This is a genomic window from Anabaena sp. WA102, from assembly GCF_001277295.1.
GTDB lineage: Bacteria > Cyanobacteriota > Cyanobacteriia > Cyanobacteriales > Nostocaceae > Dolichospermum > Dolichospermum heterosporum.
This window is the reverse complement of the sequence record NZ_CP011456.1, coordinates 4,922,507-5,153,192: the sequence shown is the minus strand read 5'-3', so window position 1 is coordinate 5,153,192 and position 230,686 is coordinate 4,922,507. Positions and strand designations below refer to the sequence as shown.

Genomic DNA, 230,686 nt, shown 5'->3' with positions numbered 1-230,686 from the left:
AACTTTGCCAAACATCACTTTCCCAAAAGTGCATTAAAGAATGAGTTCGACATTGATAGTTATAAAGTCCCGGCGGTAATAATGGTGTCCCACGAGAAACTAAATATACTTCAGCCGGATATAAGCCCCCCGCACTAGGCGCAGAACGTAAGTATACTGTATTACCCAAAGAAGGCATTTTTGCCGTGAGTCCATAACTGTGAAATAATAGTTGAGAAAGCCGCCACCACCATTTGGTATCTTGTTGATTGGCAACAGTTGCCGCTGTTTCTTGCAGATAAGGTTTGAGGTCAATGTCAGAGCCAATTTTATACTCTTTGAACGGCACTGGCTGTTTATTCCAGTCTAAATTACGACTTTTAGAAGCCAGGGTTTCAGGGTGGTACTTAGTCCGGTCGTGATAGTGTTGGGCAATGGATTGTTCTATTTCTGGCATAGTAATTTTAATATCCCATAGCAGGGAACAGGGAACAGGGAACAGGGAACAGAAAAGTTGAAAGTCTTTTGCTGTATGGCTTTGTAGATAACTTTTGTATCTTATTCAAGTGCATACCACTGTAGTGTATTCCTATTCTTGATTTTGACATTTATTAGTTCCATTAATTCGTGCTAATCAGTACAATCATCAAAATTAAAAATTAATCCCAAAAAAGTTATTTTTCTGGTAAAATTCCCTCTTCCCCTGTCCTGGAAAAGATTGACAAAATCATGCCTGTACGTCAAACTCTATCAACACCTGATATTCAACTTTCTTATTTAGAATGGAGTCAAGGTCAAGAACCATTACTGTTATTACATGGTATGGCTGATCATGCCTTGGTTTGGTCTAGTTTGGGAGATTATTTAGCAGCAAATTACCATATAGTTGCGCCAGATATGCGTGGTCATGGTGAGAGTAGTAAGCCAGAACAAGATTATAGCTTTGCCAGTGCGATCGCTGATTTGGAAGCATTAATGGACAAACTAGGATGGTCTGCGGCTCATATCGTCAGCCACTCCTGGACAGGGAAATTAGCCGCTATTTGGGCTAGAGAGAACCCAACCAGATTAAAAAGTATCACCTTAGTAGATCCCATTTTTATCTGGAAAATGCCCAGTTTCCTAAAAATCACATTTCCTCTCTTGTATCGTGTTTTACCCTTTCTGAAAAGCATGGGACCCTTTGCCAGTTACGACGAAGCTGAACAAAAAATTAAACAACTCAGTCAATATCAAAATTGGAGTTCTTTGCAACAGCAAGTTTTTCAAGCCGCAATTGAACAAAAACCCAACGGGACTTGGGGTAGCAAATTTACCATAGCCGCCCGTGACGGGATTTTTGACGCAGTTATGGAAGTACCAGGTTTTATTCACCCAATTGACACACCTGCCCTCTTTATACAACCAGAAAAAGGTGTAAACCGCCAAAATTGGCAAATTCAACCCTACAAAACCAACCTCAAGAACTTAAGTTTGTGTCAAGTTCCCGGAAATCATTGGCCATTTCTAAGCAACCCCACAGAATTTAATCAAACAGTTGCCACTTTTTTAGCATCACAAACATGAGATAATTTCAAATTAGTAATTGGTAATTGGTAATTGGTAGAAAGCAAAATTAAAGATACATATTTACCTCTTACCCCTATTCCCTATTCCCTATTCCCTATTCCCTGTTCCCTATTATGAGCCTTTGCATTAATCCAGTTTGTTCTCAACCTAATCATCCAGATAATGACGAAAACCGTTTTTGTCAAAGTTGTGGTTCTCAATTGGAATTGATAGGACGTTATCGAGTATTACGTTTATTGAGTGATAAAACTGGATTTGGCAAAATTTACGAAGCCTATCAACAAGACACCCCAAAAATCCTCAAAGTCCTCAAAGAAGAATTAACAAATGATAGTAAAGCCTTAGCACTATTTCAACAAGAAGCCAACGTTTTACAACAACTGAATCATCCTGGTATTCCGCAAACAGAAGGTTATTTTCCCTATCAAACCAGAAATAATCTCATCTTGCATTGTATGGTGATGGAAAAAATTGAAGGACCAAATTTAGAACAATGGTTAAAACAACAACAAAACCGTCCCATTTCTGAAGCCCAAGCCATAGTCTGGTTAAAACAACTATTAGAAATATTAGATTTAGTTCATAACCAACAATACCTACATAGAGATATTAAACCATCAAATATCATGATTCGTCCAGATGGACAATTAGTATTAATTGACTTTGGTACAGCCAGAGAAATTACCAGAACCTATTTAGCCAATGGTGGGGGAATGACAGCAATTTCATCATCAGGTTATAGTCCCCCAGAACAAATGCAAGGACAAGCCATACCTTCATCAGATTTCTTTGCTTTAGGACGGACATTTGTATTTTTATTAACGGGATTTCCCCCCGAACAATTGTATGATCCTCATTTAGATATTTTACAATGGCGACATCATGCCAATCATATTTCTCCATTATTATTAGATTTCATTGATTGGTTAATGTCAATGGCAGTCAATCAACGTCCTAGCAATGCTGAAGAAATTTCTAGAAGATTAGCAGAAATTGAAGATAACCTCACAAGAAATACCTCCGCAACCGTGAATATTGGCGGGTTAGGAAAAACAGAAATAATTAATAACCCAACTACCAATAATACCGTTATTACCCCGCAAAAACAACCTGAAAAATTACCATTATTATCCTGGTTTGCAGCTTTAATAGTTTCTTTATTACTACTTTGGTGGGTATCATTAGCATTTAGAAATACCAAATTTGCGGCTTTACCTCCTGACTATGGACAAGCACCAGTTAAACAAGGCAAAGTTGATTATTTTCCCTATGAAGAAGGAAAAGATAGTCAAGGGAGAGTTGCCGAATTTAATATTGCGGTTTTATCAGTGGAATATAAATGGCAATTAGGCAGTACATATCAAATTAAATATAATGATCAAACTATTACCCTTGATTCCTTAAAATCTAATTTAGAACAAGAAGGAATTCAGAAAATCATGGAAAATCCCAGCGAGATTATTTCCGTAGGAACAGCTTCTTGCGAAGGTGATATTACCGCCGAACAAAGTCGCGCCTTAGAACGTTCTAAACAAATCCAATTATTAGGAAAAAAGATATTTAGTAGTACATCCAGTGTTAAAGGTTATCGCTTATTAAATCTGGGACAATTTCAGAGAAAAGATTGTCAAGTAAGCCTTGATTCAACAGCTTATCAACGTAGTATTATTATCATTGGTGTCAAAAAACAAGCTGAAGAGGTAATATTAGATGAAGCATTAAGAGATAGATTAGAGAAAAAGCCTTTTGCTGATTTTAAATTAGAGGATTATTCTCTCGGTTCAATAGATAAATTTAAAACAGTACCTAGTAATTTATAGTAATTATCTATTGCTCACGAGGGAATAAGATAAAATTCTCTTATTTAACTCTTATTTAAATAGAGAACTCTCTGGTTCCCATGCTCCGCGTGGGAATACAGTTAAGAGGCTCTGCCTCAATTATAAGGGACTTCCAAATAAAAAAATACTCAACCACCTAACGCAAAAATCTCTCAAACCCTTATTCCTCTGTGTCCTCTGCGCCTCTGTGGTTCGTTAATCAGGATAATTTATTTCTTGGAAGTCCCTAACTGGAGGTAGAACCTCTAAAATGGCATTCCCAGTCAGAGACTGGGAACGAGGGAATAAGATAAAATTCCCTTATTTAACTCTTATTTAAATAGAGAACTCTCTAGTTCCCATGCTCCGCGTGGGAATACAGTTAAGAGGCTCTGCCTCAATTATAAGGGACTTCCAAATAAAAAAATACTCAACCACCTAACGCAAAAATCTCTCAAACCCTTATTCCTCTGTGTCCTCTGCGCCTCTGTGGTTCGTTAATCAGGATAATTTATTTCTTGGAAGTCCCTAACTGGAGGTAGAACCTCTAAAATGGCATTCCCAGTCAGAGACTGGGAACGAGAAACGAGAATTGTGGAGATTGGGAAGGGGGGACTAGCTAGAAGCCCTGACTACAATATTGTTCTAGAATTACAATTAACTTTGTTCTCTTATTTTACCCAATCCGTGACTACTACTCCTCTCTCTCCTCATTTCTCACAAACGGCTTCAGTACCTGATACTCTAGGACGTTTTGGCAGCTTTGGTGGTAAGTATGTTCCTGAAACTTTGATGCCGGCGTTGGCTGAATTAGAAGCAGCATATCAGAAGTATCGCCATGAATCGGCTTTTCAAGCTGAATTACAAGGTTTATTGAAAGATTATGTCGGACGGGCTACTCCTTTGTACTTTGCTGAAAGGCTGACTGCTAATTATGCTCGTCCTGATGGTACAGGGGCGCAAATCTACTTGAAGCGGGAAGATTTGAACCATACTGGCGCACATAAGATTAATAATGCTCTCGGTCAGGTATTATTAGCCAAGCGTATGGGTAAACGGCGGATTATTGCGGAAACTGGTGCAGGACAACATGGTGTAGCAACGGCGACTGTTTGCGCTCGGTTTGGTTTGGAATGTATTATTTACATGGGTGTTCACGACATGGAACGCCAATCTTTAAATGTGTTCAGAATGCGGCTGATGGGGGCGGAAGTTCGTCCGGTGTCTGCGGGGACGGGAACTCTCAAAGATGCCACTTCTGAAGCCATCCGGGACTGGGTAACGAATGTGGAAACGACCCATTACATCCTGGGTTCTGTGGCTGGTCCCCATCCTTACCCGATGATGGTTCGGGATTTTCATGCGGTGATTGGTGAGGAAACTCGCGCTCAAGCGATGGAAAAATGGGGTGGGTTGCCTGATATTCTGGTGGCTTGTGTGGGTGGTGGTTCTAATGCTATGGGACTATTTCACGAGTTTGTGAAAGAATCGTCTGTGCGGTTAATTGGGGTGGAGGCTGCTGGTGAGGGTGTGGATACTGGCAAACACGCAGCTACTCTGACAAAGGGACAGGTTGGTGTGTTACATGGTTCGATGAGTTATCTTTTGCAGGATGATGATGGACAGGTGATTGAACCCCATTCTATTAGTGCTGGGTTGGATTATCCTGGCGTTGGTCCTGAACACAGTTATATGAAGGATATTGGCAGGGCTGAATATTACAGTGTAACGGATGCTGAGGCTTTGGAAGCGTTCCAACGGTTGTCGAAGTTGGAGGGTATTATACCAGCTTTGGAAACTTCTCATGCGATCGCTTACCTGGAAACTCTCTGTCCTCAACTTGCTGGTAGTCCTAATCTCATTATCAACTGTTCTGGGCGCGGCGATAAGGATGTGCAAACGGCGGCTAAGTTCTTAATTCACTAATTATACCCAACACGGCTTAATTATTTGATTCACAAGGTAGGGGTTTAGCAGCCTGCCTGGGAATAAATTCCCAGTCTGATAGCAAAAGTCATCTGAAGATGACTAAATAATCCAGAAATTTTTGAGTAAACTTTAGTTTACTTTCGCTATTAGCCCGGAAATTTACTTCTGGGCGGGTGTGGAAGCCAAACAAATAAGGTATCTGTAGCTTAAGTTGACACCATTAAGCTCTTGCTTTACCCCTACTGCTATTCCTTCTTTTATCTCCTGACTCCTGCTACAAGTTTTTGTCAAAAATAATTGATTAATAAAAATAGTATCTATGACATCTATCATTGGATACTATTTATTACTAATGATTTTGATTAATAATGTAGTGTAAATAACATCTATTAGTTTTATAGTCATGAGTGAGATATGACTGCTTTGAATTGTGAAAATTTGATGATTCTTTAGTTTATATTCGGCAAATAGTATCCTGGTAAGTATTCTGATAATCAGAAGATAGGGTATATATCCAGTAAATCCATACATTACTTAGCTTAAAAATCTATGTTACGACAAACTGCTTTTGGCATCGCTTTAAGTACGCTTGTCATCGCTAGTGGCTATATGACTGCTGCGAATCCAGATAATAGTTCTGCTAAACAACCTGGCCGATATCAGCCTTCATCACTGGTGACAAGTCAAGCCAAAATATCTAATCTTGGGTTTGAAACTACTAATTTAGAGAAATCGGTTTTTACTCAAATTAATCAATATCGGGCAAAACGCGGGCTAAAACAACTAAATTTAAGCGAAAAAATCAGTCAGCAAGCCAGGATTCACAGTCAAAATATGGCGACGGGTGAAGTTCCTTTTAGCCATCAAGGATTTGAACAGCGGGTGATGGCGATTCCTCTTAAATACACTAGTGCGGCAGAAAATGTGGCTTATAATACTGGATATAGCAATCCTGCCAATGAGGCGGTTTCTGGTTGGTTAAAAAGTCCCGGTCATCTGAAGAATCTTCAGGGTAAATATAATTTAACTGGGGTTGGCGTGGCTACTAATCAGAAGGGGGAAGTGTATTTAACGCAAATATTTTTGAATGCTAATAAGTAGGGGTTGCTGATGGGGTAGGAGTCAGGGGGAAGAAAGAAATTTTGGGTCATGTTGTCTGGCAAAATAAAGATAATTTATATTTGATAAGTTCATGACATTACAAGATTTTCAGGTTAGCGATCGCGACTTAAATGATGAAATTCTGGCTGAGTATTTAAGATCTCCGGCGATCGCTGTTGATACGGAAACGATGGGACTTTTACCTGGGCGCGATCGCTTATGTCTAGTTCAACTCTGCAACCCGGAAGGACAAGTCACAGCCATTCGGATCTCTAGAGGACAAACGGTAGCACCAAATTTGAAAGTTTTAATGGAAGCAACTGATATTGTCAAGGTTTTCCACTTTGCCAGATTTGATGTTGCTACTTTACGGCAGAATTTAGATATTATTGTACAGCCCATTTTTTGTACTAAAATTGCTAGTAAGTTAGCTAGAACTTATACAAATCGTCATGGTTTAAAAGATGTGGTTTTAGAGTTGGAAAAAGTGGAATTAGACAAAAGTTCCCAATGTTCTGATTGGGGTAATGCTAGTAATTTATCTGATGCACAATTAAGTTATGCGGCTAATGATGTCCGTTATTTGTTAAGTGTACGAGAAAAGCTTACAACTATGTTAGAACGGGAAGAACGTTCGCAAGTTGCCCAAGAATGTTTTCAAGTTTTACCCACAATAGTTACTTTAGATTTATTACAATTCAAGGATTTATTTGAACATTGATAAGTAGGTTGGCGTTGAAAATTGTCGTTATAGCAAGGCAAGAGGCAAGAGGCAAGAGGCAAGAGGCAAGAGGCAAGAGTAAAGAAGTTTTCAGCGATTTTACGTTTCTTTACACAGTTTGGTTTTAGGGACTTCCAAATAAAAAAATACTCAACCACCTAACGCAAAAATCTCTCAAACCCTTATTCCTCTGTGTCCTCTGCGCCTCTGTGGTTCGTTAATCAGGATAATTTATTTCTTGGAAGTCCCTTATTGTGTTCACCTACTTACAGCAGGAGTCACCATTATTCCTCAAATTACCCCACCCTAACCCTCCCCGATGCTTTGGGGAGGGGACTGATTTTTCCGGTTTCCCCCAAAGCATCGGGGGATTAAGGGGGGTAATTTAACTTGTGTGTACACGATAGCCTTTATAAGATAAGGGGTAGAACATTTGATACAGCAATTATGACTTTTCAAACACCCTCTTAGAGTTATCCAATTTAAAAAGTATCCCAAATTTTCTTGTGGTGCGGGCATCTTGCCCGCTAACTATACAAGAACGTTTTAGAGAACTCGACAAAAAGAAATGCCCAATGTCACTCTGTTCGCGCAGCGTGCCAGAGGCATTACGAAACGAAGTGTAGTGAAGAATCTCTTGAGATGTTTCGTTTCGCTATGGCTAACGCCACGCTCCGCGAACGCTACATTCAGCATGACAAAACAGGATCATTTATTTTGTGGCTTACTCTTAGTAAAAAGCTACATCCAAAATTGATATGCGGAACCCGGGACTTGAACCCGGAAGCCCGTGAAGGCACTAGAACCTGAATCTAGCGCGTCTGCCAATTCCGCCAGTTCCGCAGGGATTGAATCTTATTAACAGTTTATCATTATTGCCTAATTTTTTTGATTTGTCAAGAAAAGATTTGCCAGAATAGAGACAGAAAAATTTTAAAATTTTGTTCACATCTAGCCAATCCCCATTTTTCCAATCAAGCTGGCATACTGCATGATAGAATCTAACGACATTTATGGCATTTGACAACTTAGAGAAGACTCTTCTTTGCTTTTAGCCAGAAGATAATCGACTTAGAATAAAAAGCAACGTCAAACCTTTATAATTACGTACTTTTGGAGGTAGGCTTATTAATTCTTCTAGCAGCTTACCAGATGCCAAGTCTTCACTGGCAACAGACTCCTCAGTCTTGCAAATCAGTGGAGGGCATCCTTTGGGGGGTCATGTAAAAATTAGCGGAGCTAAGAATTCCGCCCTGGTAATCATGGCTGGAACATTCCTCTGTTCCGGTGATTGTCGCATTCGCAACGTTCCCTTATTAGCGGACGTAGAACGGATGGGACAAGTTTTATCAGCTTTAGGATTACGTTTAAATAGAGAAGGGGACATTTTAGATGTTGATGCGCGAGAAATTACCACATCTAAAGCCCCTTATGAACTAGTTACCCAACTGCGAGCCAGTTTCTTTGCCATTGGTCCAATTTTAGCTCGACTAGGAGTAGCACAAATGCCCTTACCAGGGGGTTGTGCCATTGGTGCTAGACCGGTAGATTTGCACGTCAGAGGACTGCAAGCAATGGGCGCAGAAGTGTTAATTGAACACGGTATTTGCAATGCTCATGTTCCTGGGAATAATGGCAGATTAACAGGAGCAAAAATCTATTTAGATACTCCCAGTGTTGGTGCGACAGAAACCTTGATGATGGCTGCTACCCTAGCAGATGGAGAAACCATCATTGACAACGCTGCCAGAGAGCCAGAAGTAGTTGATTTAGCTAACTTCTGTAACTCAATGGGAGCAAAAATTCAAGGTGCAGGAACAAGTACAATTACGATAGTCGGTGTACCTAAATTACACTCTACTGATTATACTATTATTCCTGACCGCATTGAAGCAGGAACATTATTAATTGCTGGTGCAATTACCCGTTCTGAACTACTTCTATCTCCTGTTGTACCAGATCATTTAATCCCCGTTATTGCCAAGTTGCAGGAGATTGGTGTATCTATTATTGAGGAAGGGAAAGATTGCTTACGGATTTTGCCAGCGAAAACTCTCAAAGCTATAAATATTGATACCTTGCCCCATCCTGGTTTTCCTACGGATATGCAAGCACCTTTCATGGCTTTACTAACTGTAGCTGAAGGTGACAGTATCATTAACGAATCAGTCTTTGAAAATCGCTTGCGTCATGCTTCTGAGTTAAATCGTCTGGGCGCAGATATCCGTGTTAAAGGTAATACTGCTTTTGTTCGGGGAGTGCCAGTGTTATCGGGCGCACCAGTCATAGGCACGGATTTAAGAGCTTCCGCAGCTTTAGTCATAGCCGGATTAGCAGCGACGGGAACAACCATTGTTCAAGGATTACACCACTTAGATCGAGGCTATAATCGTCTGGATCTAAAGTTGCAGCAGTTAGGAGCGAAAATTCTGCGCGTAAATGAAGCATCGAAAGATGTAGATTTACTTGCTAATAACACTATTACCCCACCCTCAGTTTCTATCTAAGGTTTGAGTATTTTGTCTCTGTGAATTTAATGGCGATTATTTTTAATTATTAATAATTTTCGCCATTAACTTTCTGAAAATCCAATTAATCTGTACAATTATTAAGTAAATTTTATAAAAACTAAACATGATTGGGGTAGCAGTTGTTGGTACGGGATTTGGTCAAAAAGTTCATATTCCTACATTTCAAGCACATCATAATACTAAAACCGTCGCTGTTTATCATCGAGATATTAATAAAGCAAAAACTATTGCTGCCAGTCATAATATCCCCTATGCAAGCGATAATTTAGCAGAAATTCTAGCTTTACCCACAGTTGAAGCTGTCAGCATTTCCACACCGCCATTTTTGCATTATGAAATGGCTAAACAGGTTTTGCAAGCTGGTAAACATCTCTTGTTAGAAAAACCTCTAACTTTAAATGTCACCGAAGCTAAAGAATTGTATCAGTTAGCAAAGAGTCAAGGTGTAATTGCAACTGTAGATTTTGAATTTCGGTTTGTCCCAGAATGGCAATTTTTCGCTCAACTTCTGGCTGCAAATTATGTGGGGAACATCCGATTAATTAAAATTGATTGGTTGGGTTCTTCTCGCGCTGATACTTCTCGTCCTTGGAATTGGTATTCTAGTAAAGAAAAAGGTGGAGGTGCTTTAGGTTCTTTAGGTTCTCATGCTTTCGATTATATTAATTGGTTATTCGGTTCAGTTGGTAAATTAAATGCTCATTTAATTACTGCTATTTCTGAAAGAGTGAACCCTGCAAATGGGGAATTACAAGCAGTTGATACTGATGATACTTGTTTATTATCTTTGGAATTAGTAAATGGTACACCTTGTCAAGTTTCTATTAGTGCAGTTGTTCATGCAGAAAGAACTCATTGGATAGAAGTATATGGGGATAAGGGAACATTAGTTTTAGGTAGTAAAAATCAAAAAGACTATATTCATGGTTTTCAAATTTGGGGTTCTCAACCGGGTGAATCCTTAAAAGAAATAGCAGTTCCGCAACAATTTCTCTTTCCTCAACATTATCATGATGGGCGAATTTGTGCTTTTCTTCGGGTTGTTGATGAATGGGTAAAAGGAATTACTAATCATCAACAAACTACACCTTCTCTAAAAGAAGGGGTTTATTCGCAATTGTTAATGGATTTATCCCATGAATCTCATGAAAGAGGAAGTTGGGTAAATGTACCAAGTTTGGGAGAGTTTTTAGATTAGGTGAATGATGATGACTAATAATTACTACAGAAATCATGTAGATAATTATAAAGTTCTCGAAATAAAGGACATCTTTTTTGTAAATTTTCTGGGACTATTTTTAGTAATAGCAAAGGTGTATGTAACCATTCACCTGCAAATACCCAAACTACCACGGACATCCTCCCACAGTAGGATCTCCTACACGATATAAATCACCTAATTGCCATCCTTCTTCTAGTTTTTGATCTAAAATTTCATGAGAGAGTGTTTTCATGGAAAAATGCGTTTTATCTTGAGAATAAAAACAATAAACATTTTCTAAGCAATCTGTAAAATGATCTAAAAGATCAGGACTATGAGTAGTGATAATAATTTGAGTTTTTCTAGCAGCTTGTTTAATCCATTCTGCTAAAATTGGCATCCAAGATACGTGCAAACCTAATTCTGGTTCATCAATAACTAATAAGGAAGGTAAAATAGGAGAATATAATATAGTCGCCCAGCATAACATTCTTACCGTTCCATCTGACATTTCTGTGAGATAAAATGGTTCTTTAATATCTTCAAAATGCCATTCTAGTGTTAATGATAAGCGCCCAGAACGAATAGAACGTAGCCGACGAGTTTTAGGCAAAATAGACTTCATAGCATTATTAATACTGTCTTCAAAGTCAATATTTTCCTGGGTTAAATTCTCAAATACTAAAGGTAAATTATTTCCTGATGTAGATAAATAAATATCATTTCCTCCTATTTTTGGTTCTGAATTTCTAATTTGATGCAAATCCATGTTATTCGCATTATAAAATTGCCATTGAGAAATAAATGCAATTAACTCTCTTCTAACTTTATAAGCAGGCGTGGTTAGTGTAGTTATCAGTTTATTTTGACTATTTTCCAATAATTCTGAAAGTGCATTTAAACCTAAAATATTTGCAGGAATATTATCTAATACTTCAAAATGTGTTCCTACTTTCTGTTCAGATTGGTTATAGACTGATATAACACCTTTACCTATATTTTGCAGTTTTGGATCATGAAATTTATAATAATAAAAAGGTGATGACTCTGGATTGGGTAAATCATCTCCACTATATAAAGATTCTTGATGAATAGTTAATTTCTGTTTTTTTCTATCTACAAATAAATCAATATCCAGAATTGGACTTTTAATTCGACTACTATATTGTAATATTTCCGAAAACCCATATTGTAATTTAATTACAGCAGGACTATCAACACTATTATCTAAAATCCTATCATTACCAAACCTACTAATTGCTTCTTCAAAACTAGTAATACCACGACTTTCATCAGGAACATTAGTTAAACAATCCTTTAAAAATTTTAGTGTGCTGATAAAATTACTTTTCCCAGAACCATTTGATCCTATAAAAATATTGAGATTTTTTAACTCTACAGATTGAGATGACGAGAGATTTTTATAATTTTGGGTAAAAATAAATTTAAGAATTGGTTGATCCATATTTTTTAATTTAAACTATATAAAAATGTTTTTTGGCCGAGAAAATTATACAATATATTTTCTGAGATTTACAATAAAAATATATTAGGATACAATAAAAATAAATCAACTAAAGGTGGCGTTTATGGCAACCCTACTCAGTGAAACCAAATCACAGACTGGACTGGTCATCTCTTGGGAAGCCTTACCCGATGATTTTCAGTTAGAGGATGAACCAGTGGAAAATACAGGACAGCCACTTTTAGCGGGGGCTTTGCGGGAAAGTTTAGAAATCAGTGGATTTATTCAACCACAAATGTTAATCGCTGCCAATTTCGGGCTGTGTGCCACATTAAATGAGCAATTTGTGGCTAAAGCACCTGATTGGGTATATGTGCCTTCTGTTAAAGAGATATTAGCAGAACGGAAAAGCTATACACCCAATTTGGAAGGGGATATACCTGCTGTAGTGATGGAGTTTTTATCAGATAAAGACGGTGGAGAATATTCAGTTAAGCGTACCTATCCGCCGGGAAAATGGTTTTTTTACGAACAAATTTTACAAGTTGCCATTTACATTATTTTTGAGCCAAATGGGGGATTATTAGAATATTATCAACTGGAAAATGGACGTTATGAATTAAAACAACCAGATGAGAATGGTCGTCATTGGATTGATGGAATGGGACTGTTTTTAGGAACTTGGCGAGGGGAAAAGGAAGGTCGTTCTGGGTATTGGTTAAGATGGTGGGATCAAACAGGTAACTTATTACCTTGGGCTGTGGAAAAAATTGAACAGGAACGCCAACGGGCGGAACAGGAACGGGAGGAAAAAGAACGGCTAATAGCTTATTTGCGATCGCAGGGAATTGACCCCAATAATTTGCCCAAAGATGCTTAACTAGATATTTGCAGCCGCACGGATAGCAGTTAAAATGGCATTGTTGATAGCTAAATCCTTTTTTGATAAAATAACATCTTCTGACATGGTACGTTGAGCAACGACAGCACAAACAGCCGCAGCAGCGAAGTTATAAACACCTGCCATTTTGAATAACATTCCTGCTTCCATTTCGTAATTCAAAATATTTAAGCGGCGATATTCTTCGGTAATTCCATTAAGAGATCGGATTAAATAAGGATTAGCTGAATCAGTCCGTTCTTGTCCTTCATAAAAGGTATCAACTGATGCTGTAATTCCTAAATAATGCTCAATTTTTAATTCTTGTGCTGCTTTGACTAAAGCCACTGTGAGAAAAGGATCTGCTGTGGCTGGATACTCTACAGGTGCAATATCATTAGCTGCACCTTGACGACACAAAGCCGCGTTACTAATAACAATACTCCCAACGGATATATGAGGTTGAATTGAGCCACAAGTACCAATGCGAATAATTTTTTGAATACCTACTTGTACTAACTCATTAACCACAATACTCAAAGAAGGCGCACCCATACCACTAGTAGCAGATAAAATCTTTTTTCCATTGGGTAAATCGCCTAAATAGCTATGCAGTCCCCGATTTTCTGATAGTAACTGCACATTTTGTAAATGAGTTTGGGCGATAAAATTAGCCCGCTGGGGATCACCTGATAATAAAGCAATTTCGGGAGGAAATTCACCTAAATCTGCTTTGCTAAAACCAATATGATATAGCATTTTATTATTCATATTTTTCTAGTTGATTAAGTAGTGAGACAGAATTAATTACACAATGTCATTGCGTAAGCGTTGCGTGGCGTTAGCCATATGGAACGAAGTGAAATGAAGCAATTCCAAGGGTTGTGATTGCTTCCCTTCGCTCGCAATGACTGTAAATATTTTTGTCCAATTACTTAGAGAACTCCACAAAAAAATGATCCAATTTTGTGGGATGGGCATACTTCGACAAGCTCAGCACAAGTCCTGCCCGTCCTTGATGATTAGCGGGCAATTCGTCCCGCACCACAAGAAATTTTGGGATATTTTTTTGATTGGAAGTCTCTAATAAACCTGTGCTGCATGAGTTGTCATTGCGAGTGAAAGGAAGCAATCTCTTGACAACCGATAAACCACCTAACGCAAAAATCTCTCAAACCCTTATTCCTCTGTGTCCTCTGCGCCTCCGTGGTTCGTTAATCAGGATAATTTATTTCTTGGAAGTCCCTCACTAAATTATTGGGTCTGACGCACCCTACAAGAGATAAAATCCACATTACATATTGAGTAGGGTGTGGTTCGGCAAGTGTTACAGTGAGCAGTTCGACAAGCTCACTGTAACACCTGTCGAACTGCTCACCAACCACGTCAGATAGAGGAAATCTGTTTTTTACCAAATTATTGGGTCTGACGCACCCTACAAGAGATAAAATCTACATTACATATTTAGAAAACTTTGTCAATGCGTAAGCACTAGGATCATCTTTTTTGTGGATTTCTCTTACTGCATTCTATCAATTGTCCGATATTGAATTGCTTCGGCTACGTGCTGGGGTTTGAGGTTTTCATCTCCTGCTAAATCTGCTATAGTTCGGGATACTTTAAGAATGCGATCGCTCGCTCTTGCAGATAAGCCTAATTTTCTAATTGCTGCTTCTAATAAACTCCGACTAGCATCATCTAATTGACACCATTTTTGTAAATGACGACTTTGCATTTGGGCATTACATTGTAAATTTTCTTCTTTTTGAAACCGAATTACAGCTTTTTCTCTAGCTTTTTCTACTCGTTCGGCTACAGATTTCGATGCTTCTCCTGTTGGTTGTTGGGTAATTTCCTCTGGTTTCAAACGATTTACTGCTACTTGTAAATCAATTCTATCCATTAATGGTCCTGACAATTTTGCCCAATATTGTTCCCGTTGTCGAGGTGAACAAGTACAGCCTTGAATTGTATCACCATAATAACCACAAGGACAGGGATTTGTACTGGCTACTAATGTAAATTGTGCCGGAAAAGTGACAGATTGTTTAGTTCGAGAAATTGTCACAAAACCATCTTCCAAAGGTTGACGTAAAAACTCCAAAACATCCCTTTTAAATTCCGTTAATTCGTCGAGAAAAAGTACACCTCTGTGAGATAATGAAATTTCACCAGGACGGGGAAAAGTGCCACCACCAACCAAAGATGGACCAGATGCGGAATGGTGGGGACTGCGAAAAGGTCTTTCTCTAACTAAAGAACCCCGATTTTTCAACAATCCAGCCACAGAATGAATGCGTGTTACTTCCAAAGATTCAGGAAAACTTAAAGGTGGTAAAATTCCCGATAATCGCCGTGCTAACATCGTTTTTCCGCTTCCTGGTGGTCCAACGAAAATCAAATTGTGTCCTCCCGCAGCCGCAATTTCTAAAGCCCTGCGGGCGTGCGCTTGTCCTTTGACATCTTGCAAATCTGCTAAGTTTAAAGATGTTTCTTGGGTAGTTTCTACTGCTTTATTTAACTGGACAGGTTGATATTTTTTAGGATTATTTAATAAGTCCACCACATCAGCAACATCTTTGCAACCATAAACCGTTAAACCTTCAACAACAGCGGCTTCTTGGGCATTATCAACAGGAACAACTAAACCTGTAATTCCCATCTTTTTTGCAGTTGCAGCAATAGGTAAAACACCAGCAACCGGACGCAAACTACCATCTAAAGAAACTTCCCCCAAAAATAAAAAATCTCCCAACAAATCGGCATTAACTTGTTCAGAAGCTGCTAAAATACCCACACTAATTGGTAAATCAAAAGCAGGTCCTTCCTTTCTTAAATCTGCGGGAGTTAGGTTAATGACAATCTTCCGTATAGGAAAGGCAAAACCCGCATTTTTCAAAGTGGCTTTTACCCGTTCTTTAGATTCTTGAATAGCCGAATCTGGTAAACCTAAAATCACAATTCCCGGTAAACCACCAGAAACATCAACTTCCACACCCACTTTTACAGCGTCAATCCCGATGATAGATGCACTCCAAACTCTAGCCAGCATTTTTTATATATCAATAAACCTTGATCATATCAAAGCAGATTTTTGGGTGCATTAACAATGAGTGAAATCACCCAAGAGGATTGTTAATATAATAATAGCAGCTAAAGATGCAGGTGACTTATGGTTCAAGCATTAACAAAATTATTAACCTTTGCACAATTCATCCTTGAATACGGTAACAACCCCCGCTATGAACTTGCAGACGCAGAATTGATTGATATGGAACCAACTGGACCCCATGCAGCCGTGGGTGGTAAACTGGCAACCAAACTGGGTATTGCGATTACTCATGCTGAACTTCCCTGGTTTATTCCTCGCACCTGTCTAATCCGTCCTTTTGCAGAAACAGCCACAGCCCGACGACCTGATATTGTAGTATTAGATGAAACTGTACTTGACGATGAACCTTTTTGGGAACACGAACCAGTGATTGCGTTAGGAAAATCAATTAAGTTAGTTGTGGAAGTTGTTAGTACCAATTGGGAAACTGATTATGCGCGTAAAGTTGAAGAATACGCTTTATTAGGAATTCCTGAATATTGGATTGTTGATTATCGGGGATTGGGTGGCGTTGTTTTTATTGGTAAACCAAAACAACCGACATTTACAGTTTGTCAACTAATTGGTGAAGATTATAGTCAGCAAAAATATCGGTTAGGAGAATTTATTAAATCTCCTCTTTTACCCTCGCTGCAACTGCGGTTAGATGATGTGATGCCACGATAATTGATTTAGAATAATTACAATTCACTTAACTCAAACGATAATGGTTCAAACTCCCACTAAACTCTTAACCTTAGATGAATTTCTCAAACAGCCAGAAACCAAACCAGCCAGCGAATTTATAGACGGTAAAATTATCCAAAAACCTATGCCTCAAGGAAAACACAGCACGGTGCAACTTGATCTCGGTGCTGATATCAATATAGCTCTCAAACCCCAGCATATCGCTCGTGCTTATTCGGAACTGCGCTGTACCTTTGGGAGTAAATCTATTGTTCCTGATATCGCAGTTTTTACTTGGGAACGTATTCCCCGTGACGAAAATGGTAAAGTATCTAATACCTTTGCACTCGCACCAGACTGGACAATTGAAATTCTTTCTCCTGATCAAAGTCAAACTAAAGTTGTTCGCAATATCCTTCATTGTCTCACTCATGGGACTCAAATGGGGTGGTTGATTGACCCAGAAGAAGAATTAGTATTTGTTTATTTTAGCAATCGTACCATTGAAGTTTTTGAAGTTGCAAGCGATCGCCTACCTGTTCCCCATTTTGCAGAGTCCTTTAAGCTAACAATTGGTCAACTTTTTAGTTGGTTAAGCGAATAGCAAAACATGACAAATTATCTCCATTTTTACCTTTTATACTCGTGATAGTTGAGATTTGAACTTGTTATGACAAATTTTGGAGTATGTGTTTTAGTTCCTCTAAACTTTCAACGGTGAGAATCGAGCGTTGAATTGTTTTTAGTGTCTCAAGATCAGATATTTCTGATATTTTCGGCATGAATTTTAATCCTTCATTACCAAATTTTACTTCTAAACATAACTCAATGCTTGAGAGTCTATCTTTCTTTTCTCCTTTTTGTTCTCCTTGCTGTTCTCCTTGTTGCAATATTTCCTGATACCAAGGTGATTCGCGTAAAACTGTCATATCCCACCTCATAATTTCTTGAACTAAGGAACTATCTAATACAAACGTAGCAAAAAAAGCAAGAACCGTTTCTAATTGATTTAATTGTTCATCAGCTTGCAATAAACGCAATGCTTCCCGAATTATAGATTCATCTTCACCACCTTTGAGAATCGGCACAAAAGGCAGTAGAGACGGTAAAGGTTGTTCTAAGGCAATTTTAACATCTACTTCCCACAGGTTAATTACACGGTAATCTTGACGAACTTGTAAGCCAGCAAGATTAGATTCAAATCGCGTGGGGATTTCAGCATCACCTGTTTTGAGAATGTTAATTAGTACGGGATATGTGGGTAATTTATATTTTTCCTCAGCTAATCCTGCATAAGCTCGCATTCTTCGTGGCAGTTCTGACTTATACCGCAATTGCAATTCATTGAGAACCATAAATTCCCCATATTCTTTACTTTCAGCACGGATAAGTACATCACTTTCCCTACTAATCCATTGAAATTCAGAATTGAGAATTTCCCCAGCAACCACATCCGGGATTTGCGTTACCCATTTTACCCAATTATTGGGTGCAAGACTAATTAAGCGTTTGGTACTAACATCCGCAGGTTTGGCCATAAAACTATAAATGCACTGACTACACAATAGCTTAACTTTTTATCGCCTGTTCCAGCGATCGCTTAAAATCTTTAACAGATGAGTAAATAAAACTGCATGAGTCCGAACACAGAAACCATTTTCAGTAAAATCATTCGTAAAGAAATTCCCGCGAATATTGTTTATGAAGACGATTTAGCCCTAGCCTTTACAGATGTTAACCCTCAAGCACCAGTTCATATTCTCGTTATTCCCAAAAAACCCATAGTTAACCTAGCTACTGCTGAACCTGAAGACGCAGCACTTCTAGGACACCTGTTATTAACAGTCCAGAAAGTTGCAGCAGCAGCGGGACTAGAAAACGGTTATCGAGTAGTTATGAATACTGGTGCTGATGGTGGTCAAACAGTCCATCATCTACATATACACATCCTTGGTCGTCGTCCTATGTCCTGGCCTCCAGGTTAATTATAGCGTTTCCCAGGTATGCACAGAAATCAGCTTTCTGTGCTATTTTTACGGAGTAAATAGACAAATAATTGTTGCTTTGTTACCTACTAACTCAAGTTGCTATCTGAAAACGGTTCATAGTTTAACCAAATATGAAACCCCTCTCCAAACCTCTCCCCGCAACGGGGAGAGGCTTTGAACTTGTTATAAAAAAGTTTGTATGATAAAAAAGTCCAGCTTCTAGCCGTTTTGAGTATAGTTATCTAGTTGAGGCTGGTAATAGGTGATAAAATTCCAGTTCTCATCCTGTACATCCTTAAATCCTGGACATCCTGATAGCGAAGCGTGGCGTTAGCCATTTCTGACAATTTCTCTAACTAGCAACTTACGTTACTATATGCAATATCGTCGGTTTGGTAAAACTAATTTATATCTTTCTGTTTTTTCTTTGGGAACAATGCGCTGTTTAATTGATAGCGAAAATGTCCAACAACTTCTGGAAAAAGCTTTATCTTTAGGAATTAATCATTTAGAAACTGCTAGAGGTTACGGTGACAGTGAAGCATATTTAGGTAACGCTATAAAAGCTGGTTTATCAGTACCTCGCAGTCAAATTCACATTACTACCAAAATTCCCCCAACACCTGATGCTGATTCTATGCGTTGGTATATTGATGAATCTTTAAATCGCTTGAATTTAGATTATCTGGATTGTTTAGGAATTCATGGATTAAATACTTGGCAGCATTTAGAATGGGTACAAGCTAAAAATGGCTGTATGCAAGCAGTAGAGGAGGCTGTAAATGATGGGAGAGTGAGACATATTGGGTTTTCTACTCACGGTTCATTAGATATAATTTTAGCAGCAATAAATACAAATCTTTTTAAATTTGTTAATCTCCATTATTACTATTTTTTTCAACATAATGCCCCCGCAATTCAGTTAGCGAAAGAGAAAGATATGGGCGTTTTTATTATTTCTCCTGCTGATAAGGGCGGAAAATTATATACTCCATCCCAAACTTTAAAGGAACTCTGTCACCCATTGACACCATTAGATTTAAATTATCGGTTTTTGCTGAGTGATAACCGCATTCATACTTTGAGTATAGGACCAGCAAAACCAGAAGAGTTAGTAATATCTCCAGAACTTTTTGATCATCAAAATGAATTAACAAAAGCCGAAATTGCCATTTTTGAAAAATTAGAAAATCAGCAAAATAATGTTTTATTAACCGATAAATGTAGTCAATGTTATGCCTGTTTACCTTGCCCGGAAAATATTCATATTCCCGAAGTTTTAAGATTACGAAATTTAGCCGTAGCTTATGATATGACAGATTATGGTAAATATCGTTATGGAATGTTTGAAAATGCCGGTCATTGGTTTCCCGGAATGAAAGCCAACCGTTGTACAGAATGTGGTGATTGTTTGCCCAAATGTCCAGAAAATTTAGATATTCCTACTTTGCTAAAAGATACCCATGAAAGATTGCAGGGAAAAGCAGGAAGAAGATTATGGGGGTAAATTGAAAATTTAACCTTGATTCTTTGCGCCTTTGCGCCTTTGCGTGTTAGCGAAGCGGGGCGAAGCCTGACATATTCATATTTGCCAAAAATCTAAGCTTCTTTAACTCTTACTTCCTCAACTTCTGCCAATGTTTCCATAGTTAGGGGTGTAGATTGACTAGCACCGGAGAGAAGTTTTAACAAATTAGGACGGGAATCATATAATAGATAGATAATGCGATCGCCTATTTCCCACTGTTGGCTTGCAGACATCACCTGTAACCGTTCTTCTCGTTCTAACAATAGTGGTACTAAAATCCCCTCTCGAATTTTTTCTTGGATATGTTCATGTTGAGAGTCAAATTCCGCCGCATTTAGTGTAGTTGTTCCTAATTTCACCTGTCCATTTATCAAATATTCATTCCAAGTTTTTACCGGGAAATCAGAGACAAAGGCTTGATCAACCTTACTATTCACCAAGGGAGAACCTTGGGGATGATGGGGAAATATAGCTAAAACCCGGGGAGGATTAAATTCCTCAGCAGCCCGTTGAGCTAAGACAAAATTCACCTCACCATTACTTGTAATAGCTAAAAAAGTCCCCATCGAACCAATACCAGCTTCTTCCAGTATTTCCCCATCTAAAGCACTACTAGCAATCACCCGCAGATTTTGGGCTTCAGCTTGGGCTAAACGTTCCGGGTCAGTATCAATCATCACCACACTTTCTCCCCGTTCTTGAAAAAAGCGGGCAATTAATAAACCCAGGGGATTACAGCCGACAATTACCGCCCCAGTTGCATCTTTAGAGGTAATTCGTAACCATTTAACCAACCAGCCAGCGGTTAAACCTTGACAAAAAACCGTCATGATAATTGTCAAAAAGACTAAGGCTTTAATCGAATCACCACCATTAATGCCCCTCTGTGTCAGTAAAATCGCAAATAAAGACGCTACAGAGGCGGAAACTATGCCTCTGGGTGCAACCCAACTTAAAAATAGTTTCTGTCGCCAATTTAGATCACTATTCCAAGTACACAAAATAATGTTAATGGGGCGAACAACAAACATTAACACCAAAACGGTGAATAAACTCCCCCAACCTAAAGCCAAGACACTGGCAATGGATAAATCAGCCGCTAGCAGGATGAATAATACAGAAACGCTGAGAATTGTCAGTTGATTTTTAAAGCTTCGCAATAACCGCTCTTCGGGAACTGAAGAGTTAGCAAACACCGCACCTGCTACTACTGTGGTCATAATTCCCGATTCAGAGCGAATCATTTGCGCTAGGGCAAACAACACCCATAAAACTGCCAGTACAACCAGATTTTTCAGTTCAAAAGAGATGAAATTGGCGCGTTTAAACATCCAACTCATTAAATATCCACCAACGCCACCAATGCCCGCACCCACAGCGAAACGTAAAATTAGACCAATAATGGCATTAATCGGGTCTGTATCACCGTTTAAAATTGTATCCAAGACAACGTAAGCCAGGATAGCTCCCACAGGATCTATTAAAATTCCTTCGCCTTCTAATAGCGTTGCGACTTGTCTATCTACGTTTATTTGTTGAATTAATGGACCAATTACGGTTGGTCCGGTGACAACAACAATGGACGCATAAAGCACTGCTATATTCCAGGGAAACTCCCCTAGCCAGTGCGCCGCAAGACTTCCCCCTAGTAGGGTGATCAGAGTTCCCAAGGTGACGAGTAACTGGAGACTGAGGGAAACTTTGCCCAACTCCTGTCGATCTAATTTGAGTCCTCCTTCAAACAAAATGATTGCTGTTGCTAGGGAAACAATCACTTCTAATCCTGTTCCTAGTAAATGGGGTTGTAATATTCCCAGCCCGTCTTTACCTAACAGGATGCCTAATAAGAGTAGTAACACGATGCTAGGTAATTTGAAATATGCAGCCATTACCTGGGCGCTAATGCCTGCAAAAACAGTGATCACCATCTGGAGGGTGATTTCAAAAGGTGCTTCCATGTTGTAGATTTTGAGCCATTGATTTCAAAATCCTCTCTAAAGAATCATAAACATTAAGTTTACAAAAATTGTAGTCTGATTATTTTTTTTGGCAAAAGGCAAGAGGTGAAGGCAAGTAGGGGGGGTAGGGGGGTAGGGGGGTGGAGGGGGTAGGGGAGGTAGGGGGGTAGGGGGGTAGGGGGTGGAGGGGGTAGGGGAGGTAGGGGGGTAGGGGGGTAGGGGAGGTAGGGGGGTAGGGGAGGTAGGGGGGGTAGGGGGTTAGGGAGGTAGGGGAGGTAGGGGGGGGTAGGGGGGTAGGGGAGGGAAGAACAGAAGTTTTTTCCGATCATTACCCGTCAAAATAAATTTGACGAACTACTAGATATTCGTCCTACCTGTTTGTACCCCTTGATCCTACAGCTAAAAAAATCTTTCCAAAACCTCTTGACATTCTCAAAAAAACCCGCTATATTGTTAAAAGTGAAGAGAAACAAGCCCCCATCGTCTAGAGGCCTAGGACACCTCCCTTTCACGGAGGTAACAGGGATTCGAATTCCCTTGGGGGTACTATCAAAGGGATAGAGAAAGAGTAAAAGTCTTTTTCTATCCCTTTTAACATTTCTGTAGTTTTTGTATAGTGATACAAATGCAGGAATAAATATTTTCAATCTTAATGAATTTATCCTCACGCAAAGGCGCAAAGGCGCAAAGGTAAGAGGTTTAAAAATTAAAGTAAGAAAATTTTATACTGAATATAGCTTTGCCACGCAGGCTGTCTGTGAAAATTAAGGATTATATTCAAATTCACTTTGCGATCGCTACTAATGTCACAATTCAATAACTATAGTTAAACTATAGGGCTTACACATTGACCAAGTTTACCAAATATGTAATGTGGATTTTATCTCTTGTAGGGTGCGTCAGACCCGATAATTTGACAAAAAACAAATTTCCTCTATCTGACGCACCCTACTTGTATAAGAATAAATTAAGTGATATGGAATAGAAGTCCGTACGGTTTAAAAAAAGTTATTATAAAAAATCAATCATGCAGACATCAATTTTCGTTTATATTTATGATGGCAAAGTCTAAAAAGTTTCGTTGGCAAAAAACTAAATATTCTACCTTAGCCCGAAAAATAGACATTTTCAGGGCTGCGGCTAAATTTATGTCATTTCTGTGGTGGGATAGCATTTTTCCTCAAGATTCTTTAGAACATAAGAAAACCCGCGCTACTTGGCTGGTGAATACTTTAATTGATTTAGGTCCTACTTTTATTAAAATTGGTCAAACTTTGTCTACTCGTGCCGATTTATTGCCCTTAGAATATATAGAAGCTTTGGGAACTTTACAGGATCAGGTTCCGGCTTTTAGTAGTCAAGAAGCAATTAAGATGATTGAATTAGAATTAGGTAAACCTGTCCAATTTATCTATAAAGAATTTGATTTTAATCCTTTGGCTGCTGCTAGTTTAGGTCAAGTTCATAAGGCGATATTATACTCTAATGAAGAGGTGGTTGTTAAAGTCCAACGTCCGGGTTTAGATGCTTTATTTAATTTAGATTTTAAAATCTTATTACAGTTAATTAAATTTTGTAATAAATATTTTGCTGGATTAAGAAAGTATAATTTACAATCAATTTATAATGAGTTTTTTGATTTGTTGTTTCAAGAAATTGATTATATTCAAGAGGGTAAAAATTCTGATAAATTTAGAGAAAATTTTCGTGGATATCCGCGAATTATTGTCCCTAAAGTCTATTGGCAATATACGACAACGAAGATATTAACTTTAGAATATAAACCAGGAATTAAAATCAATGATAAGGCGGCTTTGGAAGCTTGCGGAATCAATATTCATAAAGTAAATGAAACGGGGATTTGTTGTTATTTAAAGCAACTATTACAAGATGGGTTTTTTCAAGTTGATCCCCATCCAGGGAATATGGCAGTCAATTCAGATGGTAGTATTATCTTCTATGATTTTGGCATGATGGCAGAAGTCCGAACTTTGGACAAAGAGCAGATGATTAAAACTTTTTTTGCTATTTTAAAAAAGGATAGTAATGAGGTAGTAAATACTTTAATGAATATGGGATTACTTGAACCTATCCCAGACATGACTCCAGTAAAAAGATTAGTCACATTTTTATTAGATAAATTCACCGATAAACCTTTAGATATTAAAGCATTGAGTGAGGTAAAAATTGAACTTTATGAAATGTTTGAACAGCAACCATTTCGCTTACCTGCTCAAATGACATTTATTTTAAAATCCATAACCACATTAGATGGGATTGCCAGAACTTTAGAGCCTCAATATAATCCTACAGTATTATCCCAATCATTTATCAAAAGTCTAGCAGTCACAAAAAGTAAAGGAAATACTATCGCTCAATTAAGCCATCAAGCTAGGGATTTTATTCAATATCAATTGACAAAACCGAATAAAACTGAAGTTTTAGTGAAAAAATTAGCAGAAAGAGTTGAAAGGGGAGAGTTACAATTAAGGGTTAAAAATGTTGAAAGCGATCGCATCTTAGGACAAATTTATCTAGCCATCAAAACCTTAATTTATGCTTGTTTAACAGGATTTAGTCTATTGACGGGGTTAATCTTAATCATCTCTAAGTATCATAATTGGGCGATCGCCATTTTTTGTATATGTGCTTTCTGTCTATATTTATTAGTTAAATCCCTCATAAAATTAGCAATTATCGAAAAAATAGAAAAACTGGGCAAAAAGTGACTGAGGGGCGCAGGCCCTGCGCCCCTACGCTCCTCACATATCAGTTAATTGGTGAGGAAGATAGAGGTAGAGTGAGTGTAAAAGTAATCTCACTGAGTTGAGAATTGAGGATAGGAATGCTCTCAACAGTAATTACACCATTGAGATGTTGCACTAAAGACTTAACCAAAGCCAGTCCTAAACCAGTTCCGGGAATCCAGCGCCCTTTACCACGCCGAAATTTATCGAAGATATAAGCCGATTAAGTTAATTTCTTTAGTACATTCTGACTCTAAGATGTTTAAATATCGGTCTTGACGTTCTGGAGATATTCCTGGTAAACGTAAATTACGGATAGACGTAAGCATATTTGTCAGAGGATAGCGCAAGCGATCGCTAATATTGCTAACAAATTCATCTTTAAGTTCATTTAATTGTTGTAGTTGTTCTACGTATTGCCTAGTTCTTTCATACAATTTTGCTTGGAGACTTCCAAATAAAAAAATGTCCCAAAACTGATGCAGAAATTCTCTCTCTGTGTACTCTGTGCCTCTGTGGTTCGTTTCTTAGGATAATTTATTTCTTGGAAGTCTCTTGGACTTCTAAACTGGGCTGGAGTTGTTCAGTCCGTTCATCTACTAAAGTTTGCACTTGTTGCAATCTTTGGGATTGAATAACAGCATCACTTAATTGAGCGCAAAGCATTTCTATTAAATTTACGTCTGTTGTTTCCCCATTACGAGTAGTTGCTTGGTGTAAAACTACAAATCCTAAAACCTTACCTTGACTTTCCAATGGCATTAATATCCCATGAGGAACCTCTTTAATAGCAAATAAAGGAGCAGAATTACTAGTATTTTCATCTTCACAATTATGACTCATAATTGGTTTTCCCGGATCTGTAAATAGGAGTTGGCATAAACATAGGCAAGAGGCAAGAGGATTCGAGAATATAAAGGTGTACCGAGTTCCGTTCAAAAATCAAATAGGAGTTTTATAGATATAAACCGTAATCCCTCTATAATTAACCTAGAAATATCAACTTTTACATCCGAATTAACACGGGAAACCTGACCTAATCAGTACAATTATCTTAAATAAAGCTAAAAATTAGGATTTTACCCAGTTACTAAGGTAGTGCCTGGGTAAAATTAACTAAAACTGCCGACTAATCAACCAAACTCTCAAGACTCAGAGGAACCATATCACCATTCCTAGTCAGTCCTAATAACATTGATTGTTGCGATTCAATTAATTTACCTGTAAGTACACAGCGCTCATCTTGTTGTGCCACAGCAGCAATACTGGCGCGAATATCAGATTTAGAAAAACGCGGTTTCCATTCACCTGATTTTTGCTGGATATAATTCCAGAGAATATCTCGAATTAAAGACTGATATCCCCGATTGCCAGCGATATCTTTGAGTTTTTCCTTCAGTTCCCGTTCTAGACGAATACTAGTAACTTCCATCTCAGTTGTTGGGGTGCGTGTAATGGTCTGCATGATTTTTTCTCCTTATAGGTATAGACAGGATAGTAATACAAGTGTAGTATGTTTAAAGGAATGTTCAATAGGTGAAATTTTCTGTGAAATCCATTTATCCCATCTCCACCTTTTCACAAGCAACCAAATGTCTCGGCAGTTGGGAATTTGCCGCTGCGGACGTGGAGAATTTATTTATGGGCGAGGATAGCCAACATCAAGGGCAAAGAACAAAAGGCAATTATGATTTTAAATATCCCAGCATGAATTTGCTGAATACAAAACCACAAATAGAGATCAAACGCGGGAGGTACAAGCTAAAAAATGCTGTACCAAAATAAGACGAAAAACCATCAGGTCAATTGTTAACCCCCGCAGTGTCTCAGACAACAAGCGGGGGTTTTTTTATAAGGAGTTAGGCTGTGACAAGCGCAATCCAAGTATTAGAGCAATCTGTGGTCGTGTTTTCCCAGAATTACTTGCCACTGTGTCGAGTAAATATCAAACGGGCGATAGTGTTGCTAGTCAGCAATAAAGCCGAACCATTGGAATTTTCTACAGAAGACGGCTGGTTAATTCACTCATCTAGATTCGTCCTCTCTGTACCCAAACACATTCGCTTAAAAATTGCTGCGACGGAACGAATGTGGAAAGTTCCCCCAGTGAATCGTCGGGAGGTTTTACGACGAGATCATAGCAGTTGTCAATATTGCGGTACTAACAAACATCTCACCCTAGATCATGTCATCCCCCGATCTAAAGGTGGCCGACATACTTGGGATAACGTAGTCATAGCTTGCGAAAAATGTAATTCTCGCAAAGGCGATAAAACACCCGCTGAAGCTGGGATGCTTCTACGTAAATTACCTAAAGCACCTGTTCACCCAACTGTGACATTTGCTGAGAAGTTTTGGATGGATATGCAAGCAAACCTGGAATAACAGGAGAGCAAAAGGAATGCTGAAATTAACTTACACCGATAACAGTTTTTATTTAGAGTGTCTCACTCAATCTCTCGAAGAATGGGTCGCGCAAAGAGTGATTTTGGCACTGCGTGTCAGTCAATCTTTGCGTGTTGAACCCACCACAGCTTCCTTTTTGCTACCTCTTAATTTACCAGGAGTAGAAAGACTGAAGACGGAAGTAAATCGCCATGATAGTGAAATTATGGGCTTATGTAAGTGCGATCCTGAATACTTAGAAGTTACCCTAGATGGTTCTTGGTTATCTGATGGTAATGATGATGCTGTAGGTGTGTTTGTCACCACTATGAGCTATAGTGCGGAGTTTTTTTTGTATAAACTTTGGCAAGAGTCTCAAGTCTGTGCTTCTGTCGTCACCGAATAAGAATTACAGCGGTTTCCGCTCTTATGAGGTACATCTTAGCCCCCTCATCGCACCCCCCTCAATCCCCCCGCTGCGGGGGGAATAAAAGGATAAACTTTTGATACTGGAGGGGGTTGGGGGTGGGGTTCTTATACCTCATAACACCGGGAAGTGCTGTATCATTGCTGCATTTCTAAAAGTTCAGGAACTGTAACAAATCGGTAGCCTTGCTGTTTGAGTCCGCTGATGATTTCTGGCAGGGCTTTCACGGTTCTTTCACGATTTCCACCACCATCGTGCATTAAAACAATAGCTCCTGGTTTAGCATCTCTGATCACATTTTTCACAAATACTTGATATTTTGCACGCGGATCGGTGTCTGCTGAAGTCACCGACCACATGACAACGGAGTTTTTTTGGCTTTTAGCATAAGCAGCTAATCCGTTGTTTAAATAGCCTCCTGGGGGGCGAAAAAAAGATGTTTTTACACCTGTAGTTTGATAAATTAATTCATTTGTTTTTTCAATTTCACTTTTGGCTGTAAATTCATCCATCTTTCGATACCAGTGATGCCAAGTATGATTACCAATAGCGTGACCTTCAGCGACAACTCGTTTACCAATTTCGGGGTTTTCTTGTAAAGCACTTCCTACCCAAAAGAATGTAGCTTTTACATGATTTTGTTTGAGGATATCTAACATTTCTGCGGTGGTTTTTGGCCAGGGACCATCATCAATTGTTAAAGCAATGACTTTCTCTTTGTTGCTGGGTGCGACTTGATAAACGGTTTTTGCCTGATATTTAGCAGGAACAGTAAAATTTAGGGTTTCAACTTTAGCTGGTGGTTGTGATTTGAGATTCACTTGATTGTTAGGAATGGCAACTTTTAAAGACTCACTATTGATTTTTAATTGGGGTGTATTTGGGTTGCTGCTACAAGCATTTAGAGATAATACTATTGTGGCAATGCTAATTATTTTTATGGAATTATAATTTGGGGACATAAAGTTAAAGTTATCTACTATATTGTTTAGAGTTTCAGTCAAAAAAAGATGTTTTTCAAAGATGCGTAGACCGAAAAAACAGTGTTATTATTTATATCTCAAGTTTAAAAATATGAGTTTTTTTCTGTTCCCTGTTCCCTGTTCCCTTGTCATCACGATAATTTTTAATGTCCACCTACTTAACTTAAATTAAAAAAAATTAATATAGATTACAAATAATAACTAACATCAGATTTTATTAATTTTATCAGGCAAAATTAGCAGTATGCTTAATGATAGGCAACCTAGTTGTAACTTCACGTAATTAGGCGTAAAGAAACTTAATATTCATCACTTTTTTGCTCGTTGGTATTAGTTTGACTGCTAATCAGTTAATTTATGCCTAATTACTTAACTTGGTTGTTCAGCATATCAGAAAAACATTCTGATAGCTTGCGTGGCACAGCCATGGCTCAATACTAGCAGCAATAAACCACAGAAACCCTCACGACAAAGACGTAAATATGATCCAAAAAATTTTGTTGGCTGTCTCCGGTTTGGGACACGCGGAAGAAATGCTCAAGAACTTGAAAGAACTACCTTCATTTCGAGGCGCAAAAGTTACAGTTCTCCACGTTGTTACTCCACAAAGCACCGCGTCTGTAATGACTGATAAATGGGAAGAAGGGGGCAAAATTCTGGCTAAGGCTATTCAGTATTTAAACTTAGACCCTAGCCAAGTTTCTTCAATTTTACGTCAGGGTGATCCCAAGGATGTGGTTTGTCAAGTCGCTGACGAAATGGAAGCTGATTTGATTATTATGGGTTCACGGGGAATGAAGCGACTACAATCAATTTTCTCCAATTCCGTCAGTCAGTACGTTTTTCAATTGTCTTCTCGTCCCATGTTGCTGGTGAAAGATGACATTTATGTCAAGAACATTAAGCGCGTTATGGTGGCAATGGATAATTCTGATGCTGCTAAAAATTGCTTAAATTTAGCTTTGTTCTTACTCCGGGGTGTTACGGGTGGACAATTGGTTTTAGCTAATATTAATGCAGATTTAGGTGGTAAACTATCAGGTATTACTGACCTCAAACCCGAGAAGAATTCTGTTTTGGGAATGGCTTTAGCAGAAGCTCAAAGACAATCTGTAGCAGTCCGTTGTGTTACCAGCAGTGGTAAACCAGGAGAAGAAATTTGTCGTTTAACTAATGAGTTGAATATAGACTTATTATTGATTGGTTCTCCGGACCGTCGCCCATCTATTGCTAAGAGTTTTGTTGATATAGATCGGCTAATTGGCTCATCTTTATCTGATTATGTTCGTGTTAACTCTACCTGTCCAGTGCTTCTGGTGCGTACTACTGTGTAATGTCTTTATATTAGCGATTCATAAATAAAAACCCCTGCACTATATTTAGTTTAGGGGGGTTTTTATCTTATCTATCTTTTCCACCGATTTTAAATTGCTCACAAAAGCTAATAAGTAGGTGGGTGTTAAAAATTGTCGTTGGGGCAAGGGAACTCTTAACAGGGAACTCTTAACTGGGAACAGGAAGAGAGTTTTGAGTGATTTTACTTTTCTTCACATACCTTTAAATTTTTCTGTTCACCTACTTAGCTGTTCGCAAAGCTGTTAATTAACTTTCGCGGCTGGAAGTTTGGATGTAAAGCATGATTAAAAACACGGCGGGTACTAGTACGAACAAAATGCTCGCTACGAAACCCAAATCATTAACTTGCATAGCAAGATAGCCTTTTATGTAATTTCGAGTCAACTATTCCAGAATAGCATTATAGATGACAGAGTGAAGCCAAATTTTTTAAAAGCTCTTAAGGTTTGGTGATGACGGTAATAGGTCCGTTCACTACGGTTTGACAAGCTAGACGGTAGTTGTCAGGCTTGTTTTTGAATTTGCGGTTTTCTAAATCTGTACGTGGAGATAGGTTTTCTAGTCCTTCGATAATTTGGACAACACAAGTAGTACATTGTCCAGCACCGCCGCAATTGGTCATTTTGCCGAAAAATTTATAAATATCAATGCCATTTTCTACAGCTTTGAGTCGGAGATTAGCACCATCTGCGGCGACTATTTCTTTATTCTCTTTGACAAATTTGATGTTTCCCATAGTAGATTCCTGGTAATTGAGGATGTAATTGGATTAATTATATTGATTTATTGCAGAATATTAAGAACTATTAATTTTATGCAAAAAAATAGGACAGGTGGATGTTACCTGTCCAAAAAGTTGGAGATGGGTAATTTATCTAAAACCCACTGCTGCTTGCCAAACAAATGCAAGTAACAAGAAGAAGACGGGAATAACAGGTAATACATCTACCAATGGGTCGAAGATTTGGTAGGCTTCAGGCAATTTCGCTAGTAATAGTGCTGCTTCCATGTTTGTTTAAATCCACCTAATAATCAAATACCTTTTATATGCGATATATATTTTAACATGGTTAGGTGATCCGATTTTGGATTTTAGATTTTGGATTTTGGATTGATTGAGAATCCGGGCGACTAGAAGTCACGGCTACACAGGCGAAACCCACCTGCGTGGGTTTTAAAGGGATTGTGTTTATTCAGTTATCGGTTTTTTCTAGTAGTTCGTCAAATTTATTTTGACGGGTAATGATCAGAAAAAACTTCTGTTCTTCCCTCCCCTACCCCCCCCTACTTCCCCCACCTCCCCTACTTCCCCCACCTCCCCTACTTCCCCCACCTCCCCCACCTCCCCTACCCCCCTGCTTACCTTCACCCGTCATTTTCGGGTTGACAGACTACTAGTTCAATTTCTGATGGTTCTAACCAATGACCAAAATCTGTGACAAAGCGATCGCTCAAAATAGAGGCGCGAATTTTTTGGGTAAAGCGAATCAGTTCGGTGATGTTATGAATAGTCAACAAAGTATAAGCTAGTATTTCCTGCGATCGCACTAAATGAGATAAATAAGCCCGACTGAAATTTTCACAGGTATAACAAGGGCAAGTTGTATCCAATGGTGTAAAATCTTCACGAAACTTAGCATTTTTGATGTTCCAGCGTTCACCGGAGACAATAGCCGTTCCATGTCTAGCCCAGCGGGTGGGAATAACGCAATCAAATAAATCTACACCAGAAGCGATGGCGATCGCCATTTCTCGATAAGTCCCCACACCCATCAAATAGCGGGGTTTATTCACTGGTAACAGCGGGGCTGTAGTTTGGACAATTTGCGCCATTAAATCCGTTGGTTCACCCACACTCACCCCACCAATGGCATATCCCGGCATATCTAACTGCGCCAATTCTTGAGCAGCACGGGCGCGTAAATCTAAATATACTCCCCCCTGGACAATGGGAAACAATGCCTGATCCTGGCGTTGATGGGCGGATATAGAGCGTTTTAACCAGCGATAGGTTCGGTCTGTTGCGGCTTCAACTTCCTGACGAGTGGCAGGATAGGGAGGACATTCATCAAAAGCCATGATCACATCCGCCCCTAAAATATTCTGAATTTCAATAGAGCGTTCTGGCGTTAATTTAATGATTTGCCCATCATGAGGAGAACGGAAAGTTACACCTTCTTCAGTAATTTTCCGCATTTCGCTCAGACTGAAAACCTGAAATCCACCGGAATCTGTGAGCATGGGACCAGACCAACCCATGAATTTATGTAATCCACCACCACCAGCCACAATGGCTTCTCCCGGTTGGAGATGTAAATGATAGGTATTAGCTAAAACCATCTGCGCTCCTGTTGCTCCCAGTTGGGCAGGGGTGATAGTTTTGACATTAGCTAATGTTCCCACAGGCATAAACCTGGGTGTTTCTACAATTCCGTGGGGAGTAGAAAATATTCCGGCTCTAGCTTTGGTCTGGCTACAGGTAGCGAGACTTTCAAAGGAAAAATTGGCACTCAAGGCAAAAATACTAGTTAGCTAAATTTATCCATCAACTTAACATTTTTGGTGTTACTTAGGGCGTTCGTGGGGGTTTTTGTCTTGTGAGGGTCATACCCCGCAATCCACTATGACCCCAAAGAGGATATGATTTCTTTAGTTAAGGTTTTGTGATACCTCCTTTCTTCTCAGGAATTACGCAAAATATCCCTCAAACCCTCATTTCTCTGTGTTCTCTGTGCCTCTGTGGTTCGTTATTCCATGAATTATGCGTAAGTCCTACTTCTACTTCATTCTTTCTCCTGACGGTCACTGAGCGAAGTCGATAGCGTAGCGTGGCGTTAGCCATAGTGCTGACTCCTTTAAAAAGAATCACAGCAGTCGTCATCAATTTCCGCATCCCATCTAGCGGCTAGGACTTGATCCATCATCGCTTCTATAACCGTAACGTTAAATTGGCGATCGCGTCTTGCTTGCAAAGGAGTAGAAAGAGGAATCAACCGTAAACACATTTCCTCTTGAACTAAGTCGAAGTAGGTTTCTTTTTGTGGAGATAGTTTTAACTCCAGATAATCAAAACTATCCACATTCACATATAGTGCATTATTGGTGACTAAGGTAGACCGATGGGAATTAGCGAATACTTCCATTACATCCCCGTCACCCTCACTCAGTAGCTTATTTTCTTGGGTGTAAATGTAGTGGACTCTACCTAAATCATTCAGCAATCGGCGGATATCGAGTTTGTTAACAACTATGCCCATGTTGACTATGCACGGGGCTGGTATTTTGGTGTGGGGTAGATGATGACTCATAGAGAAATAGCGGGTTATGGAAGGTGAGTGACAACGCAGCCAGACAATCAATGAGATGGATTGTTAATTTCCCATAGTTCCAAAATATCAAGTTTAGGAGGCGATCGTCTCATCTTTTGAGGTAGATTGTCAGTCTGGGAGTGATTTATGATGAGAACATTTATATTCATGAATACTGGAAGTATTTGACTAATGGAACTCTATATAAAGTATGGCTAATGTTTTGCGCTGGTGGCAACAGCAATTGCTAAATTTAGTTGCGGCTGTGATTTTCTATACAGCAATTCCCTTACCCTATCTGCAAAATTTGGACTTCCAGAAGGTTGCTTGTTTTGCACCGGTGATTGGGTTGATGATTGGGGGGATTTTAGGTGGATTAGATACGGGAATGAATTATTTGGGTGTCCCCGTGCTAACTCGTAATGCTTTGGTAGTAGGTGCGTGGATAGCAATTACGGGAGGGTTACATTTAGATGGTGCGATGGATACGGCTGATGGTTTAGCGGTGGGTGATCCGAAACGCAGGTTACAGGTAATGATGGATAGTGCTACTGGTGCTTTTGGGGCAATGTCTGCTATTGTGATTATTATTTTGAAAATAACAGCTTTAACAGAAATAGCTGAAAACCATTATTTTGTATTAATGGCTGCTTGTGGGTGGGGACGTTGGGGACAACAAATGGCTATTTGTCAATATCCTTATCTGAAACCGACTGGTAAGGGTGCATTTCATAAACAAGCGATTCGTTCTTATTTGGATTTGTTGCCAAGCTTCTTTTTGTTAGTGGGTTTGAGTGGTTTTGTTTGGGTAATTAATCCCCATAAGTTAGTTTTATCTGTGGGGATGGTTTTGACTGGAAGTGTGATTTCTGTTGTTACCGCAGCTTGGTTTGATTATAAGTTGGGTGGACATACGGGAGATACTTATGGGGCTGTGGTGGAGTGGACTGAAGCGTTGTTTTTGTGTGTGGTTAGCAGTATTTAGGGTTTACCAGATTTTTTAAATTTGGCAGATTATAATAAACATTATTACGGAAAAAAAGTGTTTATGGCAACATCAGAAGATGTATGGCAACTGTTAGCAGAATTAGCTACTGCTCAAAAAGAAACTGACCTACTATTGAAAGAAGTTAGTCAGCAACAGAAAGAGAATGCCGAACAACAGAAGGCAACTGACCGCCAACTCAAAGAATTAGGTAAACAAATTGGGGGACTCGGTGCAAAATTTGGCAGTTTTACCGAAGGTCTTGCCCTGCCTTCAATGGAAACTATTTTGGGACAACAATTTGGGATGGAAGTTATCAGTCCCAGTGTGCGAGTTAGTAAGGGAGGACAACACATGGAAATTGATGTTCTTGCTTATGCTAATGGTGAGCTAAATACTGCCTATATTGTTGAGGTTAAAAGTCATGCAAGGGAAGATTCTATTACTCAATTAAAAAGTATTTTACAACGGTTTCGTAACTTTTTTCCTGAACACAAAAACAAACGACTTTATGGCATATTAGCCTCTGTTGATTTGTCTAACGAATTACGCGAGAAAATTCTGCAAGAAGGGCTTTATGTGGCTCGTATTCATGATCAAGTTTTTGAGTTGGATATTCCCAATAATTTTCAGGCTCAAAGTTATTAGTGCGATCGCCAATTATTGCAGTGTAATATAAAGATCACCATTATTCCATTATTCCTATAGATTATGTTAAGGAAGACAACGAATTATTAAGCTAACCGACAAGAATGGCGATCGCTATAGGCTGGACTAAAGCGTTGTTTTTGTGTATAATTACCAGTATTTAGGGTTTACCAGATTTTTTGAATTTGGCGGATGATACTGTAATTTAGTAACTAAAGGGTCAATAAGATGGACGCATTAAATCATGGGGAAATCGTCGGTACTCATCATTTCCCCGATGCGGTTACTGATCATGCGGCGCAAAACTTCAGTGATCTTAATCACGATTTAAACTCAAGTTATTCCAGTCATGTTGAATCAATCTCTCAGGGACTTGACCAACATTCTCACGGGTTTTTAAACGATTTGCATCCAAACACAATTTTACATTCTGATTGTGTTTCCTTTTCCAGTGGTGATTTCCACTCTAATTTTGATCACTTGCACAATTCTAGTTATATTGAAACCCCTAGTTTTGAGAGTCATTTATCCACAAGCAATTTTCATGCTGAAGTGATACCTCGTGAGGCGACACCCGATTATGCGGAAGCCTCTAGGAATGAAGGCTGGGCAAAGCATTACGAGGAAAGAGCCGCAGGTTGGGCAAGTGAGGGGTCTTTTAGTCAGGCGGATTACTTGCAAAAAGAGGCTGATTATTATCATCAAAAAGCGGCTGAAAATCTTAATCAATAATTACACGCAACACGGCTTAATTATTTGATTTTGCGGGTAGGGTTAAAGCAAAAGCTCACCCGCCTGGGAATGATAGCGTAGCGTGGCGTAAGCCATATTCCCAGTCTAATAGCAAAAGTCATCTAAAGATGACTAAACATTAGGAAAATTTATTAGTCCGTTTTAACGGACTTAAGCTATGAGACAGGGAATTTATTCCCTGGCTGGCGGGTGTGGAAAGTATAGCAGGGGCGAAGGTTTATTCGCCCTTATTAGTAAATCAACTGTCAACAATAATCATTAATAATTAAAAATTATGCCATTTCCATTAATTGCTCTTGGTATAGGTTCATTAATCACTGCGGCAGTAGGAATTACCAATACTGCTTTGAACAAAAAAAATACCGAAAAAGCACAAAAACTTCAAGTTGAGCAACATCAAGCAATCGTTGTCCGAGAAAAAGAGAGAATAGACACTCAAGAAAGGATAGAATACGCCAGATTAGTCTGTCAAACTAAACAACAACAAGATGGTTTGGCGGCTCAGGCACAATTAGCTGAATTGAGTCGTGATTTTCAAACTTATGAAAATGCTCTAAATCGTGAGTTGCAAAGAACTCAACAACAAGAGGCTTTATCATTTCAAAAAGAACAGAAAGATTTAGATCGAGATTTGCAAGTCAGATTAGTAGAATTAAATCAAGAATTTCAATCTCAACAGGGTGAACTTAGTCGCGCCTTCACTGAAAAGATTGAAGTTTTTAAAGCAGATATGCAAAAGTATTTTTTTGAAAAACAAAAAGAACTGCAAATCCAACTCAAAGCGCAAGATATTGATCTGGCAAGGGAATTAAGACAATTTGATCGCCAAACTGCCATTGATGTCATCCATGAACAAAAACGGGAAAAAAATTCGGCGATTTGGTTAGTAGCAGAGGATTTATTAAAAAGAGGAATGTATGGGGATATTTTGCCCTTAAATGTCTTCGTTTCGCCTCCTGTTTTAGATTACGATGACAGTCGGAAACCTACCAATGCTAAAGGCTTTCCAGAAATGGAACAGTATTTGAAAGAAGAGTTACGGCAATTCTTTCAGCAATACCAAACTCATCATCGTCACATTGATTATTTAGCTGGTGCATGGACGAGTAAACAATTTAATAGTGAAGCTGCTGCAAGGCAAATCTTTCTCGGCTTACAGAGCGAACCGACACTGATTTTAGAATCTACTTTAGAAGGGGAAAATTTATCTATTAGCTATGCCTATTGGGGTTTAGGAGATGTTAAGCAACGCTATGACACCTGTATGCGTTTTTCTTGGTTAGAAGTTTTGTATGGTTTTGTGAAAGAGCGGACTGAGAATTGGTTTCGTAATCGGGCTGAGGAGGGGACTAGCGAAGCTGAATGGATTGCTGATTATGGTGAGGAGTTTGTGGCTAAATACCAAGCTAATCAAGCGGTAATTAAACGGGAACAGATGTGGCTAAATCGCGGTGATGATATTCGTGAATTAGCTCGAAATTATCATATTGCGCCTAAAGATTGGGATCAACTTAAACGTTTTGTGGCTCTCTGTCACATTATGATTGCTGGGTGGGTGACGGATGAATATTTTTTACTGAATACGAGTCCAGATCGTCATCTGTTACCTTTATTACCTGAATTGTTGCCGGGGTTGCTTTCAGGCATGAGTGAGGAAATAAAGAGACAGTTTATTGATGGAAGTGTGCAGATTTATCAGGCACTATATGAGGCACTAATCAGACAAGTTCCTGATTGGGAGTCTGAATTACGGTTGGAGTTGGCGGCTAGTTTAATCAAACTTCCTAGCCATGAGGCTGGTATTGCCCAGGTTAATGCTTCTCTCAAGGTTTGGTTGTCCTATCGAGGGATAGATTGGCAGTTGTCTACGCCTGTTATGCCTTTGTTGGTGGAGGTGGCAAAACCAGAGGATGAGTCATATTTTAATTCTCTTTATCAGGTTTGGGAGTTGCTGGGAATTACTGACAGGGTGGATATGGGGAATGCCTATTATCGCCGGGGTGAGGATTTCTATAAGCGGCGTGATTTTGAGGCGGCTTGTCAAGATTTTGAGCGGGCTATTGGTTTGGGTTATGTTAAGGCTGCTGCACGGCGGGAGATTGTTGTTCAGGTGCAGGAATCTATCAAAGATGAGAAACTTAAACTGCTTCGAGAACAAGCGAAAGAACAGGCTTTTCCACAAATTTCTCAGTTTATTTCTCCACCAACAAACCTACCTAAACCACCAACAAATACCAACTTAAATATCAATCCCACATCATCATTTACCGAAGACTTAGGAAATGGGATTAAATTGGAAATGATAGCCATACCCGGAGGAACTTTTCTCATGGGTTCACCGGAAAATGAAGCGGAAAGAAGTAGTAATGAAAGTCCTCAACATCAAGTCACAGTTCCCAGCTTCTTTATGGGAAAATATCAATTGACACAGGCACAATATCAAGCTATCATGGGTGTTAATCTCTCTGCTTTCAAAGGCGATAACCGCCCAGTTGAAAATGTTAATTGGGATGATGCAGTCGCATTCTGTCAAAAGTTAACTCAAAAGACAGGAAAAAACTACAGATTGCCCAGTGAAGCCGAGTGGGAGTATGCTTGTAGAGCCGGGACAAAAACGCCATTTTCTTTTGGTGACAACATCACCACAGATTTAGTTAATTATGATGGTAATTACCCCTACAACTCCGCACCAAAAGGCAAATATCGACAAGAAACCACAGATGTAGGAACTTTTCCCCCTAACGCTTTTGGTTTGTACGATATGCACGGGAATGTCTGTGAATGGTGCGAAGATGACTGGCATGAAAATTATATAAATGCGCCTAAAGATGGCAGTGCTTGGAACAGTCAGAGCGGTAGCGTTACGAGACTCTTGCGCGGCGGTTCTTGGGACAGCGGCGCTGGGGATTGTCGGTCTGCGGGTCGCAATAGGCATTTGCGTGCCCATCGCTACTACTGCTGCGGTTTTCGGGTCGTGTCTTCGTTCAGGACTTTGTAGCCCTTTATACTTTTATTCTTTTACCCTCTGCCCTTCTTTCTCTTTTCCCTTCTTAACCCCTCCGCCTCTGGCGGAAAGTTTTTTTCCAGAAAGATATAGAGGCATTGGTCTAAACATATCACACAAATTGGGAAAATGTCAATAAGAGAAAGATCCCCGACTTCTTTGAGAAGTCGGGGATCTGAAGATTTAAGGGGTTTCATTACCTGCTGGTCGGGTTTGGTAGTGCGATTGTAGGGACATAATGTTATTATGTCCTTAAGTTATCTGATTTTAAGAAAGGATTTTACCAATGTTAGAAAAGCTAATTTCACTTTCAGAAACAGAAGACCAAATTTTGCAAAAAATATCTGATAATCTTAGCATTTCCGAAGAAAATTTAATTCGTCAGGTTTTAACTGATTTTTTGGCAAGACAAGCAGATGAACTTAATGAACAAACTTGGTTAGATCCTGTTACAAATAACCCTAGCCTTGCTTTTCTTCATGATCCAGAAGAAGATATTTATACCCTGAAAGATGGACAACCTGTAGCTCATGAAGGGTAAAATCGTTATCAAACAGCGAATAGCGATATGATAAGAATAGTTATGAGGCATATAGATTATGAATACAACTCAAATGCGTAATCAAGTCAAACAAAATATTGATAAATTATCTCCAGAAAAACTAATAGTTATTGCTGAATTTTTACGTGATTTACTTAATGATGAAAATGAAGATGCAACAGAAGAATTATTAAAAATTTCTGGGTTTGAATCTGCTTTTGAACAAGCAAAACAACAAGTTCAAGAAGGGAAGGTAAAAGATTGGCGGATGATTAGAGATGACGTATAAAGTTCAATTATCATTAGAGGCAGAAAAAGTTTTTGCTAAAAGCAATAAAACCTTAGCGAAAAAATTAGCAAGATGTTTTCAAACACTTGAAGAAAATCCTAGTTTTCATCCTAATATTAAGCCATTAAAAGGTAATTATTCAGGTTATTATCGTTATCGAGTTGGAGATTATCGAGTTGTTTATTCCATTGATGATGAAGTAGTTTTGGTTAATATTATTCTGATCGCTCATCGTAGTAAGATTTATGAGTAACATTTAGTTTTTGGGTAATAACAAGCGATTTCTTGTGGCACAATTGATAGTAATGATGATCACCCAATTGATAGAGGTTAATCCATGCTAAAAACTGTTCAGGGAATTTATAAAGATGGAAAAATCCAACTTGCTGAAATACCAAAGGACATTCACGAAGGCACTGTATTAGTTACATTTCTAGAAAACAAAACTAGAACTTGGTCGAATCTAATTTTGCAACACCAAGGTTTTGCAGATAGTATTACCTTTGAGTCCTATCGAGACGAATTGCTGCCACCTGATGAAACCATATTTTCAGTTTAATATTTTTAATTGAATTTATGCAATATTTACTTGATACTTGTGTAGTCAGTGATTTTGTTAAAGGTGATCCAAATACATTACAACGACTAAAGCTGATTTCCCCTGACGATATTTCTATTTCCGCAGTAACATCAATCGAATTGAAGTATGGATTAGCAATAAATCCCCAACGAGCCATCAAAATTCAACCACTGATTATATCGTTTCTTAATTCTGTGACAATTTTACCTTTTGCAGAAGCAGAAGCAGAACAAACTGCTCAAATCAGGAGCTTTCTAAAACAGGCAGGAACTCCGATAGGTGCTTACGATGTCCTCATTGCCGCAACTGCAATCACCCATAAACTAATTATTGTAACTGCTAACGTTCGGGAATTTGAAAGAATCCCAAACCTGCAAATTGAGAACTGGCGAGATTAACAAGGGATTTCTTGTGGCACAATTGATAGTAATGATGATCACCGAAGTGGTTGAAATTAATCCATACTAAAAACTATTCAGAGTATTACAGAGATGAATAAACTCAGAAACAAGGTAGTACAACGTTTGGAAGTTTGGAAGTCATCCCTGATGATAAATTACAAGAGGTTCTTAGCTTTTTAAATTATCTAGTTTGGCAAAGCGAAAATCCTCAAACCCAAGAAGATTAAGTGGCTTCTGTGCCGTTGGTTATCTCTTGTGAGACAATTTCTTTGTTGAATTAAAAATAATTCTTAAATCTATGAGCAATCAAACTTCTATTCCGGTTATTGTCAACGGTGCGGCTGGTAAAATGGGACGAGAGGTAATTAAAGCGGTAGCAGCAGCATCTGATTTGACTTTAATGGGTGCAATTGACACAACTCCTGAACATCAAGGTAAAGATGCGGGGGAATTGGCGGGTTTAAGTGAACCCTTGGAAGTACCAATTACGAATCAATTAGAGCCAATGTTGGCGTATGTGGCTGGGGAGAGACAGATGCAGCCGGGGGTATTAGTTGATTTTACTCATCCTGATGCAGTTTATAATAATATTCGCAGTGCGATCGCCTATGGAATTCGTCCAGTTGTGGGAACTACGGGTTTAAGTCCGGCAAAACTCGAAGAATTAGCTGATTTTGCCGAAAAAGCCAGTACGGGTTGTTTAGTTATTCCTAACTTTTCCATTGGTATGGTACTACTCCAAGAAGCCGCCCTCAGAGCTTCCCAGTATTTTGATCATGTAGAAATTATCGAACTCCATCATAACCAAAAAGCTGATGCTCCTAGCGGTACAGCCATTCAAACTGCTCAACTATTAGCGGAAATGGGCAAAACTTTTAATACTGCTATTGTGGAAGAAACGGAGAAAATACCCGGAGCTAGAGGCAGTTTAGCAGACGAAGGGATTAGAATTCATAGTATCCGCTTACCAGGACTAATTGCCCACCAAGAAGTAATTTTTGGCGCAGCAGGACAAATTTATACCTTACGTCATGATACCAGCGATCGCGCCTGTTATATGCCAGGAGTAATATTAGCCATTCGCAAAGTTAATCAGCTAAAGTCATTAGTATATGGGCTAGAAAAAATACTTTAACTGTTAGCAATTTTCGATTGGTGATTTTCCAATCCAAAATCCAAAAGCCAAAATCCAAAATGTAAAATATGCTCGTTCCCTTAACTCGCCAAAAATTTGAACAAATTATCCCCCTAATTGCCTCTGGACCACAATATAAATACTATTGGGGGAAAGTAAGCAGTTTTGTGCAACGGATACTAATTTCTGTGGTGATCTTAGCTGTACTACTGCTGATACAATTCTTGTTTAGATTAGAATTTGGATTAATATTCTTCTTTGGGGTATTTGGCGCTTTCTTTTGGCTTTGGTATCCCATATTCCAAGCAAGTATACGCAATAGAAAATGCCGCCGTTACAAATACAGTGGCTTTTTTCGGGGACGAGTGTTAGACTGGTGGATTACGGATCGGTTAATGGGTAAACAGGAAACCGTGAATAGTAAAGGTGAGTTAGTCATCATCGAAAACCGCGAAAAGCGGATTAACTTAGAAATAGGCGACGATACAGGATTTACTGTGGAGTTTGAAGCTCCACTACGTAACGCTCATAAAGTCATTGCTCGTGGACAAATAGCTGAAATGGTGGTTATGTCCAATAGTTCTGATTTAAGCACTATTGAAGAATTCAGCGATATATATATTCCTAGTCGTGATTTATGGGTAAGTGATTACCCCTATGTCCGCAGAGACTTTTTCAACGAGGTTAGTGTGCGCTTGCGTGCGAACCAGGAGAGAAAACCCCGCCGTCGTTCGGGAAATAGGAAGTAGGGGCGCAGGGCCTGCGCCCTTCATCAGGAGTCAGGAGTCAGGAGTCAGGAGTTAGAAAGAAGAAAGAAGGAAAAAAGAAAAATTGCTCCCTACTCCCCCTACTCCCCTTACTCCCCCTACTCCCCCTACTCCCCTTACTCCCCCTACTCCCCTTACTCCCCCTACCCCCTGCCCTACATCATCCGCCTACATTTCTATCCTGTCCATAGGCTTGCCAAGCCAAATCCACTAAACCATCAACAATAGCAGCAGCTACGACAGCGTTACCCTTGCGACCTTCAACAGTAATATAAGGAACTAAGGATTCTTGTAATCGTTCTTTTACAGTTTTTGAATTGATAAAACCTGCTGGGGTAGCAACTATTAAAGCGGGTCTAATTTCTTCCGCTTCAATTAATTCCACCAGTGCAGTTAAGGCTGTTTGTGCTTGACCAACTACAAATATCCCTTCTGGATAACGCCTAGCCAGAGTTTCAATGCCCCAAGCTGCACGGGTTTTTTCCTTTTGGGGTCGTGTTAGTGCTTCCATACTGCAATACACTGGATTAGCAAACGTATTTTGAATATCGTGGGATATACCCACCTGCACCATTGGCGCATCTACCACAATAGTAGTTCGCGTAGCTAAGGCGGCTGCTCCAGCTTGTAATGCTTGTTCTGAAAACCGAATCAAGGATTTATACTCAAGATCGGCTGTAGCGTAAACTACGCGACGGACGATTTCATACTCTGCTGGTGAAAAAATATGATCACCAATTTCATTATCAATAATTGCCAAACTCTGAGCATCAGTTACGTGCCATTCCATTGCTATTTAGCTTCTTATATATTAGCCTTTAGCTTATCAGTATTTTGGAGTTTGAACTGTAAAATTGCAAATTTCCCTTCCTAATCCCTATTCCCCAGTCATTTTTCAGGATTCAGCATCGGGAGAAATCCGATTCAGCATGGGAGATAAATAAGCTACTAAAGCACCAATGGCAAAAGCGGAAATATTGCGGACTAGAGGCAACCAATCGGTTGTCCGGGTAATAACTGGAGCAATACCGAAGGCAATAAATAACATTCCCCATAAAGGTGAGAAAATTAATGCCCATTGCCAAGCAACTATTTTTTTATCGCCACGGGGTTGGCCAGCAAAACCACAAATAATCCCGCCAACAGCGGAGGTAACAAGGGTGAGTATCCATTGTTCTCTAGGTAGTCCTGGAACGACGTTACAACCACCTTTGAGTAAACAACCTTTAACTGAATTTAGAGCCTGGAGAATGGCTTGATCTTCTCCTTCTTCACGAACAAAATATAAGTTACCAAAGCGGGTTTGTAGTTCAATCCAGAACGTGCGAGGTAAGAATTCATAAACTGCATCACCCACACTAAAGCTGAGGATGTTACCACCACGGGCATCTGCTACCAAAAGAATACTTTTATCATCTAAACCCCAATATTTAATCACTGCTCTACCTGGGGTACGGTCGTACTGAGTTAAAACGCGCAGTTTCCAACCGGTGTCAGTTTCAAACTGTTCTAATTCTTTAACTAGCTTTTCTTCTTGGGGGTCAGGGAGAGTTTTTGCTAAATCTACTACTGGTGTTACAAAGCTGGGTAGTAAATCGGGATTTTCATAAGCTAGGGCTGATGGGGAATCAATTGCTAAAATTGAGCCAACAAAGCAAAATACGGCAATTGATACTAAAATTCGTCGCCAAAAACACAGGTGCATGAACGTTTTTATACTATAAAATCAAGAGGATAATGTAACAAGTGCTTTTTAAAGCGTAATGTAAAAGTGATATTTCTTTACACTTCTTTACTTTACTCTAATATTTAGGTATCTTAACAAAATCTGATCAAGAAATTGGAATAAACTCCATAAAAATGCTTGATTTTTGATGGTATCAATACTTAAATATGCAGATAGTTAAATTTGATACAGCAAATTGAAACGGTTCATAGTTTAACCAAATATGAAACCCCTCTGGTAAACCTCTCCTTTGCACCTCTCCCTAACCCTCTCCTAAGAGGAGAGGGAAAAGGAATAATATTTAATACTGGAGAGGCTTTGAACCTTGTTCTTTGTATGATAAAAAAGTCCAGCTTCTAGCCGTTTTGAGTATAACTGCAAAGCCAATTTTACTCCTGAGTCCTGACTTCTGCTGTATGTTTCGGTAGTTTCTCATTCGGTTTTCGGATTGGCAAGTGTTTTTGTATTTTTCCTGGGATTTTTTTGGCGTGTGAAACTTTTCCACGCGGCTTTAAAGCCAATGAAGACGCTACGAGTGCCGATTTGCATACTTTCTGCTTGTTTCTTGGCATTATCCAGGCTTTGATCAAATTGTTTAACAACTTGACCGGCGCTTTTGACACCTTCACTAACATCCTCAGTTAAGTCTGTTATTTCTATACTGGTGTCGCGGATAGCGTTGAGAGTAGGCGGTAACTCCCGTGAAAGGGTGTCAAAGAATTTTTCGGCACTACGAGCAGCACGGGCTAATTCCTGCAAAGCGGGGATGGCTGCCACTAAAACGGTTGTTAGACTGACAGTAACTAGGAGGATGGATAGTCCCAGCCAAAATAAAGGATCAATCACGGTTAAGTAGGTTGGCGTTGAAAATTGTCGTTATAGCAAGGGCAAGGGCAAGGGCAAGAGTAAAGAAGTTTTCAGCGATTTTATGTTTCTTTACACAGGTTGGTTTTATTGTGTTCACCTACTTATGGCATTTATGAACGTTCTAGTTTTTCAGTCAGGGAATCGGTCTCGTCTAGGGTGCTGCTGATATCAACAGTATTTTGTTTGTGGAAACTTTGGCTTTCGCGCTGGGTAGCATCTATGCCAACAGCGATCGCTTCCCGCAATCTATCTACAGTTTCTTCCCAGTTGTCTAGGGTGCTACTAGAAAGACGATCTGCCTGAATTTGGACACTGGTAGAAATATCTTCCGCTAATTCGGGGATAGCATTGGCAGATTTTTTAATTAGTTTACGGGTTTCGCGGCCTGTGCGCGGAGCAACTAATAAACCGACTAAAGTGCCGATAGCTGTTCCCAACATCAAACCACCAATAAAGATTCCAGAACGGTTATTAGACATTTTTTTATTTTTCTACTCCATAAAATTTAATTTTATACAGGAGTCTAGTACCCCAGGGCGGAAGTCAAAAGTCAAAAGTCAAAAGTCAAAACGAAGACAGTATAGGCTTTTTAACGATTTAGAATGGTTGGTTTATTTATGCCGTGTTGTACTATAGCAATCCTAAATGAAATGTGAACATCTCTTATTTTCCTACCTCTGTGTCCTCTGTGTCTCTGTGGTTCGTTAAAAAAACTAGTTCATAACTCAAATAGGAGTCCTATAGTTTTCTTTTAAGTATATACTTAAGCTTCTTCTTGACTCCTGCCATATTTTAACTATAAGTTGCCACTTTCTTCCCTACCAGCCAAAGATTAGATATAGCATATTTCAAACATACTGTTTCTTTGGCAGCATGACAAGAAACCTTAACTGTTTGTGTTTTCACATCATCTTTTATAAGTTTGGCGTGATAAGTGTAGAGAGTACCGGGAGGTTGTTCAAAACTCAACTCACCAATAATTGTATGATTATCTAAGCTTTTTTCGATGATTTTACCTGTTACTTGATAGTTAAACCAATCCCAACCTAAACGCAGCATGAGTTCTCTTTCCAAGATTTGGAGGGGATTTGGCAATATTCCCCAACCACGATAAACTTTATGTAAACATTGTATATCCCCAGTGTGGGTAAGAATTGATTTAAAGGTATCTTGATCGAGGATGCCATAATATCTTCCTTGGGGAAAATCTATGGCTGTAGGAGCAAATCTATGTCCTCCAAAGTGACTTGACTTCCAAATTCTGATGTGATTTAACTGTAAATCAGCAATTGTATTTTGAGAGTAAAAGTAAAAAGGATTGCCATATCTAGCACAACATTGATCATGGCTACCATGAGTACATATTAAGATATCTCTGGTAATACTGGATTCTATTTCATAATCAACACTCATCCCTGCTAACCATTTACTGACAACTCCGGCGACTTGTTCAATATTTGGTAATTTAAATTCTTGTTTTCGGTATCCTTGACTTAATCCCTGTTGCTGTTGATAAATTAATAGGGTTGTTTCTTGTCGTCTATGGGATTCATCATTGGCAATTAATAGAAACCGAATTGGTAGTTGATCGCGGGTTATATTTTCTACTAAACTGCGTAAGTTATCTGGTACCCATTTAGATTCAAAGGCTTCATAAACCCAAGGGGTAGGACATTCTATTAAAATGTAGGTTTGGTAGTTGGTAGCGCTACCAATGATATCTTCTTGGATTTCTCGTGAATTATCTGCACAAAAAAGTTTATTCATTTAGACTTACTCAAGTAGAAAGTTAATGGTCAATGTTTAGATAAAATCCTGATTTTTTAAATTGCTTTTGCTTAAATAAATCCTATTGAAAAAATTATCTCAAAAACTATTCAAAAATATACAATAATTAAAAATACAGCATTATTTTATAATTTACAGGAGTTATTTTAAAAATGGTTACGGCTAATTTATCGAACAGAATTCAGGAGTCACCGAGTCAGAATTCAGAATGAATTCTGTGCGAGTGGCGGATGAATAACTGGGTTTAAGACCCCCACCAAATCTACGATTTGGTGGTCTTTAATCAGTCGCAGGTTTGAATCCTCGACTGATTGATTCTGACTCCTGGCTACTGACTCCTGACTCCTTCTTCAAGACTTATTTGATGGATACCGAATGAAATACATTCGCTAGTTAGTAAATTATATCTTAATTTATCTATATTGCGAAATATTCTCAATTGTCTGATAAAAAAATATAAAGATGTAAATCTTTATCTTGAACTAATCATAGGGCTTACGCATTGACAAAGTTTTATAAATATGTAATGTGGATTTTATCTCTTGTAGGGTGCGTCAGGGTGCGTCAGACCCAATAATTTGGTAAAAAACAGATTTCCTCTATCTGACGTGGTTGGTGAGCTTGCCGAACCACACCCTACTCAATAAGTTATTCCCAAAGCCGAAAACGACGCAATTTCGTTCATTCATATGATGGTAAGTTAGTGAGCGTGCGTAAGTCCTAGTAATGAATTAGGTTACATATAGGACATAAGTATGATCAATATAGAAATATTTTATATCCAAATAGTGAAGACGGTTTCATAATGAACTACAGCAAAATTGTTATTCAGTAATAATGGTGAATGCTTGATAGTTGTTTCGTAAATTCCCTATTTTTAATTATATGACATTAATTTTAGCTCTAGACTTTGGCGGGACAAAATTGGCAGCAGCAACAGTTAAGGCTGGTGGCAAGGAGTGGTTGGATCATGAATCACGATTTTCTCCTACAAATGGTGATGCTTTAACTGATTTGGAAATCATGCGATCGCTCATTGATTCCGTGCTAAAAGGAAGAAAGCCGGATGCCATTGGTGTCAGCTTTGGTGGTCCAGTGGATGCCACCACAGGGTTAGTCCGCTTATCTCATCACGTTCCTGGCTGGGAAAATGTTCCCCTTAAACAAATACTTGAAGAAGATTATCACGCACCTTCCAGTATAGATAATGATGCTAACGTTGCTGCTGTTGGTGAACATCGCTTTGGGGCTGGTCAAGGATATGATAGCCTATTTTACATTACCATTAGTACAGGTGTAGGTGGAGGCTGGATACTTGATGGTAAGCCCTGGCGAGGTGCATTAGGCATGGCGGGAGAAATTGGACATATTGTGGTAGATCCTAGAGGTCCCTTATGCTTATGTGGAAAACGGGGATGTGTAGAACGTTTAGCTTCTGGTCCCTACATGGCGCAAAATGCACGGGAAATGTTGGAGAAAGAACCACCTAGCACTAACGGTAAAATCAGAGGAGACGTACTCAGGTATTTGACTGGTAATAATCTCAACTTACTTACAGGCAAAGTCGTCAGCACCGCAGCAGCCAACGGAGATGAAATAGCACAAGAAGTATTATACAGGGGTGCATGGGCTTTGGGGGTCGGTATTGGTAATGTCGCCAACCTCATGAATCCTCAACGGTTTGTTTTAGGTGGTGGTGTTACCAAATCTGGGGATAATTTCTGGACTGTGGTGCGAAAGGTGGCTAGGGAAACCGCACTCCCAGAGGTGAATTTTGAGGTTGTGCGGGCATTATTGGGTGATGATGCACCTTTATGGGGGGCTGTGGCTTTGGGTTTGAATGTTTTGGATTAAACTTCTTTCTCACGCAAAGGCGCAAAGGCGCAAAGAAGAATTAAGAGTCTGTCTCAAATATTCGCTTGTTGTCTTTGATAAAGTGACCAGTACAACCCTTTTTGTTTTAATAGTTCTAAATGTGTTCCTCTTTCGGCTATTACTCCTTTTTCCATGACTAAGATTAAATCAGCACGTTTGAGGGGGGCAAAACGGTGGGCAATTAAGAATACTGTGCGGTTAGAGGAAACATTTTTGAGGTTTTGTAATACTTGTTGTTCGGTTTCACTATCTAAGGCGCTGGTGGCTTCATCTAAGATGAGAATTGGTGCAGATGCTAGGAATAATCTGGCTAATGCTATGCGTTGTCTTTGCCCTCCAGATAATGCTGTTCCTCTTTCTCCTACGTTGTTTTCATAGCCGTAAGGTAGTTGACTAATGAAGTCATGGGCTACTGCTAATCTGGCGGCTTCGACAACTTGTTCGGAGGTAATATCTGGATTGCCTAATGTAATGTTTTCCAAGATTGAACCATTAAATAAAAAGTCTTCTTGGAGAACTACGCCTATTTGTTGTCTTAAAGATGCTAAGTCAGCACTTTTGATATCAAATCCATCAATTAGAATTCGTCCTGACTCAATTTGATAGAGTCTTTGGAGAAGTTTAGAAAGGGTACTTTTTCCTGAGCCACTTCTGCCGACAATGCCTACAAATTGTCCTGGTTTAATGTTAAAAGAGATGCCTTTTAATACTGGTTCGGTGTTGGCATGATAACGAAAGAAAACTTGGTCAAAATCAACTTCACCTTTGAGGGGTGGTAATACTAATCCTGTGCCGGCTTCTGTTTCTGGGGCAGCGTTGAGAATATCACCGATTCTATCTACTGATAATAGCACTTGTTGGAGGTTTTGCCACAACTGGACTAACCGTAATAGGGGACTTGTCACTCTTCCTGATAACATTTGGAAGGCAATTAATTGACCAATGGTTAGTTGATGATCAATTACTAATTTTGCCCCAAACCACAGGATAATTAAGGTAGAAAAGTTAGTGAGAAAGTCACCAATATTACTACTAATATTAGATGTGGTGGAAGCTTTAAAACTGGTACGAATGAAGCGGGCAAATAAACCTTCCCACCGTTCTCTCGCTACTGGTTCTGCGGCATGGGCTTTAACAGAATGAATGCCGGTGATTGTCTCAACTAAAAATGATTGACTGTCCGCACTCCGGTTAAAGGTTTCATTTAGCCAATTTCTCAAAATCGGTGTGGCGATAATAGTTAATGTGGCAAATAATGGTAAGACGGCTAAGGCTACAAATGTTAGAGGAATGTTGTAATAAAACATTAATCCCAGGTAAACTACAGCGAAGATACTGTCAAGAATGACGGTTAAAGCTGTACCTGTGAGAAATTGGCGAATTTGTTCTAATTCTTGGACTCTAGCAACTGTATCACCCACTCTCCGCGACTCAAAATAAGCCAAGGGTAAACGCATTAAATGGCGAAAAAGTTGAGCCGATAAACTCAAGTCTAAACGCCGGGCTGTGTGGGTAAAGATGAATAGCCGCAGCATACCCAGGATAGATTCAAATGTCGCCACAAACAAGAGGGCGATCGCCATCACATCCAAAGTAGCTAAACTCTCTTGTACCATCACTTTGTCAATGATGACTTGAGTAATTAATGGAGAAGCTAAACCCAATAATTGCAAGGTAAAGGAAGCTAATAAAACTTCACCTAATAAACCCCGATATTTCCAAACTGCGGGAGTAAACCAAGCTAAATTAAATTTCTCTTGCTGGGAAATTAGTTCAGTTTGCCATAATGTACCATCCCAACAATTATCCACCACAGATTGAGGTAAATGTTCACAAATATAATCAGGATTTTGAGGATTAGCAATAATTAAAAAATTGCCTTTTATGCCATAAGCTACAACCCAATTAAATTGGGGATTTTTATCTTCCTGATTACCTTGATTCCACAACAATACGGCGGGAAAAGTTAATTGGCGTAATTCATACCAATTAACCTGTAATTTCCGCAATACTAACCCTAATTTCTCCCCTGCTTCTACCAGATTTTTCGGCTTTTGTCCTCGCAACTGACGTTGTACCCATTCTAATTGCACAGGATTTTGTAAATATTGCGCCACCATTGTTAAACAAGCTGCACCTGTATTTCCACTTCCTACAAAGGGATAATTAGAAATTGTGGGTTGTTCCCATTTAGCAGGATGTGAAGGTGAAGAAATGGGAGAATTAGGAACTGGTAAAATAGTTTCAATTTCTTCTACCTCTGTTGAATTATTCCAAAATTCATTAACTTGAGGATTTAAAACCTTTTTCCACAAAGCCGAATTCCAACACACAACTATAACTTCCTTACTAGCAGCTACAGCTTTACAATCAGCAAATAATGGTTGACAGTTGCCAAACCAATCTCCTGCTTGTAAAGTAGCTACGGTTTTATTTTCTTCTTCCTCTCGTAAACGCACTTTACCAGCGACAATCAAAAATTGATAGTTTCGCTTGCCAAAAGCATCACTACCTAATTTTTGTGACCAAATTTTTTCGCCAAGTTTGTAGTTATGTATTTCTGCTTGCTGTTTTAATTCGTTTTGTTCTTCAGCATTTAGCCAGGATAGTGGCGGTTCATTCCAGGGTAAATTGTTTAACACATTTATTCGTTAAAATTGATTATTTAGAAGTTTTAATCCAATTGAATTTTGACTGTCAGATTTTGAATCTTATCCCCTAGCCATTTCTCAAATAACTCATTTTTTAGTGATTGTTGTAATTGAGTATCTTCTAAAGATGCTGGAAGAATTTGTTCTAATCTAAATAAAGCAAAACGTCCTTCTATTTCTATGGGATTGATCAATTTTCCAGGGGTGGTTGAGTCTACAGCCGCACGTAATATGTCTGGTATCGTCCCCCGACTAATTGGTCCCATCATGCCATTAAATACTCTTTCATCGGCTAATGAATACTCTTTTGCCAGTTGTTCAAAACTACTTCCTTCTTCAACTTGAGTTTGTAGTTCTTCTGCTAATTCCCGACTGTCAACTAGAATCCGCGACAGGATAACTCTATCCAAGTAAATTTTCTTTTCAATAAAGTATTCTGGTAATTTTGATTCTGTGACTAATTCTTTGAGTTTCTCTAACTGAAAGCTAAAGGTAATAGATGTATGAAAAGTTGTATAATCTGTACCATTGCCTGTTAGCCATTCTTGAAATTTTTGGGCATCAGTTAGTTGATTTTTTAGACGAAAATCAATAATTGTCTGTTCAATTAAGGTGGAACTAATCTCAATATCTGTTCTAGCACTAATTTCTTTTTCAATTACGTGCTGACGCAGTACGTCACTCATGAAATTTCCTAGTCTACCAGATATTTGTAAGTATTTGACTACTTCAGATAGGGTAATTTCCTGATCATTTACAGTTAAAAAAGATGAAGATTCCATGAAGTGATTCTAAGGATAATGCTAAAACATCTATAAGACTTTCCATTAAATAATGGGGAAAACAGTAGAAAACCATATCTAGCAATAATAAAGATTCGATAAATTAAATATGTAATTAATAAGTAGTTACCAGATCCCCGACTTCTTTGAGAAGTCGGGGATCTATTTCTTAAAATGAACTCAATAATTTTATATTATAAATATTTTCAAATCTGTAAGCAGTATAACAAAAATAATAATGTTGGGTTTCCTTGTGTCAACCCAACCTACGAAAATTGTAATTTTAGTCAACAATTAAACAAAGACACTTTGGTAAATTAATGCCAATATTATCGCCGCAGTTGCACCAATCAGGGTATTAAAGATATTGACAACCTCATTGGTCAGCCAAGTATATTTAGATTGCAAAGTCGCACCAATGACACTTTCTAAATTCGTAGCGATAAATGCGGCTATGACACTCCATAAGATGCCAAGGGGATTAATTAAATTTACTCCCCAACCAATGAGTGCGATCGCTATTGATGCTACCATACCAGCTAAAGTTCCTTCTAAACTGACTGCCCCTTCTGTCCCTCTCGGAACTGGTTGCAGTGTTGTAATTAAAAAGGTGCTTTTACCATAAGCTTTACCAACTTCACTGGCTGTAGTATCAGAAAGTTTAGTGCTAAAACTGGCAACATAACCCAAACATAACAAATATTTAAAATCAGGTAAAAACAATACTCCCAACGCACATAAAGCCGCTATTAATGCTGAACCCCAAACGTTTTCTGGTCCTCTTGCACCGGCACGTTTTTCCGCAATTCCGGCGGCTTCTTTTTCTGCCATACCAATGCGTGTTACCCCAGAACCGACAATAAAATAAAACACTACCACTAGATATCCTTGCCAACCTAGTGTTCCCCAAATGATTACTCCTAATAATCCAGCATTAAGTATACCTGCCGGGGTGAGCAATTTTTTGGGAATAATTGCGACTATTCCTAGCAAAATTGCATTTAAGCCTAATCCCATTAACCAGGGATTAACAGAATCTATTAAAGATAACATCTGTGATAAATTATGAGTATTTTCAGATTTTTATGCTAATAAAATGATTTTATCCTCTTTTACCACATTCATATTAAGATTCCTTTCTCCCTTGCTTTTCTATTGCTTGTTGTACTACTTCAATTTTTAATTCCAGTGCTTCGGCAATTTGTTCTATACTCAAACCCATTTTCAAAAGACGAGGAATTGCTTCTAACTTAGTTTCTTCCTTAACTTCTTGATAAAATCGAGTTTGTCGCCATTCTGTTAATCCAAACATCGCTTCTAACTCCTGACGGGTATAGGTGGAAAACTTATAAATTAGCATCCTTTCTACTAATTCTAAAAGATAAAGACTGTTTGCTGCATCTGCTTGTTGTACTAAATTAATTAAACTTCTTGCTGTTTGTATTGCTTCATCTTCAGGCGCAACTACTAATTGAATTATTTCTAAACCAATTGAAGATGATGTATCAGTTAATTCATCTAAATAAACTACATGAATTTGTCCCGCAGCTAGTGAACTTTGATATGCCAAGGGTATTCCAGGATCGTTTTGTTTCCGACAATGTATTTCTAACATAGTTTTTCTATAAAAATCTCTTTTTGTCTCATTTCTGACTTCTTTAGTTACCGTTATTTCCTGTTTTTGATATGTCCAAATTATTTCTTTTACTCCTTTTACTCGATTACAAGCTGATTCAGCTTTACCATTTATAAATGCTATATGGCTTGTGAACAAATTTATTTAAATCATCTAGTTTTAAACTATCAGTATGGAGATTATAATGGCCGTAGTCTCCAGCAATTTTTCTAAGAAATTTAGCCTGGTTTGACTCAGATTTAGTTTTTGTAACTAGATAACCTACTGCTGAATCAACTAAGCAGAGATAAGGATTAATTGTTCCTAGTTCTTTCCGAAAATCTCTTTCAATCTTGCTAGGGGTTTCTTTTTCTTCAGTTTCGTGAGGGATTTCGATTTTTTTATGCTTTTCAGGTTTTTGAGTTTTTTTTGATTGTTTAACCATTGCTTATTCCATTGGACGGATGCATCGCACCATTCTTTAGTTACCTATTTTAACCAAGATTGATACTTTTCTATCTGCCGATTTAAATAATTAGCAGGAAGTCTCACCGTAGAATCATTCTTGAAACGCAAGAGCGCAGAATAAAGCTGATTAACAGTAGCAACATTCCTGGTATACTTTTCATAGATTTGCTCAGAGAATTCTTAGTTTAACCCGGTTTACTACCAAAATTTATAAAATAGTTATATTCTCTCACCCATCCCCACCATGAACCAACCCATATTTCACCTCGCCTTCCCCGTCACCAATATCCCCGACACCAAAGCCTATTATGTTGACGGTTTAGGCTGCATTCCCGGACGCGAAAACCCCCACGCTTTGATTCTCAACCTTTATGGACATCAATTGGTAGCCCACGTTACCAAGGATATTCTAATACCTCAAAAAGCAATTTATCCTCGACATTTTGGACTAATTTTCACCCAAGAAGCAGATTGGCAAGAATTATTAGAAAGGGCAAAAAATAAAGATTTAAAATTTAGAGAAGAACCCAAATACCGCTTTACCGATTCCCTTCTAGAACATCAGACTTTTTTCTTAGAAGATCCATTTTATAACTTAATGGAATTTAAGTATTATCGTCATCCAGACGCGATTTTTGGCAATGCTGAACATACACTCATTGGGGATACGCATTAATCGGTTCTACTAAAGCTGCGGCTACTTTTTCTAAAGTCCGATCATCTGTTAACATCCAAGGGTGAAGTGCAACTCGTAAAATAACTTCTTTACCTAAAGGTATTTGCGAACTTGTAGCAGGTAAAATCATCAAATCATAAGGTGTCCAAATAGATGTAAAATTCAACTGCTTTAACATCTCGACATCAGCATTTAAATCATTGAGAAAATCACTATGAGGACGCATTTGCAAAGCACCAGCCAGCCAAGTACCATAAGCAACTATAGTTCCATAATGAGGTGAAGAAATCGTAATAAATCGCTGGACTCTATTTATTCCCCCCAACCGCTGAATATAATAACGGCTGACAATTCCTCCCATACTAAAACCCACTATATCCAGTGGTTGCGCTGTTGCAAAGGTATCATTTACATAATTAGCTACCTGCTGGGCTAATTTCTCCAAAACCTCAGAACCATTATTAGGGATTAAATCCACCGTATGCACAGACAACCCTTGTTGTCGCAGATAAAACGCCATTTTATTGAAAACCGCCCCGGTATCGTTAATACCATGCACTAATAAAACGGGATTTTGCTGTTTTGTTGCCATAATCTTAATTAGTTATTATTGTTAATAATTTAACTCAGTATTGTAATCCTAAATATACAATTATGTGACAGTTTTGCAACTGAATAGAAATTATTAAGATTTATTAAAAAAGCTCTCATAATCTTATAGTTATAATAAAATTTAATAATTAATTTGCGTTATTTACCGAATACTGTTTTAGACAAAAAGAACCTACAAATAATTGCCAGTAGTAATTATGGGCTTTTAATCAGCAGATAGTAGGTCTAATGATTGACCGTAGATAACGCAATCAAATGTAATATTACACCGTAATTTTTAACAATTTCGGTAACGTTCCAAACTATTCAAACCAGGAGCATTTTTTATGGGCTTTATCAAAAATATCATTGCGGGTATTGTGGGTTTTATTACTGGATTGTTTAACAAAAAGGGTGATAGCTACTACCTAGAACTCAAGGAAGAAGCTAACGTTAGTCCATCTCCAGCAACAGTAGCAGCACAACCTACACCAAAAGTTGAACCAAAAGCTACACCGGCAGCAGTAAAAGTTACTAAGCCTGAACCAGTTAAAATATCAGTCCCCACTGAAGCCAATTTTGCCACCAAATATCTCATTCCTACTAATAGTCCTCGTCGTCGTCCTGGCGTAAATATGAATGTCTTTTTAGATATGGCACGTCAAGTTAAAACTCCCGGATAAGTATCAAAAAGATTATAAATCGTCGCTATATTAGTCCACTCAGGTGGACTTTGTTTGTGTAGTAGCGATTTATAATCGCCGATACTTTCAAAACACCCTACAAAGCATTTTTAGTAAAGATAATCCCACTATATAAATGAAAAGCTGTATCCCAATTACTTTGTTCTGGGCGAAATAGATTAATGTGAGATGGGATTTGTTTGAGGATGTCTGTTTGGTCTATAACTATTTGTGCAAAGGGTTTAAAATCTGACCACACCTTAACTTCAGGTAACTGGTTCTCAACCCATGCCATTAAATTATTCCAGTTTATTCTTATAGTATTATGGTTAGCTTGAGATTGAGAGTCTAAACCTTGCTGAAACTCATAGCCTTGATCATAAATTCGCAAAATACTCCGTCTATTTGGTAGATGTAAATCACAAAATTGAGCATAATCTTGAGTTTTAGTTTTTCGTTCTATTTTCCCCTTAGCATTAACATCTACAACTTGTTCAAAAATGGGTAAAAGTCCCATTACTCTATCAGTAACTTCTGATAAATCAAATTTCATCGAACCAGTTTGATTTGCTTCATTTTGACAAACTACTTTGATTTGAGATTTATTTATTGATAAATGTTTAACTTGAAATACTTGAATTTGTTGAATTTGAGGAATTTTTACCCAAAAACAGGGAATACCAGCCTGTTGTAATTGTGTTCCATAGAATGCTAATTCTCCAACTTGAGCAATGCGATAAACCCGCCAATTTTGGCTAGGTAATATCATTCTTGCTGTGTAAGCATCTACCTGCATGATTTGGGCAAAATTGCTGGCTGCGATGGTTTTCAGTTCGTTATTAATCGGTTCTAAAACTAATATTCCCAATTCCTTGTTATCAGGTGCGGTTGTTGCTTTAACTATAGCTCTTTGTTTTTCTTCTTGTTTAACTTCTTCTAATCGCTGTAAACCTTGACGGGCTTGAGAAATAATTTTACTATGCGTCGTCGTGCGAAGTAATTGACGATATACTTTTTCAGCTTCTAGGAATTGATGAGAAACTTCTTTTAACTTACCAAAATACAATTGTACCCAAGGATTATCCGGGGACTCTACCAACATTTGTTGGATTAATTTGGCTGCTGTTTGATAATCTTTACATTCAAAAGCTTTAATAACTTGCTCTATCATATAGTGTTTTTCTAATGAAGTGTCATAGCTACCCAACTTCTTTAATAAGTCCGGTATCTGAGTATTATTCCTAAATCAATAGCAATATTTACTACCTTCAGGTTTACTATTTTCCTTCGCGGTTCGCATTGCGCCTAATAAAGTGGATACAAAAACACAGCGCTTTGCTTGGCCGCCAGACTTACTAGATAGAGTGATTCGGCCTAATTGGCTGAGGGGAACACTACCTATGTAATCAAACTGGACTCGTCTTACACCATTAGACAATTTGTCTAATGTGGATTCATTTTCATCTAACTTCACACTAGCATCTAAGTCGTTCCATTGAGCATTAGATGGGTTAATTGTAGCCGGATGAATTGCCCATTGTACAATATTATTTTGTTCTCGAAAACTAACGTGGTAAGTTAACTTTTCCTTTCTGGCTTGGCTTTGGGCTTCACGCATGGCTCGATAAACTTGATCTTGGGCAACATTTAAGTTGCGAGTTTTTATAAACGCTAACCAGCTTGGTGCAACTATCGCTGATAATATCCCTATCATTAACACCACTGCAATCATTTCTATTAAAGTAAAACCGTCGTTATATCGCTTATTTAATAAATAAATCATCCCTAATTATTTGCCAATAAGATAATTATACAGCAGGAGTCAGCACTTCGGCTTCGCTCAGTGATCAGTCAGGAGTAAAACTGGCTTGCTGTCCGGTTTGGAATTTAGAGCCTGTACCGTTCGGCTGACGCTCACGGAAGCCTCATTAGTCTGCAATCTGCTGTATATATGTTGCTATATATAATGCCTTTTTATATAGCGGTTTTTTACTGATATTTGATTTTTTATAGATACTAATTAGTTGATATCTCTATTTATATAAAAATCCCCGTCCTTGCACTCTCACACTGGTTGTAGGAAAAAAATTTTTTTTAATCTCTGTATATTTAATTGCATTTGCATTGTTATAAATACGAGCTAGGGCATTACCTCGAATAAATACCTGCGCTGTTGTATTAGCTCTATCTACACAGGCATAAAAACCATTCATACTCGTTGGTTTAATTGCTGACCAAGTAATTCCCTGTGTTGTAGTTGTAGCTGCCATATCACTAGGACAAGTAGCTGCTAGTGGTGAATCTGTAGTTTGATCTACATAATCAATCAACACTATAGCATCAGCAGTATAAGTAGTTCCAGAATTCTTCCATTTGTTCATTCCTATTTCTAAACTATCAGAGTCTTGAAAATAATCATGAAATGGAGCAAAACCGGGACTCGGACAATTTTTGTCATTAACATACTTTTTAGTATATCCAGAACAAGTTACACCGCTAGGAAGTTCCACACCGTCTTTAATTTGCCATCTAGCAATACGAGCCGCTTTTGACCAAGTTGTATTACTATCTTTGATTAAATAATAAACAACTAAGGAATAGACAAAAGTATCATCATTGCCTGATACAGTGGGAACTACACCACTAACTAATTCCCGGTTCCAAAAAACCAATATAGGAGTTTTAGTATTATCACTTTGGTAAGCCATTTGAGCTTTTATAGCATTAATACCAGCAGCATCATAAATATAAACAGCCTGTTGTAAATCACGAGAAATATAATTAAGTGCAGTTTGAATTTCTAACTCAGAATTTGCCTTAGCTTGTTCATCTCTCTCTGCGGTCATGACACTAATCATAAAGTTGAATAATGGTGCAATAATTAAAAATGCAATCACCAAAGCTACTAATAATTCAATGAGCGTAAAACCGCCAGATTTATTAATAAATCTGGAAACTTTTATTTGATTTACAAGGATCAATTTCAGCGTTTTCATCATCGAATTTTACCTGTTAATTTAATGTAGGTTGGGTAAACGCAAGGAAACCCAACATGATGCACCCACTACAAACTAGATAATAAGCAATCTATCCCACATTCCGCAGGTGTTTTTTGAATTTTCGGAATTATCCATAACCCAATGATAACAAGGCTTTCAGACAATGACACGCAATTCTATATTAGAGCGATCGCCGATATATTTAAAGCTCGAATCAAGTTTATTGAGAATAATGTCAATAAATTAGTTGGTTTGAGATTAAATTCATTGAATACCGACCTAGATAGCAAAAAGCATGAACTGGTTATTATGATTGGGTTTTAGCTGTTTTATGAAATTCTTTTTTTGACAAAATAACCTGCTGGGAAAAATATTTTGAGTATATTTACTCATGCTGAATGTGGGATCTATTGACAAGATTGATTATTACCATCCTGATCTTTTGCTAGTCCAAGACGGTAACATAGAGCCTGAAATGTAGTATTACTGTGGGCAATATCAACAGTTCTTTCTATTAATGGTGTTTGCTGATTACCTATACCAGATACAACAGATGAAGCTACTTTTTTGGCATTACTTGTACTCGCTAAAAGAGGCTTACTAAAATCAACATCTGAGCGATAAACCCGAACTGCTAGACGATAACCACTGGTTTTTGGATGAATACCACTAACGATTATGGGCATAGCTTGAATATAAAACTCGTTGAATAGATTTGTATGGTTTGGTTGACAAGCTGAATCACTGGCTATACAAGTCTTTCCATCTTCTTTGAAGAGATACAAGTTTACATCTACATCGCTTTTGCTTTTAGGAACTGGCATTTGTGTGATACCAATTAAATAATCTGCGGAAGTTCTGACCGTTGTCGGGTCTAAAGTAATTTTTTTACTTGGTGCTGTACTTGAACCCGTAACAATTGAACCAGTTTTAATACCATCAATAAAAGTATTTGCAGCATGAGTTGCTTTTTCTACGCGCCGGGATTGAACACGAATAGCTGTCGACAGGACTAAGATAGGAGTGATAGATACTAGGAGAATACTAACTACAACCATAGCTATGAGTGATTCAATAATTGTAAAGCCGGAATCACGGTAAAATAATGTTTTGGATTGTGATTTGGGTTTCATCATTTACAGGTAGAAGGGCGCTGATTTTGAGCTAGGGCGTAGGGAGTACCGGAATTGGTCGTTTTAGCACATAACAAAGTCTCTACCCATTTATCATCTTTGCCAACTTCCCGGAAATACTCATCTGGTAAATCCGGTGATGTGAGTACCAATTTACTAGCGAATCTGTCGGGAGATTGTGATAAAAGCGCGACATCATAATTCCAATTTCTTGTGGGCGGAAGATAACCTGTAGCCGCACCACTATCATTTACAATAGGATATACAATGCTACTAGCTCCCACATTAACGTTATATGTCCCCGTAGCATAAGCACTTTTTTTCAATTGGATAAAAGAACCAGAAATCTTTGCTGTTTTTTGACCATGAGAAGATGCCCAATTCTCCATAAACCGGGTAAAGTTTTGTAAACCACCATTATCTTCTGTTGGCCGGGCGGGACTATCTCCTGCGGCGACATTCAAGTTAAAAGTAGTGTCTGCTAATACTGGTTGCAACCAGTTCTTACTATCTTGACTCTCTTTTGGTGTTTTTGATGTATCATTTACACTACTTATTACTGTAGTGTTAGTAAAGTCAGTTTCAGTGGCAAAGGGTTTTTGAATTTGTAAAACTGGTTCAAATACATTACTACTATTGGGTAGTAACCAAGGAACAAGAAATTGATTACCACTGGAGTCTAGGGCTAGTGCTGGTGAGGTTGTGCCACCTACTGGATATTCTGCTAGTTTATTGCCACTGGCAGGAATTCCGTAGATAGTTAGAGGAGTAGTTAGCAAAGTGGTAGTTAAATCACGTTTCAAAGCCAGCCGCTTAAATGGTAATGCTTCCCAACCATTTGAATTTCCGCTAGAACTGTTATATCCATTGAAAGCAACATTATTTATTGTCCAGCGTTTAGTTTTGACAGCACATTGAGCAGTGGTATCCGTTGCACTACAAAAACATTCGTCTTTCACTGCTGAACTACAAATTTCATAAGCATACTGTCTAGCTGGTATCATCCTCACCAATGGTGTGACAAAGTTATTTACATAGGAACTACCTTGGTATCCTGTTGTGGCTGTATCAAAGTCTTTAGGAAAACCAGAATTATTTATATCAGCCCATTTACCATTTGCACCAAAGAAATTAACTGCGGAAAACCCTGGCGCTGGTGTACCAACTAGACTATTATTCCAGTCATAATCTCCTTCATCACGAAAACCTTCTCTAAAGTTGCCAGAAAGCAAGGTAACAGCATCACCTAAGACTGTTGCGGGTCGCCATTCATCCCCAGTAGGACAATTGGGTAGTTGAGGATTACCAGAACGACAAGCAAAGTTAGGATTAAGGTTGGTGCTAGTACGAGTGTAAAAATTATTCCAGTCATTTGCTAGAGTTTGTGTAAATTCCTCTTGAGTATGGAGATTAAAGTTACCTTTAATGTATACGGGCAAATTACTGGCTAAAATTAAACCTTTTTCTTCTTCTCGGTAAGTATTTGTTGTTCCCCGTCCTAGTTTGCTTCCATTGATGAGCATAATTGCATTGGGACGACGAGTAGAATCAAGAATATGGTCAACAGGACTTACTAATTTTTGCGCGTCTGTTTGTATGCCTGATGTACCAGACGCATCTAGTAAAGCATCATTACGAGTTGCGTAGATAATACCACTACTAGGTAATAAGTATTCTTGCGATGGTGAGGAAGTACCAATGGTTTTTGTTCGCAGTTGGTTAAGGTCCAACACAGTAGCCCGAATTTCTAAAGGTTGTCTGTCTATGATGGGATAATCATAGGTTGTATTATTAGATGAACTATTACGGACAATTTCCCTGGAGTCCAATAATGATGTTTCATAAATTGCACCATGAGGAATGACGGAATTACTGGGACTAATAGTACCATCGAGAATTTGTAGGGCGCAGATTTGAGCATCAATAGTAGACTGTTCAGAAATAGTCCGGTTTGCTGTTTTTGCTAATGCTTTGACCAGTAAGCCATCATCTATTAATCGCCCATTGGGATAAGTTAATTGAGATAGATAGCTTAAGACTTTAGCATAATGACTCTCACCTTTAGTAGATGTAGGTGCAGGATAAACTATGCCATTATTGGATAGTCCACCCGTGGCAACATTCCAAGGTAGTCCTGTGAGATTTTTGGCAGTAGTGCTGTTGGTAGGAACATAAAAACTACTCACACAAGCTATAGGAGTGGGTATTTTAGCGTTATAGTTAGCAGATTTGTAATGATATACTGCTGTAGCCCGCATTTTCAAATATGGTGTATTAGCATTGGTGATCTCACGCCATTTATATGTAATGGAAGAATCATATAGATAGTATGGGGCAATGGTTTTTGTCGTTGGTGCAGTCCCAGGAACTGGCATAGTATCTGACCATATTTCTTTAACTGTGCTGTTGACGGTAGTTGTAGTATCGGCTGCACTCAGATATACTCCTGCACCTGTAACAACTCGCAAACCACCCACCGGTTCTGTAATATCTTTGGGAATTTTAGCTGCGTCTAATTCCCATGCACCATCTCTACCTGTATCTGCTAAATTTGCTAATGGTTCTGTTTGGACAAAAGATTGTCTTGTCCGAGTTTTAGTTGTATCCCCTGCATTCCATTTAATCCCACTAATTTCTTGTGCATGGGTAATACTATTCCCTAAAAATCCCTTGGGGTTGTTACTTGTATTCCACCATTGTTCAGGAACATTATTTCCTGAAGATGTTGCTGCGGTTGTATCCCACCAGATTTCCGATAAGTTATTGCTAACTATAACTCTGTCACCTAACGTAGTTTCTATACCACCAGCATTTTTAAGTGCCTGTGGTTCTGTAGCTTGTGGTTGTAGAGATTTACCCGTAGCATTTAAAGTTAATGTACTGTAGCCTGTCCCTGTTTTACCATCACTGGGATCTGTGGCATACATCCATTTATCAATAGGACGCAATTTATCACCACTACCTTGAAGTACATTAGCAGGAAATGTCTCTGTACTGGCAAAATTAACCTCTTGATAAGGTACGCGACGAGTCCGTTTTTGGAAATAAAGCTGTAATTGTTGACGACGAATTGCATCAAATTCCGCTGTTGTGAAACTGGATAAACCTAAATCTTGTTTTTTATTTTCAATACCTGTTTTCACTTCGGATGGATCACTACTAATAGCATTAGCAAATTGACTAGAAATCAGTTTATTAATCCGATTTATATAAGCGAGGTTATTGTACATGAGGTTACTAGAACTGTTAGTAACAGATGCCTCCCATGTAGAAGCAGCAGGATTAGTAGTAGTACCTTTGAATAAATCAACTTTAGTTGTGGTAGTTCCTGCACTTTTAAAACCACCTGCTCCTAAATTTCCACCGACGATAATTTTAGAATTTTTAGATTTGTAATAACAGGATTCTTTACTACTGATTTGATATAATTGAACTTGACCAGAACCACCTGTTAAAAAATTACTATTAGTAAATATTCCACCATTAAGATTTAGGGCTGTATCGGGATTAATTTCTAGATCATCGTTATAAATAGCAATGTTACTGGGTGGTATTTGGATGCGGTCTTGTTGATATTCTAGGGCGGCAAAACCTTTACTGCCTTGATATTTCTCATAATTGGTAGTATCACTAGGCAAAGTTATAATTGGTACTGTAACTGTATAAACAAAAAAGGATTTTTTTAGCTCATTATTTTGTTTAATCCAACCTGTATTACCGACCAATATTGGGTTGTTATTTGTGGTGCAATTAGTATCTAAAATTCCTTTGATCATTGGTGAAGTTCTGGCTTCTAAGCGGTTTCTCGCGCGGGCATATTTACCACTAATATTTCTGGGAGTTCTAAATAAAATGCCATAGAGAGTGTAACTATCAAATTTCCCATTATTGTCAGTATCAACAGGAAATTTCCAGGCTGTATTTACTGTTTCGTTATCATATAATGATGTATTTATAGTAGGTTGCTCAATTACACTATTGCCACTAATATCAAAACTTATTTGCAGTTTGGTTTCGTCTGCAAAGGTGTATTTATTAATGTTGTCTATATTGTTTATGTCATCAAGAACTTTATATAATTCTGCGTCTGTGGGGGTGATTTTTGGTAATGATATATCTTCAAAGAGTTTGTTGATTTTAGCTCGACTACGATCAATTGCTGGAATAGCAGCACTAAGTACAATTTCGTTAATGCGGACATTACTAGCATTTTTGGCTCGGTCAAAGGAACGTAACATAATAGTAGTGGTCAATAATACTACTACCATTGAGACCATTGCCACTGTCGGTAATACGAAACCTGCGGTTGTTACTTTCCATTGTTTCCGAGTACCGAAAGTAGTCCACAGTAACCAAATAATTTGTTTTTTTGAGTGGGTCAAAAACCGCCGAATCAATTTGGTGAAGATTTTTGATAACTGACGTTTGCGATACATACCTGATAACTGTCTTAACACCTACATGATGGGCATAAACTTTCTGACCCTTACTATATTAATGATCCCTTGCTTATATATCTATCTAAGGTATGAGAAAATCTAGGATACTGGTTCGTGAATGTGATAATAAATAACAACGTGAAAATCCTTGAATTAAGAGACTTCCAATTAACAAAATTCCTAAAAGTTTCTTGTGGTACGGGTACTTCCCACCAAAACCCTCCAACGGTGATACTTACTACAAAACGGTCTTTTCTGACTGAGGTTGGGACTGTCTAAGTAGGTGAACACAATAAAACCAAACTGTGTAAAGAAACGTAAAATCGCCCAAACCCTCTTGCCTCTTGCCTCTTGCCTTTTGCCTCTTGCCTTGCCATAACGACAATTTTCAACGCCAACCTACTTATCACTCTAGGTAGAGTCGAGGACGGGTATTATCCCGCGCCCCTCTCTGTTAAATCTGGGCGTGCGACTTTCACCGCACCCAGCTTCCGATGTTCTTAGCTTTCGCTTTTGCTCATGTGAATATAATCGTGGCAGCTTTCGTGAATGGCTAAAAGGTTCTTTATTTTCCAGTTTTCGTGGTTTCCATCAACATGATGCAGATGTACCTTTTCATCACTAAGCATTTTTAATCCACAATGTCCACATTTATGGTTTTGCCGTTTGAGGGCTTTAGAGGTATGACTGTCATAGAGCTTACTGTTACGTTCGCTCCAATAAGTTAAATCTCCGTCATAAGGCGATTTTTCACCTTTAACATTGATGTGTTTGTTTTCGGAGTAGGGAACTGATGGGAATGCCTTATCTAGTAATTTCTTGCTAGTGTAGCGATTCTGTTTCGTTTCCCTGTTGAATACCCTAAATGCTCTTGTTTCGATGTGGAATAATGAGTTACGTGAACCGTCCATCTTGCAAAAGCGGTGATAATTCCTCCAACCTCTAACTACTGGGGCTAATTTCTCAGCCTTTGTGGTAGCACCATAATTCGAGTTGTTGACGATGTGTTTTACTTTCTTGCGAAAAGCTTTGTAGTTATCCACTGAAGGGACACATCTAAACTTTCCGTTATTCTGGACTTTGAAATGCCAGCCGAGGAAATCAAACCCATCTGTCGCGGCGGTTAGCTTTGTCTTTTTCTCGCTGACTTTCATTCCCCGCTCTGCTAGGAACTGACTGATTTTGTCAAGTATATCTGTGGCATCGTCCTGGGGTCGGAGTATTATTACCATGTCATCCGCATAGCGAATTGTTGGCTCGGTAATATCTTTCCTGGGGGTTTTGTCGGTGATTCTTCTGTTAGATACCCCATGATATCTATGAATACTTTCAATCCCGTTTAAGGCGATGTTAGCTAATAGTGGACTCACTACCCCGCCCTGCGGTGTTCCCTGTTCGGGAAACTCTGGATTAACTCCGGCTTTGAGACATCGGAAAATTCCCTGTCTTATGCTATAAGGAGCGATGAGTCTATCCATTATGGCGGTGTGGTTTATCCTGTCGAAGCATTTTTCAATATCGAGTTCTATAACTCGTTTATCTTTTCCATTGCAAAATGAGCGTAGGTTGTCAAACAAGTATTTTTGCGCGTCATGTGCCGAGCGTCCCGTTCTGAAACCGTAGCTCCTAGCGTGGAAGGTTGCTTCGTGTGCTGGTTCTAGTGCGTATTTGACAAGGCATTGATACGCCCTATCCGCAATAGTGGGGACTTTGAGAATCCGGGTTTTTCCATCCTTTTTAGGGATGGGTATTTCACGCAACCCCTGGTGTTTCCAGCCGTTACATTCGGTTCTGAGCTTTTCACTCAGTTGAAACCTTTGCTCGAATGTGAGCGCGGTTTTCCCGTCTATTCCCGCTGTCTTTTTTCCAGTATTTAGCTGTGTTACTTGACGGATAGCCAGTAATCTCGCTGCGGTTGATTTCAGAATCAGCTTTTGTAGTGACTTTGCTTTGCGCTTGTCGCCAACTTGAACCGCTTTATACACGCGTTTTTGTAGGCGGAATAGGTTACGGCGGAATTTCTTCCACGGTAACGTCTTCCAGGATTCACTAGAGTTGTCTCTGTGTCTAATCATGCTCTGTTCCAATCTGTGTATTCTGAACACCTCAGACCAATTACGGTCTGTCCTACCCGAATTGAGGGGATTCCGCTGCTCGTCTAGCCTACTTATGGGGTTCGACCTCCCCTAGACCCTCAATCCGTTTTTATTCGTTCCCTCGGTTGATTGATCGTTCCGTTAGGTGTAGCCACTTCAACCACTGGAATCCCTAGACTCTTGCCGCTATCAAGCGGAGATGCGGCGGGAATTAATTCCAGTTAAGTCAAGGATTTTGAGTTGTGTCCTGCTTTAGAGTAGGTTGCTTTTCTAGGCTCTGTTTCACCGTAGGAACTCCCCGTTAACGCCAAGTGTCACCCCACAACTGATGTCTGATTGCGTCTTCCAGCTTCGACCTCCCGATACCGAGTCGGGTCATCGTGGGCAGATAGGGAGTCATACCTGAGTCTGGTAGATGGGACTTACACCCATATCCGACCGAGAGTTCAACCTCTTTCCATGATTGGATTAGGTTGGTTGGCTTATGTACGGACTGATTACCGTGATTCAGCTAACAACGAATCGCACCCGCTTCCTCCATGATATCCACACCATAGAGATTGTCAGTAATTACCCGCTTTTTGATATAATAATCCAAAGAAGGATGATCTTGTTGAATCTTACTTAATCTAGCTTGATTTGACTCATTTCCCGAAACTTGAATAAAGTCAAAAATGGCAGTATAAATCTTAATTAAATGTTGTAAAGCAGCCACCAAAAAAGCCCCACTACCACAAGCAGGATCTAAAATTGAAAGCTGAGGTAATATCTCATCTAATAATTGCTGACACAATTGATTATTTTCTCGTTCCCAGTCTCCAGACTGGGAATGCCCTCTTAGAGGTTCTACCTCCTCTATTTTCGAGGCAGAGCCTCTGGGTTCACATTCCCACGCAGAGCATGGGAACGAGGGTACATTACCAATCTTCTCACGAATAAACTTATTAATAGTCCGTTCACAAAGATAATTAGTAATTTCCGGTTTAGTATAATAAGCGCCAAACTCCTTTTGGTTAATATACTTCTCAAAAATATACCCTAAAACATCAGGATTAATTTCATCATCTTTACCACTGGGAGTATCATCTAAATGCCAAGTATAACCAGAAAATAACTTAAATATATCCTCAAAACCACCATCACTAATTCTAATTTTTCCGCGATATTTCTCTTCAATAATATGGGGTAAAAATAACCCACCATTAATATATTTAATTCTACCAATTAAAGCCGCAGTTCCATCTTTACGGAACTTTTCAGCTTTACCAAAACCATCAAAAAACAAAGTTTGTAAAAACTCTTGATAATATAAATCTTTACCTTTGGTTTGACTAACCTTCAACTTATCTTGTAAATAATCAGTATTTCCATGATCTAAAAACCCCTTTTTCTGGAGAAAATAAATAAACATCAACCGATTCAAAATCACCGAAGCATACCAATTAGCATCCTTGATATTATCTATACCTTTAATAAAGGTAACAAATTTCCGATGTTCTAACTGGAAATCATCAAAAAACTTTTTAGTAATCTTTTCAATATCAAAAGCCTTTTGAGTGCGTTGAGTAACATCAGTTAAAGTTAAATTTTCTTCTTCAGCAAAATCAATAAATAAAGATTCCAACTTTTGAGTTAATAACTCTCCAGATTGAGTAATATTAAAAGTAGTTTCCTTGGCTTTAGTTTTATTTGCAGATTCTCTTTTTACCCATTGCCAAACCTGCTTTTCTTGCTTTTTATCAGTATAAATAATTAAATGTTCTTGACTATAACTTGTAACTTCCGTATCAATCTTTTTTCTAACTTTAGAATTGGGTAAAATGCCATTTTCAGATACACAATGATAAACCATCATCCCGCGTTTTTGGGCAGCAGCTTCTATAGTATAATTTTCCTCATCTACAGTTAAATAAATGGGAGAACCATCAGCATAATCCCAACCCAACTCTTCAATAAATAAAGATGTAAAATCAGATGATTGGAGATATGTTTTAACTTGATTGCGATTGAACTTCATAAAATGCACTCCTGGTATATGTACTCAAAGATCCCACTCAAAGATCCCCGACTTCTTAGAGAAGTCGGGGATCTGAATATTAACCTAAATAATTAATATCTAACAATTGTTCAAGAGTATAAGGACATTCTGCGGGAAAATCAACTTTAAACTTAGTTTTTATCTGCACATATTTCAAAGCCCGATTATAAATATTATCCATCTCTTCAGCTAGATAATTACGTAAATTCGTTGTTAATCTATCCTCAAGTTGATAACGAAAACCTAAAATTTCTGATTGCCAATGATAATAATTTCTTTCAGATTCCTCCGTCCAAAATTGTAGTAATAAAAGATGTCTAATTACTTGTTCTAATAGACTTTTAACTGCATTTTTCTTTTCACTTCCCAAATCTTCCAACTCCTCAATTAAATTCTCTAAATCCACCTCATCAAAACGACCTTGTTTCAATAAATCAATAGTTGCTAATAACCATAAATAATCATCTGTTTCATAGAGTTGCTGTAAATTAGTCAAAACATTCATATTTTTACCTCCTAACTTCTTTAATTGTTTCTTTAACTCAATTAGGTAAATAATCAATATCTAACAATTGTTCCAGCGAATAAGGACATTCTGCGGGAAAATTAACTTTAAATTTAGTTTTGATCTGCACATATTTCAAAGCATCAGCATAAAGATTTAGCATTTCTTTAGCTAAATGATTACGCAAATTACCAGTTAAACGTCGTTTAAGTTGATTTCTAAAACTGACGATTTCAGCTTGCCAATGATAAGGATTTGTTTCATTTTCTTCTATCCAATATTGCAATAATAATAAATGTCTAATAACTTGTTCTAAAAGACTTTCAACCGCATTTTTCTTTTCACTTCCCAAATCTTCCAACTCCTCAATTAAATTCTCTAAATCCACCTCATCAAAACGACCTTGTTTCAATAAATTAATAGTTTCTAATAACCATAAATAATCATCTGTTTCATAGAGTTGTTGTAAATTAGTCAAAACATTCATATTTTTACCTCCTAATTTAATTAATTAATTCTGGTTTTTCGGTTATTTTTATGGAAAACCTGGTTCAAAATCATTCAAAGCCCTATTGTGTAGGCATTTCATTGAAAATATGGAAATAATTGTTTATAACCCTTGTCCCGTAAGGGTTTTGTTATCATCAATCCTCAATCACCATAAAAGAGACGCAAGAGCCTTAATTCTCTAACTCAATTAGGTAAATAGTCAATATCTAACAATTGTTCAGGAGAATAAGGACATTGTTCAGGAAAATCAACCTGAAAATTAGTTTTTCTTTTCACATATCCTAATGCCCTTTGGTAAATTTTTGATTTTTCTTCAACTAAATGATTGCGTAAATTTGTGGTTAATTTAGCATTAAGTTGATCTCGAAAACTATAAATCTCAGCTTGCCAATGACCAGAATTTCTCTCAACTTCAATAGTCCAATACTGATACAGTAATAAATGTCTAATAATTTGCTGTAATAAACTTTCTACAGCATTTTTCTTTTCACTTCCCAAGTCTTCCAACTCCTCAATTAAATTCTCTAAATCCACCTCATCAAAACGACCTTGTTTCAATAAATTAATAGTTTCTAATAACCATAAATAATCATCAGTTTCATAGAGTCCTTGTAACTTAGTAGTAAAATTACTGGTAATTGTCATAAATTTACCCCCTATTTACCTCTAAAATAACACACATATAAATAAAGATCCCCGACTTCTCTAAGAAGTCGGGGATCTGATTCTACCAATTATGAACAACTTAAAAACTCTTTGACTATTGCTAAATAAGTTTCTGCGTCTTCCAACATCGGAAAATGCGCCGTATTGGGAATAATATTTAATTGAACCTTATCACTTAAAGCCGCCGCCGTTTTCCCCAATTTAGCCGGAATAATAATGTCATGTTCCCCAGCAATCAGCAAAGTCGGGATAGTTAATTTTGCAAATTCTTCCGGCATTGTTTCCGCTTGTTCTTTACTCACAGAAGTATAGATAGTCCCTAAAGCCGCTTCATAATGGGCATTAACAAAATCTTCTAAAAAAGCCTGACTTTCCGCTTTAGGAATAGAACGATGTAAAAATCTAGCCATAAACATTTTATCAGCCAAAGGAATTTTACTTAACCACTGCGGGCGGAATTTCACCACATAACCACCAAATTTATGAAAAGCAGAAAAAGCTTTTTCATCATATTCAAAAATGCCGCTACAAGTTAAAATTCCCTTAGCAACTCTTTCGGGATAACGATTAAAAAATAAAGTTGCAATAGAAGCGCCCATAGAATGGGCATTAACATAAACACGATCAAGATTTAACTCATTTAATAAAACCGCCAAATCTTCCGCGTATTCTGTTAATTCATAACTTAAATTCCCATTATTTTGGGGTTGACATTGAGAACGACCAAAACCCCGTAAATCATATAATAAACAATCAAAATTATCTAATAAAGCCTCAGCCGTACTTTGCCAATATCTCGCTGAACCAGCCCAACCATGCAAAAAAACCATCACCGGTTTCATAACATTTGATGGTTTTTTCATCCACTCGTAATAATGGTCTACACCCCGAACATTTATATAAGTCATTGCAAGAATTAAAAACTAAGAATTAAAAATTAAAAAATCAAGAGTCAAGAGTCAAAATCCAAATGACTAATGACTAGTGACTAATGACTTTTAAGCCGACTCTGGTTTAGGTAAAGAAGAAGGATGTACTATTAGTTCAGCAGTAGAACGTTTTTCCACCATTTCCTTAGTAATTGTACAGCGAGTCACATCCTTGCGAGAGGGTAACTCATACATTACATCCAGCATCAACTCTTCCACAATACCGCGTAAAGCCCGCGCTCCAGTTTTGCGCCGATAAGCCTCTTGAGCGATCGCCTTTAACGCCTCTGGTTTAAAATCCAACTGGACATTATCCATATTCAGCAGTTTTTGGTACTGTTTCACCAAAGCACTCTGTGGTTCAGTTAGAATTGCCATCAGCGCATCCTCATCCAAAGGATCAACCACAGCCACCATGGGAATCCGACCAATAAACTCAGGAATCATGCCAAATTTCACCAAATCATCTGGTTGCAGATGACGTAATGTATCAGCAGCCCGTTTTTCCTTAGTTTGCAAATCTCCAGGTTGCACAAAGCCAATTGACTTTTTCCCAACCCTCTGATCTACAACTTTTTCTAAACCGACAAAAGCGCCACCACAGACAAACAAAATATTGCTCGTATCAATTTGGATACAATCTTGATATGGGTGCTTACGTCCGCCCTGGGGTGGAACATTAGCAATAGTCCCCTCCAACATTTTCAATAAAGCTTGCTGTACCCCTTCCCCAGAAACATCTCTGGTAATTGAGGGATTTTCACTCTTCCGGGCGATTTTATCAATTTCATCAATGTAGATAATACCCCGTTGAGCCTCCTCCACATCCAAATCTGCCACCTGCAACAGACGCAACAGGATATTTTCCACATCCTCACCCACATACCCAGCTTCCGTCAGGGTTGTAGCATCAGCAACAGCAAAGGGAACATCGAGAATTTTCGCCAGAGTTTGTGCCAAGAGAGTCTTACCGCAACCAGTCGGTCCAATCAGTAAAATATTGGACTTTTGTAGTTCGATCGCATCATCTGTCCCAGCATTGGCATTACCCTTAGACTGAAGAATAGCCAATCGCTTATAATGATTGTAAACAGCCACAGATAGCACCTTTTTGGCTTCATCTTGGCCGATAACGTGTTCGTCTAAATAATTTTTAATCTCTCTCGGTTTAGGGATTTGATTAAACGAGAGATTAGACGAACTGGTACGACGTTTTTCAGTTGGTTCTGACTTTTGCGCCGGTGGTGATGCAGCCGCAGCACTGGTATCCAGCAATTCCTCATCGAGGATTTCATTACACAAGTCAACGCATTCATCGCAGATGTAGACTCCCGGACCTGCGATTAATTTACGTACCTGCTCTTGAGACTTGCCACAAAATGAACATTTTAAATGGGAGTCGTACTTAGACATATCAGCCTCTTATTTCAGAATGACGACGATTTACCCTGCTGTGGGAAGATTTTGTCTAGAAATGACCTGATCGATCAAACCATAATTCTTCGCCTCTTCTGCTGACATGAAAAAGTCGCGCTCGGTATCAGCCTCAATTCTCTCCAAGGGTTGACCAGTATGCTTGGCCATTAATTGATTTAATTCGCCCTTAATGTAAAGAATTTCTCGCGCTTGAATTTCAATGTCAATAGCTTGTCCTTGAGCGCCACCCAGGGGTTGGTGAATCATAATCCGGGAGTCAGGTAAAGACATCCGCTTTCCGGCAGTTCCAGATGTTAATAAAAAAGCCCCCATCCTCGCTGCCAGCCCAAAACAGATAGTTACAACATCGGGACGTATTTGTTGAATTGTATCATAGATTGCCATACCCGCGTAGACAGAGCCACCAGGAGAATTAATGTACAATTGAATATCTTTTTCCGCGTCTTCAGAATCGAGGAAAAGCAATTGGGCAACAATGGAATTAGCTACAACATCATCTATGGGAGTTCCCAAAAAAATAATCCGCTCGCGGAGTAAGCGGGAGTAGATATCAAATGCCCTTTCTCCCATCCCAGACTGTTCTACCACCATTGGCACAATATTACTAGGGCTGCTAGAACTGCCACTAGTACCAATAGGACTCAAGCTGTTGATTGGGTAATTTCCCGACTGCGATACAAGCATACTAGAATATTTAAAAATAAATGGCATGAAATTGTGAACTGTTAACCATTATGCCCTATATGGCAGAATTCAGGAGGTGGGAGTAAGAGGTAGGGGAGTTGGGGGAGTTGGGGGGGTGGGGGGAGTAGGGGAGGTAGGGGAGGTAGGGGGGGTAGGGGAGGTAGGGGGGGTAGGGGAGGTAGGGGAGGTAGGGGGGTAGGGGAGGTAGGGGAGGTAGGGGGGGTAGGGGGAGTTGGGGGTAGATATTTCCTAACTACCAATTACCAATTACCCATTACCCATTACCCATTACCCATTACCCATTACCAATTACCCATTACCAATTACCAATTACCAATTACCAATTACCAATTACCAATTACTCAGGATTACTGGTTTCTGCTTCCTGAACTGCTTCAGTGCTTTCGGTTGCTTCCGCCGCACTTAGAGAACCTTCCGCTACTAGTTCCACAGATGAACGTTCTAGCAACCAATCAACGATTTTTTTGGTTAAAAGTTCTTCTTTAACCACTCCACGCAATCTATTTTCATCCAAATCTTGATCAGGATATTCTGCCATCAATAGGGCGACTCTAGCTTGCACTTCTGCTGTTGCCACTTCAATAGATTCACGTTTGCCAATTTCTTGTAAAGATAGCGTCCGCTTGAGACGTTCTATAGCTTCAGGTTTGGATCTATCACGTAATTGGGGAATAATTTCTTGAGTGAATAGCTTTCTGACATCTATTCCTTGCTCGGACAATTTCATGGCCGTCTGTGACAGCATAGCATCAATTTCTTGATCAATCAGTGTTGTCGGCAAATCTATTTCGACATGGTTGAGTAGTTCTTTGACTAACGCTTCTTGCTGATTGTCTTTGGTTTTATCGGCAGCTTCTTTTTGATACCGTTCTTCTAAGGATGCCCGCAATTGTTCTAAGGTCTCGAAATCGCTGACTGATTGGGCAAAATCGTCGTCCAATTCGGGTAGTTCTTTGGTTTTAATTTCTTTGAGGGTAATGGTAAACAGAGCCGCTTTACCAGATAACTCCTCATTACCATAAGGATCTGGGAATTGAGCAGATACTTCTTTGGTTTCTCCAGGGTTCATGCCCACTATACCCAAGACAAAACCGGGAATGAACTTATCTTCTTGTAACTCAACTTGAAAATCAGTTCCTTCTCCACCGGGAATTGGTTTGGCTTCACTATCAGGATCATCCCCTTCATTTTTGGCAATTACACCCTTAAAGTCAATTACTGCCATATCACCGATTTGGGCGGCACGTCCTTCTACGGGGACTAAAGTTGCTGATTTTTCTCTTTGGGCTTCAATAACTGTATCTACTTGGGTAGGATCATACTTAATTTCCTCCGCTTTAACTTCTAAACCAGTGTATTGGTTTAACTTGACTTCTGGGAAGACATCCACAGAAGCGGTAAAAGTCAGGGGTTTTCCTGGTTCATAATTGACAATTAAATCATCAAAGGAAGAACTTAGTTGGGGCTGACCAAGAGTGCTAATTGCTTCTTGTTTAATTGCTTGGTCAATGCCTTCTTGCAGCATTTCTTCTAGGGCGGTTGCTTTGACGCGAAGATTACCGATACGTTGTATTAATATTTGCCGGGGGACTTTGCCTTTGCGAAACCCAGGAATATTTGCGGTATTAGTTAATTTTCTAATAGCTTGCTCGTATTTTTGTTTGGTAATTTCCGGTGTAATTTCTATTTGTAAACCAATTTGACTGGCGGGAAGTTTTTCCTGGGTAACTTTCATGCGTTGTTTCTATTTTTCTGGTATTTTAATCTGCTATCTAAATACTAGACAAGTCTAGACATTTACTTCTACGGGGTATAGGATCGGTTATCCCGACCTAAGTTCACTCGCTGTCTTCTAGACGCGATCATATTCTGAATAGATATCATTCAGACACAAATGCGTGTGAATGTCTTTCAGCAGAGATCCATTTTACTGCAAAAAGTAAAGGACTGAACACTTTATGATATTCTTTCAACATAGCAGCCATAGTTCCGGTAACATAACTTTACAGGCAGGGCTTCTAGCAAATACCCAAATGTTAATTGCCCTTGGTTTTCTTTTTTGCAGTTTGCTGTATAATGGGATATTATACGATAATGTAGTGTCAGTAACTCAGCCATAAAGGGAATGAGCTTGTAAGAAATTGCAAACTGTACTGACCAGTCTAAGTCTTCACTGACTACGTTTTTTGAGTCACGACACCCCGGAATGCGAAGCTAGTTCCCTGCTCTGTCATTTGCAATTAAACAGTTTTAAAGTCACTGAAACAGTGTTGCAAGTCTAAAAAGCTCTTAAAACATTGACGAGGCTAACATCACCCCGAAAGGGAGGCTCTTCGGAGCAAAACATTATGCGTACAGAGTTGGGAAATTTGAATCGGTAATTGTCCCGTTGAAAGTACATCACAAGAGTACCCCGAATTTGCCAACTCCAAGGCGGTAATGAGAAAATATTTAAGGGGGTTAAAACCGCACGAGTCGCTTCCCTCTCAGGTTTGAAGACACTAAGTTTCCCACTTACTGAGTATTCTTATGACAATTTGATTTGCTATGACTTCCATAGCTGTAGAGTGCGATATAAATTAATTTTAACTGCAATATACAGCACTTCCTGGTGTTATGAGGTACAAGAACCCCACCCCCAACCCCCTCCCCGCAAGCGATGAGGGGGCTAGGATGTAACTCATAAGAGCGGAGACCGCTGTAAGCAACAAAGTCTCAAATCTCTCAATAGTCATCAAAAATTGGGATATAATCACGAGAATATGCAAATTTTACTATTGAAAATCTGCTGTTGACAGGAACAACAGAAACATTTGATTTTTTAAGTTGTCCTAAAAAAGTGCTAGTTACCTCTTAAAGGAGGAGTCGAGTTTGTCTAAGTCCTATCGTGTAGCTATTTTGGGAGCAACTGGTGCTGTAGGTACTGAGTTGCTGGAATTACTAGAAAGCCGAAATTTTCCTCTGGCTGAATTAAAATTGTTGGCATCGCCACGCAGTGCGGGAAAAACACTCAGATTCAAGGGGGAAGAGATCCAAATTGAGGCGGTGAGCGATCGCAGTTTGGCAAACCTAGATATAGTCTTAGCCAGTGCTGGAGGTAGCATCTCCAAAACTTGGGCGAGTGTAGCGGTAGAAAAAGGAGCAGTGGTAATTGATAATTCCAGTGCCTTTCGCATGAACCCGGATGTCCCTTTGGTAGTTCCAGAGGTAAATCCCCAAGCCGCCTTTACTCACCAAGGAATTATTGCCAATCCCAACTGTACGACAATTCTCATGTCCTTGGCAGTTTGGCCATTACATCAAGTTAAACCAGTTAAAAGGATTGTCGCTGCCACCTATCAATCGGCTAGTGGTGCTGGGGCGAAGGCAATGGAGGAAGTAAAAATCCAAAGTGACGCTATACTACAAGGAAAGCAACCAGTAGCGGAGATTTTACCTTACCCATTGGCATTTAATTTATTTACCCATAATTCTCCCATGACAACCTGGGGATATTGTGAGGAAGAAATGAAGATGGTGAACGAAACCCGCAAAATCTTTGGTAATCAAGAAATCAGAATTACCGCAACTTGTGTACGGGTTCCCGTACTCCGCGCCCATTCTGAAGCCATTAATCTAGAATTTGAAACACCTTTTGATCCAGATGAGGCTAGAGAAATTTTAAGAACATCCCCTGGGGTGAAATTAGTAGAAGATTGGCAAGCAAATTATTTTCCGATGCCTATAGATGCTAGTGGTAAAGATGAGGTTTTGGTGGGAAGAATTCGCCAGGATATTTCTCATGCTTGCGGTTTAGACTTATGGCTATGCGGCGACCAAATCCGTAAAGGTGCAGCTTTAAATGCAGTGCAAATTGCTGAATTATTACTAGAAAAAATTTACTGAAATTGACTACAGTATAAGTTTAAATTCAGTCATTTGTCATGAATCATTAGATAATCAACAACTGACAACTAACAACTGACAACTGACAACTAACAACTGACAACTAACAACTGACAACTGACAACTAACAAATTAGGAGAGAAAAGAGTGTGGGAGATTTTGGAACAATTGTAACTGCTATGATTACGCCGTTTAAGGCAGACGGTAGTATTAATTATGATGTAGTTGCCAAACTAGCAGATTATCTAGTTAACAACGGTACAGATGCAATAGTGGTATGTGGAACAACAGGCGAATCTCCAACCCTGACTTGGGACGAAGAATATCAATTATTTGTTGAGGTATTGCAAACTGTATCAGGTAAAGCTAAAGTAATTGCTGGTTCTGGTTCTAATGACACCAAAGAAGCGATCGCCGCCACCCAAAAAGCAGCTAAAATAGGAGTATATGGTTCTTTACAAGTAGTTCCCTATTACAACAAACCGCCACAGGCTGGATTATACAAACACTTTCAGGCAATAGCCCAGTCCTGTCCTGACCTGCCAATGATGTTGTATAACATTCCTGGGCGCACGGGACAAAACCTCAGTTCCGAAACAGTGGTAAGATTAGCGGAAATTGATAACATTGTCGCCATTAAAGAAGCCAGTGGTAACTTAGATCAAGTGAGTGAAATCCGTCGCTTGACACCCAAAGAATTTCAGATTTACGCTGGAGATGATTCTTTAACTTTACCAATGTTAGCCATAGGATCTCAAGGGATAGTCAGTGTAGCTTCTCATTTAGTGGGTAATCACATCCAAAAAATGATTCAAGCATGGAAAGTGGGAAATACTCAACTTGCTACTGACATTCATTTGCAATTGTTTCCATTGTTTAAAGCTCTATTTTTAACTACAAATCCCATTCCTGTCAAAGAAGCACTCAAACTGCAAGGTTGGGAAGTAGGTTCAACTCGTCTACCCTTATATGAAGCTGATACGGATGTATCGAAAAAATTAGAGTCAGTAATGCAAAAGCTGAATTTAATCTCAGCCCCAATAGGTGAGTGATTTATAAATAATGTGTACAAATGGTGACTAGATTATCGTCTTAACACTTGTGCTACAACTGAACAATATAAAAATTATTCAGTTTGATGTCAACGAAATCAAATAGGACTTTATAGAAGCTGAATTTAAACAGAAAATTTGGTCTTTTCTTTCATACAAGAAACCGAACTATCAACTGATTCACAACTAACAAAATCTCCAGGAGAAAATGTCTAAAAACGAATCTAATCTCGCTCTGAAAATCATTCCTTTGGGCGGGTTACACGAAATAGGTAAAAATACTTGCGTTTTCGAGTATGAGGACGAAATTATCCTGTTAGATGCAGGATTAGCCTTTCCCACAGAAGCCATGCACGGGGTAAATATTGTATTGCCAGATACAACTTATCTCCGAGAAAATCGCCACAAAATTAAGGGCATGATCGTTACTCATGGTCACGAAGACCATATCGGGGGAATTGCCTTTCACTTAAAGCAATTTGATATTCCGGTGATTCATGGACCTAGACTAGCAATGGCAATGCTAGAGGGTAAATTAGAAGAAGCAGGGGTACGCGATCGCACAGAACTAAGAACAGTCCTCCCCCGTGATGTGGTGAGAATTGGTAAACATTTCTTTGTCGAATATATCCGTAACACCCATTCCATTGCTGATAGCTTTACCGTTGCTATTCATACACCATTGGGCGTAGTTATCCACACAGGAGATTTTAAAATTGATCATACTCCTGTAGATGGTGAAAAGTTTGATTTACAACGTCTGGCAGAACATGGTGAAAAAGGCGTACTTTGCCTTTTGAGTGATTCCACTAACGCAGAATTGCCAGGATTTACACCTTCCGAACGGGCTGTTTTTCCTAACCTTGACCGAGAATTTTCTCACGCTACTGGACGCTTATTTGTCACGACCTTTTCTTCTAGCGTCCATCGCATCAACATGATTTTGCAACTAGCAAGAAAACATAATCGTGTGGTGACAATCGTTGGGCGTTCTATGCTGAATTTAATCGCCCATGCTCGGAATTTAGGTTATATCAAATGCGAAGATAGCCTATTTCAACCGCTGCATACGGTTCGGGGAATGCCAGATGAGAGAGTGCTGATTTTAACCACTGGCTCTCAGGGTGAAACAATGGCAGCGATGACAAGAATTGCCAATAAAGAACACCCCCATATCAAAATTCGCCAAGGAGATACGGTTCTCTTCTCCGCTAACCCTATTCCCGGTAACACAATTGCAGTGGTGAACACCATTGATAAATTGATGATTCAGGGGGCAAAAGTGGTCTATGGACGGGATAAAGGGATTCACGTTTCTGGCCACGGCTGTCAAGAAGAACAAAAGCTGATGATTGCTTTAACTCGTCCTAAGTTCTTTGTGCCATTTCACGGTGAACATCGGATGTTGGTGAAGCATTCGGAAACTGCTCAAAGTATGGGGATTCCAGCAGAAAATATGGTGATTATCCAAAATGGGGATGTCATCGAGTTAACGGAAGATTCTATCCGTGTTGCTGGAAAAGTCCCAGCGGGGATTGAATTGGTGGATACTTCTAGTTCTGGTATGGTGAGTTCTAAGGTGTTGCAAGAACGCCAGCGCATGGCTTCTGAAGGGACTGTGACTATTGCTGCTGCTATTGACTGGAGTGGTAAGCTAATGGCAAAAACTGAAATTCATATGCAGGGTGTTGTGACAAGCATCGAGCGATCGCTCTTACAAAAATGGGTACAACAACGCATTGAGGAAATTCTTAGCGTCCGCTGGACAGAGTTTTCTCCCGTAGAAGGACAACCCGCTGATACAGATTGGGGTGGATTGCAGGAAACTTTAGAACGTGAGTTGGCGCGTTCTATGCGGAGAGAGTTGCAATGTCAACCTTCTTTGACGTTGTTGATGCAAGTTCCTGAAGAACCTGCTGTGAAGGTTTCTGATGGTAGAAGACGACGTACTCGTTCTACTGCGGTTGCTTCTTAAGAGTTAGCTCACGCAAAGGCGCAAAGGCGCAAAGGTGTTTTTTGGCATCTTTGCGCTTTTCAGCCGAACTTAGGGACTTCCAATTAAAAAAATACCCAAAAATTTCTTGTGGTGCAGGCCGAAAAGCCCGCTAATCATCAAGGACGGGCAGGATGCCCATCCCACAAAATTGGGTAATTTATTTTTTGGTGTTCCCTTAGAACTTAGCTTGTTTTTGCAAGACCTGTTCTAGAGTTAAATTAAATTGAGATTTACCCTCAAAAACAGTGCCGACTTTACCTTTGTTAAAATGGATCTTATTTAATTTGTAAGCTTGATCTGTTAAGGGTACATCCCCAATAGCACTGACAAACTCAGGTGCTTTATCCATGTATAATTCTAAAAATTCTCTCATATCTGGTTTTTGCCGCAGAGATTTATAGCTGACATATATAAACAGTGGACGAGAAAGTGGTCGGTATTTTCCCCATTTCACACTTGTCCGCGAAGGCATCACTGCACCAGTACCGCTATCTACAGATAAGGCTTTCAATGTATCTTTGCTAGAGTTGTAATAGGCGTAGGGAATGACAGCTAAGGCGTTGATATCACTGCTAACTTTGCTATCTATGACTTTGTAATTTTTATCAGCTTTATAGTCCTTACGAATAGCCCCTTCTTGTCCTACGGCAATTTGTGTAAAATAGTCAAAAGTGCCTGAATCTTTATCAGGACCATAAAGGTTCAAGGGTTTATTCGGCCAAGTAGGACGAATCTGATTCCATGTAGTAATTTTACCTTCGGCTGATGGTTCCCAGATTTTTTTGAGTTCTGCCAAGGTTATATCCTGCGCCCAATTATTTTGAGAGTTAACTACTATTGTTATTGCATCAAAACCAATGGGTAATTCAAGAAATGTCACGTTATTTTGATTACACTCTTTGATTTCATGAGTATGAATTGGTCGAGAAGCATTGTTAATATCTGTCTCTCCCAAACAAAACTTTTTAAATCCGCTACTAGTACCGGAAGAATTAAGTTCAATTGCTTTTACTGAAGGTGATTTACCATTATTTTTCTGGAAGTTATAATCATTGCTGACTTCTTGGGTAATAGGGTAAACAGTGTCTGAACCATCAATTTTAATAGCTGTTGTTGTCTTATTTGGTTGGGACGGTTGACATGATGATACCAGTGCGGAGAGTCCCACAAGGAAAGTTAGAGAAAATATTGGTTGTAAAAGATTTTTGGTGACAATTTTCATGGCGCTGATTTTAGTAGATGCTAATTTTACTAACAGGGTGTTTGAAAAGTCATGATTGCTGTATCAAATATTCTACCCCTCCCTAACCCTCCCCTTGTGAAGGGGAGGGAACTGGTTTTTCTTATTTCCCCCCTTCATAAGGGGAAAGGGGGGTAAAAATGTGATGAAAATTACGGGATACAACTTTTAAAACATTCTCTAATGGGATAACGTTGTTTCGCTGTTTCCAAGTTATATCAGATCAGTAATTCAGTATGTGCTAATTTAACGAAGTTAAGGAAATTTCGTTAATAACAATTTTGGAAGTCATAGTATAAATGGGTTGTAGCCTTATGCAAAAAAATAACTAAACTTTTCAAACACCCCCTAAAAAGGTATGATCCGTTTTTGAATAAAAATTACATTACCAGATAAAAGCAATGGCAAAAACAGCCAATTTCAGAAAAAATTCTTTAAAATGGTATAAATTTGAAGCAAGCAAAAACTAAGATCAATGTCAATCCATCTAAAGATAGATATTGAAGCATCAGTATTAACTGGAGTTTAGATACCCGTAAGTAATTATAAAAGTGTTATTCTTTAATTGACTGTCTCTGTAGCAAGAATACGCAAAAGTTCTAGGGAATGGGATTTAAGCCTAAAGATAGAGTTAGACTTAAAGTGAGGGGTGTAAAAATTAGGTCTATGGTGTCATTGAGAAAGCAAAGAAGATGCCACAGCCGAAAGTAATAACTATCAATAAGCTTAGAGGACTACGGATACATCTCAGTAGCAATATCGGTGCTTTGCGGAAAAAGCCGACATAGGACAGGTTGGCGTTAATCACCATCATGCTTAACAAAAATACAATACAAAAATACAATGATGTTGGCATCTATGGAATACCACGCTTCCTGCAAATTCAGGACACCCAAAGCTATCAACACAGCGGCACGGACTAAGGCAATAGTGGTACGGTTTATCCATAGGTATGGGATGTAACTGAGAGCTAAACCTGGTTGAGTTAAAGATAATGTGCTGTAAATGGCAAATTTAGCAAAAATTACTGTCTAAAGTTTGCTGTTTGAGAGTATTTTTCCTAATCCTATTTATTGATAATTATTGCTATAATAAGTTTTGTTGCAGTTAACAGAAATCACACCCAAAGGCAGATGTCTTCACTAAAATTTTAACTGTGCCAAGTTACTAGTAAAATTGAATGAACACAGTATTGCTTTTTGGGAAATTATGGTCAGAGTGACTTATTAACATAATAAATTCAACCATAGGAAGCAGTTAATTAGACTTTTTACGGAATTTCTGTAATAATCCTGTTTTTCGGTTTAGGTTCTTGTCATATTACATATTCATCTATGAGGTGAATACCCTCACAACAAAAGAGGAATTACCATGAATGTATCTAAAAATACTAACAAAAACATTTTTCTAGCAAGTTGGATTTCTCTACATCCAGTAGACGCTAGTGAAGCTAATATGACTCCGTTACACCATGTTGCAGCCCAGCCGACTTGGGAATTTTTACGTCCTTTGCGTAATTGGTTGGATAATATTCAGGTGCGCGATCGCCTATTAGCTCATCGTCTCTGTAAATACATTCCGGCTCAGTGTCCATTTGAGCGTGATGTCAAAGTATTTGGTAAAACACTGTTTCATATTCCGCCAATGTGTAAACTTAATCCTTTATACGAAGAAGTAGTAGGTTTGCGATTTAAAGCAATGTGCTATCTAGCTGATACCTGTGGCGAAGACATTTCTCAGTATTGCTAATGGGTAATAGGTAATAGGTAATGGGTAATGGGTAATGGGTAATGGGTAATGGGTAATGGGTAATGGGTAATGGGTAATGGGTAATGGGTAATGGGTAATGGGTAATGGGTAATGGGTAATAGTTTGACAACTGACCACTGACCACTGACAACTGACTAATTCTTTTGCTGTTGCCACTTTTGGATAGCATCCTGAGCATCTTCGTAGGCAATCGTTACTTGTGGGACTAATGCGGCGGTGGCGACAGCAGCTTGAAAATCTCCTTGAGTGGCACGGATTTTGGCTAAATCTAAAATTTTCTCACTCCATTCATTAATTAATGTTTGGGCAATTTCAAATCCAGGTTGTCCTTTTTGAATTTTTTTAGCAACTTCGATGGCGCGATTATAGGTTGATGCCTGTTCAGGAATAATTAAATTTTTAGCTGCATCTAAGAGAGTTTTATTACTTACGTATTGCTTGGCTTCTAGTTGCCATTTTTGAATGACTGTTTGAGATTGGGAATAAAGCGGATCTTTTGTGGTGATTAACTTGGCAATTGTGATGGCGGCTGGATATTTTTTTTGTTGAGCTTGTGCCTGTGCTAATGCCAAAATCATTTGGCACCAGACCTGAATATTTTCCTGAGATTTGGCGTATAGTGGTGCATCCGGGGGGATTCTCTGGGCTTTAGCGATCGCAATGCTTAAATGATTCGGTTGTGTGGGGACAAGCAACATTTTTTCTAGATCTAAAATCGCTTGATTGCGTTTTTTAGAGTCTGTATTGGCACTAATTTGGGCGTTACTAGGATTTTGAGAAGTTTTAAATATTTGGGGAAATTGCAGTTTGCTAGTCTGATTACTAGATACTGTTTTTGAGAAATTTTTAAACCGAAAACTCTCGTGATTACGGAGTAAAAATGTAGCGATTAGCCCTACTATCACCATAGTACCACCACCCCAGATGATAAATTGTTGCCAAATTGGTCGTTCAGATTGCAGGGAAGTATAGGTATTGGCTGTAGTAATAGCGGGAATAAATCTGCCACTGGGCTGGGATTCTGGGGAAGTTGTTAAGGTGTGATTGTTGCTAACAAGTGACTTTGATATGAGTGGGGGGACTAAATTTGCCTCGGTTGTTGTGGGGCTTAAAGTGGTCTCGACTGAGGCATTTTCTGCCCACCAAGCTCTGTTTATGCTGCTAAAGGTGCTATTTTCTATGGGGGGTGCGGTGCGGGTGATAGCAAAACTTTCGGCTGGGAAAATTAGCGCTTCTGAGTTTTCATCTAGTGTCAACGTGGGTAAAATAGCTGGCTCTGGAGAGGGAATGACAGTCATGGGGTTTTGGACTGGTCGCCAGTGGTGTTGACAAAGTTTCGGGGTAAGATAACTTACATAGGCAGCTAAATCAGCAAAGTTGTATCCTTGTCCAGAACCTAAAGCTTCTAATAATGCTGCTGTGAAAAAACCATGACCTAATTCTGTGCTTTCATGGGCAAATTCCTCGGGTTGACAGGAAATAATTGCGCCCATTTGTAGTTCTTGGGCTAATTCGATAATTTCTTGTCCTACGGGGGCATCTGCTTGAGTCCCAAAAGCGCGGTTAATATCTAAGATGAGTAAGATATTGAGTCCGCTAACTTGTAGACTCTGCATGAGCGATCGCACTTCTATACCAGTTTCGGGAACTTGATCGGGATTGCCGGCGACTGGCATTAAATAATCTTGTTCTTTGTGGTTAACCCCATAGCCGCTAAATAACAACCATAGGTAGTCCCCTGGCTGCCAAAGTGTCGCTGCTAATTCTTCTAGCAACAAGAGGATATTTTCTTTTGTTGGATAGGAGGATTGTTCTCCTATGGGGGGCGAGGTATTTGTCATTAACAGGCATTTTTCGGGGAGAAAACCTGCTTGTGTTACCAAAAAATCCTTAATTGCCTCAGCATCGGCTTGAGCGCAACTGAGAGGTTGAAAGAATTGATATTGATCAATGCCGATGGCGATCGCCCAGTAATTTACCATCCCGCTATGAGTCGGTTGTTTGTTTGTTGTTTGCTGAAAATTGCCCTTAGCACGGGGGCGTTAAGCACAAAGCTAACTTATTTTTTATAAGTAGTGAGACGGAATTAATTACACAATGTCATGGCGTAAGCGTGGCGTGGCGTTAGCCATATGGAACGAAGTGAAATGAAGCAATCACAACCCTGGCGATTGCTTCCCTTCGCTCGCAATGACTGTAAATATTTTTGTCCAATTACTTATAGCAGGAGTCACCGAGTCATCGAGTAAAACTCTCTTTTAGACAGCGGTTCATTGCTAATTCATGTCCTTTTGCACCTTGTCCGTTGCTATAGTTTAATTAATTTTCACCTATTGCTGAAATCAGTTGTAGTGGATACAACATAAATAATCGTAAAATACTCGCACTCGATTTCCATGACCTGTCATTCATGAGATAGAAGATTATGTTCAGAATTGATACAATACAATCATTTTCAGTGATCCCCTTTTCAATTATTAGCCAAGTTGGCAAAAAAATCCAGATTATTCATAGTGGAGTCTGGCTGTTATTAGCAGTTCCTTTATGGTTAACGACAGAAGCGATCGCTCCGCAGACTGTCCAAGCTTACACAGCCAGAGTAGATTTGCTGATAGACCGTTTACCAGAGGAAAGCTACGAAACCGTGCTACGAAGGGCAGAATTTACCGCTAGAGCCGCAACTCAACGGAGCTTTGACCAAGATATTTTGGTGACAGAAGTATCTGTTATTATTTCAGCACAAAATCGGGGAGCGATCGCACCAATCTTATCATTAGAAGTCAGTCGCCCTCAATGGCAAAAACTGCCAGATCCCCAAAATTGGACAACTTATTTTAAAACAGCCCGCTTATTACTGTTAATTGATCAGTAGAGTGACATAAGTAGGTGAGCGTTGAAAATTGTCGTTATGGCAAGGCAAAAGGCAAGAGGCAAGAGGCAAGAGTGAAGAGGGTTTAGGCGATTTTACATTTCTTTACACAGTTTGGTTTTATTGTGTTCACCTACTTACTTCCGTACCGCTTTTGCCCAAGTCACTCGATTTTGGATTGACTCCACGTGTAGAGTTGGAAAATTTGGGGTTTGGGATTTACGTTAGGGAAGCGTACGCAGCGCAGCGAGTATTTTTCCGTTCTCAAGGAACGGGAACCCATGCCAACTTGTTTAATCTAAAATCTAAAATCTAAAATCTAAAATTTCCGGTCAAAAGTCAATTAATCGCTTACAATAGGAAGGTTGTCAAGAATCACGATATACCGCTGTCATGGCTGTTCCTAAGAAGAAAACATCAAAATCTAAACGAGATAAACGCCGCGCCACCTGGAGACACAAAGCTGCTGTTGAAGCGCAAAAAGCTATCTCCCTTGGTAAATCAATTTTAAGTGGTCGTTCTAACTTCGTCTATCCAGCAATTGAGGAAGAAGAAACAGAAGAATCTTAGAGAATAATTCAATAGTCTCCAATTCAGGAGTTAGAATAAATTTATACTCGTGACGGCTGAGATTTGAATTTTTACAAGATTACTAAAAACCTAAATGTGTAAGGGTAAAGCAAAAGCTCATTGGTGTCAACTTAACGTAAAACCTCTATCCCGCAAAGAACTCAAGTCATCTCACTCCCAGTCTCTGACTGGGAATGAATTCTAGAAGGCTCTGCCTTCAATAATATTAGAGGCAGAGCCTCATCAACTGCATTCCTAGTCAGAGACTAGGAACTAGATGTGGTAGGGATTTGAGCTTAAGTTGACACCAATGAGCAGCGCTAGACCCCCACATGGAGGATCAAATAATTAAGCCCTTTCGACTGACTCCTGGGCGTATGAGTGACTGGGCGCAAGCCCTGCGCCCCTAATGAATTTTTATTAAATACCAATAATTTTTTTCAACAGCGATAATTTACCTAGATAGGGTGCGTATCGCCAGTTTATATCCAAAGGAAATGAGTTTTGTAAGACACTTTTGTAATGGGAAAAGGTATCAAAACCAGCTTTACCGTGATAGCTACCCATCCCACTATCACCCACACCCCCAAATGGTAAGGAAGAAACAGCAACCTGCATTACTGTGTCATTAATACATACTCCCCCAGATGATGTTTCCTGTAAAATCCGTTTTTGCAGGTTTTTGTTTTGGGAAAATAAATATAAAGCCAGGGGTTTTGGTCTAGAGTTAATTAAAGTAATAGCTTCATTGATATCTGTATATTCAATAATTGGTAAAATCGGTCCAAAAATCTCCTCTTGCATTACCGGATCTGTTAAAGAAACATTTTCCAGTAGCGTGGGGGCAATATAAAGTTCTTCAGGTTTAGTTTCTCCCCCCATAATCACTTCACCACACTTGAGTAAATTTGCTAATCTGTCAAAATGTTTTTGATGAATAATTCTGGCATAATCGGCACTGTTAGCTGGATTTTCCCCATAAAATTCTTGCAGACATTTCTGCAAAGCATTGACTAAATTTGGTTTAATTTTCGTATCTACCAACAAATAATCCGGGGCAATACAAGTTTGTCCAGCATTAATAAATTTACCCCAAATAATGCGTTTGACGGTATGTTCTAGATTAATGTCCGTATCAATGATGCAAGGACTTTTTCCACCCAATTCCAAAGTTACCGGAGTGAGATGTTTGGCAGCAGCTTCCATAACTATTTTACCAATGGCTGTACCACCAGTAAAAAAGATGTGATCAAATTTTTCTGCTAGTAACTTTTGACTCGTTTCCACTGCACCAGGGACAACTGTAATATATTCTGGAGAAAAGTATTTATGAATAAGTTTTGTAATTAAATCCGAAGTCCGCGGTGCGAGTTCTGAAGGTTTAATAATAGTACAATTTCCCGCAGCGATCGCCCCAACCAAAGGTGAGATAATTAACTGAAATGGATAATTCCAAGGTCCAATAATTAAAACTACTCCTAAGGGTTCTGGACATATTTTAGCCGAGTATGGAAATAAATCTAAAGGAACGGCTGCTTTTTTGGGTTTTGTCCAAGTATTGATATGTTTGATGGCATAATCAATTTCTTTATTAACACCGATTTCCGTAGCATAACTCTCAAATTCTGGTTTATTTAAATCAGCTTTTAATGCCTGAATAATTGCTGCTTTATTCTCAATTACTAACTGTTTAAGGACTTTGAGTTGGGCAATCCGAAAAGTAACATCTTTCGTTTTACTACTTTGGAAAAACTGCCGTTGTTTAGCAATAATCTCAGCGTGTTTTGGTAATTCGTTAGTAATCATTGTTAATTAAATCTTAAAGAATGTGTGTAAGGATTCAGGCAACAGAGACCGGGGAAGATAGAAGAAAAATGTTCTTCATCCTTCATGCTTCATTATGAACTTCTGAATTCTTACGAATGTGTTTTAATATTAGGCAACAACCTCTCATCGAGATTCGCAAATTATGGATTTATCCAACTTTACTACACTACAAAATTTAGAATCAGCCTTTGGTGGGGAATCAATGGCTAATCGTAAATACCTATTTTTTGCAGCAGTCGCACGTAAACTAGGGTTTTCCGATTTAGCAAAACTCTTTAAAGAAACAGCAGATCAAGAAACCGAACACGCTTTTGCACATTTTGAATTATTACATCCAGAACTTGTTGTTCAAGATGCAACAGCTTTAACTGATGAACAAAAACGGGAAATCATCTCTCGTTGTTTATCTTTAGCGATCGCAGGCGAAACCTATGAATACACAACCATGTATCCTGAATTTGCTGCTGCTGCTGAACATGATCGAGATCATCCCGCAGCAGCAGAATTTCTCCAACAAGCTCAAGAATCTAGTGATCACGCTAACACATTTCGTGCTGCCGCCCACCGATTTGGGTTGCTTAAATTCATTGAAAATTATCACGCAGATCGCTATACTGAAGCCTTAGAAATCTTGAACGGTGGAGACGCTGTAACTAGAGTTGCTAGTGAAAATCCGCAAACTCAAAAATGGATTTGTAGACAATGCAGCATGATTTATGATCCTGTAACAGGTGATCCAGATTCAGGAATTTTACCAGGTACAGCATTTGCAGATATTCCTGAAGATTGGCATTGTCCTATTTGCGGTGCAACCAAGAAAACTTTTAAACCCCTTGAGGAAAAAGTTGCCGCTTAACAAAAATTAATCTAAGTAAATTCCCCGTCATCTATTGATGCTCCCTCTTCTCTAGTAATGTATAAAATATAGAAGAGGGAGTTATCTAGTGGGTACTGTATGCCAGAAATCAGGGGTAAAACTGGCTTGTTGTCTGGCGTGAATTTAGGGAACACCAAAAAATAAATTACCCAATTTTGTGGGATGGACATCCTGCCCGTCCTTGATGATTAGCGGGCAATTCGCCCCGCACCACAAGAAATTTTTGGGTATTTTTTTAATTGGAAGTTCCTAAGTAGGTGAACACAATAAAACCAAACTGTGTAAAGAAACGTAAAATCGCTGAAAACTTCTTTACTCTTGCCTCTTGCCTCTTGCCTCTTGCCTTGCTATAACGACAATTTTCAACGCCAACCTACTTAATTCTTAAGAAATCGGCAAAAAGTACCCAAAAAAAGAGAGTGGGAGGAGGCATTACCAAGCGCCTTTCTCTCCCACTCTACCATTTGCTGCTGAAGCGATTAGGAACTTTATTCATATAGACGAGAACCGCTAATTAGGGGGGTAATTTGCAGGTTAACGATAACGTCTATACTTAGCAGGTATTCCTATGCAGCAAATACTAATTCTATTTATTTTTTAGACAACCTCTACAAGAGCCTTTTGTTAATTGATTCAGCTTTTTAACAACCCTCTTGTTTTTTGCTTGTCTAATATAATTTAGCCTGGATAATTTCATCGTGGTTGCCAATTTGGCATTTATTTTTATTTTTTTTATTTGTTCATCTCCAACAGTTTTTAACCTATATTTTTCGAGAATAATTAATAGGGGGTCACACCCATCACTCTTGACATAGCTTGATTTCACTGGCTTTAAAGGCATTGTGTCTATGACTATAAACCCGATTTTAAAGTATTCTAATTATGCAAAATGCAGGGTTTCAGGATGAGGGGTGAAACCCTGCATTGATTCACTAACAGTCTTCTCTATATAGGATTGAGGTGAGATCAAGTTAAACTGTTAAACCAATTCCTCCAGCCGCAAAATCAATCACGGTTTGATGGGAAAATTCATGGGTAGCGATCGCTTGCAACATTGTTAAGGGTAGGGTGAGATGATTTGCACCGGCTTGGAGAGATGCGGCTGCTTCCGCTGGTGACTTGATACTAGCTGCTAAAATTTCCACATCACTGCCTTTGAGGATACTGGACATATCGCGGACTAAGGCAATACCGTCTCCTAGCAAGCGTTCTGCCCGATTCACATAGGCGATCGCAATTTTTGCCCCTGCTTCCTTAGCTACAGCGGCTTGTGCGGGGCTGTAAATGCCGGTGACGGAACAGGTAATTTCCGAGGAAAGGGTGGCTACTACCTCAAATCCTAGCGGTGTAGCGGGAATTTTCAAGATGGTTTGAGAACCAATAATTTCAAAGGCTTTTCTCCCTTCGGCTATCATTTTCTCCTGATCTGAAGCTAGGAGTTGATAATATACAGGACCGGAAGTTAAGGAAACTAAGGTTTTGAGGGTGGTTGCCGGTGGGGTGTTAGCTTGCGCTAATAATGTGGGGTTGGTGGTAATACCTTTCACCCAACCCCAATATTTAACAATTTCGGCTTCTGCGGCAATAGCTGAATCTAAATAAAGCGCCATGATCATCCTGATAAATGCCTACCTGGATCACTTTACAGCACCTCAACAATGTTTCCTAATCTGCTATTGCCCAACGGACATAAGGACGAGAACCGGCTATGGTGTTGTAAATAATTGTCTGGGCTGGGGCGTTGATTTTTCGCAAATCTACCCGAAAATAAGCTTTTTTATCTTTAAATTGGACATTGTAAAAATTGTATTCCTGATTACGGGTTTGACCGACACAGGCAGCATAATTACTGCGTAAAGGTGAAACAAATTCTATGAACTGCTTACTAGCAGAAACTAATTTAACTCTATCTGCAAAAGCTGTTGTATTGGCAACAACTGTATGTTCTGCACCACCCTCAAAAGGCAGAGTTATCCACCACAACCCGACTGTTGGCGGACAATTACCACTGCTGCGTTGTACGTTTAGCTTAACATTTGGTTCACTTATGGGACCTGAATTTGTCTGTGCTTGAACTTGTGTTGTCAGAGAAATTGTTCCTGCTGCTAATAAAGAAACAAAAATACTACTAAGTTTTGTCATTGTTCCTAAATGCTTATGGTTATGATAAAGTCCGCCTGCGCGGACTTTATTTGTATACTCCCAGAATTGTATTCTGAGGGATAGATTAAGCCGTGAAATACTTCGCCGCAGGGTGATAAGTAATAATCGCCGTTGTCGACTGTTCAGGATATAATTGCTCACTTTCATCCATGTGCATCTTCATCCTATCAACCCCCAACAACTCCAACTGCTGATACTGATCTTGGATATTCGGACAAGCTGGATAGCCGAAACTATACCGAGAACCTTGATAGCGCTGCGCCAACATATCCCGAATATTGTCCGGTTCAGAATCACCAAAACCTAGCTCCCGGCGGATTCTGGCGTGAGTCCATTCTGCCAAAGCTTCCGCAACCTGGACAGCCATACCATGAAAATACAGATAATCAGTGTATTGATTATTCGCAAATAGCTTTTGGGCAAACTCCGTTGCGACTTCCCCCACAGTCACCGCTTGCATGGGGAAAACATCAGTAATTCCTGATTCTTTTGGTGCAAAGAAATCCGCAATACATAACCTATTCAAAGACCTCTGACGCGGAAACTCAAAACTAGCTCTTACCTCTGCGTCCTCTGCGCCTCTGTGGTTCGTTTCATAAATCAATAAACTATTCCCCACAGATTGACAAGGGAAATATCCATAAATCACTTGAGGATGTAATAAATTCTCCTCAATAATGCGCTGTTTCCATTCTTCCAAAACTGGATAAACCTTATCAGCTAAAAATGCCTGATATTCCTCCTTAGATTGTTCCTTGGGCTTGCGGAATTGCCATTGTCCAGCGACCAAAGCTTGTAAATCCAAATACCAGAATAATTCCTCCAAAGAAATATCATCAGGTTGTAAAAACTGCGTTCCCCAAAAAGGTGGTTGCGGACGTTCAATATCTACAGCTACAGCATCAGAACGCCGAGTATCAACCTCTTTTTTAACATCAGAATTATCTATTGTGGAGTGGGCATCTTGCCTGATATTTTCCTCAAAAGATTGATGTCCATTTTCTACAACCTCATCCAAAAATCCCTGCAAATTATCCCAATTACCTGTTGTTTTTGCAGGCATTAACTTATCCATGAAATGCAAATCAGAAAAGGCATCTTTACCATAGACAACCTTACCCTTGTAAGTACCTTGGCAATCTTGATTTACAAATTTAGGAGTTAAAGCTGCACCACCTAAAATTACTGGCACAGTAATTCCCTTTTCATTAAAAGTTTGTAAATTCTCTTTCATGAAAGCGGTAGATTTTACTAACAATCCACTCATGGCAATACAATCAGGTTGATACTGTTCGTAAGCTTGAATAATGTTTTCTACAGATTGCTTAATTCCCAGGTTAATTACCTTGTAACCATTGTTAGATAAAATGATATCTACGAGGTTTTTACCAATATCGTGAACGTCACCTTTAACAGTGGCAATGACAAAAGTTCCTTTCGCATTATTGCCAGATTCCGACTTTTCCATGAACGGTTCTAAATAAGCAACCGCAGCTTTCATGGTTTCGGCAGATTGTAAGACAAAAGGTAATTGCATTTGTCCAGAACCGAACAATTCACCGACAACTTTCATTCCGTCTAACAAGAAAGTATTGATGATTTGTAAAGGAGGATATTGTTCTAAAGCTTTTGTTAATTGGGTTTCTAAACCAATACGTTCACCGTCAATAACATGACGTTTCAAACGTTCTTCAATGGGTAAACTGGCATCAATTCCCGTATTCCGTTTAGTTTTGACTCCGGCAAAAATTGTGGTTAATTCTCCCAAGGGGTCATAAACGCAGACATTACCATCAAATTTACGTTCATCATAAATTAATTGCCGACAAACTTCTTGATGTTGCGGTTCAATCTTAGCCAGTGGTAAAATTTTACTCGCGCTGACAATTGCTGAATCCATGCCCGCTTGCATAGCTTCATGCAAAAACATCGAGTTTAGTACCATCCGCGAGGCGGGATTTAAGCCAAAAGAGATATTGGAAACGCCCAACATCACATGACATCCGGGCAATTCTTGGCGAATACGGCGAATTGATTCAATGGTAGCTTTACCATTGGCTCGATCTTCTTCAATCCCAGTAGAAATCGGTAGAGCTAAAGTATCAAAGAATATTTCTGTAGGCGCAATCCCATATTCTACAGCTTGACGGTAAGCCCGTTGGGCAATTTGAAACTTTTTCTCTGCTGTCCGCGCCATACCATCTTCGTCAATTGTCCCAATAATGACACCAGCACCGTATTTTTTAGCTAATTCTAGCACTTTCAAAAATCGGTCTTCGCCATCTTCATAGTTGGTAGAATTGAGTAAACACTTACCACCAGCTACCTTTAACCCCGCTTCCATTTTTTCCCATTCGGTGGAATCCAGCATTAAAGGTAAAGTTACATTATTGACAACACGAGAAACTAACTCGTGCATATCACGTACGCCGTCACGTCCCACATAATCAACGTTAATATCAAGGATGTGTGCGCCTTCTTTTACCTGACTCCGCGCCATTGAGACTAAACCATCCCAGTCTTCAGCGTTGAGTAAATCACGGCATTTTTTAGAACCACTGGCGTTAAGACGTTCACCGATAATCAAGAAAGAATTTTCTTGTTCATAGGGTTGAGTCGTATAAATTGATGCGGCTGATGGTTCTAAAATTGGTTGTCTAACTTTTGGTTTTAACTCGTGAGCAATTTCCGCCAATTGTTGAATATGTGCTGGTCGTGTCCCACAGCAACCCCCAATCACTTGGACACCTAAATCTTCGATGAAGTGCATTAACGCCATGCGTAATTCTATGGGCGTAAGTCTGTAATGTGCTTGACCGCCAACGTTTTCCGGTAAACCCGCATTGGGAATACAGGAAACTACGAATGGGGAATGTTCTGATAAATACTTGATGTGTGGTTTCATCAAGTCGGGACCAGTGGCGCAATTTAAGCCGAGAATATCAATGGGATAAGATTCGAGAATAGTAACTACGGCGTTGATTTCTGTCCCTACCAGCATTGTCCCCATGCTTTCCATAGTTACAGACACCATTAAGGCTCGTCTTTCGCCTTTTTTGGCAAAAACTTCCTCAATTCCATTCAGTGCGGCTTTAATTTGTAGCACGTCTTGGCAGGTTTCCACGAGGAATAAATCCACACCACCATCAAATAAGGCTTCTGCTTGTTCAGCAAAAGAGGCTTTCATGGTGTCAAAGTCAATATGTCCCAAAGTTGGGAGTTTAGTTGTCGGACCAATAGAACCAGCCACAAATCGGGGTTTTTCCGGGGTGGAAAATTCCGCAGCTACACTTTTGGCAAGTTCGGCGGCTTTTTTCGTGAGATAGTAAGCTTGGTCTGCTAGGTCGTATTCTGCGAGAACGATGGACATAGAGCCAAAGGTATCAGTTTCAATGACATCAGCCCCAGCGGCGAGAAAATCACGGTGAACTTTGGCGACAGCTTCGGGTTTAGTGTGAACTAAATACTCGTTACAGCCTTCATATTGTGCGCCGCCAAAATCTTCAGCGGTGAGGTTTTGGGTTTGCAGGTTGGTTCCCATTGCGCCGTCAAAGACGATAACGGGACGTTCTGGACTATAGAGGTGTTTGAGAAAAGGATGGGTCATATTGTGTGAAAGAATAGAGTTATTTTTGTAATACTAGACTTAATTTATTATCCGTTTACAAACTGAGGTAGTCTAGCTTCAATTGTTGCGTATTATGCAGTGATGTGATCTTACTCAAGAACCACAACAGATTAACCAAAGATAAAATAGTGAAACTTTCAGATTTAAGCAGTCCATTACCGAAAACAGTATCTACTACCATGTCTGTTAATTCTAAACTTTACGAAGGCAAAGCTAAAATTCTTTACGCCACAGATGATCCAGAGATTTTGTTGGCTGATTTTAAAGATGATGCTACAGCCTTTAATGCTCAAAAACGGGGCAGCATTGAAAACAAAGGCATGATTAACTGTAGTATTTCTAGTCAACTGTTCCAACAATTGGCAATGCAGGGGATTAAAACTCATTTTATTGATAGTCCAGCCCCGAATTTGATGAGAGTTAAGGCTGTAAAAATTATCCCCTTAGAAGTGGTGGTCAGAAATATTGCGGCTGGTAGCCTGTGTCAGCAAACTGGGTTAGCACTGGGAACTGTGTTATCACAGCCTTTGGTGGAATTCTATTATAAAGATGATAGTCTAGGTGATCCTCTACTGACAAGCGATCGCCTATTTCTTCTAGAATTAGCCACACCGGAACAAGTTGCTCAAATTACCCATCTTGCCTTGAAAATCAACGAATTTCTGCAACAGTTTTGGGAAAAGTGTCAAATTACCTTAGTGGACTTTAAACTTGAATTTGGCGTAGATTCCCAACAGCAAGTATTATTAGCTGACGAAATTAGTCCCGATACCTGTCGTTTATGGGACATAGCCGAAACCGATACTAACCGTCGAGTTATGGATAAAGACCGTTTTCGTCGTGACTTAGGAAACGTAGAAAATGCCTATCAGGAGGTTTTACAGAGAGTATTAAAAGTAGTAGAAAGTTACAAAACCGAGTAAGTAATTTTTCCAGTGATTAACAAATAATGGTGTGCGGTAGTGAAGAGAAATATGATTAAAAAACATTTAACACCCGGATTAATGGCTATGGTAGCCATTACAGTCCCTTTAGCAATTTCTGTCAAAGCAAACGCCCAAGCTACTGATAGTCACCCACAGACCACAGAAGTTTTGACAGCAGAAACAAACCAGCCAGAAAAACAGCATCCTGTCAAAAGTGATGCTAGTGAAAATCTGACATCCCATGCCTTAATAGTGCCAATAGTTGGAGAAAAAGAATCTAACCAATTTTCCCCCATTGTCAAACTGATCACAGCCAATTCGGCAGCAGTAGACAAAGCATCTGTTATTGTGCCAAAAACCACAATAGTTCCCATTACCGCACAAGTCCCCCAACCAGGGACTACTCAACCCCCCGCGGCTACACCTACTCAAAAAAACTCAACTCCCTCAACAATCAAGACGGAATCTGAAGTTACACCACAACCCACAGTAACTACCCCAGCAAAACCGACCCAACCTCCTGCGGCTGAATCTAGTCCAGAAGCAACGGAAGCCCGTGTACTGGTGTCAGAGGTAGCAATTAAATCAGAAACAGGACAAATCACCCCCGCACTAGAAACCGAAGTTTATAAAGTAGTTCGTACCCAAGCCGGACAAACAACAACCCGTTCCCAACTCCAAGAAGATATTAGTGCAATTTTTAGAACTGGGTTTTTCTCCAACGTCCAAGCATTTCCAGAAGATACCCCTCTTGGTGTGCGAGTCAGTTTTATTGTTACCCCCAATCCCATCCTCTCCAAAGTAGAATTAGAAGCAAATCCTGGGACGGGTGTAGCCTCTGTCCTTCCTGCTGAGACAGCCAACGAAATATTTAGTAATCAGTATGGCAAAATTCTTAACTTGCGGGAACTAAGCGAAGGCATCAAGCAATTAACTAAGCGCTATCAAGATCAAGGTTATGTATTAGCCAACTTAATTGGCGCACCCAAAGTCTCAGACAATGGAGTTGTTACCCTCCAAGTCGCTGAAGGGGTTGTAGAAAGCGTGAAAGTCCGATTCCGTAACAAAGATGGTGAGGACGTAGACGACAAAGGCAACCCAATTCGGGGACGGACAAAGGATTATGTTGTGACGCGAGAATTAGAATTAAAGCCAGGAACGGTATTCAATCGCAATACAGTGCAGAGAGACTTAGCACGGATATATGGATTAGGATTGTTTGAACCACCAGATACTGAACCTATATCCCTTGCCCCTGGTACTGACCCCAGCAAAGTAAATGTCCTAGTCAATGTAATTGAACGTACCAGCGGTTCTATTGCTGCCGGGGCGGGAATCAGTTCCGCCAGTGGTTTATTTGGAACTGTCAGCTATCAGCAGCAAAACTTGGGAGGAAGAAACCAAAAATTAGGGACAGAGGTACAGTTAGGAGAACGAGAACTACTATTTGACCTCCGCTTTACTGATCCCTGGATTGGTGGTGATCCTTATCGAACTTCATATACAACCAATATTTTCCGTCGTCGCTCTATTTCTCTAATTTTTGAAGGCAAAGATAACAACATTGAAACCTTTAATCCTGGTAATATTACGGATACAAATCAACAAGATCGCCCTCGGATTACCCGGTTAGGTGGTGGTGTTACCTTTACTCGTCCCCTTTCTGCCAATCCTTTCAAAAATTCCGAGTGGCTGGCTTCTGCGGGACTACAGTATCAACGGGTTTCTGGTCGTGATGCTGACGGCAATTTAAGGAAGGAAGGGGCAATATTTAATGATAATGGTCAAATCATCAGTGGTAAAATTCCCCTCACCCTTTCGTCTTCTGGGGAAGATGATTTATTACTATTCAAGCTGGGCGCACAAAGGGATCTCCGCAATAATGCCTTACAACCCACAAAAGGTTCTTTCCTCAGCTTTGGAGTTGATCAATCTGTACCTATAGGTTCAGGTAGTATTTTTATGACTAGGTTACGAGGTAACTATAGTCAGTATCTACCAATTAAATTGATTAGCTTTAGCAAAAAACCGCAAACTTTAGCATTTAACCTCCAAGGCGGAACTATATTTGGGGATGTGCCTCCCTATGAAGCCTTTACTCTGGGTGGTAGTAACTCGGTTCGGGGTTATGACGAAGGCAGATTAGGTACGGGTAGTAAGTATATCCAAGCGGCGGTTGAATATCGCTTCCCTGTGTTCTCTGTGGTCAGTGGCGCACTATTTTTTGATTATGGTAGTGATTTGGGAAGTAGTACCCAATCTGCACAATTGTTAAAGAAAAATGGTAATGGCTATGGCTATGGTGTGGGTTTGCGGATACAGTCTCCACTTGGACCAATTCGTATAGATTATGGTGTCACTGATGAAGGTGATAGTCGGATCAATTTTGGGATTGGAGAAAGATTTTAAATTGGTCGGTGGTCAGTTGTCAGTGGCTAGGAATTTTACTCCTGACTCCTGAATCTTTTTTGGGCGCAGGCCCTGCGCCCCTACCTCCTGACTCCTGTGCCTTAATAATAAGCAATAGTAACTACAATATGGGGATTGTTGGGCGATGCAACAACATACGTTAGGCGGGGAAATTACTCAGACTGGTGTGGGTTTGCATAGTGGTGTCAATACTCAGGTGAGAATATTACCTGCGCTACCGGGAAGTAACCGCTTTTTTGTGCGGGTAGATTTACCAAATTCACCTATGATTCCTGCTCAGGTTGCGGCTGTGAGTAAGACTGTGCTTTCTACTCAGTTGGGTAAGGATGAGGTCTGTGTTCGCACTGTAGAGCATTTACTGGCAGCTTTGGCGGCTATGGGGGTGGATAACGCCAGAATTGAAATTGATGGACCGGAAGTGCCACTTTTAGATGGTTCGGCGCGGATTTGGTGTGAAAGAATTGCTGAGGTGGGTTTAGTTGCTCAAATGGCGAATAATTTACCCGCACCTGTTGTGATTACTGAACCGATTTGGATTTATGAAGGTGATGCTTTTGTTTGCGCTCTACCTGCACCGGAAACTCGATTTAGCTATGGTATAGATTTTAATTTGGCGGCAATTGGTAATCAATGGCACAGTTGGTTATTAATGACCTGTTTGGAAAAGTCTGCTGCGGATTTTGCGGTGGAAATTGCACCAGCACGGACTTTTGGGTTACAGGATCAAATTGAATATCTGCAAAGGTCGGGATTAATTAAAGGTGGGAGTTTGGATAATGCTCTGGTTTGTGGGGTTCAAGGTTGGCTAAATCCCCCATTACGATTTGCAAATGAGCCAGTCCGTCATAAAATTTTGGATCTAGTAGGAGATTTAAGTTTACTGGGAACTTTCCCTGTTGCTCATTTTTTGGCGTACAAAGCTAGTCATAATTTACACATTCAACTAGCACGGAAAATTTTAGAGTTATTCTAAAATGCCTGAATTGATGGCAGTTTCCGAGAGCAAGAGAGAAACAGTAATCAAAAAGTAAGATAGTATTTATACTTTTATTTCTATTTATTGTTCTCTGTTCCCTGCTCCCTGTTCCCTGGTATACCTATTCCTAGTGTCTAATCATTCAAATAACTTACAACTAATGTCCACTATTACCGAACCTAATTCTCAGGAAGTAAATACATCAAGTGAGGATAAACAGACAATTAAAACTACCTTGACCATTGAGGAAATTCAGGAACTTTTGCCCCATCGCTATCCATTTTTACTGGTAGATCGGATTATTGATTATGTACCTGGTAAAAAGGCTGTGGGTATTAAAAATGTTACTTTTAATGAACCCCAATTTCAAGGGCATTTTCCGGGGCGATCGCTCATGCCCGGTGTGTTAATTATTGAAGCAATGGCACAAGTTGGGGGCATTGTGATGACGCAAATGCCAGCATCAAAAGGAGGACTGTTTGTATTTGCTGGTATTGATAAAGTTCGTTTTCGTCGTCAAGTTGTTCCCGGTGATCAACTGGTAATGACGGTGGAACTGTTGTGGGTAAAACAGCGTCGTTTCGGGAAAATGCAAGGACGAGCGGAAGTTGACGGACAACTAGCCGCTGAAGGAGAGCTAATGTTTTCTTTGATTAGTTAAGTCCTAACTATGATTTATTTGATTAATGTGATTGCCATGATGATCTAAATCAAAAGAATCATAGTTGAAAATCATGCGATTTCCATAATCATCTTAATCAAAAAAATCAAAAAAATCATAGTTAAAGATATGTTGAAAACACTTATTCATCCAACTGCTGTCATACATACTAGTGCGGAACTCCACCCAACAGTGCAAGTCGGTGCTTATGCTGTGATTGGAGAGAACGTCAGAGTTGGCGCAGACACTGTAATTGGCGCTCATGCTGTTCTGGAGGGACCTTGTGAAATTGGTACGGGAAATCAGATTTTCCCCGGTGCAGCTATCGGTATGCAGCCGCAGGATCTCAAGTATGTGGGAGAACCTACTTGGGTAAAAATTGGTAATAATAATTCCATTCGTGAGTATGTGACGATTAACCGCGCTACTGGTAGGGGTGAAGCGACAGTAATCGGCAATGGCAATTTATTGATGGCTTATGTTCATGTAGGTCATAATTGCGTGCTTGAGGATTCTGTCATTATTGCTAATTCTGTGGCGTTAGCAGGTCATGTACATATTGAATCGCGGGCTAGACTCAGCGGCGTTTTAGGTGTACATCAGTTTGTCCATATTGGGGGGATGTCAATGGTGGGAGGAATGACACGCATTGATAGAGATGTACCTCCTTATATGTTGGTGGAGGGAAATCCGGCAAAAGTGCGATCGCTCAATTTGGTAGGATTAAAACGTTCGGGAATGCCTGCGAGTGACTTTCAATTAATTAAAAAGGCTTTCCGTCTTCTCTATCGTTCTGAGTTTTTATTTAAAGATGCTTTGCAGGAGTTGGAAAATTTAGGAGATACAGAAGAATTAAAACATCTTCGCCGTTTCTTGTTACTTTCCCAAATGTCGGGAAGACGAGGTTTAATTCCCGGAAAAGGTAAAAAATCCGTCAGTGATGAATAGATATAGGGGCGGGGTTTACCCGTCCTCAAATTTTACTCTGTTTTTGTCGCCAGAATATAAATTGAATGAACCACGTTCGCGGAGCGTCCCGAAGGGATAGAAGCGAAGAACACGAAGGAAGAAGAAGAAGAAGAAGAAGAAAATAGGTAATTTGTAAGGGGGAATGGGGTAGGAAAGGACATGAAAATCTAAAATCTAAAATCTAATATCTAATATCTAAAAATGCGAATATTTATTAGCACTGGCGAAGTTTCTGGAGATCTACAGGGTTCGCTATTAATTAAGGCACTTCAACGCCAAGCTGTTGCGGCGGGGTTGACATTAGAAATTATTGCCTTGGGTGGAGATAAAATGGCGGAAGCCGGGGCAAGAATTTTGGGTAATACCAGCGGTATTGGTTCAATGGGTTTGATTGAGTCTTTGCCTTATGTTATTCCTACTTTAAGAGTACAACGGCAAGCGATCGCTCACTTGAAGAAAAATCCCCCGGATTTAGTCGTCCTCATTGACTATATGGGTCCAAATTTGGGCATTGGTACATTCATGAAGGAAAATTTGCCTGATGTGCCTGTGGCTTATTATATCGCTCCTCAAGAGTGGGTATGGTCTATGAGTTTTCAGAATACTAACCGCATTGTTGGTTTTACAGATAAACTATTAGCAATTTTCCCGGAAGAAGCCCGATATTATCAACAAAATGGGGCAAATGTTTCTTGGGTAGGACATCCTTTAATTGATAGAATGGCAAATGCGCCTAGTCGGACAACTGCGAGGGAGAAATTAGGAGTTAAAGTAGAAGAAATAGCGATCGCACTTTTACCAGCTTCCCGTCATCAAGAATTAAAATATCTTCTACCAATAATTTTTCAAGCCGCCCAAAACATCCAATCTAAACTACCAAATGTCCATTTTTGGATTCCTCTATCCTTGGAAACATTTAGAGAACCAATTACAGCCGCAATTCAAGAATATGGGTTAAAAGCTACAATAGTATCAAGTCAACAACAAGGCGTTCAAGATATTTTAGCAGCGGCTGATTTTGCTATTAATAAGTCGGGAACAGTGAATTTAGAATTAGCATTATTAAATGTTCCCCAAGTTGTAGTTTATCGGCTTCATCCTCTTACAGCTTGGATTGCGCGTCATATTCTTAAAGGTTCAATTCCTTTTGCTTCTCCAGTCAATTTAGTTGTCATGCGGGAAATTGTCCCAGAATTCTTGCAAGAACAAGCCACAGCCGAGAATATTACCAAAGCAGCAATGGAATTGTTGTTAAATCCTGAAAAAAGACAACAAACTTTCACAGCTTATCAAGAAATGCGCCATTGTTTGGGAGAATTGGGAGTGTGCGATCGTACAGCTAAAGAAATACTAGAAATGTACATTTAATTAAAATGACTCGTTTTATCCATGACCAATTCGCAAAAGATTACCTAGAAGAACTACTAAAAGCTTAGAGGATGTTTTAAAAGTGGTATTCCGTAATTTTCATCACATTGCTACCCCCCCTTTACAAGGAGAAAAACAATAAAAATCCAGTTCCCTCCCCTTTACAAGCTTAACGGGTGACAAGGCGGTTGAAGATGAGATGTGGCAATAATTTGAGAAAATAAGGGAGTAAAAAAATAGGGACAAAGAAGCCCCCGAAGCAAAAAATGTTACCACAATCATATCAAACAATTTTCCGAAAGCATTTGAGTGAACAGCAGTATTTGACACTAGAGATATTGTTGTTATTAATACAGGCTCATCGCCAAGTAAAACTGTCAAAATTGGCCAGCTTGTTTCCCCAACCAATTAAATATGAAAGCAGGAAACGTAATCTACAAAGATTTTTAGGAATAGGTAAACTCTGCGTAAAATTATTATGGTTTCCATTGATAAAATATTGGATTAGACAATCGTTAACACCAAAACAACTGAATCGAGAACAGCGCCGTTATTTTCATAAAAAACAGTATCAAAAATATGGTTATTGGATGGTAGCACTGGATAGAACACAGTGGAAGGGGCGAAATATATTTATGGTGACATTGGTATGGGGTACTCATGCCCTACCACTATATTGGGAAACATTAAATCATGTCGGAAATAGTAATTTACAAACACAGAAAAGATTAATAAAGACAGCAATAAAGTTGTTAAAAAAATGTCGAATTGTGGTGTTAGCAGACAGAGAATTTCATAGTCCAAAACTGGCTAAATGGCTTGATGAGCAAGGAGTTTACTTCGCTTTACGCCAGAAGAAAAACCTTTATTTTCAAGAAAAACCTGAACAAGAATATCAAGTTCTTAAAAATCAAGGATTTAAGCCAGGAATGTCGAGATTTTATGAAAAAGTTAAATGTGGTAAAGGGGATGAATTAGGCTTATTTAATATCGCTGTTTATTGGAAGAGAAAATATCGGAACTCTGGACCAAAAGAACCTTGGTATATCTTGACGAATCTACCAACTCTCCAACAAACTTTATGCCTCTATAGATGTCGATGGGGAATTGAGCAATTCTTTAAGGATTGTAAAACTGGTGGTTATAATTTAGAGGATACTAAAGTAAATGAAACTCGCTTTTTAGCTTTAGTATTATTGATTGTCATTGCTTATAGTTTAGCCACTATGCACGGTCAACGGATGAAAAAATTAGGTATAGAGACTTATGCCGGACGTATTCAACAACATCAGGACAAGTACCCACGTCAAAGTGATTTTAGCTTTGCTCTCTACGGACAACTATGGATTTATGGTATGGAATTATGGGCTGATTTAGCTCTGAATTTAATCAATCTCAAGCCTCATAAACGCCTCTTTTTTCAACGGGGCTTTCAGGCTCTATCCCTTATGAAACAAGCTCTTTAGCCGCCTTGTCACCCGTTAAGCTTTACAAGGGGAGGGTTAGGGAGGGGTAAAAATATTTGATACATCAACCATAACTTTTCAAACACCCTCTTATGGAAAAGTTGAAGCACCCAGTCGTGTAGCTGGAGAAGTCCGAGAAATAGATGTATTATTTACACCATTCCCAGAACAAAACGCCAATTTAGAATCATGAGGATTACTGGGAAAATTAGCCACAACACCCGCTATATTTGAACCATACCGTAATCCAGCATCAAAGGAAGAAATATGTGATTGTCTGTTAAAATTACGGCTCTACCGGACTTAGTATGCTAAACTGGAGGGAACAGGGAAGAGGGAACAGGGAACAGGAAGAATGTCAGATATTAATGACTTTAAAGACTTAATAATTTGGCAAAAAGGAATGGATATTGCTCAAAGATGCTATTTCCTCACTAAACTTTTTCCCAAAGATGAGTTATATGGTATGGTTCAACAAATTAGGGACTTCCAAATAAAAAAATACTCAACCACCTAACGCAAAAATCTCTCAAACCCTTATTCCTCTGTGTCCTCTGCGCCTCTGTGGTTCGTTAATCAGGATAATTTATTTCTTGGAAGTCCCTTAGAAGAAGTGCTGTATCTATTCGGTGCTAATATATCTCTTATGATATGGACGAAGATATAGAGGAGAATATATAAGATTTTTAAACATAGCTCAAGGGTCAGTTAATGAATTAGAAACTCATCTAATTTTATCGAACAGAATTCAGGAGTCACCGAGTCAGAATTCAGAATGAATTCTGTGCGAGTGGCGGATGAATAACTGGGTTTAAGACCCCCACCAAATCTACGATTTGGTGGTCTTTAATCAGTCGCAGGTTTGAATCCTCGACTGATTGATTCTGACTCCTGGCTACTGACTCGGTGACTCCTTCTTCAACTCACCGAGTAGGATTATGTTCAGAAAAAGATGTAGAAATGATTCTTAATTTATTAAAAGAAGAAAGCAGAATGATTATTAGTCTTATTAAAAAACTAGAAAATTAAAATTTTTCCCCTGTTCCCTTCTCTCAATTTCTCGGTTTAGCATAACAAGTACCGAAGAGCCAAATCGCCCAAACCCTCTTCAATCTTGCCTTTTGCCTTGTCATAACGACGATTTTCAATGCTAACCTACTTAACTCATAACTAAATAATGACCAAAAAACGACCAATTGCAGTTGATTTATTTGCAGGTGCAGGTGGCATGACTTTAGGCTTTGAACAAGCTGGTTTTGATGTCCTAGCATCTGTGGAAATAGATCCAATTCATTGTGCAATTCATCAATTTAACTTTCCCTTTTGGACTGTGTTATGCAAAAGTGTGGAAGAAACAACAGGGAAGGAAATTCGGAATAGTTCTCAAATTGCTAATCAAGAAATTGATGTAGTATTTGGTGGTCCACCTTGTCAAGGTTTCTCATTAATGGGAAAACGTTCTTTTGATGATCCAAGAAACTCTTTAGTTTTCCATTTTATTAGATTAGTTGTAGAATTACAACCCAAGTTTTTTGTATTGGAAAATGTCAAAGGAATGACAGTCGGGAAACACAAAGAATTTATTGCTGAAATCATTAGTCAATTTTCCGAAAGTGGTTATCAAGTTAATGCAAATTACCAAGTTTTAAATGCAGCTAATTATGGAGTACCCCAAAATCGAGAAAGGTTATTTTTACTAGGTGCGCGTGAAGATTTAGAATTACCTAAATATCCAGAAAAAATCACATTCCCAGCAAAATCCAATCAATCTTCCGAAACTAAGTTAGTCTTAACTCCTACAGTTTGGGAAGCATTACAAGATTTACCAGTCATAGAAAACTATCCAGAACTATATCAACAAGATTGGATATTTACAGAGTTTGCTAAACCTAGTAACTATGCTAAAAACCTGCGTAATCTTCCAACTGCAAAAAACAAATATTCCTACAAACGTCAATATGATCCTACTTTACTAACATCAAGTTTAAGAAGTAAGCATTCGACCGAATCTATGGATAGATTTGCATCCACACCACATGGTAAAATCGAATCAATCAGTCGTTTTCATAAACTTGATCCTGATGGTTTTTGTAATACCTTAAGAGCCGGAACACCTAGTAATAAAGGTGCATTTACTTCACCTCGTCCCATACATCCTTTTATCCCCAGATGTATTACTGTTAGGGAAGCTGCGCGGTTACATTCCTATCCTGACTGGTTTCGATTTCATCCGACAAAATGGCATGGTTTTAGACAAATTGGTAATTCTGTTCCCCCGCTTTTAGCACAAGCAGTCGCAGAGGAAATTATTAAATTTTTAGATATCAAATCTTCTGATAGTGCAAAAGTGACAAAAACCATACCTCAAGGTATTAAAGATTTAGGGGATATTAGTTTATTAACACTTGATATGTCAGCAGCAGCGAAATACTTTGGAGTGAACCCTGATGTTATAGAACCGAGAACCAGAAAAAATGAATTTTTAGAATTTAGGTAATACAGCAAATTGTATCAATATCACCAATTATTTATAGCCATACTCCTGACTGGGCGCAGGCCCTGCGCCCCTACCTCCTGATAGCGTAGCGTGGCGTTAGCCATACTTCTAACCCTCACAGATAACTATAAAATATTGTTAAATCAAATGCCATGATAAATTACCTGAAATTAGCCTAATCATAATTATTACCTCAGTAATTATACAGATAATGATAGGATTGAGTCCAGAACCTAAACTCCCAATACCATAAGGAAATTATTTACAAATGATTTTTTTTAATCAAGACCAACAACTAGAAAATATCGGTAATCAAATTTTAGAGGCAACTTGGGCAGAGTTTCCAACTTTAGCATCTCATCAAATTGCTTTCACTTGGGTGGTATATGATCCTCCCGCACCAGTGAATACGGGTGGTGCGCTGACTCCTAACGCTTTTTGGGAACATCCGGTGCGGGGTTTTAGCTATCGGGGGGGAGAACGGATTTATCCTGCGAGTGTGGTGAAGTTATTTTATTTGGTGGTGGTGCAAGAATGGCTAGAGAAAGGAATGAGTCATGCTTCGGGAGAGTTAGACCGGGCTTTGAAGGATATGATAGTTGATTCTAGCAACGATGCGACTAGTTTAATTGTTGATATCATCAGTGGAACTACTTCTGGTCCTCAGTTAAGTCCTGGCCCTTTTGAAACTTGGAAATATCAACGTAATATTATTAATCGTTATTACCAGTCTTTGGGGTGGGAGGAAATGAAGGCGGTTAATGTCTGTCAAAAAACTTGGGGTGATGGTCCTTATGGACGGGAAAGGGCTTTTTATGGGGAGATGTTTGAAAATCGGAATATGCTGACGACGGATGCGACTGCGAGATTATTACATAGTATCGTGGGTGGGGTGACGGTTTCTAGTGAGCGATCGCAATCTATGATGAATTTACTCAAACGCAGTATTAAGCCAGAAGAGTTAAGCCAAGATGGCGATGAGAACCAAGTTACAGGCTTCTTAGGGGGTGGATTACCTCAAAATAGTCAAATCTGGTCAAAAGCAGGTTGGACAAGTACAGTCCGTCATGATGCGGCTTATATTGAATTACCAGATCAGCGCCCTTATCTGTTGGTGGTGTTTACGGAAGGGAAAGAGCAAGCTAAGAGTCGGGAAATTTTACCTTTTGTGTCTAGAAGAATTGCAGAAGCGATCGCTAATTTATAGAATTGCAATTGCTGGGACTTAACAACGGAAATAGGTAAAAATGGGACGGATTTTTATTTCTGCGGCACATGGTGGCACAGAAGCGGGTAAAAATGACCCCGGTGCGATCGCTGGTGGCACAACGGAAGCAAAGGAAATGATTCTTTTGCGGGATTTGGTGGTGATAGAACTGCGGACTCGGAATTTAGAAGTTTTAGCTGTTCCTGACGATTTGAGCGCGGCTCAAACTATCGCCTGGATTAATTCTCGTGCTAATGCCAAAGATGTAGCCCTAGAAATTCAAGCCAACGCGGCAAATAGTCCAACGGTGCGCGGAGCAAGTGCATTTTATATTGCCAAAAACGATCAGCGCAAGCAAAATGCAGAAATGTTATTAACGGCACTTTTGCGCCGTGTCCCACAATTACCCAATCGCGGAGTCAAACCAGATACAGATAGTGGCTTGGGTAACTTGCAATTTTGTCGTCAAACAGCGATCGCCGCCATATTACTACAAGTCGGTTTCCTCAGCAGTCCCGAAGATCGGGCTTTATTACAAAGTCGTCGTCGTGATTTTGCGATCGGAATTGCCGAAGGACTAACTACTTGGAGTCAAGCAAATGATCCTCAGCAACCAACAACCGAAAATTATCCCAGCATTAACATCAATATCAATGGACAAAATTACTTAGAACAAGGACTATTAATTAATGGTAATGCTTACATCCCCATTGATTTAGTAGATCGTTTACGGATTGATATTTCAAAATTAACTAATTTACGCCGGATTACCTATCGGCAAATAGTTTATATCAAAGCCATAGAACTTCGAGAATCTCATATTTCTATTGATTGGGATAGTGCCTCACGCACAGTCAGATTACGTTCAATTTCAACAGTTTGTCCCGGACAAATTGAACAACTTATCTCCAATGGCAACACATCAGAAATACAATTACAATCATTTCTAAAAATCAATAATGAAAGTGCCATTACCCAATTTCCTGACCTTCCCAAACTATATCGAGAAGAAGCAACCATTGAAGGCATAAATCATGACATTGCTTTTTGTCAAATGTGTCTAGAAACTGGATTTTTACGTTTTGGAACTGACATCAAACCCCAACAAAATAACTTTGCCGGTTTGGGTGCAGTTGGTGGTGGTGCTGAAGGAGCATCATTTCCCAGCGCGAGAATTGGTGTTAGAGCGCATATTCAACATTTAAAAGCCTATGCCAGTTTAGAACCTTTAGTCCAGCCAGAAGTAGATCCGCGATTTCGTTTTGTTACCAGAGGTGTTGCTCAGTCAGTTAATCAATTATCAGGGCGCTGGTCTGCGGATTTAGACTACGGAATCAAAATTACAGCTATTATCAGAAGACTCTATGAATCAGCAAATCTTTTGTAATTATAGAAAAGTTTAAAAAGCGACGGTCAGTCACAGCTAACCAGACAAAACCCATCTTCATGGGTTTCAAATCTTAATTTTTCCTTAGTCCACGCAGGTGGACTTTGTTTGTGTAGTAGCGACTGACCGTCGCCGGAAACTTTTCTCTTAATCCTGTTATAGTGATATTAATGATGATTAGGAACAATATTTGTGTTTCCCCTCTACGATGAAAACCCGACCCGAATTACGCCATATTTTACCTATGGTTTAATTGGTATGAATGTTCTAGTTTTTCTCCACGAAATCAGTTTGTCAAATCTGCAACTAGAACAGTTTTTTCAATTGTATGCAGTCATACCGCAAGAATTAACCATCAACTGGAGTGGAGAGTGGACAACCTTATTTACCTCACAATTTTTGCATGGAGGTTGGTGGCACTTAATATCCAATATGATCTATCTGTGGGTATTTGGTAACAATATTGAAGACCGTTTAGGGCATTTTAAATATTTATTATTTTATTTAACCTGTGGTGCTATAGCTGCTTTATGTCAATGGTTTATTGGTATGTACTCCACTATCCCTTCATTGGGTGCAAGTGGGGCAATTTCTGGAGTTCTGGGTGCATACTTAATCTGGTTTCCTCAAGCGAGAATTACCACTTTAGTTTTTTTGGGTTTTTTCATCACCACAATTAATATCCCCGCATTAGTAATTATTGGTATTTTCTTTATACAAAATCTTATCGCTGGTTTTGCCAGTCTCCAGACAGCAGCTAAAATGAGTGTAGAAACGGGAGGAGTCGCTTATTGGGCGCACCTTGGGGGTTTTGTTGTGGGGAGTATTTTTGCCCTGGGAAATAGAGAATAGAGAATTGGTCATTGGTCATTAGTAATAAAATCTCTATTCTCATCCTGTTAATCCTAAAATCCTGGAACTTCTGATTCAGACAACATCCTCATCCTGTTAATCCTTAAATCCTGGAAATCCTGATTCAGACAAATTAAATTACATTAAATATTCAAATCCCGTAAAGCTAACCGAATTTGTTCTAAGCGTCTGCGGTTGACACCAAAATCAGAATCTCCTACACGAGATGCAGAACGGATATGAATAACTGACTTATCGCTAGGAAAATAAAACTCCACATCATCAACAAACTTGAAAATGCGACTTTTAGAAATTGCATGAATATAATTATCTGTTTGTGATACAATCGTGGTGCGGGGAACAACAGTGAGAACTTTTAGTAAAGTTTCTCTGGCTTTATCTCGTTCTATATGATAGGTAATCGGCTCAATAGCGTGTTTAGCATCAGCATTTTGACTGACAACACAATTAGGAGAAACTGGACAAGGACTAAGACTAGCTGACTCAATTCCTAAGCTTGAAGCTGAAGCAGTTGCAGGAATTATAAAACTCAGGATCAACGTTAGGAATATTGAGACAATAATCTTTTGTAGTTGAGCGATCGCTGTTAAATTCGACATAATCAGTTAATTCTTATATTTTGTGATTTTCTGTATATTATCAGCTTTCTATACATTATCATCAAATTAGGTTTTTCAGATTTTCCATCTTCAAATCACACTCCCCTCCTGATAAAGAAGGGAGTGTGGGTATTACTTCATATCGTAACCAAATAGATTAGGATCAACTTCTCCTAATTGTAAATCTGCTAAACCATATTCTTGCCAACGTCTTTCTACCATTTCCGCAACATCGGGATCTGATTTTAATGGTTCACCCCATTCATGTTCTGTTTCTGGAGGAATTTTTGTAGTGGCATCTATACCCATTCTCCCACCTAAACCAAGTTTTTCACTAGCAAAATCTAAAGTATCAAAGGGAGTATTTGGTAATATAAATACGTCTCTGGTAGGATCAACTTTGGAACTGATCGCCCAAACCACTTGACGGGGATCACGAACATTGATATCTTTATCAACAACAATCACAAATTTCGTATAGGTGAATTGTGGTAACGCACTCCAAAAGGCTAAAGCTGCTCGCCGTGCTTGTCCAGGATAGGCTTTATCTATGGAAATAATTGCGGCTTTGTAACTTAACGCTTCCATTGGCAGGAAGAAATCAACTATTTCTGATACTTGTTGCCGTAAAATAGGGGTGTAAATCCGGTTAAGTGCGATCGCCATCATGGCTTCTTCTTTTGGTGGCAACCCGCTAAATGTGGTAAGATAAATGGGATTTTTGCGGTGTGTCATACACTGAAACCGCACCAAAGGGGAATCCTCCACACCGCCATAATATCCCATGTGGTCGCCAAAGGGTCCATCCGGTAAAACTTCCCCCGGTGTAATTGTCCCTTCTAAAACAAATTCGGAATCTGCGGGAACTTCCAAATCTACAGTTTTACACCTGGCTAAGTTGACTCCCGAACCGCCATACAATCCAGCAAATAACCATTCTGATAAATCTACAGGAATGGGTGTGGCTGCTGCCATAATGATTAAAGGATCTACACCCAGAGCGATCGCTACTTCTAACTTTTTACCACGTTCTGCCGCTTTGCGTAAATGTCTCGCACCACCCCGCACCGATAGCCAATGTACAGTCATAGTATTATTAGACTGTAACTGTAAACGATATACGCCTACATTGGGGATTCCCGTCTCACAATCCTTAGTAATTACCAATCCTAGCGTAATAATCTTACCAGCATCTCCCGGATAAGGACGTATTAAAGGTAACTTATTTAAATCTAAATCATTTCCAGCAACTACCACCTGTTGACAAGGCGGAAAAAAGTCCCTTCCCGGTTTAGCTTTCACCACGTCAAACAGCACTTTACCAAAATCTATAGCTTGGGAAATCTTTTTCGGTGGTTTGGGTTGCTGAAGCATACTTAGCTTCTTTCCCAGGGTTTCCAACTCCTCTGGTTTTTCCATGTTCATCGCCCAGCATATCCTTTCCACAGTCCCCATTAAGTTAACTGCGACGGGAAAAGATGCACCTTTGACATTCTCGAATAGTAAGCCTGGACCACCTTTTTGCAGCATTCGGTTGGAAATCTCCGCAATTTCCATATCTGGATCAACCAAAGCTGAAATTCGCTTCAATTGCCCTCTTTCTTCTAGAATTTTAATGAATCCTCGTAAATCTCGCGCCATTGTTTTGTTTTAATTATGAAGAATTGTAAAGCTATTTTTATTTTAGTCTTGATTTGGATAAGTTGACTTTTTAGTACAAATATACTATATTGAGGAAAAGAGGGATTTTTCCCACGCAGAGACGCAGAGGCGCAGAGAGGGAAATCCGGTCTTTAATTGATAAAAGTTAGGGGGTTTTATGTCGAAGTTAAATCACCAAATTTCTCTGTTAGAACTTATCCAAATTTTATCTGAATATCGTCAACATATCATTTTGAATTTACATAAATTAAAGGAAAATTACCAGCGAACTCGTATTAAACGGGTGAAGGGTGTTAGAGATATTAATGGCGATTTGATCAGTCCTGAATTACAAAGTGAAGATATTTATGCTGGTGATTTTGTGCAAATGGGTGTATTTGCTATAAATCGCAATACTGCTACTATTAATATGTTAGTGAAGCGGAAAGTTAAACTGGTAAAGGCGGAAGATCATACCCCTATTATTGAGATTGCAGGGTTACTGGCTCATGATTTGCATAATTTCAATAATTATACCATTGTCAAAGATGGTAAAGTTCATATTTCGGCTTTAAATATTAAAATCAGCAACAAGAAAGTATTTGATTTATTGCAATCTAAAGGCGTAATTACTGCTGATAAGTTTGAATTTGATTGTGAATATCAAATTCAATTAGATAATTTACCATTAGTTCCTGTTAATATCAATTTTGGCAATATTGATGGGTTATTTACGCAATTAGCAGAAATTAAGGTGATTACGAGCATTCTGTCTGCTTGCTTACGTCATCAATCAGAATTATTTGTGAGTAACCAAGTAGAGGAATTAAAACAACATTATTTATCGAAAAATCTCTATCTGAATTTTCCTACCACTCAGGAATATTCAGATCCAATTGATTCTCATATTAGTCATAAAATTGAGTTTGGTAATCAGGATATTCTCAACTTGAGTAAATTATATGCTGCTAACCAGTTTTTAGGGCGAAGATATGAAGTTTACGACCAAGAAACTGGCGAGATTTTCCTGAAACCAACTTTGGAAATGGTGTTAAATCAAAATATCGCTTTTCGACAAAAAGCAATTTCTTCAAGAATGAAACTAACTAAAGTTGATGATTTGATGAAACCCATTTTCGATGACTTTCTGGGAATCAATATCAATGGAAAAGTAGGAGAAATTCTCGGCAAAGTTGGTGAGCATAATTTGGCATTATTATTATATACTCAACACGCTCATAAATCTGTCAATAGAGAAGAGTTAATTGCAGCTATGACGACAGCTTATAAAAAGTTAGTAGCTTATGTTGAGCAAATTTACCAAGAAAAGATTTCTCCTATGGTGTTTTATATTGGTTCGACAGGACTCTTACCAAATAAAATCTCAGCTACAGCGTTAACTGCTGATGAATTAGCGGCTAAATATCCCCATTTGCAATTTTCTAAAAATGAACAATCAGGAACATTTTTTGAAGTAGGAAATACTATTATTAGCATTTACCCGCAAACAGAATATTACAGTAAAAATTCATTAGCTGTTAGTTAGTTCATAAACTAAGATCCCCGACTTCTTAAAGAAGTCGGGGATCTGAATCTTCAACTAAATCTGTACTTTTCCCATTGCTAAAAGTGCTGCTCCATAAGCTGCTTCTGTATGAATTGATGAAACAACTGGTACTTTTAAATAACGTTGACGAATAGCTGTCCAAGTGGAATTAGTCGCACCACCACCAGCAGTATAAATATGGGTTAAAGAATCTGCACCTAGATTTTGTAATAGTTCATATCCTCTAGTTTCTATTCTCGCCATACTTTCTAATAAACCATGTAGAAATTCTTTATTTTGATCGGGACGCGGTTCTAGTCTGGGTAATAATTGGGGATCATTAATGGGAAAGCGATCGCCTGGTTTCAATAATGGGTAATAATCTAACTCACTGGGTTGAGTTGGATCAATTTCCGCGCTTAACCTCACTAACTCAACATTGCTGAAAAAATGCTTTAAAACAGCACCTCCTGTATTAGAAGCACCTCCAGTTAGCCACAAATCACCTAAACGATGGCTATAAATTCCATATCGCGCATCTTCAATTCTTTGACGACTTAAAAGTTTTAGCACTAAAGTTGAACCCAGCGAAGTTACCGCTTCCCCCGGAAATTTAGCTCCACTGGCTAGAAAAGCCGCAATACTATCTGTTGTGCCAGCAACCACCAAACAATCGCCTTTAAAGCCAAAATCAGCCGCAATCCTGGGAAGTAATTCACCAATAGCAGTTCCCGGTGTTAACACTTGTGGTAACTGGAGAGGAATTTCTAACTGTTCCAACCATTCTGGGTATTGCAATTTTTCTACATCATAACCTAGCTTCAAAGCGTTGTGGTAATCGCTAATACCTAACTCTCCATGCAAAAGAAACCCCAGCCAATCGGCTTGATGTAGTAAATATCTGGCTTTTGCAAAATCAGGTAATGCTTGCATCCAGAGGAGTTTCGCTAGACTAGATGTAGCACTTAACACAGTGTGATTATCTGGAGCAATCCGACTCAACTGTTCTAAAGCCGCCGCACCCCGACCATCGTTGTACAATAGCGGCGCGTCTACAGGCTCTCCAGCCCCATCAGTCAGCAAAATAGTAGAAGAAGTCCCATTAATAGCGATCGCCCCTATTTCCCCCCTTAAAGCCTCCGGAATTTGCCCTAATAGACTCCATAAAGCCTCTCGCCAACATTTTACCCAATCAATAGTCTCAACCAGCCAATAATGACGCATTTCCGACAAAACGCAACCTTCTTCATCAATTACCACACCCCGTGCGCCAGAAGTGCCAAAGTCAATACCAAGGGATAAAGTCATAAATTCAGGGGAGTTGGGGGAGTTGGGGGAGTTGGGGGAGTTGGGGGAGTTGGGGGAGTTGGGGGAGTTGGGGGAGTTGGGGGAGTTGGGGGAGTTGGGGGAGTTGGGGGAGTTGGGGGAGTTGGGGGAGTTGGGGGAGTTGGGGGAGTAGGGGAAGTTGGGGGAGTTGGGGGAGTTGGGGGAGTTGGGGGAGTTGGGGGAGTTGGGGGAGTTGGGGGAGTTGGGGGAGTTGGGGAATATTTCTTCCCAATGACAACGAACAACTGACAAATCCCCAGTTTTTGTTGCATCTTGTAACAAGATGTTTCCTAATGTTGGTAAAACAGGGAAAAGTAGTAAACGAAGTCTTGAAAATCTAGTTCAACTTAGGAGGATTTCCATCATGCCTATCTCAGATACTCAAGTTTACATTGCCTTGGTTGTAGCACTAATTCCAGGAATTCTAGCTTGGCGTTTGGCTACAGAACTATACAAATAACACCAATGTAAATCTGTTACAGGTGATCAAGCCTAGTATGCGTAAGTGTAATTTTTAAATTATTGTAGTTCTAAGCTATGGGGATTTGGAAAATTGCACCTTACCTTACTAGGTAATATTTTATTCATTTTCATACTTGTATAAATTTCCCAAAAATGAAGTAATATAGCAGCTAAATTAAGCCGCAATTAGCACCTGTTTGCTTTTGACGGTCATTACCGTAAATTATGCGAGCCTCTTGTTAGCACCATGAATGCGTTTCAACCATCTAGACCTCCTCTACAGCCCGTAGAAAACAAACGAACTGTACCAAGACCTAAACGGCACTTACGCCAACGTGCTTATCAAGTAATGGCACTGGAAACTACAGCCAAAGTAGCAGTTAATATACTTATTAGTTCAGCAGCGGTATCTGCTTTGGTACAATTATTGCCTTACCATTGGTCACAACAGGATAAGTTACGAACAGTTCGTACCGAAGTAAAAGTTATGGAAGGGCGTGTGCAAAATTTGCATACAGAATTTAGCCGCAACTTTGATCCTGGTGAAGCTAAAAGTATTATGCAACAAAAATCATTTCGCTTTGACCCTAATCAGCGTCCAGTTATATTGATGAATCAAGATCAGACTGTAATAGAACAATCTAATTCAGCACCTTGATACTCCCCCTGATAATTGTGAATTAAGTCATCTACTGCTAAAATTAGTCTTCAAAAAACAGCAACTCATTTAACCAGGTTTCGACTTGTAAACGCAAGCGATAACCAGAAACATCTTGATGATTTAAAGATGGTAGACCTGCCAATGCGCGACGATAATCGGCAACCGCACAATTCCAATCACCCCAGAGATGATAAGTCCGTCCCCGTTCCGCCCAAATATTGCCTTTAAGTTGACCAAATAGCATCGCAATTTCCAAGTTTTCAATAGCTTCAGCATAGGTTCCCAAATCGCGTAAAGTAATACTACGATTAATCCAAGCCCGAACATGATGGGGATTGAGATCCAATGCTTGTTCATAATCAGCTAATGCGTCCGTTAATTGACCACAAGCAGCGTAATAATTAGCCCGATTATTGTAAGCACTAGCTAATTTAGAATTTAGATCCAAGGCTTTGTTATAATCGGAGATGGCTTTTTGACTATCACCACTTTGAAAATAAATTAGTCCCCGGTTATTGTAATCAACAGCATTTTCGGGATGATGGTCAATCAGGTGACTTAACAGAGCGATCGCTTTGGTATAATCCCCTTGTTGTGCTAACTTCAAAGCACAAGAGCGTAAATAACGTTCTTCTAACATTGATTCATTACCATCCTGTAATCGCTCAGATTGATGACAAGAATTGTTTTGATCAGAAAGACATACTTGATTGTTTTGAATACCAGAATTTAAAAAAGAGTGCTTATTCATACGTTGCCTATTTGATTTACTTGATTTGTCAAATAAAATTACAGTCTTTGTGTCTTAATGCCTCTAGGATTGTTGAAGAACGTGGATTTTACATCCAGCAACAGATGAGCCATAAGTCTAATAATGTATACTTCATACCCAAGTTCAATTCCCGAATCAGTAAAATTCTAAAGAATTGAAGTGTAAATTTTAATGATGACAGGGAAAAAGCAAAGGAAAGAAGCAAAACACGAGAAAAAACTTTACCAGTAACAACTGACAAACCCCCTATTTCCCAATTTTAGAAGAGACATTTCTTATGACAACAACAATTTCTTATGCTGATGCAACCGACCTTAATACTGAGGACTATATTGTTCTTGGTTTAGCTACGTGCTTTTATAAAGAAGACGGGGAAGTGCATCAAATTGAAGTAATAGAACCCATTCCTTCCGCAGCTTTAGAAGCTATATGTAAACAAATTCCTACCTCTTACAGATTGATTTATGCAACAACTTTGGGATCTGTATTAGAGGGTGATAAACTACTTCTGCCAGCAGGGTTTCCAGAGTCAGCACAATTTGGAGATGAGTTTCCATTACGGTTATTTTCTGCGGCTCGTACCTATAAGCGCCGTGAAGTAGCCCAAACATTGATTTCCTTGGGAACTACTAAAACCGATTTGAATTATTCGACAGAGCGCAAACGAGTCCTAAATGCAGCTAGAGTTGTCACCAAAGACGACAACGTAAAACAACACTCTCACACTCACAAAGTTCTTTAATATCCTTATGACTATGTTGAAACTTTACGGCGGCGCTCGCAGTCGGGCTGGGATTATCCAGTGGTACTTAGAGGAACTGGAACTTCCTTATGAATTCGTACTGTTAGATATGAAAGCAGGGGAACATCTCCAGCCTGAGTTCCTCAAAATTAACCCTATGGGTAAAGTTCCCGCAATTGTTGATGGTGATTTCCAGCTTTGGGAATCAGGCGCGATTTTGCTTTATTTAGCGGAAAAATACGCTAAAACCGCTTATTCATTAGAAGAAAAAGCCATATTTACCCAGTGGGTATTATTTGCCAACTCTAGTCTAGGAACAGGTATTTTTATAGAAGCCAATCGTGAACGAGAAATGCCACGATTATTGACTCCTTTAAATGAAATTTTGACAAAACAGCCTTTCTTACTGGGTAATGATTTTACCGTTGCTGATGTGGCTGTGGGATCAATCCTCTCCTATATCCCTATTATGCTGAAATTAGATTTGAGTGACTACCCAGCAATTGTGAACTATATTCAGTCAATGTCCGAACGTCCCGCTTTTCAAAAAAGCATCGGGGGAAGTAAGTAATTTGGGGTAATTGGTAATGAGAATAATTCTTTCTCCCTGCCCCCTACCCCAGGGCAAACGCACCTAAGTTCTGTAATCCATGTCCAGCAAGGGTTTCAACTTTTATTTACAAAACTAAACAATCGTCAAAACCTTTGTCCAGTAAGCATTCTAAAAATAAGATGCGTTTGCCCTGCCCCCTACCCCCTGCTCCCTGCTACCGATAATTGGTAAATTGCAAGGCAACTGGGAAATCTTCTTGTTTAAGACGTTGAATCACCAGTTGTAAATCATCTTTTGATTTAGCTGTTACTCGGACAGCGTCACCTTGAATCGAAGATTGCACCTTTTTAATTTCGTCTCGAATCAATTTAGAAATTTGTTTGGCAATTTCTTGACTGATGCCTTTTTTGAGAGTGATTTCTTGACGGACACGGTTGCCGCTGGCAGATTCGATTTTGCCAAATTCAAAAATTTTCTGGGAAAGATTACGCTTGGCGGCTTTTTCTCGCAGGATAGTATGGACAGACTCTAAGGTAAAGTCGCTGTCAGTGCCAATGGTGATTTTTTCCTCACCTAATTCAATTGTGGTTTGAGTATCTTTAAGATCGTAACGGCTTTTAACGTCTCTTGTGACTTGATCAATAGTATTAACTAATTCTTGTCTATCAAAGTCGCTGACGATATCAAAAGAAAAAGAAGCAGCCATAAATAAAATTGGTAATTGGTAATTGGAAAGAGGCAAGAGGCAAGAGGCAAGAGGCAAGAGGCAAGAGGCAAGAGGCAAGAGGCAAGAGGCAAGAGGCAAGAGGCAAGAGGCAAGAGGCAAGATTAAAAATAAATATTCCCCTTATTCCCTTTTGCTTAATTATTTAATTTGCATGAGACTGAGGTAAAACAAAGTTCCTGAACTAAAAGAAGCAATACCAAACATGAGCGATCGCAACAGGGGTATATTCGTAATATAGAAAATAGAGTATAGCAATCGAGCAATATTAAAAGCGATCGCTGCGGTTACTGCTTCAATTGAACTCACCCCAGTAACATACGCCATTAACGCTGCTGCGGCAAAAACCATAAACCCTTCAAAGGAGTTTTTGTGGGCCCATGTTGCCCGTTGGGCATAGGGTGGCAACTTATCAAACATGGCGCGAGGAGCAGAAAGATCATATCCTATCTGCACTCTAGCAAAAGCTACTAATAAATAGGGTACATAAATGAGAATAGCCGCGACGACAATAGAGTATAAAAAAATAGCAGGTACTGGTAACAGAGATAGGGACATTCAACTAATTTAATAAGGTACTTGGCGTGGTCTTGATCATTTTTATCAATGGATAAGGGGTAATTTAGTTAACTCATTACCCTTTAACCAGTAATTTCCCATCTCTACCATTGGCTTTGCAAAAACAGCAGTTCACTCTAGTCAAAGTAGAAGAGTGTTACCACTTTTCGCTGGTCTTCTGCATCACTACAGGTTTGTAGCAGAGTGCGACTATCATGAAATGCAAAGCAGATTAGTTGTTGACAACGAGAAATGATTTCTTTGTTACATAAGTAACTCGCTTCAGCTAGAGACAAGTTATCATTACTGGGGTTTTCCACCAGGTGCATCACCTGTTCTAATTGCTGGCGCGATTCCTGGGGTTGACGTTCCAAGCTCTGGGGTAAAATTACCGTGAGTAAGTTGGGATCAGCCTTAGTTGCGCCCCGGATGGCCGCAGAGTTTGTGCCTGTAGCACCAGAAGTAATGATCCGGTTGCCTGATAAAATCAGAGCATAAGTCATCATTTCAATCAAATTCTGGTGGGTAATTGGCACATGACGAGAACCTAGCAAGGCAATCCGCTTGGAACCTGTTTGCTGGATAGTTGCTAGTTCTTGGGCTAATGTATCGAGGTTGATAGTATCTATTGACTGGCTCAAGGATGAAGATCATGAGATTAAACAACCTAGACATTCTACCAAACAGTGTGTAGATGGCAAACTAACTAGAGTTACATATTGCTACAGTTGACAGTTGACAGTTGACAGTTGACAGTTGACAGGCTCACGAGAAGAAAATAGACTCATTTGCCCCCTCTAGTAGTTCGTCCAATTTATTTTGACGGGTAATGATCGGAAAAAACTTCTGTTCTTCCTTCCCCTACCTCCCCTACCTCCCCTACCTCCCCTACCTCCCCTACCTCCCCTACCTCCCCTACCTCCCCTACCTCCCCTACCTCCCCTACCTCCCCTACCTCCCCTACCTCCCCTACCTCCCCTACCCCCCTACCTCCCCTACCTCCCCTACCTCCCCTACCTCCCCTACCCCCCCTACTTGCCTTCACCCGTCATTTTCTGGTTGACAGACTACTAGAACCACTTTTGGAAACACCCATACCTCTTAATCCTCTCCACCCGATGACGATGTAACCAATTGACAACAATAAAGTATTAATACCAGTTCGCAATTCCTTCCAGGCATCTTCCTGGGTTTTTTGCAACTGTTGTTGTGCTTGAGTCTGAATTTGGCTAATTCTCTGCTTTGCTAGTTGTTCAGGGTCTGTTTGCTGGGCGATGAAATCATCAAGAGAGTTAAGATTTGTTTTATACTGCTTCAGTAAATCCTTCTGTGCCTCTGGTAATTGGTTATTATTAAGTGCCTGATTATACTTCTGTTCATCCTTAACCAGTTCATTTAGCTGGGTTCTGAGTTGCTCTTTTAATGCAGCCCGTTGTTTCTCTACAGATGCTTTTACCTGATCATTACCAAGTTGATTTTGGAGTTGTGCTAATTGACTTTTAACTTGGTTTTCTGACTGTTCCGCTTCTTTCTCAATCCGTGCTAACCCCTCTTCCTTTACTTGATTGACGTTACTGAGATGTAGGGGAAAAATCAGCAAAAATATTAGTCCTAACAAACTAGATAGGATAAAAATTGGCAATTTTAGTCCAGAGGACGAGGAACGACTACTTTCACTAGATCTATCAACCCAGTATGCAGTTAGAATCGCTCCTAGACCAAGCAATGGTACAATACCCTGATCTACAAGACTTCTGCACAGGTTTATCTGCCAGAGTTTATCTGTAAGTTGTAAAGGGAATAATAAAAATAGAAAGTCTAGAGAAAAAAACAATATGCAGATGATACCTATTAACTGGAGCAAGAAGGATGTCGTCCTAGAGGGTATACTAGTAGTCATGTTTGTTTACAGTGTAAATACATTAGATTAATTAGCATATTTAATGTTACTTTTATCGTACTGTGTCGCTATTTTTTCACGAACAGGGCTAGAGCTTAAATCTTTCTCGCCATTCTTGTACCTGCTGTTGTAACCCTGCACTCAACCAGTCGTCAAACTGGGGATACAGTGGTAAACGTGGTACTAACTCCCAGCCTCTAGACTCTAAAATATTTCTGAGTTCCTGTTCCTGTAAATGGGGATAATCAGGATTAACTTCATCCTTGGGACTTATTCCTCCTAAATCCCTCGCTCCAGCGGCTATACAAGCAAGTAACCAATTTTCATCTTCAACTAAATTGGGGGGAATCTGAATTGTAATGTCTGCTGGTAAAATTTCCCGTGCTTTAGCGATAACTGCCGGTAATTGCTGGGGGTTAAATGGTGGTGCGTCAAAGGTTTGCACAGTTCCAGGGCTGTGGGGTTGAAGAATTACCTCTTGAATATGATAGTAATGTGCATGAGATTCGGAAATAGCTGTTAAAGTTTCCCACCAATCTGCTTCTGTTTCTCCTATTCCTAAAAGTAATCCTGTAGTGAAGGGGATTTTTAGCTCTCCTGCCCATTGTAATTGTTGCGATCGCACTTGGGGCAATTTACTCGGTGCATGACGATGGACTGTATTTAATAGTTGTGGTGTTAACTGCTCCAACATTAACCCCATTGACACATTCACAGTTTTTAGTTTTTGCATTTCTGCCCAACTTAGTGGACCAACGTTGGTATGGGGTAAAAATCCCATTTCCAATGCTAATGCACACAAATCATAAATTCGTTCAAACCAAGCTTCCCGTCTGGCTGAATGGGGATGGACCTCCCCACTCAAAATCAGGATTTCACAGACATTTTGATTTTTAAGTTGTAAAAAAATCTGTTTAGCAGCCCCAAGAGTCAACCAAGGACTTTTACCCGGTTCTGTGCGGAAATTGCAGTATGTACAGCGATTAAAGCATTCATAAGTAGGAACGATAGTATAGGCGGGACTATAGGTGACAATATTTTGACGAAATACAGGCATATACGGTAGGGGCGCAGGGTCTGCGCCCAAAAATGTAGGGGTTTATCAATCAATTAGAGACTTCCAAGAAATAAATTATCCTAAGAAACGAACCACAGAGGCACAGAGTACACAGAGAGAGAATTTCTGCATCAGTTTTGGGACATTTTTTTATTTGGAAGTCTCTTAGAAGTTAAGTTACAAGAAAATTAGAAATTTTTACGAAAATAATTAATAGCTGAAATCCTCACTCCATCTAGGATACAAGCTTATTAATGATCCAGGTTTCTAGATTTATCAAAAAATATTACGAAACCCCCTTTACAAATCGAAACATAGGGCTTAATATAGATTCATGAGGTAGAAACACCTACCAAAACATACATAACTCAAACGCAATTATAAACACATGACAACCACCTTACAACAGCGCGAAAGTGCTAACGTATGGAGCCGCTTCTGTGAGTGGATCACAAGCACCGACAACCGTTTATATATCGGCTGGTTCGGCGTAATCATGATCCCCACCCTCCTATCTGCGATCGCTTGCTTCGTAATTGCATTCATCGCCGCTCCTCCAGTTGACATTGATGGTATCCGCGAACCAGTTGCAGGTTCTTTACTCTACGGAAACAACATTATTTCCGGCGCAGTAGTTCCTTCCTCCAACGCTATCGGTTTACACTTCTACCCAATTTGGGAAGCTGCTTCCTTAGACGAGTGGTTGTATAACGGCGGTCCTTACCAGTTGGTAGTATTCCACTTCCTGATCGGCGTATTCTGCTACCTCGGTCGTGAATGGGAACTTTCTTACCGCTTAGGTATGCGTCCTTGGATTTGCCTAGCCTTCTCTGCTCCTGTAGCAGCAGCAACCGCAGTATTCTTGATCTACCCAATTGGTCAAGGTTCATTCTCTGACGGTATGCCTTTAGGTATCTCTGGAACATTCAACTTCATGATCGTGTTCCAAGCTGAACACAACATCTTGATGCACCCCTTCCATATGTTAGGTGTAGCTGGTGTCTTCGGTGGTTCCTTGTTCTCCGCAATGCACGGTTCTTTGGTTACTTCTTCCTTGGTTAAAGAAACAACCGAAAACGAATCACAAAACTACGGTTACAAATTCGGTCAAGAAGAAGAAACCTATAACATCGTAGCTGCTCACGGTTACTTTGGTCGCCTGATTTTCCAATACGCTTCCTTCAACAACAGCCGTCAACTACACTTCTTACTCGCTGCATGGCCTGTAATTGGTATCTGGTTCACAGCATTGGGTATCAGCACCATGGCGTTCAACTTGAACGGTTTCAACTTCAACCAATCCATCATGGATTCTCAAGGTCGTGTTATCGCTACCTGGGCTGACGTAATCAACCGCGCTAACTTAGGTATGGAAGTAATGCACGAGCGCAACGCTCACAACTTCCCCCTAGACTTGGCTGCTGCTGATGTTGCTCCTGTTGCTTTGAGCTCTCCTGCAATCAACGGTTAATAATTAAAGCTTTGTTAATAGCTTAATTAAACAATCGCCCTCCAGAAATGGGGGGCGTTTTGCTTTGCATAAAAATCTGGTGTTGCTCATAGGTAAGATGGTAATTGTCCGTAATTAAAACCTTATGCCTAATACCGCTAATTTTCTCCAATATACCCAATGGTCAGGTATTGCGACAATAGTATTTGCAGTTCTGACAATCTTGGCTTTCATACTCAAATGGGGCTTTCGCTTTCGATTGGTGGGTGCAACTGGCTTTATGCTGGTACTGACAGGGGGGTTATTTTCACTTTCCCTTGTTCCCCTGAGTCGTACAATTATTCCTGGTGCTGTCAAGTACACCCTAGTTTATGACAACGGTTCTAACCAAACAGTAATTGCGATCACCCCAGAAATTACTCCCACAGAATTAGAAGCCACTTTACGTCAAGCAGCTAGTAACCTTTATTCCTATGGTCGCTTAGGTACTGGTGGTAGCAAGGAAATGATAGTCCGCGCTCGCACCATTATCCACCCAGAAATAGGGTTATCTGTACCGCTGTACTTGGGTCAAATAAATCGCACTTTGGTCAGTCGTGAAGACCCAGAAATGGTGGTAGAAGTTTATTTAGACAAGTTTGCTTCCTTACCAAAACCTACAGCTTCATAGGTGACAGGTGACATGATAGTTAAGAGGGAATAGGAAAATCTGACAGGGCGCAGGCCCTGCGCCCCTACATCCTGATTTTCTATTTGCACATTTTTTGGTCATCTATCATACAATAAAGATTATTTTAAAATTTGATTAAGAAATATCAATAGTTTTGGCAAAATAACGATCATGCCTAATCAACATTCTACTGAAACTTTGTCCACTCAAACGACTAGTTCATTTTTCAGCCTTTCTGTTTCCCCTGGGAAAGTAATTCGCGGTGCGGGAGTTTTGTCAACCGTTGCGGCTGAAGTCGCTAATTTCGGGAGTCGTCCGTTAATTATTGCCGGCAACCAAACTCTTAATCTGAGTCAAGAGAGTTTACAACCTCTTTTCCAATCTCCAGAATTACATCCTTTGTCAGTTTCCTATGGTGCTGATTGTTGTGAAGCTAGTTTGAAGGCTTTACGCAAAGCCGCCAAGGAACATAAGGCTGATATGATTATCGGGATTGGTGGTGGTAAAGCCCTAGATACGGCTAAATTAGTCGCCCACCAATTGACATTACCAATTGTCACAATTCCCACTTCTGGGTCTACCTGTGCGGCTTGGACTGCCCTTTCTAATGTCTATTCAGAAACGGGAGCGTTTTTGTATGATGTGGCTTTATCTCGCTGTCCTGATTTGCTGATTTTGGATTATAATTTAGTTCAGACTGCACCTCCAAGCACATTAATAGCAGGAATTGGGGATGCGATCGCTAAATGGTATGAAGCCTCAGTGAGTAGTGGACATTTACAACAAACTTTAATTATTGCCGCAGTCCAACAAGCGCGAGTTTTACGAGATATTTTATTACAAAAGTCCGCCGCAGCCCTACAGTCCCCCGGTAGCAAAATTTGGCAAGAAGTTGTAGACGCAACTGTACTCCTAGCTGGAGTAATTGGGGGACTCGGTGGGGCGCAATGTCGCACGGTTGCCGCCCATGCAGTCCATAATGGCTTAACCCATATTTCTGGACATGGGAGCATTCATGGGGAAAAGGTCGCTTATGGTATCCTGGTACAACTGCGGTTAGAAGAAATGATCCAAGGAAATCAATTAGCAGCGTCAGCAAGACAACAATTGTTGAAGTTCTATGCAGAGATTGGACTACCCCAAAAATTAGCAGATTTGGGACTAGGTAATATCACTTTGGGTGAGTTACAAACAGCAGCGGAAATTAGTTTAGAACCTAATTCGGATATCCACCGTCTACCGTTTAATGTAGCGTTGGAACAATTGATGGCCGCAATGGTTTCTACCACTGCACCAATAGATATTAATCGTGTTTCCACCAGGGGAATAAGTGACGAGGTGAAGGAATGAGTTTGAGTTGGATGTCTCCCGCAGAACGGATACAAAAATTGCCGCCTTATGTATTTGCTCGTTTGGATGAATTAAAGGCTAAGGCTAGAGAACAAGGGTTGGATTTAATTGATTTGGGTATGGGTAATCCTGATGGACCTACTCCCCAACCTGTGATAGAAGCGGCTATGGCAGCTTTGCAAAATCCCGCTAATCACGGTTATCCTCCATTTGAAGGAACGGCTAGTTTCCGTAAGGCGATTACTCAATGGTATAATCGCCGTTATGGTGTTACCCTTGATCCTGATAGTGAGGCTTTACCCTTACTCGGTTCTAAGGAAGGTTTGGGACATTTAGCGATCGCCTACATTAATCCTGGTGATACTGTATTAGTACCTTCACCATCTTACCCTGTGCATTTTCGTGGACCGATTATTGCTGGGGGAGTTATCCACAATTTAATTCTCAAGGAAGAAAATAATTGGTTAATTGATTTAGCGGCTATTCCTGAGGAAGTGGCTAGAAAAGCGAAAATTCTCTATTTCAATTATCCTAGTAATCCTACCGCAGCCACAGCCCCCCGCGAATTTTTTGAGGAAATTGTCGCTTTTGCACGGAAGTATGAAATCCTTTTAGTCCATGATTTATGTTATGCAGAATTAGCTTTTGATGGTTATCAACCCACAAGCTTATTAGAAATTCCTGGTGCTAAGGAGATTGGTGTCGAGTTTCACACACTATCTAAAACCTATAATATGGCAGGTTGGCGCGTTGGTTTTGTGGTGGGAAATCGTCACGTTATCCAAGGTTTACGGACTCTGAAAACCAATTTAGATTATGGCATTTTTTCGGCTTTACAAACAGCAGCAGAAACAGCTTTGCAACTTCCTGATTCTTATTTACATGAAGTGCAACAACGTTACCGCACTCGTCGAGATTTTTTAATTGATGGTTTGGGTAAGTTAGGGTGGAATATTCCCAAAACGGAAGCAACTATGTATTTGTGGATAAAATGTCCGGTGGGAATGAATTCTACAGATTTTGCTTTGAATGTTTTACAGCAAACTGGGGTGGTTTTGACTCCTGGAAATGCCTTTGGTGTGGGTGGTGAAGGCTATGTGAGAATTAGTTTAATTGCAGATTGCGATCGCTTGGGGGAAGCTTTACAAAGATTCAAGGAAGCGGGGATTTGCTATCAGTCGGAAGTTTCTGTTTCTGCGTGATAATTAAGGTGAATACACAATCTCAAAAGAATTAAGATCATGACGATTCTGGAAAAGGTAGTAACTACCATGCAGCAGTTACCTATAGATCAACAGCAGCAAGTTCTCCGTTTTGTTGAGTTTCTGGCATTTGAATTGGGTAATCACCAAGTTAATCAAGATTCGGAAAAAGCAACTGTAGAAAAGCCTGAAGCTTCTCCTCATGATCTATTGAGAAAATGGGAAGGAGTTATTGAAGGTGGGGTAGACGATCTTTCTTTTAATAAGAAATACATGGAAGAATATGGGCAGAAATGAATCAGCGGATAATTCTTGATACTGGTGTTTTGGTTGCTTATTTCAGGAAATCTGATCGCTTTCATCAATGGGCTGTAACTCAATGGAGATATTATGAACGAGAAAAGACAATATGAAATAGAAGATGACTTAAAAGAAGAATATGATTTAAGTCAACTAAAAAATCATATTCGGGGTAAATATTCTCAACGATATCAAGAAGGATATAGTGTTACTATTCATCATGAAGATGGGACAACGACAGTAGAACATTTCCCTAAACAAAATGATATAATTATTCTTGATCCTGATGTGAAACAATATGAGTAAACTAATCTTAGAAATTCCTGATCAAGTAACTGAGGGATTACGTCTACCTCCTGATGAACGTCTGCATCGCATCCGCACTGAATTAGCAATTAGACTTTATCAAAAAGGGATTCTTTCTTTTGGGAAAGCCCGTGAATTGTCGCAATTAAGCAAATGGGAATTTCATGAGTTATTGGGACAAGAAAATATTGATCGTAGTTATGATTTAGAAGAGTTAGAAACAGATTTAGAGACATTAGAAATATTATCATGAAAGCAGTTAGTAATTCATCGGTTTTAATTGCTTTAAGTAGTATTGGACAATTAGAGTTAATTAATCAACGGTTTCCCGATTCGGATGAACCAATTTCAGGTAAATCTGATAAAGTCAGTTTGTGTTCTTCCATTAAATAAGCTAATACATCATTTCCGTGACAATTAGCAATGGGATAATGTTCTATTTCATAAGCCTCAATTATTGTTCCTAATGTATCTAATAAATGATAAAGAGGATGTTGTTCATTAGTACCAATTTCATCAAGTAAATCATTTAATCTTGAAATTGCTTGTTCATATTCTTCTTCATGCAGAATATCTTTAACAACTATTTGCGTTTTGTTATCCATATAACCAACCAAACCAAAAGAGTCCATCCCAAGGTAGCAATTATGCTTAAAATTAATGAAGCTGAAAAGTAATTTTTTGGTAATAAAGGTGAGTTGATCTTATCTATGTGCGTAGTGATAATACCGGAAAATATAGCACCACCACCAAAACCTATACCTAATACTTGTACTGTTGTTTCTAAAGAGCGATCGCTCTCAGTTTGTTCTATTTCTACTCTACCACGAATCGAGTTTATAGCCTGGTCTAATAACTTTCTCCTGACGGTTTACTCCGTTTTAAACAAAACTCTACTATTTCTGGAGTATCAATAAGAGGCTTAGAAGTGTTACCAGCGCGAATGTAGAGTTCTAGTTCTAATTTTTTATCTTTACCTTTCATTAACACGATTTCATCTGACTTTCTGACATCAACTGCACAAACTATTTTACTATCTATTGTCTCAAATCGAATTGTAACTAATGACATAAAATTAGCACTAATGTACGTACAAATCAGGTGTACAATTGTCTGCTCAAATTGATCTAAAGAACGTTTAGAAAGAATAGCTAAATCTTGCTCTAATCCAAAAATATTACCATCATCTTCAACTCCAATAATTAAAGTTCCTCCTTCAGAATTGAGAAAAGCAGCAATAGTTTTAAGGACACTAAATTTTAAATCCTCATTTTTACGATTTTGTCTAACATCCCATTGCAAAGTGCTTTTGTATTCTAGTTTCGGACTTTCCGGTAATTTTATAAGTTCAGCAATTGGTTGTAAATTACCTATTTTTCTAATAGTAGTTAAAAACCGTCTTAATTTTCGTTCCTCAAGTAATTTGTCGAGGGTATCTTCATTATCTGCTGTTTCAATTACAGTTTTATTAATGACTGCAATATATTTACCCCAATAGTCTTTTTCTAAAATTTCCAGATTTTCAATTATCCACTGTTCATTGTGGACATTACCCCAGCGATTAAAATAAGTAATAGCTTCTTGGATAGAATCGTGGAGAGCATCAAAAACATTACCCCGCATGGTTTTAGAAATATAGTCCCATGCTTGCAATTTAAAAGCATTCCGACAATCTATCACATTATCATTAGCAGTGAGGATATCATCACTATTTATCATGGCATGGTTTATTTTTTAAATTTAAAATAATCCAGGGAATTTATTCCCTGTCTCAAAGCCAAAGTCGGTTAAAACCGACTAGAATATAGTCTAATTTACTGAAGGAACATTTGACAATCACATCCTGTAAATCCTGAAATCCTGGACATCCTGATTCTGACAATTATTCCCAAAAGTCCACATTTAACATTGCTTCAATATCACAACTAAACGGCCACGTATCAGGAAACTCACACTGTGGATAACCATTGCGGACAATTTTCAGAGCATCTGCATAAGCTTCATCAAATACTTGGCTAAAATAAGGTTTGAGACTAGGTGAATTTTTGAGTAACTTTCTGATTCCAATCCTTTGTTTAATGATTGATTCTACCCACCCACGATAACAATCAGGGATATGCACATAATTCCGCTTGAGAATATGTTCTAAAAGTTCTGCTAACCGATTTTCAAGTTCACGTTTATCTGAGCGACCCAAGTCCTCTATCTCCTCTATCAAATTATCAATATCTAGTCCTTCTATATCTCTATTCCGTAATTTGTGGACAATATCTTCAATCCAGAGTAAATAGTCTTGCTCATATAAAGATACTGCAATCGGTGTCCGTGTCATTGCTGTAAATCCTCTAAATGACCTAATTCCATTTTAAGTGAAATCATTTGTAAAGTTAGACAATCAACCTGTAAACTAGCAAAATCGACACAATTTAAATTCTTTTAACATTTTGCTTATTCAATACCTTGTCCATTTTCTGTAGCATTTTTTGGTTTCATGCTTCAACCCCCTCCCCACAAGCGATGAGGGGGCTAAGATGTACCTTATATGATTGGAAATTGCTGTAAATTACCCCCCTTAATCTCCCCGATGCTTTGGGGGGAAACCGAAAAAATTAGTTCCCTCCCCAAAGCATCGCGGAGGGTTAGGGTAGGGTAAAATATTTGATACAGCAATCATGACTTTTCAAACACCATCTTAATATTATTAGGCGATCGCTTACCTATAAAATCAAATATAGATACTCAAAATTACCAATATATCTATTTTGGACTGGGAACAGGAAAATGATTTGTGTTTCAAATTTAAACTCTAGCTATTGTAACAATCTCTAACTGATCTTGATATTTACCTCTGCGAGTTTCATAACTAACAGCACAGGGTTCACCCTCTAAAAATAGCAATTGCACCACACCTTCATTAGCATAAATACGACAGTCAGCGCTGGAAGAATTAGAAAATTCTAAAGTAAGATGTCCTCTCCATGCCGCTTCAGCAGGTGTTAAATTAGCTATTATACCACATCTTGCATAAGTAGATTTACCAATGCAAATTACTGTAATATTGGCTGGAACTTCAAGCTTTTCCAGAGCCACACCTAAACCATAAGAATGAGCAGGTAAGATAAAATAGCTACCACTTTCATCTGTATGTAACTGGGTAGACTCTAGATTTTGGGGATTAAAGTTTTTAGGATCAATAACAGTACCGGGAATGTGACGAAAAATGCGAAATTCAGAGCCAGAAAGCCGGATATCATAGCCGTAAGAAGAAAGTCCGTAACTAATTACAGGTTGCGGAAGCTGAGATGAATCAGGTTGCAATTTACGAATTAAACTCGATTCAAAAGGCGAAATCATGCCTTTTTGAGCCATTTCGGTAATCCAGATGTCGTTTTTAATCACAGGTTCTCAGATAATTCAACCAAGTTACTAGGATATCTTAATACTTAAGGTTGATGACTGCGACGAATTTCTGTAATTTGGTCTGCTACATCTAAAAGAGACTTTGGCATTTGAGAACCTGTGAGGATAATATCAACATGAGGAGGACGGTGAGAAAGAAACTCTAAAACCTCAGTTTCTGGAATTAAACCGAAATTAATCGCTAAACTCAACTCATCTAATACCAGTAAAGAATACTTACCTTCATTAACTACCTTTTGGGTATGTTGCCAAAGTTGTTGCAAAGCTTGAATTTCCGCTGCGTCCAAATCTGAAGTATTAATATAACGGGGCAAATCACAGCGAATCCAATCTAAATGTTGTCCCATTTGGGTGGGTCGTTCATGTCCTTGGCGAATCCCACCTTTGAGGAATTGGACTATTAATACTGGTGTACCTTGTCCAGCAATTCTCAGTGCTTGTGCCATCACGCTGGTAAAAAAGCTACGCTGGGAATTAGTAAAAACTTGTATCAGTCCTTCTACGGAATATGGTACGCTGAGGGTTGAATTTAGACCTGGGGTTTCTAGTTGGGCAACCATAAGGCAAAGTTTAAAAACTCACTATAAATTTAATGACTTACATAGGACTTACGCAAGTTTCACACTAAAAATCTGTTGTAGGGTGCGTCAGATATCAACAATCTGTTTATTTGCAGAATTTATGCAGTCTGACCCACCCTACCAATGTGCCAGTTGGGTAAGTCCCGTTACATTTAAAGGCAAATTTTTGCTAACAGCAGAACATATAGTTATCATACAGCAGTATTTATCAGTAAAGCAGCCTTATTCCTTTGTCATCCTGGGGTAATCTAAAGGCTGTAGGCAAAAATTTTGAGGCAATTTCAATGACTTGGCAACGTCCTGACGGCAGAACCCCTGGTGAACTCCGTCCCCATAGTTTTTATCCTAATTTCACTCGGTTTGCACCTGGTTCTGTTTTAGCGAAATCTGGTGATACTCAGGTTCTGTGTACGGTTAGTGTGACTGAAGGAGTGCCTAAATTTTTGACTGGTAGTGGGAAGGGTTGGTTAACTGCTGAATATAGAATGTTGCCTTCTGCTACCCAGAAACGCCAGGAACGGGAATTGATGAAACTGTCGGGCAGAACCCAGGAAATTCAACGTTTAATTGGGCGGAGTTTAAGGGCTGCGCTGGATTTTGAGGTGTTGGGAGAACGAACGCTGACTGTGGATACAGATGTGCTGCAAGCTGACGCAGGAACGAGGACAATGGCAATTACTGGGGGTTTTGTGGCTTTGGCTCATGCTATTTCTCAATTATTGCAGCAGGGGGTTTTAGCGCGATCGCCTTTATGTGGACAAATAGCAGCAGTTTCTGTAGGCTTGTTACAGGGTGAACCATTTTTGGATCTTAACTATGTTGAAGATGTAGCCGCAGATGTGGATTTTAACGTAGTCATGAATCATCAAATGAACATTATTGAAGTTCAGGGAACAGCAGAATCGGGAAGTTTTAGTCGTCAGCAGTTGAGTCAAATGCTAGATTTTTCGGAACAAGGTATACAGGAATTATTAACTGCTCAAAGAAATGCTATTAGTGATTGGAATACTCTATTTGTAGAAAATTAAATTGTCATAATTCCCTAGTAAAAAAATTTAATTAGTGGCCGTAAACTTGCAACCCAAAAGAAATTTAGAACAATCTTGGATAATTCGCTATTTGTCAGTATTCCTGTTGTTCGGTCAAATTTTACTGCATTTCCTGCGCGGAAAAACCTACTATCGCAAGATATTAGAACATACAGTGACAACAGGACCAGCTTCCCTCCCTCCAGTATTATTAGTCAACGGTTTTGCGGGGATGATTTTCACGATTCAAACCGCTAGAGAATTGGTCAGATTCGGGGCTGTAGATACCGTTGGCGGTGCATTTGCTTTAGCATTTTGTCGAGAACTAGCACCAATTTTAACTGCTAGTATTATCGCCGGACAAGTTGGTTCAGCTTTTGCAGCGGAATTAGGAGCAATGCGGGTAACAGAGCAAATTGACGCTTTATATATGCTCAGAACAGACCCTGTTGATTATCTTGTCTTACCCAGAGTCATTGCTTGCTGTTTAATGATGCCTGTAATGATGATTTTTGCTGTAGTTACAGGTGTTATGGGTGGTGCTTTTGCGGCTATGCAGTTTTATCAGGTTAGTCCTGAAACATTTTTAGAATCAGTGAGAAATTTTTTATTACCATCAGATATTTTAATTATTTTACTGAAGGGGTGGATTTTTGGGGCTATAGTATCGGTTAATGGTTGTAGTTGGGGACTGACAACTCAAGGAGGCGCAAAGGAAGTGGGAGAATCAGCTACAACTGCTGTGGTAACTACTTGGGTGGCGATTTTCATTATGGATTTTGTGTTGGCGTTGCTACTGTTTGAGAAACCCTTGCTTTGACACTCCCCGGTCTAAAGACATAAGTAGTTGTGGGATTTGTTCACCTATCACCTATTTGTAGGATGATGATATTAGCATTTGTATGGTGTTGTTGCCGTCGTCAATAGGAAAATAGCGTGTCAATTCAAGAACATAAAATTACGGTAGATTCTCTAGAATGGTTTTATCGAGAAGCTGAACCGATTGGGAGAACTGATTTAATCCCTGTGTTATTTTTACATGGGATAGTTGCTCAAAGTTATAGTTGGAGAAATATTATACCTAGTTTAGCAGCACAGGGAAATAGAGCGATCGCACCTGACTGGATTGGTTGTGGATTTTCCGGTACACCAGAAAAACAGGATTTTGCTTATACTCCCGACGCATTTATCACAGCTTTGGAAGGATTTGTTCAAGCTTTAGAATTAGAAAAGTTTTCCCTAGTTGTCCAAGGTTTTTTAGGTTCAGTTGGCTTACAATACGCCCTCCGTCATCCTGAAAAAGTTGCTAATATTGCTATTTTAAATACCCCCATTTCTACAGCAGCAAAATTACCTTGGAAAATCAAACAAATGGGTTTACCCTTTGCGGGAGATATGATTACCCAAGATCCTTTATTAGTTGATAGAACCCTAGAAGGTGGAAGTCGTTACCGCATTGAAGATGAAGATTTAGATGTTTATAGAAAACCCTTTTTGAAAAGTTCTGCTCCTGGAAGAAGTCTCTTAGCAACAATTCGCAATTTCCAACTAGAAAAAGCCATGCTAGAAATAGAAAATGGGTTTAAAGAATGGCAACAACCTATTTTAGTCCAATGGGGAATGATTGATCCTTGGTTATCTGTAGATATGGCGGAAACTTTTGTAAAATCTGTACCCAATGGGGAAATAATCAAACTTAATAATGTGGGACATTATGCCCAAGAACATTATCATGAAGTGATTTTACAAGATTTGCTCCCATTTTTCCGTCGTTCCCAATCGAATTAAATATCAACCCGTATTTCTTGTTCTCTGCTATCCTTCTTTTTTTAAGTATTTTTAAGAAGAAGGATAGTAAAGTCAATACATTAGAGGATGTTTTAAAAGTGGTATCCCGTAATTTTCATCACATTTTACCCCCCTTAATCCCCCCAATGCTTTGGGGGGAAACAAGAAAATCCAGTTCCCTCCCCTTTACAAGGGGAGGGTTAGGGAGGGGTAAAACATTTGATACAGCAATCATGAGTTTTCAAACAACCTCTTATTGTCTGAGTTTTTGATTTGCACAATCAAAATTTTGCTTACTTATTTAAAATGATGATTGAACAACATAAAAATCAACAACATACCATTTTTCACGGTGATGCGGTCAACATTTTATTAAATCATATTCCTGCCGAATCAGTAGATTTAATTTTTATTGATCCTCCTTATAATATAGGTAAGAAATTTGGTAACTTCCATGATAAATGGGAATCAGAAACAGAATATATAAATTGGTCATATCAATGGCTTGATGAATCTATTCGCATTCTTAAACCAAATGGTACAATTTATGTGATGACAAGTACCCAAGCAATGCCTTATTTTGATATTTATTTGAGACAAAAATTAACTATTCTCAGTCGGATAATGTGGCATTATGATAGTTCTGGAGTTCAAGCTACAAAATACTTCGGTTCAATGTATGAACCTATTCTTCATTGTGTCAAAGATAAAAACAATTATATTTTTAATGCAGATGATATTAAAGTTGAAGCAAAAACAGGCGCACAACGGAAATTAATTGATTACAGAAAATCAGTTCCTACCCCCTATAATACAGAAAAAGTACCTGGTAATGCTTGGTATTTTCCCCGTGTGAGATATCGCATGGAAGAATATGAAAATCATCCTTCACAAAAACCAGAGTCATTACTAGAAAGAATCATTTTAGCAAGTAGTCATAAAGGAAGTTTAATCCTTGATCCCTTTGCTGGAACTTTTACAACTGCTGCTGTAGCTAAACGTTTAGGTAGGAAATCTATCAGTATTGAACTGCAAGAAGAATATCTAAAAATTGGATTGAGAAGGGTTTTAGAAATGGAAGAATATCAAGGAGAAAAACTCTTACCACCACAGAAAAACCATAATATCAAAAATAAAAATGGAAAAAAAGTAGATTTAGATTTTATCCAAGGGAGTATCTTTGATGAAAATACTACAGCATGATTTTACGCAAACAATAATTAATATTCTTAATAAATACTTTCCTGGATATGGAGATATTATTTTAAGGAGTAGTCAATTATTACAGTATATTAATATTAAAACTAAAGCTGCAAATCGTGGTTCAAAATCAAGATCCAGCTTTGCTAATCATTATGCTATATATGTTTTGATTGAAGATTATTTACAAAAGAAATTTCATCTTAAGAATGGCTATGAAGATTATGAAGGCGCACAATATATAAATTTATTAATGCGACAAAGGGAGTTACCTTTTGGAAATAAACTTCAAAATCATGCTCTGAATCATCGTTTAAATGAAGAATTTAAAAAATATTTTCACACCTCAGATTATTTACCAATAATAAGAGATTCAACAACAAATAGATATTGGATTAATGAAAATCTTTTAAAAATTGAAATTGGTGAGCAAGTAATTAATATTTCTGAATCCATCAAAGATATTATTGATGCTTATATTCAAGCAAGAATGAATTCATTCAATGAATTTGTGATTTATTGTCAAAAAATGATAGAAATTCAAAATCATTCATCTGAAGCAGCAATTGAATTCATTAGAAGTTTATTAAAACCAAATATAGATGCTAGAGTATTTGAGATTGTTAGTTATGCGATTTTAAAACATTATTATGCAGAACAAAAAATATATTGGGGTTGGTCGCAACATGAATTAAATATTGATCATTTAATTTTGTATAAAACTGGACGCACAAATGCAAATGATGGTGGGATAGATTTTGTCATGAAGCCTCTGGGAAGGTTTTTTCAAGTTACAGAAACCTTAGATACGGGAAAATATTTTTTAGATATTGATAAGGTACAAAAATATCCAGTTACTTTTGTAATCAAAACTGAGGAAGAAGTCGAATATTTACTCAATAAGATTGAGGAACAAGCAAAGACAAGATATCAAATCAAAGCTATTATTAAAAAGTATATGGAATGTATAGAGGAAGTGATAAATATTCCAGAACTAATACTTCGTTTTAATAAAGGTTTAGAATTTCAAAAGGGTATTCAAGTAATTGAAGAAATAGTTTTACAAAGTCGAGTTGAGTTTAATATGGAAGAAGAAGCTGTTGGGGATGAAGTATGATGATGCCAAATATACGGTTCACACTTCTTAACCTATCCACATCCTTGCTGCGAAATCATCTTAACCTGATAATGAGAGTAGATGCAATCATTTGTAAATTGATAAAGGTAGGTTAAAATTCATGGCGTATTCTTGGTTTAAAGCATTTCATATTGTTGGCTTTGTGGTTTGGTTTGCGGGGTTATTCTACCTAGTGCGGTTGTTTATCTACCATGTTGAAGCTAACCTTGAACCAGAACCAGCAAGAACGATACTGAAGAACCAGTATCAAATCATGGAAAAGCGTCTTTACGACATTATTACTACTCCGGGACTGTTTGTGACAGTAGCAATGGCTATTGGTATTTTATCTACCAACATGGAACTGTTAAAAGAACCCTGGCTACATTACAAGTTAGGATTTGTAGCGGTCTTAATTGGCTATCATGTTTACTGCGCTAAATTAATGAAGCAGTTAGCAGCGAATGAATGTAAATGGACTGGTCAAAGTTTACGCGCCTTAAACGAAGCACCGACGCTTTTATTAGTCGTAATTGTGATGTTGGCGACATTTAAGAATAACTTACCTACAGACCTCACCGCTTGGTTAATTTTTGGTTTGGTGATTTTCATGGCTGTGAGTATTCAACTCTACGCCAAAATCCGCAGACGCAATCAGGAAAAACTGACAGTACAATTAAAAGAGGAGTCAGGAGTAAAAGCTTTTTAACTAAGTAGGTGGACGTGAAATAACCAAAATGTGTAACGATATGTAAATTCACCTCGATGGGTTATTGTCGTTGAGTTTTAGCCATTTCAAAAAACGAAATATATTTTGATTTTCCTCCGCCCACCTACTTATCGGTAGGGGTTTAGCACTGCTCATAGGTGTCAACTTAAGTTAGAAATGGCTTATCTGTTTGTTTTCACACCCGCCCAGAAATGAATTTCCGGGCTAATAGCTAAAGTTTACTAAAGTAAACTGAAGGTTTAGACAATTATTAGTCATCTTTAGATGACTTTCGCTATTAGACTGGGAATTAATTCCCAGACGGGCTATGGGTTTTACGTTAAGTTGACACCATTAAGCACTGCTAAAACCCTACATAGGGTTTGCTGATAGCGAAGCATGGTGTAGTCTATAGAAATTGTCTGTGAGGACAGAGAAATCTTAACTGGGAACAGTTTCAGCCATCTGGATATCCTCAATTTTCCAAATCCGACAAAGACAAATGCACCTATGTTGAGACACCATAAGCCAAAACCTTGCAAGACAGAGAGTATGGTGTCAGCTATACTCCTGTATTTTGTTAAACTGTAACTGGTTGACGAACTTCTAATGCTGCTCCTGTTAAACTAAAAGCACGAACTTCGGTAATTTTAACTTTGACGATTTGCCCTTTGAGGCGATTAATATCACCAGTAAAGAATGTGAGACGATTTCCCCCAGTTCTTCCCATAACCTGGTTTGTGTCTTTGGTATTTTGAGCTTCTACTAATACTTCTTCAATCCGACCAAAGTAACGTTGCGATCGCTCTGCTGCTTTGATATTAACTAAATGGTTCAATCTTTGCAAGCGATCGCTTTTAACTTCCTCACTCAGTTGATTATCCCACAAAGCCGCAGGTGTACCAGGACGAGGTGAATAAGCCGCAGTATTCACTAAATCAAACCCGATATCTGCCACTAATTGCAAAGTATTTTCAAACTGTGTTTCTGTCTCACCAGGAAAACCCACAATCGCATCAGCACTAATTGACGCATCCGGCATATACCCTCTAATAGTATCAATAATCCGGCGATATTTTTCCTGAGTATAGCCCCGTGACATAGCTTTTAAAAGCTCATTATCCCCAGATTGAAAAGGAATGTGAAAATGTTCGCAGACTTTGGGCAAATCTGCACAGGCTTTAATTAATCTTTCCGTAAAATAACGCGGATGACTGGTAGCAAATCTTATGCGTTCAATACCCGGTACATCATGGACATAATAAAGTAAATCTGTCAATGTGTGCAGGTGACGACCTTCGGCGGTAGAACCAGGTAAATCCCGTCCGTAAGCATCAATATTTTGACCCAGGAGAGTAATTTCTTTATATCCTTGTTTTGCTAACTGTTCGATTTCCGCCCGAACCGCTTCTGGTGTCCGAGACTGTTCCACACCGCGCACATTAGGGACAACGCAATAAGTACAACGTTCGTTACAACCATAAATAATATTTACCCAAGCAGTTACCTGACTATCCCGACGCGGCTGGGTGATATCTTCAAAAATATGAACTTCTTCCGTAGCGACAACTTGATTACCAGCAAAAACCGACTCTAGCAAATCTTTAAGACGGTTAGCGTGTTGGGGTCCCATCACCAAATCCAATTCTGGCACACGACGCAGCAAAGCTTCACCTTCTTGTTGGGCAACACAACCAGCAACAATCAAAGTTAAATCAGGTTGTTCCTGCTTCCGTTTGGCTTGTCTACCTAAATAAGAATATACTTTTTGTTCCGCATTATCCCGAATGGTGCAGGTATTGTAAAGAATTACATCTGCTTGGTTTGGGTCATCTGACCACTCAAAGCCCATGTCTTCTAAAATACCAGCCATGCGTTCAGAGTCTGCCTTATTCATTTGGCAACCGAAGGTGATAATGTGGTAATGGCGGTTAGTGGTCATTGGGAATTACGCTTAGTTAGTAATGTATATCAAGTCTGTTTTCTATTCTATATAGGAATTTTATCTTATTTGGGTAACATTTTCAGGAGTGTGCGGTTTGTGGTGAACAATGGAAATGTGTCGCTCAATATTTCGGGGGAAAGCGCCATTCGATTATAACGGCTAGAAGCTGGACTTTTTTATCATACAAAGAACAAGGTTCAAAGCCTCTCCAGTATTAAATATTATTCCTTTTCCCTCTCCTCTTAGGAGAGGGTTAGGGAGAGGTGCAAAGGAGAGGTTTACCAGAGGGGTTTCATATTTGGTTAAACTATGAACCGTTTGCAGTATACGTTACGTTCTGAGCTTTCTCTAGACAAATTTTAACTTGTTTTGCCAATACTCTCACATTCGGTTCATTGAGAAGAGAAAGATGAGAACCAGGAATATACTTAATATCTAAATCACCCATAACTATCTCACCCCAACCAAAATGGGAATCATATTCTAAACCTATAGCCTCAGTTCGATTTTCATCTCTCGTGCGGAAAAGAGTTAGTTTCCCTGCATAAGGTCGAAATACATAGGTATTCAAAGCTTGTTTATGAGCATTTGATATTTCTAAATACTTTTTATCTTCAGGGAGAATGACATGAGAACCAGTCGGAAAGTAATGATTGCAAACTTGTTTAGTATTGTAATGAAATTGTTTGTACCAACCCTTAGCTTTGTGAGCAATATATTTATGTCCACGTCGAAAGATATTATTGATATGCAGCAAAATTCGCCTCTTAAATGATAACCGTCGTTCATAACCAGGACGACAGGTATCTAACATCGCTAAAAGAGCGATTTCTTGACCTTGGCTGCGAATTTGTTGGGCTATTTCATAGGCGACGATACCCCCAAAGGAATATCCCCCTACAAAATAGGGTCCTTGAGGTTGAATAGTCTGCATTTCTCGCAGATACTTTGCAGCCATATCTTCCACCCGCAGCAAAAGAGGCTGTTTTCCATCTATTCCCTGGGGTCGCAGTCCATAAACAGGTTGGTCTAACCCTAAATGTATTGCTAAATCCCGATAACATAATATTTCTCCCCCAAGGGATGAATCATAAATAAAGGTGGTTTTGTACCTTGGGGTTGAATTTCTACTAAAGATGAATAATTAACTTTGGGGGTATTTTCTAAACCTGGTTCTTGGTGGATAATTTGAGATATCGCTGCTATTGTCGCTGTGGGAAACAAAGCCGCCAAAGGCAGTTTCTTGGCAAATTTACGTTCTATATCCGCAAATAACCGGACTGCTAATAAAGAATTTCCACCCAATTCAAAAAAATCATCTTGAACACCAATAGGTTCAACACCTAACAAATCTTGCCAAAGTTTTATTAACTGACTTTCTATATCATCATGGGCATTAACAAAACTTTCTGTCAATTCTGGCTTAATTAAATTAAATGCTATTAATCCCTTTCTATCTAATTTACCATTAGGTGTTAATGGCAAGGCATCTAAAAACACAAAGGCACTAGGAAGCATATATTCAGGTAATTTATTCTGTAAATATTGCCGAATTTCTTTAGTAGTAGGTGCTGGTTTTTGTTGAGGAACAATATAAGCGATGAGACGTTTATCTTCTGGACTATCTTCACTAGCTATAACTACAGCTTCTTTAATGTTGCTAATTTTCAGCAATTCCATTTCAATTTCTGCAACTTCAATGCGGAAGCCTCGGATTTTTACCTGAAAGTCTTTTCTTCCTTTATGAATTAAACAACCATCTGCTTGAATACAGCCTAAATCACCTGTGCGATAAATTCTTTTTTGGCTATTTTGAATATCGGGTAAAAATACAGCTTGCGTTAATTCTGGTTTTTGCCAATAACCTAAAGCTAAATATTCACTTTTGAGGGTAATTTCTCCAATATTGCCGTTTTTAACTTCTACTCCTGCTTCATCTAATAGCACAACTTCCATATCTTCAACTGCATAACCAATAGGTACGATGCTATTTTCAATTTTCGTATCTTTATCAACGATGAAATTACGGAAAGTTCCTGCTTCTGTCGCGCCTAAACTGGCATATAAAAGACAATCTGAAGAAAAGTATTTTTTATAATTTTCGACATCTCTAATTAAGGTAGCTTCACCACCTAATTTAACTAGGCGAATTTTAGGAAACTGTTCTGTACCAGTGAGAGTATCTACAAAATGCCGAAACAGAGTTGTAAATGAATGATAAATTGTAATTTCCGATGTAATTAACCAATTAACTAAATTAGTTAATCCCTGTTCTTTGACATTGAATGAATAGAGACTCGCACCATTAAGTAAGGTGTAGAAAATACATAATATTCCACCTAAAGCACTACAAGAATAGAGAAAAACTACACGATCTTGATGGTTAATTAATAAAGTTTTTGTGTCATTCATGCAGTAATGCAAAGCATTACGATGATTCTGTACAACTCCCTTGGGTTGACCAGTTGAGCCACTAGTATAAATTAGATAAGCTGGTGCTTCTGGTGATATTTTGATGGTGGGATTTTGGCAAGAATTATGGTTATCAATATTGTCTATATTAAATAAATGACAACTATTAATAGTAGCTTCAGCGAGTTGTGTCGCCAAATCCAAATTGAGATTATTGGTAATAAATGCAACGGCTTGAGCATCTTTAATAATATAAGCTAGTCTATCAATAGGAAATGTGGGATCTAAAGGAACAAAGATTTTACCTGTTTTCAATACTCCCAACATACTTGTAATAAAATCTGCACCTTTTTCCAGTAGTAATACAATTACTTCTAATTTATTTCCTCGTTGTTCAAGAATTTGATTGGCTAACCGATTAGCATTTTTATTTAGCTGTGCATAAGTGAGAGTTTGATTCTGGGTTTTGATAGCAATATGATCTGGATATTTATCAACTTGTTTTGGCTCTTGCGGTACTTTTATGGTGGAAACTCAAATAACTAAAATTTAGTACCTAAAATTTATATTCATTAAGTCTCAGACTTCAGTACCAGCAAGAGATTACAAGATTTTAAATATGTTCAGATAGCAATGATGATATAATGATAATTATAAAATACAAAAGTTTTGGTGATAGCTATGAAATTTTCTGTAGATCAAATTCTCAATCTCCCAGATATGAAAGTGTTAGATTTTCAAGAAATCGAAGGGGCAGGAATAATTATAACAATAGAAAAAGCTGTTAATAATTCTACTTGTCCATTCTGTGAAAAAACTACCTATAGTATACATCAAAATCATTGGCGAATGATTCATGATTTATCTTGGAGTGAAAAACCAGTATTGTTAAAAATAAATCGTCGCCAATTCAAATGTCATAAGTGTCAAAAAGTATTTAGTGAAAATCTAAACTTTGTAGATAAAAGTAAAGGATATACTAAAAGATTAGCCAGAGATATAGTTGAACAAGTATTAAACAGTAATATTCATAGTGTTGCCAAAAGAAATGACTTGAGCGATGAAGAAGTTGAATCAATGTTAAAAGCACAAGTATCACAACTATTAAACATTAATTTAAGTCAGGTAAAAAGGTTAGGTATAGATGAAATTGCTTTGGTGAAAGGTCAAGGAAATTATTTAGCAGTATTAGTAGATTTAGATACTCGTAAACCAATTGAGTTGGTGAAGTCAAGAAGAATAGAAGAAATACGCGAAGTTATTGTCAAATGGGGATCTCAGGTACTTGAACAAATAGTTGAAGTGAGCATGGATCTCTGGTCTCCTTATAAAAGTTTAGTAGAAGAATTAATGCCAAATGCAAATATAACTGCTGATAGATTTCACGTAATGAAACAAGTAAATGATGAATTAGATGCTATGCGTAAATCTGAAAAAAGAGCCGCCACGTCTTTAGATAATAAATCAGAGCGAGACCGAATATTAGCAGGATTAAATAAAAGCAAATATAGCTTAATAAAAAACGAAGATTCTTTAAATGAACAACAAAAAGAAAGATTAAATAATGTGCGAGAAGTTTCCCCTATTCTTGCAAAAATGCACACCCTAAAAGAAGAATTTCGAGACATATTTGAATCTACTAAGTCTTGGGGTGAAAGCATAATCAATTTATTAGATTGGATGCATAATGGACTTTCGTATTTTCCCAAAAGTATAGGAACAATGATTAGATGGTTTGGTGAAGTCGTAGGTTATTTTGATGGCAGAACTACGAGTGGTACTGTTGAAGGAATTAATAATAAACTCAAATTAATCAAAAGACTTGGATATGGCTTTCGTAACTTTAGTAATTTCCGATTACGTAGTTTATTAAACTGGCACTTTAGTATTAATTCTCCATAAAAGAGACGCAAGAGCCCTTGTTTTTCAAATCGGCTAGGTATAGACTGTTCAATCTCAAATTTGGGAAAGTCTATAAAGCCTTTTGGCGAGGGAATTAGACGATTGCAAATAATTTTTTTCTGGAATAAGATATTTGGAATTGTGGAGTAAATATTATTCATGGCTATATAAACTTTATTGAATTTTTGGTGAAAATCAGGGTTGAGGTAGAAAATTATCTCTTTTTAATTTATTTATTGCCCTTGACTTAATTAATGATGTGCATTGATAAAAATAAATGGTATGACAAATTATAATAACCTGCCATACTCAAGGAGAATCTTTCATAAAATCTTTATCTATACTTTGTTTTTAAAATAAAAATTGTATACAAATTATCCAAATTAATGTATAATCATAAACTGTAGATACCCAAATTATCTAATAAATTGGGTATTTGGATAGTATATCTTCTAATTGCGATCGCGCTCTAATTGATCAATGACTCTTTGTAAATACCAATCATCTGACATTCCCGGATAATGATATTCTTGTTGTTGAATCAAGCCTTTGGCGATTTCCCATTGTCCCCCCACTAACCGCAACAGTCGCTGACGTAAAACTTCATATTTTTGATTATTAATTACGGGTTGGGACATTTGGATTTTTTGTAACCTATTTAATACCTGTTGATAATTTTCCCAGTCTTCTTGTTCACAATAAATACTCGCTGCTTTTTGATAATCGGCTACAGCATTTTGTATTTCTTCTAACAATGTATAGGCAAGACCACGATTATAGTAAGCTGGAGCGTAATCATGATTTATGTGCAGTGCTTGACTATAATCTTGAATTGCATTCAAACAATTACCCATTTCTCGATAAATATTACCTCTAGCAACATAAACTAAAGGATCTTCAGGCTGCATTTTTAAGGCTTGGTTTAAATCCGATAATGCACCCTGATAATCACCAATTTGGCAACGGGCTTTTCCTCGGTTACGATAAACAATGGCATCTTGAAAATCCAGTTTTAGTGCTTGATTAAAGTCAGTAATTGCTTCTCGATAATTACCAAGTTTACACTGAACTACGCCGCGACAGCAATAGGCTTGAGCATCTTTAGGATCAACTTTTAATACCCAGTTTAAATCAGCAATAGCTTCTCTAGTTTCTCCCTGTTCTGCCTTTGTTAATAATTGCTGAAAATATTGATTGGTAGAGGTAATAGATACAGTTACAGACTTATTTATTTGTTGTTCTGGCTTTTGAGGTGGTTGTAATTGTTTAATTTTTTGCAAACAACTTTGACATTTTTCCTTATCTTTTTGTTCTAGATATAATTTAGCTGCTTTCTTGAAATTAGCGATCGCATCTTGAATATGTCCCTGTTTACGTCGGACAATCCCCCGTAAATCATAAGCAGCAGCATCATCAGAATCCAGCCAAATTGCCCTTTCTACATCCTCCAAAGCACCAGGAAGATTTTTTAATGCCAATCTAGCTAAAGCCCGAAAATAACAGGCTTCTCGACTATATTTATCCAGTTTTATAGCTTCAGTATAATCATAAACAGCTTGCATAATTGCCCCTGAATCATAATATGCTAGACCCCGTTGAATATATGCTTTACTAAACCCAGGATTTTGTTGGATAGCAGCGGTAAATTCTCCTATCGCACCAGTATAATCTTGTTGTTTAGCTTTTTCTAATCCCTGTTTATAAAATTCGTCATTCATCCTGCTCATCCTTTAATCCTGGATATCCCGATTCTAACAGGTTTGGATTTTATCGCTTGTAGGGTGCGTCAGACCCGATAATTTCGCAAAAAAACAGATTTCCTGTATCTGACGCACCTAACTCAACAAGTGATTCCCCACGCCGAAAACGACGCAATTTCATTTATTTATATTATTTATATTACAGCGATTTCCAATCATATAAGGTACATCTTAGCCCCCTCATCGCTTGCGGGGAGGGGGTTAGGGGTGGGGTTCTTGTTCTGGGTTTGATGACAATTTGCTGTATTTATATTATTTATATTATTTATATAGCTGTTATCGGTTGGAGGGAGTTTACTTTTCTCAGAGTGAACAGAAAAGCATATTCTAATTCTGTATAGAGTGAGACTTTTTGCATAGGATATTTTTCCTTGCATTGGTAAATACTACCATATTTATCTAAATGGTAAGCTGTAATATCTATAGCAATCCTAAATGAAATGTGAACATCTCTTATTTCCCCACCTCTGTGTCCTCTGTGTCCTCTGTGGTTCGTTAAAAAAACTAGTTCATAACTCAAATAGGATTACTACATTATATTTAATTTCTCTAAAAATATTGTAAATTTGACTACAAAAGTTACTCATTTATGATGCAAATTAGACTTTTTCGATAAGAATTTAGGTAAAGTGATAATATCCCCGACTTCTGACATCAATTTATGGTTTGCGGACACAATAAACAAAAGAAGTCGGGGATCTGTTCATGGTATTTTCATTGAGTTACTATAAATCAATGCTCTACCTATTTATGACTAATGATTGATTGGCTCTATAACTACCCCACACTCTATCCTGGCATTTTACTCAAACGCTACAAGCGGTTTTTTGCTGACGTTCAACTAGATTCTGGAGAGGTAGTAACAGCACATTGTCCAAATACGGGTCCAATGACGGGAGTTTCTACCATTGGTAGTGCTGTACAAATTTCTAAAAGCGATAATCCTCACCGCAAGTTAGCTTATACATTAGAGTTAATTCAAGTTAATGATAATCAAACAGCTTGGGTGGGTGTAAATACGGCTTTACCGAATCGGGTGATTAAATTAGCTTTAGAAAAACGTTTATTTCCAGAGTTGGGTGAATATGAACAGGTGAAAGGTGAAGTTGTTTATGGAAAAGATCGCAAAAGTCGGATAGATTTTTATTTGACCGGTAGTGCTGAACAACGCCCAATTTATTTAGAAGTGAAAAATGCAACCTGGTGTCAGGGAACTTTAGCCTTATTTCCCGATACAGAAACCACCAGAGGACAAAAGCATTTACGGGAATTAATGGAAGTTTTACCCGCCAGTCGGTCGGTAATGCTGTATTTTATTAATCGAGGTGATTGTGTAGAGTTTGCACCTGGAGATACAACAGATCCCGTATATGGTCAGTTGTTACGGGAAGCGATTAAACTGGGTTTAGAAGTTCTCCCATGTCGCTTTGATATATCTCCTGACGGTATTCGTTATTTGGGTTTAGCAAAACTGAAAATTTAACAGAAACGTTGATGAGATAATATTAATGTCACTAATTTTAGTTGCAAAAAGTTTTTGAGGGTAGATAAGGGAAGGATTGCTGTCAACCACCCATCACTTCCCTTCGGGTAAGTGAGGGCTTGTAAAAAATTACACAATTGATTTTTCTGTTCCCTGTTCCCTGTTCCCAGTTAAGAGTTCCCTGTTCCCTCTCTCAACGAGTGAATTTAATTTTGTCCGACTACTTATCAGGAATATCAGCCGATTGTCACTGATATTCCCGTTAATTTTGCTATTGGTTAAAGTTGATGGGAAGCGAGAAAAGCATCAACTTCTGCCGCAGTTGGTTGGGAAGCGATCGCACCTGGTTTAATAGTAGTTAATGCTCCCACAGCACTGGCATAGGTGACAATCCTTTTGGCTGTATCTGCATCTTTGAGGCTGTGAATCCCCACTTGTTGCAATTGATGGATAAACCCAGCCAAGAAACTATCTCCAGCACCAGTTGTATCTACCACAGACATGGAAAACGCTGGCATTTTACCTTCATTTTCCCCTAAACAATAGGCACAACCATGTTCACCGTCTGTCACCAAAACCCCTTCCAAAGAATTAAGCCTATAAGTAATTGCCCCTGGGTCTGTAGTATTAAATAACCATTGAGCTTCTTCTTTGGTTAATTTGAGAAAATCAAATCGCTTTAGCAATGACAGAATTTTAGTCTTAGCTGTATTTTCATCTTGCCAAAATACTGGTCGCCAATTGACATCGAGAATGATTTTGAGGTCATATTGTTCTGCTAACTCCAAAGCTCGCAAAACAGCTTTTTCACTTTCAGGATAGGCTAGTTCTAAAGTTCCCACCACCAAAAAGTCGGCTTCATTAAATAGCGCAGTTGGTAACTTTGCAGCTTCTAGGCGGGTATCAGCAAATTCTGAAGTATCATATTTACCAAAACCAGCAAAAGTGCGATCGCCTGCTAAATCCCTAACCACATATACTTGTCTCGTTGGCGCTGTAGAATGACGTTGCACACCAGTTGTATCTACACCAACATCTTCTAATAATTTTATCAGTGTACTTCCTGCTTCGTCTTCACCCACAGCACCCATAAAACCGGCTGAAGTTCCCAACTTTACCAAAGCACAAGCTACATTCGCCGGCGCACCTCCAGGATAGGGAGTCCATGATTTCACTTCTTCTAGCTTAAGTCCCAATTGATCAGCTAAACAGTCAAGTAAGACTTCACCAAGACATAAAATAGAGGGATTACTCATTTCATTTTTGATTTTCGATGGGGCATAATCTAAATCTAGTTTGACACTATCGCAGTATGCACTTGAATACAGCTTTTTTATTTATCCTAGTTAAAATCAATACCTATTATTTGTAACAAGTAGGACTACAAACCTAAAATTAAAAGAAAATCTTGACATTAGTATTATTAGCAACATTTAAAACTATCTACCTCGGAAAGAATCTTCTAGAATGAGGAGTAAGATTTGAGTACATATACCAAGGGAGGAATAATAAGTCATGGCTACTAGTGAGTCTGGGACCCGTGTTAGTCTGTCAGACAGAGAACTGCAAATTATAGACTTAGTGGCTACCGGCTTAACTAACCAAGAAATTGCAGTCAAACTGGAAATTAGTAAACGCACAGTTGATAACCACATTAGCAACATTCTCACCAAGACGAAAACTGATAACCGTGTGGCTTTGGTACGTTGGGCTTTACAATGGGGTAAAGTTTGTTTGAATGATGTTAATTGCTGTCCTCTTTCTCCCCGGAATGATGAAAGTATCTCTTAGTCAAGAAGCTGATTAATCTAGCTTTTTTGCTATTTTATAGATTGCTGATTGAGAGTGGAGGTAGTTGATTTACGCTGTTGTGTACTACTTTGCATATTGAAAAAGCAAGGTTAAAGCACAGGTATCTAAAGGCGTAAATCAATTATCCCACAAATATACTTTTAATGATCGTTGCAGGTAATATCACATTATGTACAAACAATTGATTAAACCAATTATCTTTGTCATTACCAGCATGGTGACAATATTGCCACAGGTCAGTATTGCTGCACCAAAGGGTTTTCAATCCCCTAGTGGTAATATGTTTTGTGAGCTAATGCCAGGAGAAATAAACAGTTTAAGATGTGAAATCAATTCTTCACTGAAACCCAAACCGCCTCAACCTTATTCTGGATATTGCGGGTTTGATTGGGGAAGGGGTTTTTTGTTACCTGCTGATGCTAGACCAGAAATTTTGTGTATTAGTGATACTGTCGCTGATAAGAATAAAACTGTTTTAGCTTATGGACAGACTTGGAACAATGGCGGTTTTAAGTGTGTTTCCCAAAAAACTGGTTTAACTTGTACTAATAAAAATGGCATTGGCTTTTTTCTCAGTCGGGAAAAATGGCGTGTCTTCGGACTTTCTCAACCTTAGTTAAGCCAGCCAGGGAATGAATTCCCTGTCTAAAAGCTAAAGTCGGTTAAAACCGACTATTTCAGTATAAATAGGATAATTTTTGATTTTGAATTAATTAGAGTGCGTTTTAACGCATTTTAGCTTTGAAACCGTAACTTAAGTTCCGGGCAAGTTTGTTCCGCCAAACAAATAAGCTATTCCTAGCATAAGTTGACACCAATAATCACCGCTATACTAAACACGGGTGAGATTTAAACTTTTGCCAAATGACAAATAACCCAGATGTGTAGGGGTAAAGCAAGAGCTTCATAGGTGTTAACTTAATGTAAAACCTCTATCCCGCAAAGAACTCAAGTCGTCTCGTTCCCAGTCTCTGACTGGGAATGAATTCTAGAAGGCTCTGCCTTCAATAATATTAGAGGCAGAGCCTCATCAACTGCATTCCTAGTCAGAGACTAGGAACGAGATGTGGTAGGGATTTGAGCTTAAGTTGACACCAATGAAGCTCTTGCTTTACCCCTACGTTTAGAATCAAACAATCAAGCCGTTTTGAGTATAAAGGGGTTAAAATAGAGGAAAGAGCGATCGCCTACAATCGCCCTTTATCTAGGGCTGGCTACCTACTCAAATCCCATCGCCGCCGCCACAGCCTTAATATCAGCATCAATGCCCTGTTTGAATTGAGCATGACTGTGTTTAATAGCCGTATCTGGATCTTTTAACCCATTACCAGTTAAGACACAAACAACCGTTGCACCACTAGGAACTTCGTCTTTTACTTGTAACAAACCAGCCACAGAAGCCGCACTAGCCGGTTCACAGAAAATCCCTTCCGATGATGCTAAAAGTCGGTAAGCGTCGAGAATTTCCTCATCAGTCACAGACCGGAATCTTCCTTGACTGGCTGTTTGCGCTGCAATGGCTTTATCCCAACTGGCGGGATTCCCAATTCTAATGGCTGTGGCTATGGTTTCAGGATGTTCCACCCGTTGACCATTGACCAAAGGTGCAGCACCAGCGGCTTGAAAACCCATCATTTTCGGTAGGCGATCGCATTTACCATCTTGATGATATTGACAAAAACCCATCCAATATGCTGTAATATTGCCCGCATTCCCCACCGGAATACATAACCAATCGGGAGCATCACCCAAAGCATCAACAACCTCAAAAGCTCCGGTTTTTTGTCCTTCTAAGCGGTAGGGGTTGACAGAATTTACCAAAGTAATAGGATAACTATCTGCCACTTCCCGGACAATTTCCAGAGCGCGGTCAAAATTGCCTTTAATAGCTAACACCTCTGCGCCATACAGTAGCGCCTGTGCCAACTTACCTAAAGCCACATAGCCATCGGGAATCAGCACAAAGGGTTTCATTCCTCCCCGTCTAGCATAGGCAGCGGCAGCGGCAGAAGTATTACCAGTGCTGGCACAAATCACAGCCTTAGCACCTGCTTCTGCTGCTTTAGAAATTGCCATTGTCATCCCCCGGTCTTTGAAGCTACCAGTGGGATTAAGTCCATCATATTTAACATACACCTTCACCTGTCTGCCAATACGTTCGGCGATCGCTGGCACGGGAATCAAAGGTGTGTTACCCTCCAGCAAAGTCACCACAGGGGTTTTTTCACTGACAGGCAAGTATTGACGATAGGCTTCTATCAGCCCTGGCCACGGTTGGCAATGAGATTTAGCAGCAGACAGGCTCAAAGTCACAGGATTAAAAATTTCTTAATTAAGGATTTACGATTGGGAATGCTTTTGAATAAGTATCCCACTTTTCAAGTCTATATGTTAGTTGCGGAACACCGTAATAATGAAAAAATATTCAAGGCGGTTTTAACCGCCCGTGTCGCTTCCCTCTCAGGGCTAAAGCCACGCTTGTTTCCCACTTACCGGATATCCTTATGATAAAAACTATATAATGTCTTAACAAAGATTAAGATAAGTATATTATACTATCTCTAAATGGTGTGAGTTAAATTTCTAATGCCAACAACTATGTCTACTATGTCATCCAGTGTTTCCGAATGTGAATCCCACGCTAACTTAGTCGAGAAGTTAACGAAGGCGTACTATCAAGGCGATCAGCAAGTTAAGTTTATTAACTTACAAGCAGAGGTAGATTCTCTTTTAGAGCAATTGCAAAATCTCAAAAGCGAACGAATCGAAGCTCCTAGCGACGAAGCATAAATTAGGATCTGTGATAACTATTCAAATCGCTGATTAGTTTGTGACCAACGTTCCAAACTATATCCTTGCCTATTTTCTACCAGTAACGCTAGAGATTGATCATCGGTAAGTTGAGCGATCGCAATTAGCGTTTGCTGGTTTGCACGGGCAAAATCACTATAAATGACATTACTATCTGCCGAAAAGATGAGAGTCCGGGGACGTTTTTGATTATCTGTCGGTTTTGAAGTATTACCATCGAACTGATTTAAAGAGGCTATAGCAGCATCAGAAATAGTTAGCACAATCTCCTGATGTTGATCATTCGTCAAATCAGCCAATTGAACTGGCCAATCAGCCATTTTTTCGCGCATTTCCTGAAAATCAGGAATCACACCAGCAGTTAAATCACCCGACTGTTGTAATTTTCGCCATAGAACTGGCAGCATGGACTCCACTAACTTAGGTTGTTGTTGATATAAGTCCTTGACAGTTACCGGAGACGGTTCTAACCATGTTAACGCATCCACAGTCAGAGCTAAAGGTCGAGGCTGGAAAGAATTAACCTTGCGTTCAGGCAAGGCAGAACCCAACATTAACAACCGTAAACTCTGTCCCCTCACTTGTACAGCCTGAATAGTCGTCGTAGTAACCTCCTGTTCCCCATTAGGTTTCCAGACAATAACCTGCATACTGGGGTCAGAACTAATCCCCAGAAGTTTGCGCCAAAATCTTCGAGGTTGATTTTGCAGTTGGTCAAAATTAGCAAACGGATAACTTAACCAACTCATACCATCATGAAAGGCACTAACTTCCACCTGATACCAAACTTGATTATTAGTAATTTTCAAATCAGTTTGCAGAGATATTGGCAACCAATCCCCCTGATTAATGCGACTAACTTGTTTTACAGTGCCAATAATTCGACTTTTATAGGCATTGATTTTATCATCATCAAGTTGAGTTAAAATACCTTGAATATAGTTAAGTGTTTCCGCATTAATATTTGGTTGTGCTTGCAACCAAGCATTAGCTCTTTCTTCCCCCCGTTGCACCTTAAAAATTAACGCTACCCAAGCTAAAACCGCGCGACGATTAGGATTAAGTCGCAACGCTACCGCAGCCCGATTCCAAATTCTCCCCTTATCAGTTTGTAATAAATTAGTAATTTCTTGACCATTATCAGGTGAATTTTCCAATACCTGCAAAGCCTTTTCCCAACGACCATCAATAATATCTGCTGTAACTTGTTGGTGAGGACTTGCCCAATTTTTCTCAGCCTGCATTCTTGTAAATTCCGAATGTAAGCGGATGACATCTATTTGCGCCCGTGCTGCTGCTGAAAAAGGCTGTTTACGCTGTTTTTCTAAAGATTTCAACCATGTAAAAGCAGGAGTCCAAAGTCCATTTCTGGCTAATAACAGAGACTGTTGAAAAGCAAATTCATTAACGGCAGGTTTTTGGAAATTAATTGCTTCCAGATAAATAGAATTAGCCACTAACTGACTCGGTTTAACTTGATAAACTTGCAAATTTGGTTCTATATTTACCGTTTGATCAATAATTAAATCTTTTGAATCATTACCCGTTATCTCTTGCCATTTAGGTAACTGCCCATTGCGGGTTTTCCAAGATAACATTTTTTGTAAGCTTTTGAGAGTAGGATTGTAATAGACAACTTGACCATAGATAATATTATTATCGTTATTTTCGTATTCACCCCGCAAATAAAACCAAAATCCTGGAAACAGGTGAGGATCTGTAAAAGCTTTCACCTTAGTTAGAGGTAAATGTATTTTTGTTTCTTGATTGTCTGATTCAGAAATAACCACACCTGAAGAGGATTCTATAAAACCTTTCGATAGACCAATAACAGGTAATTTAGTAATTAAATAGTAGTATTTTTTTGACTGAAATTTATATTCCAAATCCTGAGAAAGTTTATAGATCCTCAGTTCTACCAATTCTTGACAATTAGACTGACAATGCTTGCGTTTTTGGAAAATTGGTAATAAAAAAGATTCCTCTGATTTACCATCTAAAGGCATGATTTCGCCAGATAGAAGTTGTTTTTGACTTAAACCGAGTTCAATAGCTGTAACTGTTTCCGGTAGTTCTCGTTTACCTGTAGATATTTTTGCCCATTTTGGTAAAAAATCATTCACCCAGATAACCTGGGCAGGATTTAAAATAAATAGCACACTCATCCAACCAACACCAATAATTACACCAGCACTGCTTAACAACAGACCCAGCACCAACGTAGACGATAACCAACTACGCCGTTGATAACGTTTGGGTAGTTTTTTAACATTCTTCTTCGTTACACCTTGAGGAGGCTGATTCAGTCCAGCAGCTTTTGGTATGCGTTTGCGGGGTTTATTGATCATCTGACGATTACTAGCACTGGTAATTTGATGTTGTTCAAAATCATCCATGATAAATTTTGACAAACTTAGTGCAATTTCGCCAGTGTACTAGTACATCATGGCGTAAATAAAGCAACTATTTTAAGCCTTGTAATCAATATTTCTTCGCTCCGTGTCCTCTGTGCCTCTGTGGTTCGTTTATATTGTAGGTTAGGTTGACGCAAATAAACCCAACAAAATATTTGATAATTTTGATAATGTTGGGTTGCGCTGTCGCTTAACCCAACCTACTGACTTATACCATAAATAATAACCAATACAAACAAAAAAACCCCCTTGGGGGGGATTGTAGGTTATTCGAGTGGAGTGAACAACTAAGTAATAAATACCTAGAGTAAATAGAGTAATCCGAACAAAATAATCCAAATTACGTCTACAAAGTGCCAGTAAATTTCCGCTGCTTCAATGCCGAAGCGGTTTTCATTGCTGTAGTGTCCGGGAGTACGCGATCGCCACAAAACTGCTAAAATCGCTAAAACACCGATGGTAACGTGCAAGCCGTGAAAGCCAGTCAAAACATAAAACGTACTAGCGAATAAATTGGTAGTCAGACCAAACTCCAAATGAGTATATTCATAAACCTGACCCGCCAAAAAAATCGCCCCCATAGCTGCGGTAATTGCCAACCAAAGCCGCATTCCCTTCGTATCATTCTTTTTAATAGCCGTATCAGCATTGTGCATCACAAAACTACTAGCTATCAAAATAGAAGTATTCACAGTCGGTAACAATAGTTCTAAATCTGGGGTTCCTGCCGGTGGCCAGACAGGAATAGTAGAACGAAAAACAAGGTATGCACCAAACAAACCCATAAAAATCATCCCCTCAGCCACCAAAAACATAAATAGACCAGTCAAACGATGATCTGGATGTGCTTCATGATGAGAAATCACCGCATGGTGATCTAGTTCAGTTGTCGCCGTGTCAATAATTTGACCTTGCATAAATTGGTAATTGGTAATGGGTTCAAGGCAGGGCTATTTCATTTTCATCTAGCCCGCCTCAGAATGAATTCTGAGTCTAATAGCGAAAGTCGTCTAAAGACGACTAAAAGAAATTTCTAGTCCGTTTTAACGGACTTTAGTTATTAGCCCGGAACTTCAGTTCAGGGCGGGTTATGTCAATCCCTTAAAGTGCTGATTCAGTTTGGGGAGTTAACACAGGTTCAGTTTCCACCCGTTCCTCACTCACCCCATAATCGTAGGGACCAGTAGTCAAAACCGGGAGAGTTTCAAAATTCTCAATACTAGGAGGAGAAGAAGTCATCCATTCCAAAGTCAGCGCTTGCCAAGGATTATTGCCCGCTTTTTCCCCATAGAACCAACACCAAACCGCATTGATGATAAATGGTAACGTCGAAACCGCCAATATATAAGATCCGTAGGTACAGATTTCATTCAAAGTCGTGAACTTAGGATCATATTCCGCAATGCGGCGGTTCATACCCATTAATCCCAGTTTGTGCATGGGTAAGAAAGTCATATTTAAACCAATCATGGTGAGGGCAAAATGCACCTGACCCCAAAATTCGTTCAGTTTCCGTCCCGTCATTTTTGGAAACCAGTGGTAAATAGCCGCAAAAATCCCTAACACACTCCCACCAAACAAAACATAGTGGAGATGTGCCACCACAAAGTAAGTATCGTGAACGTGAATATCAAAAGGAACTGCTGCCAACATTACCCCGCTAATGCCACCAATCACAAAAGTTGCTAAAAAGCCGATAGCAAACAACATGGGACTGTTGAGGCGGATTTTACCACCCCAAATAGTAGCTAACCAACCGAAAATTTTAATACCAGTGGGGACAGCGATGATCATGGTAGTGATCATGAAAAACATCCGCAACCAACCGGGGACACCACTGGTAAACATATGATGCGCCCAGACGATTAAGCCTAAGAAGCTGATAGCTAGGGATGAAAAAGCGATCGCTTTATAGCCAAAAATCGGTTTACGGGCATGAATTGGCAGAATTTCCGAAATTGCCCCAAAGAAAGGCAAAATCATAATGTAAACTGCCGGATGAGAATAGAACCAGAACATATGCTGGTAAACAACAGGATCTCCCCCACCAGTCGGGTTAAAAAACGTTGTTCCTGCCAGCAAATCAAAACCCAGCAAAATCAAAGCCGCAGCTAATACTGGTGTAGATACCAACACCAAAGCCGAAGTTGCAATCATCGCCCAACAAAACAACGGCATTTGAAAGATGCCCATACTAGGAACACGCATCTTCCAAAGGGTGACGAGAAAATTAATCGCCCCCAAAATCGAAGAAGTTCCCAATAGCAACACACTCATAATCCAAATCCCCTCACCCACCTGGCCTGTTACCAAACTCAGAGGTGGGTAAGAAGTCCAACCAGCATCCGGGGCATCACCTACAGCCAAACTAGCAACCAGTAATACACCTGCTGGGGGAACCATCCAAAAAGCTACCGCATTCAGGCGCGGAAATGCCATATCTCTCGCCCCAATCATCAATGGGATCAAATAGTTAGCAAATCCTGCTCCTGTTGGTACAATCCACAAGAAAATCATGATTGTGGCGTGGAGTGTAAACAGGCTGTTGTAGACTTCAGGCGTGACAAAATCCACTTCTGGAGTCCGTAATTCTGTCCGCACCAAATCAGCCATTACGCCGCCAATGCAGTAAAAAACAAACGATGTTACCAGATATTGAATCCCAATCACCTTATGGTCTGTACTAAAACCGAAAAAGTCTCGCCAATGCCTTTCCCCATGTTCTTCAGCATGGTTAGGGACATTAGCAATTTCTTCTAACTGTGCTTGTGTCATATTTTAAAAAAGAGTTAACCGAGCGGTTCAAAACCCCGTCTATACAGGCGAAACCCACCTTCGTGGGTTAAATGAACTTGATTTTTATTAGTCCACGCAGGTGGACTTTGTTTGTGTAGCCGCGTTCGCGGAGCGTGGCGAAGCCATATTCTATTCGCGGGGACTTTGTTTATTAACCGGGACTTGATTTTGTAAACCCTGCAACTCTTACAATTCCCAAACTACTTAATTTGATGCAGAATTTCTGAGTGAATGCCCATATCCTTGATGTAAGGAGAGAGAAATTCATCGGCAGTCATGGACATAGAATTCACAGCTACCGCTTGATTAGGGATATCTTTACCAGCAATTAGCTGTTCTTGCATCCAACTATCAAAAGCTTCCTGTGTCTCCACAACTACTTGGCTTTTCATCACCCCGTGATATGGACCACACAATTCAGCACAAATTAGGTCATAATCGCCCGCTTTTCTGGGTGTAAATCGCAAATGGGTTTGTCTACCAGGAATAGCATCTTGTTTCACCCGAAATTCAGGAATCCAAAAAGCGTGGATGACATCGTTAGCTGTCATGTTGATTTCCACAGTTTTGCCAATGGGTAAATGCAGTTCACCCGTTGTTACGTCCGTGTCTGGATAGTTGAATAACCAAGCATATTGGAGTCCAGTGACGTTAATGGTCAATTCTGGCGGGTTTTTAACTTCATCAGAATTTGTCTTTAACTGTGATACTTGTACAGTCGCAGCCATTGCCGTTCCCGGCATATTCATGGCATCTTCCATCATCGGGGCAGCATGAGCCGAATGGGGATCAAAGCCACCCATGTTGTTATACACATCAAAACTGTAGAGAGAAATACCGACAACGATAATTGCGGGGATCGCTGTCCACAGTATCTCTAGAGGTACATTACCTTCAATGGCTGGTCCATCTTCATTGTCTCCAGCCCGACGACGATATCTAATAACAGCGTAAATTAAAACACCTTCAACAATCAAAAATATGCCTGTAGAAACAGTCATCATGGTGTTGAATAGACCATCTACCAAAGGGGCTTCGTCGGAGGCCGCTACAGGTAACAGACCGTGATTTTGACCGTACCAGAGACTGGCAAGTGTGAGGACAATGCCAATGAGTAATGTCCAGATTGCATTTGGAATTTTCACGGCTGATTTGGTGATTAATTGACTATTTTATCTCAATACCTTCGATTCGTAGGTTGGGTTAAGCGACAGCGCAACCCAACAAAGCAAAAAATGGTAAAGGCATTTTTATCTGTAAGTTACTTCACTTTTTAAAGTAACTCTACTTACTAAGGTAGTGCAGGGAATGAGATATAGTGTCCGCTGGTCTGAAATCTTTATTAATTTTTTCGATTAATAACACAATTTTGAGTACAAGGGAGATAAGTTGTCTTGCCCAGGTTAGATGACAATTAGGCAAAAATTTTCAGAAATTTCCATTAATTCCCATTGGTTAATTATTTCCATCTGCAAAACAGCACGAAATCTTACAGCGAAAACTAGCTAAAGTGATCCAAAGTATAGGGGAAGGCTGATTTCCATATTCTGACCTATACGTTAGGGTGAATATAAGTTGGCACTAAATCAAAATAGAAAATTCTCAATTTCCAGCACAAGCGGTCCGAAGGTATTGTTAATGAACGAATTTGTCCTAGAACAACAAAATAAAGCGGCAATAGTAGCACAACAGCCCCAGGAGATGATTCGTCGCTTGGTGTGGAAAATATGCGTAGCCACCTTGATTTTGATGGCTATAGGCAGTGCTACCCGCGTCATGAATGCTGGACTTGCTTGCCCTGACTGGCCTTTGTGCTATGGGGAATTAGTTCCAGCTAAACAAATGAATCTCCAAGTGTTTTTGGAGTGGTTTCATCGTCTAGATGCAGCTTTAATTGGCTTTAGTGCGATCGCCCTTTGTGGTTTATCCTGGTGGCATCGTCAACATTTACCCAAGTGGCTACCTTGGGCATCCACATTTGCCCTGTTTTTAATCGTCTTCCAGGGGATTTTGGGAGGACTGACTGTAACTGAATTATTGCGGTTTGATATCGTTACCGCCCATTTAGGAACAGCACTACTATTTTTCACCACTTTGTTAATTATCGGTACAAGTTTGATCCCCTATCAAGGCACGGGAACAGTAGGAAAGTTGCCCTGGGTGGGTTTAACTGCTGCTGTTTGTGTCTACTTGCAAAGTTTACTGGGTGCAATAGTAGGTTCGCGTTGGGCTTTACACCAATGTTTGGCAGGAGAACTGCTTGCAGCAGCGCCTCGCTATCAACTTTGTGATGTCATGTACAGCCATATTTTTGGCTTAGTACCGCCAACTATCGCTACTTTAGCAGTTGTTTTCATTTCTTGGCGGACACCGGCACTGCACCCGACTTTGCGAAAACTGGCAAATATGGCTGGTGGTTTGTTGATTTTACAACTCCTCTTAGGTGTGGCTACCTTCCGCCTACATTTACAAGTTGAACCTCTCACTGTTTCTCACCAAGCTATCGGTGCGACTTTACTGGGGACTTTGGTAGTATTTACAGTTTTATCATTACGGGATGGTTTACTTCCTCAGTCACCAAACTTACAGCAGATTCCAGATCAATAAGGTACAGAATCTAAATTCAAAACCAGTTTTACTCGTGACTCGGTGACTCCTGCTGTAACTCATGGCGTAAATCCATAAAATCTCATTTCTCTGTCCTCACAGCCAGCGGTTTGCTGACCAGTTCTTGAAAAATAAGGAAAAAGACCCAACATGATTGAGACTAATGTCTCTCGTCGTCAACACGACACATTTCTCCAAGTCGTTCAAAGTTACTACCAGCTAACCAAACCCCGGATTATTCCCCTGCTGTTAATTACTACTGCTGGGAGTATGTGGATAGCCGCCAAAGGTGAGGTAGATCCCTGGTTGTTAATTATCACGATGATTGGTGGGACTTTAGCAGCAGCCAGCGCCCAAACTATTAACTGTATCTATGACCGAGATATAGATTATGATATGGAACGCACGCGCCACCGTCCTATGCCGTCTGGGAAGATACAACCCCGGGATGCTTTAATTTTTGCGATCGCCCTAGCTGTACTTTCTTTTACCCTCCTCACGGTATGCGCCAATCTTCTAGCAGCATTTTTAGCCTTCTCTGGCATCATCTTTTATGTTTTAGTCTATACTCACTGGCTCAAACGTCATAGCACCCAAAATATCGTCATTGGTGGTGCAGCAGGGGCAATTCCCGCTCTAGTCGGTTGGGCAGCAGTAACAGATACTTTAAGCTGGGCAGCTTGGCTAATTTTTGCCATTGTCTTTTTGTGGACTCCTCCACATTTCTGGGCTTTGGCGCTCATGATTCGTGATGATTACGCCAAGGTAGGCATCCCCATGTTACCTGTAGTCGTAGGCGATGAAGCAACCGTCAGGCAAATTTGGTTTTATACGGTAATTACTGTCACAGCGACTATTTTACTGTTTTATCCCTTACACGCCAGTGGCATTGTCTATGCTGTTATTGCCTTGACTTTAGGGGGAGTATTTGTCCATAAATCTTGGCGGTTGTTGCAAAATCCCCAAGATAAAACCATCGCCCGCGAGTTATTTTTGTATTCCATTTCCTACATGATGCTGTTGTGTTTGGCAATGGTGGTAGATAGTTTACCCATTACTCATCATTTAGTGAGTACAGTCCTTCATCAAATGCGCTTGTAGTCATGCTCAGGACATAGATACCAGATCCCCGACTTCTCGAAGAAGTCGGGGATCTATTAATTAAGGGTATTGACGATAATTCTTTGGCATTACGCGGTGGTAAGTAATTGGACAAAAATATTTACAGTCATTGCGAGCGAAGGGAAGCAATCACAACCCTTGGAATTGCTTCATTTCACTTCGTTCCATATGGCTAACGCCACGCTGCGCTAACGCAATGACATTGTGTAATTAATTCTGTCTCACTACTTAGTTTTGGTAGTGAGGATGATCCAGCGATCGCTCCTAATGTCTTAGAATTCACTAATCTGATCTATATCGTCAATGTTCTCACTGCCATTAAATACGGTTATATTCTCAAGAATGAAGATGATGATATTCCTGAAGAATTAAGAAGAATATTGGCAGGTTATAAACAAAAATTTGCTGATCTTGATTATGAGATTGGCAACATCATATCGTTGATTAACGTCTAAAAGGGCTATGAGTATGCAGCAGTCAGCGGGTGCTTGAAAAGGGACATTTAACCTCACTTTAACAAAATTTTGCCTGTAGAAGTGGGGTTCTCTAAACCGAACATTAGCTGACTAGCTGAATACTAGCTTGTTAAATTTAAATAATCTATCACTATATTTTGATACCCAATAGGAATCTCATCAGAAATGGTTGCGCCTAACTGTATTTTGTAAAGTATATTTGGAGAAAATTTCCCTTTGGAAGTACATTCACCGCTGGCAATCAATTTGAAAATTTTTGCTGATTCTATCTCGAGTGGTTGACGATAGTATATTACCGAATCTTGAGTTATGAAGGGAGGAGAACCCATACCAGGTTTTATAATACAAGACAAATCCGAATTTGGTAGCTGCTTGGTTGTATTTACAAACAGATATTTAGTGATTGTTAGCGGTACTATGGCTACAAATAAGTGAAATCCTTTTGGTGTATCCAAAAGGAATGTGTCTCCAAGATTTACGTTATTGTTAGGCATTTAATAAAGCATCCAAGAAGGCTTCTTTTTCTGCTTCTTCGCCGATACCTCGAATTTCGTCATCGTTTTTACCTAGTTGTCTAAGGATTTCTTCAATGTAGATAGGGGCGGATTTTGCTGCTGGCAAAGGAGTTTTCCATTCGGGGAATTCCTGGTGTGTTTTCTCTGCTAATTCAAAACGGTTAAGATGTCCAACAGCCTCATAAACCTCTTGAATAATTCTTAGCTCTACTCTAGAAAGATGGTTAATACCTGGATCAGCTTTAAGTTGAACTTCGTAATTACTAAAATTAGTTGAGATGTACTCAAACCATATATTGTTATCGTCTTTACCTTTGATCAAGTCATAAACATTACTCAAAACTGGACCAAATTTCATGGCTACATAAGAATCACCAGTAATGGGTTGATTTAAACGTTCAAAGGCAATACGATCTGCTGTGTATAATAACTTGACAAGTCCTAAATACTTCATGGAATTCCTGTTCCCGCGAAGTTTCAAGAATAGAGCAGCCGTTTCAACTGCTTTCTCTGGATTGAATTTAAAACGTATAGACATAAGTTCCACCAGAGTCCACTACAATAGTATTATTGTACTATTTGTCTGGAAATAAATAAACAGTATTAGAGCTTATCCATTTTACATAAATTCCGTGTATGTTACATAATTCTCACAAATAATTTTTGATATAACTACCGCTTTGACAATTTACAACAAAACTTGAAAAAATTAGCTCTACTATTAACCACATTTATGAAGATAAAATAGATTTTTTGTCCTGATTTTATATCAAAATATATTCTATTAAAACTTTTATCTATATAAAAAACTTATCATTAAGTCAATTAATTTGACATTGCCACACACTTTATGATATCTAGGTTTATTTGGGACTACTAACAAAAATCGCAACATCAATAGTCTATTGTTTGGATTTAGTCCCCAAAATGCTGGTAATATCACTCTCCTCAGTACACAAACCCCAGGAAAAGTAATTAATAGCTACTCATTAACCGATCAACCTGTGTCATCGTAATTGGATATCTACTATTGTTGATATAGATATCCAAAATTTTAGCCTGTGCTAAAATCAGCATACCGGCACGACGCAGGTGATGGGAAAAATGCCATGTTTGAACGCTTCACAGAAAAAGCCATTAAGGTAATCATGCTGGCCCAAGAAGAGGCCCGCCGTTTAGGTCACAACTTTGTCGGAACTGAGCAGATCCTCTTGGGTCTGATTGGCGAAGGCACAGGAGTAGCCGCCAAGGTGCTGAAATCAATGGGAGTTAATCTCAAAGATGCTCGCATTGAAGTTGAAAAAATCATAGGACGGGGTTCAGGCTTTGTCGCCGTGGAAATTCCGTTTACGCCACGAGCAAAACGGGTTTTAGAACTATCCTTGGAAGAAGCACGCCAATTGGGGCATAACTACATTGGTACCGAGCATCTGCTGTTGGGACTGATCCGCGAAGGGGAAGGTGTCGCAGCCAGGGTGCTAGAAAACCTCGGTGTAGATTTGACCAAGGTGAGAACCCAAGTGATTCGGATGTTGGGAGAAACGGCGGAAGTTACGCCGGGTGGCCCCTCTGGTCGCACTAAAACCCCAACTCTCGATGAGTTTGGATCGAATCTGACCCAAATGGCTATAGATAACAAGCTTGATCCTGTGGTGGGACGCGCCAAGGAAATTGAGCGGGTTATCCAAATTTTGGGTCGCCGGACGAAAAACAATCCCGTGTTGATTGGTGAACCAGGTGTTGGTAAAACCGCCATCGCAGAAGGTTTAGCTTCACGTATCGCTAGTAAGGATATCCCCGATATCTTGGAAGATAAGCGTGTAGTCACTCTCGATATTGGTTTGCTAGTAGCAGGAACTAAATATCGCGGTGAATTTGAAGAACGTCTCAAAAAAATTATGGATGAAATCCGCTCTGCGGGTAATGTCATCCTGGTAATTGACGAAGTTCACACCTTAATTGGTGCAGGTGCAGCCGAAGGGGCGATTGATGCAGCGAATATCCTCAAGCCAGCCTTGGCGCGGGGTGAGTTGCAATGTATCGGTGCGACTACTTTGGATGAGTACCGCAAGCACATTGAACGGGATGCAGCGTTGGAAAGACGCTTCCAGCCTGTAATGGTGGGTGAACCTTCTGTTGATGAAACAATAGAAATTTTATATGGTTTGCGCGATCGCTATGAAGCACACCACAAGCTGAAGATATCCGATGAAGCATTGGTAGCGGCGGCGAAATTGTCTGATCGTTATATTAGCGATCGCTTTTTGCCAGATAAAGCCATTGACTTGATGGATGAAGCGGGTTCACGGGTGCGCTTGATTAACTCCCAACTGCCCCCAGCAGCCAAGGAATTAGACAAGGAACTACGGCAAATCTTAAAAGAAAAAGATGATGCAGTCCGTTCCCAGGACTTTGATCGGGCGGGAGAATTGCGCGATCGGGAAATGGAAATCAAAGCCGAAATCCGCACCATTGCTCAAACCAAGAGTAACGGTGCTAGTGGTGACGGCGTTGAACCTGTAGTTACAGAAGAAGACATTGCTCACATTGTCGCTTCTTGGACAGGTGTACCGGTGAACAAACTTACCGAATCTGAGTCCGAGAAGTTGCTGCACATGGAGGACACCTTACATCAGCGCCTCATCGGTCAAGAAGACGCTGTTAAGGCTGTTTCCAGAGCCATCCGTCGCGCTCGTGTCGGGTTAAAAAATCCGAATCGGCCGATCGCTAGTTTTGTCTTCTCCGGTCCAACTGGGGTAGGTAAAACTGAATTGGCGAAATCCTTGGCTTCCTACTTCTTCGGTTCGGAAGAAGCCATGATTCGCTTAGATATGTCCGAATACATGGAGCGCCACACCGTCAGTAAATTGATCGGTTCACCTCCAGGTTATGTCGGTTACAACGAAGGTGGTCAGTTAACAGAAGCTGTCCGTCGTCGTCCTTACACTGTGGTGTTATTCGATGAAATCGAAAAAGCCCACCCCGATGTCTTCAATATGCTCCTGCAAATTTTGGAAGATGGGCGTTTAACTGACGCAAAAGGTCGTACGGTGGACTTTAAGAACACCTTGCTGATTTTGACTTCCAACATCGGTTCTAAGGTCATTGAAAAAGGTGGTAGCGGTATAGGTTTCGATTTTGCTGAAGATGCTAACGAATCTCAATACAACCGGATTCGTTCTTTGGTGAATGAGGAACTGAAGAATTACTTCCGTCCTGAGTTCCTGAACCGGTTAGATGAAATTATCGTCTTCCGTCAGTTGAACAAGGTTGAAGTTACCCAAATCGCCGAAATCATGCTCAAGGAAGTGTTTGGTAGGTTGACGGAAAAAGGCATTGTCTTAGAAGTCACAGACCGCTTCAAGGATCGCTTGATCACTGAGGGTTACAGTCCTAGCTACGGTGCAAGGCCATTACGTCGGGCAATTATGCGCTTATTGGAAGATAGTTTGGCGGAAGAAATTCTGTCTGGACGCATCAAAGATGGCGATACTGCTCTTGTTGATGTTGATGAAAATGGCATTGTTCAAGTTAGTTCTCAGCAAACACGGGAGTTATTACCCCAAGGTGTTGAGTCTTAGTTAGGTTTTTGTAATTGTAAATTGAACGGTAGAGGATTTCGGTTCTCTACCGTTTTTTTTGTTTTTTCTCACGCAAAGGCGCAGAGGCGCAAAGAGGAGAAGGAGATTTTTGTAGCGGACTTAGAGATTGAAACGAACAGTTCGTTGAGAAACTTCCAGGCGCGGAGAGGGGAAGGAGGTTTTTGTAGGGGACTAGTCATCTTCAACTAACCTCGGATCAGGTACTCCGTAAAGTCGTTCGGCTAGATCTATATCACGTTCATAATTTGGTTCATACCCGTAATACTCAAGCTTTGTTAGTGGTCTTTCATAAAAGTCAGGAAGAAGTTGAGGAAATTAGACAAATAGCACTGAGGGAAGCATATTTAGATGAGGTGCTAAGTGTCTAGTATTTCTATAAACATAGGAGATGTATTTTTAATTGATACACCTCCTAATGGCCAACATTTTTATGTCGCAATTGCAAAAACTTCTGATAAGTAATGGGACAGAATTAATTACACAATTGATTTTTCTGTTTCCTGTTCCCTGCGATGCACTGAGCTTGTCGAAGTGTTCCCTGTTCCCTCTCTCAACTCCCTGTTCCCTCTCTCAACGAGTGAATTTAATTTTGTCCGACTACTTAATAAATATTTATTTGTTAATTTAACAGACAAGAAAAATAACTCTGAAGGAGTTTGTGTTTTAGCACCAGATCCGAGTTTACCAAGTTTTATTAACAAGGAATCTGTTATAGCTTACTATTTTGCTCGTGAGATGGATGCAAATGATCTTGCTATTTGTATAACTTCTGGTAGTCCTATTCCCAAGGATTGTTTATCTGCTGATATTGTATCACAAATTCAACAGGGAGGATTGATTTCTAAGAAGTTGAAGAATAAATATAAAACTGCATTGAAGAATTTTTTAGGAATTGATTAAATTAAACTTAGTAATGGGAAAGGTTTACTTGAAAATCACGAATAATTGGTAATTGATAAAAATGAGGTAAGGTGAATTATAAGTAATACAAAATCTGTGCGTCGTCGTCAACCAGGGAGAATTTTTCCAGAATTTACAATACCACCGGAAGAATTAGCTAGAAGGGAAGCAGCGAAACGAGAGGAGAACATAGTGAACTCAAATTTTCTGAAAATATTGATGAACTGAAACAACAGTTTATCAACCGTCGTGAATTTATGAAATTATCAATAGAGGAACGAAAAAAGATTTTAGCGTCACAATCCGATTTAATGTTAGGGCATTACCAGCATAATTAAGAGTAGTCATGATAAAAGATTAATTAAAAATTAAGAATAATGCTTAACTGATTAGGCATTTGTGAATGGATATGATATACTGGGTCACAGAAAACTGTAAAATCATATAATCCTCAAGTTTTAGATTTAATTAGTAAAAATATAAGGAAGAATAAATATGATCACAAATAGTCACTTAATTTCAGGTGAAACATTTATTGATAAAAATAGCTTGGATATTTATCCAGTCTCTCGTTCCGACGATGAAATTAACGAAAAATATAATAAAGGAGAGATAAGAATTGTAACGGAACAGGCTCGTTATCCAATTGATAGTATAGAAACTATGCTTGACAGTAAAAGGTATATCCTAAATCCTGAATACCAGCGCAGGAAAAGATGGAATTATACTCAGAAATCTCGTTTAATAGAATCATTAATAATGAATGTGCCAATTTCACCTATATTTCTGTATGAAATAGATTATTCTACTTATGAAGTAATAGATGGAGAACAAAGACTAACGGCTATATATGATTTTTATAAAGGAAAATTTAACCTAGAAGGTCTAGAATATTGGCAGGAACTTAATGGACGAAATTATCAAAATTTGCCTGGACAAGTTAGAAGAGGAATAGATAGACGCTATTTATCATCTATTGTCTTATTACAAGAAACAGCTAAAAATGAAAGAGAAGCTGAATATGTAAAACATATAGTTTTTGAAAGATTGAATAGTGGAGGAGATAAATTAACTCCACAAGAAACGAGAAATGCCTTACACAATGGTAAATTCAACCAAGTATGTATAAAACTTGCTCAAAATGACTATTTCCGTAAAATGTGGAAACTACCTTTAGAAAGCGAAGGAGAAGAAAAATTACTTAAAAGTGAATCTTATCGCAAAATGGAAGATGTAGAATTAGTTTTGCGATTCTTTGCTTATCGTCATATAGATAATTTAAAATCTCCTGTGGATAGATTTTTAGATGAATACTTAAAACAAGCAAATAATTATTCAGATGAAACAATTAAATATCTTGAAACCCTGTTTAACGAAACTATTCAGTTGATATATACTATATTAGGAGATTCAGCTTTTATACCTCCAAAAGGAGAGCGTGAGAGAACAAAGCCATTAAAAACTATATATGATCCAATAATGCAGGTGTTTGCAAACAATATTGCTTATAAGGAAAGTTTACTGATAAATAAAGATGCTATTAAAAATAATTTATATTCAGAGCAAGAATCACTAAACATCAAAGAAGAAAATAATAGATTGCTATTTGATGGTAGATACAATAATAAAAAAGATGTGGAAGCACGCATGAGCTATTTTCATAATTTCTTACAGAACTATATTTAATTAATTATTGATAGAAATTATGAATATACAATCATTGGAAAACTTTAAAAGAGAAGTCAATCAAATCAGAGAATATTTAAAACATATTCAATATGTAAATGATGTAGCTGCTTATTTTGTTTTAGAAAGCGATAATGAACAAATCAGAAAATTACTGAATACACTGAAAGAGCATGATAGAAGTTTTAGAACAGATAAGCGAATATTTGAATATAAAGCATCTATTATCTCACTATATGGACTGCTAGAAAAATATGTAGAAATATGGATTAAAGAGTATCTTGATTTTCTATCGACTGTCATACCTGAATATACACAAATACACGAAAAAATCAGAGACAATCATTTTGAACTTTCTTTAAAATTGATAAATACTATTACCAGTAGGGAAAGTGCCAAATATCAGCATCTTACAAAAGAGGAAGTGCTAAAGAAACTTAATAATTGTATAGTCAATCCTACCAAATACCAAATTAATACAGATGCTTTTGTTCTTTTGTCAGGTAATTTAAAACATAACAAAATTGTAGAGTTATTCAACAAGTTAAATTTGGATTTGAATGAGGAATTGTTAAAAAATGAAGAACTTAAAAATGAAATTGGTTTAAACCAAAATACTATTTCTAGAATAGAAAAGGATATTTTGTATAATAAAATAAATGATTTGGTTGAAAGAAGAAACCAAATTGCTCACGGTTCAGAAGAAGTAGATGATATCCTCAGCATATCTGAATTAGAACCTTATATTCAATTTTTAGAGAAATATTGTCAAGCTATTTTTCAGACATTATTTGAACAAGTTATTAAAGAAGAATCCAGACATACTTTTCAGAAAGTAGAAAATGTAATTAAAATTTTTGGCAATAAAGTATTGGCGTTTGAGCTTGAAAATTATACGATAAAAGTTGGAGATATGTTAATTATCCAAGCAAAAGAAGGTAGGTTTTATAAAAAACCTATTTTAACAATTCAATTAGATAATACCGAATATCCTGAACTTATAGTTACAGAAAAAACAAAGATTGCTGCAAGTGTAGATTATAAAATAAAAGATAATCACACATTTTACATAGTGAAAAAATAATGAAATCGCTCTTAGTTAGATTATGGTAGAGAAGTGCGATTGTGCGGAACTCAGTACCAGAAGGCGATAGCGAAGCGCTCCGCAGGAATCGCTGAGATAAGGTCAGTGAAAACACAAGTTTAAGGTTATAGAATATAGAATTAGTCCAGATAGTAGTAGTATTCCACTTTACTATGGGGAGATAAAAATCAATGCAGACAACAAATACCACCCCGCACCAGACCTAGTGAAGAATAACTGGGAATTTACAGAAGTATGGATAGATCCGATGTTATCACCCCCATATATTCTGTTATTGCTTTGCGACAGTGAAGGAAATTGTCAAATTTATGATCCTAAACAAGGTGAGAAGGTTGTATTTTCTAGTCATAATTATGAAGCAGCTAAGTTATGGTTACTAGAAGATGAGTATGAACCAGTTGAGGGTAGGCTTCTAGCTGCGGAATTAGTGTGAGTTAGTTATTTTTTGTTTCACGCAGAGGCGCAGAGGCGCAAAGATGCAAAGAGGAGAAGGAGTGATATATTCGTTATAATGAGTTTTATTGAGGAGTACGGGTCATTCCTACATCTGAGCAGAAAACGCAGTTATTTATTCTGTGTTGTTGGTTAACTAAACTATATTTACCCATAAACTTGGTTCGAGTTGATAAACGTACAGGTAATGTATTTATTCTCGTGGGTGAAGAGAATATGATAGAAATATATCCTAATGGTAAATGGAGGTATGTGGTATGAGTCAGCCTAACTTCCAAGGTATGAGTACAAAGCAATTACGTGCTTATGTTTTATCTCATCGAGATGATCAAGAGGCATTCTACATTTATGTAGATAAATTAAATGCTGAGGCAAATTGGGTGGAAATGCCACCATCAGAATCTGTTGATGATTTGATGAATTTTCCTGAGTTTTTGCAGCGTCTTAGTAATGGTAAAAGATTAATTGAAAGTGAAGAATAACTATTATGATTTTTACTGATGTGGTAGAAGCAATAAAAGGGTTTTCAATTGAAGAAAAGTTACAAATTCAATTGTTATTGCAGCAATATTTAAGAGAAGAACGCCGCGAGGAAATTTATCAAAATTTGCAAGCACCGAAGCGAGAAAAAGAAAATGGTGAACTCACATTTTCTGCCAATATTGATGAATTCAAACAACAGTTTCTCAGCCGTCGTGAACTTATAAAGTTACCTATAGAGGAACGAAAAAAGATTTTAGCGGCACAATCTGATTTAATGTTAGAGCATTACCAGCAAGATAAAGAATGGCAAGAATTACAGACAGGAGACTTAATTGATTACTAATTCTTCTATTCCTAAACGGGGTGATATCTGGTTAACTAATTTTGATCCAACTGTAGGAGCAGAAATTAAAAAAGTAAGACCTGCTATAATTGTTAGTTCTGATGGTGTTGGTAAGTTACCAATTAAATTAATTGCACCAATTACAGATTGGAAGGAATATTATTCTGGCAATATTTGGCACGTTAAAATTGAGGCAAATAACCAGAATAGTTTGTCAAAAGATTCTGCTGTAGATATTTTACAATTGCGCGGCGTGGATGTACAAAGATTAATTCGTAAAATTGGAGAATGTTCGAGTGAAATAATGGAAGAAATCGCTGCGGCTATTGCGGTGGTGGTTGAGTATAATGAATAGTATGGTGCTGAAAGGAGCAAAGACACAAAGAGAAGAGGTAAACAACTTTATATAAATCTCTAGTTATACGTATTTATTATTGGATATAAATAACTTATATGTAAAAAATAAACACATAGATGTCCTACAGTGTGAACAAATACTCTGACAACAGGAGCTAAAGTTCACAGTGAGAAAATTTCTTAATCTGCCAAAAACATGGTATTTTGTGGGATTAATTATGTGGGTAGTACCATTACTATTCTTTAATCATGGGCAAGATAGTCTTATTGCTCACGATGAAACTACTTATGTGGTACGCTCTCGATGGATGCTAGAGTCTGGAGATTGGTTGACTCCCCAATCTTGGTCAGAACTTGCTTATGAAAAAACACCAGGACTTTACTGGATTCTAGCATCTATTTACAAGATATTTGGTATTACTGAGGTAACATCTCGAATACCTTCCCAAGTTGCTTCTATTCTCAGCATTTTCCTAGTTTATAAAATAGCAGAAATGTTTTTAAATAAACGCATAGCTTGGTTAAGTTCTGCAATTTTAGCTGTATCTTTTTTGTGGTTACAAGTAAGTAGATTAGTTGCTCCAGATATTATTACTATTTGTATTGCTCTTTTTGGTATTTTTTGTTTAGTTAAATCTGAGTTAGATCCCAAATATCGTTCTTATTGGGGTTTAGGTACAGGGTTAAGTATTGGATTAGGATTTTTAATTAAGGGTCAATTAATCTTTGTACCATTTATCGGATTACTGCCTTATTTAATTTATCAAAATCGTCGCCATCATCATCTTAATAACTATATCTTATATTTAGGTTTTTTTATCAGTTTTGTACCTGTAATTACATGGTTTTGGTTAAGCTATCAACGTTATGGAGTAATAGTTTTTGAACAATTTTTTCATCTCGTTACAAGACTAGCAACGGAACAACGTAATGGACATTCCCCTTTTTACTATTTATGGAATCTGCCTATTAAATCATTTCCTTGGCCTTTATTTAGTATTTTGGGTGTATTTTTAGTCTGTCGTCGTTCTTTGACTAAGAATATTTTGATATTAGTGATTTGTCCTGTAATTATTTTTCTAGAAATTAGCATAATTTCTACTCGTTTACCTCATTATACCCTCATGCTTTGTCCTTGGATGGCAATTTTATCAGCCATAGCATTAGATTGGTTAGGTGAAATTTATAATCAGCATCGTCAAACAACAAAATATTTTTTCTTACCTCGGAATCTTAGTTATGTATTTGGTAGTTTAGGTGCTGTTGTTTTCATAGCAGGAATAATATTAAATACAGGACTCATACCAATTACAGTAAGTGATGGTACAGATATTAAAAATTATTCATCAATAGGTTATGTGTTAGGATTAGGCTGGTTATTTTTACCAGTAATTTGGGTGGCACGTCATCGTTTTCAGCAAAAATTCCTGACTGCTAATTATTGGTTAGCGGCTTGGTTAGTACCTGCGTGGTTAGCTTTAAGTGTAGCTGGTAGTAATGGTTTGTTAAGTAATTATAGTCCTGATGTAAAATTGTTTGTCCAGCAACCAGAAATTTATACTGTCCTCAAAAATCATACTATTAATTTTGTAGTACAAAAAACAGAAACAATGACGACTGGTGGTGATAAAGCTTTGTTGTTACTCACCTTTGAAACTCTTCATTGGGGAAAAAGATTTCAAAAAGTTGCAGATGTTCCTATCAATAATTATGCTTGGGTTAGTCCTGAACCAGAAGTAGGTTTATTAACCAATGAACGTTTAATTGGTACTTTTCGACAATGGAAATTAATTCAGGTAGTGGAAAAAAAATAACCCAAAGGTATCACTCCTAGTTAATAGTGGAGAAAATGCGTTAGCGAAGCTTACCGAAGGTATCGCTTTTACTCCCTAGAAATATGATTTAACTCCCCAGGTAAAATCACAGGAATTTCTGAACCTAAAAATCCAGACACATCACGAGTTACAATCACATCTACCACTGATTTCATAGCACAAGCATACTGCACAGCATCTTCAAAATCTTGAAAATTTAAAGCTACTGCTATTTCTAAAATATTTTTATCAACTGTGCAAATGTGTAAATCTATGAGAATTTGAGAAATGGCATCTTGAGCAACTTTTACACCTGCTGCTTTACGAATAATATAATAAATATTAGTAATTGTAGTAGCAGCAATAAACCCTATAATCTCACTTGCATCAATTTTTGCAAATAGCTTGACTGCATCTTCTACAAAAGGTTCTCTTTCTAGTAAAAAATCTAAAACCACATTCGTATCAATAAAAACTCGCTTCATTTGTATTTCTCAGTTAGATAAGTGGCATAATCTCCATTAATATTCTCATCATTTGAGATATTTACACTTTTAGCAATACCACGCAGTCGAGATAAATTACCCTTCTTTGATGGTGATATAGTTTCTTGTTGTATTGATTCTAATACAGTTTGTACCAATTGCCAGCGATCGCTCATTGGTAACTGTAATACTTGTTTTTGCAATTCTTGTAATGTCATGAGAAGATATCAAAAATTATCCATTTTAATTATATATGGTTCTTTGGTACTTTTTATGGAGAACCCAGTTCAAAATCATTGAAAGCCTTATTGTATCGGCATTTCATTAAAAATATTGGGCATAATAGGTTATAACCCTTGCCCCGTAAGGGTTTCGCGGTAATCAATCCTCAATTACCATAAAATCTACGCAAGAACCTTATATATAAATTTAACTATATTATCATATTAGGTACGGGTGATCAACTAAATATTATCACCACCACAGCAGATGCAAAAGCTGTGAGAGCCGCTTCTGCTCAAGGTGTGGATTTTCATGTATATATTCATCCACCTTTTCCTTTAACTGGTAATTAATCATGCAAATCACTGTTTCACCACATCTACAAAGTACATAAGTAGGTTGGCGTTGAAAATTGTCGTTATGGCAAGGCAAAAGGCAAGAGGCAAAAGGCAAGAGTGAAGAGGGTTTGGGCGATTTTACGTTTCTTTACACAGTTTGGTTTTATTGTGTTCACCTACTTATAAATTAATTCAAAATGCTTTCCCCAAGGGAATAGAATCACAATCTTATTTACCGCTTTTAGCATTACTTAGTGAGGAAATGTCAGATAGGAATTTAGCTGAAGTTGTAGCTTACTATAGCGGTAAAGATTATAGTGTTGTCCTCAATGATGTATATCGGGTACAGTCAATTGATGTACCCACATCTGAAGCGATCGCTAATTTAAAGGAAAGATTACTTGTGTGTGGTTATAAACAGTGGCTTGAGGAAGGATAAACTGTACTACTAAATCAAGTATAATAAACTAATCACGAAAAAGGATGAAACAAAATGCAAGCCATTCTCCTCAGCAGCGAAGAAGTCGCAAAACGTGCCAAAGAATTATATGAAAATGGCATTCGTCAACAAGTTGAAACCGAGGAAAACATCGGTAAAATGATAATTATTGATATAGAAACAGGTGAATATGCTATTGATAAAACAGGCATAGAATCAGCACATTATTTACGGAATAAAAACAGATTTGCTCGACTTTTTGGTATTCGCATTGGTTATAAAGTTGCTGCCTCCTTTAGTGGAGAAATGGAGCGTGATTATCGGTGATAAATGGCATTATCAAAAATGGACGCGCAACTGTCAATGTTATATTTCGATTACCAGAACAACCAGATTTTACAATTGAATTTGTGATTGATACAGGTTTTACAGAGTTTCTTTCCTTACCTCCAGCAGCCGTGAATCTTTTGGGATTCCCTTTTGTCTATGATATGTACGCAAATTTAGCAGATAATAGCCGTGTGCTTTTACCAGTACATCAGGCTACTATTATTTGGAATGGTGAGGAAAGAGCCGTTAATGTATTAGCCACAGGAAAGCTACCATTATTGGGAACTGGTTTACTTGATGGTTATGAATTATCTATCCAATTCATAGAAAGTGGTTTAGTAACAATTCAAGAATTATAATCGCTTTTAGTTCAACTATACTAGAGATGTGCAATTGTGCGGAACTCAGTAAGTAATTGGACAAAAATATTTACAGTCATTGCGAGCGAAGGGAAGCAATCACAACCCTTGCGATTGCTTTATTTCACTTCGTTCCATATGGCTAACGCAACGCTTACGCAATGACATTGTATAATTAATTCTGTATCACTACTTACCACAGGCGATAGCGAAGCGCTGACCGAAGGTATCGCTCTTTTTTAGCTTTTAGTGGAAGATGTGCGTTAGCGAAGCACTCCGTAGGAATCGCTTTTTGTCAACACCACAGCAGATACAAAAGCCATGATAGCCGCTTCTGCTCGTATGTTCCCAAAACAAAAAAAAACGCCCCCCGTAATTGGAGAGCGTTTTTTATTTAACTAAACCGATTAACCGTTGATTGCAGGAGCGCTTAAAGCAACAGGAGCAACATCAGCAGCAGCCAAGTCTAGGGGGAAGTTGTGAGCGTTGCGCTCGTGCATTACTTCCATACCTAAGTTAGCGCGGTTGATTACGTCAGCCCAAGTAGCGATGACGCGACCTTGAGAATCCATGATGGATTGGTTGAAGTTGAAACCGTTCAAGTTGAACGCCATGGTGCTGATACCCAACGCTGTGAACCAGATACCAATTACAGGCCATGCAGCGAGTAAGAAGTGTAGTTGACGGCTGTTGTTGAAGGAAGCGTATTGGAAAATCAGGCGACCAAAGTAACCGTGAGCAGCTACGATGTTATAGGTTTCTTCTTCTTGACCGAATTTGTAACCGTAGTTTTGTGATTCGTTTTCGGTTGTTTCTTTAACCAAGGAAGAAGTAACCAAAGAACCGTGCATTGCGGAGAACAAGGAACCACCGAAGACACCAGCTACACCTAACATATGGAAGGGGTGCATCAAGATGTTGTGTTCAGCTTGGAACACGATCATGAAGTTGAATGTTCCAGAGATACCTAAAGGCATACCGTCAGAGAATGAACCTTGACCAATTGGGTAGATCAAGAATACTGCGGTTGCTGCTGCTACAGGAGCAGAGAAGGCTAGGCAAATCCAAGGACGCATACCTAAGCGGTAAGAAAGTTCCCATTCACGACCGAGGTAGCAGAATACGCCGATCAGGAAGTGGAATACTACCAACTGGTAAGGACCGCCGTTATACAACCACTCGTCTAAGGAAGCAGCTTCCCAAATTGGGTAGAAGTGTAAACCGATAGCGTTGGAGGAAGGAACTACTGCGCCGGAAATAATGTTGTTTCCGTAGAGTAAAGAACCTGCAACTGGTTCGCGGATACCATCAATGTCAACTGGAGGAGCGGCGATGAATGCAATTACGAAGCAAGCGATCGCAGATAGGAGGGTGGGGATCATGATTACGCCGAACCAGCCGATATATAAACGGTTGTCGGTGCTTGTGATCCACTCACAGAAGCGGCTCCATACGTTAGCACTTTCGCGCTGTTGTAAGGTGGTTGTCATGTGTTTATAATTGCGTTTGAGTTATGTATGTTTTGGTAGGTGTTTCTACCTTATGAATCTATATTAAGCCCTATGTTTCGATTTGTAAAGGGGTTTTCGTAATATTTTTTGATAAATCTAGAAACCTGGGTTATCTTTATGGCTATAACCTAGATATGGCAAGGCTTTCTACTGTTAATATTTTTTATAACAACTTTTAATTTTCTTGTTAAATAGGTAGGTGGAGGAACCTCTGACGAGCGTAGCCATCGCATAACTCACTATAATTGTGACTATTTAGGGAACACCAAAAAATAAATTACCCAATTTTGTGGGATGGGCATACTGCCCGTCCTTGATGATTAGCGGGCAATTCGTCCCGCACCACAAGAAATTTTTGGGTATTTTTTTAATTGGAAGTCCCTTATGGCTTGCTGATAGCGTAGCGTGGCGTTAACCATATAAAGCTAAAACCGTTTATTAATAAAGGTTTCGCGGATTTTTATCACAAAAAAGTGCCAGGTTTTGGCTGATGGTGTCTCAAAATAGGTGCATTTTTCCTTGTCGGATTTGGAAAATTGAGGATATCCATATAGCAATACCTTGTCCATTTTTTGTAGGTCGGGTTAAGCGACAGCGCAACCCGACGCATTTGTTGGGTTATGGCTTCGCCACACTTCGTGAACGTACCTCAACCCAACCTACAAATCAAGACTTTTTTCGATTTGGACAAGGTATTGATATAGCTAAAACTGTTCCCTGCCTTCACCTGCCTTCACGGACAACTTTTATGGCTTACGCCACGCTACGCTATCAGCAAACCCTATTTATTTCTCCACAACAGCTAATTTTAAAGGATACAAAGGCTCAGATCCATTTAACTGCCAAATTCTCAATACCAATACAGCAGCAACAGTTAGCCATACACAAGAAAAAGATAAAATCATTCCCGCTAAAGGAACAGTTTGCCAATAAATCGCTGTCACCACTATAGCCGATAACCAAGGACCTAAAATCACCACAGGAACAGCAGCACCTAATCTCCGTTCTACGGTAAAAATCGTATTCCAAGTATCTCCTAAAGCTAGATGTATAACAAACAGAATTAACGGCAATATCAAAAATTGGTGATTCATTTCCTGCCAAATTAACACCGAAGAAATTACCCGCAAAACCGCAATTATCATCCAAACTATGGGAAATGCTAAAGGTGGAGGAGACCATTTTGGTCTAATTACTTGATCATACGTTGTCCGAGAACGAGTATTATCTAAAAGGGAGAATATCCGGGAACGGATACTTAATAAAGCAAAAAATAATGCGGTCACTAAAGTGCTAAACCAACTAGGAAAAAAAGGATTATTATCAATCAATATTACCAATTTTTCCATTCCCAGCAATACAAGAATCATCACTCCTATTTGTAGGATAGTTCCTAATTTATAAACTAGAACTGCCTTGATATCTAGTTCTTGTGTATCCGCTGCTGATGTATTTAGAGACTGTTCTTGAGTCCCAGTTTTTACACCCATTACTATATTGACAAACTGTTCAAGGATACCACCATTATTGGATTGATTCATAATTAAAAGATAGCGAGTAGTTTGTAGTTGGTCATAATAAGTTATTATATGATATGTATGGAAATTTAGCAGCTAATAGCGGTGTACTTTTATCAGGACATCAAGCCTCCATTATGGGGAATGATGTGGCTTTTGGTAAAAGATGCGCGATTGGGTTATCATTAACTCAAATACTTGATATCATTGTTAATCTAAAATTCTCTTACTCTACCAAATACTAATATGTCATTTGTTCCTTTACATATTCACAGTGATTACAGCTTGCTTGATGGTGCTAGTCAACTACCAGAATTAGTAGATCGAGCGATCGCATTAGGAATGAAAGCGATCGCCCTCACAGATCATGGTGTCATGTATGGCGCAGTTGAACTGATAAAAATCTGCCGCAACAAGAACGTTAAACCAATAATTGGCAACGAAATGTACATTTTAAACGGTGAAATTGACAAACAAGAACGCCGTCCCAAATATCATCAAGTCGTATTAGCTAAAAATACCAAAGGTTATAAAAACTTAGTTAAATTAACCACAATTTCTCACCTTCAAGGTGTCCAAGGTAAAGGCATTTTTTCCCGTCCTTGTATTAATAAAGATTTACTCAAACAATATCGGGAAGGTTTAATAGTTACTAGTGCTTGTTTAGGTGGAGAAATTCCCCAAGCAATTATGAGTAATCGTCCAGATGCAGCCAGAAAAGTTGCTAAATGGTATAAAGATGTATTTGGCGAAGATTTTTATTTAGAAATTCAAGATCATGGTTCTCAAGAAGACCGAATTGTGAATGTAGAAATAGTCAAAATTGCCAGAGAATTAGGAATTAAATTCATCGCCACCAACGACTCCCATTTTATCTCCTGTTTTGATGTAGAATCCCACGATGCCTTGTTATGTATTCAAACCGGGAAACTCATTAGCGAAGATAAAAGAATGCGGTATAGCGGCACAGAATACCTCAAATCATCTGAGGAAATGCACCAATTATTCCGTGACCATTTGCCCGATGATATCATTGCTGAAGCCATAGCGACGACCGAAGAAATTGCCGATAAAGTCGAACCTTATCACATCATGGGTGATCCCCAAATTCCCACACCCACAATCCCTTCAGGACATACAGCAGATACTTATGCAGAAGAAGTTGCATGGCTGGGACTTTTAGAAAGATTAAATCGCAAATCTCGCCACGAAGTAGATCAAGTCTATAAAGAAAGATTGGAATATGAATTAAAAATGATTCAACAAATGGGATTTTCTACCTACTTTTTAGTAGTGTGGGACTACATCAAATTTGCGCGAGATAATAATATTCCCGTTGGTCCAGGACGAGGTTCTGCGGCAGGTTCATTAGTAGCTTATGCCATGAAAATTACGAATATTGACCCCGTTCATCATGGCTTATTATTTGAAAGATTTCTCAATCCTGAACGGAAATCAATGCCAGATATTGATACAGATTTCTGCATTGATAAACGAGATCAAGTAATTGATTATGTAACTGAAAAATATGGTGTTGATAGAGTTGCTCAAATTATTACTTTTAACCGTCTCACATCCAAAGCAGTCTTAAAAGATGTTGCTAGAGTATTAGATATTCCCTACGGGGATTCTGACAAAATGGCAAAAATGATTCCTGTAGTTCGGGGTAAACCTACTAAACTAAAAGTGATGATTTCCGCTGAAACTCCCGAACCAGAATTTAAAGCCAAATATGATAATGATCCCACTGTCCGGCGCTGGATTGATATGGCTATGCGAATTGAAGGAACTAACAAAACCTTCGGTGTTCATGCTGCTGGTGTAGTTATCTCCGCAGAACCATTAGACGAACTTGTTCCTCTACAACGTAATAATGACGGTTCTGTAATTACCCAATATTTCATGGAAGATTTAGAATCATTGGGATTATTAAAAATGGACTTTTTGGGTTTGCGGAACTTAACCCTAATTCAAAAAACCATTGATTTAATTGAACAAAGTAAAGGATACCGAATTGATCCTGATGAAATTACAGGACAAGAAAGAAAAGCACAAAAAATATTAGCCAAAGGTGATCATACTAACTTACCAAAAGATGTTGCTAAAGCTTATTCACTATTAGAAGCTGGTGATTTAGAAGGAATATTTCAATTAGAATCTTCAGGAATGAAACAAATAGTCCGAGATTTGAAACCTTCAAACATTGAAGATATTTCTTCCATTTTAGCATTGTATCGTCCAGGTCCATTAGATGCCGGATTAATTCCTAAATTTATTAATCGTAAACATGGACGAGAAGAAATTGAATATGATACTCAAATTTTAGAACCAATCTTAAATGAAACCTACGGAATCATGGTTTATCAAGAGCAAATTATGAAAATTGCTCAAGATATGGCTGGTTATAGTTTAGGACAAGCTGATTTACTTCGTCGCGCTATGGGTAAAAAGAAAGTATCAGAAATGGAGAAACAAAAACAAAATTTTATTGATGGTTCTGCAAAAAATGGTGTAGTACCCCAAGTTTCTGAACATTTATTTGGGGATATGTTGAAGTTTGCTGAATATTGTTTAAGTTACGACACAGAAATTTTAACTGTTGAATATGGTTTTTTACAAATTGGGGAAATTGTTGAAAAACAGATTGAATGTAAAGTTTATACTGTTGATAGTAATGGAATACTTTATACTCAGTCAATTGCCCAATGGCATAATCGGGGACAACAGGAAGTTTATGAATATTTATTAGAAAATGGGGCAATTATTCGCGCGACAAAAGATCATAAGTTTATGACTGAAGAAGGGCAAATGTTACCAATTGATGAGATTTTTTCTCAAGGGTTGGATTTGTTACAAGTTGGTGTGAGTGAATAAAGACATAAATTTATTTCACGCAGAGGCGCAGAGTCACAGAGAGTAAGAGATTTGGCGAGTAGGGGCGGGGTCTACCCGCCCTAAATTGTATTATTAATAGCTTATGAAAATTAAATGTAAAATTACCTAAGTCTGCTTTTTAAGAGCGTTTATCATCTATGTCAAGCCTACACTGACTTATGGAGTACAGTGTAGGAATATGTCACGCATTCTGGGGAGCAGGTATACTATCGGCTGTCGCTTCTGAGCGAGGAAAAGTTGGTAAATCAATACCACCATGATTTGTGTAGCGGTTTTTGAGCGCTAAACGGTAACTTACACTTTGCAATTCGGCTTGCAATTGGCGATTTTCTCGTTGTAGTATTGTTACTTTGTCTCGTACTGGTGTCATGCGTTCCTCAAACTTACGACGGTAAATTTGGGGCAATTCTTGTACTACTTGCTCTAACATTCGACTACGATCAGTTAGTTCTTGTACAGACTGACGTAATTGATATATCTCTGTATCACGATTTGTAATTTGCTCTTGGTAGAACGTTACCTGCTGTTCTACAGCTTGGATTTGATCTCTTAAAGCTTGCAATTGACTGGAATCTATCTCTGGCTCAGATTTTGGCGGTGTAAAGTTAGTATTACCCTTGACTAGCCGAAATAGTTCTTGTGATAACTGTTGAACTAATTGATCACGCAGTTGCAAGTCTTGGCGCAACTGGGATATTTCCGTAGACAGTTCTTGGATGTTTGGTATATCAGATTGGCTCACGGCAGTTAAAGCTCTTACTTAATATATATACAGTTATACTTGATTTTTGACTTGCGCCGATTGTATCACATACTGAGCAATTTGATTAAAATAATTTAGAAATTTCTATAATATACTCAAAACGATTTGATTGTTTGATTCTAAAGTAGGGGTAAAGCAAAAGCTCATTGGTGTCAACTTAACGTGAAAGCCTTGTAAAATATCAGTTTCACCCTTTCTCGTTCCCATACTCTGTATGGGAATGAATTCTAGAAGGCTCTGCCTTCTATGAAAACAGAGGCAGAGCCTCTGTAATAGCATTCCCAGTCAGAGACTGGGAACGAGATATCATCAGGATTTGAGCTTAAGTTGACACCATTAAGCTTTTGCTTTACCCCTACACATCTAGGTTCTTTGTCACTTTGCAAAAGTTTATATCCCACTCGTGTTTAGTGTACAAGTAGTTGCTTGGATCTAAAATATTTATAGAATTATTAATTAAGACTTGCCGACTCCTGACTCCTGACTCCTCCTGACTCCTTGATGTCGCAGCATGACGCAAGCCATACTGCTGAAATCCTAACTCATCACTTGGGAAAACGCGGTTATTAAGCTGCTACAACTTCTTCTGCTGGTTTTTCTTGGTGAACTTCTTGCTTGACGGTCATATAACGAATTACTTCTTCGCTCAATCGCATCGCACGTTCCATGATAGCGATTACTGTTCCCGGACCTGTGTAGTTGAGTTGAATATAAACGCCATCACGATGTCTTTGAATTTCATAAGCTAGACGACGTTTGCCACGGTTTTGAATTTCAATATTCTCAGCGCCGTGTTCACGAATGAGGTTTTCGTATTTAGCAATTTGTTGTACTACCTGTTCATCTCCCAAGTCAGGACGCAGGATGTACATGGTTTCGTAAACTGTGGTCATGTTTTTTAAATTTACCTTTTGGACAAAATGGCTGAAGAGGTGTTAATTCACACAAACATTGCTGTGAGCGATAATTTTATTGATCAACATCTCAAGCAACAAGGAATTTTGACAATTTTTTAGCCATTCTACACTAACACAATTTTTAGCAGGATTTGTCTACTGGTTAATAGGTTGTTAATTAAATTCATCAGGTCTTCCATATTTATCTTATAATTTGACAAGTTTTCAATGGCAATCATTAACCACATTCTGCATAAAAGAAGCATATTTAAGGATATTTGTCAAACTTATGGCGCAGCGATATGTGCGAGTTCAAAGTCAAGAAGGGAAAATTCACTATGGGTTGCTCCAGCTTACTCAGAATGTGGAGGTGCTAGATGCTCCACCTTGGTTGGATGGTCAACCTACGGATTTAATCCTGCCATCCAATTCTTACATGATTCTAGCGCCCTGTGCGCCTTCAAAAATTGTGGGTGTGGGCAAGAATTATGCTGATCATGCGGCGGAAATGGGGACTCCTGTACCTGCTGAACCGCTAATTTTTTTCAAACCGCCTACGTCTGTAATTGCGTCGGAAAAAGAAATTAAGTACCCTCATCAGTCTCAACGGGTAGACTATGAAGGAGAATTGGCTTTGGTGATTGGCGATCGCACCTGTGATTGTACCCCAGCCCAAGCCCAAAGTAAAATTTGGGGTTATACCATTGCCAATGATGTCACAGCCAGGGATTTACAGAAAAAAGACCCCCAATGGACTAGAGCCAAAGGTTTTGATACTTTTTGTCCTTTGGGTCCTTGGATTGTCCGAGAATTAAACCCAGGTGCGAGATTACAAACGTTTTTGAATGATAATCCCCACCCAGTTCAGTCCACTTGTATTGATCAAATGGTATTTCCCCCAGATTTTTTGGTGTCTTATATCAGTCAAGTAATGACCTTATTACCTGGGGACATAGTATTAACTGGTACACCAATGGGGGTAGGGGATTTGCAAATAGGCGATCGCATCCGTGTGGAAATCGAAGGAATTGGTCGCCTAGAAAACACAGTTGTGGGGCGTTAGCGTACCTGCATATGTACTGCATCGGAAATCGCGGGAATTTCCGCATACTTCCCCATTAAAGACTGAGCAACGGAATAAACAACGGCTGCTAATATTCCCATAAAAATAGTTGTAAACAGTGTTTGCATAGCAAATCCACTACCAGGAACTAATTTCACAATATCAGTCAAGATGCTACATAAAAAGATCACAATATCTAAAATGATGGCTTGCATCGTGTTAAAACGAATAAAATGATGAATTTTCTCGTTTCTGACCACCAACAACCACAAAGCAAAGAAAATAATCATCCCCGCAAAGCGGACACCATAGTAAATTCTTAACAGTGGGAACAGAGGTAAAAATATCAGTTTTAAAAGGGGAAAATCATTCATTAAAAACTGACCAAAAGCAAATACCTCAATTAAAGGCAGCAAATAAGGTAAACAAGCGAAAATTCGCTCAGGGAAAGTTGTAGACCCGCGCCAAGACATTTTGTGTTCTCCTGTGGCTAAATTTCAACAGCTATTGAGCTTAGGATAACGCAGATGCTTGACCTTGCTGGCAAATCTATTTTATATTGGCGACACGAAAGCCCATCACACACTCATATTGATCTGGCTGTTGTTCTGTAAACTTATTAATTGCTTGACCACAGCGCAGTTTACCTCCACTCCAGCGAGGTTGTCCACTACCATTTGCTAGTAAACAAGACTGACAGACCTTTTCAGAGCTAAGGATTTGATTGTCCATGAAAATGACTAACATCTCAACCCCTCCTGGTTTTCAATAGAGCAATCTCAAAAAATGTTGGTAATAAGTAGGTTGGCGTTGAAAATTGTCGTTATAGCAAGGCAAGAGGCAAGAGGCAATAGGCAATAGGCAATAGGCAAGAGGCAATAGGCAAGAGGCAAGAGGCAAGAGGCAATAGGCAAGAGGCAATAGGCAATAGGCAATAGGCAATAGGCAATAGGCAAGAGGCAAGAGGCAATAGGCAATAGGCAATAGGCAAGAGGCAAGAGGCAATAGGCAAGAGGCAAGAGGCAATAGGCAATAGGCAATAGGCAATAGGCAATAGGCAATAGGCAATAGGCAATAGGCAAGAGGCAATAGGCAAGAGGCAAGAGGCAATAGGCAATAGGCAAGAGGCAAGAGGCAAGAGGCAAGAGTAAAGAAGTTTTCAGGGATTTTACGTCTCTTTACACAGTTTGGTTTTATTGTGTTCACCTACTTAATGTAAGTCGCTAGTTAGGTAAATTGTCAGAATCAGGATGTCCAGGATTAAAGGATGAACAGGATGAAACCAGAGCTTTTTTTACCAATTACCTATTACCAATTACCCATTACCAGCCTCAACGAGATAACCAAGTAGTGAGACAGAATTAATTACACAATGTCATTGCGTTAGCGTTGCGTGGCGTTAGCCATATGGAACAAAGTGAAATGAAGCAATTCCAAGGGTTGTGATTGCTTCCCTTCGCTCGCAATGACTGTAAATATTTTTGTCCAATTACTTAGCAACTTGAGTTAATAACAAAAAGTTGTTCATCAAACCTAGTTTTATTGTATCTTGTATCTCTGGTAATTTTGTGAGTTTAAGTACAAAATAATACATAACTTCAGGCTACCACGTTGATTAAAGTCAACAATTCTTAGATAATTACTTTCCCCGTTCTCAAGAGACTTCCAAATAAAAAAATGTCCCAAAACTGATGCAGAAATTCTCTCTCTGTGTACTCTGTGCCTCTGTGGTTCGTTTCTTAGGATAATTTATTTCTTGGAAGTCTCCAAAGGTTTTCCGTCTAAATTCTTATAATAAACAAATTGCCTAATTTACAACTTTGGTAATAGGTTTAACCCCAATTTCAATTTTCATCAACTTTATCAGCATCATCAAAATGACAAAAACTAACTCAGACCTACTAAAAAACTCCGATTCTGCCATTAACGAACTAATTAACCAAGAATTACAGCGCCAACGTGATCACCTAGAATTAATTGCCAGTGAAAACTTTACCTCCGCTGCCGTATTAGCGGCTCAAGGTTCAGTATTAACCAATAAATACGCCGAAGGCTTACCCGGTAAACGCTACTATGGCGGTTGTGAGTTTGTTGACAAAATTGAACAAATAGCCATTGACCGAGCTAAACAGCTATTTGGTGCGGCTCATGCCAATGTTCAACCCCATTCCGGCGCCCAAGCTAATTTTGCCGTCTTCCTGACCCTGCTGCAACCAGGAGACACAATTATGGGTATGGACTTATCTCATGGAGGACACCTGACTCACGGTTCACCAGTGAATGTTTCTGGTAAATGGTTTCAAGTCCGTCATTATGGCGTAAGTAAAGAAACCGAACAACTAGACTATGACCAAATCCGTGATTTAGCGATCAAAGAACGTCCTAAACTGTTGATTTGTGGTTATTCAGCCTATCCTCGGATTATTGACTTTGAAAAGTTCCGCAGTATTGCTGATGAAGTTGGTGCTTATTTACTTGCAGATATTGCTCACATTGCTGGTTTAGTGGCGACTGGTCATCATCCCAATCCTCTGCCTTATTGCGATGTTGTCACAACTACAACTCATAAAACCTTACGTGGTCCAAGAGGTGGCTTGATTTTGACCCGTGATGCCGAATTGGGTAAAAAGCTGGATAAATCAGTTTTCCCCGGAACTCAAGGTGGACCACTAGAACACGTTATTGCTGGTAAGGCTGTGGCTTTTGGAGAAGCTCTCAAACCTGAGTTTACAGACTATTCTGGGCGGGTAATTGCAAATGCTCGGGCGATGGCTACTCAATTACAAAACAGAGGCTTTAAATTAGTGTCTAATGGCACTGACAATCACTTGATGTTAGTAGATTTACGTTCTGTTGGCATGACTGGGAAGAAAGGAGATCAACTAGTTAGCACTGTGAATATCACCGCGAATAAGAATACAGTTCCCTTTGATACTGAATCACCTTTTATTACCAGTGGTTTAAGATTGGGTTCTCCAGCGATGACAACTAGAGGTTTAGGTGTGGCAGAATTTACGGAAGTTGCGAATATTATTAGCGATCGCCTACTTTCCCCCGATTCAGATACAGTAACTAAAGATTGTTTAATGAGAGTGGCCGCATTGTGCGATCGCTTCCCATTATATCCCCACCTAGAAATTCCTGTACCAGCCCTAGTTTAAGCAACCTTGGATTAGTGTAGGGTGGCCATTGTCCACCCTCTGTACTCTCTGTAACCCAGGTTTCATGACAAATTGGTGCTTGACAAAGTTCTGAGTTTCGACTATGATTATGTTATGCGTGGGAAAGTGTGCGCCCATATATATAGACTGTTCATTCATCAGAATCAGGATTTTCAGAATTTAAGGATTTTTAGCATCTGATCTTCAAGATGGTGGAAAACAGTAGAACGAATATTTTTTCTTAATCTCCATGTGTCACCATGCTGTAAATGAGCAACCCAGCTTTGCAAAACTTGTCTGATTGTTTCTTTGTCCAGAATCCCTCGTTGATGTTGTGAGATAGTTTTCTTAATTCTTTTAACGCTTTGACGTAAGCTATTACTACGGACTTTAATTTGCTTAGGTAACACACGAAAACCGACAAAATTTGCTCCGTGTTTAGTCTCAAATAATTGGCTTTTAATTGGGTGAATTTTTAATCTTAGACTGGCTAAATATCCTTCAATAGAAATTCTGGCATTAGCTAAAAAGATTTTATCATCACCAAATAAAGCAAAATCATCAACGTAGCGAATATACTTTTTACATTTAAGTTGATCTTTGATAAAATGGTCAAAACCGTTTAAGTAGACATTTGCCATAAATTGACTTGTCAAATTACCAATAGGTAAACCACGTCTTCTTCCTAAAGGTGATAATAAGTCATCTCCGGGAAAATAATGCACTACCAACTCTTGTTCATTACTATGGTCTATGATTTTATCAAGTAACCAGAGGGTATCAGCACATTTAATTTTGCGGTGAATTAGAGATTTTAAGATTTGATGATCTATACTCGGGAAGTATTTACGAATATCAGCTTGAAAGATATATTTACTAGAACGAGCAAATTTTGTAAAGCGACGCAAAGCTCGGTGTGAACCATAACCAACTCGGTTAGCGTAAGAATCATGAATAAATGTACTTTCAAAAATAGGAGTAACAACACGACAAAGAGCATGATGTACTACCCTATCACGATAAGGTGCAGCAGAAATTAAGCGAGGCTTGGGTTCAAAAATTTCAAATGTTGTATATTCTCCAGGAGTATAGGTTTTTAATTTGAGTTCTGCTTGTAAATTAAATAATTCTCTTTCTAGGTTATGATTAAACTCGAGAACATCAGGTTTAAATCGCTTTGCTTTTTGTGCTTGTTTTGCTGCTAGAAGTAAGTTACTAAAATCTGTAATTTCTTCCCAAAGATTACCATATCTTTTCATATCTAAATTCTTCTATATATACTCAAAATGGCTAAAAATTGGACTTTTTTCTAATACAAATAACAAGTTCAAAGCCTCTCCATGTTGCGGGGAGAGGTTTGGAGAGGGGTTTCATATTTGTTTAAGCAATGAACCGTTTGCAGTATAATAATCCATGTAGGTTAGGTTGACATTAGGAAACCAAACATTTACAAAACTTCGTTGGCTTGCGCTATCCCTTCACCCAACCTACAATCTTATAAGTTATTTAATGTCAACTTTTCCTGTTGTTTTATCCAACCACCTAAATCTAAACCAATTTCGTTAATTAATTTTTGGATATATTCGTAACGGTCGGTGGAAATTAGATGAAAATCAAAAAGTAATCTGGTTTGATATCTGAGAATTTCTAGTTTAATATTAGAAGACCTTAATTCTGTGAGTTTTGGAGAACTATAACGAGCAATCAGCAATTCATCTAAAATGTCATAAAGAACAGTAGTGATTCTATTACCTAGCATAAACTTATGATTTCGTGGTAAACGATTAATAATCGGTACATACCATTTAATTAAATCGTAAGTTTTCTGAATTATAGGTAAATCACCCATTTTTTATATGCTATTTTTGATGTAGTTTAGAGTCGAGCAAGTCTTCGGTTTTACCCTACCAAGCTACCCGACTCAGTTTTATATTCGGACAGAATTGCTTCTATCACTGGGTTAGGTTTGGACTCCTCATATACGCTTGATAAATTCCCATTTACCAATTCTGACTTTGAAGAGTGCTGAACGAAGACACGACCCGAAAACCGTAGTTGTTGTTGCGATTGTCACGCAAATTCCTATTGCGATTCGCAGACCGACAATTCCTAGCGTTGTTGTTCCAAGAACCGCCGCGCAAGAGTCGGAATCACCTACCCCAAGATGAACAATATCATTAGCTACTTGTTGTTAGACTATTTGGATACAAATTTTAATAATTCTGTCTTGTTGCTATTTTCTTAATTGATGTGATATACTTTAAATGATGCATCAAGATTTTTCCTAAAAAAATATTTTTCCGCCAAAGGCGGGGGGCTAAGAAGGGAAAAGAGAAAGAAGTGCAGAGGGTGAAAGAGTAAAAGTATAAAGGGCTACAAAGTCCTGAACGAAGACACGACCCGAAAACCGTAGTAGTAGTAGCGAAAGCCACGCAAAAACCTCGAGCGAAACGCAGACCGACAATACCTAGCGCGGCTGCTCCAAGAACCGCCGCGCAAGAGCTTATATTGTGTGCTTTGACTAATTAAAGCACTACCGTCTTTAGGCGCGTTATTATAATTTTCTTCATAATCATCTTCACACCACTCCCATACGTTACCGTGCATATCATACAAACCAAAAGAGTTCTGGGGAAAAGTTCCTACATCTGTGGTTTGTTGGCGATATTTACCTTTTGCACCGGAAGTGTAAGGATAATTACCATCATAGTTTACCAAATCAGGGGTGATATTGTCACCAAAATAAAATGGTGTGGTTGTCCCGGCTCTACAAGCGTACTCCCATTCAGCCTCACTGGGTAAACGGTATTTTTTACCTGTAGCTTTACTAATTCTAGCACAAAATTCCTGTGCGTCAAGCCATGAAACCTGTTCCACTGGTCTATTTTTGCCAGAAAAATAGGAGGGTTTGGGATTTAGATCATGATTGATTTTTGGTAACACTGCGACTCTTTCCCATTGTGCTTGAGTAACAGTAAACTTGCCCATGTAAAATGGTTGAATGGTAACTTGATGTTGGGGACTTTCGTTATCATATCTTTCTGATTCATTTTTTGGAGAACCCATTTTAAAAGTTCCCCCAGGGATAGCAATCATTTCTAAAGAAATACCATTACCTAAATCTTGGGTAAATGATCTGTGAGAATTATTAAATTGCGGTGGAATATTTGCTGGTTGGGGTGGGTTAGTTGGGGTAGAAATAAATTGCTGAAAAATTTGTTTAAAGGGATTATTAGAAACCTGTGGTTGAAGAGGAATAACAACAGTTTTTTGACTGATAGGATTTTTCAATGCTGCTAAAACTTCCCTTGCTGAATTATAACGTTTGCGAGGAATATCCTGCAACATTGTTTCTAAAATATCAGTTAATTCTTGACTTAAAGAAACATAGTTTTGCCATTGCCATTGCATTTCTTCGGTATCAAATAGTTTATCTTGTCCGTCGGATGTTTGAAAATGTCCCGTCAATAATCGCACACAGGTAACAGCTAAACTATAGAGATCACTACTATGATAAACCATGCCACGAGATTGTTCTGGAGGAGCATATCCGGGTGTACCTGTAACAGTCCCAACTCTAGTTAAAATACTGCTACTGGTTTCTTTGGAAACGCCAAAATCAATTAGGAATAATTTACCTTGTTTACTTCTGATAATATTTTCTGGTTTAATATCTCGATGAATAACATTATTATCATGAATAAATTGGATAACTGGCAATAATTCTGTGAGGATAATTATAATTTGGGATTCGTTTAATTTACCTTGAGTTTGAAATTCTTGCAAAAGATTTTGACCATCTATAAATTCTTGGACTAAATAAAGTAAACCATCTTGAGAAAAAAATGCGAGTAAGTCTGGTATTTGGGAATGTTTTCCCAAGTCTTGCAGTCTGACGGCTTCTTGTTGAAATAGTTCTGTAGCTTTTTGTAAGGCTGCGCTTCCGGCTTGTTGGGGTAAAAACTGTTTAATGACGCAGGGGGTGTTTAATCTTTCTTCATCTATTGCTCGAAAAGTCTTGCCAAAACCACCTTCTCCCAGGAATTTAATCGGACGATAGCGATCTCGTAGGACTATTTTACCGCCACAGTTTTCACAAAAGCTAGTACCTTGGGGATTTTCGTAATTACATTGAGGGTTAAGACATTGACTCATGGTAGGCGCTGGGTATATCTAGGGATAATTATAACATACTACTGTCTGATAGCGTAGCGTGGCGCAAGCCATATCAAGATATCCACCGATTTAGAGACTTCCAAATAAAAAAATGTCCCAAAACTGATGCAAAAATTCTCTCTCTGTGTACTCTGTGCCTCTGTGGTTCGTTTCTTGGATAATTTATTTCTTGGAAGTCTCTTAAAGATTTTCAGGATGATGATATTTTATGATGATCTGTAATTTATTGATGGAATATTTGTCTGAATCAGGATATCCAAGATTTAAGGATTTTCAGGATAATTTTGTTTGATGTTATGTTCTTGGAAATTTAGATTTTTTGAGAACATTTATTCTATCTAAATAGTAATTTTAGACAATATTTTTGTTAATTGCTGACTATTCAAATCAAAATCCTTCCCATTCCCAAAAATCTCCAACAACAATCCTGAAAATCCTGATTCAGACAATATTGTTATTAAATATTCACATCAAAATCCTTCCCATTCCCAAAAATCTCCAACAACAATCCTGAAAATCCCGAAATCCTGAAAATCCTGATTCAGACAATATTTTGCTTACAAGCCACAGCAAAACGTTCAATTCCCGCCAAATCAGCATGAATAGAAATATTGCCATAATTCCCATTACTTACCAATAATTCCCGCATCATTTCCGCCTGTCCTGCCATCATTTCAATTAACCACAGCCCTCCAGGACGCAAATAATCATGGGAAACATTAATTAAATGACGAATATAGTCTAAACCATCCGCACCACCATCTAAAGCTAAATGGGGTTCATGTTTCACCACTTCCGGCTGTAAAGTTAAGACCGTATCACTAGGGATATAGGGTGGATTGGATACCATACCGCTAAACTGACCCTTGAGAGATTCTAGAGGTTGCCACCAAGAACCCTGATAAAATTGCATCCGTTCCCGAAAACCCAAATTTTCAGCATTGGTTTGAGCTACGGCTAAAGCAGCAGGACTAATATCTACAGCATGAATCATCGCATCTGTAAAGACTTCAGCTAAACCGATGGATATCGCCCCACTACCCGTCCCCAAATCCGCCCAATGTCCAGCTTTCATTCCACCATTAGCAGCAGCCACAGCCAAATCAATCAATATCTCTGTTTCTGGTCTAGGAATTAAGACCGCATTGGATACCGTGAGTTGAAACTTTCGCCAAGCCGTCATGCCCGCAACATACTGAACCGGTAAACGGTCATCTAATCGCCTTTGCCACAATTGCTCTAATTCTGTTAAAGACAATTGAATGGGGATTTCCTGCCATGTTTTGAAAGACTCTAAACGCAGTGCCAAGCGGTCTAAATTAGCTATTGTTAATAATAGCCAATCTACCTCCATTGGGGATATATCCGCAGCTATAGCCGATTGAATTGCGGTTTTTCGCCACTGCCAAAGTTCTAATCCAGAAACCTTATAATTTGGCTTTAACATATCAGGAGGTAAAAATAATTTTCTATTTCTTGGGTTGCGCGGGAACTATAGAACGAATAAATTCTATTGACTCCCGTGAAGGAAACAAGAAAATTTTATTAGTGCTGGGATCATTACTACTACTGAGTGTATCAATGACTCTATACAAATCTAATACCTGAATTTCTGTATTAGCTGCTTCCTGTGGTTTAGCCTTTTTAAATGCTTCTAAAAGAGCCACTGCTTGTTCTTTTTCAAAATAGAAAGGAATTAATCGCTCCTTTCCTGCTTGTCCTTTGGGAATTGTTAAATAGCTATTGTCTTGCTTAAATTTTGGCACAAACAAAGGAATACCATCAAATTTTTTGTCTGTTTTACCGCTGGTATTCAGCATAGTTATTGCTTGATCCACTTGTTGTTTACTAGGGACTAAGCTAAAAACTATATTAGAGTCTTTCTTCTTATTATTTTCTACAACCAATTTATAGTATTCTGCTAAAGAAAGAGGTGTGATTTTGATAGTGCTTGCTAACTGAGGATTTTCTTTTTTTAGTCGCTGTTCTAGAAAAATCTGAGCATCTTTCTTGCTCAGAAAAAAGCCTACCTGGGAAATAGTCTTGGATTGATTTTTCCTAGAGATAACTACAAATTCTCCTTGGGCATTAGTTAGTGTAAAAACGGGTACTTCTTGTAAAGTTTTTACCACTTGCTCCTGTGGTAAAGCTAAGGCTTGGAGATTATTGATTCCCAATATTCCCCCAAATATCACACTACTAGCCAAACCCAATGTCAAGCCCCAACGTACTAATAATTTCATGCTCACTCCTCACTTCAATAATTTCATTAATGCCAGCAATTACACGAATTGTCAGATTTAGAGACTTCCAATTAAAAAAATATCCCAAAATTTCTTGTGGTGCGGGCATCTTGCCCGCTAATAATACAAGGACGGGCAAGATGCCCATCCCACATCCCACAAGATTGGATAGCGTTCGCGGAGCGTCCCGGAGGGAACTAGCACTGCTGCAAGCAGTTCATCTTTTTTGTGGAGTTCTCTTATATAGCAGACCATTTATTTTACAAAAAACTTATGGTAGCTATTTGGTATCAACTATCAATTCTCAAAATAGGATTTTGTCAAACCTTTTGGTGGTGATGATATTATCACCTCTAGAAACTGAATATACACATTAAAGTTATTTTATTTTTATTTTTGCTTGGCTATTCATTTCCATTATCCCACCCAAAAGCCTGAAAACCCTATTATATGTCTTCTCTAGGAAGAAAGAAGATCCTGATGTTTTGCCATTCCATCTCTGTTTAATGACGCTCTGATTACATCTAACGTTCCAAAAACCACCAAAAAGCTGTTGATCAGGTGTTTGGCGATTTTGGGAGGTTATAATTTATGCCAGTTGCCAGATCATCATACGCTTAAAATCAAGATTTAACATTGATACTATTCTCATCCAAGAATGAAGCAAAAATTTATCTATGAATCTTAAAAACGTACAAAAGTTATAGTTAAACAACAACAATTAACAACAGTCAGATTTTAGAAGCCACCGGAAGTGGGAAAATAAAATCATGCCAAAAGAAGACCTAGAGAGGAAAAGCCGATAATATGCACTTGAGTGAAATTACCCATCCTAACCAGTTGCATGGTTTGTCAATTCGGCAGTTGCAACAAATTGCCCGTCAAATTCGTGAGAAGCACTTACAAACCGTAGCAGCCTTTGGAGGGCATTTGGGTCCTGGTTTGGGCGTTGTCGAATTAACACTAGGACTTTACCAAACCCTAGATTTAGATCGGGATAAAGTCACATGGGATGTGGGACATCAAGCTTATCCCCACAAATTAATTACCGGACGCTACAGTAATTTCGATACTCTCCGTCAAAAAGATGGCGTTGCAGGTTATCTCAAACGCTGCGAGAACAAATTTGATCATTTTGGCGCAGGACACGCTTCTACCAGTATTTCCGCTGCTTTAGGGATGGCTTTAGCCCGCGACTTAAAAGGGGAGAAATTTAAAACCGTTGCTGTCATTGGTGATGGTGCTTTAACCGGGGGTATGGCTTTAGAAGCTATTAACCACGCTGGACACCTCCCCAAAACTAATCTGCTGGTGGTTCTCAATGATAATGAGATGTCAATTTCTCCCAATGTGGGGGCGATTCCTCGTTATCTCAATAAAATGCGGTTGAGTCCACCTGTGCAGTTTCTCTCAGATGGAATTGAGGAACAGTTAAAACATCTTCCTTTTGTTGGTGAATCTATCTCTCCAGAACTGGAACGCATCAAAGAAGGAATGAAGCGGTTAGCAGTTCCTAAAGTCGGCGCAGTTTTTGAAGAATTGGGCTTTACCTACATGGGTCCAGTTGATGGACATAATTTAGAAGAATTAATTGCCACATTCCAACAGGCACATCAAATTACTGGCCCAGTTTTGGTTCATGTAGTCACAACTAAGGGTAAAGGCTATGAACTAGCAGAAAAAGATCAAGTCGGCTACCACGCTCAAACTCCCTTTAATTTAGCTACTGGTAAAGCGATTCCTTCTAGTAAACCTAAACCTCCTGCTTACGCTAAGGTCTTTTCTCATACTTTAGTAACACTGGCGGAACAAAATCCTAAAATTGTCGGTATCACAGCCGCAATGGCTACTGGTACAGGCTTAGATAAACTACAAGCTAAGTTGCCTAATCAGTATATTGATGTGGGTATTGCTGAACAACACGCCATTACTTTGGCGGCTGGTTTAGCCTGTGAAGGTATGCGTCCTGTCGCTGCTATTTATTCCACTTTCTTACAACGTGCCTTTGACCAAATTATTCACGATGTTTGCATTCAAAATCTACCTGTATTCTTCTGTTTAGATCGGGCGGGGATTGTTGGGGCTGATGGTCCGACTCACCAAGGGATGTATGATATTGCTTATCTGCGTTGTATTCCGAATATTGTGGTCATGGCTCCCAAGGATGAGGCGGAATTACAACGGATGGTTGTAACTGGGATTAATTACACAGATGGACCTATTGCTATGCGTTTCCCTCGTGGCAATGGTCACGGTGTCCCCTTAATGGAGGAAGGCTGGGAAGCTTTAGAAATCGGGAAGGGGGAAATTCTCCGCCAAGGTGATGATGTGTTGATTGTCGGCTATGGTACGATGGTTTACCCAGCAATGCAAGCGGCGGAAATTCTCAGCGAACATGGTATTGAAGCAACTGTAATTAATGCTCGTTTTGTTAAGCCTTTGGATACTGAGTTGATTTTACCTTTGGCTAAACAAATTGGTCGGGTTGTGACTTTGGAGGAAGGTTGTTTAATGGGTGGCTTTGGTTCTGCTGTGGCTGAGGCTTTACTTGATGCTGATATTGTTGTCCCTGTGAAGCGGATTGGTGTCCCTGATATTTTGGTAGATCATGCTACGCCGGATCAATCTTTTGCAGCATTAGGTTTGAGTAGTTCTCAAATTGCGGAAACTGTTTTACAAGCTTTTTTTAAGAAGGAATTAGCTGGTGTGAAATAGTTTTTATTGTCTGAATCAGGATTTTCAGGATTTGAGGATTTTCAGGATTTAATTATTTGGCGTTGGTGGATAAAAGTATAAATTCGTCTCACGCAAAGGCGCAAAGGCGCAAAGAGTAAGAGTTTGAGAAATGGAATTTTTGATTTTTATACCTCAATTCAACAACGCCAATTATTTTATATGTATTTCCTTATCCTGTTTATCCTTTTACCTTGGGTATCCTGATTCGGGAACAGGGAACTTTATTAATAAACGGTTTTAGCTTTAAGTAGGTGAACACAATAAAACCAAACTGTGTAAAGAAACGTAAAATCGCTGAAAACTTCTTTACTATTGCCTCTTGCCTCTTGCCTCTTGCCTTGCTATAACGACAATTTTCAACGTCAACCTACTTATATGGCTAACGCCACGCTACGCTATCAGCAAACCCTACATAAATAAATGCTGATAATTCAAACCCCTCTCCACGACTGGAAAGGGGTTAATTGTTACTACTGAAAATTCAATTCCAGCAATACTTAATAAGCGTTTTGTAACTCGTAAAAATCAGGTGAGATGTAATCCTTTCGTAAGGGCCAACCTACCCAATCTTCTGGCATCAAAATCCGTTTCAAGTTAGGATGACCTTCATAAATGATGCCATACATATCATAGCTTTCCCGTTCTTGCCAGTCTGCTGTTTTCCAAATCCAGTAAACTGAAGGTACAGAGGGATTTTCTCTAGGTAAAAACACTTTCACCCTGATTTCTTCAGGACGGTCAGCATTATCACTAACTTTGAGTAAATGATAAACACTTACCAATTCTTCTCCTGCACCTAAGTCAATACCGCCCTGAAATTGCAGATAATTAAACCCATAGGCATACAAAGCTGTAGAGATGGGAAGTAGAAAATTTGCAGGGACTTTAATTATTTCTACTCCGTTAGCGTCAAGTTCTAAAAACTCATGGAAAAAGCCATTTTCCGCTAACCATTGGGAAACTTTACCGGGTTGAACTAAAGCTGATTCCGCTACGGGAACTGGTTTCGATTCTTCTTCAGCCACGTGCTTGTTCCTCCTTCTGTGTCTTTGCTGTCAACAATCCTGGGGGTACAGCCATACCAATTGCTTCTGTTAGTTCTTTAGGCGGATTGAAGCGAGTATCTGACTGCATATACTTACCCGTTAATATGTCGGGAACTGGCTTCATATTATGAGTTGTACTGTAGTAACGGTGGACTTGCTTGATGTTATCCCGTTCCTGCATGGACTCATTGGCAATTTTCTTCCGCAGTTTAATAATTGCGTCAATAATCGCTTCTGGACGGGGCGGACAGCCAGGCAAATACACATCTACAGGAATTAGCTTATCAACTCCGCGCACTGCTGTCGGGGAGTCAACGCTAAACATTCCCCCAGTGATTGTACAAGCACCCATAGCAATCACATACTTGGGTTCGGGCATTTGTTCATAAAGACGCACCAATTGGGGAGCCATCTTCATGGTAATTGTCCCGGCAGTGATGATTAAATCGGCTTGTCGGGGGCTGCAACGGGGAATTAACCCAAAACGGTCAAAGTCGAAGCGAGAGCCGATTAATGCCGCAAATTCAATGAAGCAACAAGCTGTACCAAACAGTAAAGGCCACAAACTAGAAAGCCGCGCCCAGTTGTAAAGGTCATCAACGGTGGTTAAAATCACGTTTTCTGACAGTTCATGGGTGACTGTAGGACGTTGAATGGGGTTGATGATTTGTTCTGTGTCCTGGGTGATGATATGAGAATTTAAGACCATTCCAAAGCTCCTTTCCGCCATGCGTAAACTAAGGCGATGATAAGAATCGAAATAAAGACTAGGGCTTCGATAAATGCCAATAAACCCAAACGGTTAAATGCAACTGCCCAGGGATACAAAAATACTGTTTCTACGTCAAAAACAACGAAGACTAGAGCAAACATATAGTAGCGAATGTTGAACTGAATCCAAGCTCCGCCAGTAGGTTCTAGTCCGCATTCGTAGGTAGTGCGTCTTTCTAGACTGTTCCCACTGGGTCTAAGAATTTTTGAGGCTGACAGTGCTAGGACTGGTACTAGGCTACACAGGATGAAAAAGCCTAGAAGGTACTCGTAACCGCTAAGAACAAACACAATGTTTTTCTACCGCTAATGGTGTAAGGAATAAGCTATCAGTTATCAGTTTTATGGCTTGATAGGTGGCAACTGACAAGTGTTCAGTGAAATATATGGATAATGTTCTTTTACATTATATCTTTTAGGGTTTTCTGAAATCTGGGCAACAGAGTAGATCCTTGTATTTGAATCCTTTTGATTAGTGATAGAAAAGTTCAACAATTATGTCATAATTTGTAACGTATATTTAATAATTCCCCTGAAGCGAGACTAAAAGCCATGAGTGAACAAGCTGAACAAGCTATGGAAACTCCAGTGTTAGACCGCTATGAGTGTCGCTCTTGCGGCTATGTTTATGAACCTGAGAAGGGAGACGATAAAAGTGATGTTCCCCCAGGAACACTTTTTGCAGAACTACCGACAAATTGGCGTTGTCCAGTTTGTATAGCCAAGAAAACTGCTTTTGCGAATATTGGACCGGCGGGTACTGCCTCTGGTTTCAAGGAGAATTTGGGTTACGGTTTAGGTGGTAATAAACTGACACCAACTCAAAAGAACATTTTGATTTTTGGGGCTTTGGCTCTGGGATTCTTGTTTTTCATTAGCCTTTACGGACTACAGTAAAAACAGCTATCTTTATTTACGAGCAACAGGGAACGGGGAACAGGGAACAGGAAGAACTTCTCTTTGCAGGGAATTCGACAAAAATCTACCAAATTTAGGAAAACCTCAGTAATACTGATGCACTCAATTGTAAAAAAGTGGCAAAAGTTTGTTGCCGCATTAATAGTAGTTATGGCTTGTATTGGGTGTAGTAGTGTTCCTTCTATTAGCTACAATCCCTGGCAAGTGATTAATGTTCCCACAGATGCGAAGTTGCTAGATATTGGCTTTACTGGTAACTCTCAACATGGTTACTTGGTGGGCGGTAATGCCACTCTCTTAGAAACTAATGATGGTGGTGAGAATTGGCAACCGCTAAAATTAGAGTTGGATGATCCTCGATATCGTTTTAACTCGGTTAGTTTCTCTGGTCAGGAAGGTTGGATTGCCGGAGAACCTTCTCTGCTACTCCACACTACTGATGAGGGTAAGTCTTGGTCACGGATTTCTTTAAGCGAAAAGTTACCGGGTAATCCGATTGCTGTGACGGCAATAGGCGAAAATACAGCAGAAATGGCTACTGATGTGGGGGCTATTTACCAAACTACAGATGGTGGTCAAAACTGGAAAGCTAATTTGGAAGCCGCAGTTGGTGTGGTGAGAAACCTAGAGCGATCGCCCGATGGTAAGTATATCGCTGTTTCTGCGAAAGGGAGTTTTTACTCCACTTGGGAACCTGGTCAAAATGCTTGGCAACCCCATAACCGCAATAGTTCCCGTCGTTTGGAAAATATGGGTTTTACTAACGATGGACAAATGTGGTTGTTAGCACGGGGTGGTCAGGTCCAGTTTAGTGATCCGACAAAACCTGAAGAGTGGTTAGAGGGAGAATATCCAGAGTTATCCACGAGTTGGGGTTTACTGGATTTAGCTTATCGGACACCTGAGGAAATTTGGGTCGGTGGTGGTAGCGGTAATTTACTCCGCAGCACTGATGGTGGTAAAACTTGGGAAAAAGACCGTGATGTAGAAACAGTTGCAGCTAATCTTTACAAAATTGTATTTTTTAGCCCTGATCAAGGCTTTATCATTGGCGATCGCGGTGTTTTACTCAAATATAACCCCAAACCAGAGGCAACAACAGCCCCAGCGGCTTAATTACACCCAACTATGGATGTATTCGCCAGAAGAAAGTTGTAAGTTGTAACTCTGTCTAAACTTTGTAGGATAATAAACTCAATAATAGTTTTTGATAAGGGAGTGAAATAAATGGCAGGTACCACTGGAGAACGTCCGTTTGCTGACATTGTTACCAGTATTCGTTACTGGGTAATTCACAGCATCACCATTCCCGCATTGTTTGTTGCTGGTTGGTTATTTGTCAGCACTGGTCTGGCTTATGATGTATTTGGTACACCTCGTCCTAATGAGTATTTTACTCAAGTCCGTCAAGAAGTGCCAATTGTAAGTGATCGTTTTGACGCAAAAAAACAAGTAGAAACATTTATTGGAAAGTAATTTGAGATCATGACTAGCGGTAATAACATCAATCAACCAGTTACCTATCCCATTTTTACAGTCAGATGGATCGCTGTGCATACCTTAGCTGTCCCTACTGTATTCTTTTTGGGCGCGATCGCCTCAATGCAGTTTATCCAACGCTAGGAGTTAATCATGGAAAGAACGCCTAATCCCAATCAACAACCGGTTGAATTAAACCGTACCTCTCTCTATCTCGGACTACTATTAGTCTTCGTTCTGGGAATTCTATTTTCCAGTTACTTCTTTAACTAACTGGACTTTTTGATGTCAGTTGCTAGTTAGGTAATAGGTAACAAGTAATAGGTAATAGGTAATAGGTAACAAGTTACAGAAAGAATATTCTCAACTGACAACTGACAACTGACAACCGACAACTGACGACTGACAACTGACGACTGACGACTGACAACTGACGACTGACAACTGACAACTGACAATTTTTGTAAGTGAGGAAAAAACTGTGTCTGGAAGTGGAAGAATTCCTCTGTGGGTCGTCGCTACGATCGCAGGATTAGGTGTAATAACTGTTGTAGGTATTTTCTTTTATGGATCTTACTCAGGAATTGGTTCTTCAATGTAATCCCATAGCAGGGAACAGAGAATAGGGAATAGGGAACAGGTAACAGGTAATAGGCAGTTTGAAAGTCTTTTGTGTTATGACTTTTTTAACCAATCTCTGTCCTCACCTACCTGGTCACTACTATTCTGGAAGAAGATAGCAATTAAAAATACAAAAAACTGGATTTTTGCTTGATTATCATTTCTGAACTTATTCTGCAAAAATCGCTATAAAAACCGCCTAAATCAATGATTTAGGCGGTTTTGTTTGTAAACAAGTAATTGGCGAAAAAATCAAGTAACCAAACGTGAATTCGATAGCGTAGCGTGACGAGGTAGGAGTCATTGAACCTCACCCCAACCCCTCTCCGTGTCGAACTCACGTTAACCAATTACCCATACTCTAATTAAGCAATATCTTCGCTTTCAATGTATGAAAACAAAAATGCGAAAATAACTGCTGGTAAAACCAAGCCAGTTAGGGGAACGAGGATAGAGGGTAAAAAGGAGGAATAAGCCAAAATAGTAGGCAAAAATGAACTTGACATAGAATTAAAGTCCTGTAAAGTCTTACTACAATTCAAATTGAGCTTACTGCAAAACCATCCCTAATTTGCCAAATTATCAAGATTTTTAACACAGCTTTTTACATTCCCAACATTTCATCCAGTTCTATGGTTGGTAAATTAGGGGGAATTACTGTTTTAATAATCGTGAATTTGTCACTTTCTTGCTGAGTAGTCTGATCAAGAGCGATCGCCGATAAGCGAATTTCTAAGCAGCCAAAAGGAACTTTAAGGTAAATTGCCGTTTCTTCTTCTCCCCAAGCATTAGAACGTAAATCTGATAGAATATGTGGTCCATCCAGGAGACTCCGCGTTTGGTAATCTTCCACCCATAACTTAACAGCTACCTCAGATGAAGCTTCGGGTATTTTTACACGCACCATTACAGATGTACCAGCAACAAGTTCACCCTCTGGTAAAGACAATTGGGGAGTTGGTAAAGACTCCATGATCACGCCAGATTTCTCCGGTGTAGCTTTATCCTCCGAGACAAGAGAATAATTATGATCCTCTATAGCTTCATCACCCAAGCTATCACCATCCTCTGCCACCACCAGATCATCTATAACTATTTCTTGAGACAACCATCCCGGCTGGGTTATGATTGGACTGGTGATAGTGACTATTTCCGGTTCATTAAGTTCTAAAAGAAGATTATCAGCAATAGAATCTACCTGAGTTGCTATTTCCTCATCAGCATCATTGTCGAAGGATTCTTCAGAAACAGTTTCAATTAATAAGTATCCTTGACTGTCCACCCATTGTTGTAAGAGAGAGGAATCCTTCTGAGAATCAACCACATTCAATTCCTCATCCTGGGGAATTAAGTAATTTTCCTGAGAATCAACCACATTCAATTCCTCATCTGCGATCGCAAACTCCTGCTGTAAGCAGTTCCCCTCCGCCACAATTCCCGCGATTAATTCCGCATAGGATGTGTCCTCCAGGATAGACTCATCAATTGGTGATTTCAATATTTTTACTGATGAAGTTCCTACAGTCGGTAAAAGTGGAGACTTCTTCAGAGGTGCTAATTCTTTCTCAGCAACATCTAACTGATCGGTGACTGTTTCCCCTGGAGTCCGCTTAACCTGCAACCGTTTCAAGTAAGGTAAAGTAGTATGGACTGGTTTAATTACCAACTTTTTCAAATCAATTGGATGAATAGCCAGGGTTTTTGCCAGAGAGTTTGGTGGCGAATTAGTAGTAATCTCAGGTGTGGGATTTTGAGGTAAATTTGGTAATTGTGGTGAAAAAACTTTCAAGGATACCAGAGGTTTAATCTGGGGTGGCAAAGGTTGGTTTGGAGAGGGCTTTAAAATGTGAAACTGGGCTAAATTTGGCGTTTTAGCCACATTAAAAAGTTCTAATCGAATCTTGATAGAGGGCTTAGGCTTAATCGGTGAATTTATTTCTGGTAAAGCGTAACTGGAATGGGATGGGAAAGTTTGTCGTGCTAGTAATTCAGTGACATTGGCTGTAATCGTGAAGGTATGATTAGCCAAAAGAATGATCTCACCAACATCAGTTAATGCACCATATAAATTAATATCTGCTAAAAGTAACTTAGATTCACAGTTGAGGGGAATATTAATCAAACTGCTAAAACCAAAAGGTAAGACTTGATTTGTTAATGGCTGCTGAATCCGGTTGATAACTTTTGATTCTAAAGGCGATCGCAATGCAATTTCTAGCCGGAGTTGGCAAAGTCCCCCCAGAGAAAATCCTTCATCTTCCAGATTCTCTATTTCATTTACTTCCACATCACCATGAATCGTAAAATTGTCCCCCCAACGAACAATATAAGTATCTTGATCTAAACTCAGATTCAGTAGTAGAGGTGGTGGTAAAATCGGCGCATTTTCAATAGTCTCCTCATCTAGTAAGGGTTCATCTTCAGGTAAAGCTAAATCTAATAAGTTTTGTAAAATCTGCTCAGTTGTTTCCCCCTTAAACCAGACGGGAGTACCGTGATTCATCACAATACTGACTTCAGTATCAGCATCAGTCGCCACAGCCAGATCACCTTCCTCAACCAGTTGAGGAGGCAGTGTAGGGCTAGTTTCTAGGGGTGATACCTGAATAATGAGGGTACGTTGCCAGGACTGACCCAGCATATCTGACATAATATCCCCAGAGCAGCGTAATTCCCAAATCCCTGGTTTAAAGTGGGTAAAAGGAATTACAGCCATCAGCCCTTCACTATTAGTCCGGCGCGATCGCTTCAGAAGTCTCCGTTTCGGCGGAACTTCGTCAGTAGATATATGGGTAACTCGCACATCAACATCCGTATTATTTAGACCAGAACGAGCCAAAACTCGGTAATTACCTGCCCAAATCTCCAAATTTGACGACTCCAACGTGCGCCAAGTATGATCCCCCTGTTTCTGTATCAGAAATTGCCAGTTTTCCATTATAAATAACGCCTAAACCGAAGAGCAGCCAATAAATATTTTGCATTAACCTGCTTGTCAGTTTAACCCAGCTATCTTCTCTTAACCTAAGTTAAGTAGGTTGGCGTTGAAAATTGTCGTCATAGCAAGACAAGAGGCAAGAGGCAAGAGTAAAGAAGTTTTCAGTGATTTTACGTTTCTTTACACAGTTTGGTTTTATTGTGTTCACCTACTTATCAGTTGTTACTTGCCAGTTATTAGCTAACCAGCAACTTAGGAATGTGAATTAAATAAAGTGCAAAAGTAAAAAAGTAGGGTGCGTTAGCGACAGCGTAACGCACCATTCCACATTAAATCAGAATTGCAGGTTATTAAATTTGCGTTGATTAACATCATCAAATCTTATGTTCAAAGCAACTTATAGCGATTTTGATAATAAGCCACTATCTGCTTAAACTTTTCCCGACTTTCCGCATCAGCAGTTGGTGTCCATGAAACCCATAAGCCAGAAACTTGACTTTGGTTGTAATCAAACTCCACAGATGTTTGGGGAATTAGTCCCACTTCCACACCTACTACCTGACGAAGATGCGCCGCCACTTCCCGATATACAGCCAAAGGTAAACCAGCAAATGTTATTTGCTCTTGTAAATTCATAACTATGAAGCCGCCCCCACAAGATTTCCCATCGGCTTCACCATCGAAATAGGATTACCCACAGAAGCTGTAGTAGCTGGTTTAGATACTTTAACTGGTTGTTCCCCTACTTGTTTAGCAACTTCCACACCGTACTGTTCCAAAATCACAGTCGGATTAGCACCTTTGCCCATTTCAATCCGTTTTACCAACACCCCATTCACCAGTCTTTGTCCTGGCTGTACATATCTACTAGTTGGCTCATCCGGTACTTGTACAATTGCTTGAGGTACTTTACCAATTAAAATTACACCAGTCACAATCACACCTTTAGCCGTTTCTGGTTGTGGTGCTGGTGGTAATATCGTCTTCAGTTTAGGAGACGGTACAGATCCAGCCAAAACCGTAGGTAAAACTGGTCTGATCAAGGGTTTTCGGGCGATCTGTAATGGCTTCTTCGGTAACAAAATTGCTGGTTTAGTTGCTATTGTTTTTATTGGTTTCGGCTGAGTTGCTGTAGGTAAAGGGGGTAATTTAGGAACAGCAATTTTCTCCCCAGGGAGCTTAGTTTTTGTCACACCTATTGACTCTACAATTTGCCCAAAAGGATCAGTTCTTCCTTTCTGTACCACCAACAAACGCTCCGTACCATTTGTTGGTTGAATCAAACTGTCAACTGAACCAGGACTCACGGGTAGTTTACTAGATACAAGAGGATTATTAAAAGGTTGAGTCAAAGATGGTGGCTGTGCCGGCTTCGGAGTAGTTACTTGAAGACCAGGATTTGATTGAGGACCGGCAGGATTAGTAGCTGTTGGTGGTTCACCTATAGTACATCCAGTAAGTACCAAGGTTGTTAAAATAGCTGCGGCAGCAATATGGGAATTTTTACTCATTAGCTGTTCTTAAAAATTATAGGAAAGTTTGTTTATAGAGACATCCGGTAAGCGTAAAACTCAGTCCTTCGACAAGCTCAGGAACCATGTCTTTAGACCTGAGATATAAGCGACTCGTGGGGTTTTAACCGCATAGAGTTTTTTTGTAAAGATTGGTTAAAGTACGTAAAGGTTCATCGCCTTTGTACTTAATGGTGTTATGCTGTTCACAACAGGAACGGTAATCAACCTGTCTAAAAACCTAGCTGCCTAACGGCAATCTGTACCTTGACAGGAATAAAATGTTGCTGATCAGCCCTTGTTTTAGACCACAGTCTTAATTCTGTCCTCTTTATAACCTAAATTTTGATATTTCGTAATCCTATTCCATAACTAATCTTCTGTCGCACCAACCATAATTTTTTTCAACAAGTCTAAGCCTTTTTTAACTTGGCGAGAAACTGTCACAACACTAATGTCTAAGTGTGCTGCTACTTGTTTTTGGGTTAAATCGTACAAGAACACACACTCAACAACCTCACGAGTCCGTTTTTCTAACTTAATCAGAGCTTGTTGTAAACGAATTTGGTCTTCTTGAGCTAGTTGAAAACTGCGATATTTGGTATCTGGAACTAACTCACCCAAAGAAGTAGAACCTTCTTCCTCATCTTGTATAGGTACATCCAAACTTAAAGGGGCGCGATTAATCCATGCTAATTTAATTTCTTGCCATTCACTCAGAGAAATTTGCAATGCCACAGCTAATTCCCTATCAGTAGGTTGGCGATTATATTGTTCACGGAGAGAACGAGAAAGCCCAACAGCTTGTTGTTGTAGTGCTAACCACCGTCTGGGTATTCTTACAGTTACACCTTTATCTCGCAGATAGTGTTGAATTTCACCCCGAATGTAGGGCATCGCATAGGAACTAAAAGCATTGCCCTTAGTAAGTTCAAATTTCTCAATTGCTTTAATTAAGCCTATACAGCCTACTTGAATAAGATCCTCATAGCTCCCATCGCACTGATTAATCCAATAATGCGCTTCCTTTCTGACTAATCCCAAATTGAGTTGTACTAGCTGATTGCGGACTCTTTCAGAACGGGATTGTTGATACTCCCGCAACAACTGTGAAATTTCATGTTTGAGTTCATTATTATTTGTTTCGTTTGTAGTTGTATTAGTCATAACAGTTTGATTTTTAAACAAGTAAATTGGGTATATAGTTGCTTTTAAACTAGCTGCGATCGCAGTTTTTTTTCTTTCTTTTGAAACGTTGCCCGTATTCGGCTTTCTCGGAGAAACTGCCGTAAAAATAAGAACTATACTCCATCCATCTTGAAAACTTGGGTTTTCGCCATAGAAAAACTATAGGTTTCAACTTAGACGGGGTTTATATTCGGCTAAATGTAGAGATACAGAATTGAAGCCACCTTATGTTACGTATCAGGGTATGTACTGAAATGAGATCCAGAACATCAAGTAAAGGCTATACAGCAAGAGACTTTTAACTCTTGACTCCCACTTATATGTCAAGTGCAAGTTTTACCTCTACGAAATTGCCGTAAATGCGTTAAAAATTACGATCAGTAATGGACACATCGTAACAATGTTTTTTACTCAACTACCCTAAGTATGTTTCGTAATTTATTAAATAATTATCATAGATTTAAAATATACAATTAGTCATTTAATATTAAACCGGGATTGTACTTAATTTAACTAATTAATTATAAGATTTGGTTATAGATCTTGAGAATTAAAGATAGTTGATGATGATCAAGCTTGATGCTGAGATTATTTTTGTTTATCTGCTAAGTAGGTGAACACAATAAAACCAAACTGTGTAAAGAAACGTAAAATCGCCCAAAACCTCTTTACTCTTGCCTTTTGCCTCTTGCCTCTTGCCCTGCCATAACGACAATTTTCAAGGCCAACCTACTTACCTTCTTTTGATTAAATAAATAATATTACGTAATCAATACCTTGTCCAAATTAGAAAAAGCCTTGATTTGTAGGTTGTGTTGTGGAACGTGAACGTATCCCTGCGGGACACTGCGTGAACGCGGAGCAATTAGCATGAAACCCAACAAATGCGTTGGGTTGCGCTGTCACTTAACCCAACAAATCAGAAAATGGACAAGGTATTGGTAATTAAATAGTTAAGTTTATCTCAAACCTGAAAACATAAAAATAAAATAAAATTTTAGGTCAGTGAATTTACATAAATAGTCAAAAGCCATAGTTTTCCCAGAAAAAAACCAAGATGTACATTAATAGCTGAGTACATCTTGGCTGGGGTAATTATCACAAATCAATTCTTGTGACTTCTGAATTCATTTTCAACATCATGGAGGTATATTAAGTTACTAAATTGCTAAAATATTTATACAGTATACGCTCCTATGATGTTGTATCAATATTTAGGAAAGGGGTTCAATACGTGCGTAGAACAAACCACGAATCTTCACTTCTTTAGGTTCACCTGCACCTAAATCTGTATCAGAAGGTTGTTCACTTTCAAAAGTTCCAGCTATTTCACCAGAAGTATTGTCTACTTTGGCTACTTGTAAGGAAATTTTACCTGGGAGAATTTCTGCACGTTTAACATTAGTACGGGTCAATTCTTCATTATCAGATCCGGCTGGTAAAGCTACAGCGTTATCATAGCCACTGACCACACCACGACCTTTAGGGTCTAAGAAAGCAGCGCCACGATAGGAAGGTACTTTAAAAGTTCCTTCAAAGTCAGTGGACGTATTGATGCTAGTTAAATTAGGTTGTGTTTGTGCAACTAAGTTTTTGATGGTAAATAAGAAGGGTACTAGTTCACCACCAGGAAGTTTAACGGTGATAGCTTGGAAGTCCAGACCATCTTCTTCCTTAAAGGTTAAGCTCTTGTCTGCATTACTGGTTAGCTGACCTTGTACTTGGTCAATGGTAGAAGTATATCTAGTCATAATTTTACCAGGTACAAATTCTGCTTTTTGACGTTTGTTGGCAGGTTCTTCCTTAACAAAGAAACTGGTTGGTTCTAAACAAAGTTCTTTGATGCTATATTTCACGCTGGGATCAATAGCAATTGAACCACGACTAGTTTCTGCTAGTTGGGGGCATTTGTTAGCCAAGCCAGTGCCACGAATTTGTTCGTAAGTGAGTACATCACGGACGCTAGTGGAAGGTTCATCACTGCAAGCGGTGATTAGCCCTAAGCATAGAGCCAAGAAAGCAACAATTAAAGCGCGATACCTCATGGTTAACCTCAATCTCAAAAAGTTAATATTTAAGTTGTCAAACTGCTTTAGTAACCGTACTTGGACGCATTGCGTTCCTGAGTCGGGAATTTAAACCATAGACTAAGCAGCGAACCACATCCATTTTGGATGATGTATGTGTTTTCAGGACATACAACAAGAGTGTTTGGATAGGGAAATTAGCCAGATCATACGATTTTTTTTAACTCAAAATCAAAGCGCTCTAGCGGTTAAATTTGGCTGTTGTACAGCACAAATCATGAAAAAGCCTTCTCTACCTTAGCATCAAGGATTCTCCTTACCTGAGAATAGTTAGAAAGTTATATATTTAGGAGTTCGGGGTGCAGTCCCTGCGCTCTTTTAGTAGTCGGGAGTGCTGGATTGGCTGTTGACCTAATTTTTGTCTCTCATTTCAGTGCATAAGAGACTTCCAAGAAATAAATTATCCCAAGAAACGAACCACAGAGGCACAGAGTACACAGAGAGAGAATTTTTGCATCAGTTTTGGGACATTTTTTTATTTGGAAGTCTCTAAGTAGGTGAACGGCAAAAAGCCGTAGACGCGGAGCGGCTTCTCACAAGAGTAATATGTAACGAAAAGTAAAGTTGCCCAAAATTTGTTCTCTTGTCCGTGAGTTCGACCAATAATTTTTAACGCCAACTTACTCACCGCTATATACAGCAAATAGCAGATTAATGAGGTAAAGCCAGACACCAAGACGGTTCTACTCCTGACTCTGAAACTCCAGTAATTCTGCTGTATGACTTTTTTGTTGATCAATTTAGGGACTTTTCCAGTATCGTATTAGTTTTATGGAGTAACCCGTTCCATGAACCATGATCAAAATTGTGCATCTGGGGATTTGTCCTACCAGCTACAGGCGATTTCCGGTGCGGTTAAAGATGTAGCTCAGAACTGTGAAGGAGATGTGATTGCATTATTATCTTTGTTACGTCATTTAGAAAAGTTGCACAAAGAAATTCGGGATGGAGTATTTCAGGAAAATTTGCCGACTAATCGCCAAAGATTATACTCGCTGCTTCGAGATATTGAGTCTGAGGGTGGTTGGCCTTATATTGCGCGAATGCGAATAAAAGCTTTGTTAGTAAATTTGTCGGAGGAAGTTAGTGATGAGGATGATCTTCCCAAATATACTCATGATGTTTTCAAAGTTGATGACTCGTTAGAATAGTTCAATTTATCTTGTAGATTGGATTGATATTCATAAGAGGGTTGCATGGCTGGGATATTATCAGTTTCTCGGACAAATTTAGCTCAACGCCGCCAAAAATTACGTCGGCAGCGACAACTCAAAATTCTTCAGGCTATTTGGCGGACGCTGGCTGTAACTGGATTTGCTGCGGTTTTATTCTGGGGGGCAATCCAACCGATGTGGGTGTTAAAGGATTCGGGGCAAATAGTGATTAAATCTGGTGGTCAAGTTTTGACGCAAAAGGACATTTATTCATTGTTGGGGTTGTCGTCTCCTCAGTCTTTGTGGCGAGTTCAACCTGCCCTAATTGCTGATTCTTTAAGAAAACAACCGAACATTGCCCAAGCTACGGTTAGCCGCCGTTTATTACCTCCTGGTTTAATTATTGAAATCCAGGAACGAATACCAGTGGCGATAGCTCAAATAACTGAAGATCAAACGGTAACTAGTTGTGTGCTAAATCCGGCTTTCACGGGTAAGTCTGCTGAGGTTAAGTCTTGTTTACAAAATAGCAGTACGGCTAACAAACAAAATGAACTGGGTTTGTTGGATGCTAGTGGCGTATGGATGCCTTTATCAGGCTATATCTCCATTAGCCCCAAGTCCAAATTACCTCGACTCATAGTAATTGGGGCGATCGCCCAATACCAGCCATTCTGGAGGCAACTTTATGAAGCTATCAGTAGCAGTTCTCTCCAAGTGACAGAAATTAATTTTCAAGATCCTACGAATTTAATTTTGAAAACTCAATTAGGAAATGTCCATTTAGGTAGCCCTAGCAGTAGATTAACTGAACAAATTCAAGCACTTGTCCAAATGCGCCGTTTACCAAATGAAGTTAATCCTGGTAATATAGATTACATTGATCTCAAAAATCCTGCTATTCCATTAGTACAAATGAATCAAAAAAAATCAGGCTTAGTTATCAAGAAATCAGACTTACTGAACAAAACACCAATCCGTTGACAATTTCATATTTTTGTAAATTAGGTATATATTACACATATAGATATGGAATTCTTTAGCCATTAGTTACAAAATCATGCCAGAGGTTGTAAAGTTAGTAACTAAAAAACATTCATCAAAAAACGTGGGGAGGTTATTAAAAATTATTACTAGTACACTGTCGGTTAAGGGACTTCCAATTAAAAAAATACCCAAAAATTTCTTGTGGTGCGGGACGAAAAGCCTGCTAATCATCAAGGACAGGCAGGACTTGTGCTGAGCTTGTCGATAGCGTAGCGTGGCGTTAGCCATAGTATGCCCATCCCACAAAATTGGGTAATTTATTTTTTGGTGTTCCCTAAGTGAATGAACCATTCTCAATTGCCAAAAAGCTTGCTCAATATTACTTTTGACTTTTGACGAACGCCCGGCGGTACTAGCATTAAGCTTTGTCAAACAGTTAATAGCCAGTTAAGTGCCTGCTGTCAAGCAGTTCCAACAGCTTGAAATCCATAGATAGGGTTGTTTTGTTATAGTGGGGGCTACGGAGAAGTTTAGCTAACGCTATTGTTGAATTAATCTGTTGCTGATAAAAAGGATGAGATCAATGAATGTCTATACTTTTTGGAACTATACTTTTTAAGAATAGGGGGGAGTCAGCAAGATCAGGGGTTGATATGGAAGGAGTCACATAAGTTAGGAATCACTGAGTAAAATCCTGTGATCAACAGAGTTTCATAATCAATTGATGTCTTAACTATCTTGGCAGTTGCCAGATCATAAACTGTAAAGCTAATCAACAATCCATAAGTAAAAGGGTTAGCCGGCAATAGTCTGAATATCTGACCCTACAACTGAGGTTTTATACCTCTTTCATGGACAAATTATCACATCTTAACCTGCCATCATATAGGCTGGGAAATAGCAAAAAAAATAAAATCCGCTGCCAAGACAAATTTTGGCAACTGGTTGACTCGTAGGTGAATTACACCGAAAAAAGTCGTTTATATACCTTTCACAAATCCAATGACACTTGATAATAACCAAGGGCTGACTAATAACTCTCAAACTCCAGGACAACTAGGGTTCTCCCAGGCTGTGAACTCAAATAACCCCTTTAGTAACTCTGGGCTAAATTTTGCCCAAGGTAAGGATAGCAAGAGAATTTCTCCTGAAAATAGCGGTATTGGTGAAATTGTGCCAGGCCGTGTTGCTAATATTAAGGTGATAGGTGTAGGTGGTGGTGGTGGTAATGCTGTCAACCGCATGATTGAGTCTGATGTGTCCGGTGTTGAGTTTTGGTCAATTAACACTGATGCTCAAGCTTTGACTTTAGCGGGCGCTCCTAGTCGCTTGCAAATTGGACAAAAATTAACTAGAGGACTAGGTGCGGGTGGAAATCCGGCGATTGGTCAAAAGGCGGCGGAAGAATCTCGTGATGAAATTGCTACTGCTTTAGAAGGCGCGGATTTAGTATTCATTACTGCTGGTATGGGTGGTGGCACAGGTACAGGTGCAGCCCCAATTGTGGCAGAAATAGCCAAGGAAATGGGCGCTCTTACTGTTGGTGTGGTGACTCGTCCATTTATCTTTGAGGGACGCAGACGCACTAGCCAAGCAGAACAAGGGATTGAAGGCTTGAAAAGTCGGGTAGATACCTTAATTATTATTCCCAATAATAAGTTATTGGAAGTCATTCCTGAACAAACTCCCGTGCAAGAAGCTTTTCGCTATGCTGATGATGTATTGCGTCAAGGTGTGCAAGGAATTTCTGATATTATTACCATTCCTGGATTGGTCAACGTTGACTTTGCTGATGTGCGGGCTGTGATGGCTGATGCGGGATCGGCTTTGATGGGAATTGGTGTGAGTTCGGGCAAGTCTAGAGCTAGAGAAGCTGCGATCGCCGCAATTTCTTCACCTTTGCTAGAATGTTCTATTGAAGGAGCTAGGGGAGTTGTCTTTAATATCACTGGTGGTAGTGATCTGACCCTTCATGAAGTTAATGCTGCGGCAGAAACAATCTATGAAGTCGTTGATCCTAATGCCAATATTATTTTTGGAGCGGTAATTGATGACAGACTGCAAGGAGAAGTCAGAATTACTGTAATTGCAACTGGATTTACAGGTGACATCCAACCTCCATCAGCACAAACCGTAGTTACCCCTAGAGTCGTCACACCCACTCCCACAACTACCAGAAGACCCTCACCACTACAACAACCTGTCAATAACCCCAGTCCAGTTGTAGAACAACCAAAAGAAAAACCTTCCTTGGATATCCCCGATTTTCTGCAAAGACGACGAACACCACCAAAAAATTAAATGATAGTGGATATGAGATTTTAGATTAAATTTACAGTCTCAGTTGAGGCTGGTGTATACAAGTTGTTAGTTATCAGGAGTTCAGGAGTTCAGGAGTATGCCTAACGCCACGCTGCGCTATCAGGAGGTAGGGGCGCAGGGCCTGCGCCCATTCAGGAGTTCAGGAGTATGGCTAACGCCACGCTGCGCTGTCAGGAGTTCAGGAGTTCAGGAGAAAGAAAAAAGAAGAAAGAAGGAAGAAGAAAGAAGGAAGAAGGAAGAAGGAAGAAGGAAGAAGGAAGAAGGAAGAAGGAAGAAGGAAGAAGGAAGAAATTTCTCCTCTACTCCCCCTACTCCCCCTACTCCCCCTACTCCCCTACTCCCCCTACTCCCCCTACTCCCCCTACTCCCCCTACTCCCCCACTCCCCTGCCTATTTATTGGCTTCTACCCATTGAATGACCTGATGGGCAAGGTGAGTACCATCAAGACGATCAATTTCCCGGATGCCTGTGGGACTTGTGACATTGACTTCCGTTAGGTAGCCACCAATTACGTCAATACCCACGAAAATTAAGCCATCTTGCCGGAGTTTTGCGGCTAAATGGCTGCAAATTTCCTGTTCTCTTGGGGTAATGGTGGTTTGAGCAACTGTGCCACCTGTTGCCATGTTATTCCGAAAATCACTACCACTAGAAAGGCGATTTAGCGCACCTATGGGTTCACCATTGAGTAAGATAATCCGTTTATCTCCCTCCTTGGCTTGGGGTAAATAATTTTGTACCATAACGGGAACTTGACCTTGAAGCGTGCTAAGTTCAACAATGGAATTAAAATTGCGATCGCCTGATTGTAAAAATAAAATTCCCTCTCCAGCTTTATTCCCCAGTGGTTTGAGAATTGTTGCTTCTTTCGCTTCCACAAACTGGCGAATTACCTGTTTGTTAGCGCTGACAATCGTTTCGGGAATACATTCCCTAAACTGGAGAGCATACATTTTCTCATTAGCATCACGAATCCCTGCCGGATCATTTATCACTAAAGTTTTATTTTGGTCAACATAATCCAGAATATAAGTAGCATAAAGATAAGCATCATTAACAGGTGGATCTGTCCGCATAAATACGGCATCCATTGTTTCTAAAGGAGTAAAGGCACTAGGGCTTAATTTAAACCAAGGATTAACCGCTAACCAACGCCCCTCTATTAACTCCACGGGAACAAGTTCTACCTGCTGCAAGACAGCCCAAGCTTTACCATCAATAACACTCAGCAGATTTGCTTGCGTTATCCAAATTTCGTGTCCTAGAATTTGCGCTGCTTCCATCAAAGCAACACTGGTATCATGACATGGATCAAGCCGATGGATGGGATCAATAATAAAAGCTAGTTTCACTCTTTATACCTCTTTTATCTAGGAGTTTTAATATTAAATATCCCCGACTTCTCCAATTAATTCATTCATCTCAGGGAAAAAGGAGAGCAAGAAGTCGGGGATCTGATCCACAATATTTTAAGAAACTAGCATTTCATCTAACTTACCTTGACGCTCTAAAGTATGGATATCGTCACAACCACCAATGTGAACATCATTAATAAAAATTTGTGGTAAAGAGCGTTTTCCATTAGCTCTTTGAGACATTTTATCTCTTGCTATTTCGTCTCCATCAATGTTGTATTCGATAAAATCAACACTTTTGCTTTTCAGTAGACTTTTAGCACGCATACAAAACGGGCAAGTTGTCCAAATGTAAATTTCTACTTTTGCAGCCATAATATTTTCAACAAAATGTAATACTTCTTAATTTTAGACCTAAGTTAATAGGTAATGGGTAATGGGTAATGGGTAATGGGTCAAACATTCTTCCCAATGACCAATGACCAGTGACCAATGACCAATGACCAATGACCAATGACCAATGACCAATGACCAATGACCAATTACCTATTACCTATTCCCAATGACCAATGACCAATGACCAATGACCAATGACCAATGACCAATGACCAATGACCAATGACCAATGACCAATGACCAATGACCAATGACCAATGACCAATGACCAATGACCAATGACCAATGACCAATGACCAATTACCTATTCCCAATTACCTATTCCCACTCAATAGTTCCAGGTGGTTTGGAGGTAATGTCATAAACCACACGGTTAACACCTTTGACTTCATTCACGATGCGGGTAGAAATTGCTTCTAGCACATCGTAAGGAATCCGCGCCCAATCTGCCGTCATACCATCTTCGCTGGTGACAATCCGTAAAACAATGGGATAGGCATAGGTGCGTTTATCACCCATGACACCAACGCTGCGAATAGGTAATAGAACCGCGAAAGCTTGCCAAACCTCATTATATAAACCGCGTTGATTAATTTCTTGACGAACAATTAAATCAGCATCTCGCAAAATATTCAAGCGCTCGGAGGTAACTTCACCTAAAATGCGAATGGCTAAACCGGGTCCGGGGAATGGTTGACGTTGGACAATTTCTTCTGGTAAACCAATGGAACGCCCGACTTTGCGGACTTCATCTTTAAATAGTTTCCGCAGTGGTTCTACGAGTTTAAATCTCAAGTCTTTTGGTAAACCACCCACATTGTGATGACTTTTAATTTTCACTGCTACCCGTTCACCACTTTTTGGATCAACATTAGTATCAGCAGATTCAATTACATCTGGATAAAGTGTGCCTTGAGCCAAGTAATCAAAATGACCAAGATTTTTTGATGTTTCCTCAAAAACACTGATAAACTCATGTCCAATGCGGCGACGCTTTTCTTCGGGATCTGTTACTCCAGCGATAGCAGAGATAAATCGTTCGCGGGCATTAACATATTCTACGGGAATATGAAATTGTTCTTTAAATAACTTCACTAACCTTTCGGGTTCTAGTTTTCGCATGAAACCCTGATCAATAAATACACAGGTTAGCTGTTCACCAATGGCTTTATACAGGAGAAAAGCCAGGGTAGAAGAATCTACACCGCCAGATAACGCTAACAATACCCGTTTGTCTCCTACTTTGGCGCGAATTTCCTGAATTGATTCTTCGACAAAAGCGGCTGTTGTCCAAGTTGGTTCACAGTCACAGATATGGTAAACAAAGTTGCGAATTAAGGCTATACCACCTTGAGAATGGACGACTTCGGGGTGAAATTGGACTCCATAGAGTTTTTTGTTATGGTGAGCGATCGCTGCACAAGGAGTATTCTTAGTATGTGCCAGTAACTCAAAGCCGGGAGGCATGGTTATGACTGAATCTCCATGACTCATCCACATGGTTGTACCCTCTTCGACATTAGTTAATAAGTCTGTAGGATCATCTATATATAAAGATGCTTTACCGTATTCACCCCGTTCGGCTGTGATTACTTCTCCACCCAGTTGATTAACCATGAGTTGCATTCCATAGCAAACACCAAGAATGGGTATTCCCAATTTCCAGATTTCTGGGTCACAATGGGGGGCGTAGTCGCTATATACGGAATTTGGACCACCGGAAAGGATGATCCCTTTGGGGTTGATTTTTTCTAACTGTTCTGCTGTGGTACGATAGGAAATAACTTCTGAATATACTTGTGTTTCGCGGATACGACGGGCAATTAATTCAGAATATTGAGAGCCAAAGTCTAAAATGACAATTATTTGACCTTTAAGATTCCCCAAATTTTCTTGTGTTTGAGGTATTTTTTCGGTTGGTAGAGTCACCGCTGTATTCATGCTATGGAGGGTGTGTTGTTAGGGATAAGAAGTCTGGACTGTGATTTTTATGATTAATGGTGATAACAGATTAATAAATCATCTAAATCAAATGAATCATGCAAATCATAGTTAAAATTAATCATGCAAATCATAGTTAAAAATATTTATTTGTGATACTTGCGATAATTTATATTAAGTTAGCACAATTTTGCCAGTAACATACAACCAGTTTTGCTTTTCACCAAGATTTGGCGATCGCGGTCGAAAAGCACAGAACCACAAGCTATAATGGTTTTACCTTGTTCATTGTGGCTATCCATATATGCTTGGGTGCGGGTATCAATTGTTTCTGCAATGGAGTTATAAACCTGATTTACCCAATTACTCCCGGTATTACTATCTAGACTTCTCAGATGTTTTAATGCGGTTTCTGCCGTAGGACTCTGAAAAACGGTTTGAATATCTGGAGAATTTAATCCTAGCATGGCGCAATGGGCTGTGAGAATTTCCCGCCGACCATCAGCTAAATGATGATGAGTGTGAAAGATTCCCCCCGCGAGTTTCATCAATTTACCATGATAACCAAATAATAAAATTTCTTTTACACCTAAAACATCAGCCGCTACTAACATCGGTCCCAACCAGTTGGCCGTTTTCACCATTTGTGCAGGGTTGATACCGAGTTTTTGGGCTAAATCTAAGCCATTTTCGCCAATACAAAAGACTAAAGTGGGAAATTGACTGGCTTTTGCTGCTAAATCAGCGCGGAAAGCTGATAATTGATCTGGTGTACTTAAAGGTTGAGAAATCCCTGTTGTTCCTAGCAAGGATAGTCCTTCGACAACTCCGAAAGCAGAGTTAGAAGTCCGAATTGCGAGCGATCGCCCCTCTGGTAAAATAATTGTTACCTTGATTTTTTCCGTCGGCGCTAATAATCGCTGTAAATTTTCCGTTAATAACCTTTGAGCATAACCATAAATTGCCGCTTTCCCCTCACCATTGAGTTGTTTACCAATTCCCTCTCCACCCTGAATAATTACTGTTTCTCCATCTCCCTCATACCATGCCACCACAGCCCAAATTGGTGTATTCTTCGTTAAATCCAGATTATCACCCGGATCACTGCGAGTAATCGCCAAAGCATGATTTTCCGATATTCCCGCCACTTGTTCAATGGGTATTTGGGCAATTTCAGCAGGTTCAATTAAGTCTATATTAGTAATCTGCAAAGATTGATGATGGCGTAACCAATGCAAAGCCGCAACAGCAGCAGCACAAGCAAAAACAGGTAAAGTGTATCCAGAACTGGACATATTAACAATTTAAAATTAACAATTCAAAATTCAAAAAAATCTTACCCACTCTTCATCTAAATTCCCATTTTTGATAATAAAACCTGCATATCTTCCCAAGAAATATCTTGTTGAAGATAATGGGGTGAGTCAGGATTATAGGGACTTGCTATGCGGTCAATTGTGATAATTGTAGCCGTATCTGGTAACACCGGGACATCTGGATCATAAGCAGTTGGACGCATCAAAGAACTAGAAAAGCCTTTAAACACAGCAATTTGATCTGGTTCACCATCAATTTCTACATTAATAATGAGAACTTCTTGGGATTTTTTAATGGTATATTGTTCCAGTCTTTTACTAATAGAGTTATTCATGCAGTGGGGACTATGATTTTTGTGATTAATTTGATGGGAATGATTTATTATTTGGGATAATTCGGTCGGTACTATAGCGATTTCTATCTAAGTGAGGTACAGCAGGAAAGAATTAACCGCAGATAGAAAATGATGGACGCGGATAAACGCAGATAATTTTGCTTAATGTGTAGCTGAACGTCCATATTTGCCAAGTTTAACCGCGACAAAATAACTTAAGTAAATTACATAAATTGCTAAAGTAACTATCCCCAAAAATCCGAGAAAAGCAGGTTTGCTATTGTGGTGAAAATAGTCTTTAAATAGTAATGGTGCTTCTAACCAAACGCTACAGTAAGGAGTTTGGATAGCAGTTCCTGAAAAAGCGCACCCCAGAAAAGGTAAAAGAGCTATTGCTCCTAAACTACAATAAACTGTTGTTGCCCAACGCCAAGAAGTAAAAATCAGTTTTAATGGACTATTGGGATAATAGTCAATTTCATCATTGATGTCTACCCAAAACCATAGTGCCATAGGAATGAGAACCTGCGCCATGAGAGCGGAGATGAAACTAACTCCGAAACCACCAATCATCAAGTACATACTAATAGCTAATAAACTAGCTACTCGCCAGTAAATCATTAATAAGCGCTGCATTCCTTCTGCTTTTTGTACAAATGTCCAAACCAGAAGAATTAAAGGAATAATCAGCGTAAATAATAACGCCAATCGGTAGTCCATCCAAACATAAGGTCGAAACCATATTTGTGTCATAAAGTCAATAAAAAAATAGAAAAATTTGTGAATAGATATTTGATAGCGTAACGTGGCTTTAGCCATTCAACAAAGAAGTTTGTTTAGTGACCGGACTTTGTTCCAACAGGAAAAACGGGGAGTTTATTCCCCGTTTGGTTCAGATTCATTGATTCATGGTGCTTAAAGCCATTGATATCCCAAAAAATTATTACTCAATAAAACAGGTATAACTAAGTAATTGGACAAAAATATTTACAGTCATTGCGAGGGAAGAGAAGCAATCACAACTATTGGAATTGCTTCATTTCACTTCGTTCCATATGGCTAACGCCACGCTACGCTTACGCAATGACATTGTGTAATTAATTCTGTCCAACTACTTACTATTGCCAAACCCTGAAACCTTATTGATATCGTCACGATTTTATTGGGTTTCAGACATATTGAGGAAAATTGGCAATAGTATTCATATTTACCTCCTGATTTTAATCTTCGTACAGACGGCACTCATCTGCTTCTGGATTAGCATCGCAGTATTTCTCTAAAGAGTTTTTGGGTTTAATTTGACGTTTATGAGAAGCCTCTGCTTGTAGTTCTTCTACAGCATCCCACGCCGCAGCACATTCAGCAGAGTTGCTACCTGAGATATCACATACAGTGCGAGCTTGTTCAACTTCTTCTTGGATTTTCTCTTGGATATCGTTACTGGTTTTTTCTTGAATATTAGTCATGATTTTGTCTCTTTATGTTTTGTTTATACTAGTATAGAAAAAGTTTGAAAATTTTAGTTTTCTGTCTCTGAGATTACTAGTTTTGCACTTTTGGCGATAATTCTGGTGGGTAGTATCTCCCCAATAGGCTTTTTGCTTACTGAGCGAGATATATCTAGAGTATTATCCCATGAATATGATAAGCTGTCATACCTATAACTTGCATGATCTTCATTTTGAATACAGACTTGGAAGATCGTTTGTAAGCATTTTCTGAGAAATTGTGATTGAATATACTGGTTTGTAGGTTGATTATTTACCTGGACTTACTATTCCTGACCATTGCACCTTTTTCTCTTTTTCTCGCCGATAAGAGAAGAAATGTTCTGGAGTTTGGAAAGTACAATAGGGTGCGATCGCTACTTGTTCTACACTAAATCCTAATTGTTCCAATTGTAAAGCATTTACCTGGCGCACATCTAAACGCACCTTTCCCGGTTCTGGATCTCTCAGCAAAGGTGAATTAGGTAAATTGTGCAAAGCAGAAATAACTCTTTCTGGTTGACCATCTGGTACAACGGTACTGCCAATTTCCGCAGCCACTTCCACAGAGACTTGGTAAACTTCCCCAGCAATAGCTGGACCCATTGCCACTCGCAAGTCTATTAAATTACTACCATGCGATCGCATTCTTGCAATAGCTTCAGGCACAATTTTCGCCGCTGTACCCCGCCAACCAGCGTGTAAAGCCGCCACCTGTCCAGTTTTGACATCGCCAATCAACACAGGTGTACAATCAGCAGAAGCCACCCACACAGCTTGTAAAGGTTTATGACTAATTAAACCATCTGCCAACGCCAAATCATCATCACTGGCATTGACATGATCATCAACTTCCTGGGGAGTTAAAACAGTATTGCCATGTACCTGTTTCAAGCGATAAGCTAAAGCATCGGGTTGTAGAACCGGAGTTAGCTCATGAGGTAAGCGTGGCCAAAACTGTTGGGTAAAGAAACCATGAAACCAGGGTTCTAGAAGATTACAAGTTAAGTAAGGTAGACCTTCCCAATTGTGCCATTGCCAAGTGTGCATCTTTAACCAAACCTCAATAGACAATTAATAACCTTCAATCAATGCTACAGCAGAAGTCAGGAGTTCAGGAGGTAGGGGCGCAGGGCCTGCGCCCATTCAGGAGTATGGCTAACGCCACGCTGCGCTATCAGGAGTTCAGGAGTATGGCTAACGCCACGCTGCGCTATCAGGAGTTCAGGAGAATGAAATTTCTCCCCTACTCCCCTACTCCCCCTACTCCCCTACTCCCCCTACTCCCCTACTCCCCCTACTCCCTACTCCCTGCCCCCTGCCCCCTGCCTTCATAACGACAGGATATTTTTTTATTTGGAAGTCTCTTAAAACAATGGTGAACTGTGGTGGAATTTAATCAGCAACTTTTGATAGATAGCTTAAAAGCAGAATATAAGCATCAAGATTTACCATTCTCTCTACATATTTTTAACACTTTATCCTCCACAAATCAAACCCTGTGGCAACTAATTGACCAAGGAGAAAAACCCGGCTCTGTAGTTATTGCCACCCAGCAAACCGCCGGCAGAGGGCAATGGGGTCGGGAATGGCAGTCTCATAAGGGTGGTTTATATCTTTCAATGGCAATAGCTCCTAATTTGGCAGCTACCAGCAGTTATCAACTTACCTTGGCTAGTGCTTGGGGAATTACAGCACAATTAAGAAAATGTGGTATACCTGTCGGCATAAAATGGCCAAATGATTTAGTATTAGATGGTCGCAAGTTAGGCGGCATTTTAACTGAAACCAAAGTCAATCAAGGACAAATCACTCAAGCTATCATTGGTGTGGGGATTAATTGGGCAAATCAAGTTCCAGAAACTGGAATTAATCTGCAATTATGGCAAAATTCCCAGAATTGTCAGATAGTTGATCACCTAGAAATCCTCACCTCACAGGTTTTAATAGGAATTAAGTCCGGTATAGAGTGTCTACAGACAGAAGGAATAAACATACTTTTGTCTCACTACCTTGATTTACTTACAAATATGGGTGATCAGGTTTATGTCAATAATTTTTTAGGTAAAGTAGTTGGCGTGACTCAAGAAGGTAATCTGCGTTTAAAAATGACAACTGATGATGCAAAAGCAGCTTTAACACCAGAAATTTCTGTCCAACCGGGTACAATTAGCTTGGGTTATCGTCAAACTTATTAAGGCTAGTAATGGGTCATTGGTCATTGGTGAGTAATTTTCTGTTTTAATCCTGTAAATCCTTTAATCTTGGACATCCTAATTCGGGCAAGGTATGAGGATTGGATCTTGTCTGTTGTTCGTTTGTAACTTCTTCTTGACCACTGACCACTGACGAATGACGAATATTGATTATTTAACCTTTATTACACACAACAAAAGAGAAAAAATGACGCAGCACCATAAATCTGCCCATAAAAACTTTTACTACGGCGGTACAAGTAAACGCTTTGCTTCTAGATTGCCAGCACAAGGTATCTGTTTATTAAGTAGCTTCAGTCTTCTTAGTGGCGGGTTTGTAACTGCTCAGTCTGACACTTCCTCAATAGACAATATTGTTCCTACTATTGAGAATTCTCAACCAACAGCAGTCACAAATCCAGTTCAGAAAGAAGCTGGTGTTTCTGAAATAGCGAAGCCACAACCAGATTTTTCTGTCCGCCGAGTTAATCTAAAAAAGAGGCTAAATAGCAAAGGTGTTGCCAAGGGAGAAGATACTCAACCTACTGCTAGTGTGAGAATTTCTAAACCCAAGGGAGAAGATACTCAACCTACTGCTAGTGTGAGAATTTCTAAACCCAAGGGAGAAGATACTCAACCTACTGCTAGTGTGAGAATTTCTAAACCCAAGGGAGAAGATACTCAACCTACTGCTAGTGTGAGTGAAGTTGATTCTGTAATTAAAAAACTGCCAGAACTCCCTCAACAAGCTAATAATTCTCAAGACACTGCTAAGGATACAGAGAATAAATCCAAGGATTACAACAACGCTTATATTGACACGAATGAGTATAAAAATGTAGGTGAAAGTAACTATGCACCGCCTAGTTCTGTAGTAGTAACAGAACGTTCTAGCGGTTGTGGGGCAACGGTGTCTACCACTTGCGCTAAATCTACACAAACTCCTGCTGTGGCTAAGTCTCAAGAATCATCACCGACTTGGCTGAAGAAAAGTGAAGTGGCGAAAGTAGTGACTGCCTCTAGGCAGAAACAAGTAGGCTGGAAAACTATAACTGCCAACAGTAATCAAAGTGAGAATGTGACTGAGGCTGTGGCTAGTAGTGTTAGCAAAATCAGTCAGCCTCAAAATCAAAATAATTGGCGGATTTCCAGAAGTAATACCAGCAGTCATACAAAGGCTGCCTATCATGCTAATAACTTTATTCCTAGTCCTAGGGAATTTAGCACGACCAAGGTTAGTTCTACCCCTATTGCTCCCCAGGTAGGTAGTTTACCTGCGCCAATGATAGAGGGTAATGTTGCTCCTCGTCCTAGTATGGTGTCTTATGACTTCTCTTTGGCATCAGTTTTGCCGGCAGTTCCTTATACTAATACACTGGCTTATCGTGGTGCTGGTGGCGGTTCGGGAATAGTTTTCCCGCTGTCGGTGGCTGCACCAATTACATCTCTATTTGGCTGGCGTGTTCATCCTATCACGGGCGATCGCCGTTTTCACGCGGGGACAGATTTAGGTGCGCCCACAGGAACACCAATTTTAGCCGCGGCTAAGGGTCAAGTAGAATCAGCTAACTGGTTAGGTGGTTATGGTTTAGCTGTAGTAATTAATCACGGTTCTGCTCAACAAAGTCTCTACGGGCATATGTCAGAAATCTTTGTTCAACCTGGACAATGGGTAGAACCAGGAACTGTGATTGGTCGAGTTGGTAGCACTGGCAATTCTACAGGACCCCACTTACACTTTGAAGTCCGTCACCTCACCCAAAATGGATGGGTGGCTGTTGACCCAGGCGTGCAATTACAAGGTGGTCTCAGCCAATTGGCAGAAGCTACAGCAGGGGTGAAAACAGCCCAGGCTCGGTAATTAGGCGGGAGTGGGGGAGTGGGGGAGTAGGGGAGTAGGGGGAGTAGGGGGAGTTGGGGGAGTTGGGGGAGTTGGGGGAGTAGGGGGAGTAGGGGGAGTAGGGGAGTAGGGGAGTAGGGGGAGTAGGGGGAGTAGGGGGAGTAGGAGGAGTAGGGGGAGTTGGGGAGAAATTTCTTCCTTCTTTCTCCTGAACTCCTGATAGCGCAGCGTGGCGTTAGCCATACTCCTGAACTCCTGAATGGGCGCAGGCCCTGCGCCCCTACTTCCTGACTTCTACAAATATCCGTTTTCTGCTAGGAATGCGGTTGTAATTTCCTCTTGTTGATGGTGATTATTTCCAGGGGTTAGGAATTTTTCTACGTATTTACCCAGGATGTCTCCTTCTAAATTTACCCAACTCCCTGCTACTAAATGACTGAGATTGGTTTCGCTGTAGGTCAGGGGAATGACGGCGACTGTAAATTGAGATGATTCTGATTTGTATGCAGCGATGGTGAGGCTGATACCATTGATAGCAATGCTACCTTTAGGAACTATATAACGAGCGATCGCTTCTGGGGCAATAAAGGTCATTTCCCAAGAACTAGCTGTTTGTTCAGATGTGATTAACTGACCAATTCCATCTACATGACCCATGACAAAATGACCGCCGACTTTACCACCTACCCGCAGGGACGTTTCTAAGTTGACGGATCTTTGTTGCATTTCTTCTTTACCCAATGTAGTGCGGCGGAGGGTTTCCGGCGAAGCGGTGGCAATAAACCCATCTTTTAAGATTTCTTCAACTGTTAGACACACGCCATCTACCGCCACACTATCACCATAGGCTAAGTCCTGAATGATCATCTTTGACTGATTTAGATAACTAATCTGCCACAAATCTCCCATTACGGGTTTTATCGTTCCCAAACCTTGAATTAATCCTGTAAACACAGCTTTTCCAAAACTAATTTTATTTATTCCCTAATTTTGGCGGAAATTAACTAATAATTCTGGGAAAAAATGTAAAGCTTTCCCATTTTAATTTCTTTCCCAATTCCGGTAAATGAATATTAACATATTAACATCAATCCCCAGGCATACTTGAATCGGAGGATTAAAGAAGGATAAAATATGAAGGATAAATAAATTAGTTGTTAAGATGGTGTGAAATTAGTTTATTTATACCTAATTGTTAGTACACCACAGTAACAGTCAAATAACCATTAAAAATTCCTAAAAAGCTGGTTTAGGCTGCTTTTTTTAATTTTTAATTCTTAATTTTTAATTTGATGAAGAGTGTATTATCTGTTACAAATTTCCAGGCGATTAAGGAACTTTAGAGGCTGAACCAATGATAGAAATGAAAGTCGCTGGTATAGCATTAGATGCAATCACCCGCAGCCCAATTGTACTTTTGAAGGATGGTTCAGATCGTCGCGCTTTGCCTATTTATATAGGTCAAGAACAGGCCAGAGCAATTATGGGGGCAATGGAAAATCAAAAGCCGCCTCGACCTTTAACCCACGATTTGATTGTGAATATGCTGGAAACATGGAATATGACTTTGGATAAAGTTATTATTCATACCTTGCAAAAAGATACTTTTTATGCGGCGTTGATTCTTCAGCAAGGCGATGTCAAAAAAGAAATTGATGCTCGTCCGAGTGATGCGATCGCTATAGCTCTCCGTACAAATACTCCTATCTGGGTTATGGAAGAAGTAGTAGCTGATGCTTCTATTCCCGTAGATCGTGATGCTGATGAGGCTGAACAGGAAGCTTTCCGTGAATTTATTTCTAATCTCCGTCCTGAAGATCTAATCAAGCGGTTTGGGAATGGTGACTAACTAAGGTTAGGAGTCAGGAGGAATCTTGACTCAACTTGATTCAGAATTTTGTTGGGTTTCCTTGGGTCAACCCAACCTACATTTTTTTAACAACATGGAGTTAAATATCATACAAACACAAATTATAAAATATTCCCTCAGATAGATTTTTTAATCATAATTGTTTTCTATCATGATTTGGGTTTTTGTGCTGATGGTGAAATTAAAAATTTCTCCAACAGGAAGTAATCGAAGTAATATTAAAAACATAAAATAACATTGCGGTCAACTTATTGAAAATTTATGGTAGTGGTGATGGGGATTCTGTGGGCGAGTTATCGACAGTGGTTAATGCGGGTAAGAACTAATTATGGTTATGGTGGTGTGATAGCTGTGTGTTTGTTATTGCCAGCACTAATTGTCCTTTTTGTGGTGGGTTGGTTAATACTTAATGGTGAATTAGCGAAGTTATATAATTATGCTTTTGCTATTTCCCTTCTTGAGTTTGTTGTAATTATAGTTTTTATTATTTTAATTTGGCAAAGTGCGATAGTAATTGAGCGCCTCAGTTGTAAAAATCGTCGTGCTGAAGAGGCATTGAAAATTAAGGATGAGAATCTGCAAACTTTTGTCAATGCTAACATTATTGGTATTGTTTCTGGTGATATTTATGGTGGCATCCACCAGGCAAACGACGAATTTTTGAGAATTACTGGTTATACAAGGGAAGATTTACTCGCTGGTAATTTAGATTGGCGGCATCTGACAGCACCGGAATTTTTATATTTAAATGAACAAGCGATCGCTGAATCTCATTCTAGTGCAGATGGTGGTTGTACACCATATCAAAAGGAATATATTCGCAAAGATGGTAGTCGTATTCCTGTGTTAGTTGGTTTTGCCCTCAAGGGGGAAAAACGGGAGAGGTCAACAGCTTTTATCCTGGATTTAAGTGAACGGGAAGCCGCACTCAAGGAACTTCAGAAAAGTAAGAAAAAAATTCTCAACCTTAACCAAAAATTACGGCGACGAGTCAATGAGTTACAAACTTTGTTCGATATGATTCCGATTGGTATTGGCATAGCGAAAAATCGAGAATGCCAAACTATTACAATGAATCCAGCTTTTGCCAAGTCACTGAGGATGCAGTCTGGTGAAAATGCGTCCTTGACTGGACCTATAGCAGAAAGACCGACAAAATTTAAACTTTTCCATGAGGGTAAAGAACTGACTGCAAAAGAACTACCCATGCAATATTGTGCGGCTCATGGTGTGGAAATTTCAGATTTTGAGGTTGATGTTGTCCATGATGATGGCACAATTGTGAATTTGCTGGAATATGTCGCTCCGTTATTTGATGAAGATGGGAAACCGAGAGGATGTATCGGGGCATTTTTGGATATTACGGAGCGGAAACAAGCAGAAAAAGATCGCACTAATTTGATCACTTCTTTACAAACACAAACTGAGCAGTTACAGAAAGCTAACCAGATGAAGGATGAGTTTCTGGCGGTTTTGTCCCATGAATTGCGATCGCCTCTCAATGCTATAGTCGGTTGGTCTCATTTGCTCAGAACTCGCAAATTTACAGAAGATCAGGTAGCCCAAGGACTAGAAACCATTGAACGCAATGCGAAAATCCAAAATCAGTTAATTGATGATTTGTTGGATATATCCCGCATCATTAGAGGTAAGTTAAAGTTTAATCCTCGAAATTGCAATTTAGTTCCTATTATTAATTCAGCTATAGAAACTGTCTCCCTTGCAGCCCAAGCAAAGGAAATTAATTTGCACTTTGATCCCCATGATGGAGAATTGCCAGATTCAACCTCTGCTGTGATGGTATCCGGTGATAGCGATCGCTTGCAACAGGTAATCTGGAATTTGTTAACCAATGCCATCAAGTTCACACCTCAAGGCGGTAACGTCGAAATTAGGCTGAATAAAGTGGCTATTAGCACCGCAAATTTGTCAAATGATCATGATCAACCCAGAAAATATGCTCAAATTCAAGTAATTGACAATGGAATTGGCATTACTGCTGATTTTCTGCCCCATGTCTTTGATCGTTTTCGTCAAGCTGATAGTTCCAGCACTAGATCCTATAGTGGACTGGGATTAGGATTATCACTTGTGCGCCATTTAACAGAAATGCATGGTGGTACTGTTCATGTAGAAAGTTTAGGGGAAAACAAAGGATCAACATTTACAATCAAACTGCCACTGATGGAAGAAAGTTACAGTACACAGGCGCAAAAGTATCGGCAAAAAGCAGCAAAATCCGACTCGATTTTTTTAGCTTCTCCCACATCTTTACCCATACTAAACGGCGTAAAAGTATTAGTTGTAGATGACGAAGTTGATAGCCGTGAATTTATTGCTACAGTTCTACAAGAATGCCAAGCGGAAGTTACAGCAGTATCATCAGCCCAAGAAGCTTTGGAAATGCTTACCCTGTGGACACCGGATGTTTTGATTAGTGATATTGGGATGCCAGGGGAAAACGGTTATTCATTAATTCGTAAAGTGCGATCTTTATCCCCTGAAAAGGGCAGAGATATTCCCGCAGCCGCATTGACAGCTTATGCTAGGGTAGAGGACAGGATGCAAGCCATACAAGCAGGATTTCAATTACATTTGCCCAAACCCATTGAACCAGTAGAATTAGCTACAGTTGTCGCCAGTCTGGTTAGACGCAATCTTCTGCATCCTGATTCATAGCAATAAACCAGAAACTTTATGTTTAACTGAACCAGATTGAGATATAATTCATTGTCAACCAATAAAATATTTTTAACTCCCGACTTCCATTATATCATTGCCATAGTTTCAAATTAAAATGAGATTCAATTTTTATCCATTTGGTTTTCGGGAAATACTTAAAAAGTTATTTCTGCCTTTGTTTTTAATTTCCTTACTCATAGTTTTATGGGGAAACACCTTCACACCTGTAACAGCCCAAACATCACGTCAAGAAATTCGTGGTGTATGGATGACAAATAATGATCTTGATATTCTTAAAGATAGGACTAAAGTTCAGGAAGCAGTCACACAACTGCAACAACTCAATTTTAACACTATCTATCCCGTAGTTTGGAACTCTGGTTATGTCATGTATCCTAGTGAAGTCGCCAAACGTCTAGAAATCCAACCATTTGTATTTCAAGGCTTAGATGGACATGATATTCTTGCCGATTTAATTGATAAAGCCCATCGGCAAAATTTACTAGTAATTCCTTGGTTTGAATTTGGGTTTATGACTCCTCCCAGTTCAGAATTAGCCATGAATAAACCAGAATGGTTAACACGCAAAAAAGATGGGACTCAAACATCTATTAGTGCCGGCGGAGAGGTTTCATGGTTAAATCCATTCCATCCCCAAGTCCAACAGTTTATTAGTGATCTTCTAGTAGAACTTACTCAAAAATATAATATTGATGGTATTCAGTTTGATGATCATACAAGTTTACCTTCGGAATTTGGCTACGATAAATATACAGTTGCCTTATATCAACAAGAAACCAAAAAAACGCCACCAAGTGATCCTCAAAACCCAGAATGGGTAAATTGGCGGGCAAATAAAATTACAGAATTTATGGTGAGACTGAATCAAACAGTTAAACAGATCAAACCGAAAATGATTTTCTCCGTCTCACCTAATTACTATAATCATGCCTATAAATTTCAACTCCAAGATTGGTTGAACTGGGTACGATTAGACATAGTAGATGAGTTAATTGTCCAAGTTTATAAGGAAAATTTAGATCATTTTATTGGCAAGCTTTCCCGTCCAGAAATGGAAGAAGTAAAACAAAAAATTCCTGCGGGAATCGGTGTTATGGCAGGTTTAAGAACTAAATCCGTATCAATGCAACAGATTCAATCTCAAGTCCGTGCCGCCCAACAACGGGGACTGGGTGTAGCTTTTTTCTATTATGAAAGTCTTTGGAATACTGCACCAGAAGCATTAAAAGAACGTTTAGCTGGATTTAAAAGTTTATTTCCATATCCTGCATCCCGAACTGCTGTAGAATCAAGAGGATGGGAAATAAAAGTAGAATCAACGCCAGAGGAAACAAAAGTAGAGTCAATACCAGGAGAAACAAACCTCACTGTTACTGACCAAATACCATTTTAAGCAATACACGAATGGGCAATTAATCATTTACGTAGGGGTAGCGCCCCGTGCCTACCCCCATATTTAGGGCAAAAGATTGAATTTTTGATTAAAAATTAGTGTTAAATTGAGATTTAGGAATTAGTTTGCAAATAATCAATTGCGGCTAATAATTTATTAGGATAACCTTCAGCAAATTTTTCAAACCATATTCCTTCTGATGACAATGGATCTAATTGATCTAACCATTGTTCAGCAGATTTTTGTAAAGCTGCTTTTTGTTTAACTTGAAGTTTTTCTTGACGAATTTTCTCCTGTGTTAATTCTTCTTGTTTTTGCAGTGCGATCGCCGCATCTTTTGCCAAAATATCAGCTTGTACATCTGCTAATAAGTTGTTGACAAATACATCTGATTTAGGATCAGGTGAATGAACAAATTGAATAGGAGATAATCTATTTTGTGGTTTTGTCGGGTTGGATTGGATATATTCAGTTTTATTTTCCGCCAAATCAGCTTGGACTTCTGATAACAAATTATCTATGAATATATCTGATTTTATGGTCGGTGAAATCAATTTAACTGGGGTTAAATTATTTTGTGGTGGTGTTGTTTTTGGTTCTGTATATTCAGTTTTGAGTTCAGCTAATAGCTTGTCAATGGAATCCATATTTATAATTCCTAAAAG

219 protein-coding genes, 2 tRNA genes and 6 pseudogenes (1 of these 227 only partly in view) are annotated in these 230,686 nt (G+C 39.1%); 115 read left to right on the top strand and 112 right to left on the bottom strand.

Annotated features, from left to right (window positions below; genetic code table 11):
* On the bottom strand, positions 1–436 hold the start of the coding sequence (locus tag AA650_RS22650; protein WP_053540759.1) for a SagB/ThcOx family dehydrogenase. Its footprint begins 1,097 nt before the window's first position; 436 of the gene's 1,533 nt are visible here — the first part of the coding sequence; the start codon lies at positions 434–436; the stop codon falls past the left edge of the window.
* A gap of 272 nt (positions 437–708) precedes the next feature.
* Here AA650_RS22650 and AA650_RS22645 point away from each other — a divergent pair, with 272 nt between their 5' ends.
* From AA650_RS22645 to AA650_RS22625, 5 genes are all read left to right on the top strand, one after another.
* Entirely contained in the window at positions 709–1,545 is an 837-nt protein-coding gene (locus AA650_RS22645; RefSeq protein ID WP_053540758.1) for an alpha/beta fold hydrolase, read from the top strand.
* Positions 1,546–1,661: 116 nt separating this feature from the next.
* Positions 1,662–3,368, top strand: a complete 1,707-nt coding sequence (locus AA650_RS22640; protein WP_053540757.1) for a serine/threonine-protein kinase — start codon at positions 1,662–1,664, stop codon at positions 3,366–3,368.
* 687 nt (positions 3,369–4,055) lie between these two features.
* Positions 4,056–5,294 (top strand): tryptophan synthase subunit beta, encoded by a 1,239-nt coding sequence (trpB, locus tag AA650_RS22635; protein WP_053541383.1) that lies wholly within the window; start codon positions 4,056–4,058, stop codon positions 5,292–5,294.
* Positions 5,295–5,846: 552 nt separating this feature from the next.
* Positions 5,847–6,398 carry a CAP domain-containing protein gene (locus AA650_RS22630; RefSeq protein ID WP_027403230.1) on the top strand — a complete coding sequence of 184 codons (552 nt, stop codon included), beginning with the start codon at positions 5,847–5,849 and terminating at the stop codon, positions 6,396–6,398.
* Positions 6,399–6,489: 91 nt separating this feature from the next.
* Entirely contained in the window at positions 6,490–7,119 is a 630-nt protein-coding gene (locus AA650_RS22625) for a ribonuclease D (RefSeq protein WP_053540756.1), read from the top strand.
* Between the two features lie 759 nt (positions 7,120–7,878).
* Here the strand turns inward: AA650_RS22625 and AA650_RS22620 are convergent.
* Positions 7,879–7,962, bottom strand: a tRNA-Leu gene (locus AA650_RS22620).
* Between the two features lie 284 nt (positions 7,963–8,246).
* Here AA650_RS22620 and murA point away from each other — a divergent pair.
* Positions 8,247–9,626 (top strand): UDP-N-acetylglucosamine 1-carboxyvinyltransferase, encoded by a 1,380-nt coding sequence (gene murA / locus AA650_RS22615; protein ID WP_081424310.1) that lies wholly within the window; start codon positions 8,247–8,249, stop codon positions 9,624–9,626.
* Between the two features lie 127 nt (positions 9,627–9,753).
* On the top strand, positions 9,754–10,848 hold the full coding sequence (locus tag AA650_RS22610) for a Gfo/Idh/MocA family protein (protein ID WP_053540754.1): 1,095 nt from the start codon (positions 9,754–9,756) through the stop codon (positions 10,846–10,848).
* Between the two features lie 14 nt (positions 10,849–10,862).
* Here AA650_RS22610 and AA650_RS28360 read toward each other — a convergent pair whose 3' ends face one another.
* Together AA650_RS28360 and AA650_RS22605 are read right to left on the bottom strand one after the other, a co-directional pair.
* On the bottom strand, positions 10,863–11,009 hold the full coding sequence (locus AA650_RS28360) for a hypothetical protein (RefSeq protein ID WP_190384633.1): 147 nt from the start codon (positions 11,007–11,009) through the stop codon (positions 10,863–10,865).
* Entirely contained in the window at positions 10,997–12,316 is a 1,320-nt protein-coding gene (locus AA650_RS22605; protein WP_053540753.1) for an AAA family ATPase, read from the bottom strand. The genes AA650_RS28360 and AA650_RS22605 overlap by 13 nt, the downstream gene beginning before the upstream one ends.
* A 124-nt stretch (positions 12,317–12,440) precedes the next feature.
* Between AA650_RS22605 and AA650_RS22600 the strand changes: the two genes are divergently transcribed.
* Positions 12,441–13,196: a Uma2 family endonuclease gene (locus tag AA650_RS22600; protein WP_053540752.1), complete on the top strand. Its 756-nt coding sequence runs from the start codon at positions 12,441–12,443 to the stop codon at positions 13,194–13,196.
* Here AA650_RS22600 and AA650_RS22595 read toward each other — a convergent pair whose 3' ends face one another.
* Both AA650_RS22595 and AA650_RS22590 read right to left on the bottom strand, forming a co-directional pair.
* Complete coding sequence (locus tag AA650_RS22595) at positions 13,197–13,967, bottom strand: nucleoside phosphorylase (protein WP_039205221.1); 771 nt, start codon at positions 13,965–13,967, stop codon at positions 13,197–13,199. It abuts the gene before it with no gap.
* 748 nt (positions 13,968–14,715) lie between these two features.
* Entirely contained in the window at positions 14,716–16,248 is a 1,533-nt protein-coding gene (locus AA650_RS22590; RefSeq protein WP_053540751.1) for a YifB family Mg chelatase-like AAA ATPase, read from the bottom strand.
* 120 nt (positions 16,249–16,368) lie between these two features.
* Here AA650_RS22590 and AA650_RS22585 point away from each other — a divergent pair, with 120 nt between their 5' ends.
* Both AA650_RS22585 and AA650_RS22580 read left to right on the top strand, forming a co-directional pair.
* Positions 16,369–16,974, top strand: coding sequence for a Uma2 family endonuclease (locus AA650_RS22585; RefSeq protein WP_053540750.1), 606 nt, complete (start codon positions 16,369–16,371; stop codon positions 16,972–16,974).
* 40 nt (positions 16,975–17,014) lie between these two features.
* Positions 17,015–17,578, top strand: a complete 564-nt coding sequence (locus AA650_RS22580) for a Uma2 family endonuclease (RefSeq protein WP_053540749.1) — start codon at positions 17,015–17,017, stop codon at positions 17,576–17,578.
* 64 nt (positions 17,579–17,642) lie between these two features.
* Here the strand turns inward: AA650_RS22580 and AA650_RS22575 are convergent, their stop codons facing one another.
* Positions 17,643–18,512: a transposase gene (locus AA650_RS22575; protein WP_053540748.1), complete on the bottom strand. Its 870-nt coding sequence runs from the start codon at positions 18,510–18,512 to the stop codon at positions 17,643–17,645.
* Between the two features lie 96 nt (positions 18,513–18,608).
* On the opposite strand from AA650_RS22575, the gene AA650_RS22570 reads away from it, so the two are divergent.
* Positions 18,609–18,959: a histidine triad nucleotide-binding protein gene (locus AA650_RS22570; RefSeq protein WP_053540747.1), complete on the top strand. Its 351-nt coding sequence runs from the start codon at positions 18,609–18,611 to the stop codon at positions 18,957–18,959.
* 379 nt (positions 18,960–19,338) lie between these two features.
* Positions 19,339–20,469 carry an aldo/keto reductase gene (locus AA650_RS22565; protein WP_053540746.1) on the top strand — a complete coding sequence of 377 codons (1,131 nt, stop codon included), beginning with the start codon at positions 19,339–19,341 and terminating at the stop codon, positions 20,467–20,469.
* 92 nt (positions 20,470–20,561) lie between these two features.
* On the opposite strand, the gene AA650_RS22560 is transcribed toward AA650_RS22565, so the two are convergent.
* Positions 20,562–22,448 (bottom strand): cation:proton antiporter, encoded by a 1,887-nt coding sequence (locus AA650_RS22560; protein WP_053540745.1) that lies wholly within the window; start codon positions 22,446–22,448, stop codon positions 20,562–20,564.
* A gap of 473 nt (positions 22,449–22,921) precedes the next feature.
* Here AA650_RS22560 and AA650_RS22550 point away from each other — a divergent pair.
* Both AA650_RS22550 and AA650_RS22545 read left to right on the top strand, forming a co-directional pair.
* Positions 22,922–22,994, top strand: a tRNA-Glu gene (locus AA650_RS22550).
* Positions 22,995–23,503: 509 nt separating this feature from the next.
* Positions 23,504–25,177: an ABC1 kinase family protein gene (locus AA650_RS22545; RefSeq protein WP_053540743.1), complete on the top strand. Its 1,674-nt coding sequence runs from the start codon at positions 23,504–23,506 to the stop codon at positions 25,175–25,177.
* A gap of 40 nt (positions 25,178–25,217) precedes the next feature.
* Here the strand turns inward: AA650_RS22545 and AA650_RS27190 are convergent.
* The 3 genes and pseudogenes from AA650_RS27190 to AA650_RS22535 form a co-directional block, all read right to left on the bottom strand.
* Positions 25,218–25,644 (bottom strand): annotated as a pseudogene (locus AA650_RS27190) (ATP-binding protein); the annotation flags it as partial.
* A gap of 109 nt (positions 25,645–25,753) precedes the next feature.
* Positions 25,754–26,077: pseudogene (locus AA650_RS22540) on the bottom strand (GAF domain-containing protein); the annotation flags it as partial.
* Between the two features lie 247 nt (positions 26,078–26,324).
* Positions 26,325–26,660, bottom strand: coding sequence for a ribbon-helix-helix domain-containing protein (locus tag AA650_RS22535; RefSeq protein ID WP_053540741.1), 336 nt, complete (start codon positions 26,658–26,660; stop codon positions 26,325–26,327).
* An 83-nt stretch (positions 26,661–26,743) separates the two neighbouring features.
* Here AA650_RS22535 and AA650_RS22530 point away from each other — a divergent pair, with 83 nt between their 5' ends.
* From AA650_RS22530 to AA650_RS22520, 3 genes are all read left to right on the top strand, one after another.
* Positions 26,744–26,980 carry a hypothetical protein gene (locus AA650_RS22530; RefSeq protein WP_234413245.1) on the top strand — a complete coding sequence of 79 codons (237 nt, stop codon included), beginning with the start codon at positions 26,744–26,746 and terminating at the stop codon, positions 26,978–26,980.
* 81 nt (positions 26,981–27,061) lie between these two features.
* Positions 27,062–27,580: an HNH endonuclease gene (locus AA650_RS22525; protein ID WP_053540739.1), complete on the top strand. Its 519-nt coding sequence runs from the start codon at positions 27,062–27,064 to the stop codon at positions 27,578–27,580.
* Positions 27,581–27,596: 16 nt separating this feature from the next.
* Positions 27,597–27,986: an alr0857 family protein gene (locus AA650_RS22520; protein ID WP_039205237.1), complete on the top strand. Its 390-nt coding sequence runs from the start codon at positions 27,597–27,599 to the stop codon at positions 27,984–27,986.
* Between the two features lie 158 nt (positions 27,987–28,144).
* On the opposite strand, the gene AA650_RS22515 is transcribed toward AA650_RS22520, so the two are convergent.
* The gene (locus AA650_RS22515; protein ID WP_053540738.1) at positions 28,145–28,969 is read right to left on the bottom strand and encodes a polysaccharide deacetylase family protein; all 825 of its coding nucleotides are present in this window, start codon (positions 28,967–28,969) and stop codon (positions 28,145–28,147) included.
* Positions 28,970–29,472: 503 nt separating this feature from the next.
* Here AA650_RS22515 and AA650_RS22510 point away from each other — a divergent pair.
* Positions 29,473–30,324, top strand: a complete 852-nt coding sequence (locus tag AA650_RS22510) for a universal stress protein (RefSeq protein WP_053540737.1) — start codon at positions 29,473–29,475, stop codon at positions 30,322–30,324.
* 268 nt (positions 30,325–30,592) lie between these two features.
* Here AA650_RS22510 and psbM read toward each other — a convergent pair whose 3' ends face one another.
* The 5 genes from psbM to AA650_RS22495 all read right to left on the bottom strand — a co-directional run bounded on the left by psbM (position 30,593) and on the right by AA650_RS22495 (position 33,654).
* Entirely contained in the window at positions 30,593–30,697 is a 105-nt protein-coding gene (psbM, locus tag AA650_RS27185) for a photosystem II reaction center protein PsbM (protein WP_071992815.1), read from the bottom strand.
* Between the two features lie 88 nt (positions 30,698–30,785).
* Positions 30,786–31,082 (bottom strand): 2Fe-2S iron-sulfur cluster-binding protein, encoded by a 297-nt coding sequence (locus tag AA650_RS22505; RefSeq protein ID WP_053540736.1) that lies wholly within the window; start codon positions 31,080–31,082, stop codon positions 30,786–30,788.
* A 135-nt stretch (positions 31,083–31,217) separates the two neighbouring features.
* Positions 31,218–31,355 (bottom strand): photosystem II reaction center protein K, encoded by a 138-nt coding sequence (locus AA650_RS27180; RefSeq protein ID WP_006195022.1) that lies wholly within the window; start codon positions 31,353–31,355, stop codon positions 31,218–31,220.
* 356 nt (positions 31,356–31,711) lie between these two features.
* A complete protein-coding gene (gene tgt, locus AA650_RS22500) occupies positions 31,712–32,860 on the bottom strand; it encodes a tRNA guanosine(34) transglycosylase Tgt (protein ID WP_053540735.1) in 1,149 nt (382 codons plus the stop codon).
* A gap of 341 nt (positions 32,861–33,201) precedes the next feature.
* Positions 33,202–33,654, bottom strand: coding sequence for a hypothetical protein (locus tag AA650_RS22495; RefSeq protein WP_053540734.1), 453 nt, complete (start codon positions 33,652–33,654; stop codon positions 33,202–33,204).
* Positions 33,655–33,865: 211 nt separating this feature from the next.
* On the opposite strand from AA650_RS22495, the gene cobS reads away from it, so the two are divergent.
* The 11 genes and pseudogenes from cobS (at position 33,866) to AA650_RS22435 (ending at position 42,739) form a co-directional block, all read left to right on the top strand.
* Entirely contained in the window at positions 33,866–34,639 is a 774-nt protein-coding gene (gene cobS / locus AA650_RS22490) for an adenosylcobinamide-GDP ribazoletransferase (RefSeq protein WP_053540733.1), read from the top strand.
* A 63-nt stretch (positions 34,640–34,702) separates the two neighbouring features.
* Positions 34,703–35,287: a DUF3782 domain-containing protein gene (locus AA650_RS22485; protein ID WP_053540732.1), complete on the top strand. Its 585-nt coding sequence runs from the start codon at positions 34,703–34,705 to the stop codon at positions 35,285–35,287.
* Between the two features lie 228 nt (positions 35,288–35,515).
* On the top strand, positions 35,516–36,019 hold the full coding sequence (locus AA650_RS22480) for a hypothetical protein (RefSeq protein ID WP_053540731.1): 504 nt from the start codon (positions 35,516–35,518) through the stop codon (positions 36,017–36,019).
* Between the two features lie 2,284 nt (positions 36,020–38,303).
* Positions 38,304–39,038, top strand: a pseudogene (locus AA650_RS28880) (formylglycine-generating enzyme family protein); the annotation flags it as partial.
* A 292-nt stretch (positions 39,039–39,330) separates the two neighbouring features.
* Entirely contained in the window at positions 39,331–39,585 is a 255-nt protein-coding gene (locus AA650_RS22465; protein ID WP_199924325.1) for a hypothetical protein, read from the top strand.
* 58 nt (positions 39,586–39,643) lie between these two features.
* Complete coding sequence (locus tag AA650_RS22460) at positions 39,644–39,874, top strand: hypothetical protein (RefSeq protein WP_039200252.1); 231 nt, start codon at positions 39,644–39,646, stop codon at positions 39,872–39,874.
* Positions 39,864–40,127 carry a type II toxin-antitoxin system RelE family toxin gene (locus AA650_RS22455; protein ID WP_053540729.1) on the top strand — a complete coding sequence of 88 codons (264 nt, stop codon included), beginning with the start codon at positions 39,864–39,866 and terminating at the stop codon, positions 40,125–40,127. Before AA650_RS22460 ends, AA650_RS22455 begins: the two co-directional genes overlap by 11 nt.
* Before the next feature lie 84 nt (positions 40,128–40,211).
* Positions 40,212–40,433, top strand: a complete 222-nt coding sequence (locus AA650_RS22450; RefSeq protein WP_053540728.1) for a hypothetical protein — start codon at positions 40,212–40,214, stop codon at positions 40,431–40,433.
* A 17-nt stretch (positions 40,434–40,450) separates the two neighbouring features.
* A complete protein-coding gene (locus AA650_RS22445; protein ID WP_053540727.1) occupies positions 40,451–40,852 on the top strand; it encodes a type II toxin-antitoxin system VapC family toxin in 402 nt (133 codons plus the stop codon).
* Positions 40,853–41,153: 301 nt separating this feature from the next.
* On the top strand, positions 41,154–41,990 hold the full coding sequence (gene dapB, locus AA650_RS22440) for a 4-hydroxy-tetrahydrodipicolinate reductase (RefSeq protein WP_053540726.1): 837 nt from the start codon (positions 41,154–41,156) through the stop codon (positions 41,988–41,990).
* A 68-nt stretch (positions 41,991–42,058) separates the two neighbouring features.
* Positions 42,059–42,739, top strand: a complete 681-nt coding sequence (locus AA650_RS22435) for a hypothetical protein (protein WP_053540725.1) — start codon at positions 42,059–42,061, stop codon at positions 42,737–42,739.
* 178 nt (positions 42,740–42,917) lie between these two features.
* Here the strand turns inward: AA650_RS22435 and AA650_RS22430 are convergent, their stop codons facing one another.
* From AA650_RS22430 to AA650_RS22410, 5 genes are all read right to left on the bottom strand, one after another.
* Entirely contained in the window at positions 42,918–43,547 is a 630-nt protein-coding gene (locus tag AA650_RS22430; RefSeq protein ID WP_053540724.1) for a precorrin-8X methylmutase, read from the bottom strand.
* Between the two features lie 105 nt (positions 43,548–43,652).
* Positions 43,653–44,462: a TPM domain-containing protein gene (locus AA650_RS22425; RefSeq protein ID WP_039204881.1), complete on the bottom strand. Its 810-nt coding sequence runs from the start codon at positions 44,460–44,462 to the stop codon at positions 43,653–43,655.
* Between the two features lie 453 nt (positions 44,463–44,915).
* On the bottom strand, positions 44,916–45,329 hold the full coding sequence (locus AA650_RS22420; protein ID WP_035082915.1) for a hypothetical protein: 414 nt from the start codon (positions 45,327–45,329) through the stop codon (positions 44,916–44,918).
* Between the two features lie 131 nt (positions 45,330–45,460).
* Entirely contained in the window at positions 45,461–45,829 is a 369-nt protein-coding gene (locus AA650_RS22415; RefSeq protein WP_053540723.1) for a YtxH domain-containing protein, read from the bottom strand.
* Between the two features lie 313 nt (positions 45,830–46,142).
* Positions 46,143–47,117 (bottom strand): sucrase ferredoxin, encoded by a 975-nt coding sequence (locus AA650_RS22410; RefSeq protein WP_053540722.1) that lies wholly within the window; start codon positions 47,115–47,117, stop codon positions 46,143–46,145.
* A 906-nt stretch (positions 47,118–48,023) separates the two neighbouring features.
* On the opposite strand from AA650_RS22410, the gene AA650_RS22405 reads away from it, so the two are divergent.
* Positions 48,024–48,992, top strand: coding sequence for an ROK family protein (locus tag AA650_RS22405; protein WP_053540721.1), 969 nt, complete (start codon positions 48,024–48,026; stop codon positions 48,990–48,992).
* A 53-nt stretch (positions 48,993–49,045) separates the two neighbouring features.
* Here the strand turns inward: AA650_RS22405 and AA650_RS22400 are convergent, their stop codons facing one another.
* From AA650_RS22400 to AA650_RS22380, 5 genes are all read right to left on the bottom strand, one after another.
* Positions 49,046–51,655: a type I secretion system permease/ATPase gene (locus AA650_RS22400; RefSeq protein WP_053540720.1), complete on the bottom strand. Its 2,610-nt coding sequence runs from the start codon at positions 51,653–51,655 to the stop codon at positions 49,046–49,048.
* Between the two features lie 32 nt (positions 51,656–51,687).
* Positions 51,688–52,446: a peptidylprolyl isomerase gene (locus AA650_RS22395; RefSeq protein WP_053540719.1), complete on the bottom strand. Its 759-nt coding sequence runs from the start codon at positions 52,444–52,446 to the stop codon at positions 51,688–51,690.
* A gap of 294 nt (positions 52,447–52,740) precedes the next feature.
* Complete coding sequence (locus tag AA650_RS22390) at positions 52,741–53,499, bottom strand: TIGR00297 family protein (RefSeq protein ID WP_053540718.1); 759 nt, start codon at positions 53,497–53,499, stop codon at positions 52,741–52,743.
* A gap of 73 nt (positions 53,500–53,572) precedes the next feature.
* Complete coding sequence (locus AA650_RS22385) at positions 53,573–54,220, bottom strand: Rpn family recombination-promoting nuclease/putative transposase (protein WP_234413244.1); 648 nt, start codon at positions 54,218–54,220, stop codon at positions 53,573–53,575.
* Positions 54,186–54,506, bottom strand: coding sequence for a hypothetical protein (locus AA650_RS22380; RefSeq protein ID WP_053540717.1), 321 nt, complete (start codon positions 54,504–54,506; stop codon positions 54,186–54,188). Before AA650_RS22380 ends, AA650_RS22385 begins: the two co-directional genes overlap by 35 nt.
* Positions 54,507–54,773: 267 nt before the next feature.
* On the opposite strand from AA650_RS22380, the gene AA650_RS22375 reads away from it, so the two are divergent.
* Positions 54,774–55,205, top strand: coding sequence for a VOC family protein (locus AA650_RS22375; protein WP_053540716.1), 432 nt, complete (start codon positions 54,774–54,776; stop codon positions 55,203–55,205).
* Here the strand turns inward: AA650_RS22375 and AA650_RS22370 are convergent.
* A complete protein-coding gene (locus AA650_RS22370) occupies positions 55,186–55,797 on the bottom strand; it encodes an esterase/lipase family protein (RefSeq protein ID WP_053540715.1) in 612 nt (203 codons plus the stop codon). The genes AA650_RS22375 and AA650_RS22370 overlap by 20 nt on opposite strands.
* 346 nt (positions 55,798–56,143) lie before the next feature.
* Between AA650_RS22370 and AA650_RS22365 the strand changes: the two genes are divergently transcribed.
* Complete coding sequence (locus tag AA650_RS22365; RefSeq protein WP_053540714.1) at positions 56,144–56,479, top strand: hypothetical protein; 336 nt, start codon at positions 56,144–56,146, stop codon at positions 56,477–56,479.
* A 97-nt stretch (positions 56,480–56,576) separates the two neighbouring features.
* Here AA650_RS22365 and AA650_RS22360 read toward each other — a convergent pair whose 3' ends face one another.
* From AA650_RS22360 to hpsC, 3 genes are all read right to left on the bottom strand, one after another.
* Entirely contained in the window at positions 56,577–57,650 is a 1,074-nt protein-coding gene (locus tag AA650_RS22360; protein ID WP_053540713.1) for a tetratricopeptide repeat protein, read from the bottom strand.
* Positions 57,651–57,725: 75 nt separating this feature from the next.
* Complete coding sequence (locus AA650_RS22355; RefSeq protein ID WP_053540712.1) at positions 57,726–58,262, bottom strand: pilus assembly FimT family protein; 537 nt, start codon at positions 58,260–58,262, stop codon at positions 57,726–57,728.
* Positions 58,263–58,512: 250 nt separating this feature from the next.
* Entirely contained in the window at positions 58,513–59,478 is a 966-nt protein-coding gene (gene hpsC / locus AA650_RS22350; protein WP_325064598.1) for a hormogonium polysaccharide secretion pseudopilin HpsC, read from the bottom strand.
* 141 nt (positions 59,479–59,619) lie between these two features.
* Between hpsC and AA650_RS22345 the strand changes: the two genes are divergently transcribed.
* Positions 59,620–59,802 (top strand): hypothetical protein, encoded by a 183-nt coding sequence (locus AA650_RS22345; RefSeq protein WP_039201592.1) that lies wholly within the window; start codon positions 59,620–59,622, stop codon positions 59,800–59,802.
* Between the two features lie 83 nt (positions 59,803–59,885).
* On the opposite strand, the gene hpsB is transcribed toward AA650_RS22345, so the two are convergent.
* The 11 genes from hpsB to tig all read right to left on the bottom strand — a co-directional run bounded on the left by hpsB (position 59,886) and on the right by tig (position 75,671).
* A complete protein-coding gene (gene hpsB / locus AA650_RS22340; protein WP_053540710.1) occupies positions 59,886–60,614 on the bottom strand; it encodes a hormogonium polysaccharide secretion pseudopilin HpsB in 729 nt (242 codons plus the stop codon).
* Positions 60,611–65,047, bottom strand: a complete 4,437-nt coding sequence (gene hpsA, locus AA650_RS22335; RefSeq protein WP_053540709.1) for a hormogonium polysaccharide biosynthesis protein HpsA — start codon at positions 65,045–65,047, stop codon at positions 60,611–60,613. The genes hpsB and hpsA overlap by 4 nt, the downstream gene beginning before the upstream one ends.
* Before the next feature lie 503 nt (positions 65,048–65,550).
* Positions 65,551–67,125, bottom strand: a complete 1,575-nt coding sequence (locus AA650_RS22330) for a group II intron reverse transcriptase/maturase (protein WP_053537880.1) — start codon at positions 67,123–67,125, stop codon at positions 65,551–65,553.
* A gap of 532 nt (positions 67,126–67,657) precedes the next feature.
* Complete coding sequence (locus AA650_RS22325; protein WP_053540708.1) at positions 67,658–69,163, bottom strand: DNA methyltransferase; 1,506 nt, start codon at positions 69,161–69,163, stop codon at positions 67,658–67,660.
* 79 nt (positions 69,164–69,242) lie between these two features.
* Positions 69,243–69,689, bottom strand: a complete 447-nt coding sequence (locus AA650_RS22320; protein WP_053541380.1) for a DUF29 domain-containing protein — start codon at positions 69,687–69,689, stop codon at positions 69,243–69,245.
* A 37-nt stretch (positions 69,690–69,726) separates the two neighbouring features.
* Positions 69,727–70,176, bottom strand: coding sequence for a DUF29 domain-containing protein (locus AA650_RS22315; RefSeq protein WP_053540707.1), 450 nt, complete (start codon positions 70,174–70,176; stop codon positions 69,727–69,729).
* Positions 70,177–70,382: 206 nt separating this feature from the next.
* Positions 70,383–70,844: a DUF29 domain-containing protein gene (locus AA650_RS22310; RefSeq protein WP_053540706.1), complete on the bottom strand. Its 462-nt coding sequence runs from the start codon at positions 70,842–70,844 to the stop codon at positions 70,383–70,385.
* Between the two features lie 89 nt (positions 70,845–70,933).
* Positions 70,934–71,773: an alpha/beta fold hydrolase gene (locus AA650_RS22305; RefSeq protein WP_053540705.1), complete on the bottom strand. Its 840-nt coding sequence runs from the start codon at positions 71,771–71,773 to the stop codon at positions 70,934–70,936.
* A gap of 90 nt (positions 71,774–71,863) precedes the next feature.
* Positions 71,864–73,207, bottom strand: a complete 1,344-nt coding sequence (gene clpX, locus AA650_RS22300) for an ATP-dependent protease ATP-binding subunit ClpX (protein WP_053540704.1) — start codon at positions 73,205–73,207, stop codon at positions 71,864–71,866.
* Positions 73,208–73,237: 30 nt separating this feature from the next.
* The gene (gene clpP / locus AA650_RS22295; RefSeq protein ID WP_053541379.1) at positions 73,238–73,915 is read right to left on the bottom strand and encodes an ATP-dependent Clp endopeptidase proteolytic subunit ClpP; all 678 of its coding nucleotides are present in this window, start codon (positions 73,913–73,915) and stop codon (positions 73,238–73,240) included.
* A 358-nt stretch (positions 73,916–74,273) separates the two neighbouring features.
* Positions 74,274–75,671 carry a trigger factor gene (gene tig, locus AA650_RS22290; RefSeq protein ID WP_053540703.1) on the bottom strand — a complete coding sequence of 466 codons (1,398 nt, stop codon included), beginning with the start codon at positions 75,669–75,671 and terminating at the stop codon, positions 74,274–74,276.
* A gap of 1,136 nt (positions 75,672–76,807) precedes the next feature.
* On the opposite strand from tig, the gene AA650_RS22285 reads away from it, so the two are divergent.
* The 3 genes from AA650_RS22285 (at position 76,808) to AA650_RS22275 (ending at position 80,848) form a co-directional block, all read left to right on the top strand.
* A complete protein-coding gene (locus tag AA650_RS22285) occupies positions 76,808–77,821 on the top strand; it encodes an aspartate-semialdehyde dehydrogenase (RefSeq protein WP_039202646.1) in 1,014 nt (337 codons plus the stop codon).
* 149 nt (positions 77,822–77,970) lie between these two features.
* Complete coding sequence (gene dapA, locus AA650_RS22280; RefSeq protein ID WP_053540702.1) at positions 77,971–78,873, top strand: 4-hydroxy-tetrahydrodipicolinate synthase; 903 nt, start codon at positions 77,971–77,973, stop codon at positions 78,871–78,873.
* A gap of 208 nt (positions 78,874–79,081) precedes the next feature.
* On the top strand, positions 79,082–80,848 hold the full coding sequence (locus tag AA650_RS22275; RefSeq protein ID WP_027404845.1) for a ribonuclease J: 1,767 nt from the start codon (positions 79,082–79,084) through the stop codon (positions 80,846–80,848).
* Positions 80,849–81,044: 196 nt separating this feature from the next.
* Here AA650_RS22275 and AA650_RS22270 read toward each other — a convergent pair whose 3' ends face one another.
* Complete coding sequence (locus AA650_RS22270) at positions 81,045–82,091, bottom strand: PstS family phosphate ABC transporter substrate-binding protein (protein WP_053540701.1); 1,047 nt, start codon at positions 82,089–82,091, stop codon at positions 81,045–81,047.
* A gap of 682 nt (positions 82,092–82,773) precedes the next feature.
* Positions 82,774–82,965, bottom strand: coding sequence for a hypothetical protein (locus AA650_RS28355; RefSeq protein ID WP_199924324.1), 192 nt, complete (start codon positions 82,963–82,965; stop codon positions 82,774–82,776).
* 515 nt (positions 82,966–83,480) lie between these two features.
* Between AA650_RS28355 and AA650_RS22265 the strand changes: the two genes are divergently transcribed.
* A complete protein-coding gene (locus AA650_RS22265) occupies positions 83,481–83,858 on the top strand; it encodes a Mo-dependent nitrogenase C-terminal domain-containing protein (protein ID WP_053540700.1) in 378 nt (125 codons plus the stop codon).
* Here AA650_RS22265 and AA650_RS27170 read toward each other — a convergent pair.
* Positions 83,817–84,035 (bottom strand): hypothetical protein, encoded by a 219-nt coding sequence (locus AA650_RS27170; protein ID WP_168636272.1) that lies wholly within the window; start codon positions 84,033–84,035, stop codon positions 83,817–83,819. The genes AA650_RS22265 and AA650_RS27170 overlap by 42 nt on opposite strands.
* Positions 84,014–85,861, bottom strand: coding sequence for a caspase family protein (locus tag AA650_RS22260; RefSeq protein ID WP_053540699.1), 1,848 nt, complete (start codon positions 85,859–85,861; stop codon positions 84,014–84,016). Before AA650_RS22260 ends, AA650_RS27170 begins: the two co-directional genes overlap by 22 nt.
* A 443-nt stretch (positions 85,862–86,304) precedes the next feature.
* Here AA650_RS22260 and AA650_RS22255 point away from each other — a divergent pair, with 443 nt between their 5' ends.
* Positions 86,305–86,751 (top strand): hypothetical protein, encoded by a 447-nt coding sequence (locus AA650_RS22255; RefSeq protein ID WP_053540698.1) that lies wholly within the window; start codon positions 86,305–86,307, stop codon positions 86,749–86,751.
* A gap of 390 nt (positions 86,752–87,141) precedes the next feature.
* Positions 87,142–87,318: a 50S ribosomal protein L32 gene (rpmF, locus tag AA650_RS22245; protein WP_039202630.1), complete on the top strand. Its 177-nt coding sequence runs from the start codon at positions 87,142–87,144 to the stop codon at positions 87,316–87,318.
* Between the two features lie 420 nt (positions 87,319–87,738).
* On the opposite strand, the gene AA650_RS22240 is transcribed toward rpmF, so the two are convergent.
* Positions 87,739–89,124, bottom strand: a complete 1,386-nt coding sequence (locus AA650_RS22240) for an aldehyde dehydrogenase (protein ID WP_027404837.1) — start codon at positions 89,122–89,124, stop codon at positions 87,739–87,741.
* A gap of 163 nt (positions 89,125–89,287) precedes the next feature.
* Here AA650_RS22240 and AA650_RS22235 point away from each other — a divergent pair, with 163 nt between their 5' ends.
* Positions 89,288–90,001 (top strand): rubrerythrin family protein, encoded by a 714-nt coding sequence (locus AA650_RS22235; protein WP_053540696.1) that lies wholly within the window; start codon positions 89,288–89,290, stop codon positions 89,999–90,001.
* Positions 90,002–90,608: 607 nt separating this feature from the next.
* On the opposite strand, the gene AA650_RS22230 is transcribed toward AA650_RS22235, so the two are convergent.
* The 4 genes from AA650_RS22230 to metH all read right to left on the bottom strand — a co-directional run bounded on the left by AA650_RS22230 (position 90,609) and on the right by metH (position 95,792).
* Complete coding sequence (locus AA650_RS22230) at positions 90,609–90,863, bottom strand: hypothetical protein (RefSeq protein WP_053540695.1); 255 nt, start codon at positions 90,861–90,863, stop codon at positions 90,609–90,611.
* Positions 90,864–90,993: 130 nt separating this feature from the next.
* Positions 90,994–91,632, bottom strand: coding sequence for a transaldolase family protein (locus tag AA650_RS22225; protein ID WP_053540694.1), 639 nt, complete (start codon positions 91,630–91,632; stop codon positions 90,994–90,996).
* A 55-nt stretch (positions 91,633–91,687) separates the two neighbouring features.
* Positions 91,688–92,164 (bottom strand): hypothetical protein, encoded by a 477-nt coding sequence (locus tag AA650_RS22220; RefSeq protein ID WP_053540693.1) that lies wholly within the window; start codon positions 92,162–92,164, stop codon positions 91,688–91,690.
* Positions 92,165–92,249: 85 nt separating this feature from the next.
* Positions 92,250–95,792: a methionine synthase gene (gene metH, locus AA650_RS22215; RefSeq protein ID WP_053540692.1), complete on the bottom strand. Its 3,543-nt coding sequence runs from the start codon at positions 95,790–95,792 to the stop codon at positions 92,250–92,252.
* A 200-nt stretch (positions 95,793–95,992) separates the two neighbouring features.
* Here metH and purC point away from each other — a divergent pair, with 200 nt between their 5' ends.
* The 14 genes and pseudogenes from purC (at position 95,993) to AA650_RS22160 (ending at position 110,552) form a co-directional block, all read left to right on the top strand.
* The gene (gene purC / locus AA650_RS22210; protein ID WP_053540691.1) at positions 95,993–96,736 is read left to right on the top strand and encodes a phosphoribosylaminoimidazolesuccinocarboxamide synthase; all 744 of its coding nucleotides are present in this window, start codon (positions 95,993–95,995) and stop codon (positions 96,734–96,736) included.
* 51 nt (positions 96,737–96,787) lie between these two features.
* Positions 96,788–99,148 (top strand): BamA/TamA family outer membrane protein, encoded by a 2,361-nt coding sequence (locus tag AA650_RS22205; protein WP_053540690.1) that lies wholly within the window; start codon positions 96,788–96,790, stop codon positions 99,146–99,148.
* A gap of 145 nt (positions 99,149–99,293) precedes the next feature.
* Entirely contained in the window at positions 99,294–100,142 is an 849-nt protein-coding gene (gene lpxC / locus AA650_RS22200; RefSeq protein WP_053540689.1) for a UDP-3-O-acyl-N-acetylglucosamine deacetylase, read from the top strand.
* A gap of 163 nt (positions 100,143–100,305) precedes the next feature.
* Complete coding sequence (gene fabZ, locus AA650_RS22195; RefSeq protein ID WP_039203757.1) at positions 100,306–100,806, top strand: 3-hydroxyacyl-ACP dehydratase FabZ; 501 nt, start codon at positions 100,306–100,308, stop codon at positions 100,804–100,806.
* Positions 100,807–100,938: 132 nt separating this feature from the next.
* A complete protein-coding gene (gene lpxA, locus AA650_RS22190) occupies positions 100,939–101,754 on the top strand; it encodes an acyl-ACP--UDP-N-acetylglucosamine O-acyltransferase (protein WP_053541378.1) in 816 nt (271 codons plus the stop codon).
* 222 nt (positions 101,755–101,976) lie between these two features.
* Positions 101,977–103,143: a lipid-A-disaccharide synthase gene (gene lpxB, locus AA650_RS22185; protein ID WP_053540688.1), complete on the top strand. Its 1,167-nt coding sequence runs from the start codon at positions 101,977–101,979 to the stop codon at positions 103,141–103,143.
* 266 nt (positions 103,144–103,409) lie between these two features.
* Positions 103,410–104,609: an IS4 family transposase gene (locus AA650_RS22180; protein ID WP_053537530.1), complete on the top strand. Its 1,200-nt coding sequence runs from the start codon at positions 103,410–103,412 to the stop codon at positions 104,607–104,609.
* Positions 104,610–104,661: 52 nt separating this feature from the next.
* Positions 104,662–104,898 (top strand): annotated as a pseudogene (locus tag AA650_RS28875) (hypothetical protein); the annotation flags it as partial.
* A 66-nt stretch (positions 104,899–104,964) separates the two neighbouring features.
* Positions 104,965–105,126: a four helix bundle protein gene (locus AA650_RS27160; protein ID WP_081981518.1), complete on the top strand. Its 162-nt coding sequence runs from the start codon at positions 104,965–104,967 to the stop codon at positions 105,124–105,126.
* A 160-nt stretch (positions 105,127–105,286) separates the two neighbouring features.
* Positions 105,287–105,388, top strand: coding sequence for a four helix bundle protein (locus AA650_RS27155; protein ID WP_168636501.1), 102 nt, complete (start codon positions 105,287–105,289; stop codon positions 105,386–105,388).
* Positions 105,389–105,786: 398 nt separating this feature from the next.
* Complete coding sequence (locus AA650_RS22175) at positions 105,787–107,106, top strand: DNA cytosine methyltransferase (RefSeq protein ID WP_053540687.1); 1,320 nt, start codon at positions 105,787–105,789, stop codon at positions 107,104–107,106.
* Positions 107,107–107,374: 268 nt separating this feature from the next.
* Positions 107,375–108,313: a serine hydrolase gene (locus AA650_RS22170; RefSeq protein WP_053540686.1), complete on the top strand. Its 939-nt coding sequence runs from the start codon at positions 107,375–107,377 to the stop codon at positions 108,311–108,313.
* Positions 108,314–108,353: 40 nt separating this feature from the next.
* The gene (gene tftA / locus AA650_RS22165) at positions 108,354–109,700 is read left to right on the top strand and encodes a hormogonium tapered terminus morphoprotein TftA (protein ID WP_053540685.1); all 1,347 of its coding nucleotides are present in this window, start codon (positions 108,354–108,356) and stop codon (positions 109,698–109,700) included.
* Positions 109,701–109,892: 192 nt separating this feature from the next.
* Entirely contained in the window at positions 109,893–110,552 is a 660-nt protein-coding gene (locus AA650_RS22160; protein ID WP_027404822.1) for a rhomboid family intramembrane serine protease, read from the top strand.
* A gap of 143 nt (positions 110,553–110,695) precedes the next feature.
* Here the strand turns inward: AA650_RS22160 and AA650_RS22155 are convergent, their stop codons facing one another.
* Positions 110,696–111,172: a DUF1499 domain-containing protein gene (locus tag AA650_RS22155; RefSeq protein ID WP_053540684.1), complete on the bottom strand. Its 477-nt coding sequence runs from the start codon at positions 111,170–111,172 to the stop codon at positions 110,696–110,698.
* Positions 111,173–111,304: 132 nt separating this feature from the next.
* Entirely contained in the window at positions 111,305–112,813 is a 1,509-nt protein-coding gene (locus AA650_RS22150) for a UbiD family decarboxylase (RefSeq protein WP_053540683.1), read from the bottom strand.
* A 178-nt stretch (positions 112,814–112,991) separates the two neighbouring features.
* Here AA650_RS22150 and AA650_RS22145 point away from each other — a divergent pair, with 178 nt between their 5' ends.
* Positions 112,992–114,359, top strand: a complete 1,368-nt coding sequence (locus AA650_RS22145; RefSeq protein WP_053540682.1) for a hypothetical protein — start codon at positions 112,992–112,994, stop codon at positions 114,357–114,359.
* Positions 114,360–114,413: 54 nt separating this feature from the next.
* Here AA650_RS22145 and AA650_RS22140 read toward each other — a convergent pair whose 3' ends face one another.
* A complete protein-coding gene (locus tag AA650_RS22140) occupies positions 114,414–115,667 on the bottom strand; it encodes an FGGY-family carbohydrate kinase (protein WP_053540681.1) in 1,254 nt (417 codons plus the stop codon).
* A gap of 382 nt (positions 115,668–116,049) precedes the next feature.
* Here AA650_RS22140 and psaM point away from each other — a divergent pair, with 382 nt between their 5' ends.
* Together psaM and AA650_RS22125 are read left to right on the top strand one after the other, a co-directional pair.
* A complete protein-coding gene (psaM, locus tag AA650_RS22130) occupies positions 116,050–116,145 on the top strand; it encodes a photosystem I reaction center subunit XII (RefSeq protein ID WP_027404816.1) in 96 nt (31 codons plus the stop codon).
* A gap of 249 nt (positions 116,146–116,394) precedes the next feature.
* Positions 116,395–116,805, top strand: coding sequence for a hypothetical protein (locus AA650_RS22125; RefSeq protein WP_053540679.1), 411 nt, complete (start codon positions 116,395–116,397; stop codon positions 116,803–116,805).
* A 43-nt stretch (positions 116,806–116,848) separates the two neighbouring features.
* Here the strand turns inward: AA650_RS22125 and AA650_RS22120 are convergent, their stop codons facing one another.
* The gene (locus AA650_RS22120) at positions 116,849–117,559 is read right to left on the bottom strand and encodes a tetratricopeptide repeat protein (RefSeq protein ID WP_053540678.1); all 711 of its coding nucleotides are present in this window, start codon (positions 117,557–117,559) and stop codon (positions 116,849–116,851) included.
* A 298-nt stretch (positions 117,560–117,857) separates the two neighbouring features.
* On the opposite strand from AA650_RS22120, the gene AA650_RS22115 reads away from it, so the two are divergent.
* Entirely contained in the window at positions 117,858–118,322 is a 465-nt protein-coding gene (locus AA650_RS22115; RefSeq protein ID WP_053540677.1) for a hypothetical protein, read from the top strand.
* Positions 118,323–118,335: 13 nt separating this feature from the next.
* A complete protein-coding gene (locus AA650_RS22110; RefSeq protein WP_053540676.1) occupies positions 118,336–118,893 on the top strand; it encodes a glutathione S-transferase family protein in 558 nt (185 codons plus the stop codon).
* A gap of 196 nt (positions 118,894–119,089) precedes the next feature.
* Here the strand turns inward: AA650_RS22110 and AA650_RS22105 are convergent, their stop codons facing one another.
* The 5 genes from AA650_RS22105 to cofG form a co-directional block, all read right to left on the bottom strand.
* On the bottom strand, positions 119,090–119,581 hold the full coding sequence (locus AA650_RS22105) for a YajQ family cyclic di-GMP-binding protein (RefSeq protein WP_053540675.1): 492 nt from the start codon (positions 119,579–119,581) through the stop codon (positions 119,090–119,092).
* A gap of 159 nt (positions 119,582–119,740) precedes the next feature.
* Positions 119,741–120,157 carry an MAPEG family protein gene (locus AA650_RS22100; protein ID WP_053540674.1) on the bottom strand — a complete coding sequence of 139 codons (417 nt, stop codon included), beginning with the start codon at positions 120,155–120,157 and terminating at the stop codon, positions 119,741–119,743.
* Positions 120,158–120,294: 137 nt separating this feature from the next.
* On the bottom strand, positions 120,295–120,798 hold the full coding sequence (locus AA650_RS22095) for a hypothetical protein (RefSeq protein ID WP_053540673.1): 504 nt from the start codon (positions 120,796–120,798) through the stop codon (positions 120,295–120,297).
* A gap of 407 nt (positions 120,799–121,205) precedes the next feature.
* A complete protein-coding gene (hpsJ-B, locus tag AA650_RS22085) occupies positions 121,206–122,057 on the bottom strand; it encodes a hormogonium polysaccharide biosynthesis protein HpsJ (RefSeq protein WP_053540671.1) in 852 nt (283 codons plus the stop codon).
* A gap of 88 nt (positions 122,058–122,145) precedes the next feature.
* Positions 122,146–123,114 (bottom strand): 7,8-didemethyl-8-hydroxy-5-deazariboflavin synthase subunit CofG, encoded by a 969-nt coding sequence (cofG, locus tag AA650_RS22080; RefSeq protein WP_053540670.1) that lies wholly within the window; start codon positions 123,112–123,114, stop codon positions 122,146–122,148.
* Between the two features lie 388 nt (positions 123,115–123,502).
* Between cofG and psbA (AA650_RS22075) the strand changes: the two genes are divergently transcribed.
* The 7 genes from psbA (AA650_RS22075) to AA650_RS22045 all read left to right on the top strand — a co-directional run bounded on the left by psbA (AA650_RS22075) (position 123,503) and on the right by AA650_RS22045 (position 128,645).
* Entirely contained in the window at positions 123,503–124,585 is a 1,083-nt protein-coding gene (psbA, locus tag AA650_RS22075; protein ID WP_053540669.1) for a photosystem II q(b) protein, read from the top strand.
* Positions 124,586–124,709: 124 nt separating this feature from the next.
* Positions 124,710–125,234 (top strand): Ycf51 family protein, encoded by a 525-nt coding sequence (locus AA650_RS22070; RefSeq protein ID WP_053540668.1) that lies wholly within the window; start codon positions 124,710–124,712, stop codon positions 125,232–125,234.
* A gap of 171 nt (positions 125,235–125,405) precedes the next feature.
* The gene (locus AA650_RS22065; RefSeq protein ID WP_053540667.1) at positions 125,406–126,584 is read left to right on the top strand and encodes an iron-containing alcohol dehydrogenase family protein; all 1,179 of its coding nucleotides are present in this window, start codon (positions 125,406–125,408) and stop codon (positions 126,582–126,584) included.
* Positions 126,581–127,786 (top strand): aspartate aminotransferase, encoded by a 1,206-nt coding sequence (locus tag AA650_RS22060; RefSeq protein ID WP_053540666.1) that lies wholly within the window; start codon positions 126,581–126,583, stop codon positions 127,784–127,786. The genes AA650_RS22065 and AA650_RS22060 overlap by 4 nt, the downstream gene beginning before the upstream one ends.
* Before the next feature lie 39 nt (positions 127,787–127,825).
* Positions 127,826–128,083, top strand: a complete 258-nt coding sequence (locus tag AA650_RS22055; RefSeq protein WP_053540665.1) for a hypothetical protein — start codon at positions 127,826–127,828, stop codon at positions 128,081–128,083.
* Between the two features lie 93 nt (positions 128,084–128,176).
* Entirely contained in the window at positions 128,177–128,392 is a 216-nt protein-coding gene (locus tag AA650_RS22050) for a hypothetical protein (RefSeq protein WP_053540664.1), read from the top strand.
* Positions 128,385–128,645 (top strand): UPF0175 family protein, encoded by a 261-nt coding sequence (locus AA650_RS22045; RefSeq protein ID WP_039202188.1) that lies wholly within the window; start codon positions 128,385–128,387, stop codon positions 128,643–128,645. The genes AA650_RS22050 and AA650_RS22045 overlap by 8 nt, the downstream gene beginning before the upstream one ends.
* Before the next feature lie 64 nt (positions 128,646–128,709).
* Here AA650_RS22045 and AA650_RS28350 read toward each other — a convergent pair whose 3' ends face one another.
* From AA650_RS28350 to AA650_RS22020, 5 genes are all read right to left on the bottom strand, one after another.
* Positions 128,710–128,997, bottom strand: coding sequence for a helix-turn-helix domain-containing protein (locus AA650_RS28350; RefSeq protein ID WP_233455500.1), 288 nt, complete (start codon positions 128,995–128,997; stop codon positions 128,710–128,712).
* A 244-nt stretch (positions 128,998–129,241) separates the two neighbouring features.
* Complete coding sequence (locus tag AA650_RS22035; protein WP_081424308.1) at positions 129,242–130,111, bottom strand: AlbA family DNA-binding domain-containing protein; 870 nt, start codon at positions 130,109–130,111, stop codon at positions 129,242–129,244.
* Between the two features lie 163 nt (positions 130,112–130,274).
* Positions 130,275–130,724, bottom strand: a complete 450-nt coding sequence (locus AA650_RS22030; RefSeq protein ID WP_028088741.1) for a DUF29 domain-containing protein — start codon at positions 130,722–130,724, stop codon at positions 130,275–130,277.
* Between the two features lie 467 nt (positions 130,725–131,191).
* Complete coding sequence (dcd, locus tag AA650_RS22025) at positions 131,192–131,761, bottom strand: dCTP deaminase (RefSeq protein ID WP_035083368.1); 570 nt, start codon at positions 131,759–131,761, stop codon at positions 131,192–131,194.
* A gap of 74 nt (positions 131,762–131,835) precedes the next feature.
* Positions 131,836–132,372 (bottom strand): P-loop NTPase family protein, encoded by a 537-nt coding sequence (locus tag AA650_RS22020; protein ID WP_053540663.1) that lies wholly within the window; start codon positions 132,370–132,372, stop codon positions 131,836–131,838.
* Positions 132,373–132,677: 305 nt separating this feature from the next.
* Here AA650_RS22020 and rph point away from each other — a divergent pair, with 305 nt between their 5' ends.
* The 6 genes from rph to hemJ all read left to right on the top strand — a co-directional run bounded on the left by rph (position 132,678) and on the right by hemJ (position 138,235).
* Positions 132,678–133,421 carry a ribonuclease PH gene (rph, locus tag AA650_RS22015; RefSeq protein ID WP_053540662.1) on the top strand — a complete coding sequence of 248 codons (744 nt, stop codon included), beginning with the start codon at positions 132,678–132,680 and terminating at the stop codon, positions 133,419–133,421.
* A 34-nt stretch (positions 133,422–133,455) separates the two neighbouring features.
* A complete protein-coding gene (locus tag AA650_RS22010; RefSeq protein ID WP_234413243.1) occupies positions 133,456–134,241 on the top strand; it encodes an MlaE family lipid ABC transporter permease subunit in 786 nt (261 codons plus the stop codon).
* Between the two features lie 116 nt (positions 134,242–134,357).
* Entirely contained in the window at positions 134,358–135,209 is an 852-nt protein-coding gene (locus AA650_RS22005; protein WP_053540661.1) for an alpha/beta fold hydrolase, read from the top strand.
* 306 nt (positions 135,210–135,515) lie between these two features.
* Positions 135,516–136,412 carry an adenine-specific DNA-methyltransferase gene (yhdJ, locus tag AA650_RS22000; protein ID WP_234413242.1) on the top strand — a complete coding sequence of 299 codons (897 nt, stop codon included), beginning with the start codon at positions 135,516–135,518 and terminating at the stop codon, positions 136,410–136,412.
* Entirely contained in the window at positions 136,393–137,526 is a 1,134-nt protein-coding gene (locus tag AA650_RS21995) for a hypothetical protein (RefSeq protein WP_053540659.1), read from the top strand. The genes yhdJ and AA650_RS21995 overlap by 20 nt, the downstream gene beginning before the upstream one ends.
* Before the next feature lie 121 nt (positions 137,527–137,647).
* The gene (gene hemJ, locus AA650_RS21990; protein WP_053540658.1) at positions 137,648–138,235 is read left to right on the top strand and encodes a protoporphyrinogen oxidase HemJ; all 588 of its coding nucleotides are present in this window, start codon (positions 137,648–137,650) and stop codon (positions 138,233–138,235) included.
* A 580-nt stretch (positions 138,236–138,815) separates the two neighbouring features.
* Here hemJ and miaB read toward each other — a convergent pair.
* The 3 genes from miaB to AA650_RS27130 form a co-directional block, all read right to left on the bottom strand.
* On the bottom strand, positions 138,816–140,177 hold the full coding sequence (gene miaB, locus AA650_RS21985; protein WP_053540657.1) for a tRNA (N6-isopentenyl adenosine(37)-C2)-methylthiotransferase MiaB: 1,362 nt from the start codon (positions 140,175–140,177) through the stop codon (positions 138,816–138,818).
* 310 nt (positions 140,178–140,487) lie between these two features.
* Complete coding sequence (locus AA650_RS28870; RefSeq protein WP_234413434.1) at positions 140,488–141,225, bottom strand: thioesterase domain-containing protein; 738 nt, start codon at positions 141,223–141,225, stop codon at positions 140,488–140,490.
* A 2-nt stretch (positions 141,226–141,227) separates the two neighbouring features.
* The gene (locus AA650_RS27130; protein WP_234413432.1) at positions 141,228–143,063 is read right to left on the bottom strand and encodes a non-ribosomal peptide synthetase; all 1,836 of its coding nucleotides are present in this window, start codon (positions 143,061–143,063) and stop codon (positions 141,228–141,230) included.
* A 210-nt stretch (positions 143,064–143,273) separates the two neighbouring features.
* Here AA650_RS27130 and AA650_RS21970 point away from each other — a divergent pair, with 210 nt between their 5' ends.
* Entirely contained in the window at positions 143,274–144,494 is a 1,221-nt protein-coding gene (locus tag AA650_RS21970) for an ISL3 family transposase (protein ID WP_053540535.1), read from the top strand.
* A gap of 452 nt (positions 144,495–144,946) precedes the next feature.
* Here AA650_RS21970 and AA650_RS21965 read toward each other — a convergent pair whose 3' ends face one another.
* Both AA650_RS21965 and AA650_RS29525 read right to left on the bottom strand, forming a co-directional pair.
* Positions 144,947–146,212, bottom strand: coding sequence for a tetratricopeptide repeat protein (locus tag AA650_RS21965; protein WP_053540654.1), 1,266 nt, complete (start codon positions 146,210–146,212; stop codon positions 144,947–144,949).
* Between the two features lie 328 nt (positions 146,213–146,540).
* Positions 146,541–146,612: pseudogene (locus AA650_RS29525) on the bottom strand (2OG-Fe dioxygenase family protein); the annotation flags it as partial.
* 399 nt (positions 146,613–147,011) lie between these two features.
* Here AA650_RS29525 and sfsA point away from each other — a divergent pair.
* Positions 147,012–147,737: a DNA/RNA nuclease SfsA gene (gene sfsA / locus AA650_RS21960; protein ID WP_053540653.1), complete on the top strand. Its 726-nt coding sequence runs from the start codon at positions 147,012–147,014 to the stop codon at positions 147,735–147,737.
* A 278-nt stretch (positions 147,738–148,015) separates the two neighbouring features.
* On the opposite strand, the gene AA650_RS21955 is transcribed toward sfsA, so the two are convergent.
* The gene (locus AA650_RS21955) at positions 148,016–148,993 is read right to left on the bottom strand and encodes a carbohydrate kinase family protein (protein WP_053540652.1); all 978 of its coding nucleotides are present in this window, start codon (positions 148,991–148,993) and stop codon (positions 148,016–148,018) included.
* 259 nt (positions 148,994–149,252) lie between these two features.
* On the opposite strand from AA650_RS21955, the gene AA650_RS21950 reads away from it, so the two are divergent.
* Together AA650_RS21950 and AA650_RS21945 are read left to right on the top strand one after the other, a co-directional pair.
* Complete coding sequence (locus tag AA650_RS21950; protein ID WP_039200413.1) at positions 149,253–149,528, top strand: helix-turn-helix domain-containing protein; 276 nt, start codon at positions 149,253–149,255, stop codon at positions 149,526–149,528.
* A 190-nt stretch (positions 149,529–149,718) separates the two neighbouring features.
* Positions 149,719–150,165, top strand: a complete 447-nt coding sequence (locus AA650_RS21945) for a DUF6636 domain-containing protein (protein ID WP_053540651.1) — start codon at positions 149,719–149,721, stop codon at positions 150,163–150,165.
* Between the two features lie 602 nt (positions 150,166–150,767).
* On the opposite strand, the gene thrC is transcribed toward AA650_RS21945, so the two are convergent.
* Positions 150,768–151,862: a threonine synthase gene (thrC, locus tag AA650_RS21940; protein WP_053540650.1), complete on the bottom strand. Its 1,095-nt coding sequence runs from the start codon at positions 151,860–151,862 to the stop codon at positions 150,768–150,770.
* 273 nt (positions 151,863–152,135) lie between these two features.
* Between thrC and AA650_RS21935 the strand changes: the two genes are divergently transcribed.
* Complete coding sequence (locus tag AA650_RS21935; RefSeq protein WP_081424307.1) at positions 152,136–152,339, top strand: hypothetical protein; 204 nt, start codon at positions 152,136–152,138, stop codon at positions 152,337–152,339.
* Positions 152,340–152,356: 17 nt separating this feature from the next.
* Here AA650_RS21935 and AA650_RS21930 read toward each other — a convergent pair whose 3' ends face one another.
* From AA650_RS21930 to AA650_RS21915, 4 genes are all read right to left on the bottom strand, one after another.
* Positions 152,357–154,756, bottom strand: a complete 2,400-nt coding sequence (locus AA650_RS21930; RefSeq protein WP_234413241.1) for a hypothetical protein — start codon at positions 154,754–154,756, stop codon at positions 152,357–152,359.
* A gap of 320 nt (positions 154,757–155,076) precedes the next feature.
* Positions 155,077–155,691 carry a cytochrome c oxidase subunit 3 gene (locus tag AA650_RS21925; protein ID WP_039200415.1) on the bottom strand — a complete coding sequence of 205 codons (615 nt, stop codon included), beginning with the start codon at positions 155,689–155,691 and terminating at the stop codon, positions 155,077–155,079.
* A gap of 184 nt (positions 155,692–155,875) precedes the next feature.
* On the bottom strand, positions 155,876–157,549 hold the full coding sequence (gene ctaD / locus AA650_RS21920; RefSeq protein WP_053540649.1) for a cytochrome c oxidase subunit I: 1,674 nt from the start codon (positions 157,547–157,549) through the stop codon (positions 155,876–155,878).
* Positions 157,550–157,770: 221 nt separating this feature from the next.
* The gene (locus tag AA650_RS21915) at positions 157,771–158,715 is read right to left on the bottom strand and encodes a cytochrome c oxidase subunit II (protein ID WP_039200416.1); all 945 of its coding nucleotides are present in this window, start codon (positions 158,713–158,715) and stop codon (positions 157,771–157,773) included.
* A gap of 493 nt (positions 158,716–159,208) precedes the next feature.
* Between AA650_RS21915 and AA650_RS21910 the strand changes: the two genes are divergently transcribed.
* Together AA650_RS21910 and AA650_RS21905 are read left to right on the top strand one after the other, a co-directional pair.
* Positions 159,209–160,177, top strand: coding sequence for a COX15/CtaA family protein (locus AA650_RS21910; protein WP_053540648.1), 969 nt, complete (start codon positions 159,209–159,211; stop codon positions 160,175–160,177).
* Positions 160,178–160,327: 150 nt separating this feature from the next.
* Positions 160,328–161,278, top strand: coding sequence for a heme o synthase (locus tag AA650_RS21905; protein ID WP_039200418.1), 951 nt, complete (start codon positions 160,328–160,330; stop codon positions 161,276–161,278).
* Between the two features lie 598 nt (positions 161,279–161,876).
* On the opposite strand, the gene AA650_RS21900 is transcribed toward AA650_RS21905, so the two are convergent.
* The gene (locus tag AA650_RS21900) at positions 161,877–162,269 is read right to left on the bottom strand and encodes a hypothetical protein (RefSeq protein WP_053540647.1); all 393 of its coding nucleotides are present in this window, start codon (positions 162,267–162,269) and stop codon (positions 161,877–161,879) included.
* Positions 162,262–162,828 carry a Panacea domain-containing protein gene (locus AA650_RS21895; RefSeq protein ID WP_053540646.1) on the bottom strand — a complete coding sequence of 189 codons (567 nt, stop codon included), beginning with the start codon at positions 162,826–162,828 and terminating at the stop codon, positions 162,262–162,264. Before AA650_RS21895 ends, AA650_RS21900 begins: the two co-directional genes overlap by 8 nt.
* Before the next feature lie 571 nt (positions 162,829–163,399).
* On the opposite strand from AA650_RS21895, the gene AA650_RS21890 reads away from it, so the two are divergent.
* From AA650_RS21890 to AA650_RS21850, 12 genes and pseudogenes are all read left to right on the top strand, one after another.
* A complete protein-coding gene (locus tag AA650_RS21890; protein WP_053540645.1) occupies positions 163,400–165,871 on the top strand; it encodes an ATP-dependent Clp protease ATP-binding subunit in 2,472 nt (823 codons plus the stop codon).
* Positions 165,872–166,137: 266 nt separating this feature from the next.
* Complete coding sequence (locus AA650_RS29185; RefSeq protein WP_257720883.1) at positions 166,138–166,260, top strand: hypothetical protein; 123 nt, start codon at positions 166,138–166,140, stop codon at positions 166,258–166,260.
* Positions 166,261–166,423: 163 nt separating this feature from the next.
* Complete coding sequence (locus tag AA650_RS21885; protein WP_053540644.1) at positions 166,424–166,792, top strand: hypothetical protein; 369 nt, start codon at positions 166,424–166,426, stop codon at positions 166,790–166,792.
* A gap of 495 nt (positions 166,793–167,287) precedes the next feature.
* Positions 167,288–168,478, top strand: a complete 1,191-nt coding sequence (locus tag AA650_RS21880) for a DUF262 domain-containing protein (protein ID WP_053540643.1) — start codon at positions 167,288–167,290, stop codon at positions 168,476–168,478.
* A gap of 19 nt (positions 168,479–168,497) precedes the next feature.
* Positions 168,498–169,562, top strand: coding sequence for an MAE_28990/MAE_18760 family HEPN-like nuclease (locus tag AA650_RS21875; RefSeq protein ID WP_053540642.1), 1,065 nt, complete (start codon positions 168,498–168,500; stop codon positions 169,560–169,562).
* Positions 169,563–169,689: 127 nt separating this feature from the next.
* Positions 169,690–169,737: pseudogene (locus AA650_RS29520) on the top strand (hypothetical protein); the annotation flags it as partial.
* 51 nt (positions 169,738–169,788) lie between these two features.
* A complete protein-coding gene (locus tag AA650_RS21870; protein ID WP_053540641.1) occupies positions 169,789–170,016 on the top strand; it encodes a hypothetical protein in 228 nt (75 codons plus the stop codon).
* Between the two features lie 104 nt (positions 170,017–170,120).
* Positions 170,121–170,297: a DUF6888 family protein gene (locus tag AA650_RS29515; RefSeq protein ID WP_442853969.1), complete on the top strand. Its 177-nt coding sequence runs from the start codon at positions 170,121–170,123 to the stop codon at positions 170,295–170,297.
* Positions 170,294–170,518, top strand: coding sequence for a DUF6887 family protein (locus AA650_RS21865; protein WP_027404736.1), 225 nt, complete (start codon positions 170,294–170,296; stop codon positions 170,516–170,518). The genes AA650_RS29515 and AA650_RS21865 overlap by 4 nt, the downstream gene beginning before the upstream one ends.
* 5 nt (positions 170,519–170,523) lie before the next feature.
* The gene (locus AA650_RS28865; protein WP_234413240.1) at positions 170,524–170,862 is read left to right on the top strand and encodes a hypothetical protein; all 339 of its coding nucleotides are present in this window, start codon (positions 170,524–170,526) and stop codon (positions 170,860–170,862) included.
* Positions 170,852–171,217, top strand: coding sequence for a type II toxin-antitoxin system PemK/MazF family toxin (locus AA650_RS21855; protein WP_053540640.1), 366 nt, complete (start codon positions 170,852–170,854; stop codon positions 171,215–171,217). Before AA650_RS28865 ends, AA650_RS21855 begins: the two co-directional genes overlap by 11 nt.
* Positions 171,218–171,386: 169 nt before the next feature.
* Entirely contained in the window at positions 171,387–173,033 is a 1,647-nt protein-coding gene (locus tag AA650_RS21850; RefSeq protein WP_199924323.1) for an ArnT family glycosyltransferase, read from the top strand.
* A gap of 68 nt (positions 173,034–173,101) precedes the next feature.
* Here the strand turns inward: AA650_RS21850 and AA650_RS21845 are convergent, their stop codons facing one another.
* Both AA650_RS21845 and AA650_RS21840 read right to left on the bottom strand, forming a co-directional pair.
* Entirely contained in the window at positions 173,102–173,518 is a 417-nt protein-coding gene (locus AA650_RS21845; protein WP_053540638.1) for a type II toxin-antitoxin system VapC family toxin, read from the bottom strand.
* Positions 173,515–173,736 carry a hypothetical protein gene (locus tag AA650_RS21840; protein ID WP_053540637.1) on the bottom strand — a complete coding sequence of 74 codons (222 nt, stop codon included), beginning with the start codon at positions 173,734–173,736 and terminating at the stop codon, positions 173,515–173,517. The genes AA650_RS21845 and AA650_RS21840 overlap by 4 nt, the downstream gene beginning before the upstream one ends.
* 201 nt (positions 173,737–173,937) lie before the next feature.
* Between AA650_RS21840 and AA650_RS29180 the strand changes: the two genes are divergently transcribed.
* From AA650_RS29180 to AA650_RS21825, 4 genes are all read left to right on the top strand, one after another.
* Entirely contained in the window at positions 173,938–174,093 is a 156-nt protein-coding gene (locus tag AA650_RS29180; protein ID WP_335337453.1) for a DUF1308 domain-containing protein, read from the top strand.
* A gap of 142 nt (positions 174,094–174,235) precedes the next feature.
* The gene (locus tag AA650_RS21835; RefSeq protein ID WP_053540636.1) at positions 174,236–174,517 is read left to right on the top strand and encodes a DUF3349 domain-containing protein; all 282 of its coding nucleotides are present in this window, start codon (positions 174,236–174,238) and stop codon (positions 174,515–174,517) included.
* A gap of 54 nt (positions 174,518–174,571) precedes the next feature.
* Positions 174,572–174,844: a hypothetical protein gene (locus tag AA650_RS21830; protein ID WP_039200436.1), complete on the top strand. Its 273-nt coding sequence runs from the start codon at positions 174,572–174,574 to the stop codon at positions 174,842–174,844.
* Positions 174,841–175,206, top strand: coding sequence for a clan AA aspartic protease (locus AA650_RS21825; RefSeq protein WP_039200438.1), 366 nt, complete (start codon positions 174,841–174,843; stop codon positions 175,204–175,206). Before AA650_RS21830 ends, AA650_RS21825 begins: the two co-directional genes overlap by 4 nt.
* 407 nt (positions 175,207–175,613) lie before the next feature.
* On the opposite strand, the gene psbA (AA650_RS21820) is transcribed toward AA650_RS21825, so the two are convergent.
* Both psbA (AA650_RS21820) and AA650_RS21815 read right to left on the bottom strand, forming a co-directional pair.
* Positions 175,614–176,696 carry a photosystem II q(b) protein gene (psbA, locus tag AA650_RS21820; RefSeq protein ID WP_053540635.1) on the bottom strand — a complete coding sequence of 361 codons (1,083 nt, stop codon included), beginning with the start codon at positions 176,694–176,696 and terminating at the stop codon, positions 175,614–175,616.
* 806 nt (positions 176,697–177,502) lie between these two features.
* A complete protein-coding gene (locus AA650_RS21815) occupies positions 177,503–178,258 on the bottom strand; it encodes a TspO/MBR family protein (protein WP_039202975.1) in 756 nt (251 codons plus the stop codon).
* Positions 178,259–178,311: 53 nt separating this feature from the next.
* Between AA650_RS21815 and AA650_RS28335 the strand changes: the two genes are divergently transcribed.
* Entirely contained in the window at positions 178,312–178,479 is a 168-nt protein-coding gene (locus tag AA650_RS28335; RefSeq protein ID WP_160290005.1) for a hypothetical protein, read from the top strand.
* A gap of 1 nt (position 178,480) precedes the next feature.
* The gene (locus AA650_RS21810; RefSeq protein ID WP_053540634.1) at positions 178,481–181,108 is read left to right on the top strand and encodes a trans-splicing intein-formed DNA polymerase III subunit alpha N-terminal partner DnaE-N; all 2,628 of its coding nucleotides are present in this window, start codon (positions 178,481–178,483) and stop codon (positions 181,106–181,108) included.
* A 202-nt stretch (positions 181,109–181,310) separates the two neighbouring features.
* Here the strand turns inward: AA650_RS21810 and AA650_RS21805 are convergent, their stop codons facing one another.
* Both AA650_RS21805 and rpsF read right to left on the bottom strand, forming a co-directional pair.
* A complete protein-coding gene (locus tag AA650_RS21805) occupies positions 181,311–181,871 on the bottom strand; it encodes an Npun_F5560 family protein (protein ID WP_053540633.1) in 561 nt (186 codons plus the stop codon).
* 587 nt (positions 181,872–182,458) lie between these two features.
* Positions 182,459–182,785: a 30S ribosomal protein S6 gene (rpsF, locus tag AA650_RS21800; RefSeq protein ID WP_027404731.1), complete on the bottom strand. Its 327-nt coding sequence runs from the start codon at positions 182,783–182,785 to the stop codon at positions 182,459–182,461.
* A gap of 292 nt (positions 182,786–183,077) precedes the next feature.
* On the opposite strand from rpsF, the gene AA650_RS21795 reads away from it, so the two are divergent.
* Positions 183,078–183,851, top strand: a complete 774-nt coding sequence (locus AA650_RS21795) for a fumarylacetoacetate hydrolase family protein (RefSeq protein ID WP_053540632.1) — start codon at positions 183,078–183,080, stop codon at positions 183,849–183,851.
* Here the strand turns inward: AA650_RS21795 and AA650_RS21790 are convergent.
* The gene (locus AA650_RS21790; RefSeq protein WP_039205054.1) at positions 183,848–184,324 is read right to left on the bottom strand and encodes a Tic20 family protein; all 477 of its coding nucleotides are present in this window, start codon (positions 184,322–184,324) and stop codon (positions 183,848–183,850) included. The genes AA650_RS21795 and AA650_RS21790 overlap by 4 nt on opposite strands.
* 76 nt (positions 184,325–184,400) lie before the next feature.
* Complete coding sequence (locus tag AA650_RS21785) at positions 184,401–184,598, bottom strand: hypothetical protein (protein ID WP_053540631.1); 198 nt, start codon at positions 184,596–184,598, stop codon at positions 184,401–184,403.
* Between the two features lie 1,130 nt (positions 184,599–185,728).
* On the opposite strand from AA650_RS21785, the gene glyA reads away from it, so the two are divergent.
* Positions 185,729–187,012 (top strand): serine hydroxymethyltransferase, encoded by a 1,284-nt coding sequence (gene glyA, locus AA650_RS21780; RefSeq protein ID WP_053540630.1) that lies wholly within the window; start codon positions 185,729–185,731, stop codon positions 187,010–187,012.
* 173 nt (positions 187,013–187,185) lie between these two features.
* Here the strand turns inward: glyA and AA650_RS21775 are convergent, their stop codons facing one another.
* The 6 genes from AA650_RS21775 to AA650_RS21755 form a co-directional block, all read right to left on the bottom strand.
* Complete coding sequence (locus AA650_RS21775) at positions 187,186–188,271, bottom strand: RNA-directed DNA polymerase (RefSeq protein ID WP_053540629.1); 1,086 nt, start codon at positions 188,269–188,271, stop codon at positions 187,186–187,188.
* A 236-nt stretch (positions 188,272–188,507) separates the two neighbouring features.
* Positions 188,508–188,861, bottom strand: coding sequence for a diversity-generating retroelement protein Avd (gene avd, locus AA650_RS21770; protein WP_053540628.1), 354 nt, complete (start codon positions 188,859–188,861; stop codon positions 188,508–188,510).
* A gap of 151 nt (positions 188,862–189,012) precedes the next feature.
* Complete coding sequence (locus AA650_RS29375) at positions 189,013–189,153, bottom strand: hypothetical protein (RefSeq protein ID WP_335337397.1); 141 nt, start codon at positions 189,151–189,153, stop codon at positions 189,013–189,015.
* A gap of 232 nt (positions 189,154–189,385) precedes the next feature.
* Positions 189,386–191,167, bottom strand: coding sequence for a bifunctional serine/threonine-protein kinase/formylglycine-generating enzyme family protein (locus tag AA650_RS21765; RefSeq protein WP_053540627.1), 1,782 nt, complete (start codon positions 191,165–191,167; stop codon positions 189,386–189,388).
* Between the two features lie 562 nt (positions 191,168–191,729).
* Entirely contained in the window at positions 191,730–192,635 is a 906-nt protein-coding gene (prmC, locus tag AA650_RS21760) for a peptide chain release factor N(5)-glutamine methyltransferase (RefSeq protein WP_053540626.1), read from the bottom strand.
* A 22-nt stretch (positions 192,636–192,657) separates the two neighbouring features.
* Positions 192,658–193,431, bottom strand: a complete 774-nt coding sequence (locus tag AA650_RS21755) for a Tic22 family protein (RefSeq protein WP_053540625.1) — start codon at positions 193,429–193,431, stop codon at positions 192,658–192,660.
* A 29-nt stretch (positions 193,432–193,460) separates the two neighbouring features.
* Between AA650_RS21755 and AA650_RS21750 the strand changes: the two genes are divergently transcribed.
* On the top strand, positions 193,461–193,808 hold the full coding sequence (locus AA650_RS21750; RefSeq protein ID WP_053540624.1) for a hypothetical protein: 348 nt from the start codon (positions 193,461–193,463) through the stop codon (positions 193,806–193,808).
* 430 nt (positions 193,809–194,238) lie between these two features.
* Positions 194,239–196,146: a 1-deoxy-D-xylulose-5-phosphate synthase gene (gene dxs, locus AA650_RS21745; RefSeq protein WP_039205061.1), complete on the top strand. Its 1,908-nt coding sequence runs from the start codon at positions 194,239–194,241 to the stop codon at positions 196,144–196,146.
* Between the two features lie 518 nt (positions 196,147–196,664).
* Here dxs and AA650_RS21740 read toward each other — a convergent pair.
* From AA650_RS21740 to AA650_RS21730, 3 genes are read right to left on the bottom strand one after another with little or no spacing between them, the layout of a single operon-like run.
* Positions 196,665–197,192, bottom strand: a complete 528-nt coding sequence (locus AA650_RS21740; RefSeq protein ID WP_039205062.1) for an NAD(P)H-quinone oxidoreductase subunit J — start codon at positions 197,190–197,192, stop codon at positions 196,665–196,667.
* Positions 197,185–197,922 carry an NADH dehydrogenase subunit K gene (locus AA650_RS21735; RefSeq protein ID WP_027404722.1) on the bottom strand — a complete coding sequence of 246 codons (738 nt, stop codon included), beginning with the start codon at positions 197,920–197,922 and terminating at the stop codon, positions 197,185–197,187. The genes AA650_RS21740 and AA650_RS21735 overlap by 8 nt, the downstream gene beginning before the upstream one ends.
* Positions 197,913–198,275, bottom strand: a complete 363-nt coding sequence (locus tag AA650_RS21730; protein ID WP_027404721.1) for an NAD(P)H-quinone oxidoreductase subunit 3 — start codon at positions 198,273–198,275, stop codon at positions 197,913–197,915. The genes AA650_RS21735 and AA650_RS21730 overlap by 10 nt, the downstream gene beginning before the upstream one ends.
* 261 nt (positions 198,276–198,536) lie before the next feature.
* On the opposite strand from AA650_RS21730, the gene AA650_RS21725 reads away from it, so the two are divergent.
* The 6 genes from AA650_RS21725 to AA650_RS27105 all read left to right on the top strand — a co-directional run bounded on the left by AA650_RS21725 (position 198,537) and on the right by AA650_RS27105 (position 200,982).
* Entirely contained in the window at positions 198,537–198,881 is a 345-nt protein-coding gene (locus tag AA650_RS21725) for a rubredoxin (protein ID WP_027404720.1), read from the top strand.
* A 117-nt stretch (positions 198,882–198,998) separates the two neighbouring features.
* Positions 198,999–200,018: a photosynthesis system II assembly factor Ycf48 gene (locus AA650_RS21720; protein WP_053540623.1), complete on the top strand. Its 1,020-nt coding sequence runs from the start codon at positions 198,999–199,001 to the stop codon at positions 200,016–200,018.
* A 111-nt stretch (positions 200,019–200,129) separates the two neighbouring features.
* Positions 200,130–200,378, top strand: coding sequence for a cytochrome b559 subunit alpha (gene psbE, locus AA650_RS21715; RefSeq protein WP_027404718.1), 249 nt, complete (start codon positions 200,130–200,132; stop codon positions 200,376–200,378).
* A gap of 9 nt (positions 200,379–200,387) precedes the next feature.
* Positions 200,388–200,525, top strand: a complete 138-nt coding sequence (gene psbF / locus AA650_RS27115; RefSeq protein WP_010997987.1) for a cytochrome b559 subunit beta — start codon at positions 200,388–200,390, stop codon at positions 200,523–200,525.
* Between the two features lie 9 nt (positions 200,526–200,534).
* Positions 200,535–200,654: a photosystem II reaction center protein L gene (locus AA650_RS27110; RefSeq protein WP_015081482.1), complete on the top strand. Its 120-nt coding sequence runs from the start codon at positions 200,535–200,537 to the stop codon at positions 200,652–200,654.
* 208 nt (positions 200,655–200,862) lie between these two features.
* Positions 200,863–200,982, top strand: coding sequence for a photosystem II reaction center protein J (locus AA650_RS27105; RefSeq protein WP_015081481.1), 120 nt, complete (start codon positions 200,863–200,865; stop codon positions 200,980–200,982).
* Between the two features lie 385 nt (positions 200,983–201,367).
* On the opposite strand, the gene psaI is transcribed toward AA650_RS27105, so the two are convergent.
* The 6 genes from psaI to AA650_RS21690 all read right to left on the bottom strand — a co-directional run bounded on the left by psaI (position 201,368) and on the right by AA650_RS21690 (position 208,684).
* On the bottom strand, positions 201,368–201,508 hold the full coding sequence (psaI, locus tag AA650_RS27100; RefSeq protein WP_071992853.1) for a photosystem I reaction center subunit VIII: 141 nt from the start codon (positions 201,506–201,508) through the stop codon (positions 201,368–201,370).
* 98 nt (positions 201,509–201,606) lie between these two features.
* Positions 201,607–203,940, bottom strand: a complete 2,334-nt coding sequence (locus tag AA650_RS21710) for a hypothetical protein (protein ID WP_081424305.1) — start codon at positions 203,938–203,940, stop codon at positions 201,607–201,609.
* A 387-nt stretch (positions 203,941–204,327) separates the two neighbouring features.
* Positions 204,328–204,576, bottom strand: coding sequence for a hypothetical protein (locus tag AA650_RS21705; protein WP_053540621.1), 249 nt, complete (start codon positions 204,574–204,576; stop codon positions 204,328–204,330).
* A 2-nt stretch (positions 204,577–204,578) separates the two neighbouring features.
* Positions 204,579–205,451 carry a hypothetical protein gene (locus tag AA650_RS21700; protein WP_053540620.1) on the bottom strand — a complete coding sequence of 291 codons (873 nt, stop codon included), beginning with the start codon at positions 205,449–205,451 and terminating at the stop codon, positions 204,579–204,581.
* Between the two features lie 372 nt (positions 205,452–205,823).
* Entirely contained in the window at positions 205,824–206,618 is a 795-nt protein-coding gene (locus AA650_RS21695; protein WP_039205070.1) for an RNA polymerase sigma factor SigF, read from the bottom strand.
* 1,235 nt (positions 206,619–207,853) lie between these two features.
* Positions 207,854–208,684 (bottom strand): photosystem II manganese-stabilizing polypeptide, encoded by an 831-nt coding sequence (locus tag AA650_RS21690; protein WP_039205072.1) that lies wholly within the window; start codon positions 208,682–208,684, stop codon positions 207,854–207,856.
* 830 nt (positions 208,685–209,514) lie between these two features.
* Between AA650_RS21690 and AA650_RS21685 the strand changes: the two genes are divergently transcribed.
* From AA650_RS21685 to ftsZ, 3 genes are all read left to right on the top strand, one after another.
* Positions 209,515–209,877 carry a hypothetical protein gene (locus AA650_RS21685; RefSeq protein WP_053540619.1) on the top strand — a complete coding sequence of 121 codons (363 nt, stop codon included), beginning with the start codon at positions 209,515–209,517 and terminating at the stop codon, positions 209,875–209,877.
* Positions 209,878–209,922: 45 nt separating this feature from the next.
* Positions 209,923–210,864 (top strand): cell division protein FtsQ/DivIB, encoded by a 942-nt coding sequence (locus AA650_RS21680; RefSeq protein ID WP_053540618.1) that lies wholly within the window; start codon positions 209,923–209,925, stop codon positions 210,862–210,864.
* A 1,005-nt stretch (positions 210,865–211,869) separates the two neighbouring features.
* A complete protein-coding gene (gene ftsZ / locus AA650_RS21675) occupies positions 211,870–213,168 on the top strand; it encodes a cell division protein FtsZ (protein WP_039204701.1) in 1,299 nt (432 codons plus the stop codon).
* 411 nt (positions 213,169–213,579) lie between these two features.
* On the opposite strand, the gene gshB is transcribed toward ftsZ, so the two are convergent.
* From gshB to pgeF, 9 genes are all read right to left on the bottom strand, one after another.
* Entirely contained in the window at positions 213,580–214,542 is a 963-nt protein-coding gene (gene gshB, locus AA650_RS21665; RefSeq protein ID WP_053540616.1) for a glutathione synthase, read from the bottom strand.
* A gap of 117 nt (positions 214,543–214,659) precedes the next feature.
* Complete coding sequence (gene grxC, locus AA650_RS21660) at positions 214,660–214,920, bottom strand: glutaredoxin 3 (RefSeq protein ID WP_039204789.1); 261 nt, start codon at positions 214,918–214,920, stop codon at positions 214,660–214,662.
* 167 nt (positions 214,921–215,087) lie between these two features.
* The gene (locus AA650_RS28325) at positions 215,088–215,255 is read right to left on the bottom strand and encodes a hypothetical protein (RefSeq protein WP_199924470.1); all 168 of its coding nucleotides are present in this window, start codon (positions 215,253–215,255) and stop codon (positions 215,088–215,090) included.
* 4 nt (positions 215,256–215,259) lie between these two features.
* Complete coding sequence (gene guaA / locus AA650_RS21655; protein WP_053540615.1) at positions 215,260–216,882, bottom strand: glutamine-hydrolyzing GMP synthase; 1,623 nt, start codon at positions 216,880–216,882, stop codon at positions 215,260–215,262.
* A 179-nt stretch (positions 216,883–217,061) separates the two neighbouring features.
* The gene (cbiD, locus tag AA650_RS21650) at positions 217,062–218,177 is read right to left on the bottom strand and encodes a cobalt-precorrin-5B (C(1))-methyltransferase CbiD (RefSeq protein ID WP_053540614.1); all 1,116 of its coding nucleotides are present in this window, start codon (positions 218,175–218,177) and stop codon (positions 217,062–217,064) included.
* A 56-nt stretch (positions 218,178–218,233) separates the two neighbouring features.
* A complete protein-coding gene (locus tag AA650_RS21645) occupies positions 218,234–218,533 on the bottom strand; it encodes a DUF7734 family protein (RefSeq protein WP_039204792.1) in 300 nt (99 codons plus the stop codon).
* Positions 218,534–218,695: 162 nt separating this feature from the next.
* Positions 218,696–219,286 carry a DUF3177 family protein gene (locus AA650_RS21640; protein ID WP_053541375.1) on the bottom strand — a complete coding sequence of 197 codons (591 nt, stop codon included), beginning with the start codon at positions 219,284–219,286 and terminating at the stop codon, positions 218,696–218,698.
* A 467-nt stretch (positions 219,287–219,753) separates the two neighbouring features.
* A complete protein-coding gene (locus AA650_RS21635; RefSeq protein WP_027404703.1) occupies positions 219,754–219,999 on the bottom strand; it encodes a Calvin cycle protein CP12 in 246 nt (81 codons plus the stop codon).
* 291 nt (positions 220,000–220,290) lie between these two features.
* A complete protein-coding gene (gene pgeF, locus AA650_RS21630; protein WP_053540613.1) occupies positions 220,291–221,070 on the bottom strand; it encodes a peptidoglycan editing factor PgeF in 780 nt (259 codons plus the stop codon).
* 338 nt (positions 221,071–221,408) lie between these two features.
* Here pgeF and AA650_RS21625 point away from each other — a divergent pair, with 338 nt between their 5' ends.
* On the top strand, positions 221,409–222,218 hold the full coding sequence (locus AA650_RS21625; protein WP_053540612.1) for a biotin--[acetyl-CoA-carboxylase] ligase: 810 nt from the start codon (positions 221,409–221,411) through the stop codon (positions 222,216–222,218).
* 205 nt (positions 222,219–222,423) lie between these two features.
* The gene (locus AA650_RS21620; RefSeq protein WP_053541374.1) at positions 222,424–224,076 is read left to right on the top strand and encodes a M23 family metallopeptidase; all 1,653 of its coding nucleotides are present in this window, start codon (positions 222,424–222,426) and stop codon (positions 224,074–224,076) included.
* Positions 224,077–224,349: 273 nt separating this feature from the next.
* On the opposite strand, the gene AA650_RS21610 is transcribed toward AA650_RS21620, so the two are convergent.
* Positions 224,350–225,009, bottom strand: coding sequence for a riboflavin synthase (locus AA650_RS21610; RefSeq protein ID WP_053540610.1), 660 nt, complete (start codon positions 225,007–225,009; stop codon positions 224,350–224,352).
* 400 nt (positions 225,010–225,409) lie between these two features.
* Between AA650_RS21610 and AA650_RS21605 the strand changes: the two genes are divergently transcribed.
* The 3 genes from AA650_RS21605 to AA650_RS21595 all read left to right on the top strand — a co-directional run bounded on the left by AA650_RS21605 (position 225,410) and on the right by AA650_RS21595 (position 230,021).
* Positions 225,410–225,904: a bifunctional nuclease family protein gene (locus tag AA650_RS21605; protein WP_053540609.1), complete on the top strand. Its 495-nt coding sequence runs from the start codon at positions 225,410–225,412 to the stop codon at positions 225,902–225,904.
* 282 nt (positions 225,905–226,186) lie between these two features.
* Complete coding sequence (locus AA650_RS21600) at positions 226,187–228,604, top strand: PAS domain-containing hybrid sensor histidine kinase/response regulator (RefSeq protein ID WP_053540608.1); 2,418 nt, start codon at positions 226,187–226,189, stop codon at positions 228,602–228,604.
* Between the two features lie 118 nt (positions 228,605–228,722).
* Positions 228,723–230,021, top strand: a complete 1,299-nt coding sequence (locus tag AA650_RS21595; RefSeq protein ID WP_053540607.1) for a glycoside hydrolase family 10 protein — start codon at positions 228,723–228,725, stop codon at positions 230,019–230,021.
* Positions 230,022–230,134: 113 nt separating this feature from the next.
* Here AA650_RS21595 and AA650_RS21590 read toward each other — a convergent pair whose 3' ends face one another.
* A complete protein-coding gene (locus AA650_RS21590; RefSeq protein WP_233455469.1) occupies positions 230,135–230,668 on the bottom strand; it encodes a salt stress protein, Slr1339 family in 534 nt (177 codons plus the stop codon).
* Positions 230,669–230,686: the final 18 nt, after the last annotated feature.

Coding starts and splice junctions, on each gene's coding strand:
- dapB (WP_053540726.1), top strand. CDS start 41,154: ATGAGCAATCAAACTTCTATTCCGGTTATTGTCAACGGTGCGGCTGGT.
- sfsA (WP_053540653.1), top strand. CDS start 147,012: ATGATTGATTGGCTCTATAACTACCCCACACTCTATCCTGGCATTTTA.
- hpsJ-B (WP_053540671.1), bottom strand. CDS start 122,057: ATGACTACTAGTATACCCTCTAGGACGACATCCTTCTTGCTCCAGTTA.
- AA650_RS22360 (WP_053540713.1), bottom strand. CDS start 57,650: ATGATAGAGCAAGTTATTAAAGCTTTTGAATGTAAAGATTATCAAACA.
- AA650_RS22155 (WP_053540684.1), bottom strand. CDS start 111,172: ATGTCGAATTTAACAGCGATCGCTCAACTACAAAAGATTATTGTCTCA.
- psbM (WP_071992815.1), bottom strand. CDS start 30,697: ATGCAAGTTAATGATTTGGGTTTCGTAGCGAGCATTTTGTTCGTACTA.
- AA650_RS22590 (WP_053540751.1), bottom strand. CDS start 16,248: ATGCTGGCTAGAGTTTGGAGTGCATCTATCATCGGGATTGACGCTGTA.
- AA650_RS22265 (WP_053540700.1), top strand. CDS start 83,481: ATGAATGTATCTAAAAATACTAACAAAAACATTTTTCTAGCAAGTTGG.
- clpX (WP_053540704.1), bottom strand. CDS start 73,207: ATGTCTAAGTACGACTCCCATTTAAAATGTTCATTTTGTGGCAAGTCT.
- dxs (WP_039205061.1), top strand. CDS start 194,239: ATGCACTTGAGTGAAATTACCCATCCTAACCAGTTGCATGGTTTGTCA.
- AA650_RS21880 (WP_053540643.1), top strand. CDS start 167,288: ATGATCACAAATAGTCACTTAATTTCAGGTGAAACATTTATTGATAAA.
- AA650_RS22575 (WP_053540748.1), bottom strand. CDS start 18,512: ATGGCCAAACCTGCGGATGTTAGTACCAAACGCTTAATTAGTCTTGCA.
- AA650_RS22435 (WP_053540725.1), top strand. CDS start 42,059: ATGCTCGTTCCCTTAACTCGCCAAAAATTTGAACAAATTATCCCCCTA.
- AA650_RS28865 (WP_234413240.1), top strand. CDS start 170,524: ATGATTTTTACTGATGTGGTAGAAGCAATAAAAGGGTTTTCAATTGAA.
- AA650_RS22220 (WP_053540693.1), bottom strand. CDS start 92,164: ATGACAAAACTTAGTAGTATTTTTGTTTCTTTATTAGCAGCAGGAACA.
- AA650_RS22125 (WP_053540679.1), top strand. CDS start 116,395: ATGAATGCGTTTCAACCATCTAGACCTCCTCTACAGCCCGTAGAAAAC.
- AA650_RS22145 (WP_053540682.1), top strand. CDS start 112,992: ATGTCGAAGTTAAATCACCAAATTTCTCTGTTAGAACTTATCCAAATT.
- AA650_RS22240 (WP_027404837.1), bottom strand. CDS start 89,124: ATGATTACTAACGAATTACCAAAACACGCTGAGATTATTGCTAAACAA.
- AA650_RS22570 (WP_053540747.1), top strand. CDS start 18,609: ATGAGTCCGAACACAGAAACCATTTTCAGTAAAATCATTCGTAAAGAA.
- AA650_RS22370 (WP_053540715.1), bottom strand. CDS start 55,797: ATGGCAACAAAACAGCAAAATCCCGTTTTATTAGTGCATGGTATTAAC.
- AA650_RS21950 (WP_039200413.1), top strand. CDS start 149,253: ATGGCTACTAGTGAGTCTGGGACCCGTGTTAGTCTGTCAGACAGAGAA.
- rpsF (WP_027404731.1), bottom strand. CDS start 182,785: ATGACCACAGTTTACGAAACCATGTACATCCTGCGTCCTGACTTGGGA.
- AA650_RS21635 (WP_027404703.1), bottom strand. CDS start 219,999: ATGACTAATATTCAAGAAAAAACCAGTAACGATATCCAAGAGAAAATC.
- psaI (WP_071992853.1), bottom strand. CDS start 201,508: ATGTCAAGTTCATTTTTGCCTACTATTTTGGCTTATTCCTCCTTTTTA.
- AA650_RS21690 (WP_039205072.1), bottom strand. CDS start 208,684: ATGAGGTATCGCGCTTTAATTGTTGCTTTCTTGGCTCTATGCTTAGGG.
- AA650_RS21680 (WP_053540618.1), top strand. CDS start 209,923: ATGGCTGGGATATTATCAGTTTCTCGGACAAATTTAGCTCAACGCCGC.
- ftsZ (WP_039204701.1), top strand. CDS start 211,870: ATGACACTTGATAATAACCAAGGGCTGACTAATAACTCTCAAACTCCA.
- AA650_RS22415 (WP_053540723.1), bottom strand. CDS start 45,829: ATGTCTAATAACCGTTCTGGAATCTTTATTGGTGGTTTGATGTTGGGA.
- AA650_RS21645 (WP_039204792.1), bottom strand. CDS start 218,533: ATGAATAACTCTATTAGTAAAAGACTGGAACAATATACCATTAAAAAA.
- AA650_RS21900 (WP_053540647.1), bottom strand. CDS start 162,269: ATGCCTAACAATAACGTAAATCTTGGAGACACATTCCTTTTGGATACA.
- AA650_RS22600 (WP_053540752.1), top strand. CDS start 12,441: ATGGCAACCCTACTCAGTGAAACCAAATCACAGACTGGACTGGTCATC.
- AA650_RS21955 (WP_053540652.1), bottom strand. CDS start 148,993: ATGAGTAATCCCTCTATTTTATGTCTTGGTGAAGTCTTACTTGACTGT.
- AA650_RS22380 (WP_053540717.1), bottom strand. CDS start 54,506: ATGGTTAAACAATCAAAAAAAACTCAAAAACCTGAAAAGCATAAAAAA.
- fabZ (WP_039203757.1), top strand. CDS start 100,306: ATGTCCACTATTACCGAACCTAATTCTCAGGAAGTAAATACATCAAGT.
- AA650_RS22345 (WP_039201592.1), top strand. CDS start 59,620: ATGATAACAAGGCTTTCAGACAATGACACGCAATTCTATATTAGAGCG.
- AA650_RS21720 (WP_053540623.1), top strand. CDS start 198,999: ATGCACTCAATTGTAAAAAAGTGGCAAAAGTTTGTTGCCGCATTAATA.
- AA650_RS21930 (WP_234413241.1), bottom strand. CDS start 154,756: ATGGATGATTTTGAACAACATCAAATTACCAGTGCTAGTAATCGTCAG.
- AA650_RS21795 (WP_053540632.1), top strand. CDS start 183,078: ATGGCGCAGCGATATGTGCGAGTTCAAAGTCAAGAAGGGAAAATTCAC.
- AA650_RS21710 (WP_081424305.1), bottom strand. CDS start 203,940: ATGGAAAACTGGCAATTTCTGATACAGAAACAGGGGGATCATACTTGG.
- AA650_RS27160 (WP_081981518.1), top strand. CDS start 104,965: ATGTCAGATATTAATGACTTTAAAGACTTAATAATTTGGCAAAAAGGA.
- AA650_RS22595 (WP_039205221.1), bottom strand. CDS start 13,967: ATGAATAATAAAATGCTATATCATATTGGTTTTAGCAAAGCAGATTTA.
- AA650_RS22585 (WP_053540750.1), top strand. CDS start 16,369: ATGGTTCAAGCATTAACAAAATTATTAACCTTTGCACAATTCATCCTT.
- AA650_RS21995 (WP_053540659.1), top strand. CDS start 136,393: ATGAAAATACTACAGCATGATTTTACGCAAACAATAATTAATATTCTT.
- miaB (WP_053540657.1), bottom strand. CDS start 140,177: ATGACCACTAACCGCCATTACCACATTATCACCTTCGGTTGCCAAATG.
- AA650_RS22520 (WP_039205237.1), top strand. CDS start 27,597: ATGCTGAAATTAACTTACACCGATAACAGTTTTTATTTAGAGTGTCTC.
- AA650_RS22495 (WP_053540734.1), bottom strand. CDS start 33,654: ATGAGTCATCATCTACCCCACACCAAAATACCAGCCCCGTGCATAGTC.
- AA650_RS22625 (WP_053540756.1), top strand. CDS start 6,490: ATGACATTACAAGATTTTCAGGTTAGCGATCGCGACTTAAATGATGAA.
- AA650_RS22375 (WP_053540716.1), top strand. CDS start 54,774: ATGAACCAACCCATATTTCACCTCGCCTTCCCCGTCACCAATATCCCC.
- rph (WP_053540662.1), top strand. CDS start 132,678: ATGACTTGGCAACGTCCTGACGGCAGAACCCCTGGTGAACTCCGTCCC.
- purC (WP_053540691.1), top strand. CDS start 95,993: ATGTCTGTTAATTCTAAACTTTACGAAGGCAAAGCTAAAATTCTTTAC.
- AA650_RS21705 (WP_053540621.1), bottom strand. CDS start 204,576: ATGAATTTACAAGAGCAAATAACATTTGCTGGTTTACCTTTGGCTGTA.
- tftA (WP_053540685.1), top strand. CDS start 108,354: ATGGGACGGATTTTTATTTCTGCGGCACATGGTGGCACAGAAGCGGGT.
- AA650_RS22305 (WP_053540705.1), bottom strand. CDS start 71,773: ATGACTTATATAAATGTTCGGGGTGTAGACCATTATTACGAGTGGATG.
- AA650_RS22020 (WP_053540663.1), bottom strand. CDS start 132,372: ATGGTTGCCCAACTAGAAACCCCAGGTCTAAATTCAACCCTCAGCGTA.
- AA650_RS22405 (WP_053540721.1), top strand. CDS start 48,024: ATGACATTAATTTTAGCTCTAGACTTTGGCGGGACAAAATTGGCAGCA.
- psbE (WP_027404718.1), top strand. CDS start 200,130: ATGGCAGGTACCACTGGAGAACGTCCGTTTGCTGACATTGTTACCAGT.
- psaM (WP_027404816.1), top strand. CDS start 116,050: ATGCCTATCTCAGATACTCAAGTTTACATTGCCTTGGTTGTAGCACTA.
- AA650_RS22315 (WP_053540707.1), bottom strand. CDS start 70,176: ATGAATGTTTTGACTAATTTACAACAACTCTATGAAACAGATGATTAT.
- AA650_RS22580 (WP_053540749.1), top strand. CDS start 17,015: ATGGTTCAAACTCCCACTAAACTCTTAACCTTAGATGAATTTCTCAAA.
- AA650_RS22275 (WP_027404845.1), top strand. CDS start 79,082: ATGTCTAAAAACGAATCTAATCTCGCTCTGAAAATCATTCCTTTGGGC.
- AA650_RS22030 (WP_028088741.1), bottom strand. CDS start 130,724: ATGACACGGACACCGATTGCAGTATCTTTATATGAGCAAGACTATTTA.
- AA650_RS22230 (WP_053540695.1), bottom strand. CDS start 90,863: ATGCCTTTAAAGCCAGTGAAATCAAGCTATGTCAAGAGTGATGGGTGT.
- AA650_RS22560 (WP_053540745.1), bottom strand. CDS start 22,448: ATGGAAGCACCTTTTGAAATCACCCTCCAGATGGTGATCACTGTTTTT.
- AA650_RS22070 (WP_053540668.1), top strand. CDS start 124,710: ATGCCTAATACCGCTAATTTTCTCCAATATACCCAATGGTCAGGTATT.
- AA650_RS22535 (WP_053540741.1), bottom strand. CDS start 26,660: ATGCAGACCATTACACGCACCCCAACAACTGAGATGGAAGTTACTAGT.
- psbA (WP_053540669.1), top strand. CDS start 123,503: ATGACAACCACCTTACAACAGCGCGAAAGTGCTAACGTATGGAGCCGC.
- AA650_RS22510 (WP_053540737.1), top strand. CDS start 29,473: ATGATCCAAAAAATTTTGTTGGCTGTCTCCGGTTTGGGACACGCGGAA.
- AA650_RS21865 (WP_027404736.1), top strand. CDS start 170,294: ATGAGTCAGCCTAACTTCCAAGGTATGAGTACAAAGCAATTACGTGCT.
- AA650_RS22325 (WP_053540708.1), bottom strand. CDS start 69,163: ATGAAGTTCAATCGCAATCAAGTTAAAACATATCTCCAATCATCTGAT.
- AA650_RS22055 (WP_053540665.1), top strand. CDS start 127,826: ATGACGATTCTGGAAAAGGTAGTAACTACCATGCAGCAGTTACCTATA.
- AA650_RS21725 (WP_027404720.1), top strand. CDS start 198,537: ATGAGTGAACAAGCTGAACAAGCTATGGAAACTCCAGTGTTAGACCGC.
- AA650_RS22645 (WP_053540758.1), top strand. CDS start 709: ATGCCTGTACGTCAAACTCTATCAACACCTGATATTCAACTTTCTTAT.
- AA650_RS27110 (WP_015081482.1), top strand. CDS start 200,535: ATGGAAAGAACGCCTAATCCCAATCAACAACCGGTTGAATTAAACCGT.
- AA650_RS22430 (WP_053540724.1), bottom strand. CDS start 43,547: ATGGAATGGCACGTAACTGATGCTCAGAGTTTGGCAATTATTGATAAT.
- AA650_RS22225 (WP_053540694.1), bottom strand. CDS start 91,632: ATGGCGCTTTATTTAGATTCAGCTATTGCCGCAGAAGCCGAAATTGTT.
- AA650_RS21755 (WP_053540625.1), bottom strand. CDS start 193,431: ATGAAATTATTAGTACGTTGGGGCTTGACATTGGGTTTGGCTAGTAGT.
- AA650_RS22060 (WP_053540666.1), top strand. CDS start 126,581: ATGAGTTTGAGTTGGATGTCTCCCGCAGAACGGATACAAAAATTGCCG.
- AA650_RS21845 (WP_053540638.1), bottom strand. CDS start 173,518: ATGAAGCGAGTTTTTATTGATACGAATGTGGTTTTAGATTTTTTACTA.
- hpsC (WP_325064598.1), bottom strand. CDS start 59,478: ATGATGAAAACGCTGAAATTGATCCTTGTAAATCAAATAAAAGTTTCC.
- tig (WP_053540703.1), bottom strand. CDS start 75,671: ATGAAAGTTACCCAGGAAAAACTTCCCGCCAGTCAAATTGGTTTACAA.
- AA650_RS22150 (WP_053540683.1), bottom strand. CDS start 112,813: ATGGCGCGAGATTTACGAGGATTCATTAAAATTCTAGAAGAAAGAGGG.
- AA650_RS22320 (WP_053541380.1), bottom strand. CDS start 69,689: ATGAATGTTTTGACTAATTTACAGCAACTCTATGAAACAGATGATTAT.
- AA650_RS22480 (WP_053540731.1), top strand. CDS start 35,516: ATGGACGCATTAAATCATGGGGAAATCGTCGGTACTCATCATTTCCCC.
- rpmF (WP_039202630.1), top strand. CDS start 87,142: ATGGCTGTTCCTAAGAAGAAAACATCAAAATCTAAACGAGATAAACGC.
- pgeF (WP_053540613.1), bottom strand. CDS start 221,070: ATGCACACTTGGCAATGGCACAATTGGGAAGGTCTACCTTACTTAACT.
- AA650_RS21600 (WP_053540608.1), top strand. CDS start 226,187: ATGGTAGTGGTGATGGGGATTCTGTGGGCGAGTTATCGACAGTGGTTA.
- AA650_RS22365 (WP_053540714.1), top strand. CDS start 56,144: ATGGGCTTTATCAAAAATATCATTGCGGGTATTGTGGGTTTTATTACT.
- avd (WP_053540628.1), bottom strand. CDS start 188,861: ATGGGTGATTTACCTATAATTCAGAAAACTTACGATTTAATTAAATGG.
- AA650_RS22105 (WP_053540675.1), bottom strand. CDS start 119,581: ATGGCTGCTTCTTTTTCTTTTGATATCGTCAGCGACTTTGATAGACAA.
- hemJ (WP_053540658.1), top strand. CDS start 137,648: ATGGCGTATTCTTGGTTTAAAGCATTTCATATTGTTGGCTTTGTGGTT.
- grxC (WP_039204789.1), bottom strand. CDS start 214,920: ATGGCTGCAAAAGTAGAAATTTACATTTGGACAACTTGCCCGTTTTGT.
- AA650_RS21775 (WP_053540629.1), bottom strand. CDS start 188,271: ATGAAAAGATATGGTAATCTTTGGGAAGAAATTACAGATTTTAGTAAC.
- AA650_RS22460 (WP_039200252.1), top strand. CDS start 39,644: ATGAATACAACTCAAATGCGTAATCAAGTCAAACAAAATATTGATAAA.
- AA650_RS22410 (WP_053540722.1), bottom strand. CDS start 47,117: ATGAATAAACTTTTTTGTGCAGATAATTCACGAGAAATCCAAGAAGAT.
- AA650_RS22455 (WP_053540729.1), top strand. CDS start 39,864: ATGACGTATAAAGTTCAATTATCATTAGAGGCAGAAAAAGTTTTTGCT.
- prmC (WP_053540626.1), bottom strand. CDS start 192,635: ATGTTAAAGCCAAATTATAAGGTTTCTGGATTAGAACTTTGGCAGTGG.
- AA650_RS22630 (WP_027403230.1), top strand. CDS start 5,847: ATGTTACGACAAACTGCTTTTGGCATCGCTTTAAGTACGCTTGTCATC.
- AA650_RS22485 (WP_053540732.1), top strand. CDS start 34,703: ATGGCAACATCAGAAGATGTATGGCAACTGTTAGCAGAATTAGCTACT.
- AA650_RS22115 (WP_053540677.1), top strand. CDS start 117,858: ATGACAACAACAATTTCTTATGCTGATGCAACCGACCTTAATACTGAG.
- AA650_RS22235 (WP_053540696.1), top strand. CDS start 89,288: ATGGATTTATCCAACTTTACTACACTACAAAATTTAGAATCAGCCTTT.
- AA650_RS22450 (WP_053540728.1), top strand. CDS start 40,212: ATGCTAAAAACTGTTCAGGGAATTTATAAAGATGGAAAAATCCAACTT.
- hpsB (WP_053540710.1), bottom strand. CDS start 60,614: ATGATGAAACCCAAATCACAATCCAAAACATTATTTTACCGTGATTCC.
- AA650_RS22175 (WP_053540687.1), top strand. CDS start 105,787: ATGACCAAAAAACGACCAATTGCAGTTGATTTATTTGCAGGTGCAGGT.
- AA650_RS22390 (WP_053540718.1), bottom strand. CDS start 53,499: ATGTTATCTTTAATAGATTCTGTTAATCCCTGGTTAATGGGATTAGGC.
- AA650_RS22170 (WP_053540686.1), top strand. CDS start 107,375: ATGATTTTTTTTAATCAAGACCAACAACTAGAAAATATCGGTAATCAA.
- AA650_RS21905 (WP_039200418.1), top strand. CDS start 160,328: ATGATTGAGACTAATGTCTCTCGTCGTCAACACGACACATTTCTCCAA.
- ctaD (WP_053540649.1), bottom strand. CDS start 157,549: ATGACACAAGCACAGTTAGAAGAAATTGCTAATGTCCCTAACCATGCT.
- AA650_RS22050 (WP_053540664.1), top strand. CDS start 128,177: ATGAACGAGAAAAGACAATATGAAATAGAAGATGACTTAAAAGAAGAA.
- AA650_RS22255 (WP_053540698.1), top strand. CDS start 86,305: ATGTTCAGAATTGATACAATACAATCATTTTCAGTGATCCCCTTTTCA.
- AA650_RS22465 (WP_199924325.1), top strand. CDS start 39,331: ATGTTAGAAAAGCTAATTTCACTTTCAGAAACAGAAGACCAAATTTTG.
- AA650_RS21735 (WP_027404722.1), bottom strand. CDS start 197,922: ATGGTCTTAAATTCTCATATCATCACCCAGGACACAGAACAAATCATC.
- AA650_RS21750 (WP_053540624.1), top strand. CDS start 193,461: ATGCCAGCAATTACACGAATTGTCAGATTTAGAGACTTCCAATTAAAA.
- AA650_RS21970 (WP_053540535.1), top strand. CDS start 143,274: ATGAAATTTTCTGTAGATCAAATTCTCAATCTCCCAGATATGAAAGTG.
- AA650_RS21685 (WP_053540619.1), top strand. CDS start 209,515: ATGAACCATGATCAAAATTGTGCATCTGGGGATTTGTCCTACCAGCTA.
- AA650_RS22270 (WP_053540701.1), bottom strand. CDS start 82,091: ATGAAAATTGTCACCAAAAATCTTTTACAACCAATATTTTCTCTAACT.
- AA650_RS22180 (WP_053537530.1), top strand. CDS start 103,410: ATGTTACCACAATCATATCAAACAATTTTCCGAAAGCATTTGAGTGAA.
- AA650_RS21890 (WP_053540645.1), top strand. CDS start 163,400: ATGTTTGAACGCTTCACAGAAAAAGCCATTAAGGTAATCATGCTGGCC.
- AA650_RS22330 (WP_053537880.1), bottom strand. CDS start 67,125: ATGATTAGACACAGAGACAACTCTAGTGAATCCTGGAAGACGTTACCG.
- AA650_RS22310 (WP_053540706.1), bottom strand. CDS start 70,844: ATGACAATTACCAGTAATTTTACTACTAAGTTACAAGGACTCTATGAA.
- AA650_RS27180 (WP_006195022.1), bottom strand. CDS start 31,355: ATGGAAGCAGCACTATTACTAGCGAAATTGCCTGAAGCCTACCAAATC.
- AA650_RS21875 (WP_053540642.1), top strand. CDS start 168,498: ATGAATATACAATCATTGGAAAACTTTAAAAGAGAAGTCAATCAAATC.
- AA650_RS28335 (WP_160290005.1), top strand. CDS start 178,312: ATGTATGGAAATTTAGCAGCTAATAGCGGTGTACTTTTATCAGGACAT.
- hpsA (WP_053540709.1), bottom strand. CDS start 65,047: ATGTATCGCAAACGTCAGTTATCAAAAATCTTCACCAAATTGATTCGG.
- cbiD (WP_053540614.1), bottom strand. CDS start 218,177: ATGTCCAGTTCTGGATACACTTTACCTGTTTTTGCTTGTGCTGCTGCT.
- AA650_RS22045 (WP_039202188.1), top strand. CDS start 128,385: ATGAGTAAACTAATCTTAGAAATTCCTGATCAAGTAACTGAGGGATTA.
- AA650_RS22395 (WP_053540719.1), bottom strand. CDS start 52,446: ATGGAATCTTCATCTTTTTTAACTGTAAATGATCAGGAAATTACCCTA.
- AA650_RS28355 (WP_199924324.1), bottom strand. CDS start 82,965: ATGCCAACATCATTGTATTTTTGTATTGTATTTTTGTTAAGCATGATG.
- AA650_RS22425 (WP_039204881.1), bottom strand. CDS start 44,462: ATGCACCTGTGTTTTTGGCGACGAATTTTAGTATCAATTGCCGTATTT.
- AA650_RS22640 (WP_053540757.1), top strand. CDS start 1,662: ATGAGCCTTTGCATTAATCCAGTTTGTTCTCAACCTAATCATCCAGAT.
- AA650_RS22610 (WP_053540754.1), top strand. CDS start 9,754: ATGATTGGGGTAGCAGTTGTTGGTACGGGATTTGGTCAAAAAGTTCAT.
- cobS (WP_053540733.1), top strand. CDS start 33,866: ATGGCTAATGTTTTGCGCTGGTGGCAACAGCAATTGCTAAATTTAGTT.
- AA650_RS21965 (WP_053540654.1), bottom strand. CDS start 146,212: ATGAATGACGAATTTTATAAACAGGGATTAGAAAAAGCTAAACAACAA.
- glyA (WP_053540630.1), top strand. CDS start 185,729: ATGACAAAAACTAACTCAGACCTACTAAAAAACTCCGATTCTGCCATT.
- AA650_RS22120 (WP_053540678.1), bottom strand. CDS start 117,559: ATGAATAAGCACTCTTTTTTAAATTCTGGTATTCAAAACAATCAAGTA.
- AA650_RS22140 (WP_053540681.1), bottom strand. CDS start 115,667: ATGACTTTATCCCTTGGTATTGACTTTGGCACTTCTGGCGCACGGGGT.
- AA650_RS21590 (WP_233455469.1), bottom strand. CDS start 230,668: ATGGATTCCATTGACAAGCTATTAGCTGAACTCAAAACTGAATATACA.
- dcd (WP_035083368.1), bottom strand. CDS start 131,761: ATGGCTCAAAAAGGCATGATTTCGCCTTTTGAATCGAGTTTAATTCGT.
- AA650_RS28350 (WP_233455500.1), bottom strand. CDS start 128,997: ATGGATAACAAAACGCAAATAGTTGTTAAAGATATTCTGCATGAAGAA.
- AA650_RS22565 (WP_053540746.1), top strand. CDS start 19,339: ATGCAATATCGTCGGTTTGGTAAAACTAATTTATATCTTTCTGTTTTT.
- AA650_RS22205 (WP_053540690.1), top strand. CDS start 96,788: ATGATTAAAAAACATTTAACACCCGGATTAATGGCTATGGTAGCCATT.
- AA650_RS22110 (WP_053540676.1), top strand. CDS start 118,336: ATGTTGAAACTTTACGGCGGCGCTCGCAGTCGGGCTGGGATTATCCAG.
- AA650_RS21790 (WP_039205054.1), bottom strand. CDS start 184,324: ATGTCTTGGCGCGGGTCTACAACTTTCCCTGAGCGAATTTTCGCTTGT.
- AA650_RS21620 (WP_053541374.1), top strand. CDS start 222,424: ATGACGCAGCACCATAAATCTGCCCATAAAAACTTTTACTACGGCGGT.
- metH (WP_053540692.1), bottom strand. CDS start 95,792: ATGACCCATCCTTTTCTCAAACACCTCTATAGTCCAGAACGTCCCGTT.
- AA650_RS21695 (WP_039205070.1), bottom strand. CDS start 206,618: ATGACTAATACAACTACAAACGAAACAAATAATAATGAACTCAAACAT.
- AA650_RS21810 (WP_053540634.1), top strand. CDS start 178,481: ATGTCATTTGTTCCTTTACATATTCACAGTGATTACAGCTTGCTTGAT.
- AA650_RS22035 (WP_081424308.1), bottom strand. CDS start 130,111: ATGATAAATAGTGATGATATCCTCACTGCTAATGATAATGTGATAGAT.
- AA650_RS21910 (WP_053540648.1), top strand. CDS start 159,209: ATGAACGAATTTGTCCTAGAACAACAAAATAAAGCGGCAATAGTAGCA.
- AA650_RS22515 (WP_053540738.1), bottom strand. CDS start 28,969: ATGTCCCCAAATTATAATTCCATAAAAATAATTAGCATTGCCACAATA.
- AA650_RS21945 (WP_053540651.1), top strand. CDS start 149,719: ATGTACAAACAATTGATTAAACCAATTATCTTTGTCATTACCAGCATG.
- AA650_RS21605 (WP_053540609.1), top strand. CDS start 225,410: ATGATAGAAATGAAAGTCGCTGGTATAGCATTAGATGCAATCACCCGC.
- AA650_RS21785 (WP_053540631.1), bottom strand. CDS start 184,598: ATGTTAGTCATTTTCATGGACAATCAAATCCTTAGCTCTGAAAAGGTC.
- AA650_RS28360 (WP_190384633.1), bottom strand. CDS start 11,009: ATGTCCGTGGTAGTTTGGGTATTTGCAGGTGAATGGTTACATACACCT.
- AA650_RS21595 (WP_053540607.1), top strand. CDS start 228,723: ATGAGATTCAATTTTTATCCATTTGGTTTTCGGGAAATACTTAAAAAG.
- AA650_RS21700 (WP_053540620.1), bottom strand. CDS start 205,451: ATGAGTAAAAATTCCCATATTGCTGCCGCAGCTATTTTAACAACCTTG.
- AA650_RS22605 (WP_053540753.1), bottom strand. CDS start 12,316: ATGGATCAACCAATTCTTAAATTTATTTTTACCCAAAATTATAAAAAT.
- AA650_RS21765 (WP_053540627.1), bottom strand. CDS start 191,167: ATGAGTCAATGTCTTAACCCTCAATGTAATTACGAAAATCCCCAAGGT.
- clpP (WP_053541379.1), bottom strand. CDS start 73,915: ATGCTTGTATCGCAGTCGGGAAATTACCCAATCAACAGCTTGAGTCCT.
- AA650_RS21925 (WP_039200415.1), bottom strand. CDS start 155,691: ATGCAAGGTCAAATTATTGACACGGCGACAACTGAACTAGATCACCAT.
- AA650_RS21935 (WP_081424307.1), top strand. CDS start 152,136: ATGCCAACAACTATGTCTACTATGTCATCCAGTGTTTCCGAATGTGAA.
- AA650_RS22065 (WP_053540667.1), top strand. CDS start 125,406: ATGCCTAATCAACATTCTACTGAAACTTTGTCCACTCAAACGACTAGT.
- psbA (WP_053540635.1), bottom strand. CDS start 176,696: ATGACAACCACCTTACAACAGCGCGAAAGTGCTAACGTATGGAGCCGC.
- AA650_RS22100 (WP_053540674.1), bottom strand. CDS start 120,157: ATGTCCCTATCTCTGTTACCAGTACCTGCTATTTTTTTATACTCTATT.
- AA650_RS22355 (WP_053540712.1), bottom strand. CDS start 58,262: ATGATTTATTTATTAAATAAGCGATATAACGACGGTTTTACTTTAATA.
- AA650_RS22505 (WP_053540736.1), bottom strand. CDS start 31,082: ATGGGAAACATCAAATTTGTCAAAGAGAATAAAGAAATAGTCGCCGCA.
- yhdJ (WP_234413242.1), top strand. CDS start 135,516: ATGATGATTGAACAACATAAAAATCAACAACATACCATTTTTCACGGT.
- AA650_RS22445 (WP_053540727.1), top strand. CDS start 40,451: ATGCAATATTTACTTGATACTTGTGTAGTCAGTGATTTTGTTAAAGGT.
- guaA (WP_053540615.1), bottom strand. CDS start 216,882: ATGAATACAGCGGTGACTCTACCAACCGAAAAAATACCTCAAACACAA.
- AA650_RS21895 (WP_053540646.1), bottom strand. CDS start 162,828: ATGTCTATACGTTTTAAATTCAATCCAGAGAAAGCAGTTGAAACGGCT.
- AA650_RS21815 (WP_039202975.1), bottom strand. CDS start 178,258: ATGAATCAATCCAATAATGGTGGTATCCTTGAACAGTTTGTCAATATA.
- AA650_RS21640 (WP_053541375.1), bottom strand. CDS start 219,286: ATGACACAAATATGGTTTCGACCTTATGTTTGGATGGACTACCGATTG.
- psbF (WP_010997987.1), top strand. CDS start 200,388: ATGACTAGCGGTAATAACATCAATCAACCAGTTACCTATCCCATTTTT.
- AA650_RS21840 (WP_053540637.1), bottom strand. CDS start 173,736: ATGACATTACAAGAATTGCAAAAACAAGTATTACAGTTACCAATGAGC.
- AA650_RS22545 (WP_053540743.1), top strand. CDS start 23,504: ATGATGGCAAAGTCTAAAAAGTTTCGTTGGCAAAAAACTAAATATTCT.
- cofG (WP_053540670.1), bottom strand. CDS start 123,114: ATGCCTGTATTTCGTCAAAATATTGTCACCTATAGTCCCGCCTATACT.
- AA650_RS21830 (WP_039200436.1), top strand. CDS start 174,572: ATGCAAGCCATTCTCCTCAGCAGCGAAGAAGTCGCAAAACGTGCCAAA.
- lpxC (WP_053540689.1), top strand. CDS start 99,294: ATGCAACAACATACGTTAGGCGGGGAAATTACTCAGACTGGTGTGGGT.
- AA650_RS22260 (WP_053540699.1), bottom strand. CDS start 85,861: ATGGTAAATTACTGGGCGATCGCCATCGGCATTGATCAATATCAATTC.
- lpxB (WP_053540688.1), top strand. CDS start 101,977: ATGCGAATATTTATTAGCACTGGCGAAGTTTCTGGAGATCTACAGGGT.